We start from the raw sequence: 222,826 nt of genomic DNA on the forward strand, positions 1-222,826 counted from the left end.
AGTCGGGTAGCGCCGGCCCCGCTCAAACGCCAGCTGCCGCGCACGGTGCTCCTTGGTCCACATCCCGCCTATGTGGCCATGCAGACCGGCCCAACCCAGGCCGGAACTGCATTCTCAAACGGGGTCTGAGCGATGATCAGCTTGATCGGCAGATCGCATCTTCCGCCGCCAAGCTGGAAGCTTTGAGGGCGGAGCTGGCCAGTCGGGCTGCCAGTCGGGGCGCCTGAGACTGCGCCTGTCCAAGGGGTAAAAACAGCGACGGCTCGGGCAAATTGCTGCAGGGCGGGATCACCGAAACGCGAATCTGCTCGAAGACAGAAGCCAGAGCATTTGGAATGAACGCATGTGAACGAATAATGCTCTGGCCGCACAGCAAGGGCTGACTTCCCGGTCGCCTGAGGTCCACGACCTCGGGCGCAGCCCCAACAGTCCCTACTTCGCCCCCCTTACTTCGCCAGAGAGTCGTGCGCCGCGAGGCAGGCCATATCCAGGATGTTGTTCACGCCCGAGGCGATCGACAGGATCTGCGCCGGCTTCGACAGCCCCATCAGCAGCGGCCCGATGACCGGGGCGTTGGTCAGGCGGGGAATGGTCTTGCTGAGGATATGGGCCGCGTGCAGCCCTGGCATTACCAGCACATTGGCCGGCCCCGTGAGACGGCAGAAGGGATAGAGGGCGCGGATCTGTGGATCGAGCGCGACATCGGCCGCCATCTCGCCCTCATACTCGAAGCCGACATCGCCGCGCGTATCGAGAAGCTGCACGGCGCGTCGCACCGATTCCGGGATCACGCTGCCGCGCGGGTCGCCGAAGGTGGAGAAGGACAGGAACGCCACGCGCGGCACGAGGCCAAAACGCCGGGCCTGGGCGGCGGATTGCACGGCAATCTCGGCAAGCGTCTCGGGATCCGGGCGCTCATGGATCGCGGTATCGGCCAGCAGCACCGTGCCCATGCGGCGGGTGAGCATCAGGCTGAGGCCGAAGAGCACGCCCTTTCCACCATCCGAGGCCGGGGCGGGATCGATCGCCAGGCTGATCTGCTTCAGGGCCGCGTTGTAGGAACGCGTGGTGCCGGTGACCATCGCATCCGCATCGCCCATCGCCAGCATGCATGCGGCGAAGACGTTGCGGTCCAGGTTCACGGCGCGCTGCACGTCGCGGAACAGGAAGCCTTCGCGCTGCTTCCGCGCGTAGAGATATTCGGCGTAGCGGCGGTTGCTGCCCGACAGCGCGGCATTGTGGATCTCGATGCCATCCGGCAGCGGAATGCCGAGCGCGGCGACAGTGGCGTGGATGCGCTCCTCGCGCCCCACCAGCACCGGCGTGCCATAGCCCGCATTGCGAAAGGCGATCGCGGCGCGGATTGTCTTTTCCTCCTCGCCCTCGGCGAAGACCACGCGGCGCGGATTCTGGCGCACGCGCTCGGTGATCGCCTCCAACGCGCCGCTCGCCGCGTCCAGCTTCTGCGCCAGCATGCGGGCGTATTGCTGCAGGTCGATGATGGGCTTGCGCGCGACGCCGCTCTCCATCGCGGCCTTGGCCACGGCGGGCGAGACGCGCGAAATCAGGCGCGGGTCGAAGGCATGGGGGATGATGTAGTCCGGGCCGAAGCGCAGCCCGGCACCGCCGCCGGCGCCCGCCACTTCCTCCGGCACGTCTTCCCGCGCGAGCATCGCCAGTGCTTCGGCGGCTGCGATCTTCATGTGCTCGTTGATCGTGGTCGCGCGAACATCCAGCGCGCCCCGGAAGATGAAGGGAAAGCCCAGGACGTTGTTCACCTGGTTCGGATAATCCGAGCGGCCCGTCGCCACGATGCAGTCCGGGCGCGCGGCCTTGGCCTCATCCGGCGTGATCTCCGGATCTGGATTGGCCATGGCGAAGATGATCGGCTTGTCGGCCATGGCGCGCACCATGTCCGGCGTCACGGCGCCCTTCTTGGACAGGCCGAAGAAGGCGTCGGCACCCTTCAGCGCCTCGGTTAAGGTCCGCGCCTCGGTGTCGTTGGCGTGGGCCGACTTCCACTGGTTCATGCCCTCGGTACGGCCACGATAGAGCACGCCCTTGGTGTCGCACATGGTGATGTTCTGCGGCCGCATGCCCATGGCCCGCAGCAGCTCCGCGCAGGCGATGGCGGCGGAGCCCGCGCCGTTGATCACCAGCGTGGTGGATTTCAGATCGCGCCCTGTCAGGTGGCAGGCATTGATCAGCCCGGCGGCGGCAACGATGGCAGTGCCGTGCTGGTCGTCATGGAAAACCGGAATGTCCATGATCTCGCGCAGGCGCTGCTCGATCACGAAGCACTCGGGTGCCTTGATATCCTCAAGGTTGATGCCGCCGAAGGACGGGCCGAGATAGCGAACGCAGTTGATGAACTCCTCGACGTCCGCCGTGTCCACGCAGAGGTCGATGGAATCCACCTCGGCGAAGCGCTTGAACAGCGCCGCCTTGCCTTCCATCACCGGCTTGCTGGCAACCGCACCCAGATCGCCCAAGCCCAGCACCGCCGTGCCGTTCGAGATGACGGCCACCATGTTGCCCTTGGCCGTGTAATCATAGGCCAGCGACTTGTCCCGGTGAATTTCCAGGCAGGGCTCGGCCACGCCCGGCGAATAGGCAAGCGACAGGTCGCGCGCAGTGGCGAGTGGCTTGGTGAGGCGGATTTCCAGCTTGCCGGGCTTGCCCTCGGCATGCATGGCCAGCGCTTCCTCGCGGGTGATGCGGGCGGTGCGGGAATCCCCGTTTCCGGTGCGTCGCGCGTCGTCCATCCGCTCATTCTCCCGCCACCTGCCCCACCATAGGGTACCAGGAACGCCGCGTTTAGCGCGTCAGGACGCTCGCGGGAATGCCGATGACGGGCCTTCCCGTTGCTGCACCGCGGCATAGCAGACCGGCCGCGCCGCACCAGCGGGTCAGACGCGGCGGATGTTCCAGGGATAAGGCGTGCTGCCCTCCAGCATGCCAGTCAGGTTGCGCCGGAAGGCTGTGCGGATGGTGAACTGCCCCAGCGGGATCGTTGCGACCTCATCCAGCGCCAGTCGGCCCAGTTCCCCGGCGCTGCGGGCACGGGTGGCGTCGTCGGGCGCGTCGATCCACTCCGCCGTCAGCGCCTCCGCCCGGTCGCTCTTCCACCAGCCGAACCAGCCTGCCTCGCCCTGACCGCGGATGAGGGGCGACATGGCAGGCGACCCATAGGTGTTGGAGCTGCCGGTGGTGTGGAAAATACTCCAGCCCCCGCGTTCCACCGGCTCCCGCGAGTTGCGGCGCTGGATCACCGTGCCCCAGTCACTCTCCGCCAGTTCCACATTCATCCCGATCCGGCGCAGCGCATCGGCCGTTACCTGGCCCAGCGGCCCAATATCGGGGAAGTCGGTCGGGTTGATGATAACCACCTTGCCATTGCTGTAGCCGGCATCCCGCAGCGCAGCACGGGCGGCATCCAGGCTGCCGGGCATCAGGTCGGGATGATCGCGGTAATAGGGCGTTCGCCGGGGATAGAGACTGCGGCAATCGCTCCAGAGCGAGGCGTCGTCGCCCTGGGCCGCGCGCATGTAGTTCTCCTGCATGACCGAGAGCCGCACGGCCCGGCGCAGCCGCACATCATCAAAGGGCGGCTGCAGGCAGTTCAGCCGCATCAGCGCCAGTCTTCCCTCCACATCCAGGATCTCCTGCCGGATCTCGCGATTGCGGGAAAGCATCGGGCGCAGATCCGACAATGGGCGCTCCCACCAGTCCACCTCGCCATTGATCAGGGCCGCGGCGGCTGTGGAGGCATCGGGAATGACATGCCATTCGATCCGCCGGAGATGGGCCACCTTGCCGCCCGAGGCACGCTCCGGCGGCTCCTGGCGAGGCAAGTAGCCTTCGAACTTCTCATACACGACGCGGGAGCCGGAATTGTACTCCCCGGGCAGGAAGCGATAGGGGCCGGAGCCGATCATCTCCGTCACGCCGCGCGTCGGGTCCGTGGCCGCCAGGCGCTCCGGCATGATGAAGCACACGCTGGCATCGGGCTTGGCCAGCGCATCCAGCATCAGCGGGAAGGGGCGGTTCAGCCGGGCCTCGAAGCTCCGGTCGTCCAGGGCGCGCCACTCCGCCACGGTGCGGGCGAGAAGCTGGCCGAAGGGGTCGCGCACCGACCAGCGCTTGATGCTGGCGATGCAGTCGGCGGCGCGCACCGGCTCGCCATCATGGAAGCGCAGCTCCTCGCGCAGGCGGAAGCGCCAGCGGCGCCCGTCCTCCAGCACCTCATGTCCCTCCACCATCTGCGGACGCGGGCGATTCTGCGCATCCACGGCATAGAGCGTGTCGAACACGTAGTAGCCGTGATTGCCGGTGACGGTGGCGGTGGTCCAGACCGGGTCCAGGCTTGTCAGATTCGCCTGCGGCACGAAGCGCATCGTGCCTGCGCGCGCATCCTGGCCCAGGGCCGGGGCGGCCAGCCCGCCCAAACTGGCCGTCCCGGCAGTGGCGGCCCCGGCACGAAGCAGGCTTCGGCGATCCAGCATGGGCATGAACATTCTCCCGCAAGGCCCTGCGCGGGCCGTTTTCCCCGAGCCTGCGCCGGCGCAGCGATGTGAGGCAAGCGCTGGACCGATGCCGCGGCGCAACCTAGGAGTCCGCCCATGGACGCCGCCCCGCCCATTCCCAGCGCCGACGGCGCGACCCCTGCCATGGCGCAATGGTTCGCCGCCAAACAGGCGCATCCTGATGCGCTGATCTTCTTCCGCATGGGCGATTTCTTCGAGCTGTTCTTCGGGGACGCCATCACTGGGGGAGAGGCGCTCGGCCTCGCCGTCGCGCATCGGGGCGAGCATAACGGCCAGCCTGTGCCCATGGCCGGCGTGCCCGTGCATGCCATGGAGGCCTATCTCGCCCGCCTGATCCGCCGTGGTTTCCGAGTCGCGATCTGCGAGCAAATGGAAACTCCCGAGGCCGCCAAGGCCCGCAAGGCCCCGGCCGTACGGCGGGAGGTGGTGCGGATCGTCACTCCCGCCACGGTAACGGAGGAGGCGCTGCTGGAAGGCGGGCGCCCCTCCTGGCTGCTGGCCCTGGTGCCGGAGGGCGCAGAGCGCATCGGCGCCGCCTGGCTGGATATCTCCACGGGCAGCGTCTGTACGGAGAGCCTGAATGCCGGGGAACTCGGGGCCCTGCTGGCCCGGCTGGACCCCGCTGAAGTGGTGGCGCCGGAATCCCTGGCGGCCGGCGATGCCCTCACCCCCCTGGGCGGGCTGGTGCGGGAGGCTGCCCCGCCGCGCGACGGCGCCCGGCTGGCGGCCGAGGCCTGGGGCGTCGCCAGCCTCTCCGCCTTTGGCAGCTTCACCGAGGGTGAAACATCCGCCCTGGCCATGGCGCTGGATTATGTGCGCTCCACCTCCGGCGGCTCCCTCCCCCGCCTTGCCCCGCCGGAGTCCCGTGGCGGCGAGGGCACGCTGCGGATGGACGCCGCCACCCGCCGCTCCCTGGAGATCCTAAAGGCTGAGCGCGGCGGCAAGGATTGCCTGCTGGGCGCGGTGGACCGGACCCTGACCGCCGCCGGGGCACGAGAACTGGCCTCCCGCCTTGCCGCCCCCCTGGCCGAGGCGGGCCCGATCGCCGCCCGGCATGATGCGGTCGCTTTCCTCCTGGCCGCCACCAGCGTGCGGGCCGGGCTTCGGGAGGCACTGAAGGGCGCACCCGACATGGCCCGCGCCCTCGGCCGCCTCTCGGTCGAGCGCTTCTTTCCGCGTGACCTGGCCAGCCTGCGCGACGGCCTCGCCCGGGCCGAGGCGATGCAGGCTGCGATCGGCGATGCCGCCGGGGTGCCGCCCATCCCGCCCCTCCTGCAGGAGGCCAGCAAGGCGCTGGTGCCGAAAAATTCTCCTCGTGCCGAGCTGACCCGCGCCCTGGCCGCAGACCTGCCCGCCCGGCTGGAGGATGGTGGGGTGATCGGCCCTGGCTATGACGGCGAACTGGACGCGCTGCGCCGTCTGCGGGACGACGCGCGCGGCGCGATCCTGGCCCTGCAGATGGATCTGGCCCAGGCCTGGGGGGTCGCCAGCCTGAAGATCAAGCATCACCAGCAGCTTGGCTTTCTGGCAGAGGTTCCGGCAGCGGCGGGCGAGGTCCTGCTCCGGCAGAAGCCCGCCCCGGGTCCCATGGCGCCCATCCACCGCCAGAGCATGGCCAGCGCCCACCGCTTCACCTGCGGCGCGCTGTCCGAGCTGGACCGCAAGCTCTCCCAGGCGCGGGACGAGGCCGGGAAGCGGGAGGCGCTGGTGATCCGGCATCTCCGCAAGCTTTGCCTCGACGCCGCCCAGGGCATCGCCTCCGCCGCCCGGGCCGTGGCGGAGATCGATGTCCACGCCGCTTCCGCCGAACTGGCTGCCAGCGGCGGCTGGTGCCGGCCGGAGATGCCGGAGCGCCCGGATTTCTGCATCACCCAGGGCCGCCATCCCGTGGTGGAGGCGGCGCTGCGCCGGAATCGCGGCCCGGCCTTCGTGCCGAATGACGCCGACCTCTCGCCGGGCCGGCGCCTCTGCCTGCTGACCGGCCCCAATATGGCGGGCAAGTCCACTTATCTTCGCCAGAACGCTCTGATGGTCGTGCTGGCCCAGGCCGGGCTCTATGTTCCCGCCGAATCGGCCCGGATCGGCTTGGTCGACCGGCTCTTCTCCCGCGTTGGCACGGCCGACGACATTGCCGGCGGCCGCTCCACCTTCATGGTGGAGATGAGCGAGACGGCCGCCGTACTGAACCAGGCTGGCCCGCGCAGCTTCGTGGTGCTGGACGAGGTCGGGCGTGGCACCGCCACCTGGGATGGGCTCGCCATCGCCTGGGCGGTGCTGGAGGCGCTGCATGACCGGCTGCGCTCCCGCACCCTCTTCGCCACCCATTTCCATGAGCTGACGGCCCTGGCCGGGAAGCTGCCGGAACTGACCCCGGCCGCCATGAAAGTGCGGGAGCACCGGGGGCAGGTCGTGTTCCAGCACCTGGTTGGGCCGGGCGCCTCGGAACGCTCATGGGGCCTGCATGTGGCCCGGTTGGCGGGTGTTCCGCGTGACGTCGTGGCCCGGGCCGAGGTGGTGCTGACCTCGCTGGAGGAGCGGGCGCGGGGGCTGGACCCGCTCTCGGGCGAGTTGCCGCTCTTCGCTGCCGGGGCAGCGGCCCGGCCGCAGCCAGCGGGAGAGCCGGACGTCCTCCGAACCGCGCTGGAGACCCTGGACCCTGATGCTATGGCGCCACGCGAGGCGCTGGAGGCACTGTATCGCCTCAAATCATTGCTTCAGGAGCGTGAGACGTCTGTTGCAACGCAGCGCGACTCCTTATCTTCCGTCAAATGAACACCGCTGGCCTCGGCGCTGCCGAAGCACCTGTCGCGCCGTTGCCGGAGCTGGACGGGCTCGATGCCTCACCAGTTCCTAGCCGTGATGCCGCGCTGCTTCTCCTGCGGCGCCATCTCAGCCGCATCCAATCCGGGATGCAGGAGCGCTTCGAGCGTGAAAATCTCGCCGGCCTGACCGCCGCCCGAGCGCTCGCGGGCGAGATGGACGGGCTGATCGCGGCCATCCTGCGCTACAGTCTGGCAGCCATCGCCGGCCCTGGGGCGAAGCCGGCCTTCGCCCTGGCGGCGACCGGCGGCTATGGGCGTGGCACCCTCGCCCCTTACTCCGATATCGACCTGCTTTTCGTCTCCGACGCGCCGCTGGACGCCCATGGCCGCCGGACGGTGGAGTTCATGCTCTACCTGCTCTGGGATCTCGGGGTGAAGGTGGGGCACGCCACACGCTCCATCGCCGAGTGCCTGGTGGATGCGAAGGCGGACACCACGGTCCAGACCGCCCTGCTGGATGCGCGCTACCTGGAAGGTGACCGGGACATTTATGACCGGTTCGAGGCCGCCTATACCCAGTCGCGAGCCGAGTGGGGCCTTGGCCAGTTCCTGCACGCCAAGCAGATCGAGCGCGGCCTGCGCCACCGCCGCTATGGCGACAGCCCTTATCTGGTCGAGCCCCATATCAAGGAGGGGCGCGGCGGGCTGCGGGACCTCCAGACCATGTACTGGCTGGCCCGCTACGCCTTCGGGGTCGAGAAAATGTGGCAGCTGGTGGGGCCGGAAAGCCCGGGCGGCGGGCTGCTGACGGCCCAGGAGGCTCGCGCCTTCCGCCGCGCCTGGTCCTTTCTCTGGTCGGTGCGCTTCCACCTCCATTACGTCACCGGCCGGGCCGAGGAGCGCCTGACCTTCGACCTGCAGCCCGTGGTCGGCGCCCGGATGGGCTATACACGCCATGGCAAGCAGGACGGGGTGGAGCGCTTCATGAAGCACCTCTTCCTCACCGCGCGTGAGGTGGTGCGCCTGAAACGCCTGCTGGAACCGGCGATCGAGCGCGCGGCGCTGGGCATGCCGGCCTTGCAGCCCGCCCCGGATGAGGCGATGCGCCGGGCGGGGCTGACCCTGGCCGATGGCAAGCTACTCTTCGCCCCGGAACACGATATTGCGGCTGATCCGGCGGTTATGCTGCGCATCGTCCGGATGGCGCGGGACCGGGGGCTGGAGATCCATCCGCTGGGCCTGCGTGCCCTGATCCGCAACGCCCGCTACGCCGCCCGCCTGCGCGGGCAGAAGGCGGCGAACACCATCTTTCTCGACATCCTGACGGGCAAGAACAGCGGCCATTGCCTGCGTGCGCTGAACGAGGCCGGGGTGCTCTCCCGCCTCATCCCGGAATGGGCTCGCATCGTCGGGCTGATGCAATTTGACACCTACCACGTTTTCACCGTGGAGGAGCACACCATCGAGGCGGTGGGCGTGATGAACGCGCTGGAGCGCGGGGAGCTGGATAATATCGCCCCCGTCGCCTCGGAACTGGTAGGGCAGTTGCAATCCCGCCGCGCCCTTTATGCCGCCATCCTGCTGCATGACATCGCCAAGGGCCGTGGCGGCGACCATTCGGAACTGGGCGCCGGCATCGCGCAGGAACTCTGCCCGCGGCTCGGCCTTTCCCCAGAGGAGACGGAGACCGTCTCCTGGCTGGTGCTAAATCACCTGCTGGTCAGCCAGACCGCCTTCAAGCGCGACATCGACGATCCCAAGACCATCCTCGACCTAGCGGAGGTGGTGCAATCGCCGGAGCGGCTGCGCCTGCTGCTGGTGCTGACGGTTTGCGACATGCGAGCGGTCGGACCCAAGGTCTGGAACGGCTGGAAGGCCACCCTGCTGCGCGAGATCTACTGGCGCGTGGCCGAGGTTCTGGCCGGCGGCCTTTCCGTGCCCGAGCGCGACGTGCGCGTGGCCCGCGCGCGGGAAGCCGCCTCGGCCGCGTTGGAGGGCCGCCCGACGCAGGAGGTGGAGCATTTCCTCTCCCTGGGTTACCCGGGCTACTGGCTATCCTTCGATCCCGACACCCATGCGCGCCACGCCGCCATGATCCGGGAGGCGGAGTGCACCGGCGCGCCGCTGACAGTCCGCACCGAGGTGCTGGAGGATCGCGCGGTGACGGAGGTGACGGTCTACACCGCCGACCACCCCGGGCTGTTCAGCCAGATCGCGGGTGCGCTCGCCGTGGGCGGCGCCAGCATCGTCGATGCCCGGATCCATACCATGACCAATGGCATGGCGCTGGACACCTTCTGGGTACAGGACGCCGCGGGCGGCGCGCTGGACGCGCCGCATCGCCTGGCGCGGCTTTCCGTGATCATCGAGCAGACCCTGTCCGGCCGGATACGGATCGCCGAGGAGATCAGCAAGGTGAAGCGCGAGCCCGCGCGGCTGCGCGCCGTGACGGTGCCGCCCCGTGTCGTGATCGACAACCATGCGAGCAACACGCACACCGTGATCGAGGTGAACGGGCGCGACCGCCCGGGCCTGCTGCATGACGTGACCGCCGCTATTTCCAGCCAGGGCGTGCAGATCGCCTCCGCCCATGTCACGACCTATGGCGTGCGGGCGGTGGACGTCTTTTACGTGAAAAACCTGTTCGGCCTGAAGCTGGAGAACGAGCGCAAGCTGGAGGCGCTGCGCGGCGCCATACTGGAGGCGATGGCCACGGCGGCAGCGGAGGCGGCCTGAGGGGCGGCCGGCTGGCTCCAGCCCAGGACGGCTGCCGGGCAGGTCCGCCCGACAGCGCGCATCGTCGTGCATTCACGGGCAATCCGTCCGGTGGTGGAGTCAGCCCTTACCGGCATAGACGGCCCGTAACCGCCAGCCCTGCGACGTCCGGGCAAACTCGAAGTCGCCCACCCGTGCCATGCCGCCCCCGGAGGTCACGCCGGGATGGGGTGTGAGGCTGGCGCCGACCCTTTCCACGAGTTGCCGGTTGGTTAGGCTTCCGCGGAGGTCCAGGCCGGTATCGCTCGCCAGCACTCTTTGCAGGAAGGCCCCGAGCGAGCGAGCATCGACTGACGGCAGGCGATCGCTGTCAGCCTCGCCGCGCACTTCGAGCGGTAGTTGTGTCGCTCGCGCGAGGCGGACGGCATCCCCGGCGAGCAGCGCCTCCCGGAACCCGGGCCAGAAGGTCGCGAAGGAAGCCGGTTCGGCCGCTTCGCGCTGCGATGGCTGGACACTGACGGCATCCGCGCAATTAGCGGCCCCACCGAGCAGAAGCAGCGCCATCAGCGCTCCTAAACGGGCCATCGCACGGCCTTTACCTCGTACTCGGAGAAATCATAAGGCGACAGCTTGACCCTATTGCTCTGGTTGCCGCCCAGCAGCTTGATGCGGGTCGGCTTGCTCTCGATCATGAAGCCGACATGGAAACCCGTGTTGGACCCCGTAGCGGCGTCGCTCGACGCGCCCTTACGTTTGATGACCGTGATCGCCCCGTAGCGCGGCTCGGTCGCCATCCCCCAACCCATCCAGCTCGACGCAAGAGCGTTGTTGGTGCCGACATAGCCGGCCTTCCGAATCACCCAGTTCACGAAGGAGGAGCACCACGCCACCTCGTCCGTCTTCGCGTTGAAGGTGGTGGTCGAGTGGTACTCGACGATGCGCGGGTTATGCAGGGCACCGGCGATCTCGGCGGTTCCGAGCTCTCCCTGCGCGATGCTCATCCAGCGCTCGCTCAGCGCCTCGCCCGCGATTGCAGGCGGGGAAGCACCCGAGTCATTGGCAACCACGAGCCCACCATCATTCTGGCCTGTCTTCTCCTTAAGAGCGCTGTAGCGGGCCAGCGCCGCCCGGGTTTTCGGGCCCATTTTGCCGTCCACCACCAGGCCCGGCGATGGCTTGAGCACGGAGTTCAGTTGCCGCTGCAACTGCCTTAACGCTTCCGACGTGTTCATCTGGCATTCTCTCCCGAACGAGGTGGCACGGATGTCGGGCCCGCGATGTGGCGGCCCTTCCCGCTACTGTCCGGCCTCGCCGGACTTCATGCGGAGTAGACAGTTTCCCCGGCGCGGTGCTGTGCCGGGTGGGCGGTATCAGGGCTGGCAGTGGGGCCGACGCGCGCTGACAGCGCCCGGGAGGACAGCCCGAACGGGGTATGCGCCAGAGATCAAAATGAGGTCGGAGTGGAGCGCAGCCGTCGCGTTCTCGATCCTGACCTGGCGAGTTGGGCCTGGCAGCAAGGGAACCTCCTCCAGCCGGTTACCGACACCAGCCTTCCCGAGACTCCATCGTTGCTTTTGTGGAACCAGTCAATCCACTGAATTATCAAATATTTACGAAGGATTTCCGGCCCTCCGAACGATCTCCGAAAGGCTTGGCCACCGGGTCAGCTGGATCCCGGCGGAGCGGCAGCGGCGCAGTCGTTCAGGAACACCCGATCAGCCCAGCATCCGCCCGATTACCTGGGCCGTGTAATCCACCACCGGGATCACACGGCCATAATTGATCCGCGTCGGTCCGATCACGCCGATCGCACCGACGATGCGCTCCTGCCCGTTGCGGAAGGGCGCCACCACCATGGAGAGCCCGGCCGTGTCGAAGACGCCGCTCTCGGCGCCGATGAAGATCTGCACGCCCTGGCCGCGCTGGGCCAGCTCCAATAGGCGCAGCATCGTCTCCTGCGCCTCCAGCCGGTCAAACAGGGACTGGATCTCCGCGACCCGCGCCGCCTGATCCAGGTTCTGCAGCAGGCGCGACTGGCCGCGCAGGATCAGGGAACCCCCTCCCCCGCCCGCCCAGGTCGCAAGGCCGGATTGCACGACCTGATTGGTCAGCTCGTCCAGCGCCGTACGGTTGGCGGCGATCTCGGCCTCGACGAGGCTGCGCGTATCCTCCAGCGTCCGGCCGTTCAGCCGGGCGTTGAGGTAATTCCCGGCCTGAGCCAAGGCGCCGGCGGGAAGACCAGGCGGCACCTCGATGATGCGGTTCTCCACCTGGCCGCGCTCGCCAACCAGCACCACCAGGGCACGGCCGGGCCCGAGGGCGACGAACTCAATATGGCGGACACTCGCTTCCGCGCTTGGCGCCACCACCAGCCCCGCCGCGCCGGCGAGGCCGGACAGCATCTGCCCGGCTTCAGCCAGCGTATCCTGCATGGAGCGGCCGGAGGCAGCGCAACGGGCGGCGATGGCCTCCCGCTCGTCATCCGTCAGGTCGCCGAATTCCAATAGCCCGTCGACAAAGAGCCGCAGCCCGCGCTCGGTCGGCAGGCGACCGGCCGAAGTGTGGGGCGCGTAGAGCAGCCCCGCCTCCTCCAAATCGGCCATGGCGTTGCGGATAGTGGCGGGGGAAAGCGCGACAGGCAGCCTGCGCGAGAGAGTGCGGCTGCCCACCGGCTCGCCGGTTTCGACGTAAAGTTCCACCAACTGGCGCAGAATCGACGCGCTGCGAGTATCCAGGCCTGGCAGGAGCGTCCCGGTGCTCGCGGCCTTGGACGGAACAATTCCGGGACGTTGGTTGGGCTGTGCGCCCATTCTGCTGCCTGACTCCGTTAAGACTACCGGACCTTGAAAGCTAGGGAGGGGCATGTGGCACGTCAACGACATGCCATCACGGATCGGCGGTCAGGCGGCCGTAAGGCACAGGTGCCACATTCGGTCACGGTCGGGACATTCTTCCGTCTCAACCCGAGGGCTCCAATATGGGCCTGAAGCGGAGGCCACCATGGACAACGCGCGGGACAGGTCGGGATACAGGGGGCTACAGGGCCGGGGGCTTCCCTCAGTGGGGGCCTGGGCCACCATGCTCACGCTGTGGCTGCCGCCGGGCGACCTGCCCTCGGCGGAGGCGGCGTTGACAGGGGGTGGGGTGGGCGTGTTCCTCCCGCCTCCCTGCCAGGAGAGGCCCGCCGAATGTCCGTCACCGCCCCCGGGGCTCTCCGCCCCTCCGGCCGCGCCCCCGACCAGCTCCGAGAGCTGAAGCTGGAGCCCGGCGTCGCCCGGCACGCCGAAGGATCCTGCCTCATTCGCATGGGCGTGACCGAGGTGCTCTGCACGGCCAGCGTGGAGGGCCGGGTGCCCTCCTTCATGCGCGGCAAGGGCCTGGGCTGGGTCACGGCAGAATATGGCATGCTTCCCCGCGCCACCCATAGCCGCGGCGACCGTGAGGCGGCGCGCGGCAAGCAGTCCGGCCGCACCCAGGAAATCCAGCGCCTGATCGGCCGCAGCCTTCGCGCCGTGACAGATCGCGCAGCCATGGGCGAGATTACCGTCACCCTGGATTGCGACGTGCTGACCGCCGATGGCGGTACACGCTGCGCCGCCATCACCGGCGCCTGGGTGGCGCTTCACCAGGCCTTCGAGCATTGCCGGAAGGCAAACATCATGTCGCGCAACCCGCTGGTGGATCAGGTTGCCGCCATCTCCTGCGGCATTCATGAGGGCGTGCCGGTGCTGGACCTGGACTATGCCGAGGACAGCGCCGCCCATACCGACGGTAATTTCGTCATGACGGGCAAGGGAGGAATCGTGGAGATCCAGGCCACCGCCGAAGGCGCGCCCTTCACTGAATCCGAGCTGACGAACCTGCTCAACCTGGCCCGCAAGGGCACGACGGAGCTCTTCGCGGCGCAGCGGGCGGCGGTCGGGCTGTGAGTCACCGCATCCTTACCGAGAAGCGCCTCTGCCTCGCCACTCATAATGCCGGCAAGGCGCGGGAGGTGGCCGCACTGCTGGCAGAGCATGGGATCGAGGTGGTGACGGCCGGCGAACTGGGCCTGCCCGTGCCGGACGAGACGGAAACCACCTTCATCGGCAACGCCACGCTCAAGGCCCAGGCTGCCGCCAAGGCGAGCGGCATGGTGTCCATGGCCGATGATTCCGGCTTCTCCGTCTCGGCTCTGGACGGCGCGCCGGGGGTCTACACCGCCGACTGGGCGGAGCAGCCGGACGGCACGCGCGACTACGCCAAGGCCATGACGAAGGTGGAACAGCTGGCCCGCCACGCGCCGGACCGCAAGGCCTGGTTCTCCTGCGCCCTCGTACTGGCCTGGCCGGACGGGCATGTGGAGGCCTTCCTGGGCGAGTGCCCTGGCCAGTGGATCTGGCCACCGCGTGGTGACAAGGGCTTCGGCTACGACCCCATGTTCATCCCAGATGGCGAGGCGCAGAGCTTCGCGGAAATGGACCCGGCCCGGAAGCACGCGATCAGCCACCGCGCGGCCGCCTTCCGCCTGCTCTCCGAGGCCTGCCTGCCGAAGCACTGAAGTCGGCGGGCGCTCGTCAGGCGCGGCAGGGCGGGGTGCCTGCCCCGCCGAGGGCCAGCAAGGTTTCCACCCCGGCCTCGCCATTCACCGCGCGACCCAGAGCCAGGAAGCGGTCCCGCTCCATCGAGACATCGGCGGCGATCCAGACCGCCTCGCCCTGGCCGTGCCGGAGGACCTGCACCTGCCAGCCCGGCGGGGCCGTGGCGGGCAGCGCGCCCGAAGGACCGGTCCAGATGCCCAACCGGCAACCCCGAGGCCCGACATAGCCGGCATGGAAGCCGCCGCCGACCGGCTCCACCGAAACAAGCCGCAGGCCGGCCGCGGTGAGGTCCGGCGGGGTGAAGCCCTGCACCGCCGGCCGCACCGTCTCGGCCAGGAAGCGCCGATGGGCCTCGACGACCGGCACCTGGGCCGAGGGCCAGGCCAGGGCGGCTCCGAGGCCGACCACGACGCAGACCGCCGCCGCGGCGGCCCAGGCCATGCGTGGGCGAAAGGCCGGGGTTGGCATGGTGGGAAGGGAGGGCGCGGGCAACCCGGCATCCAGGGCTGAGGTCACGGCCCGCAGCCGGGCCAGGGCCGCGAAGCGTGCGGCCAGGACGGGATCGGCCGCCAGCGCTTCGGCGGTCTCTGCGGCGGCCGGGGGCGACAGCTCGCCATCCAGCAGCGCGCTCATCATCTCATCCGCAGATTTCACGGCGCGCTCCTTCGGATTGGGACCACGCGGCTTCCGGCGATCTCCGCCAGCATGGCCGCCCTTGCGCGTGCGAGGCGGCTCATCACGGTGCCAACCGGGATGCCCAGGGTTCCGGCCGCCTCGAGATAGGTGAAGCCCGCGATGTCCACCAGCGCGACCAGTTCCCGCTGATCAGGGGACAGACGCTCCAGGGCCTGACGCACCGTGATCTCCGCAATCATTCCGCGTGGGTCGATGGTGGGCTGGCCGTGCAGCGCGTCCTGCTCCGCCGCATGGGCCATGGCCACGCGGGAATGCCGGGCCTGGTCGATGAGGATGTTTCGCAGGCAGCGAAAGAGATAGAGCCGGGCCTCCGTCTCGTCATCGGGCACGCGGCGGGCGGCCAGGAAGCGCGCGGCAGCTTCCTGCCAGAGATCCTGGCCGGCATCCGGGTCACCCGTCAGGGCGCGCGCATAGCGGTGCAGGCTGGCCCCGTGCCGGGCCAGCAAGGCATGGCGGTTTCGCACCCCGGTAGCTTGCGGCAAGCGCCCCGGGAATAAAACCACGGGGCAGCCCGTTCTCTGTGCAGTGGCCCGTTCAGGGCTCCGAGGGAGAGAACGTCCATGACCATCGAGCACAGCCTCATGGAGCTTTACCAAGAGGATCCGGAGCGGGCGGATGCCCTGGCCTTCGGCCGGCGCGGCGCGCTGAAGGGCGCGGCCCTGGCCGCCATGGGAGCCGCGCTGGGCGGCACGATTCCTTTTGCCGCGCGGATGCCAGAGGGCCTTCTTCCCGCCGCTCTCGCCCAGGGCACCGGCGGCACGCCGACGCTCCGCATGGACGGCAAGGCGCCGCTCATCCTGCTCGGCGAGCGTCCGCTGGTGGCGGAAACGCCGGAGGCGATGCTGGATGACGACGTCACCCCGGTGGACAAATTCTTCATCCGCAATAACGGCCAGATTCCCGACCGCTTCGCAGGCGACCCGAAGACCTGGCGCATCAAGATCGATGGCGAGGTGAACACCCCGCTCGACCTCAGCCTCGGCGATCTGGAGAACCGGTTCGAGGTGGTCACGCTGCAGTTGCAGATGGAATGCGGCGGGAATGGCCGCGCCGCCTTCACGCCGGAGACGCGCGGCAACCAGTGGGGCAATGGCGCCATCTCCAACGGAGAATGGACCGGGGTGCGGCTGCGCGACGTGATCCGCGCCGCCGGGCCGAAGGACACGGCCCGCTTCACCGGCCATTACGGTGCGGACCCGCACCTCTCCGGTGATACCTCCCGCCCCGCCATCAGCCGCGGCATGCCCATCGCAAAGGCCATGGAAGATACAACGCTGATTGCCTTCCGCCTGAACGGGCAGCCCATTCCGCAGGTCCATGGCTATCCCGTGCGGCTCATCACACCGGGCTGGCCCGGCAGCCTTTCCCAGAAATGGCTGACGCGGATCGTGCTGCGTCCCACGCCGCATGACGGGCCGGGCATGGGCGGCACCTCCTACCGCGTGCCGGTGAAGCCGATCGTGCCGGGCAGCCGCAACGATGGGGCCGATTTCGTGGACATCGCCTCCATGCCCGTGCGCGGGCTGCTGACAAACCTCGCCCATGGTTCGCGCCTTGCGGCGGGCACGCGGCGGCTGGATCTGCGTGGCCATGCCTGGGCCGGGGACAAGACGGTTCGGGCGGTCCATGTCTCCTCCGATTTCGGCGCAACCTGGATGGAGATGCGGGTGAACGAGCCGCCGAACCGCCATGCCTGGCAGCGCTGGCAGGGCACGCTGGAACTGCCCTCCGACGGGTATTTCGAGCTTTGGACGCGGGCGACGGACAGTGACGGAAAGATGCAGCCCCATGCGGCCGCGAACTGGAACCCGCAGGGCTATGCGGCAAACGCCATGGCGCGCACGGCGATCCTCGTCGGATGAGCTTCTCCACGCTTGAAAAGGGGATGATGGGCGCGACCTGCGCCCTCGTCCTGCTTGTCCTGGCGATGGACGTGCCCTCGACCCGACGTCCCGCGCCGCCCGTGCCCTATCCGCCCACTCCAGCGGCGCTGGCCACTGCCCGGGCGGACCAGGCCGCGGCCGAGCGCGCGGCGGCGGCCAAGGCGGAAGCGGAGCGCCTGGCAGCCGTGCAGAACCCGGGTGAAACCGAGGACATCCTGCCCGCCGGCGATGCCCGGGAGGAGGTCTTCGCCCGCTGCACGGCGTGCCACAGCACCGCGATCATCCGACGCAGCGGCTTCAGCCGCGAGCGTTGGGACGAGTTGATGGACTGGATGACAGAGAAGCAGGGCATGGCGCCGCTGGAGGGCGATGTGCGGACCCGGGTGGTGGACTACCTCGCCGAGCATTTTCCGCCGCGCCGCTCCCCGCGGAACGCGAATCCCTTCCTGAACTGAACCTGCCGCGGATGCGCCGGGCCCGCATCCGCGCGGTCAACCGCCCTTTAACACCCTAGAGTCACCCTGCGGTCGGACAGCGGGTGCGGGGCCGTGGCAAGAGGCAGGGGCAAAGGCGCCACTATCGTCATCAGGAGGGAGGAAGGCAGGGAAGGCGGCCATCACGGCGGCGCCTGGAAGGTCGCCTATGCCGATTTCGTCACGGCGATGATGGCCTTCTTCCTGCTGATGTGGCTGCTGAACGCGACGACGGAGGATCAGCGCCGGGGCCTCGCTGACTATTTCAACCCCACCAATGTCCTGGGCCAGCGAATGAGCGGCTCGGGCCAGCCCTTCGGTGGCCGCACGCCGCATGAGGCCGGGGAGATGGCCTCGAATGCCTCCTCGGTGCGAGTGGAGATCGGGCCGCGCCCTGTGATCTTCGACCTGGAGGAGGATGACAGCGACACCCCCGCCACCCCTGTGGAGCGGCGCGAAGGCCCGAAGGGCGATGACGAGACGGCCACCCCCGCCCGACTGATCGCCTCCCGCGCCGAAGGACAGGGCGGGGCGAGCGCCGGCAAGGCGGAGGAAACGGGCAGCCCCGATATGGCCCGCGCCTCCGCCGAGGCATTGCGGGAGGAGCTTGACCGTCGCGAGCGCGCCGAGTTGGACGGGCTGGCCGAGCAGATTCGCGCCGCGGTGCGCGAGGATCCGGCCCTGGCTGATCTGGCGAAGCAGCTTCAGGTGGAGCAGGTGCCGGAAGGCTTGCGGATCCAGCTTCTGGATGCGGAGCGGCAGCCGATGTTCGCCCTGGGCGGCAGCACCCCCGGGGACAAGGCGCGGGCGCTGCTGGCGAAGGTGGCGGCGGTGATCAACCGCGTGCCCAACGCCGTTGCGATCAGCGGCCACACCGATGCGACGCCCTTTCGCCTGGGCGCGCGATCGAACTGGGATCTCTCGGCCGAGCGCGCCAATGCCACACGGCGCCTGCTGGCCGAGGGCGGCGTGTCCGAGGCCCGTATCCGCAGCGTCACCGGGCTGGCCGAGCGGGAACCGCTGCTAGCGGATGACCCGCAAAACCCGGCCAACCGCCGCGTCTCCATCCTGCTGCTGCGGGAGAATGCCGGGAACCCCGCTCCGTGATGGTGATCATCGGCTTCGTGGTGACGATGATCACTGTCTTCGGCGGCTACACGCTCTCCGGCGGCAAGTTCGACATCATCCTGCATGCGGTGCCGCTGGAAGGACTGATGATCGGCGGCGCCGCAGTGGGCGCCTTCGTCATGTCCAACTCGCTGCACGACGTGAAGCACACGCTCGGCGGCTTCGTGAAGATCTTCAAGGGCGCCCGCTTCGATAAGGGCGACTATGTGGAGATGCTGTCGCTGCTCTACTGGTTCGTGCGGTTGGTGCAGACCAAGGGCGCCATGGCGCTGGAGGTTCATATAGAGAAGCCGGAGGATAGCCCGGCCTTCGCGAAATTCCCGAAGATCAAGGCAAATCACCACGCTGTCGCGATCATCTGCGACTATCTGCGCATGGTCGGCATGAATGCCGATGATCCGCACCAGATCGAGGATGTGATGGCGCGGGAGTTGAAGAAGCTGCGCGAGGAGGAGATGCATCCCAGCCACGCCATGCAGAACATGGCGGATGCCCTGCCGGCACTGGGCATCGTCGCGGCGGTGCTGGGCGTCATTAAGACCATGGCCTCCATCGACCAGCCGCCCGCCGTGCTGGGCGCGATGATCGGCGGCGCGCTGGTCGGCACCTTCCTGGGTGTGCTTCTGGCCTATGGCGTGGTCGGCCCCCTGGCCGCCCGGCTGAAGGGCGTGGTGGAGGAGGAGACCAAGTATTTCGAGGTGATCCGCGCCGTTCTGGTGGCCCATCTGCATGGAAACGCGCCCCAGGTCTCCGTGGAAACGGGGCGGAAGATGGCGCCCTCCTCCCACATGCCCAGCTTCCAGGAGCTGGAGTCCGCACTTCAGGAGTTGCAGATCGCCTGAACCACGGTTACGCGCGGGACATGGAAGATACCGCCCCTTTTCACGATCTCCTCGGCATCACGGTAGATGAATGGCGCGACGGCTTCGCCCGCCTGGCGCTGACCGTGGAGCGGAAGCACTTCAACCGCAGCGGCGTGCTTCATGGGGGCGTGCTGCTGGCGATGATCGATCAGGCAGGTGCCTATGCCGGGCTGTTCTGCACGGTGCCCGGCAATGTCCGCCGCGCAGTGACGCTGGATCTGAACACCCGTTTCACCGGCCAGGTCACGGAAGGACGCATCCTGGCAGAGGGCCGGGTGGTCTCCGCCGGGCGCAACATTTTCTTCACCAGCACCCAGGTGCTGGGGCCCGATGGCAAGATGGTGGCCTTTGGCTCGGGCACCCATCGCTGGCGCAGCGGAAGCCAGGTGCCGGAGGGCGTGCCAGCGGACTCGCCGCTCCGGTGAAAAAGTCGGGAGAGGTATTTCCCTGACCTCTCTCTTCAGGCTCCGCCCCAGTTCATCGTCAGCCCACCATCCATCACCACGACCTGTCCCGTGATGTATTCGGCATCCGGGCTGGCCAGGAACAGCGCCAGCTTCGCGATCTCTTCCGGCTGGCCGGCCCGGTGCCAGGGGATCTCCTTGAAGGAGGCCTCGCGCTTCGCCGGGTCGTCCAGCCGCTCCTGCGTCATCGGCGTCTGGATCAGGCCGGGGGCGATACCCACCACATTGATCTGCTGCGGAGCCAGCTCCACCGAGAGGCTGCGGACCAGTGAACCAAGCCCGGCCTTGGACATGCCGTAGGGCGCGCTCTCATCCGTCGGCAGGTGCTGGGCGACAGAGGTGATGTTGATGATCTTGCTGCCCTGGGGCGGCTTCTGCCGCAGGAAGGCGCGGCAGCAATAGAGCGGACCGAAGAGGTTGGTGCGGATCACCACCTCCACATCTTCGTCCGCGAGTTCGGCCACGGGCTTCTTGCTGCCCATGCCCTTGCCCGCGTTGTTCACCAGGATGTCCGGCACGCCCAGTGCCGCCCGCGCTGCCTCGAAAGCGGCATCGACCGCCTTGGAGTCCTGCACATCCAGCTGGGTGACGAAGGCGCGGCGGCCCACGGATTCGACTCGCTGCGCCGTCTCGGCCGCGCCCTTCTCATCCGTGTGCCAGGTGATCGCCAGATCGGCCCCTGCCCGCGCAAAGGCGACCGCGATCGCCTGCCCGATTCCCGAATCGGCCCCGGTGACGAAGGCCACCTTGCCCTGCAGCACCATCTGCCCATTCCATTTCGTGGAGAGAGCAGGTGAAGCGCCCGGCGGAGGGAGGGGTTGCGGCTATTTCCCGCGGCGCAGGCTTCGCAAATTGGCGGAGACGCGGCGATGGGCCGGGCGAGCTGCCGCGGCCATCACTGCCGCCGGGTCCGCTCCGCGCATGGCAGCGCGGCCGGCGGCGAACCAGCCCTCGGTGAAGGCGCGCTGCTTCTCCAGGGCCATCCGGGTCAGCTCGGCCCCTGCCCCGTCGGGGCGGGCCATCAGGTCCATACTTCGTAGGGTGAAGACCCAGCCCGCCTGCCACGCGAGGAGGCCCCAGCGGGCGGGATCGTTCATGAAGGGCTCGTCACAGTTGGGCGATGACCGCTTCGGCGCTGCTCACCTCAAAGGCGCCGGGCTGCTCGACGCCGACATAGGTTACCTTGCCGTCCTTCGCGACCAGGGCGAAGCGCTGCGACCGCACGCCCATTCCGCGGGCGGTCAGGTCCATCTCCAGGCCCAGCGCCTTGATGAAGTTGGCCGAGCCGTCGGCCAGCATCACGACTTCGTCGGCCACGCCCTGGTCCTTGGCCCAGGCCTGCATCACGAACGCGTCGTTCACGGCCACGCAAGCGACGGTGTCCACGCCCTTGGCCTTCAGGGCTGCGGCCTGCTGCACGAAGCCCGGCAGGTGCTTGGCCGAGCAAGTAGGGGTGAAGGCCCCAGGCACGCCAAACAGGACCACGGTTCCGTTACCCAGCAGGGAGGCGGTGTCGACTTCCTTCGGCCCCTCGGCCGAGGCCTGCATAAGCTTGACGGAGGGAATGGTGTCGCCGGTCTTGATGGGCATGATGTCCTCACGGGCTGCGGGCAGGCCGCAGTTTCGGCCCCTGTTTCGTCCCGCTGTCAACGGGCGCCATCGCCCCGTCCCTTACCGCGTTGCACCAGATGGGGCCAGGGGCGGGTTGCAGGCCCCCTTCCCTGGCTCCATCTTCCAGGCATGACCCGGCGCCCAAAGGATAAGGCTCCCCCTCCCAGCCTCGAAGATCTGGAGGATGAGATGGAGGAATCGGAAGAGATGGAAGGCCAGCCGCCTATCCAGCTCAACCGCATGGCCAAGCCCGGCCCGGCGGAGGAGGGATGGCTTGGCGGCCAGGTCCTCATCGCCATGCCGAGCATGGAGGATCCGCGCTTCGCCCGGAGCGTGATCTGCCTCTGTGCCCATTCGGCAGAAGGGGCGATGGGGATTGTCATCAACCGTGCCATTGAAAATCTGACCTTTGACGACCTGCTGAAGCAGCTCGACGTCACGCCGGTTCCGCCCCAGCGCCGGATCCGCCTGCATGCCGGTGGTCCGGTCGAAGGCGGCCGGGGCTTTGTGCTGCACACGCAGGACTGGTCCAGCGAGGGCAGCTTGCCGGTGGAGGGCGGCTTCGCCCTGACCGCCAGCGTGGACATCCTGAAGGCCATCGCCTCGGGCGGCGGGCCGCGTCAGGGGTTGCTGGCCCTTGGCTATGCCGGCTGGGGCCCGGGGCAGCTCGAGAGCGAGATCGCCCATAATGCCTGGCTTAGCGTCTCCCCAGACGAGGCCATTCTCTTCGAGGAGGAGGACCAGGACGCCAAATGGCGCCGGGCCCTGGCGAAGCTGAAGGTGGACCCGCTGCTTCTGGTGGACACGGCCGGACGGGCCTGAACCGAAGCGGGGTGACGCGCCGGGGTTGACAGGGGGGGGCTGCCTGCCCCTCTTGCCGCCCCGAACACGACCAGACCCAGGGTCCCTGCCCCATGCACGCCTATCGTACCCACACCTGCGGCGCCCTCCGCGCCGCCGATGCCGGCAAGACCGCCCGGCTCTCCGGCTGGGTGCACCGGAAGCGCGACCATGGCGGCCTGCTCTTCATCGACCTGCGGGACCATTACGGCCTGACCCAGTGCGTGGTGCCGGCCGGTTCCGCGGTCTTCGAGGCGGCCGACAACCTGCGCCCGGAAAGCGTGATCACGGTCACCGGCCAGGTGGTGGCGCGCGAGCCCTCCACCGTGAACCCGAAGCTGCCGACCGGTGAGGTGGAGCTGCGGATCGCCGAGCTTTCCGTCCAGTCCACGGCCGATGTGCTGCCGATTCAGGTGGCCGGCGAGCAGGAGTTCCCGGAGGAGCTGCGGCTGCGCTACCGCTTCCTCGACCTGCGGCGGGAGAAGCAGCACCGCAACATCATGCTGCGCTCCGGCGTAATCGCCAGCATCCGCCGCCGGATGATCGAGCAGGGCTTCACCGAGTTCCAGACGCCGTTGCTGACGGCTTCCAGCCCCGAGGGCGCGCGGGACTTCCTGGTCCCGGCCCGCCTGCATCCCGGCAAGTTCTACGCGCTGCCGCAGGCGCCGCAGATGTTCAAGCAGCTGGCGATGGTGGCGGGCTTCGACCGCTACTTCCAGATTGCCCCCTGCTTCCGCGACGAAGCCGCGCGCGCCGACCGCTCTCCGGGCGAGTTCTACCAGCTCGACTTCGAGATGAGCTTTGTTACGCAGGAAGACGTCTTCGCCGCCATCGAGCCCGTGATGCATGGCGTTTTCGAGGAGTTCGGCGGCGGCCGCATTGTGACCCCGGCGCCCTTCCCGCGCATCGCCTATGACACGGCCATGCTGGAATACGGTTCGGACAAGCCGGACCTGCGGAACCCCATCAAGATCACCGACGTAACCCAGCACTTCGCGAATAGCGGTTTCGGCCTCTTCGCAAAGATCGCGGCCTCGGGCGGCATCATCCGTGCCATCCCGGCCCCGGGTGCGGCGGATAAGCCGCGCGGTTTCTTCGACAAGCTGAACGAATGGGCCCGTGCCGAGGGTGCCGGGGGTCTGGGTTACATCCAGTTCGCGGCGGATGGCGCCAAGGGCCCGATCGCCAAGAACCTGGAGGCCGACCGCGTGGAGGCCATCCGCGCCGCCTGCGGGCTGAACCCGGGCGACGCCGTCTTCTTCGCTGCCGGCAAGAAGGAGGACGCTCAGAAATTCGCGGGCGCCGTCCGCACCCGCCTGGGCAACGAGCTGGACCTGATCGAGAAGAACGCCTTCCGCTTCTGCTGGATCGTGGACTTCCCGATGTATGAGGAGAATGAGGAGAAGCCGGGCGGCATTGATTTCAGCCACAATCCCTTCTCCATGCCGCAGGGTGGGCTGGAGGCGCTGAACTCCATGAACCCGCTCGATATCAAGGCGTATCAGTACGACATCGTCTGCAACGGCATCGAGCTGTCCTCGGGCGCCATCCGCAATCACCGCCCGGACATCATGATCCGTGCCTTCGAGATCGCCGGCTATACGGCCGCGGAGGTCGAGGAGCGGTTCGGCGGCATGCTGAACGCCTTCCGCTACGGCGCCCCGCCCCACGGCGGCTCTGCCCCAGGCATTGACCGCATCGTCATGCTGCTGGCCGATGAGCCGAACATTCGCGAGGTCACCCTCTTCCCGCTGAACCAGCAGGGCGAGGACCTCATGATGAACGCCCCCGCCCCGATCGAGCCTTCCCGTTGGAAGGAGTTGCACCTGAAGCCCGACCTTCCCCCCGCGAAGGACACGGCGAAGGGTGCAAGCGCGCCGAAGAGCGCCTAAGTCTTGGGGTGAACCGGAAAGGCTCCTCGATGCGCCTACGCTCCCTTCTTGCTGCCACCGTCACCCTGGGCACGGCTCTCGCCCTTGCCGGCCCAGCCCCTGCCCAGCCAGCCGCCCCGGTGGCGGCCCCGGGAGCGAACCAGACCCCGGCGGCGCTGCCGGGATCGCAGGACATGGTGGCGCATCGCGCTGCCTATCGCCTGACCTTCGACAAGGCGCGGGACAATTCCGACGTCTCGCGGGCTGATGGCGTGATGCTCTTTGAGGTGCTGGATGCCTGTGACGGCTGGGCCAGCCGCCAGCGCCTGACCATGCGCCTGCAGGACCGCGACGGGCAGGCGATCGAGACCGCCTCCGACTACTCGACCTGGGAAAGTAAGGATGGCCGCCATCTGCGGTTCTCCATGACGCAGATGACGGCCGGCGCTGTCAGCAACCGCGTCTCCGGCGAGGCGACGCTTCAGCCCGACGGCAGCGGCGTGGCCACCTATGAGCAGCCGACCCCGCATACGGAGACGCTGCCCCCGGGCACGCTGCTGCCGATGGCCCATACGATCCGCGCCATCGCCACCGCCCGGGCCGGCCAGCGCATGCTCAACGTGCCCCTGATGGATGGCACCAGCGAGGATGGGGCGCAGGACAGCACCACTGTGCTTTCCCCCTGGCAGAAGGAGGCGCAGACCCAGCCCCGCTTCCCGCTCCTGGCCAACCAGGAGAGCGGGCGGATGCGGATCGCCTTCTTCGGCAAGGATAGTAATGGCGGCGGCGCTTCCTCCCCGGACTACGAGGTGGGGCTGCGCTATTTCGCCAATGGCGTGGCGGATGAGCTGAACATGGATTTCGGCGAGTTCGCGGTGAATGGCCGCCTGGAAACGCTGGAAGCCGTTCCAGGCGGGTGCTGACGCCCGTCAACGCATAGGGGCGACAGGCTGACGCGGCGCGCAGCCTGATCGCCGCCAGGTGGCGACTACAGGTTGAACGCGGCGCGCAGCCCAATCGCCTGGAAATCCCGGTCGGGCCCGGACAGGCGGGTGGTCCCGTTCTCGTATTGCATGGTGAAGCGAAGCTGCTCGGTCGGGTACCAGTTCAGCCCGACCGTCCAGATGCCCTGCCGGGCGCCCTGCCCGCCATCCCGCAGATTCACGGCGCTGTAGCGGGCGCCGATTTCTAGCGCGCCCCAGCGATCCTCCGGCATCGGACGCTTCCAGGTCGCCCCGCTGGAGGCTCGCTCACGCGGCCTGCCACGCAGCGGATACAGCAGCTCGGCATACCAGCCCTCGTAGCGGCGGTCGGGGCCACTCACGGTGTCCACCTCCACGCGCTGCCACACCGCCTCGGCATAGAAGCGGCCAATGCGGCCGGCGAATTCCGGCCCCGCCGCCCAGGCGCCGTCCGCGCGGATCGTGCCGCTGTCCAGGAAGCGGCGCGTGTCCATACGCAGCTCGGGGTAATCGCGCAGGCGGATGGACTCGGGCCCGGGGCTCGTGCCGGGATGGAATTGCGCCGCGACATCGACGCCGAATTGCAATTGCAGACCCGGCTGGTCCACCGCCAGCACCACCGCGCGGCCGACCAGCCCGCGCTGCCGCTGGTCATGCGGGGTGGAGGCGACGCCGCCCGTGCCGTAGGCGCTGATATTCCAGCGCGCCCCAGCCCCGCCGATCGCTCCATTCGCCTCCACTCCGGCAGCCAGGCGCGTACTGCCGGAAGCAAGGCTGGCGGCGATGTTGCTGATCGCCGCGCGCTCCATGAAAGGCAGATCGAAGGAGGAGCCGGAATATTCCGGCAGGTGCTGCAACTGGAACGCGCCGGCACGGATGGCGACGCCCTGGAAGCCGCGATAGGCGATCTGCGCCTCGTAGAGATTGCTGTAGTCGTTGGGACTGGAGCCACCGAACTCCCAGGTGAAGTCATAGGTGAAGTCCCGCAGCACCGTGCCGGTCACGCCCAACCGGCCGCGGCGCAGGTTCACGCCGCTGCGATAGCCACCCGGCTCCTCCTGCCCGAAAAAGGATCCCGCATCGGCGTCCAGCCGCAGCTTGGGCGCCAGGGTGAAGTTGCCATCCGCGAGTTGCAGGGTCGGCGTCAGGCCGTCCCACCGGATGCCATCCGGACGTGCGGCTTCCTGGGCCAGGGCCGGAGAGGCCAGGGCGGCAAGAAGCGCCGCTGAAAGTCTCATGCGATGGGGAATGACCAAGCCTCCGGTCGGGAACGAGGCCCGCTTCCTACCGGCCTTCCGCGAGGGATGGTCTAAGCAATGACGTGAACGCCGTGTAACCAATCAGAAAGTTGATCACGGATGGGCGCGAATGGCCTTCCGCCAGTGCGACCGACCGGGGGCGGAACCAAGCTCCGCCCCCTCGCCCGCCTTAGCGGGCCGGCATGCTCCCGACCTTGTCCAGCAGCACCACCGCGGCATCCACGCAGGCGCGGGTCGATTCACCCTCGGCGCAGCGGATGTGGATGGCGGAATCGTCGCGCTCGATATGGAAGCTCGCGGCGCGGGACGGTGCATGGCGGTGGTGCCAGCCGCGCATCGGGCCGGGGCCCTCCATGCCGGGCCCGCGCGGGCCACCCGGCGGGACGGGCATGGGGGCCTGGGCCTGCGGCCCCGGAGGTGGCGGCGGGGTGAGCGCCTGGGCCTGCGGAGCAGGTGGCGCGGCCGGGCTGGGAGCGGTCTGCGCCAGGGCCAAGCCAGTCACGCCGGTCAGGGCCAGGGCAGCGGCCAGAAGCAGGGGTTTACGCATGATGGTCACCTCCAACGCCGGTAGTTCCGGCAGGAACCATCCTGCACCGGATGGGGTTTCCTGTGCGGCGCGGCCGGCAACGGAGCGTAACCGGGGGTCAGTCCGGCACGACGGCGGAGGTGAAGCGGGATACGCAGCTCAGGCGCCCGTCCGCCCGCCGGATCTCGGTCTGCCAGACCTGAGTGGAGCGGCCGATATGGAAGGGCCGGCACTCGGCGCTTACCATCTGCCCTTCCGGCACGCTGGCGATGTGGTTGGCATTGATCTCAAGGCCGACGCAGTGGAACCCCTCGGGCGCGGCGAGGGAGGCGGCGATGCTGCCCAGCGTCTCCGCGAGCACGACCGAGATCCCGCCATGGAGCGCCCGCCAGGGCTGGACGTGCCGCTCGTCCACCGGCATGGCGCCGCGCAGGTAATCCGGCCCGATCTCGGTGACGGTGATGCCCAGACGCCCCGGGGCAATTCCCTCCAGCCGCGCCAGCACGGCCTCCAGGGTGTAGGGCTTCTTCCAGATCGGCGCGGTGCTCATGGCGCCATGGGCGCAAGCCCGCGCTCACGCGTCAACCGGCCCGCGGCCGGCCCGTCCGGGCGGGAGAGCCGCGCCCAGCGCCATCCCATGGCCCCCGCTACGCCAAACAGGCCGATCACCAGCCCTGCCCAGATCCCCACCGGGCCCAGGCCGAGTGGAAAGGCGAGCGCCAGCGACGCGCTGAAGCCCAGAGCCCAGTAGCCGGCCGCCGCGATCCACATCGGCACGCGCGTGTCCTGCAGCCCACGCAAAGCACCAGCGCCCACCACCTGCACCCCGTCGCTGATCTGGAACAGGCCACAGAAGAACAGCAGGGTCGCAGCCAGCGCCGCCGTCTCGGCCGCGCCCGGGGCAGCGGGATCGAGGAACAGCCCAGCCAATGTGCCGGGGGCGATGAGCATTACGACGGCCATGGGCCCCATGAAGGCCACCGAGAGCGCGATCGCCGTCCAGCCCGCCCGCCAGGCGTCCCGCGCCCGGCCGGCGCCGATGGCCAGCCCGACCCGCGCCGTGGCGGCCTGTGACAGCCCGAGTGGCACGGCAAAGGTGATCGTGGCGATCTGCAGCGCGATGGCATGGGCGGCCACCGCCACCGCACCGAAGGCGCCCATGACGAGACCCACCGCGCTGAACAGCCCGATTTCCAGCAGCATCTGCCCGGTGATCGGCAGGCCGAGCCGGAGCAGCCGGAGCAGCCGCCCCGCATCCAGCCGCCAGATCCGCCCGAACAGGGCGTAGCGCCGCAGCCTCCGGTCCCAGGTGATGAACAGGGCCATGGCCAGGCAGATGAAGCTGTCCGCCACTGCCCCCGCGATGCCCGCGCCACGCACCCCCAGCACCGGGGCGCCGAGATGGCCGAAGATCAGGACCCAGCCCAGCAGCGCGTTCAGCGGCACCGCCAGTAGCCCGATGATCAGGGGCGGCCAGGGCCGCTCCATCGCCGCCATGAAGCCGCGCAGGGTCAGGAACACCCCGAAGGGCGGGATGCCCCAGAGAACGCAGCGCAGGAACGCCTGCGCCGCATCAGCCAGGCCGGGTTCCTGCCCCAGGGCACGCAGCACCGCCCCGCCATGCCAGAGCAGTATCATTCCCGGCAGCGCCGCGAGGAGTGCGCCCCAGGCTCCGGCCCGCACCGTGCGCCGCATGGCCCGCACATGCCCGATGCGCCGTCCCCGTTCCTGCGCCAGCATGGCCGCCGCCGCGAGGGAAAGGCCGAAGCCGGGGGCGAGCATGGTCCAGAACAGGGTGCCCGAAAGCGTCACCGCGGCCAGCGCCTCGGTCGAGAGATGGCCGAGATAGGCGGCATCCGTCGCCAGCAGCGCCATCTGCGACAGGTTGGTCAGCGCCATGGGCCAGGCGAGCAACAGCGTCGCCCGTGCCTCCGCCCACCATCCGCTCCGCCGCATCGCCGCTTCTTCCATGGGGCGCGGTGTAGCTGCTCGGGGGCAGCTTGGCAGGCCATCAGCGGAGATATGATTAGACGCCGCCCCGGCCTCCCGGAATCGTCGCGCCGCGAAGGATCCGGGCGCGGATCGGCAGGGTCCCGCACCATCCTTCATTCCCCCGCGCAGCGACCCAAGGAACCAAGCATGACCAGCGAAGCCGAAAAAATCATGGACAAGCTGGACGCCGAGGCCTGGCCCTTCCTCGAAACCTTCGCGGTCGCTGCCCTGGCCCATGTCATCGAGAGCTGCTTCGAGCAGTGGCAGCAGCCTTTCATGCCCACCAACCTGCCCCTTTCCCCCGATTTTGCCTTCGTGGACCGCACGGAGGGTGCGCCCGGCCTGTTCTGCCGCCTGGAAGGACGGCTGGGCGAGGAGGCGGTCTATGTCCAGAACACCCTGCGTGTCTCCGAGGAGGCGGGTGGCCCGGTCATCCTCCGCAGCGATGTGATCCGGGCGGAGGAGAGCGAGAGCCGGGGCTTCACCCGCACTGTGGCGGAGCCATGGCTGCTTACCGCCTTCGAGAACGGCCAGCGCATCGCGCAGGCCATGGACCTGACCGACGGCAACGATCTGGCCTGACGGCGCCCCTCGCCCCTGCAACCGCGCCCCGAGCTTTCGTGTTCAGGCGGAATATTCCTCTGGTTCAGGCGGAATATTCCTCTGGGAGGCAGGCGCGATGAAGCTTTATGGCATGCTGGTGGCGGGCTTGGTTGCTGCTGTCCCGCTCCTGGTGGCGCCGGCGACCGCGCAGCCAGCGCCCGGCCTGAACTATGTCCAGCCCCTGGGCCCCGCGGCGTTGATGCAGGTGCAGGAGCGGTTGCGGCAGGCTGGCGCCTATACGGGGCGGCCGGATGGGGTATGGGGCCCCGACAGCCAGGCGGCGCTGGAGCGCTTCCAGCAACGGAACGGCATCCAGGTCACGGGCCAGCTCAACCAGGCCACCGCGGCGACACTGGGGCTGAACCCCGCCGAGATCCTGGCGGCCGGGCCCGGACCGGCCAGCGCGGCCGTGCCGGACCCCGGGCCCGGACCGCTCAGCCGTGCGGCTGTCCGCAATGTCCAGGCGCGGCTCCGCGCGCTGGGCTTCTATCGCGGCGCCGTGGACGGCATGTGGGGCGCCGGTACCCAGGCGGCGATCGAGCGCTTCCAGCAGGGCCGTGGCCTCCAGCCCACCGGCCAGATCAATCCCGCCACGGCCCAGGCCATGGGCCTCGACCCCAACAACATCGAGGCACCGCTGCGCTGACGCGGACAGGCCCCGGGGAAGCGCGCCGAGCGCGCCCCGGCGTCCGTCCCGGCCACCATCCGGTTCTACGCTTTGGCACATCGCCTCTGGTCCTGGCGGGTCTTTGTGGCAGGGTGGCGAGACGACGGCCTGCTGTCAGGTGAAGCATGAGCCGTGAGGGGGAGAGACACATGGCTCGTTCCGGCATTGCCCGCCGCAGCATGCTTGCCTCGGCAGCCCTGCTCCCGGCGGCGGCCAGCCTTCCGGGCCAGGCATCCGCCCAGCCGGCCGGGGTCGTGATGGACGAGATGCTCATCCCCGGAAGCGAGCAGGGCGTCCAACTCTATCTCCGCAACAAGAGGCCCGAGACGCCGCCGCAGGGGCGCAACCTGCCGCCCATCCTTTGCGTGCACGGCGCCACCTACCCGGCCAGCACGGGGTTCGACCTGCCGCTCGCCGGGGTCTCCTGGATGGACTACATGGCCGGGCGCGGCTTCGATGTGTGGAGCCTGGACCTGACGGGCTATGGCCGCTCCACCCGGCCGCCCGCCGATCGCTCGCCGCCGCCGACGCGCGGAGAGCAGGCGGTGGCCGATATCGGCGCGGCCGTCGCGCATATCCGCCAGGCCCGGGGCGCCGCGAAATGCGGGCTGATCGGCTGGTCCTGGGGCACCACCCTCGTCTCGCGCTTCGCGACCGAAAACGCGGCGCTGGTGGACCGGCTGGTGCTCTACGCCCCGCTCTGGCTGCGCGATCCCGATAGCCGGGGCGCGGTTCCGGTACCCGAGGGGCCACTGCCAGCCTATCGCAGCGTGACCCGCGCCCAGGCGCGGGAGCGTTGGATGAGGGGCGTGCCGGACAATAAGCGCGGGGGGCTGATCCCGCCCGGCTGGTTCGAGCACTGGGCCGACGCGACCTTCGCCACCGATCCGGAGGGATCGCGCCAGGTGCCTTCCGTGCTGCGCGCGCCCAACGGGGTGCTGCAGGACCTGCGGGATTACTGGGATGCCGGGAACCCCTTCTACGACCCCGCCAAGGTGACAGTGCCCTCCCTGCTGGTGCTGGGCGAGTGGGACCGGGACACCCCGCCCTCCATGGCCACCACCCTGTTCCCGCTGCTGACGAATTCGCCGGGCAAGCGGCTGGTGATGCTGGCAGAGGGCACCCACAGCATCATGCTGGAACGCAACCGCGGCGCCCTGTTCCAGGCCGTGCAGGTCTTCCTGGAAGAAGCCTTCGCCTGAGAGGAGAATACGGCCGCCGCGGATCATGCTAGGGGACGGCGAACGCCAGACGGGAAGACGGAACGCCCACGATGAAGTTGCTGCGATACGGCCCCCCCGGTGCCGAAAAACCCGGCCTGCTGGACGCATCCGGCACTATCCGCGACCTGTCGGGCATCGTGCCGGACCTCGCCGGCGCGGCCCTGTCGCGCGGGGGGCTCGCGCAGCTCGCGGCGCTCGACACGAATTCGCTGCCCGAGGTGCGGGCAGGCGTGCGGCTCGGGCCGCCGGTGGGCGGCACGCGGAACTTCGTCGCCATCGGCCTGAACTATGCCGACCACGCAGCGGAAAGCGGCGCCGCGGTGCCGAAGGAGCCGATCGTCTTCCTGAAGTCGCTGAACGCGCTGGCCGGGCCAGACGACGACATCGCCATCCCGCCCGATAGCCGCAAGACGGATTGGGAAGTGGAGTTGGCCATCGTGATCGGCACGACGGCCAAGCGCGTTTCCGCGGAATCCGCGCTGGACCATGTGGCGGGCTACGCGATCTGCAATGACGTCTCCGAGCGCGAATGGCAGATGGAGCGCGGCGGGCTCTGGGACAAAGGCAAGAGCGCGGATGGCTTCGGCCCCGTCGGCCCCTGGCTGGTCACGTCGGATGAGGTGCCGGATCCGCAGGATCTGGCCCTGTGGCTGGAGGTGGACGGCAAGCGCATGCAGGACGGATCGACCCGCACCATGATCTTCGACGTGCGGACGATCGTGTCCTACGTCTCGAACTTCATCACGCTGCACCCCGGCGACATCATCACCACCGGCACGCCGCCTGGCGTGGGGCTGGGGATGAAGCCGCCCGTCTATCTCCGCCCCGGGCAGGTGATGCGGCTGGGGATCGCGGGACTTGGCGTTCAGACGCAGCGGACCGTCGCCGGGTGAATGGAGGGGCGGGCGCAACCGCCCGCCCATACCATTGCCGGCACCACGGGAAGCGCGACCGCGAAAGCACTTTTTCAACCAGGGGTGTAACGAAGGTGAATGCCGGGCTCAGGCCCGCCGGATAGGGGGACGCTTCCCCCAAAGCGGCGGGTATTCCCATGTCCCCGGAGCCGACACGAGCGGAACAGGTACTGCGGCGGGTGCGCGAGCAACAGGCGCGCGTCGAGCGGCAGGAAAGGCTGATCATCCTCCTGGAGCAATTGGAGGAGAGCCAGTTGCTGCCCGAGGCACTCCAGCACCTCGCACTGATGCGGAACACCCACCGGATGCTGAGCGACGAGTTGCGGAAGGTGCTTCTTCCCCGGTGCTGAGCCTCGGGGCCGCTACTCCGGCACGACGCTTACATGCGCCGAAACCACACGCCATCCCTCGGGGAAGCGCACCCAGGTCTGGCTTTGCCGCCCCAGCTTCCCCGGTGCGCTCTCCCGCCGGAACATCGTGTTCGCCGTCGCGAAGTCGCGGCCATAGGTGGTGATGACCGTACGCTCCAGCCTCCGCATCAGCCCGACCGAAGGACGGGCGCGGCGAAAGGCGCGGATCTCGTCCATGCCATAGAGGTTCTCGGTGGCGCCGTAGCGGATGGTCTCGGGCGCATCCCGGAACAATTCCTCCAGCACCGGTACGTCATTGGTCACCAGCGCCTGCTCGTAGCGGGCGAAGGCGGCCTCCACTTCGGCCCGGATCTCGGGGATGTTGATCTCCACGCGGAATTTCCTTTCAGCGTCTGCGGCCCAGCCAGAAGCCGATGATCCCGGCCGCGGCCATCCAGGCCTCGGCGGGAACGCGGATGGTCGGCTCCGTCCGGAAGCCGCCATAGACGCCATGATCCGCGGGCGCCGTGAAGAGGTTGCCCTCTGAGACCGCCGCTTTCGGAGCGCGAGCGAGGCCCTTCCGCATTATTCTCGCCATCGCCCGTCCCAGCAGGCCCGGGGCCATGGTGCCGGCCAGGCGCGCGGCCTGGGCCGCCAGCCCCACCACCGCCGCCCGACGCGGGCGGCGGATAAGGGAGGCAATGGCCTCTGCCACCTCGAAGGGAGAGGTAATAGGACCGCTGACATTGATCTGGTGGCCCGTGTGGTTGGCGCCGTGGCGCAGGCCGGGCGTGTCCACCACGCTCGGGAAGACATCGCAGACATGGATGTCCGGCCAGTCCTGCAATTCAGCGCGAAGCGATTCCGTAAAGCCGAGCAGCCCAGCCTTGGAGGCGGCGTAGGACGCCGCGAAGGGGGTGGGCGCCCAGGAGCCGACCGAGAGGGTGTTGATCATGATTCCATGGCGCTGCCGCTTGAACACGGGCAGCACGGCATGGGCGCCATTGACTTGGCCCAGCAGGTTGATGCGGATGGTCTGGGCATGGGTTTCGGCCGGCACCTCATCAAAGGGTCCGATCACGCCGACGCCGGCGTTGTTAATCCAGACATCGATCCGGCCGAAGCGGTCCCGCGCGCCATTGGCCAGGCGCTGCACCGCTGCAGCATCCGTCACATCCGTGGGGATGGCGATGACCTCAGCGCCCAGGCGCTCGCATTCCGCCCGCACCACGTCCAGCGTGTCCTCCCGGCGGGAGGCGAGGACGAGATGGGCGCCGTGCCGGGCCAAAAGCTGGGCGGTGGCACGGCCAATCCCGCTGGATGCGCCGGCGATCACCACGACGCTGCCTTGGATCCGGGGCATGGGCCTTTTCCTCTCGATCGTCTGGTTCTGCCGGGGGTGACAACATTCCGTTGCACCGGGTGACAACGTCCCGTTGCACCGGGGCGATAACCGGGAGCCGGCGCACGGGTTCCAGCCTTGCTTCGACGGCGTGACCTGACGCCCTTTTGAGCGTTGTCCCATACTGGAAGCGCCGTGGATCAATCCGCGGTGTATGCAGCGGAACAATGGGCGTGATCCATCAGGCCTTCGGCCAGACCACGACGGATATAGAGGGCCGCTTCACGCGGGTGGACCGCTTCACCTGCGAGTTGCTGGGCTATGCCGCAGGTGAGTTGCTGGGGCGAAGCATCCGAGACATCACGCATCCCGAGGACTGGCCGAGCAACGCCCACCTGCTTGAGCGCCTGATGACCGATGAGGAGCCCTTCACCATCACCAAGCGCTACCTGCGCCGCGACGGAACCACGGTGTGGGTGCAGACCTATGTCACCATGCTGCGGGACACGCAGAACGAGCCCTGCTTCTGCGCGGTGCTCCGGCCGGTGCTGCCCGAGGGCGGGCATCGTCCCCTTCGGCGAGCACCCCCCTTCTTAGCGGTGAACCAGAACCAGGAATGGCGAGCGGGATGCTGGTCCGAGTGCTTGCTGAACTAGGGTTCTCTCCACCATGGCGGTGACACGGCCCCGCAGGACCAGAAGACGCCGGAGCGGGAAGTGAGGTGAGTGGGTCGGGGCGGTGTGACGGGGCGGGTTTGCTGAAATGGAAGCCCCCTTGCACCGCATGCCCTCACCGGCCCATACCGGCGCTGGACATCGGGGGGAGCCCATTCCGGGCTGAGAGGCGGGATATCCCGCGACCCCTGGAACCTGACCCGGTTCGAACCGGCGTAGGGATCGGTGCACCATGACGACGACGCGCCCCGGCCGCGCGAATCCGCTCCTCTGCCCGTCATTATGGGCCGTGGCGCGATCGCCTGAGCCGGCGCGGCGGCCGGCGCCGCCTCCGCCCGTCCCCGGGGTTGGGATGGAGGAAACCCCATGCATCGCCGCTCCCTGCTGAAGGGCACCGCCCTTTCGGCGCTTTCCTTCCCCGCACTTGCCCAGCCAGCCGTCGCGCAGCCCAGCCGGGCCCGCACCCTGCGCTTCGTGCCGCAGGCGGCGCTGACGGCGCTGGATCCGGTCGTGCAGAATGCCACGATCAGCACCACCCATGGCTTCTGCGTCTTCGACACGCTTTTCGCGACCGATGCGAAGCTCAACCCGCGCCCGCAAATGGCATTGGGGCATGAGGTCAGTGCCGATGGCCTGCTCTGGACGGTTCGGCTGCGGGATGGGCTGCGCTTCCATGATGGCGCGCCCGTGCTCTCGCGGGATTGCGTTGCCAGCCTGAAGCGCTGGTGTGCCCGCGACCTGTTCGGCCAGATCCTCGGCCGTACCGTCGCCGAGTGGGGTACGCCGGACGACCGCACCCTGACGATCCGGCTGAGCCGCCCCTTCCCGGCCCTGCTCTACGCGCTGGCCAAGCCTGCCAGTGTGCCGCCTTTCATCATGCCGGAACGCCTGGCCGCCACCGCCCCGGACAAGCCGGTGCCGGAGATGATCGGCAGCGGCCCATGGAAGTTCGTGGCTTCCGAGTTCAACCCCGGCAGCTTCGTCGCCTATGCGCGCAACGAGGCCTATGTGCCACGCGACGAGCCTGCGGAGGGCGCCTCGGGCGGCAAGCGGGTGCATTTCGACCGGCTGGAATGGCATATCATCCCAGACGGAGCGACTGCCGGCGCGGCCCTGCAACGCGGAGAGGTGGACTGGGTGGAATACCCGCTTCCGGACCTGCTGCCCCTCCTCACGCGGGACCGGAACATCAAGACCCAGATCTACGACCCGATCGGCTTCCTGGGCGTGATCCGCTTCAACCACCTGCATCCCCCCTTCGACAAGGTGGAGGTCCGCCGCGCCGTGCGGGACTGCATCAGCCAGTCCGACCACATGGCCGCCGTCGCGGCCCCCGGCGACTGGCGCGAATGCCATGCCCTTTTTCCCTGCACCCTGCCGGGCGTGGTCGAGTTCCCTTCTTCGCCGCGTGACTTTGAGAAGGCGCGCGCCGCCATCCGTGCCGCGGGGGCGGAAGGCGCGAGGGTCGTGGTGATCAACCCGACGGACTTCGCCGCCGTGGCGCCACAGGGAAGGCTGGCCGCCGATGTCTGCCGGCAGCTCGGCTTCCAGGTTGACCTGCAGGAAATGGACTGGGCCGCGATGCTGACCCGCCGCAATTCGCGGGAGGACGCGAATCATGGCGGGTGGAGTATCTATCCCACCAACTTCCCCGCGGCCTCCATTGCTAACCCCGCCGTGAACTCCGGCATTCGCGGGGATGGCCCCACCGCCTGGTTCGGCTGGCCCACCGACCCCGCCACGGAGGCCGAAATCGAGCGCTGGCTCTATGCGCCGGACGCCGCGACGCAGGCATCCGCCTTCGCCGCCGTTCAAAGGACCGCCTGGGACCATGTGGGCTTCGCGCCGAGCGGGCTGTTCGTGTTGAAGACCGGGTTCCGGTCCGACCTTTCCGGCGTCCTGCAAGGCCCCAACCCCTATATGTGGAATGTCCGGCGCGGCTGAGCCGGGCGGCCCTCCCCGCATATGAAAGGGCCGCGGGGAGCCGGCCGGGCCGAATCTATAGACAGGACGAATAGCGCGAGCGTCATCTGGTCGCCGGATACACCGCTCGGATCCCGGTTGTTCCAGAATCCACGTGGAGATATGGATGCACCGCATCCACCCGGTGAATGGAAAAGGGGCGAAGGAACCGATGGCGCAACGCGCGGACGAGGCCGGCCTGCGGCAGTTCGACCTGAATTTGCTGCCCGTCTTCTCTGCGCTCATGCGCGAGCGCAGCGTCACTCGGGCCGCGGAATCTCTGTTCCTGTCGCAGCCAGCCACCTCCTCCGCCCTCGGGCGGCTGCGCGCCTATTTCCAGGATGAACTGTTCATCCGCCATGGCCGCGGGCTGGAGCCGACGCCCAAGGCGGAGGCGCTGATGGAACAGCTGGCGCCCGCGATGCAGACCGTGGCCGGCGCGATCGCCGGCTCCATTTCCTTCGATCCCTTGAAGGATATCCGCACCTTCCGGATCGGCATGAGCGAGGACATCGCCATGGCCATGATCCCCTTCCTGCCGCAACTGCGGAAGGCGGCGCCGTATTGTCGGGTTATCATCCGGGCCGCCACCTACCGCACCATCCCGCACATGCTGGAATCGCGGGAGATCAACACGGCTATCGGCTATGTGGAGGATCTGCCGGCGACGGCCAAGCAACGCGTCCTGCGCCGGTCAGGCTGGCGTGTCCTGCGCGATGCGAGTTCGCCAGGGCCCGTGGATCTCGACAGCTACTGCGCCCGTCCGCACATGCTCGTCACGCCCCGGGGCGATCTTACGAGCTTTGTGGATGAGGCGCTGGCCAAGCTCGTCCGCGAGCGGCAGGTGGTGCTCGGCGTGCCGGATTACGGCCTGATTCCCCGCACCATCCAGGGTACGGACCTGCTTTGCCTGGTGACGGAGGCCGTGCTGGACGCGCTGGCCGCCCTGGGCGGGATGGAGCACCTCGCGGCTGATCCACCGCCTTTTCCCTGCCGGGAAGCGGTGATGCACATGGCTTGGCGCACAGCCGTCGATCACGATCCCGGCGAGATGTGGCTTCGCAACCAGCTGATCGGTTGGCTGGCGCGCCGCTGAACGTTTCCGGATCTGGAGGCGTTTTCACGCCTCCAGCTGACCCGATCTAGCGGAGCCGCTTGGCAACAGCTTGGCCGGTGGCGGCGGTACCGAGCGACCCACCCACATCCGGCGTCGCCTCCCCGGCGCTGACGGCCTCCGCCACGGCCGCCTCGATCGCGCGGGCGGCCTGGGTATAGGCGGCCTGGCCCTGCCGGTCGCCATGCCAGTCCAGGAGCTGGGCGAGGGAGAGGATGAGCGAGAAAGGGTTGGCGCGATCCTGCCCCGCGATATCCGGGGCCGAACCATGGGCGGCCTGGGCCATCGCGTGGTTCGCGCCGGCATTCACCGAGCCACCGAGGCCGATGCTTCCGGACAGCTCCGCCGTCATGTCGGAGAGGATGTCGCCGAACATGTTGGTGGTGACGATCACGTCGAAGCGGGATGGGTCGCGGATCAGCAGGGCGGCCATCGCGTCCACGATCACCTCCTCCAGCTCCACGCCCGGGAAGTCCGCGGCGGCTTTGCGGCATTCCTCCAGGAACATGCCGTCGCCCATGGTGAGCACATTGGCCTTGTGCACTGCGGTGACCTTGCGCCGGCGCGTGGCAGCCAGGCGGAAGGCGGCCTGGGCGATGCGGGCGCAGCAGGGGCGGGTGATGCGGCGGAGGGAGACGCAGACATCCTCCGTCACCAACATCTCCGCACTGCCCTTGGTCATGTTGCGGTCGGCGTAGAAGCCCTCGGTGTTCTCGCGCACCACCACCAGGTCGAATTCGTGCCGCGTGGGATAGGGCACGCCGGGATAGGTGCGGGCAGGGCGGATGTTGGCGAAAAGGTCCAGGCGCTTGCGGAAGAAGGCGGAGGGGTTGATGCCGCCCTTGCTCTCATCCGTGTAGTCATAGGTGGACATGGGGCCCATCAACAGGCCATCGGCCGCCTGCACCGTCTCCAGCAGGCCGGGGCGAAGGGTCGTACCGTGGCGGCGCAGGCTCTCATGGCCGGCCACCTCATGGGTCAGGTTCAGGTTCAGGCCGAAGCGGTTCCCGGCGGCCTCCAGCACGGCCAGCGTGGCCCCGGTGATCTCCGGGCCGATCCCGTCACCGGGCAGGACGACAATGTGCATGGCGCGTTCCCCTCTGCTCCCTTCTCTATCCGACGGGTCAGGCAGGTCGTCCATCGCCTTCCCGGCCCCGGCGGGGTAGAGCGGGCGCCATGGCCGATGCCCCTGCCCTGCTGGACGCCGCCCACGCCCGTTTTGCCTCGGGCGCGACCCGGCCGCCGGAGGCGCGGCGGGCCGCGCTGATCGCGCTGCGCGACGGGCTGGAAGCGATGGAGGGCGAGTTGCTGGCCGCGCTCCACGCCGATCTCGGCAAGTCCGAATTCGAGGCCTGGACCTCGGAGATCCTGCTGGTCCGGCAGGAGATCGCGCTCACCCTCAGGCGCCTGTCCCGCTGGATGGCGGAGCGGCGGGTGGGCGGGCGCTGGTTCCACCTGCCCGGCCGCGCCGCGCTGCGGATGGAGCCGCGCGGCGCCGTGCTGATCCTCGGCCCCTGGAACTACCCCGTGCAGCTCTGCCTGGTGCCGCTGGTCAGCGCCATTGCCGCGGGAAATGCGGTGGTGCTGAAGCCCTCCGAGATCGCACCGGCCACGGCGGCAGCGCTGGAAAAGCTGGCGGCGCGTTGCTTCACGCCGGGCCATGTGCAGGTGGCCCAGGGCGGGCCGGAGATGGCGGCGGCGCTGACCGCCCTGCCCTTCGACCACATCTTCTTCACCGGCAGCACGGAGACCGGCCGCAAGGTGGCCGAGGCAGCGGCGCGCAACCTGGCTACCACCACGCTGGAGCTGGGCGGGGCCAATCCCTGCATCGTGGATGCAGATGCGGAGCCGGGTGTGACCGCACGACGGATCGCCTGGGCCAAGTTCCTGAATGCCGGGCAGACCTGCCTCGCCCCCAACCATGTGCTGGTGCATGAGAGCCGGGCGGATGCACTGGTGGGGGCGCTGCGCGAGACGCTGGCGCGCTTCTACGGGCCGGATGGGCGCGGGATGCAGCGCGTGGTCGATGCGCGGCATCTCGGGCGGATGAAGGCCGTGCTGGCGCGGGGGCGTGTGGTCATTGGCGGCGCGGTGGACGAGAACGCGCTGCACCTCCAGCCCACGATCCTGCGCGATCCTGATCCGGCGCTACTGCGGGAAGAGATCTTCGGCCCCATCCTGCCCGTGGTGACCTGGCGGGACCGGGCGGAGCTTCTGGCGGACCTGTCCGGCCTGCCGGAGCCGCTGGCCCTCTATGTCCATACGCGGGACCGTGGCTTCGCCGAGGCGGTGGCGGCGGCCCTGCCCTCCGGCGGCTTCTGCGTGAACGAGCACCTCGTCCACTGCACCGTGCCCGACCTGCCCTTCGGTGGCGTCGGACCCAGTGGGCAGGGGCGGTATCACGGGCAGGCGGGTTTCGAGGCCTTCTCCAACGCCCGCGCGGTATTCCGGCAGCCGGCCGGCATCGATCCTTCGCTGCGCTATCCGCCCTACAAGGCCCCACTCTCAATCATCAAGCGGTTGATGGGATGAACAACAACTTCGACGCCATCATACTGGGGGCCGGCGCGGCGGGCATGATGTGCGCCTTCACGGCCGGGCGGCGGGGCAAGCGTGTGCTGCTGCTGGACCATGCCGACCAGCCCGGGGCGAAGATCCTCATCTCCGGCGGCGGCCGTTGCAACTTCACCAATACGGGGGTGGAGCCGTCGCGGTTCTTCTCGGGCAACCCGCATTTCGCGCGCTCGGCCTTGTCCCGCTATACGCAGCACGACTTCATCGCGCTCGTCGAGAAGCATCGCATCCCCTATCACGAGAAGACCCTCGGCCAGCTTTTCTGCGACGGCTCGGCACGCGCCATTGTCGGCCTGCTGCTGGATGAATGCGAAGCGGTCGGGGTGGATCTGCGCCTGCGGCACCGGATCATTGACGTGACCCGTGCCGAGGCGTTCCGGGTGGAAACGGATCGCGGGACCTTCACCGCCCCGGCGCTGGTGCTGGCCACGGGCGGGCTCTCCATCCCGAAGATGGGGGCGACAGGACTTTCGCTCGACCTCGCACGCCGCTTCGGTTTGCCGGTGATGGAGACGCGGCCGGCCCTGGTACCGCTGACCTTCGGCGAAGCCGATCTGGCGCTGATGCGGCCGATCTCCGGCGTTTCCCTGCCGGTGCAGGCAGGCGCGGGCAAGATACGCTTCCGGGAGGCGATGCTCTTCACCCATCGCGGGCTGTCCGGGCCGGCCATCCTCCAGATCTCGACACCTTGGCGCCCGGGGGAGGCGGTCACGCTCGACCTGCTGCCCGATGTGGACGCGGTTGCCTGGCTGCTGGCCCGCAAGGAGGAACGACCGAAGGCGGCGCTGCATACGGTGCTGGCGGAGCGGTTGCCGCAGCGCCTCGCCTCGGCCCTGGTACAGACACGGCTGGCGCAGCACACCCGCCCCGCCGGGGAGTTGGGCAACAAGGCACTGAAGGAGGTTGCGGCCCTGCTGAAGGGCATGGCCCTGACGCCCACGGGCACCGAGGGCTATGCCAAGGCTGAGGTGATGGCGGGCGGCGTGGATACGGCCGCCCTGTCCTCCCAGACCATGGTCGCCAAAGACGTGCCCGGCCTGCATGTGATCGGTGAGGCCGTGGACGTCACGGGCTGGCTGGGGGGCTATAACTTCCAATGGGCTTGGTCGTCGGGCTGGTGCGCCGGACAATCCGTGTGAATTTCCGACGGGAAACGCCTATATCCCCGCGACCATGCTGCGACTGACCGAGATCAAGCTTCCCCTGGACCATGCCGAGGACGCGCTGCGCGATGCCGTGGCCGCCCGGCTCCGTGTCGAACCCGAAGAAGTGCTGGACATCAGCGTCTTCCGCCGCGGCTATGACGCCCGCCGCCGGGGCGCCATCGTGCTGATCTACACGCTGGACGTGGCCGTGCGGGACGAGGCCTCGGTGCTGGCCCGGCTGGGCAGCACCGACAAGCATGTGGGCGTGACGCCCGAGACCTCCTATCGCCTGCCCTCAGCCCCGCCTGCGCCGCCGCGCCTGCGGCCGGTGGTGGTGGGCGCCGGTCCCTGCGGCCTTTTCGCCATGCTGATCCTGGCCCAGATGGGCCTGCGCCCGATCCTGCTGGAGCGCGGCAAGGTGGTGCGCCAGCGCACGCAGGACACATGGGGACTGTGGCGCCGTTCCGTGCTGACGCCGGAATCCAATGTGCAGTTCGGCGAGGGCGGGGCCGGTACTTTCTCGGACGGCAAGCTGTGGAGCGGCATCGGCGACAATGCCAACCGCATCCGCAAGGTGCTGGAGGAGTTCGTGAAGGCGGGGGCGCCGGAGGAGATCCTCTACGTCTCCAAGCCGCATATCGGCACCTTCCGCCTTGTCTCCATGGTCGAGCACATGCGCGCCCATATCGAATCCCTGGGCGGCGAGTACCGCTTCGGGACACGCGTGGAGAATCTGGAGCTGGGGCCGGATCGCCGGCTGCGCGGCCTGCATCTCTCGGACGGCTCCTTCCTGGAGGCGGATCATGCCGTGCTCGCGGTCGGCCATTCGGCGCGCGATACCTTCACGATGCTGCATGAGCGCGGCGTGTACATGGAGGCGAAGCCCTTCTCCATCGGCGTGCGGATCGAGCACCCGCAGGGCATGATCGACCGCTGCCGCTTCGGGCCACAGGCCGGGCATCCCGTGCTCGGCGCGGCCGACTACAAGCTGGTGCATCACTGCAAAACGGAGGCTGCGGAAGGGCGCGCCGTCTATTCCTTCTGCATGTGCCCGGGCGGCACGGTGGTGGCGGCGGCCTCGGAGCCCGGCCGCCTCGTCACCAATGGGATGAGCCAGTATTCGCGTAACGAGCGCAACGCGAATGCCGGAATCGTCGTGAGCATCTCGCCGGAGCGCGACTATCCCGGATCGCCGCTGGCCGGCATTGCCTTCCAGCGGCATTGGGAAGAACGGGCCTTCGAGGCAGGTGGCGGAAACTGGAATGCGCCAGTGCAGCGGGTGGAGGACTTCCTGGCCGGAAGGCCCAGCACGAAGCTGGGGGATGTCATCCCGTCTTACCGCCCCGGCGTGACACCGACGGACCTGTCGCTCTGCCTGCCCGACTTCGCCGTGGCCGCAATCCGGGAGGCGCTGCCGGCCTTCGACCGGCAGATCAAAGGCTTCGCCATGGGTGATGCCGTGATGACGGGGGTGGAGACGCGCACCTCCTCGCCCCTTCGCATCAGGCGGGACGAAACCGGGCAGAGCCTCAACACGCCAGGGCTGTTCCCAGCCGGCGAGGGCGCGGGCTATGCGGGCGGGATTCTCTCCGCCGGGGTGGATGGCATCCGCGCGGCGGAAGCGGTGGCAGCGAGCCTTTCGGCGGGAGCCCTGGTCGCCTGAGCCAGAACTGCCCGGCCCGCATCACGCACATCAATGAGCGTGATTGACAGCGCGGTGGGTGCTGCGTCTCGACGGGCGGGGGGCCGCTGAATACCTGAGCCCGCACCTGCACGCCAAACCGTGACGAAGGATACCGCGTGGCCCTCCCCCTTGAATTCGCCCTCGACACTTTCGGGGACGTCACCGCCGGCCCGGACGGCGAACTGCTTCCCCATGCCCAGGTTCTTCGGAACCTGATCGACGAGGCCGTGCTGGCCGATGAGCTGGGCATCGACTTCTTCGGCGTGGGCGAGCATCACCGCGAGGACTTCGCGGTCTCCGCACCCGAGGTGCTGCTGGGCGCCATAGCAACCCGCACGAAGCGCATCCGCCTCGGCACCGCCGTCACGGTGCTCAGCTCCGATGACCCCATCCGGGTCTTCCAGCGCTTCTCGACGCTCGATGCCGTCTCGAATGGGCGGGCAGAGGTGATCCTGGGCCGCGGCTCCTTTACGGAGTCCTTCCCTCTCTTCGGCTTCGACCTCAACGATTACGAGATGCTGTTCGAGGAAAAGCTGGACCTTTTCGCCGCACTGCTGAAGGGCGGGCCGGTGACCTGGCAGGGCCGCATCCGCCCGCCCCTGCAGGAGCAACGCGTCTTCCCGCCCATTGAGAACGGCAGGCTGAAGACCTGGGTGGGCGTGGGCGGCAGCCCGAAATCCGTGGTGCGCGCGGCGCATCACGGGCTGCCCTTGATGCTTGCCATCATCGGCGGAGAGCCGACCCGCTTCCGGCCCTATGTGGACCTGTTCCATCAGGCGCTCGAGAAGCTCAGCCAGCCCGCCCAGCCCATTGGCGTCCATTCCCATGGCTATGTGGCGGAGACAGACGAGCAGGCGAAGGAAGAGCTCTGGCCGCACTGGAAGCGCTCCCGCGACCAGATCGGCGCCGAGCGCGGCTGGCCGCCGGCGCAACGGGCGGATTTCGAGCGGGAGATCGCGGGCGGCTCCCTCTATGCCGGCGCGCCTGAAACGGTGGCACGGCGGATCGCGGCGACGGTGAGGGCGCTGGGCCTCTCGCGCTTCGAGATGAAGTACAGCGCGGGGTCCCTACCCCATGAGAAGATGATGCGCAGCATCGAACTCTATGGAAGCCGGGTTATTCCGATGGTGCGGAACCTTCTGGCCTGATCGGAACCGGCCGGGCGGGATGAACGTTGCCTTCCCGCCATGGCCGCCGATCCCCTCGCCCCCTATCGCGCCAAGCGGGACTTCCGCCAGACGGCGGAGCCGGAGGGCGCCGCACCGAAGCCGAAGCGCCGCAAGGGCAAGGCACTCGCCTTTGTGGTGCAGAAGCACGACGCCACGCGGCTGCATTACGACTTCCGGCTGGAACTGGGCGGCGTCCTGAAATCCTGGGCCGTCACGCGCGGTCCCAGCCTGGACCCCGCCGACAAGCGCCTGGCGGTGGAGGTGGAGGACCACCCGGTGGAGTATGCGCGCTTCGAAGGCGTCATCTCCATGAGCTATGGCGCCGGCACGGTGATGACATGGGATCGTGGCACCTGGGAACCGGCATCCGATGATCCAGCCGGCGATCTGGAGAAAGGCCGCCTGAGCTTCACCCTGCATGGGGAAAGGCTGCACGGCGCCTGGCACCTCGTGCGGATGCGCCCGCGCGGGCGGGAGGCGAAGCAGAACTGGCTGCTGATCAAGGACGAGGATGAGGCGGCACGCCCCGGCGATGGGGACGCGCTTCTGGAGGAGACCGACAATTCAGTCGCCACGGGGCGCGACATGACGGCCATAGCCGGCAAGCCGCCCGAGGCAGCGCCGGCGAAGCGCCGTGCGGCGAAGCCACGCAAATCCGTGGCCTCGAACGCTTCCGAGGCGGAGCAGCCCAAAGCGGCAAAGCCCCGGACGAAGGCCAGATCCGACACCGCCGCCCATATCACCGTCGGGGGCGTTGCCCTCACGCATCCGGAGAAGCTCCTCTGGCCGGAGGACAACATCACGAAGCGCGACCTGGCCGAATACATGGTGGCCGTCGCCCCGCGTCTGCTGCCCTGGATCGAGGGGCGCCCCCTGTCCCTGCTGCGTGCGCCGGACGGCCTGGACGGCGACCGCTTCTTCCAACGCCATGCCGGCCGCGGCGCCTCCGCCCTTATCACCCAGGTGAAGCCGCGTGGGGAAAGCTCGCCGCTGCTCCAGGTGGACAGCCAGGAAGGGCTGGTCGCGCTGGCACAGTCCGGCACCTTGGAAATCCATCCCTGGCCGGCCCGCAGCGCCAGCGTCACACGGCCGGACCGCCTGATCCTCGATCTCGATCCAGCGGAGGACCTGCCCTTTGCCGCGGTGGTCGACGCCGCCCTGGTGTTGCGCGAGCGGGTGGCCGCCCTTGGGTTGGCGCCCTTCTGCAAGACAACGGGCGGCAAGGGGCTGCATATCGTGGCCCCGGTCACGCCCGGCGCTACCTGGAAGGCGCTGCACGACACGGCGGCCTCGATCTGCCAGGCGCTGGAAGCCGAGGCACCGGACCGCTTCACCACTGAAAGTTCGAAGGGCGTGCGGGGCGGCCGCATCTTCCTGGACTACCAGCGCAACGCGCGCGGCGCCTCCGCGGTCGCGTGCTGGTCGCCGCGGGCGCGCCCGGGTGCCACCGTATCCGTGCCGCTGGACTGGTCGGAGGTGACGAAGGCGCTGGACCCGAAGGCCTTTACGATCCGCACGGCGCCGGCACGGATAAAAGAGGCCGATCCCTGGGTGGGGTTCGACGCGGCGGCAAAGCCGCTGCCCGCCAAGCGGAAACGCTGAAATCGAAACGCAGAACGGGAGGCCGAAGCCTCCCGTCTCCACACCCTGCGATCAGGACCTACTGCTTGCCATGGTCAGGTTCGGCCATGCCGCGATGCATCTGGGCGGTGACGCTGGCCGGCAGCACATTGGCCACGGCGGATTGCAGCTTGTTCTTCCAGCCGCTGACGATGTCGCCATCGCCGCGCATCATCGCGTCGAAGCCGTCCTTCGCAACCTTCGCGGGATCGTCCTTCTGCTGCTGGCCGACCGGCGTGTCCATCAGGTCGCCACGCTCGAAGAACTCGGTTTCGGTCGGGCCGGGCATGAGGCAGGTAACGGTGATGCCCGTGTCCTTCAACTCGTTCCGGAGCGCCCAGGAGAAGGAGTTCAGGAAGGACTTCGTGCCATTATACACGGCCTGAAAGCTGCCGGGCATGAAGCCGGCGATAGAGCCGACGATCATGATCTTGCCGGCATTCCGCGCCCGCATCTCCTGCCCGACCTTGTGGACCAGATAGATCGTGCCGGTGATGTTGGTATCCACCACCTTGCGGGCCTCGTCGAAGTTCTGGTCGAGGAAGCCCTTGCCGAGGCCACGTCCGGCATTGGCAAGCAACAGCTCCGCCGGGCGGCCCTTCGTTTCCGCCAGGAGCTTGTCCACTCCCTCCGTGGTGGAAAGATCGGCCTGCACGGCATCGACATTCACGCCTAGGCCACGCAGTTCGGACGCCGCGGTCTCGATCTCCGGTTCATCGGCCGCGATCAGCAGGTCGTAGCCGTGTTGCGCGGCCTGGTTAGCCAGTTCCCGTCCGATACCGGTCGACGCGCCGGTAACGATGGCGAGGGGGCGTGTGGCCTGGGCCATGGACATTCTCCGTCCGTAAGACGTTGTTCGGGCAGTCCGCTGCGGATCAGGGCTTCAACACAACCTTGATGCAGCCATCCTTCTTGTCCCGGAAGGTCTTGTAGAGCTCAGGCCCCTCCTCAAGCGTCGCGCGGTGCGTGATGACGAAGGAGGGATCGATCTCGCCCTTCTGGATGCGCTCCAGCAGCATTGGCAGATAGTGCTGGACCGGGGTCTGCGCCATGCGGAAGGTCAGGCCGCGGTTGATGGCGGAACCCATGGGAATCTTGTCGAGGAAGCCGCCATAGACGCCGATGATGGAGACGGTGCCGAAGTTGCGGCAGCAATGGATCGCCTGGCGCAGCACATGCGGGCGGTCCGTGCCCATGAAGGTCGCGACCTTCACGCGGTCGATGACGGAATCGAAGCTGCCGAAGGCGTCAGCCTCGGTGCCCACCGCATCGATGCAGGCATCGGCGCCGCGGCCCTTCGTCTTCTCCTGGATCGCGTCATAGATGTCGACATCCCGGAAATCGAGCGTCTCGGCCCCTGCCATCTGCGCCATCGCCAGGCGCTCCGGCACCGTGTCGATGGCGATCACGCGCGCGGCGCCGAGCAGGAAGGCGCTGCGGATCGCCATCTGGCCGACGGGGCCGCAGCCCCAGATCGCGATGGTCTCGCCGCCTTTGATGTTGCAGAATTCAGCGCCCATGTAGCCGGTGGGGAAGATGTCGGACAGGAACAGGACCTGCTCGTCGGTCATCCCCTCCGGCACCTTGATCGGGCCGACATCGGCATAGGGGATGCGGACATATTCCGCCTGCCCGCCGGCATAGCCGCCGAGGAGGTGCGAATAGCCGAAGAGGCCGGCGGGAGAGTGCCCCCACATCTTCTCGGCCATCTTTGCATTGGGGTTCGACCGCTCGCAGCCCGAGAAGAAGCCGCGCTGGCAGAAGAAGCACTCGCCACAGGAGATGGTGAAGGGCACCACCACCCGGTCGCCGACCTTCAGCTTCTTGTTGTCCTTGCCGACCTCGACCACCTCGCCCATGCATTCATGGCCGACGATGTCGCCGCGCTCCATGGTCGGGATCATCCCGTCCATCAGATGCAGGTCGGAGCCGCAGATGGCGCAGGACGTCACCTTGATGATGGCGTCACGGCCGTCCTGGATCTTCGGATCGGGCACGGTCTCGCAGCGCATATCGCCTTTGCCGTGCCAGGTGATCGCCTTCATGCGCGTCCTCTTTCGTGGCGGGCGCGGGGCGCCCGGGATCATGCCAGGACTCGCTCAACGCCAGGGGGCGCCATCCGCTGCATGCGCCGGCGCCGCCCCAGGAAGGTCCTCCGGCAGATTCAGGCGTTCACCACATCACCGCCATTCGGATGCAGGACCTGTCCATTGATGTAGGAACTGTCCGCATTCGAGGCGAGAAAGATGTAGGAGGGCGCCACCTCGTCCGGCTGGCCCGCCCGCCCCATCTGGGCGGAGGAGCCGTGCTGGGCCGTCCTCTCCTCATCGAAGCTGGCGGGGATCAGGGGCGTCCAGATCGGGCCCGGAGCCACGCCGTTCACGCGGATCTTGCGGCTCTTGTAAAGCTGCTGCGACAGGCTGCGCGTGAAGGCCACAATAGCGCCCTTGGTGCTGGCATAGTCGACCAATTGCGGGCTGCCGCGATAAGCGGTGACCGAAGTGGTGTTGATGATGGCGCCGCCCTCGGGCATGTGCGGCACCACATTCTTCGCCATCCAGAAATAGCCGAAGATGTTGGTGCGGAAGGTGCGCTCGACCTGCGCCTCCTCGATCGTGGGGAAGTCCTCGTTCACATGCTGCTCTGCGGCATTGTTCACGAGCACGTCGATCCGGCCGCCCAGGAAGGCCACCGCCTTCGCGACCGTCTCCTTCACGAAGGCCGGGTCGCCCACGTCACCGGCATAGACCTCGCAGCGGCGGCCGGCGGCCTCCACCAGGCGCTTCGTCTCGGCGGCGTCCTCGTGTTCATCCTTGTAGAGGATGACAACATCCGCGCCTTCCTTGGCAAAGCCGATCGCCACCGCGCGGCCGATGCCGGAATCACCGCCCGTCACCAGCGCCTTCTTCCCTTCCAGCTTGCCGGCGGCCTTCCAGTTTTCCATCTGGGCGCGCGGCCGGGGCGTCATCTCGGATTCCCGGCCGGGCTGGTGATCCTGGTGCTGCGGGGGTTGGGGGGTCTTCTGGTCGTCGGACATCCGGCAGGTTCCTTGCGGAGAGCCCGGAAAACGGTCCGCCGAAGGCGTCGGTTTCGCTGACGCGGGATCGCCCAGCGCGAATTAACCCTCTGATTAACCTATGTAGATAAGCTCGTGCGTCATGAGCACCCAGGCAGTGCAGCCCATGGCGCCGCGCCCCAACCGGGCCGGCAAGGCAGTCGCCAAGACGGCGGACTTTAAAAGCGCACTGGCCCGTGCCCAGGCGCCCTTCACCCCCCTTCCCGCCAGGATACCCCGGGAAGGCACGGCCGCGGCGGCCCATCCGCCAGCCCGGACAGTGCGCGCGGGGGAGGATGCCTTCCGCAGCCGCATCGCAGCACTGGAAAGCGCGGGCAGCAACTGGTCCGCGCGCAACCCGACCTCGGGAGCGCTCGGACGTTATCAGTTCCTGCCTGTGGCCCTGCGGGATATCGGCTGGCAGGACGCCAGCGGCGCCTGGACCGCGCGCGCCGCCGCCCAGGGTGTGCAGAGCGAGGCGGATTTCCTCGCCAGCCCGGCGGCTCAGGAGGCTGCCATGGGCCAATATCTGCAGCGCACAGAACGTCAGCTCGCCGCCAATGGCGCCCTGGGCGCGGCCGGGCAAACCGTGACGGCCACGAATGGCCAGCCGCTCGCGATCACCGAGGCCGGGCTGGTCGCGGCCGCCCATCGCCGTGGCGCGGGGGCGGTGGCGCGCTGGCTGGAGCATCGCACACGCACCCCCGAAGCCCCGGTGCCCGAGGCCAGCCGCGCCGCCTTCGCCGGCGTGGAGCAGCGCCTTCGCGACTTCGCCGGGGTTGCCTATGCCGCGCGCGGCCGCGGCGGCGTCAGTCCTTCCGCATGAACAGCACGGGCATGGTGCGCCCCCCGACCAGGGACCGTTCACCGGGACGATCGGGCAGGTAGCCGAGGCTTTCATAGAAGGGCACGGCGCTGAGATAGGCGCGCAACATGAAGCGCGTGTGGCCGGCGGCCCGGGCCCGCTCCTCCGCGGCCTGGACCAAGCGCGTGGCCAGGCCCTGCCGCGCGGCCTCCGGATGCACGAAAACCTTGCGGATCCGCGCCACCCCGCCTGGCTGGCCCAGCCATCCCGCGCTGCCCAGCAGGGTGCCATCCCGCTCCGCCAGCCACATGTCGCTGTCCCTCATCTCCTGCGCATATTCGGGCGTGGAAACCGCCTCGGCGTAGAGGGGAGCGAGGTCAGGCGGATAAGCGGTGGCGAGGGTAGCGAAGGAAGCGGCGTGCAGCGCCACCAGCCCCGGGATGTCGGCTTCCCGCATGGGGCGGAGCACTGCGGCCGGGGGCGGAACGGGGCTGGTCATCGTAATCTCCTGCTACCCCGCCGACCTCGACCCGGACGCGGGGCGGGCGCATAGAACGTGCCAGAATAGTGCCCGCCAAGACCGGGCAGAGTCCGGAGGAACCTCTATGTCGATCGTCACCCGCGTCCTCGGCACTCCGATCCGCCGGCGCGACCTCGCCGCCCTGGCGGGAGCCATGCTGCCCGCCCCGGCCGTCCTTGCCCAGTCCGCCGGTAATTTCCCGAACCGTCCCATCCGGATCGTCATCGCCTTCGCGGCCGGCGGCAATTCGGACACCATGGCGCGGCTGATCCAGCCCAAGCTGTCGGAGTTCCTGGGCCAGTCCGTGGTGGTGGAGAACCGCACCGGCGCAGGCGGCGCGCTGGCGGCCGGCCAGATTGCTTCCGCCCCGGCCGATGGCCACACGCTGCTCTTTGACGCGGCCTCCTTCGTCATCGCCCAGTTCATCCAGCGGAACCTGCCCTTCGATTACGAGAGGGACTTCGTGCCGGTCGGCATGGTGGCAGAGGTGCCCTACATTCTTGCGGTGCCCGTCAGCAGCGGCATCACCGACCTGAAGGGCTATCTGGATAAAGCCCGGTCCATGCCGGACGGGATGCCCTATGGCTCGCCGGGCGTAGGCAATACCGGCCATCTCGCCGGCGCCCTGCTGGCCCATCGCTCCAAGACGAAGATGGAGCACATCCCCTATCGCGGCGGGGCGGAAGTCGCGCGCGATCTGGCGGCGGAGACGCTGCCCTCAGGCTATCTCTCCGCCAATTCGCTGAATCCGGTGATCGAGGCCGGGAAGGCGCGTCCTATTGCCCTGACCAGCGGCGTGCGGCGCGGTGGGATCGAGGGCGTACCTACTATCGCCGAATCCGGCTTCCCCGGCTTCGACCTGACGAGCTGGAACGCCATGTTCTGCCGTACCGGCACGCCGGAGCCGATCCGGCGCAAGCTGGAGGAGGCCGTGAACTTCGCCACCAAGGATGAGGAGATCCAGCGGCGCCTTGCCGCGATGGGCGCCGTCGCCGTCCCTGCCGAGGCGGACAAGCTGGCGCAACGCCTCACGAGCGAGCGGACCCTGGTGAGGGACCTGATGCGCGAGACCGGCATCAGCTTCGGCTGAGGCAAAAGGAAAGGGCGCGCCAGCCCAGCCGGCGCGCCCTCAGAGCCAAACTGGCCGGGGAGTATTCCTTTCCCGGCCTTTTCTGGTCTCAGCCGACGATTTCGTTGCCAGCAAAGAAATAGGCGATCTCGATCGCCGCATTCTCCAGGCTGTCGGAGCCATGCACAGAGTTCGCCTCGATGCTCTCGGCGAACAGCTTGCGGATGGTGCCCTCGGCGGCGTTGGCCGGGTTGGTGGCGCCCATGATTTCACGGTTCTTGGCCACCGCGTCCTCACCCTCGAGCACCTGCACGACCACCGGGCCGGAGGTCATGAAGGAGACCAGGTCCTTGAAGAAGGGGCGCTCCTTGTGGACGCCGTAGAAGGTCTCGGCCATCTGCTGCGTCATCTGAATGCGCTTCTGGGCAACGATCCGGAGGCCCTTCTCCTCGAACACGGCGTTAATCTTGCCGGTCAGGTTGCGGCGGGTCGCGTCGGGCTTGAGGATGCTGAAGGTGCGCTCGATGGCCATGGCGGCAGTTCCTTGAATAGAGTCGGGCGCCGGGTAGCGGCGCCGGGGCCTTTCGGCAAGGGGTTAAGAGAAGGGCCGGAGGAAGGCATCCCCGGCCCCACCCATGGAACTATCCCGGTCCTTAGCGCGAAGGCGTACCGGGCCAGTCGCTAGAGGCCAGGCGGAGCAGGGTGTAGCCGAGCAGGCCAGAGACCAGAGAGCCGCCAAGAATGCCGACCTTTGCCTCGGCCTGGAGCAGCGGGTCGCCCGGGAAGGCCAGCAGGGTGATGAACAGGCTCATGGTGAAGCCGATGCCGCAGAGCAGGGCCGTGCCGAAAAGCTGGGTGCGGCTGGCATAGGCCGGAAAGTCGGCCAGCCCCGACCGGACAGCGATGAAGGAGGCCCCATAAACCCCAACTGCCTTGCCGATCAGCAGGCCCAGCCCGACGCCGAGCGTAACGGGCGCCGTTAGGGCAGAGGCCGGCAATCCCAGGATGGGAACGCCGGCATTCGCCAGGCCGAAGATAGGGACGATCAGGAAGCCCACGGGGATGTGCAGCACGTGTTCCAGCCGGTGCAGCGGGCTCGTCACCTCGTCATCCGGCGTGGCCGGGCTGGCACGAAGAGGAATGGTGAGCGCCAGGAACACCCCGGCCAGGGTAGCGTGAACGCCAGACCGCAATACCAGCACCCAGAGCACCACGCCCAGGATCAGATAGGGCCAGAGCTTCAGCACCCCGGCCCGGTTCATCCCGTAGAGCAGGGCCACCACAACCGCCGCCCCCGCCAGGTCCGGGAGGGACAGGCCGCCCGTATAGAACAGGGCGATGATCACCACAGCCCCAAGGTCGTCGATAATGGCCAGTGCCGCAAGGAACACCCGCAGCGAGGCCGGAACCCGCTTGCCGAGCAGGGAAATGACGCCGAGGGCAAAGGCGATATCGGTGGCGGCCGGGATGGCCCAGCCATGGGAAGAGGCGGGCGGGTTTATCAGCAGATAGACCAGTGCGGGCACGGCCATGCCACCCGCGGCCGCAATCCCCGGCAGCGCCCGGCGAGGCCAAGTGGAGAGCTGGCCGTCCAGCGCCTCGCGTTTGATCTCCAGCCCAACCAGCAGGAAGAACACGGCCATGAGGCCGTCATTGATCCAGTGCTCGACCGAGAGCGGGCCAAGATGGGCGTGCAGCACCACCTCATAGGTTCCGAGCAGGGGCGTGTTGGCGATGACCAGGGCCAGGGCGGCTGCCCCCATCAACACGAGACCGGCGGAGGACTGGCCCTCCAGGAAGCGGCGAAGGGCACTGGGCCGGGCGTACTGTGCAGCAGTCATCTCTGGTCCTGATTCGAGGGGCGCCCCCCCTAGCATGGGCGGCGCGCGGCACCAGGGAGAATCGAGAGCTGCTCCTGGATTGATGCATCGCATCATCGCCGTTTCGCGACCGGTCACGGCGGGGTAGAAGCCCCGCATGACTGTCCTGGCCCTTCGCGACCTGACCATCCGCATGGCCGGCCGCACCCTGCTCGACGGCGCCAATCTCCAGCTCGATCCCGGCCGCAAGCTCGGGCTCGTCGGGCGGAACGGCACCGGCAAGTCCACCCTGTTCCGGGTGCTCACCGGCGCATTGCAGCCGGATGGCGGCGAGGTCCGCATCGCCGCCCGCGCCCGCATGGCCCATGTGGCGCAGGAGCAACCGGGCACGGATGTGTCCCTGATCGATACGGTTCTGGCAGCCGACACCGAGCGCGCCGCCCTGCTGGCCGAGCGCGAGAATGGCGATCCCGCCCGCGCCGCCGAAGTGCAGGAGCGGCTGATCGCCATCGGCGCCGATGCCGCCCCTGCCCGCGCGGCCACGGTGCTGGCCGGCCTGGGTTTTGATGCCGCCGCCCAGCTCCGGCCGGTGAAGGAATTCTCCGGTGGCTGGCGGATGCGCGTGGCCCTGGCCTGCGCCCTTTCGCTGGAACCCGATCTGCTGCTGCTGGACGAGCCGACCAACCACCTGGACCTGGAGGCGACCCTCTGGCTGGAGGGATGGCTCAAGCGCTTCCCGGGCGCGGCCATCATCATCTCCCATGACCGGGAGGTGCTGGATGAATGCGTGGACAGCATCGCGCATCTCGACCGCGGCAAGATCACCACCTATCCCGGCGGCTACTCCGAATTCGTGCGCATTCGCGGTGAGCGGATGGCGCAGCAGGCGGCGGCGAACGAAAAGATCCTCGCCCAGCGCGCGCATATGCAGGCCTTCGTGGACCGCTTCCGCGCCAAGGCCACCAAGGCCCGGCAGGCGCAGTCCCGCCTGAAGGCCATCGAGAAGCTGCCGCCCGTCATCGAGGTGATGGAGGACGGCTCGACCCGCTTCGAGTTCCCGGACCCGCCCGAGGTCCCGCCGCCCATCCTGACCATGTACAACGCCTCTGTCGGCTATGGGGACCGCACCATCCTGCGCGGCCTGAACCTTCGGCTGGACCAGGAGGACCGGGTGGCGCTGCTGGGCGCCAATGGCAATGGCAAGTCCACCCTGGCCAAGCTGATCGCCGGCAAGCTGGAGCCGCAATCCGGCGAGGTCCGCCGCACCCCGCGCCTGAAGATCGGCTATTTCGACCAGCACCAGGCCGAGGTGCTGGATCCGAACGGCACGCCGCTGAGCCATATGCAGCAGGCCATGCCCAAGGCGCCCCCGACCCAGGTCCGCGCCCAGCTCGCCCGCTTCGGGCTGGACGAGGACCGGGCGACGACGCTGATCCGTGACTGCTCGGGCGGCGAGAAGGCGCGGCTGCTGCTGGCACTCACCACACGTGACGCGCCGCAGCTGCTGATCCTGGACGAGCCGACGAACCACCTGGACATCGACGCGCGCGAGGCGATGGTCCGCGCACTCGCCGACTACAAGGGCGCCGTCGTTCTCATCACCCACGACCCGCATATGGTGGAGCTGGCCGCTGACAGCCTCTGGCTGGTGGCCGATGGGGCGGTGAAACCCTTCGACGGCGACCTGGCCGATTACCGGGCCTGGCTGGCCAACCGCGCCCGCGATGCCCGGAGCGAGGCTCGCGCCGCCAAGGCCGAGGGCGAGGCCCCGGCGAAGCCCACAGCTGCCAGTCGCGCCGCCGCCCGCGCCGCCCTGGCCCCGATCCGGGAACGGGTGAAGGAGATCGAGGCGCGGCTGGAGAAGCTGCGGCTGGAGGACCGGCTGCTGGAGAAGAAGCTCTCCGACACCGAAACCTATGCGCGCTTCAAGCCGTCCGACATCGCCTGGGCGAATACCCGCCGCGCCGCGATCGCCGATATCGTGGCGAAGCTGGAGGAGGAATGGCTGGAACTGGCGGAGAAGCTGGAAGCGGCGTGACCGCCACCCGCCCATTTCATGGTTGAAACATTCGCTTCCCCGGGCCCACTGTGCTGGCCCGGCAAGGAGCGGACGGATGAGCAACGGCGATCTCACCGCGCGCAACGTGGCGCGGGTCCAGGATATCTACAGCCGCTACGCGCAGGGAGACCGGGAAGCGCTCTACGGAGCCCTGGCGCCTGGGGTGACCTGGACCTCCATCGGCGATGGCCTGCTGCCCTGGGCCGGAACCCGCCTCGGCCGGGCCGGAGTGGAGGGCTATTTCGCGGAGCTCGATGCCCAGGCCGAGGTCGCCGGCTATGAGGTGGAGCAGGTGATCGCCCAGGGCGAGTGGATCGCCATCCTGGCCACCGTCACGGTGCGCTACCGCCGGACCGGCCAGGAACACCGCTATGCCAAGGCCGATTTCATGCGCGTGGTGGACGGCCAGATCACCGACTTCCGCGAATTCTACGATACCGCCCAGGCCTGCCGCGACCATTGCGGCCCCTGAGCGCCGGGCGCCTCAGGCGCCCTGCCGTACCGCCCGCATCGCACCCTGCTCCGCCCGCACCCGGTTCACCACCATCCGGTCATGCAGCTGCGTGATGGTGGCCGAGCCTGTGCGCGTGAACAGGAAGGGCAGTAGCGCATGCACGAAGCAGGCAAGTGAGCCAAGCAGCATGCGCCAGCCGAACCAGGCGGCAGTGTGCATGTGCTCGATATAGGTCTCGCCGACCGAAGCAGGATGTTCCGTGAAGGAAGGGCGCGCCATGTCCGTGATCCCTGGATGACACGGGCAGAATAGGGCTCCAGTCCCGGCAAGGGATTGCGTTTCATGCCGAAGTTGCGGAGGAATGTGCAAATCCAGGCCTGGATATCCAGGAATCGCGCAAAGGCATTCCGCGTGGACAGCTTCGACCGCAAGATCCTCGAATGCCTTCAGGAGGACGCTACCCTCTCCGTCGCCGAGGTGGCGGAACGGGCCGGGCTCTCCCCCTCCCCTTGCTGGCGCCGCATCCGTCGGCTGGAGGAAGAAGGCGTCATCCGCCGCCGCGTTGCCCTGCTGGATGCCGCGAAGATGCGTGTCGGCGTTACCGTCTTCGTCACCATCCGCACGAACCGCCACAGCATGGAATGGGCTGAGCGCTTCTGCCGCGCGGTGAGCGAGATCCCGGAGGTGCTGGAATTCCACCGCATGAGCGGCAGCGTGGACTATCTGCTGCGCGTGGTGGTGCCGGACATCGCGGCCTATGACGGCGTCTATAAGCGCCTGATCGAAATGGCCGACCTCTACGATGTCAGCTCCAGCTTCTCGATGGAGCAGATCAAGTACACCACCGCCCTTCCCACGGCCTACGCGTCTTGACCGGAGACCTGTTCGGGAACCTGCCCCGCCGTGGCGATCCGCCACCGGGCTCGATGATTGCCCGGCTGATCGATGGTCCCATGGCCCCGGGGCGCGTAACCTGGATCGGCCTGCGCCCGGCCCGGCGGGCACCGATGCGGGTGGTGGAGACCGCTGTCGCCGAGGAAGACAGCGGGCTGGCCGGGGACCGCTTCGCTGGCGGCCGGAATGGCGCCCGGCAGGTGACGCTGGTGGCGCAGGAGCATCTGGCGGCCATCGCCGCCTTTCTCTCCCGCCCGGAGGTGCCGCCCGAGCGGCTGCGGCGGAACATCGTCGTTGCCGGGATCAATCTGCTGGCGCTGCGGAACCGGCGCTTCCGGCTGGGCGGGGCCCTGCTGGAATGGTCCGGCGAATGCCATCCCTGTTCCCGCATGGAGGAGGAGCTGGGCCCCGGCGGCTACAATGCCACCCGCAGTCATGGCGGCATCACCGCCCGGGTGATCGGGGGTGGCACGATTCGGCTGGGGGACAAAGTGGAGCGGCTGCTGGACCACCCCTCCTGACGGCCCCGCCCTTCTGTTCTAGCCTGCGGCGCAGCACGGGAAGGAACGCACCATGTCGACTGGCCTGCGGAAGGGACTGACGAGCTACGGGGATGCGGGGTTCTCGCTGTTCCTGCGAAAGGCCTTCATCAAGGCCGCCGGCTATTCGGATGATGCGCTGGACCGGCCGATCATCGGCATCACCGACACCGCCTCTGACTTCAACCCCTGCCATGGCAACGCGCCGCAGCTGATCGAGGCAGTGCGGCGGGGCGTGATGCTCTCGGGCGGGCTGCCCATGGCCTTCCCGACCATCAGCATCCATGAGAGCTTCGCCCACCCCACCTCCATGTATCTGCGCAACCTCATGTCGATGGATACGGAGGAGATGATCCGCGCCCAGCCGATGGACGCGGTGGTGCTGATTGGCGGCTGCGACAAGACGCTGCCGGCCCAGATCATGGGCGCGGCCTCGGCCGGCATTCCCGCCGTGGTGCTGCCGGTCGGGCCCATGGTGGTTGGCCATCACCGGGGCGAGGTGCTGGGCGCCTGCACGGACTGCCGGCGCATGTGGGGCCAGCACCGGGCGGGCAAGATCGACGAGGCGGAGATCGAGGTGATCAGCGGGCGGCTGGCCCCTTCCGTCGGCACCTGCATGGTCATGGGCACCGCCAGCACCATGGCCTGCATGATCGAGGCGCTCGGCCTCTCCCTGCCCTATAGCGCTGCCATCCCGGCCCCGCATGCCGAGCGGTTCCGCTGCGGCGAGGCCACCGGGCGTGTGGCGGTGGAGATGGCGAAGCGGGGTGGACCGGCGCCCAAGGCGCTGATCACCCAGGGCTCGCTGCGGAATGCCATGACGGTGCTGCAGGCGATCGGCGGCTCGACCAACGGGCTGGTTCATCTGGCAGCCATCGCCGGGCGCGTGGGGCTCGAAATAAATCTGGAGGAGTTCGACGAGATCGGCCGCAAGGTGCCCGTGCTGGTCGATCTCAAGCCCTCCGGCGACCATTACATGGAGCACCTGCATCATGCCGGTGCCGTGCCGCGCCTGCTGCAGGAGTTGGAGCCCTTCCTGGACCTGGACGCGCCGACCGTGCTGGGCGGCACGCTGGCCGACTATCTCGCGCTTGCCGAGGACGTGCCTGGCCAGACTGTCATCCGCTCCCGCGACAAGCCGCTGAAGTCCACCGGCGGCATGGCGGTGCTGCGGGGCAATCTCTGCCCGGGCGGCGCGGTCATCAAGCACGCGGCCGCAACGCCCTCCCTGCTGCAGCATACCGGCCGCGCCGTGGTGTTCACCAGCGTGGAGGACATGACCAAGCGGATCGACGATCCGGATCTGGATGTGACCGCCGATGACGTGCTGGTCCTCCAGAATGCCGGCCCCAAGGGCGCACCGGGCATGCCGGAGGCAGGCTACCTGCCCATCCCGAAGAAGCTGGCCCAGGCCGGGGTGAAGGACATGGTCCGCATCTCCGATGCCCGCATGTCCGGCACGGCTTTCGGCACCATCGTGCTGCACATCACGCCCGAGGCGGCGGTGGGCGGCCCGCTTGGCCTCGTGCGGGATGGCGACCAGATCAGGCTGGACGTTGAGAAGCGGCGCATTGACCTGCTGGTGGATGATGCGGAGCTGGACCGCCGCGCCGGGGAGTTCTCGCCCCCCCGCCCCGCCCCGCGCCGCGGTTACGCAAAGCTCTTCCACGACACGGTGTTGCAGGCCGATCGTGGCTGCGATTTCGACTTCCTGGCCGGAGAGGATGATCCGGCGTGAACACGCTCAGCCGCATCGCGGTCCTCGACGACTATCAGGGCCTTGCCCCCTCCCTTGCCGACTGGGGCTCGCTGGGCGTGCCGGTGGATGTTTTCCGCGACACGATCAAGGATCTGGACGCGCTCGTCGCGCGGCTCGCACCCTATGACTGCATCGTGCTGATGCGGGAGCGCACGCCCTTTCCGCGCGCCCTGATCGAGCGCCTGCCGGCACTCAAGCTGCTCATCACTACCGCTGGCCGGAACCTGTCGGTGGATACGGCGGCGCTGCGCGAGCGGGGGATCACCTTCTGCGGCACCAAGGGCGCGGTGGCGCAGACGGCGGAGCTGACCTGGGGACTTATCATCGCCCTGATGCGCGACATTCCCGCGCAGGACCGCAACCTGCGCGAGGGCCGTTGGCAGACCTCGGCCGGCGAGGGGCTGGAGGGCCGCACCCTCGGCATCATCGGCCTTGGCAAGCAGGGCCAGCATATGGCGAGGGTGGCGCTGGCCTTCGGGATGCGCGTGATCGCCTGGAGCCAGAACCTGACCGAGGAGACCGCCGCCGCCCACGGCGCCGCCCGCGTCACGAAGGAGGCGCTGCTGCGGGAATCCGACGTGGTGACACTGCACCTCGTGCTGTCCGAACGGTCCCGCCACACGATCGGCGCGGCGGAGTTGGCGATGATGAAGCCCACCGCCTACCTCGTGAACACCTCCCGCGGGCCGCTGATCGATACGCCGGCGCTGGAAGCGGCGCTGCGGGAAGGCCGCATCGCCGGGGCCGCGCTGGATGTCTATGACGAGGAACCCGTACCCGCCGGGCATCCCCTCGCCGCCCTGCCGAACACGGTGCTGACGCCGCATCTCGGCTACGTCACGCGCGGGAACCTGACGACTTTCTACCAGGGCGCGGTGGAGGACATCGCGGCCTATCTGGCCGGGGCGCCGATCCGCGTGATCTGAACAGGGCGGGGGGAAGCGGAAGTTCCTTCCCCCAGACCCTATGATCCCCTTCGAGTTTGGGACGCCGGCATCACGAGGGCGGCCATGTGACGTGTCTCGGGAGCGGCAGCGAAGGCGACCTGCCTCTTCCTGCCTTTCGGCCTTTCGCCGCCCGCACCACGTTGATCTCCACGCACCATCATTCCGGTTCCGATCGGCCGAGACTCGCCCCCGGCGCGGTGCTTACATGCCGCCGGAGAGAGCTGCCGCTGTTCCCCCTCACTTCGGCAGGCAGCCAGGGCCGGTGCGTTTCCCCCCAACTACGACGCACCGGCCCTCCCCCACTTCCTCCTCAAAGCTCCGCCGCTGGGCGCGGAACGGTCCGGTAACTACTTCCCCGGCTTTTTCTAGTGCTGCGAGGCCAGCCAGGCCCGCCATCCGCCGAAGACGGTGATATCGCGCGTTCCCTCCACCCCGGCTGCCTCCGCCAGGAAGCCGAGACAGGGACCGCTCTCCAGCATCACCGTCCCGAAGCCCAGCGGCGCGGGCAGCTTGGCCAGCAGCGGCCCGATCCCGGCCATGGGCAGGGCCCAGACCTCGCCTTCAACCGCACTTCCATCCGCTGCCCGGACAAGGCCCGGCCGGTCGCCCAGCGCGTGCAGCCTGTACTCGGGCCGGGTCCGGTCCTTGCGAAGGAAACGGCCGCCCAGCGCCGTCACCTGCCCGTTCAGCGGCAAGCCGGACATATGCGCCCCAATGCAGAACAGCGGGATTTCGCCCTCCGTCAGGCCGCTCGGAGCGGGAGGCGCCGGAGTTGCCTCCCCGGAGGCACCCAGAGGCAGGCCGGCCGCGTGGTGCAGTGCACCGCCCACGGCGCAGAGCTTCGCCTCGGCGAAGGCGGGACCAATCAGGGTGATGCCGGCTGGCCGCTTATCCGCCCGGAAGCCGGCGGGGATCGCAATGGCCGAGAGGTCCAGCAGGTTCACGAAATTGGTGTAGGTACCCAGGCGGGTGTTCGCCGCGATCGGCTCGGCTTCCAGATCCGCCAGGGTGGGAATGCCGGGTGTGGTGGGCACGGCCAGCAGGTCGAAGCGCGAAAACATCGCGCGGGCCAGGAGGCGCATCTCGGCGGCGGCGTGAAAGTCGTCGAAAGCGTCCACGGCCAGGCGGGTCATTCCGCCTTCCAAGATCGCGCGGGTGGTCGGATGCAGGGAGCCCGGCCTCCGCTCGATCATCTCCCGCGCCGCCGAGCTGCGTTCGGCCACCCAGGCGCCGTCATAGAGGCGCCTGGCGAGGCTGAGGAAGGGCGTGATCGGGATGCGCTCCAACGTCGCGCCCAGGCCTTCCAGCCGCATCAGGGCATCGCTGTAGAGTCTCGCATCATCCGGCGTGTCGAAGGTGAGATCCGGATCCTCCGGCACCGCCACGCGCAGCCCGGGTGGGATGGCGGCGCCCGTGGCCCGCCAGCCCGGCGGAGCGGCACGGGAATAGGGATCGGCTTCGTCCGGGCCCGCCAATACGGACAGCACGGTGGCGGCCTGGTCGGCCGTCAGCGCGAAGACGGAGACGCAATCCAGGGACCGGCAGGCCGGCACCACGCCTCGGGTCGGCACCAGGCCAAGGCTGGGCTTCAGCCCCACAATGTTTTGAAAGGCCGCGGGCACCCGGCCGGACCCCGCCGTATCCGTGCCCAGCGAGAAGCCAGCCATACCGGCTGAGACAGCAGCGGCCGAGCCGGAAGAGGAGCCGCCGGGCACGCAGGCCGGGTCGATCGGGTTGCGCGGCGTGCCATAGGGGCTGCGCACGCCCACCAGCCCGGTGGCGAACTGATCCAGGTTCACCTTTCCCAGCAGGATGGCGCCGGCTTCCCGCAACCGGGCAACGACGGGCGCGTCCTCCTCCGGCATCTGGAGGAAGTCCGGGCAGGCTGCGGTGGTGGGAAGACCGGCCGCGTCGATATTGTCCTTGAGGACATAGGGCATGCCGTAGAGTGGCCGCCCGCGCGGCCCCTCGGCGGCGAGGCGCTTCGCCTCGGCCATGACCGTGTCATGCGGCACCCGGTGGAGGAAAAGGGCGGGGTCGGCCCAGCTATCGATGCGGTAAAGCGCCACCAGCGCCGCTACCTCCGGGCCTTCCATCCGCGCCAAGTCCCACAGCATCATGCCGCCCCCGAACGAATCGCCAGACCCACCGGCGCTGGTTCGATTCCTATACGGCAGTGCTCCCGAGGCACCCAGGCGGCCCGGCGCTGCGGGTGCGAACGAAATGGTACCTCCGACGTTAGCGAGGGATGCTGATCGAAGCGCCTCCCCGGGCGCGGTCCCGGCCGGTGCCTTCGAGCCCCGAGCCCCCGCCCACCACGCTCCTGAAATCCGGCCGCAATGCCTGGCGCGTGGTGCATGCCCCGCGCGCCGCCCTGCTGTCGGACGGAGCGACCTATTTCGGCGCGCTGCGTCAGGCGATGCTGAACGCGCGGCACTTCATCCATGTCGTTGGCTGGGACATCGACAGCCGCACGCGGCTCGTCGGAGACACGCCGCCGGAGGATGGGCTTCCCGAGGAGTTGGGGGCCTTCCTTTCGGCCCTGGTGGAGCGCCGCCCAGGCCTCTCGGTAAAGCTGCTCCTCTGGGACTACTCCGTGCTCTACGCGCTGGAGCGGGAGCCGCTGCCCATCCTGCACCTGCGCTGGAACGTGCCTGAGGCGGTCGAGCTCTGCCTGGACGACAAAACGCCTTTCGGGGCCTCCCACCACCAGAAGATCGTGGTGGTGGATGGGGTGGTGGCCTTTGCCGGCGGGCTGGATCTGACCATCCGCCGCTGGGACCGGAACGCGCATGACCCGGCGGATCCGGATCGGGTGGACCCGGCCGGGAAGTCCTACCGGCCCTTCCATGACGTGCAGATGGCGGCGGACGGGGAGGCGGCCGCTGCCTTGTCCGAGCTTGTCCAGGCGCGCTGGAACCGGGCTTGCGCCGAATGCCTGGCCCCGCCGGGCCCGGCTGCACCGGACCATGATCCCTGGCCGGAAAGCCTGGAACCCGACCTGCGCGACGTCCCCCTCGGCATCGCCCGCACCGAGCCGGCCCATGATGGCCGGCCGGAGGTGCGGGAGGTTGAGGCCCTCTATCTCGATATGATCGGCGCCGCGGAGCGCATGATCTACATCGAAAACCAGTTCCTGACCTGCGGCCGCATCGCCCGCGCGCTGATTGCCCGGATGAAGGAGCGGCCGGAACTGGAGGCACTGATCGTCGCGCCCAGGACCCATCATACCTGGCTGGAGCACCGCACCATGCTTGCCGGGCGCATCCGCTTCATGCGCGCCCTCCGGCGGGCGGGGGTGGCCAACCGCACGCGCCTGGTCTTCCCGCATGTGGAGAAGGGGGACGCGGCCTCCGAGGTGATGGTCCACGCCAAGGTCATGGTGGTGGATGACCGCCTGTTGCGGGTCGGGTCCTCCAATCTTTGTAATCGTTCCATGGGTACGGATACGGAGTGCGACCTGATGGTGGAGGCGCGGGACGCGGCGCAGCGGGCAGCGGTGGCCCGGGTGCGGGACCGGCTGATCGCCGAGCACACGGGCGTCACGCCCGAGACCGTCTCGGCCCGGATCAAGGGAACCGGCTCGATTCTCCAGGCCGTGGCGGGACTGTCGGGGGGAGGCAAGAGCCTGCGGGACGTGAATGACGGCAACCGCCCCGCCCGCAGCCTCCTGCCGGGGATCGAGCGCGCCGCCGATCCGCGCCGCCCCATTGAGTCCGGAGAGTTCCTGGCGGATTACCTCGGCCATCCCGATGTGGCACCGCCCTCCGGCCGCCCCTGGCCGCTTGTGGTACGCGCCGGGCTGATGCTGCTGCCGGTCGCGCTGCTGATCCTGCTCTGGAAACTCACACCGCTCTCCGGCCTCATGACGCCCGAGGCAATGCGGGGCGCCCTGACGGCGGGCGGCTCCTGGGGGCCGGCGGTCTCGGTGGGGCTCTTCCTGCTGCTGGGCTTCGTGGCCTTCCCGGTGAATGTGCTGATCCTCGGCACCGCGGCGGCCTTCGGCACCTGGCCCGGCCTGGCCTATGCGGCGGTCGGGGCGATGGTTTCGGCCGCGGCTACCTATTGGGCCGGGCGGAAGCTGGGGCCGAACATGCTGCGGCGTGCGCTGGGGCCGCGCATCAATCGGGTCAGCCAGTCGGTGAACCGGAACGGCATCCTGGCGGTGACAACCATCCGCCTGCTGCCGGTGGCGCCCTTCACGCTGGTGAACCTGGTGGCGGGAGCCATGCGCATCCGCTTCCTGGACTACATGGTGGGCACTGCGCTCGGCCTGTTGCCGGGAATCGCGCTGCTCTCCGTGGTGGGCGAGAGCCTGTCACGCATCCTGGAGCATCCGACGCCCCGCAACATTGGCCTGCTCATCCTGGTGCTGGGCGCCTGGGCCGGGATCACCTGGGGCCTGCAGAAGCTGTTCAAGCGCCTTCGCCACGAGTGAGCCGTGATGCATGGCTGAGGCTTTCCTGTTCCGGGTCATGACCTGGAACATTCACGGTGCCGTCTGCCCTTCTGGGCGCCACGACCTGCAGCGGGCCATCGACCTGATCCGCCGCCATGATCCCGATGTGGTGGCAATCCAGGAGGTGGAGGGCCGTAACCGACCGGAGAGCCTGCCCTTCACCACGCTCCGGGACTCGCTGGGCGGCCATGCGGTGGAGGCGCCGACGATGCGCGCGGCCGATGGCTGCTACGGCCACATGATCATCAGCCGCTGGAAGCTGGAAGAGGGCACGCTGCACGACATCTCCGTGCCCGGGCGGGAACCGCGCACCGCCATCACCGCGCGGATCACGACGCCGGCCGGACCGGTCAGGCTGCTGGCGGCGCATCTCGGCCTGGGTTGGGGGGAGCGGCGCATCCAGGCGGCGAAGATCGCCGCCCTGGCCCGCGCCACCACGGAACCGCTGCTCGCCATGGGCGACTTCAATGATTGGGAGCCGCATGGGCCGGTGGACCGGGCGTTCCTGGGCATCCTGCCCTCCCGCACCCGGGCGCGTACCTTTCCGGTGCGGCGCCCGCTTTTCGCGCTGGACCGTATCTATGCCCGGCCCCGTGCCGCGCTGTGCCGGAGTTGGACGGACAAGGCGGCACGCGAGGCCTCGGACCATCTGCCACTGATCGCGGAGATCGAGGTGCTGCCGGAAGGCGAGGCGCGGACCACGCGAATGGTGGTGGACTGAGTCCGCCCGGATGCGTGAACCAGCTTCCGGGCGGGACCAGGGACCGACAGCAGCGCTCAGAAGCGGAACGAAACGCTGAAGGAGCCGAAGGACTGCAGGCCGCGCTGGCCGTAGAACTCTTCGCTCCGCAGGACATGCGTGTAGGCGAAACGCATGCCGCGCCACATCACCGCCGCACCGGCTTGCACATCGCCCACGAAGATCCGCTTGTCCACGCGCGGGCTGTCGCGCCAGGTGTTGCCGTCGAGGAAGATGTCCCGCGCGATGGCACGCCCCTCCACGCCCGCGAAGACATACCACCCAAAATCCTGGCGCGGCTGGAAGAAGCCGGAACCCGCCAGGGCCGGACGGATTCGCACCGGCCCCCAATCCGCATCCAGCCCATCGCCGATTCGCAGCAGGCCGCCACCGGCGACATAAGTTTGTACATTGCCCAGCGCGCCCGAAAGCACCGGGATCACCTCCGCCTGAAGCGAACCAACAGGGCTCAGCGGAAGACGCCAGCGGCGCTCCAGCAGAAGCGTCGCCGCCGGTTCATCCTTGAGCTGGCGCTCCCAGCCCTCGGCGTTCTTGATGTTCAGGAGGTCGTGATAGTTGTTCTGCACGAACTCGCCGAGGGCCGAGGGCCCGACGACGCCAAGCTGCACTTCCGCCAGGGTTTGCGTGCGCTCCGTCGTTCTCACCAGGCTGGCGGCACCGTAGAGATAGCCCGCATAGGGACGGTCATTCGGGTCGGGGTTGCGCCGCTGGGTGTCCTGCGGCGTGTAGATGTTCTGGCCGAATGACAGTCCCCAACGGACCTGTCCCGGCCCGAGCGCGAAGTCGAGGTTGCGGTCCAGCGCCGCGAGCGGCCAGGGCAAATCCTCCGAAGGCGAGCGCCAGGTCAGCAGGACGCCGTTGGTGTAGTAGCGGTCCGATCCCCCGAACATGTCGTTCTCCACCGTCAGGCTGAGGGTGCCGCGCCAGTCCGGCGGCTCCTGCGCGATGGCGGGCGAAGCGAGAAGGGCGAAGGCGAACAGGGGCGCGATCAGGCGGCGCATCGATATCCTTTCAAAGCCGTGTCATCCGAAACCGGAGCAGGCGTGGGCAGGCAGGCGGGGCAGCACCTGCCGGGCTGCCCGCGGCTCCTGAGACAACTCGGCCAGGGGCGGCGAAGCACTTCCGCGCTGCATGCCCCAGCGCGAGTCACGAGCGCGTGATTCACGCCCGTGGCGTTGAGCGAAGCGAAACGTGCTTCAGGCAAGACGCCCCGCCGGGCAGCCTTCTCCTCGCTGGCGAAGCCGCGCCCTATGCAGTCTCCGCTTCCCACCCGATGGCGCGGCGCAGGAAGGCGGCGCCGAGAGCGGCGAAATTCGCGATCTCCGCATTGTCCTTGCCGTAGCCATGGCCGCCCGCGGCGGGCTCATAGAACAAGGCGGAGTAGCCCAGGGCCTGCAGCTTGGCCGCCATCTTGCGGGCATGGCCCGGATGCACCCGGTCATCCCGGCGCGTGGTCGCGAGGAGGATGGGTGGGTAGCGCCGGCCGGGCTCGGCCAGATGGTAGGCCGAGATATGCTGGAGGAAGGCCCAGTCCTCCGGCTTGTCGGGATCACCGTATTCCGCGATCCAGCTCGCGCCCGCCAGCAGCTTGGAATAGCGGCGCATGTCGATCAGCGGGATCGTGCAGAACAACCCGCCGAAGCGCTCGGGGTAGCGGGTGAGCATGTTGGCGATCAGCAGGCCGCCATTCGAGCCGCCCTCGGCCGCGATGCGCTCAGGCTGGGTGACGCCGCGCCTTACTAAATCGGCCGCCACCGCCGCGAAGTCGTCATGGGAAAGCTGCTTGCGCTCGCGCCGCCCGGCCTCGTGCCAGCGAGTGCCGAACTCCCCGCCGCCGCGGATGTTCGCAACCACGGTGGTGCCACCCTTTTCCAGCCACAGCTTGCCCATCAGCCCCTGGTAATGAGGCAGGCGCGAGACGCGGAAGCCGCCATAGCCGGAGAGATGCACGGGCGCATCGCCGGTTTCCCCGACCGGTCCCGTCTGGACATAGGGGATGCGCTCTCCATCCACCGAGACGGCCTCGTGCCGGGTGACGACAAGGCCGTTCGCGTCGAAGATCGGGGAGGACCGGCGAAGCAGCGCGGGCGTGGCGAGTGCCGTATCGGTCAGCATCAGGCTGGCCGGCGTGATCGGATCCTCCACCTGGGCGAGAAGGGAGCCGTCGGATTCCTCAGCCTCGGAATCCAGGGGCCAGAGATGCGCCACGCCGGTCTGGGGCAGGTCCAGATGCGCGGCGATCCAGTCGCCCTTGCCCGGGGTGAGGATGGTGAAGTCCGGCCGCAGTTCATCAAGGACCGAGATCACCAGCCGGCCCTTGCACCAGAAGAAACCCTGGAGCGCACGGCGCTCGCCCGGCGTGAAAAGAGGCCGGAAGCGGCGGTCGCCATCCAGGAAGGCGTCCAGCCCAATGCCCAACAGGGTGTCGGGCGGATGGGTGGTTCCCTCAATCGTCCAGGGGCTCCGCGGCCGAACGGCGAGCCAGCCGCGCTGCCAACGATATTCCATGTCAGTGGGCAGCCCGATGCGCCGCTGCGGGCCGGTGCGGTCGCCGACATGCACCTCGGTATCGTAGAAGCCGATCTGGTCGACGAAGATCAGCCTCCCCGGCGCCTCGCGCTCCACGCTGCCCCAGGCGCCCATATGAGCCTCGTCGCATTCGAAGATCACGGAAGCCTGCGCGGGATCGGTGCCGCGGGACCAGAGCCGGACCGTGCGGGCATAGCCTGAGCGCGTGGCCATGCCCTGCCCGAAGGCGGAGGAGAGCAGCAGCGTGTCCTGGTCCAGCCAGTCCACGCCGCCCTTTGCCTCAGGCAGGACGAAGCCGCCCTCCACGAAGCGAAGCTGGCTCAGGTCGAATTCGCGCAGTACCACCGCATCCCCGCCACCGCGGGAGAGGCGCAGCATGGCGCGGTCATGCGTGCCGGGCAGGGTCGTGGCACCCTGCCAGACCCAGTCCTCCCCCTCCTCCCTCGCCAGCGTATCGAGGTCGAGCAGGGTGTTCCAGGCGGGCTCTGGGCCGCGATAGCTGTCGAGGGTGGTGCGCCGCCAGATGCCGCGCGGATGGGCCGCATCCTGCCAGTAATTATAGACCCAGGCGCCGCGCCGGGTGATGTGGGGCAGCTTGTCCGGCCGGTCCAGCGCCGCGCGCACCGCGTCCCGGTCGGCCGCGAAGCGCGCATCGGCGAGGCGCCCCAGCGTGACCGCGTTCTGTTCCGCAACCCAGGCCAGGGCCCTCTCCCCCTCCACCTCTTCCAGCCAGAGCCAGGGATCGTCGTCGGGGGCGGCCAGGCTGGGACGGGAATCGAGGGAGGTGCTCATGCTCCCTCATATAGGCGCCGCTCCCGTGGTGGCAGGTAGAACCGTCCTTCGGCCAGCAGGCCCCCTGAACCAATGCAACCCGTAACCCTCGCCCGCCTTCCTCGTTGAGACCGCGCAATGCCGAGGACACTTTCATGCCCCTACCCCGCCTGAAACCCGTCTCGGAGCAGGTGATCGTCATCACCGGCGCGACCTCCGGTATTGGCCTCGCCACCGCGCGAATGGCCGCCGAGAAGGGGGCCGCGGTGGTCCTGGTCGCCCGCAACGAGGATGCGCTGAACGCCCTGGCGGCTGAGATCCGCGGCAAGGGCGGCCGCGCCGAGCCGGTGGTCGCCGATGTCGCGGATATGGCGCAGGTCGAGAGGATCAGCGAGGTCGCGATCCAGACCTTCGGTGGCTTCGATTCCTGGTGCAACAACGCCGCCGCGGCCATGTATGGCGAGTTGGAGGGCACACCGCTGGAGGACCAGCGGCGGCTCTTCGACGTGAACTACTGGGGTGTTGTGCACGGCACGCTGGTTGCCGCCCGCCACCTGAAGGGCAAGGGCGGCGCGATCATCAATACGGGCAGCGTGCTGTCGGATCGTGCCATCGCGCTGCAGGGCCCCTATTCCGCCGCCAAATTCGCGGTAAAGGCCATTACCGACAGCTTCCGGATGGAGTTCGAGGCCGAGGGCTACCCGATCAGCCTCACGCTGATCCGCCCCGCCGCGATCGATACACCCTATCCCGAGCATGCCCGCAACCTGTTGGGTACGCCGGGTCTCAGGCTTCCACCGCCGAACTACCACCCTCGCGTGGTGGCGCGCGCGATCCTCTACGCCTGCGAAACGCGGGTGCGCGACCTGGTGGTAGGCGGCGGCGGCTGGGCGATCTCTGCCATAGGGCGTTACGCCCCCCGGCTGACGGACCTGATCATGGAAAAGATCGCCCGTCCCCTTCAGACGACGAACGAGCCCCCGCCGCCCGGGCGCAATGACAATCTTTACGAGCCGAGGGAAGACATGTCGGAAACCTCAAACCTCTCCGGCCCGCCGCCGCGCAAGACCTCCTTCCTGCTGGAGGCGCAGATGAACCCGCTGGGGCCGGCCGGGCTGATGGTTGGTGCCGCGGCGCTGCTCGCGGGCGCGGCCTTTGGCATGTACACGATGCGCCGCCCCAAGCCCGTGCAGGAGAAGCTGGCGGATCGCGCCTGGCGGATCGGCCAGAGCGTGGCGCGCGATGCCGGCCATGGCATCGGCTCGCTGGGCCACGAGGCCAGTCGCATCGCTCATCGCGCGCTGGATTATGCCGAGCGCGCCGAGCGCCAGGCACGCCCGCATCTGAAGCGCGCCCGTAAACAGGCTGACCGCTTCGCCGATCGCGCGAGCCGCTACGCCTCCTCCTACTATGACGACGCGCGCGAGCGCGGATCGGATCTTTATGAGGGCGCGCGCCACCGTGGCCGCTCCTTCTACCGCGATGCGCGCAAGCAGGGCTCGGATGCCTATGATGATGCGCATGATCGGGGCTGGAACCTGTTCAAGCGGGCGCGCTCGGAAGGCGAGGACGCGTATGAGGATGCGCGTGATCGTGGCTGGAACCTGTTCAAGCGGGCACGCTCCGAGGGCGCGGACGCGTATGAGGATGCGCGTGATCGTGGCTGGAGCCTGTTTGGCCGCGCGCGCGACCGGGGCGAGGATTACTATGACGATGCACGCGACCGCGGTTGGCACCTGTTCGGCCGGGCACGTCATCGTGGCGAGGAGTATTACGATACGGCGCGCAAGCGCGGTTCGGAGGCGTATGACGATACGCGCGACCGCGGCTGGCACCTGTTCGGCCGTGCGCGGGAAGAAGTGGACAGGCGCACCCGGGAGGCCTCCCGGCAGGGCGACGGCCTGCTGGACCGCATCAACGCGGCGCTGAAGGCCCGGCTGTAAAAGGCAGCGCGCCGTTGCGAACGGCGCGCGCCAAACCCGAGCAAGAAGATAAGGGGGTCAGGGAGAATTCCTTCTCCCTGGCCGCTTTTACTTCTGCTCCTGTGCCTCGAGATGCGCCTTGAAGAAGGAGGTCGGCGTCACGAAGCGGTTCTCCATGTTCTGCAGCAGGCCCAGCTCGGCCACTTTAGCGAGATAGGCCTGGAAGCCCGGATCGGCAGCCATGGCGGCGCGGCGCTGCTCGCGGTCGGCCTGGCTGTCATAGGCCCAGAGGTGGACAACGCGGTTCAGCGGCCCCTCAACCGTCGTGTACCAGCCGAGGCAGCGGCCGAGATACTTCTTCTGAATCTCCCAGGCAATGGTCTCGTAGATCTTCACGAACTCGGCCATCCGGTTGGGCTGGCAGGTGTAGATCCGCATATCCACGATCATCGCCGTCTCCTTGGTTCCGCGTCCCAGGCCCGGTTGAGGCAGGTTCTCCGGCCAAGGCAGCGCGGGACCGTTACTGGGGCAACAGAATTGGTCTTATCCGCCACGGATGCTGCCCGTGAAGGGGGCATGCCCGAGGCCCTGGGAGGTGGCGCGTGGCAGACCCGGAACAGCGATCCGGGAAAACAGGCGGAAGCCTGGGGAAATCCTGATCCCGGCCTTTCCTTTCGTCGGGCTCAGGCCAAGCTCAGGCGGGCATGATGTCGCGCGAATGGCTAAGACGATCGGAGGCGGGGCGCGCACGGCCCCAAGCAGGGCGATGCGGACCGCCATTTCGGGCGGCGTTGAGCGCGGGCATGGCCGCCCATGCCCTTCTGACCATTCTCGCCGGCGTGGCGGTGGCGCGTGAGCCTGCCTTGCCCCCGTCGGTTCTCCCCGGCCTTGGAACCAGCGATCCGCGGCGCATTGTGGATAGCGACGCCTTGCCCTGGTCCGCCCTGGGGCGTGTGCAGACCGAACTCGGCAGCCGCTGCACGGGCACGCTGATCGGGCCGCGAACCGTGCTGACGGCGGCGCATTGCCTCGTCGCGCCACGCTCCGGACGGTTGGTACAGCCGGGTTCTACGCATTTCCTCCTGGGCTATCGGCAAGGGGTCTGGAAGGCGCAGGCGCGGGCAACCGCTTTCCTGGTCGGGCCGGGCTTCGACGCGCGGACACGATCACCGGCGGGCGCAGACTGGGCCCTTCTGACTCTCGCTTCCCCGATCGACGCAGCCGGAACGGCGCTCCCGCTCCTGCGCGGCGTGCCGGCGCCCGCCATGCCGCTCCTGCTCGGCGGTTATCAGCAGGATCGTCCCGAGCTGCTGATGGCGGATGACGATTGCCGCAGCCTCGGCCTGGTGAAGGATGAGGAGCATGTGATGCTCCGTCACGACTGCGCCGCCACGCGCGGCGCGAGCGGGGGCCCATTGCTGACCCGGGGGCCCGATGGAGGCTGGGCTGTGGCCGGTGTTGCCGTAGCGGCCGCGCGGCAGCAGGCATTGGGCCTGGCCGTTCCGAGCATGGTCTTGCAGCGCGCGCGGGAGCAGCAAAGGGAATAGCGTTGGCACCGGGCCTATGAGGCGGCCCCTGCGTACCACATCAGGTCAAGTGAGCGCTTCTCGCCCATGAGGCGCGGCCAGATCCTGGATAGGCCCAAGAGGAACAATGCCCGTCGGGTTGATGTTCAGGTGGCTCTCGTAATAGTGGCGCTTGATGTGCTCGAAATTGCAGGTTTCACCGAAGCCGGCGGACTGGAACAGGTCACGCAGATAAGGAAACAGCGCGGGATAGTCCGCGATCCGGCGCAGGTTGCATTTGAAGTGACCCTGATAGACCGCGTCAAAGCGCACCAGCGTCGTGAAGAGGCGGATATCAGCCTCGGTCAGCCGGCGGCCGAGCAAGTAGCGCTGCGATGACAGCCGCTGGTCGAGGCTGCCCAGCATGCCGAAGAGCGGACGCACCGCATCCTCATAGGCCTGCTGCTTCGTGGCGAATCCGGCCTTGTACACGCCGTTGTTCACCGTGTCGTAGATGCTGGCATTGATCGCATCGATCTCCGGCCGCAGCTCCTCCGGATAATGGTCGCCGGGGCTGGCGCCCACGCCATCGAAGGCGCGGTCCAGCATGCGGATGATCTCAGCGGACTCGTTGTTCACGATCGTTCCGCGCTGCTTGTCCCACAGCACGGGCACTGTGACGCGGCCAGTGTAATGCGGGTCCGCCGCCGTGTAGACCTGGTGCAGGAGGCGGGCGCCAGTCACCGTGTCCGGCAGCACGCCGGGGCCATCCTCGAAGGTCCAGCCTTCCGGTCCCATGTGCCAGTGCACGACTGAAAGGCTGATTGCATCTTCCAGTCCCTTGCGCGCGCGCATGATAAGCGCGCGATGCGCCCAGGGGCAGGCCAGGGAGACATAGAGGTGATAGCGGCCGGGCTCCGCTGGAAAGCCTCCCTCACCCGTCGGGCCGGGAGCGCCGTCGGGCGTGATCCAGTTCCGGAAGGCGCTCTCCTTGCGGACGAAGCGGCCATCAGTCGCCTTGGTGTCGTACCATTGGTCCTGCCATTGGCCGTTGACGAGCAGTCCCATCTTGCTCTCCGCGATGCCTGCGTTGAACGCCGCTGTATAGCGCGCGTTCCCGTCTCAGCCTGCCCGGTAGGCGGAGAGAATGGCCTGGCCTTCGGTCCCGGCGCGCTGGGCCCAAGCCGCCACCACGGGCGCCGCCGCGGCGGTAAGGGCCCTGCGGAGCGCGACACCGCTGGCCAGGGCCACGCCATTGTTGCGCATCCGGTCCTCATTCTCCAACGAACGCGTGACAATGGCGTGGAACTGCCGCGCCTCGGTTTCGCGGCCCGCCTCGGCGACTGCCTCCTGCACCGCCTTGGGCAGTGATCTGAGGGAGGCGGTGTTGCAGAAGGCCAAGCTGAGCGGCGAGGCATAATCAAGCGCGGTGAAGTTCGGCAGGATTTCCCAAAGCCTCGCCCCCGCCCCACCATCGCCGGAGGAGAGGACGGCATCCATCTCGCCGCTTCGCAGCCGCGGCAGCGCATCAGCGAAGGAAATCTGCACGGGCGCGGCGCCGGCATTGCGCATCACGGCAGTGCTGGCGGCATCATAGGTCCGCACCTTCAACCCGCGCAGAGCCTCGGGCTCCCGGACGGGATTGCGGGACCAGAGGCCGGTGGCGGGCCAGGGTGTTGAGTAAAGAAGAGTGACGCCGCGCGATTCGAGCGCCGCTGAATAAGCAGGGCGGGCCACCCGGAGCAGACGGGCCGTATCCTTGCCCGAGGCCGTGAGAAAAGGCAGGGCGGAGAGTTGGAAGATCGCGGCCTCTCCAGCCAGGGCGCCGGTGAAGGCATCCGCGGCCTCCACGCGGCCGTCCGAGGCGGCGCGGATCATCGCGGCGGAGCGCAGGCCGTCGGGCGCGTCGAAAACGGGGCGGACATTCAGGGCGCCGGCGCTGAGCCGGGTCGCGGCCTCGGCAAAATGGGCGATCCCCTCTCCGGGCATCGCGGTGGCGGGATATTCGGTGACGATCCGCCATTCCGGCCCGACCGCGAAGGCGTGGCGGGTCAGCAGGCCGGAGGGTAGAACAGCGGACAGGGCGCGGCGTGTTGGCATTGCAGGTGTCTCCAACCGGCGGACACCCGCAGTATCCGGCCAGCTTGGGCCCTGCCGCAATATTTGGCCTGTCCGGGGCATGGCGGTCCGCCCGCCATGCCCCATGGTCTCAGGCCGCCTTGGCGCCGGTGAGCACGCCGCGGCGGAGCTGGTCCTCCTCGATCGATTCGAAGAGGGCGCGGAAATTGCCCTCGCCGAAGCCGTCATCACCTTTGCGCTCAATGAACTCGAAGAAGACGGGGCCAATGACATTGGCCGAGAAGATCTGGAGCAGGAGCCGCGCCTTGCGGTCCTCCACCACGCCCTCGCCATCGATAAGCAGGCCGTTCTTCTTGAGGCGGGCGACATCCTCGCCGTGGCCGGGCAGGCGCGCATCGACCTTGCCGTAATAGGTATCGGGCGGGGCGGGCATGAAGTTCAGCCCGGCCTCACGCAGGCCTTCGATCGTGCCGTAGATGTCGTCGCAACCGCAGGCGATGTGCTGGATGCCCTCGCCCTTGTACTCGCGCAGGTATTCCTCGATCTGGCTCTCGTCATCCGCGCTCTCGTTCAGTGGGATGCGGATACGGCCGTCCGGGCTGGTCAGGGCGCGGGAGAAGAGGCCCGTATACTCGCCCTTGATGTCGAAGTAGCGGATCTGCCGGAAGTTGAAGATCTTATTGTAGAACTCGTACCAGACATCCATCCGGCCGCGGTGCACATTGTGGGTCAGGTGGTCGATGTAATAGAGGCCCGCGCCCACCGGCCAGGGCTCGCGCTCGCCCAGCCATTCGAACTCGGTGTCATAGGCCGACCGACCCTCGCCATACTGGTCGATGAAGTAGAGCAGGCTTCCGCCGATGCCCTTAATGGCCGGCAGGTCCATGGTCTTGCCCCCGGTGGCCGGCTCCGCGCCATTCCTCACCGCATGGTCAAAGGCGTGCTGCGCGTCCACGACGCGGAAGGCCATGGAGGGCACGCAGGGACCATGGGCGGCCGCGAATTCCATGGCGTGGGAGCTGGGCTCCTCGGTCAGGAGATAGTTGATGTCGCCCTGGCGATAGAGGGTGCTCTTTTTCCGGCGGTGCTTCGCGACGGCCTTGAAGCCCATCTGCCGGAAAAGAGCGTGAAGCTTCTCGGGCTCCGGGCTGGCATATTCGACGAAGCCGAAGCCGTCCGTGCCGGCGGGGTTATCATCGCTGATCACCGCGCGCGGGGCATCGTGGGGGAAGGGGCCCATAGAAGTCTCCTCGATCCGTTGTCCTCCCGACGAGTCTAGGCCTCCTGCCCCGCAAGGAGCGTGCAAAGCACTTCCCAAAAGCCGGTTGGACGCACGAGATGCGCGTGGCAATCTCTTTTCATGCACGAAAGCGTCACTCTGGACAGTATCGACCTCCGCCTGCTCGCCGCATTGCAGGAGGACGGGCGGCTCACCAATCAGCAGGCGGGGGAGCGGGTGGGGCTTTCCCCTTCCCAATGCTCCCGCCGGAGGGCGGCGCTGGAGGCGTCCGGGCTGATCCGGGGATACCATGCGGAGCTGGCGGCAGAGCCGCTGGGGTTGCGGCTGCTGGTTTTCGTGCAGGTCACCCTGGCCACCCACAGCCGTGACAATGCCCAGCGCTTCCGGGAACTGGTTGCCCGGATCGACGAGGTGCAGGAGGCCTATGCCATGACGGGAGATGCCGACTACCTGCTCAAGGCGGTGGTGCCGGACCTGAAGGACCTTTCGGCCCTCGTGAATGACGTTCTGCTGCCGCATGAGAGCGTGGCCCGCGTGCGCTCCTCCATCGTGCTGGAACGGCTGAAGGAATCGAAGCGCCTGCCGCTGCGGGCGGCACAGCGCGGACTGAGCGGCTAGACATCAACCCGGTCGCAACCGCCTGTCTGTCATTGATCCTTCACATCAGCGTCACGCGACGGTCAGCGGTCCGGCCTATGCCGCGCTCCCATGCTGATCATCGAAGGCTTGACCCGTCGCTACGGCGACCGCATCGCGGTGGACGATGTCTGCCTGGAGGTGCCGCGCGGCAGCTTCGTGGGCGTCATCGGCCGTTCCGGCGCGGGCAAATCCACCCTGCTGCGCATGGTGAACCGCCTGGCCGATCCGAGTGCCGGCCGGATCCTGTGGGATGGCCGGGACGTGACGGCGCTGCGGGGCCGTGGCCTCCGGGACTGGCGCGCACGTTGCGCCATGGTGTTCCAGCAGTTCAACCTGTCGGGCCGCCTGGATGTGCTGACCAATGTGCTGGTCGGGCGGCTGAACCACCTGCCGACGCATCGCGCCCTGCTCCGGCTCTGGCCCGAGGAGGATCGGGCGATGGCGCTTACGGCGCTGGAGCGCTTCGATATCGCCGATCTGGCGGCGCAGCGGGCCGAGCACCTTTCCGGCGGGCAGCAGCAGCGCGTGGCAATCGCCCGCGCCCTGGTCCAGGAGCCCGACATCATCCTGGCGGATGAGCCGATCGCCTCGCTGGACCCCCGCAACACGCGGGTGGTCATGGACGCGCTGGCGCGGATCAACCGCGACTTCGGGATCACCGTGCTGTGCAACCTGCACGCGCTCGACATCGCGCGCGCCTATTGCGACCGGCTGGTCGGCCTTTCCGCGGGCCGTCTGGTCTTCGACGGGCCGCCGGACGCGCTGGACGAGGACGCGGCGCGCAAGCTCTACGGGCTGGAGGCGGATGAGGTGCTGGACGCGGCGCCCGCTGCCCGTCCGGCGGCTCCTTCCGCCAGCCCCTTCGTCATCAGCGCCTGAAGGCCGGACGCTCCCTCCGGTCCGCTGAATTTTGAAAGAGGTTCCCATGCTTCTGCAACGCCGCATCCTGCTCGGCGCCACGGCGGCCGGCCTGGCCATGCCGGGCGTGCTCCGTGCCCAGACCCAGTCCTGGACCCGCCAGTATCCCGAGCTGATCTTCGCCATCATTCCGGCCGAGAACGCCTCGGGCGTTACCGAGCGCTATGGCCCCTTCATCGAATACCTGTCCCGCCGGCTGGGCACGAAGGTTACGCTGCGCATCGCCAATGACTATGCGGCCGTCATCGAGGGCCAGCGCGCGGGCAACATCCACATCGCCTCCTACGGCCCCTCCTCCTTCGCGCGTGCGCTGATGACGGGCTCGCAGATCACGGCCTTCGCCATCGAGACGAACCTGGACGGCAGCAAGGGCTACCACTCCGTCTTCTATGTGAAGGCGAATAGCCCCTATCAGAAGGTTGAGGATCTGAAGGGCAAGAATCTGGGCCTGGTGGATCCCAACTCCACCTCCGGCAACAACGTACCGCGTTTCGCCCTGAACAAGATGGGCATCAAGCCGGAAGAGTTCTTCAACCGCGTCGTCTACACCGGCAGCCATGAGAATGCGGTGATCGCCCTCAACCAGGGCACCGTCGACATGTGCGCCAACTGGTGGAATGACGAGCAGGAGAGCAATCTTCTGCGCATGGACCGCAAGGGCATGGTCAAGGCCTCGGACTTCCGTATCGTCTTCAAGTCCGACCAGATCGTGAATTCGCCCATGGCCTATCTGAACGCGCTGCCGGATGACCTGAAGGCCGCGATCCGCTCCGCGGTGCTGGAAGTGGCCACCGCCGACAAGAAAGCCTTCGACGCGATCTATGAGGGCAAGCAGGGTCCGCTGGTCGCCGTGGACAACAGCGCCTACGAGCCGATCATCCAGTTGAACCGCTTCGTGGACGGGCTCCGCCGCCGCGGCTGAGGCTAACCCGTCACGTTGGAACGCCGCTCCGGCCCCCTCGCTGGAGCGGCGTCTCCGTTTTCAGGAGCCTATCTCTTGGCCACCGCCCTCACCCGTCTGCCGGATGACCGGCTTTCCGAGCTGCTGGATGGCTACCGCGCCGCCGGGCGCGGTTCGCGCCGGCGTGCGCTGATCCTGGCTATTACCATCGCCGCCCTGGCCCTTCTCGCCGGCCATGTGGCCGAAGTGGACCTGCCGCGCCTGTGGCAGCATATCGGGACCTTCTTCGGCTATTTCGATCGCATCACCACGCTGGAAACCGGCACCGGCCGAGTCTGGACCGATCCGGCCGAGTGGTTCTGGGGCTGGCGCAAATGGGGGCTTCTGCTCGCTGACACGCTGCTGATCGCCTATGTCGGCACGGCGCTCGGCGCGCTTGGCGGCTTCCTGCTCTCCTTCTGTGCCGCGGCCAATCTCGTGCGGAACCGCTGGTGGCGGGGCGCCGCGCGGCGCGTCCTGGAATTCTGCCGGACAGTGCCGGACATCGTCTTCGCGCTGATCTTCGTCATCGCCTTCGGCCTGGGCCCGGTGCCGGGCGTGCTGGCGATCGCGATCCACAGCATGGGGGCGCTCGGCAAACTCTTCTCCGAGGTGGTGGAGAATATTGACATGAGGCCGGTGGAGGGCGCGGTGGCCTCCGGTGCCTCCTGGCCGGGCATGGTGCGGTTCGCGGCACTGCCTCAGGTGCTGCCGAATTTCGTCAGCTACGCGCTGCTGCGCTTCGAGGTGAATGTGCGCCAAGCCTCCGTGCTCGGCTTTGTGGGCGCCGGCGGCATCGGGCAGGACCTGATCGAGGCGATCCGAAAGTTCTACTACAATGATATCGCGGCTCTTCTCCTGCTCGTCATCTTCACCGTCATGCTGATCGATCTGGGGACGGAGCGCCTGCGCCACCGGCTGATCGGCGCGCTGGAGTCCCGCGCATGAGCCGCCCCGTTACCCTGCGCGGCGCCGCCATGGCCGAAATGGCCGGAATCACTGCCCGCCATCCGCATGCCTTCCGCGCCCTGCCACCCGAGCGGCTCCGGGCGATCATGCTGTCCCTGGGTGCGACGGCGCTGCTGGTTTTCGGCTTCTGGCGCCTTGGCTTCGAGCCGATTCGGCTGATCGATGGCTTCGGGCAGCTCATCAATTTCCTCGGCCTGATGCTGCCGCCCGATCCCGGCACCTGGTCCCGCACCCTGCTCATCCTGCGCGGCCTGGCGGAGACCTTGGCTATCGCCTTCCTCGGCACGCTCTGCGCCGCCATTCTCGCATTTCCGCTCGGCTTCCTCGCCGCGCGCAACACCTCCATCAACCGCGTCGTCCATTTCTTCTCTCGCCGCCTGCTGGACGGGGTGCGCGGGATCGACGCGCTGATCTGGGCGTTGATCTGGGTGAGCGTCGTTGGGCTAGGCCCCTTCGCCGGGGTGCTGGCGATCCTGACCAGCGATGTCGGCACCTTCGGCAAGCTCTTCTCCGAGGCGATCGAGGCAGCGGACCGCAAGCCAGTGGAGGGCATCGCTGCCTCGGGCGGTGGAAAGCTCGCCGGGATCCGCTTCGGCGTGCTGCCCGCCGTGCTGCCGGTGATGGCGGGCCATCTGCTCTACATGTTCGAGTCCAACACACGCTCCTCCACCATCATCGGCATCGTCGGGGCCGGTGGGATCGGGCTGATGCTGTCGGAGATGATCCGAACTCTTGAATGGAATGTCGTCTCCTTCATCGTGCTGCTGATCCTGGTGACAGTGGCCGTGATTGACACGATCTCGGGGCGGCTGCGCGCGGCACTGGCCGGGTCGCGGGGACGCTGACGCAACCGACAGCAATCTCCGGCGGCCGGGTTGGGCCGCCGGACTTGCCGATTCAAGGTTCATGCGCCCATAACCCCGGGAAAATTCGGGGAAACGCAACATGAACACCTGCTCACGAAGGGCGGTTTTCGCGGTAGCGGCGGGCGCGGTGCCGGTTATGGCGCGGGCGCAAGGCACGGCATCGGAGAACTCCTGGCCTTCGGGGCCCATCCGCGTCACCGTCCCCTTCGCGCCCGGCGGCTCCACGGATGCGGTGGCGCGCCTGGCCGCACCCGGGCTGCAGAAGGCCCTCAACACAAGCATCATCGTAGAGAATCGCGGTGGTGCCGCGGGCAGCATCGGCACCGATGCGGTGGCGAAGGCACGGCCGGACGGCCAGACCTGGCTGCTGACCTTCGACAGCCATGCGGTGCTGCCGGCCCTGGTGCCGCGCCTGCCCTTCGACCTGACGCATGACCTTGATCCCGTGACGCTGATCGGCGGCGCGCCCTATGTTCTCGCCTGCAAGCCGGACAAGCCGTTCAAGGATCTCGCAGGCGTCGTCGCCGCGGCGAAGGCGCAACCGGGTGGCGTGACCTTCGCCACGCCAGGGAACGGAACAATCGGCCATCTCGTCATGACCCTTCTGGGCAACCGCGCCGGCGTGCAGCTTCAGCATCTTCCTTATCGCGGCGGCGGCCCGGCGGTGAATGATGCGGTGGCGGGGCATGTCGATATGGTGGCCGGCAGCGCCGCGCTGCTCGCGCCCCAGGTCGCGGGCGGCACGCTGCGCCCGATCGTGCAATTCGGCCCCCAACGGCTTCCGGCGCTGTCCCGGGTGCCGACGGCCGAGGAGTCCGGCTATCCCGGTCTTCAGGCCGAGGCATGGTGGGGCGTCTTCGCCCCTGCCCGGACTCCCGCCCCGATCGTGGCGCGCTTCCATGAGGCCCTGGTGGCGGCATTCCGCGAAGAGCAGATCGCGAAGCAGATCACGGAGGGGCAGCAGGCCCGGCTCGTGCTCGCGGGACCGCAGGAACTCGGACGCTTCTTGAATGCCCAGGTCGAAACCTGGGGCAAGGTGGTCCGTGACAACAACATCAAGGCCGATTGATCCCATGACCGCCTCTCGCTTCCAGCGCCTGCCGGCCTCCGTGGTGGCCAAGTTCGCGGCGCTTCCGACCTCCTCCATCTCCGACGCGCTCGACCGGCTGGGGCTTCCCGGATCCGTGGACGGGTTGCGGCCGATGTCGCCCGGCGCCCGGATCGCCGGGCAGGCGGTGACGCTGCGCTACCTTCCCGTGGGCACGGGCGGCGGCACGGTGGGCGACTTCCTGCATCTGGCCGAGGCCGGCAACATCATCGCCATCGACAACCGCGGCCGGCTGGACTGCACGGTGTGGGGCAACATCCTGACCGAAGCGGCGAAAGCCCAGGGCCTGGCCGGCACGGTGATCGATGGCGTGAACCGCGATGTCGGCGAAAGCCGGGCCTTCGGCTATCCGATCTGGTCCCGCGCGGCGCATGCCCGCACCGGCAAGGACCGCGTGGCGCTGGAGGCGACGATGGTACCCATCGTGCTCGGCACTGTCCGTATTGATCCGGGTGACCTCATCTGCGCCGATGACAGCTGCGTTGTCGCCGTGCCCCTCGCGAAAGCTGAGGCGGTGCTGGAAGTCGCGCGGGCGATTGAGGAGAAAGAGGACGCGATCCTGGCGGATATCCGCGCGGGCGTGGACCTCGCCGAGGCTCGCCGCCGGCACGGCTACTACACCCTCCAGACCCGCGAGAAGTGATCCTGATGCGTATCGCCGTTCTCGACGACTATGCCGATGCCTTCCGGGCGGCGCCCGCCTTCACGCGGCTGGCAGGGCACGAGGTGGTGGTGTTCCGGGACACCGAGAGGAACCCAGACGCCCTCGTCGCGCGGCTCCAGGACATGGACGCGATCGTGCTGACGCAGCAGCGCAGCCCCATGCCGGCCGCGGTGATCGAGCAGTTGCCCCGGTTGCGCTTCATCAGCCAGACCGGGCGCAACACCGGCCATGTCGCGATCGATGCCTGCTCCCGAAAGGGAGTGCTCGTCTCCGCCGGTGGTGCGGGGGGGCCGGAGGCGACGTCAGAGCTCACCTGGGGGCTGATCCTGGCCGCGCTGCGCCACATCCCGCAGGAGGTGCAGCGCCTGCGCGAGGGCCAGTGGCAGGGCTCGGTGGGCATTGGCCTCAAGGGGAAGGTGCTCGGCATCTACGCCTATGGGCGGATCGGCTCGCTGGTCGCGCGGGTCGGGCGGGCCTTCGGGATGCGGGTGGTCTGCTGGGGCCGTGAGGGCAGCCAGGAACGGGCCCGGGCTGATGGCTACGAGGTGGCCGAGAGCCGGGAAGCCTTCTTCGCCGGGGCGGATGTGCTCAGCCTGCACATCGCACTGAACGACGCCACGCGCGGCATCGTCACGGCGGCGGACCTGGCGATGATGAAGCCGGGCGCGCTGCTGGTGAACACATCCCGCGCCCAGATCATCGAGTCCGGCGCGCTTGCCGCAGCGCTGCCGCAGGGACGCCCGGGCATGGCGGCGGTGGACGTGTTCGAGCAGGAACCGGTGCTGGGCGCGGCGGACCCGCTGATCGGACTGCCGAACGCCCTCTGCACCCCCCATCTCGGCTATGCCGAGCAGGGCGTGTTCGAGGCACTCTATGAGACAGCGGTGGACCAGCTTCTTGCCTTCGAGGCTGGCGCACCGATCAACCTCGTCAATCCCGAGGCGCTCCGGAAGTAGCCCGTCCGCCCTCCCAGGCGGTCCCAAGCACGGCCAGCACCCGCGTCACGCCCTCCGCGACGGTTCCGTCATTGATGACCGTCTCCACCGGCAGCCCGGGCGGAAGGGGTGCCTGGCGTGCGAGGCGGCGCGCCACGTCCTCCACCGTTTCCCGCCCGCGGGCGGCCAGGCGTGCGGCGCGCACCGGTATCGGGGCGGTGATTTCCAGGACCTGTAGCGGAAAGCGCGCGGCGGCATCGTGCAGGGCCTGGCGGGAGAGATTGGCCACGGCCACTTGGCTGGAGGAGAGAGCGGCCTCCAGGGGCTGACGCGGAATGCCGTAGAGCAAGTCATGCGCCTCCCACCAAAGGGCGAGGCTGCCCCTGGCCTGCATGGCGTGGAAGGCTTCCTCCGTGACGGCGACATGATCCTCTCCGCCAGCATCGGCGGGACGGGTGATGACGCGGCGCAGGAAGACGAAGCGAGGATCATTCGCCAGGGCCGCGCGCGCGGCATCCATCAGCGTGTCCTTGCCGGCGCCGGAGGGGCCGACAACCGCGACCAGACGACCCGTCACGCAGCCTCCCGCAACGGAGCCACTTCGACGACACGGTCGGCCACGCGGTCGCGCACCTCCAGGTCATGGAAGATACCGACCAGGGCAGCCCCGCGGGCCTTGGCTTCGGCGATGAGCGCGATCACCACTTCGCGGTTGGCCGCATCGAGGCTGGCGGTGGGCTCGTCCAGCAGCATCAGAGGAAAATCGGCCACGAAGCCGCGGGCCAGGTTCACGCGCTGCTGCTCGCCACCTGAGAAGGTCGCGGGCGGCAGGCTGTGCAGGCGGTCCGGAAGGTTCAGGCGGCGCAGCAGGGCCTGGGATCGGGCCAGCGCCATTTCCCGTGCAACGCCACGCGCCAGCAATGGGGCGGCGACCACCTCCAAAGCCGGCACGCGCGGGATGACCCGCAGGAACTGGCTGACATGGCCGATTGTGTCCCTCCGCAGCGCGTTGATCGCGCGCGGGGAGGCGGTGGCGAGGTCCGACACGCCGCCATCCGCGCGGCGGATCAGGATCGCGCCCGCATCCGCACCATAATTGCCCTGCAGCAGCCGCATCAGCGTGGACTTGCCCGCGCCCGAGGGACCGGAGAGCGCAACGCACTCCCCGGATGCCACCGTCAGGCCCGTGTCGCGCAGTACGGGGATCCGGACGCCACCTTGCAGATGCAGGGTGAAGCCCTTGGAAAGGCCTTCGGCCTTCAGCACCCAGTCATTCATGCAGCCAGCACCGAGGAAACAAGAAGTTGCGTGTAGGGATGACGCGGGTCGTCCAGCACGCGGTCGGTCAGCCCTTCCTCCACCACGCGGCCATGGCGCATGACGACGAGGCGGTGCGCGAGGAGGCGCGCGGCGGCGATGTCGTGCGTGACCAGCACGACAGCGATGCCGAGATCGCTGACAAGCCCACGGATCAGGTCCAGCAGCCGCGCCTGCACGGACACATCGAGGCCGCCGGTCGGCTCATCCATGAAGACGAGACGCGGACGGGTGACGAGGGTGCGCGCGATCTGGAGCCGCTGCCGCATGCCGCCGGAGAAGAGGCCGGGGCGGTCATCGATGCGGCTGGGGCTGATCTCCACCCGCTCCAGCCAGCGCGCGGCCTCGGCGCGGATATCGCCGTAATGGCGGGCGCCGACGGCCATCAGGCGTTCGCCGACATTTCCGCCGGCGGAGACGCCCATGCGCAGCCCGTCGCGTGCATCCTGGCGCACAAAGCCCCATTCGGTGCGGGCCAGGCGGCGCAGCGCCGGTTCACCCATACCATGCACGTCGAGCAGGGTGCCGGCCGCATCGCGATAAGCGACATTGCCGGCATCGGGCCGTGCCTCACCCGCCAGCGCGCGCAGCAAGGTGGACTTGCCGGAACCGGATTCACCGACGATCGCCAGCACTTCGCCCGGCCAGAGATCGATCGAGACCTCGTCCAGCGCCCGTACCGCCCCGAAGGAAAGCGATAGCCCGCGCGCCGAAAGAATGGGTTCGTCATCCGGCATCATGCTGCCTTCTCCGCCTGCCGGGTGCTGCAATAATCGGTGTCGGAGCAGACGAAGAGGCGGCCACCCCGGTCATCTGTGACCATTTCGTCCAGATAGGTGTCGCCCGCGCCGCAAAGGGCGCAATGGGCCTTCGCGCGAAGGGGCACGAAGGGATGGTCCTCGAAATCGAGGCTCCGCACATCCGTGTAAGGCGGCACCGCATAGAGGCGGCGTTCCCGGCCCGCACCGAAGAGCTGGAGCGCCGGGGACATGTGCATCTTCGGGTTGTCGAAGGACGGTATGGGCGAGGGCGACATCAGGTAGCGCCCGCCCACCATCACCGGATGATCGTAGGAAGAGCCGACGCGGCCATGGCGCGCAATGTCCTCATAGAGCTTCACCTGCATCAGACCGTAATCGGCGAGGGCGTGCAGACGGCGCGTCTCCGCGCGGCGCGGCTCCAGCTTGAAGAGCGGTTCGGGTTGCGGAACCTGATAGACCAACACCTGCCCTTCTTGCAGTGGCGTCTCGGGGATTCGGTGGCGGGTCTGGATAACGGTGGCTTCCACGGTGCGCTCCGTGGTGCGCAGGCCGGGCGCCACGCGGGCGAAGAAGCGGCGAATGGAAACAGCGTTGGTGGTATCGTCCGCGCCCTGGTCGATGACCTTCAGCGTGTCCTCCGGCCCGATGACGCTGGCCGTTACCTGGATGCCACCGGTGCCCCAGCCATAGGGCAACGGCATTTCGCGCGATCCGAAGGGCACCTGATGGCCGGGCACCGCCACGGCCTTCAGCAGGGCGCGGCGGATCATCCGCTTCGTACCCTCGTCCAGATAGGCGAAGTTGTAGCCGTCCGTGTTCATTCCGCGGCCTCCCGCATCGTCTCAGAGGCCATGGCGGCGCGCATGGCACGCACGGATTCCAGCTCACTCTGGAAATCCACGTAGTGCGGCAGCTTCAGATGCTCGAGGAAGCCGGTCGCCTCCACATTGTCGGAATGGGAGAGGACGAACTCCTCATCCTGCGCGGGAGCCGAAATCTCCTCGCCCAGTTCCTCCGCACGCAGAGCACGGTCCACAAGGGCCATGGACATCGCCCGCCGTTCCGTACGGCCGAGCACCAGACCATAGCCCCTGGTGAACTGCGGCGGCTCGGTGCGGGAACCATGGAATTGGTTCACCATCTGGCATTCGGTCACCGTGATGTCGCCGATCTCGATAGCGAAGCCGAGCTCCGGCGGAACGATCTCCACCGTTACCTCCCCTTGCCGCACCTCGCCGACAAAGGGGTGGTTGTTGCCGTAGCCGCGCTGGGTGGAATAGGCCATGGAGAGCAGGAAGCCCTCATCCGCCCGCGCCAGATTCTGCAGGCGCAGCGGCCTTACGGCGGGAAAGGTGATCGGGGTACGCGTTACGTCCCCCGGCTCGGCATCCGAGGGTTCCTCGGGCGCCATCAGGCCTTCCTGCGCCAGCATGGCCGTGACGCGGGCGCATTGGCTGTCCTCACCCGGATCGGCCTCCGGTGCGGGTGGCGGCGCATGTCCCTCGGCGGCCAGGGCGAAGTCCAGCAGGCGATGCGTATAGTCGAAGGTCGGGCCCAGAACCTGGCCGCCGGGCAGGTCCTTATAGGTGGCGGAGATGCGGCGGCGCAGGCGCATCGCACCCGTGTCCAGCGGCAGCGTGGCGCCGAAGCGCGGCAGCGTTGTGCGATAGGCACGCAGCAGGAAGATGGCCTCGATCAGGTCGCCCCGCGCCTGCTTGATGGCCAGTGCCGCGAGGCCGGGATCGTAGCAGGAGCCCTCGGCCATCACCCGGTCCACGGCCAGGGTGAGCTGCTCGCTGATCTGATCAGTGCCAATCTCCGGCACGGCGGGATCGCCGCGGCGCTCCTCCGCCAGCCAGGCATGGGCATTGGCGATGGCGGCCTCGCCGCCTTTCACCGCGACATACATGGGCTCAGCCCTCCTCGATCCGCAGGCTGCGCGGCAGGGCGGCAACTGCATCGCCCGCGCAAAGGATCACATCGACGCCGCGCGGAAAGCGCGCGGCATTGGCGACCCATTCGGCCAGGAAGCCATCCGGCATGCCGGTGACATGCAGATGGTGCGCATGTTCGATGCCGGGGCCTGTCAGGCGCCAGCCCGCACCCTCTTCCAACGCATCCACCTGAAGGATCAGCGTGGCGGAGGTCTGCGGGTCCTCATCCGTGCCCGCGCGCAGCGCGGCCAAACTGGGCGGGGCGCCAGCGGCCAGCACGAAATCGGCTTCGGCCGGGTTCGCCACCACCGGGCAGCCCGCATGGAAGCGCACCCATTCCGTCGCATCGGCCCCCGCATCCAGGAAGAGCGGCGTGCCGGAATCCGCCAGCGTCAGCAGCACGGCACCAGCGGCGGGGCAGAGCGGCGGGGGCGGAGCGGGTGGGCGCCGCAGGCGCTGGATGCGGCCGGGGCGGCTCATCGCCTCCAACACGGCGCGAAAGCTCGACTGCGCGTCCAGCACAGGATCCGCGAAACCAGGAAGAAGGCCGCTCATCGCATATTCGCCATTGTCATGAACCGCACGCGCGTGGCGGCGGCCTTGCGCGCCGTCTCGGCGCGAGCTTCGGCCTGGACGGCCGCAAGGGGTGACACCACGGCCTGCATCAGCGCCGGGCGGCGGGCCGGATCCTGCAAGGCGGCGTCCAGCACCGCTGCCAGCTCCGCACCGCGCAGGTCGCGGCCGGCGAGATAGGCATGGCCCACCCTGCCGTCCTCCAGCCGCACGGCGCAGCGCGTGACCGTCATCTCACCGAGGTTGAACGGGGCGCCATCGCCGCCAGCACGGCCGCGCAGCATGCTCAGGCCGATTTCCGGGCCGCGCAGGCGGGTATGGGGCGGCAGCGGCGGAGCGGCCTTCAACCGCGCCTCGATCATCGCGGAACCGGCACGGGCCAGAACGCCCATCCAGTGCCGGCGCTCCTCATTCATCGCGTCGCTCATGCGGCCTCCGCCATCGCGTCGTTGCGGCGGCCGGACCAGCCGTCGGAATGGATGATCCGTCCCTCACGCCACACCGCCCGCACGCGGGGGGCGGTGCCTGTGTCGTCCAGCAGCACGAGATCGGCTCGTTGACCCGGAGCGATCGAACCGCGGTCGGCCAACCCGGCGGCGCGGGCGGGATTCCACGTCACCAGTGCGACCGCCTCGTGCAGGGGCAGCAGCCCGTCCCGTACCCAGGCGAGCACCGCAGGCAGCATGGCGCCCTGGTGGTAGTCGGCGGCCAGCGCATCCAGCAGCCCGGCCTCCATGATGGCGCGCGCGGTGGTATTGCCGGTCATGGAGGCACCGCGCAGCGCGTTGGGCGCGCCCATCAGCGTGGCCATGCCCAGGCGCCGCGCTTCCGCAGCCGCCTCCAGGGTGACCGGGAACTCGCTGATACGGGCGCCCAACTCATGCATCAGCCGGACCTTCTCCGGCGTGTCGTCGTCATGGGAGGCGATGGGCAGCCCCTGCGCGCGGGCCAGGGCAGTGACGGCGCGCGCGACCTCCCAGGCGCGGGGAGCGGCCATGCGCTGACGGGCGCGAGCCTCGGCGGCCGCGGCATCCTCGCCATAAGCGTGAGTCTGGTAGCGAATATATTGTTCGATGTCGCGATATTGGCCCTGGCCGGGCGTGTGGTCGGTCAGAGAGACGAGTCCGACCAGCCCGCGCGCCAGCAGGTCGCGCAGCACGGGCTCGGCCCGCGGGTTTGTCACCTCGAAGCGCGCATGCACGCGCAGGTCCACACGGAGGCTCTCCCGCAGCCCTGCCACGGCCTCGATCACGCCGCGCGCGCGTTCCTCGGTGCGGATCTTCTTCGCCTTGCCTTCCGCGAAGGAGAGACCGGCATAGGCGGTCGTGACTCCAGATGCGGCGAGGCGGCAGTCCAGTTGCGCAATCGCGATATCCAGCGGGAAGGCAGCATCGGGGCGCGGCTCCACTTCCTTCTCGATCATGTCGCCATGCAGATCGATCAGGCCGGGAATGAGCATCAGGCCAGCGCCATCCAGGGCGGGGCCGCGCGGTGCACCCTCCACGATCTCGACGATGCGGCCTCCCTCGATCCGGATGGCTCCGGGCGCCACCACGCGGTCCGGCAGAACCAGCCGGAGGTCAGCGATCCACATTTGGGTTCTCCTCACGCGTAGTGTGGTCGACCGAGAGCTGCACGCGCTCCCCGGCCCAGACGGTTTCGGAACAGGCGATGGGTATGCCGGCCGTGTCTGCATCCACCTTGCGGACCACCAGCACGGGCTGCGAGACCGGCTGGTCGAGCAACTGCGCCTCCTCGGCGCTGGGCAGGCGAGCCAGGACGGTGCTGGCGATGCGACGGTAGTCGTGCAGGCCATAGGTCGCGAGGATGGCGCTCGCCCCCTCCCCCATCTCCCAGGCCGCGACCATCCCTGGGAAACGGCGTGCGGGGTAATGGGCGTCGGAAAGGTTCACCGGCACGCCATCGGCCAGGCCCAAGCGGCGCACACGGAACACCGGCTCGTCCGGTGGCAGGCGCAGGGCCTCCGCGACCGCGGGCGGCGCTGGCAGCTCCATGGCGCCGAGCGCGCGGCCAGAGGGCTCACGCCCCTGCTCCAGCAGGTTCTGCGAGAAACGCGTGCGTTCGGAGAGGCGATAATCCAGCACCGGCGCCTCGCGCACATAGGTGCCGCTACCCTGGCGGGTGCGGACCAGGCCTCCGGCTTCCAGCGCCGCGACAGCACGGCGGATGCTGTGGCGGCCGGCGCCGAAGCGGGCCATCAGCGCGGGCTCGGTCGGCAGGCGCGCGCCGGGGGCGATCCGGCCGGTGCGGATCTCGGCGGTCAGGGCTTCCCGCACTTCCTGCCAGCTGCGGGCGCCAGGGGGGATCAATGTCGTCACGGGTGGCATCTTAGGCCGCCACGAATTCATTCGGATGACTTCAGTCTGACAATTCTGTGACACTCCGGCCGGACGGAGGCGGCCCGCCCCCTGGACAGGCCGGCCGCAGCCGATCCATCCCAGCCCATTCACGCAGGGCGCAGAGCATGAAGATTCCGGAGCTTCCCTTCACCATCACCGACTGGACCGCGGTCGAGCCCACGCGGCACCCCGGCGAAACCGGGCACGCGCTGTGGCGCACCCTCAATATCGGTGACCTGCGCGTGCGGGTGGTGGACTATTCCCCGGGTTACCTGGCCGATCACTGGTGCGACCGCGGCCATGTTCTCTACGTGCTGGAGGGCGAGTTAGAGACGGAGCTGAAGGATGGGCGCCGCTTCCTGCTGAAGCCCGGCATGAGCTACCAGGTCTCGGATTTCGGCGATGCCGCGCACCGGTCCTCGACCCAAAGCGGCGCGAAGCTTTTCATCGTGGACTGAAGTCAGGGGCGCGGAGCAGGGGCTCCCATATCAGGCTACAACCGCCCGCTCGGCATGGTGGCAGGCCTGAATGGTGAAGCTGGTTTAACTGACCTCCTCGCGACAGCCTCAAGGCGTGGCGAGGGTGGGTGCCCGGATCGGCGCCGCGCCGGGCGCCATCTCCGCCGCGAGTGGCTCGGCCTCCCCGACCAGGCGGCTGCGCCGCTCCAGCGCGCGGTCCAGCCAGCCCGCCTCCGTGCTGGGCTGGGAAGCCAGCAGCAGCTCCGTCGTAGGGTGCCAGGGCGGGGCGAGCACATCATCACGGCTGCCGGATTCGATGATCCGTCCGCGTTCCATCACCACGATATCGTCTGCGATGCTGCGCACCACGCCCAGGTCATGGGTGATGAAAAGATAAGACACACCGCGCTCCCGCCGGAGTTTGTCCAGCAGGTTCAACACCCCCTCTCCCACCAACGGGTCGAGGGCGGAGGTGACCTCATCACAAAGGATCAGATCCGGCTCCGCCGCCAGGGCCCGGGCAATGGCGACGCGCTGCTTCTGCCCGCCGGAAAGGGCAATCGGGCGGCGCTCGGCCAGTTCGGGCGCTAACTCCACCGCCGCCAGCAGCGCAGCCACGCGCCGGCGCACCTCCGCGCGGCCAGGGTTGAAGTAGAAGGCGATGGGGCGGCCGATGATGTCGCCCACGGTCTGCGCCGGGTTCAGCGCGGTGTCGGCGGACTGGAACACCATCTGCACCCGCCGCAGAACATCCCGGCCGCGCTGGCGCAAGGCCGGGGGCAGGTTTTCGCCAGCAAAGGTGATGCTGCCGGTATCCGCCGCGTGCAGCCCGGCAATGACACGGGCCAGGGTGGACTTGCCACTGCCGGATTCACCCACCACGGCCAGGGTCCGGCCCTTCCGAACCGTCAGATTAATGTCACTCAGCACCCGCAACGGGCCATAGCTGGCCTGGAGGTTTCGCACGGTCAGAATCGGCGGTGCCGGCGTCGGATCACGCGGAGAGGCCGGCTGGGTGCCAACCTGCAGCAGGCTGCGCGTATAGGAGCTGGTGGGCCGCTCGACCACGTCGCGGGCCGCTCCCTCTTCCACCAGGGCACCATGTCGCAGCACCATGATGCGGTCGGCGATCTGCGAGACGATGGCAAGGTCGTGGCTGATATAGAGGGCAGCCGTGCCCTCCTCCCGGATGGCTTTCCGGATGGCGGCGAGCACGCCGAGCTGGGTGGTCACATCCAGCGCCGTGGTCGGCTCGTCGAAGACGATGATCTTGGGCCGGGGCGCCAAGGCCATCACTGTCATGGCGCGCTGGAGCTGGCCGCCGGAAACCTGATGCGGGTAGCGGCCGTAGAATCCGATTGGATCCGGCAGCCCCAGGCGCGCCATCAGATCAATGATGCGTTGCCGCCGCTCGGCCGCAAGGGATGCGTCGAAGCGACGTAGCACCTCGTCGATCTGCGCCCCCAGCGTGAAGGACGGGTTGAAGGCCGCCGCGGCGGATTGCGCGACATAGGCGACGCCGCCGCCACGCACCTGCCGAAGGACGCGAGGCGCGGCGTGCAGCAGGTCCTGCCCGTCAAAGATTACCTGGCCTTCGGCGGCATGGCAGCCCCCGCGCATATGGCCCATTGCCGCCAGGCCGAGCGTGGACTTGCCAGCGCCGGATTCCCCGATCAGCCCGAGCACCTCGCCCGGGCAGAGGTCCAGGCTGATGTTCCGCAGCAGGTCGGTCGAACCCTTCCTGCCCGTGGCGCGGATGGTGAGGTGACGAATCCTGAGGATCGGTTCCGCCACGGGTCAGCTCCTCCGCCCGGCACGGCGGCCGGAGGTCGCCACAAGCCAATCCGCGATCTGGTTCACGCTCAGCGCCACCACGGCGATGCAAGCCGCCGGCACGATCGGCGCGGGGAGACCGAAGCCCAGGGCCGGCGCGTTCTCGCGCACCATGCCACCCCAATCCGCCTGGGGCGGCGGCACACCGAGGCCGAGGAAGCTGAGCGAGGAGAGGAAGAGCAGGGCGAAGACGAAGCGCAGCGCCAATTCCGCCACCAGAGGGACAAGGGCGTTGGGTGCGATTTCCCGCATCAGGATCCAGCCCAGGCCCTCGCCACGGAGCCGGGCGGCGGTGACGAAGTCCTCCGTCATGATCTCCATGGCCAGGGCGCGGGCAAGGCGGAAGACGCGGGGTGCCTCAAAGACCACCAGCACCCCGATCAGGACGGGGATGGTGTTTCCAAGCAGCGCCACAACCAGGATGGCCAGGATCAGCGGCGGCAAGGCCATGATGATGTCCATCAGCCGCGAGATCACCGAGTCCACAAAGCCGCCCACAAAAGCGGCGAGGAGGCCGAGGCCGAGCCCCGCGAGGAAGGACAGGACCGCCACCGCCGAGGCGAGGGCCAGGCTGAGTCTTCCGCCCTCCAGCAGCCGCGACAGCAGATCACGTCCGAGTTGGTCGGTGCCCAGGAGATATTGCGGCCCAAAGGGCTCCCAGGGTTCACCGGAAATTTCCCGGATCTCGGCGGGCACGATTCCGGGCCCGGCCAGAACGGACAGGGTGACAACGAGAAGGATGAAGGCCGAGAGCAGGATCGGCCATTGGCGCAGCGAGGCGCGGGCGATGGCGATCATCGGGGGTGCCTCAGGCGCGGGTTGGCGAAAGCGGAGACGATATCCGCCAGGACATTCAGCCCGACATAGGTCACGCCGAAGGAGAGGCCGCAGACCAGGATGACATTCATGTCGTGCTTGGCAACCGAATCCACCATCCACTGGCCCAGGCCGGGATAGGTGAAGACCACCTCCGTCACCACGATGCCGACAACCATATAGGCCAGGGCCAGCGCCACGACATTGGCGATGGGGCCGATCGCGTTGATCAGCGCGTGCCGCAGCACGACGGCGGCGCGGGAGGCGCCCTTCAGCTCCGCCATCTCGATATAGGGTCGGGACAGGATGGAAATGATGGCCGCTCGGGTGATGCGCAGAACATAGGCTCCGATTAGGCAGCTCAGGGTCACGGCCGGCAGAAAGCCGCGATGCAGGCGCTCCATGAAGCCCATCTCCGGCGTTACGGAGGAGAGCACGGGAAACCAGCCTAACTGGAGAGCGAGGATGCTGAGCAGCGCGTAGCCGACGAAGAATTCGGGGAAGGAGATGGTCGCCAGAGATCCCAGGGAGATAGCGCGATCGAGAAATCTGTCCCGATACAGCGCCGCGAGAAGGCCAAGCCCTACTGCAAGGGGCATCGAGATCACCGCGGCATAAGCCGCAAGGAACAGCGTGTTCTTCGCCCGCCAGGCAAAATCGGGCGCTACCGGCCGTCCGTTGATGATGGATATGCCCAGATCGCCCTGCGCGGCTTTGCCCACCCAGTCCAGGAAACGCTCATGGACCGGGCGATCCAGCCGGAGCGCGACGCGGAGATTATCCACGGCTTCCTGTGTCACGCTCTGGCCCAAAATCGTGCGGGCCGGGTCGCCCGGGATCAGCTCCACCCCGCCAAAGAGGAGCACCGCGATTACAGCGAGGGTCGCGATGCCTTCGATCACGCGGCGCATGATCAGGCGCGGGAGAGTCATAGCTCGGCCCCTTATCACTCAAATAACTCGGGACAGGGAGCAATGCCCTGTCCCGGCGAAATCATGCATCAACCGAGCCAGGCGCGCTCGGCGATTCGGCCGCCCGCCAACTCCATATTCGGCGCAACCAGGTCGCCACCGACGCTCTTCTTGGCGGCGTCGATGAAGCTGTTGAACAACGGGATCATCACCCCGCCGTCGTCGCGCAGCATGGACTGGCATTCGGCATACATGGCGGCGCGCTTGGCCTCGTCGAACTCCGTGCGGGCCTTGACCAGCAGCTCGTCGAAATGCGGGTTCTTCCAATGCGCCTCGTTCCAGGCTGCGGTGGAGGAATAGCCCGTGCTGAGCATGATGTCGGTGGTGATGCGGCCCGTCCAGTAGGACATGTGGAAGGGCTCCTTCAGCCAGATATTGCCCCAGTATCCATCGGGCGGCTGGCGCTCCACGCTGATGTTCATGCCGATCTTCTGGGCCTGGGCTTGCATCAGCACCGCCATGTCGATGGCGCTGGAGAAGACGGCGGTCGAAGTGTGCAGGGGAACAGTGCCGCTGAAGCCGGACTTCTGGAAGTGGAACTTCGCCTTGTCCAGGTCCATCTCCCGCTGTGGCAGATTGGCATGGAAGGGCATGGCTGCGGCAATCGGGTGATCATTCCCAAGCGAGCCGTAGCCGCGGAGGATGCGGTCCAGCAGCTCCTTGCGGTTGATCAGGTGCTTGAAGGCCAGGCGCAGGTCCGGGTTGTTGAAGGGCGCCATGTCCGCGCGCATATTCACGGTGTAGAAGCCGTAGCCCTTCGCGATCGAGGACTTCAGCGCCGGCGCCGCCTCTACCAGCCGCACTGTGCGCGGATCGAGGCGGTTGATGATATCCACCTCACCGGATTGCAGGGCGCTCAGACGGGCGAGGTCGTCATTGACGACGGTGATTTCCACCTCGTCCACATGGCCGCGGCCGGACTTCCAGTAATTCGGGTTGCGCTTGCCATGGAAGCGCACGCCCGGCTCCCAGGCCTGAAGCACATAGGGACCGGTGCCCATGCCCTTATGCGAATTGTCGCCGTCCGGAACGATGGAGAAGTGGTAGTCGGACATCAGATAGTGAACGTCCAGCGAGCCCGTCTTGTGGACGATCTCGATCTGATACTTATCGAGCTTCGAGATCGACTCCAGGTCCCGCATGAGCGCCAGCGCGCCCGAGCGGGAGCCTTCGGCGCTGTGCCGGCGCAGGGAGAAGACGACGTCATCCGCCGTCATCTCCTTTCCGTTGTGGAAGGTGACACCACGGCGCAGGTTGAACACCCAACGCTTCGCGCCTGGCCCAACCTCCCAGCTCTCCGCCAGCTCCGGGACCGCCTTTCCGTTCGGGTCGATCTCCACCAGCGTGTTGAACAGCGTGTAGTTCACCGTCCGCTCATTCGGGGAGGCGAAGGTCGGCGCGGTCTGGTCCAGCGTATTGGCCGTTTGCCCACCGCCGAGGCCGATGCGCAGCTTGCCACCACGCTTGGGGGCCTGAGCCTGCGCGAAGCCCGGCAGACTGGCCGCGACGAGCCCCGCCGCCCCGAACTGCAAGAGGTTGCGCCGTCCGAAGCCCGGCCCCTGACCAGTCACCGCCATTGAAAACTCCCCCTGGTTTCGTGCTGCCGTTCGTTATTGTGGCCCACGGCGCCACGCGCCGCAGGGCTGATCAGGATATGCGCTGAATGCTGTGCTTGATGAAATGCTGCACGCCCCGCTCCAGCCGCGACATGCGGCCGGGCACGAAGGTGCGGGCACCGGCGACGTTCTGGAGGGATTCGACCATCTCGAAATCCTCCGCCAGCACCTTGTCCAGCATGCCCTTGAACTCCGTGACGATTCGCTCCTTGTCCGGACCGAACATCACCTCCCGCGGCCAGATCGCATAGCCGACCAGGGTCATCGTGTTCACGTCGATTGGCCAGGACGTATAGAATGTCATGTAGTCCGGCCGCAGGAAGGCGTTGATGTTCGGCGGCACTGTGCCGGTGCGGGAGTAGCGCTCGCCCTTGCTCTCCATGGAAGGAATGCGCTTGGCAAAGCTCTTGCCGTCCTTGGAGAGCGGCCCCGCATCATATTCATCGATATAGACTTGGCCACGCGGCCGCAGGTCATAGGTCGCGTCCACCGTGCTCAGGAAGCGGCCGATCGTGTCCTTATGCAGGATTTTCAGGTGGTAGAAGTCGATGAAGTTCTCCACCATCAACTTCCAGTTGCAGTTCAACTTCGTCTCGGTGCGCAGGCCGATATAGAGGTCGCCCATCCCGATCCAGCCGAACTTCTCCTCGAAGTCGGCGATGTACTCGTTGAAGGGGATCGGATCGGCGGCCAGCGAGACGAAGATCCAGCCATGCCATTCGTTCAGCTGATACTCCGGCAGCCGGCAGTTGCGGCGGTCGAAGCCCTCGCTGTCCTGCATGTAGCTGGCGCCGATCAGGCGGCCATCCAGCCCGTAACTCCAACCGTGATAGGGGCACATGAAGGCCTTCTGGTTGCCCGTGCCGCTCGCGATCTCCACGCCGCGATGGAGGCACATATTGGCATAGGCACGGGCCTTTCCGTCCTTGTCCCGGCAGATCAGCACCGGCTCCTTGCCGATGCGGAAGCTGCGGAAGTCCCCGGGGTTCTCGATCTCCTCAGACCGGGCGAGCATCAGCCAGTCTCTGAGAAAGATGTTCTGCATCTCCCGCTCCAGGATCGCCGGATCGCTGTAGAGCGTGCCGGGCGGATGGCTCGCCTGGGTGACCTCCTTGAAGGCCTGGGCGAAGCGCGGGTCAGGGAGCGGGACGTGGCTGTCGGGCATGTTGGCCTCTCTCTCAGACGTTCACGGCGTCGCCGGGCATGGTCGCCCGGCCGGCTTCGAAGGACCCCAGGAAGGCAGCAAGATTCCGGCCAAGATCGTCGCACATATAGCCACCCTCCTGCACCAGCACCGTCGGCAGGCCGAGCGCAGAGACCTTTGCTGCGATGCGGGAGAAGCCAGCGGTCGTCACGCCCAGCCAGGCCAGCGGGTCGTTGACAAAGGCATCAAGCCCCAGCGACAGCACCAGCGCGCCGGGACCGTAGGCACGAATGCGGTCCAGCGCCAAATCCAGGGTTCGGCAATATTCATCGTCCCCTGTGCCGCGCGGCAAGGGGAAGTTGGCCGTGGCCCCTTCCCCGGCACCACGGCCGATCTCGTCGGCATAACCCCAAAAGAACGGATAATAATCAGCGGGGTCTCCATGCAGGGAGACGAAGAGAACGTCCTCACGCTCCGCGAAGATGTCCTGCGTGCCGTTTCCGTGATGCACGTCAATGTCCAGGACCGCCACGCGCGACCAGCGGTCGCGCAGGATTTCGGCTGCTGCCGCCGCGTTGTTGAGGTAGCAGAAACCCCCGGCATAATCCGGGCCCGAGTGGTGCCCGGGCGGTCTGCACAGCGCATAAGCCTCACGCTCCGCGCCATGCCGTACGGCCAACGCCGCCGCCGTGGCGGAATGCGCGTTCCACAGCACCGCATCCCAGGTGCCTGGCCCGATAGGACAGGCCAGGTCGGAGAGGTGATACCCGGCCTGCCCGACCACGCTTTGCGGATAAGGTCCGCCGCTGCGGCGGGGATGCACATTTGGCACCACCTCTGGCCCGGCATTGGGGTTGGCGCTCCACCGCTCATGCGCCGTGCGAAGGAAATCGACGTATTCGGGGGTGTGCACGCGGCGGATGTAGTGCTCGCCACTGTCAGGCGGATCAAGGATCGTGTGGCCCTGGTCCGCGATTCCGCTCAGCAGCCGCTCGATGCGCGCGGGCACGTCGGGATTCGCCCGCGGACGCCCGGCCACGAGGAAGTTCCGGGGGTCGTGGGCTGCCTGTCTAGGCGAGACATAGACGCGCATCCGCTGAACCCGCTCCCTGCGAAGTGATGGACAAGCTTGGCGCCGCGTGGAAGCATAGATCAAATTTAGATTGCCTATGAGAGCATAAATCTCATGAATGCATGGAACGGAAGGCGGGCCTGAGCCGGACATGACCGCATCACCGTTAAACGGCCCGCAGCGGTTGCGCGCCGCGGCGCCGGCTATTTCCCGGACTGCGCGGCCCCTGGCGCATCAACTCGACTGGAACCTGCTACGGGCCTTTCTCACCATTGCCGAGCACGGCAGCATCTCCCGTGCGGCCGATGCGCTGCACCGCAGCCAGCCAGCCGTTTCCGCAGCGCTGAAGCGGCTGGAGCAGCAGATCGGCACCACCCTCGCTACCCGCACCGCCACCACTTTCCGCCTCACGGAACCCGGACAGATTCTGCTGCGGGAGTGCCAGGAGATCTTCAACACCATCGCGCAGATGCCCCGCCTTCTGGATGGCGGCGGCGATTCGCTGGTGGGCACCATGGCCATCCGCATGGCCAGTCACATCGTCAGCGACCTGATCGACTCCACAATCACTGAGTTTCACCGCCGCTACCCGCGCGTGACGCTGGACATCTCCATCAGCCCTAGCTCCCAGATCGTGGAGGATGCGCTGAACCGGTCGGTGAAGGTGGGCATCGGCTTGGCGAGCGTGCAGCACCCGGATCTGCGCTACCAGCACCTCTACCGCGAACATTTCGGCTTCTTCTGCGGCCCCTCGCACCGCCTTTTTGGCCGCACGGGGCTGACGCTGAAGGATTTGGAGGGCGAGAAGGCGGTCTCCTTTCGGGTTTTCACCTTTTCCGATTGGGTGCAGACCATCGGCGCGCTGAACAAGCGCGCCAACCTGGCCGTGCCGATGGTCGGCATCTCGGACCATCTGGAGGAGGTGCGACGCATGATCCTGGCAGGCATGGGAATCGGCGCGCTGCCGATCCATGTCATGGAACGTGACGTCCGCGACGGGCTGCTCTGGCAATTGCCGCCCTATGACGATGCTCCAGCAATCGACGTGCACCTCGTCACTAACCCGAAGACGCAGCTCGGGCGGATCGAATCCGCCTTCGTGCATCTTCTCACCTCCACCGTGCAGTCCAAGCCGCTGGACGAACGCAGCTACCCTCCTTCCCTCACCCGGGCGCAGCGGCCGCGTATGCGCCACGCCAAGGCCTGAACCAGTTCGGGAGAACCGATCCATGCCATCCGCCGACCATCGCCTGGAGCGGGCCAGCCGCGTGCTCGTGGAGGACCACTTCGCCATCGCCGAAGGCGAGAGCGTGCTGCTGACCGTGGACAGCGCCACGGACCCGGCCGTAACGACCGCGGTCGGCAATGCCGTCACCCGGCGCGGCGGGAAGCTGATGACCGCTGTGATCCCTCAGCTTCCCTTCCAGGGCGGGCTGGCCGATTCCTTCGTTCCCGATCCCCTCGCGGCCGCAGCAGTGGCCGCCGATGCCTGGCTGGACTTCACCTTCCCCTATCTGGCCGGATCGAAGATGCATGATGCCGCGCTAAAGGCGGGGCGCGTGCGCTACGGGCTGCTGAACATGACGGCGGCCGAAAGCTTCTCGCGCGTCTATGGTGGAGTGGATTTTTCGGCACTCATGGACTTCCAGATCGCGCTTGTGGAGTTCCTGGATGGCTGCGCCGGAAAGGAAGCGCATGTCACCTGCCCGCTCGGTACCGATCTGCGCTTCGGTCTGGACAAGGTGAAGATCAAGCGCGCGCGGGTGGCGAGTATGCCGGGCATGCACACGACTCCCGGGGCGCAGAACCTTTACCCGCTGGACGGCTCGGCGCGGGGGCGGACCGTACTGCAGGCCCTGTTCGACGAAACCTATCGCGTTCTGCGTAAGCCGATCACGGTCATCACCGACGGAACCATTCAGCGCATCGAGGGCGGCTCCGCTGAGGACATACCACGCCTGGAGCGGTCCCTGCGCCGCGCGGCCTCCGGCAAGGGCTATGGCCGGATGATTCATTTCACCCTCGGCTTCCATCCCGCGACCGTCTTCACCGGCCGCCACTTCATCGAGGATATTCGCACCCCCGGCAGCAACGCCATCGGCATGGGCCTGCCCTGGTGGGAGGAAGGCGGCGGCGAGAACCATCCGGACGGAGTGGTGCTGGACCAGACCCTGACCATCGACGGCCAGCTCATCATGGAGAATGGCCGCTTCGCCGGCCCGCCCCATCTCCTGGCGCTGCACGAAAAGGTGGCGCCGCTCTTCTACTGATCAGCAACCGAGGGAGTTCCCCGATGCGCGTGACCTATCTGGACGTGATGGGCATCAAGACCCGCTGCTACACCGCCGGCAGCAGCGGCCCGCCCCTGATGCTCATTCACGGCATCGGTTCCTCCTCCGATTCCTGGATGAAGGTCATCAATCAATTGGGCGAGCAGTTCCAGGTTGTCGCGCCGGACCTGATGGGCCATGGCTTTACAGGCCTGGGCGATTATAGCGGTGGCCCGCCGCAGCCCGTGATGGTGAAGCACCTGCATGGCGTGGCGGATGCCATGGGCTGGGGCAAGTTCTCCGTGTTCGGAAGCTCCTACGGCGCGCTTCTCTCCGTGCTCTGCCATCTCGCGGACAAGGAGCGGGTGGAAAAAGTTATCATGCTCGGCAGCGCCTCCGCCACAATGGGCGATGCCGAACGCCTGGTCAGTTTCAACGCTGCCAGGGCCGCGGCCCTGGCGACTATCGCGGAGCCGACTGTCGAGTTCGCCCGCAAACGCATGGGCGGCATGGTTTATGACGTCTCGTGCATCCCGCCTGAGTTGCTCTTCCTGCAAATGAATATTTTCGCCCGCCCCGGCCTGCGGGAGGGGCTTGAGACGATCATGGACGGCATGATGGACCTGGAGGCGACCCGCCCCTGGACGATCACCGGGCGCTTCAACGAGATCGCCTGCCCGCTGCTGATGATCTGGGGCGAGAACGACCCGCACGCAAAAATCGACAGGGCCTTGGAAGCGGCACGCTCGGCCCGCGATGCTCGCTTCGTCACAGTCGCGCGTTGCGGGCATGTGCCGCACCTGGAACACCCGGAGCAGGTGGTGACGCTGGCACGACGCTTTTTGCAGGGGGATGCGATGGCGGAGTACCGGCTGGCAGCCTGAAATAGCCCGGGAGGAACTCCACTTTCCCCTATATCCCCTGCCGGCAGGAAGCTGCGACTTCCGGACCTGCATGATTTGAAGCCTGAGTTCGGCAGGGGAAAGTGTTTCAGGTATCGAGGCTGCGTATCGGCCGGCGTAACCTGAACAGATCGCGGGCTCCGGCACGGCCGCTGCCACCCCGCGGCGGTGCAGGAGGCAGAGTCTCCGGCACCGCCACTTGCGAAATTAGCCGATAGGGGCGCCCTGGCGCGTCACGGCAATGTAGTTTGCGGATGCCTTGGCCCGTGCCAGCATCCCCGTCTCCGCCACATGAGTATAGGCAGCAGTGGCAAAACTACCCGAGGCTGGTGCCAGATCGCGACCGCGGCGCAGCGAGGGTGCCTCCTCCAGATATTCTATGATCGCCTTGCAAAAGGCCGGCAGGTCGCTCGGCAGGCGGGAGGTGATGATGTTGCCGTCCCGCACCACCGGCTCATCCACATAGTTTCCGCCGGCGTTGATGACGTCGTCCTTGACCAGGAAGACGCAGGTCACGGTGCGCCCACGCGCGATCCCCGCCGAGGCGAGCATCCAGCCGGCATGGCAGATCGCCGCCACCAGCTTGCCCTGGTCATGCACAGCGCGGACGAGGTCGACCATCGCCTTGTGCTTACGCATTCCCTCCGGCGCCAGGCCGCCGGGGATGACGATGGCGTCCAGGTCATCCGCGGAAACCTCGTCCATCGCCAGGTCGCAACGCGAGGGCATGCCGAGCTTGCTGGCGTAGAGCTGGTCGCGGCTGGGGCCAATGATCAGCACCTTCGCGCCAGCCTCACGCAGGCGCATCACGGGATACCACAGTTCCAGTTCCTGGAACTGGTTCTCGATCAGGACGCCGATCTGTGCGCCGTTCAGGTCCATTTTCGTGCCCTTTTCAGAAGGCCAGCAGGCGGCGTGGATTCTCAACCATAACCGTGTGCATCTCCGCCTTGCCGAACCCCTTCTTTTCGAGCCGATGGGCGAAGTTCTCGAACATGTAGCCAATGGGCACCTGCTCGTTCAGCAGCGGCGGTTCCTCTGCGCTGGGCGGCGAGCCGGCGTAGCTGAAGAAGCGGTCGTAGGAGAACACCAGTCGGTCGAGATAGCCCAAATCGGTCAGCTGGCACACGGCCGTGGCAATCAACTCGTCCAGGCCCTCCTGACTGTCGTTCTGCCAGGGTATGCCGATATGGTCGATCTGCAGGCATGCCCCGCGCTCCACGATCTCCCTCAGCTGGTTGATATTCGGATGCACGAAGGCATGGCCGATGATCACGCGGCTGGGGTCAGCGCCATATCTCTCCAGCAGGTTCAGCAGTTCAATGCCCGGGTTGATATACGCATAGTCCTCGGGCTGCGTGTGGGTGTTAATGCAGGCGCCGGTCTGACGCTGGGCGCGGGCCACCGCGCAGATCACCTTAGCCTCGAGCGGACTGATGCCGTTGGGGCCGGAGCTCGGATTGGCCTCTGTGCTGGTGATGCCCCCCGTTGCCGCCTTCAAGATCCCGGCGCGGTAGGGCGTGAGCTGGTTGTCGTAGACCATGCCCTCCGTGATGTCGCGGACCAGCATCTCCGTCAGGTATTCCGGCGACTTGCGGCGCCAGTGGAAGGGAATGCCGATGGCATGTTCTTCCGGGAAGAAGCCAGTCATGGCGACGACGTGCACGCCGCTGCGGCGCGACACCTCTGCCAGCAGCTCGGGGTGGCGGCCGATTTCCGGCGGCGTCATGTCCACCACCGTCTGGATCCCGTGGGTTTCCCGCCCATCCTTCAATACGGGGGCGATCTGCCCGGCGAGATGATCCAGGGACCAAACGTGGTGATGGTCCGTATCGGAACCCTGGTAGGCGTAGCGGATATGCTCGTGCGTCAAGGTGATGCCGAGCTCCTCGGGCGCGATGTCGCCGAGGACAGTACGGACGTGAGTCATGGAGGGGCCTCAAGCTGCAACGCGGTTGGGCTGCTGGGCAAGCGCCCCCATCAGGGCGCGGAAGAAAGCGGGCAAGTCATCGGTGGAGCGGGCGGTGGTGACGCCATCCTGCACGGACACAGCCTCAGTCGCCACCTCACCGCCGGCCTCGCGGACCGTTCCGGCCAAGCTAGCCGGACAAGCCACGCGCCGCCCGTTGAGCAATCCCGCAACAGCGAGGAGTTGGACGCCCTCAGATAGTGCGGCCATTACCGCGCCCGCGGATGCTGCCGCAGCAACAAGCCGCATCGCCGCGGCATCCGTCAGCAGCCGGCGCGCCATGGCGCCACCGGGAATCACGAGAGCAGAAAGGCTCGTGGATGCCGCCACATCCATGGCAAGCTCGGGGATCACGGGATAGCCGAGCTGGCTTGTCACCTGCGCCTCGGAGCCAGGGCCGATGACGACCACCTCAACTCCTTCCTCACGCAGACGCAGCACGGGATACCAGAACTCCAGCTCCTGGAAGCCGCCGCCGACGAGAACACCGACACGCGGGCCAGGGGCTATGCCATTCTCTGTTGCCATTCTCGCAATCCATTCAAGCGGCTGATCGCCGTGTCCCGGCCCCTGACTCTAGTCAGCCGAATGAAGCTGGCGTCAACGGCGGTTTCGCTGATCCATTCATCAGCTGGATGATTAGGTGGGCAATATCAATGTTATCGCTCCCACACCGCGCCCATGCCGGAGCGGCGGGCAGCCGCGCAGCAGGCGTCGACTCCCCGTAGGGACCTAGAATTGCCGGCGTTCCCGCGTCATCGGCCCCAGCACCTCGTCTGCCAAGCCGAGCGATGAACAGCGCGGTACCGGCATGCCGGAGGAGCAGCACGGCAGCACCCAGTACCGCCGCTGTGCTGCACGGCGCCCGCCGTCATCATCCAGGCGAGCTTTCCCTCGAAGCCCCGCCTCACGGAATACCGTAGGAAGCCATGCCACCGAGGATCCGCATTGCTGCAGCAGGGCCGAGGCTGGGATGGCCAGCAGCGGTACTAGGACGAACTGCGCGAAGCCAGGGGAATACGTGTCGGCGGCGAATTCGCGCCGCCGGCTTCAGGGGCCGTGACGTAGAGCAGGGCACCTGTGAAAGAACAGGCAAAAGGGACCGCTATCAACCAGTGTATGATACGGCTGATAACGCCATGGTCCTCCGAGCGATCCGTCCATGGACGCCCTGCCTGCCACTGCCGGCTTCCTGCCCATGCTTCGGCGCCCGCATCAAAGTGGCCCGCAGGCGCCCACGCGTTTATCCCTGGGCGTCAAAGGGACCGAGATAATCGCGCTTGCCGATCACTACGCCGTTCTGGCGAAGAATGTCGTAGGCGGTCGTGATGTGAAAGAAGAAGTTCGGCAGCGCGAAGGTGAGCAGGTAGGAATCTCCTCGGAACACCCACTTGCTGTCGCGCGTTGCCACAACAACCTCGCGGATCTCACTGCCCTCCATCTGACCGGGTTCGATGGTTCGCAGATAGGCCAATGTCGCACGGATGCGCGCCTGCAGCTCCTCGAATGTCACCTCCTTGTCCTCAAAGCGGGGCGCGGGCACGCCGGTCAGGCGCTCGGCAGCGAATTTTGACGTGTCGCTGGCGCGTTGCACCTGGCCGGAGAGCGGCAACATGTCAGGCGCGAGCCTCGCCATGACCAGGGTAGCGGGATCAAGGCCCTTCGTCGCCGCATGGGCCGAACCCTTTTCCAAAAGGGTCGAGAGCACCTCCAAGCCTCGGATCAGCACGGGGATGGAGGCCTGGTACATCGATAGCGGCATCTGTGTCCTGCTCCTGCGCGCGAGCCCGGCTGGTTTCAGAACTTCTCAACCCAGGGTCGCAGCTCGACTTCGAGCGACCAAGCATCGCGAGGCTGCCGGAGCAAGTCGAGATAGGTCTGCGCGATCCCCTCCGGGCTGAGCAGGCTGTCGGGCCGGTCCCGGGGCTCTGGGCGCCTCTCGCTGCGTACACCGCCGTCCACCACGATATGCGCGACATGGATACCCTGCGGGCCCAACTCCCGCGCGGCGCTCTGCGCCAGGCCGCGCAGGGCGAACTTCCCCATGGCAAAAGCGGCGGAACGCGCAAAGCCCTTCACACTAGCCGTCGCCCCGGTCAGCAGGATCGCGCCGCGGCCCTGCGGCAGCATGCGGCGGGCGGCCTGCTGCACCACCAGGAAACCACCGAAAGCAGTGACAGCCAAAGCCTGACGCACTGCCTCGGGATCCAGCTCGGTCAGCGGGCCGGGCGCACGCGCGCTCGCATTATAGACGACGACATCCGGCGCCCCGAGGCGGTCGTCGGCCTCCGCGAAAAGCCGGTCGACCGAAGCTGGATCGGCGGCATCCGCGGTGAAGGCAATCGCGCCGGTTTCGGCGGTGAGCGGCGCCAGCTTGCTGGCATCGCGCGCCGCGAGCCCAACCTTAAGCCCCGCACGCGTCAGGCCACGAGCAAGGGACGCGCTGATACCAGCACCGGCCCCAACGATCAGCGCTGTACGGAAGGGAATGTCCTGCATGCCGGTTCTCCGCGCTGCGTGCCTGCGAGCATAGGCTTGACTCCAATTATGATGCTCATCATCAATTCGTCAATCGCGGCGCTTCCCTGCTGCCGGCCGCCACAGAACGGCCGCACCGCCTGCGCCGCCATCTCTTTCCCGAGGAGACCGCCATGCGGGAACCCGAAGTTGTCCTGTGCCATCCGGTCCGCACGGCCATTGGCGGTTACAACGGCACGCTCAAGGGCATTCCGGCCACGGAGCTCGGTGCGATCGTAGTGCGCGAGACCGTCACCCGGTCCGGTCTGGACCCTGCGCGGGTAGAGAGCGTGACCATGGGAAACGTCATCCAGGCTGGAAACAAGATGAACCCGGCGCGCCAGGCTTCCATTCATGGCGGGCTGCCGGTTTCCGTTCCGGCCATGACCGTGAACCGCGTCTGCGGCTCCGGCGCCCAGGCCATCGTCACAGCGGCGCAGGAAATCCGCCTGGGCCAGCAGCGCCTGGCCGTGGCCGGTGGCATGGAGAACATGGACCGCGCGCCCTACCTCATGGATGGTGGCCGCTGGGGCTATCGCATGGGCCCGGCCGAAATCCATGACAGCATGCTGCGGGACGGGCTGAATGATGCCTTCTCCGGCGAACATTCAGGCTGGCACACTGAGGATCTGGTGACCAAGGCACGGATCAGCCGCGAAGCGCAGGATAGCTGGGCCGCCCGGTCCCAGCAGCGCTTCGCCGCGGCGCGCGCGGCCGGCCACTTCGCCGGCGAAATCGTGCCGGTCACGGTCAAGGGCCGAAAGGGCCCGGAAATCTTCAGCACCGACGAGGCCCCGCGCCCCGAGACGACCGTCGAGGTCCTGGCCAAGCTGCGCCCGGCCTTCCGTCCCGACGGCACCATCACCGCCGGCAACGCTCCCGGCCTGAACAGCGGCGCCGCCGCGTTGATCGTGGCGGACCGGCAGGCCGCCGAGGCGAATGGCATCGCTCCTCATGCTCGCCTGGTCGCCTCCGGCGTGGCGGCAGTGGAGCCCGGCCTGTTTGGGCTCGGCCCCGTGCCAGCCGTGCGCCAGGCGCTGGAACGCGCGGGCTGGCGCCTTTCCGACCTTGACCGCATCGAGATCAACGAGGCCTTCGCGGCCGTTCCTCTAGCCGTGGCGCAGGAGCTCGGCCTGCCCGAGGACATCATCAATGTCGAAGGTGGCGCGATCGCGCATGGCCACCCGATCGGCGCGACCGGCGCGGTGTTGGTAACGCGCCTGCTGCATGCGATGCGCCGCGACGGACTTCGCCGGGGCATGGTCACGCTCTGCATCGGCGGAGGCCAGGGCATCGCCCTGGCGCTGGAGGCGCTTTGACCCTGACGGCCGGCCTCCTCGCGGCGCTGGGAAGGACGGCAAGGGCTTCGGCTAGGCGCGTTGATACCGAGGCCGGGCACTGGGAGGTGACCAGCGGACGACCTGCGCCTCGCTCCGATCAACCCGGTGCTTCGGGAACTGGCTCCGCACTCTCCCGACGCAGCCACTCGATAAAAGCCGCAATGCCCGGGCGTGGCGTGCCGGAGGGCGGGACCAGCCAGTAATGATCCCCCGCCGGGATCGTATCGGGCGCGAGGCGCAGAAGGGCGCCGTCCCGTACCTCCCTCTCCACGAAGGCCGGAGGGCAGATGACCGCGCCCAACCCCTCCAGCGCCGCCTGGATGGCAAGTGTCGTGCTCTCGAAGACCAAGGGCGGCGCGGTGGGCTCCAGCCCATGCACCTGATGCCAGCGGGCCCAGTCGCCCGGACGGACTCTGCTCGCCAGCAACCGAACGCCCTGACGAAGTTGCGAATGCCCGTCCTTCCCGGCCAGGGCCGGAGCGGCGAAAGGGGCCAGCAGCACCGGCTGCAGCCGCACGGCATGGGCTGTGGGCGGATGGTCCGCGGCGGCGGTGCGAACCGCGACATCCACCGAGCCACCGAGAAAGGAACTGGCCTCGACGGCTGTCGAGACCTCTACCTCCAGCCCTGGATGCAGGGCCCGGAAGCGGGGCATGCGCGGGATGAGCCACCGCAAGGCCCAGGTGGTGTAGGCCAGCACGCGGATCGGCCGCGTCTCGCCCGCCAGCGCGGCGGTGGCCGCGCGGATCCGGCTGAAGGATTCGGCCAGCGCCGCGGCGTAGGCTTTGCCCACTGCGGTCGGCCGCGCCGTGTTCGGACCGCGCTGGAGCAGCGCCACGCCCAGTTGGGCCTCCAGATCGCGCAGGCGCTTGCTGATGGCGGGCTGGGTGACGTTCAGGCGCGCCGCGGCAGCACTCAGGCTGCCCGTTTCGGCCACCAGTACGAAGGCCTGGAGCGAGGCGAGCGGGGGTAGGTCGGGTTGCACGCCCTAGTCTAACCTGAAGTTGGGGTAGAGCAAGATTTCCTGCCTCGCCAAGTGCGAGGGCCGGGCGCAGCATCCGCCTCCGCCCTCCGACGGGGGCGACCGGCCGTGGCCGGGCACGACAAGAACCGGTCGCCAAGGGCCGGGCGAGCAAGGGAACGCCGCCATGCGACGCCGCACCGTATTGGGCCTTCCGGCCCTGATCCTGCCTGCCCTTTCCGGCCAGGCGATGGCGCAGGAACGCTTCCCCGACCGTCCCATCCGCATGGTCATTCCCTTCGCCACCGGCGGTAGCAACGACGTGGTCGGCCGCATGATTGCGGAAGGAATGGGCGCGCGGCTCAGTCAGACGATCGTGGTAGAGAATCGCGGCGGCGCGGGCGGCCTTCTCGGCAACGACAACATCGCGAAGTCGCGCCCTGACGGCTACAGCATCCTTCTCGCGGGCAGCGGCAGCTTCCTGATCAGCAGCCTCGTCCAGCCGCGCGTGCCGTATGACGTGATGACGGATTTCACGCCGATCGGCTTCGTTGGCCAGGCGCCGAACGTGATCTGCGTCAATCCCTCGGTTCCCGTGCACAACCTGAACGAATTGAAGGACGTCGCGAGGAAGGCCAACCCGCCACTGACCTATGGCTCCCCCGGCGTTGGCACCACCGGGCACGCGCTGCCCGCGATGATCGCGCTGACACTGGGCATCGAGATGGAGCACGTACCCTATCGCGGCACCGGCCCCGCCCTGACCGACGTGCTGGCTGGCCGGCTGAGCATGATCACCAATGCCCTGGCGCCGCTGAAGCCGCATATCGAGTCCGGGGCGCTGCGCGCCATCGCGCTGGCCGCGCCCAAGCGCTCCGCCGTCATGCCGGACATCCCCACCACGGCCGAGCAGGGCTATCCGCAGATCATCTCCTCCACCTGGTACGGGCTGGTCGGGCCGAAGGACATGCCAGCGGATCGCGTGTCCGCGCTGCACGCGGCGCTGAACGCCACCCTGGCCGATGAGACCGTCCGTAAGCGTCTTCTGGAGGAGGGCGTGGAGGTGGAGCCGAGCCCCAGGCCGGCCGATTATGCCCACTTCCTGCGCGAGGACCGCGAGCGCTGGGCCGATGTGGTGCGCCGCGCCAAGATCCGCGCTGAGTGATCCCTATGCCCGATCGCGCGCCCCTGGCCCGCATCGCAGTGCTCGATGATTTCGGCGCCGCCGCCGAGAGTGCTGCGGACTGGTCTGGCTTGCCCGTAATCTTTCTGCACGATCATGTTGAGGATGAAGCGGTGCTGGCGGAACGGCTGATGGACTGCGACGCCGTAGTGATGATCCGCGAGCGCACGCGCTTCCCCCGCTCCCTGATCGAGAGATTGCCGGCGCTGCGGCTGGTCGTCACCACCGGGATGACGAATCGGACACTGGACATGGACGCCTGCGCCGCGCGTGGTATCCCCGTTTGCGGCACCCGTTCGCTCAACACGCCGACGGTCGAGATGACCTGGGCGCTCCTCCTCAGCCTCGCCCGCCGCATACCCTGGGAGGACAAGGCCCTGCGCGAGGGCCAATGGCAGACCGGCGCCGGGCGCAGCCTGGAGGGCGCGACGCTGGGCGTGCTGGGGCTGGGCAAGCTCGGCCGCCAGGTAGCCGCGCTCGGGAAAGCCTTCGGTATGGAGGTGATCGCCTGGAGCGCTAACCTGACGGAGGAGGCCGCCGCGGCGGCTGGCGCTCGGCGCGTGGAGAAGGAGGCGCTGTTCCGCAGCGCCGATATCGTGACGCTGCACCTCGTTTTGGGGGAGCGCACACGCGGCGTGGTGGGCCGGGCGGAAATTGCCGCCATGAAGCCCGGCGCCCTGCTGGTGAATACTGCCCGCGCCGGGCTCGTGGATCAGGAGGCCCTGATTGCGGCGCTGCATTCCGGCCGTCTCGGCGGCGCGGCACTGGATGTGCACGAGATCGAGCCGATGCCGCCCAGCCATCCGCTGCTGCAAGCACCACGCACCATCCTCACGCCGCATCTCGGCTACGTCACGGCCGAGAATTATCGCCTCTACTTCGAGGGCGCGGTGGAATGCCTCCGCGCCTGGAATGCCGGGTTGCCGCTGCCACGCCCGCTGAACGCCATGCAGCCCGCCTCGCCATGAAGGACCAAGCCATGCAGAGCGAAGCTTCCTACAACGCGATCACGCTGAAGGTCGAAGGCGCTGTCGCCACCCTTACCCTCAACCGGCCGGAGGTGCGCAACGCCATCGACGACGCGATGCGCTACGAGATGCTCGATGCGCTGGATCGCGTGGCGAAGGACAATGAGGTGCGGGCCCTGGTCATCACCGGCGCTGGCAAGGGGTTCTGCTCCGGCGGCGACGTGAAGAGCATGAAGCAGCGCCTGAGCGTTCCGCCCGGCGAGGTGGCGATCAACGGCTGGCGCCGCCAGCACCGCACGCACCACATGATCTCCGCGCTGCACACCCTCCCCAAGCCCACCATCGCCGCAGTGAACGGCGCGGCCACGGGGCTGGGCTGCGACCTGGCACTGTGCTGCGATTTCGTCGTCGTGTCCGATGCCGCGACCATGGCCATGACCTACATCCATCGTGGGCTGATCCCGGATGGCGGTGGCATGTATTTCCTGCCGCGCCGCGTTGGGCTTTCCCGTGCGAAGGAACTGATCTTCTCCGGCCGCACCGTCCAGCCCGAGGAGGCACTGCGCCTCGGCATGGTGGACCGCGTCTCCCCTGCCGATACGCTGGTGGCCGATGCCCAGGCCTGGGCCGCTGAGCTATCCCGCGCCGCGCCAGGCGCCATCGCGCTGAGCAAGACCATCCTGGACCAGACCTTTGAACTGACGGCCGAGCAGGTCTTCTCCCTCGGTAGCCAGGCGCAGGCCATCTGCTACTCCTCGAAGGAGCACCTGGAATCCGTGGCTGCTTTCTTGGAGCGCAGCGCGAAGCGGAAGGAGGCCAAGTCGTGAGCGACGCCATCGCCCGCCTTCTGCGCCCGCGCAGCGTCGCCGTCATCGGCGCCTCGGCTGATGCCACGAAGATGACGGGGCGGCCCGTCGGCTATCTCCGCAAGCATGGCTTCACCGGCGAGATCTATCCGGTGAATCCCCGGGTTTCCGAGATTGCGGGCCTGACCTGCTACCCCGACATCGCCTCCCTACCCCAGGCGCCAGATGCCGCCATCGTGCTGCTGGGACCGGAGCGTGCGGAAGCGGCCGTGCGGGACCTCGCGAAACGCGGCACCGCCGCCGCCATCGTGCTCGCCAGCGGTTATGGCGAGGCGGATGAGGAAGGAGCGAGGCGCCAGCAGGCGCTGAAGGAAGCGGCAGGCTCGATGCGCCTGCTCGGCCCCAACACGATCGGGCTGGTCAACCTGACGGACCGGATCACGCTTTCCGCCACCGGCGCGCTGGAAATTGGCAACCTGCCGGCGGGGCGCATCTCCGTTGTGTCTCAGAGTGGCGGCATACTGGGGTCGCTGCTTTCCCGTGCCGCCGATCGCGGCATCGGCTTTGCCAAGCTGGCTTCCACCGGCAATGAGGCCGATCTCGATAGCACCGACCTGATCGAGCACCTGGTCGAGGACGAGGCCACCACCGTCATCGCCGCCTATATGGAGGGCCTGCGCCGCCCCGAACAATTCCGCAAGGTGGCGCTGCGGGCGGCCGAGATCGGCAAGCCGATCGTTGTCTTCAAGGTCGGGCGTTCGGAGTCCGGTGCGCGGTCGGCCAGTTCCCACACGGGCGCGCTGGCGGGGGCCGATCAGGTCTATGACGCGCTGTTCCGTCAATGCGGCGTGATCCGTGCCCAGACCTTCGCGGACCTGCTCGACATTCCCGCGGCGCTGGCTGCTGGGCGGCGCGCGGCGGGGAAGCGCGTGGCCATTCTGACCTCCACCGGCGGCGCCGGGACGCTGGTCGCGGACAGCCTGGGCCTCGCAGGCTTCGACGTACCCGTGCCGGATGCCACTACAGCCGCCCGCATCGGCGCACTGACAGGCGAGGAGGCTTCGGCCGGGCGGAACCCCGTGGATGTGACGCTTGCCGGGCTCCGCCCGGACATCTTCCGCGGCTGCATCGACGCTTTGCAGGAAAGCCCGACTTACGACGCGACGGTAGTGATTGTCGGCTCTTCCGCCCTGGCGCAGCCGAGCCTCGTGGCGGATGCGGTGGTGGAGTGCCAGGCGCGCAGCGGCAAGCCCATTCTGGCCTATGTCAGCCCGCATGCGCCGGAGGTGACGCGGCTGCTGAATGGGCAGGGCATTCCGGCCTTCACGGCACCTGAAAGCTGCGCCTCGGTGCTCGCTGCCTTGCAGCCGCGCGCCGCGCCCGCGCCGGCCACTTCCGCGCCGGCCAAGGCCGATGCCGGGATTGCCGCCCTTCCGGCCGGGGCGCTGAATGAAGCCGAGAGCAAAGCCCTTTTCGCCCGCTTCGGCCTGCCGGTGACGCGCGAGGCGGTGGCGACGGATCCTGCCGGAACCACGGCGGCGGCGCAGGGGCTGGGCGAGAAGCTCGTGCTCAAGATCCTGTCGCGGGAGATCCTGCATAAGAGCGACCTGGGCGGAGTGAAGATCGGCCTGAATCCCGCCGAGTTGCCCGCGGCTGCCACGGCGATGCTCGACGGACTGGCCCGGGCCGGGGCGCCAAAGCCGGAGGGCTTCCTGGTGCAGGAGATGGTGAAGGGCGAGGCCGAGATGATCCTCGGCTTCAACCGCGATCCGCAGCTCGGCCCCGTGATCCTGCTGGGCATGGGCGGGGTGGCGGCAGAGCTGCTGAAGGACACCACCCTCCGCCTGCTGCCGATCACCCGCGCGGATGCGGAGGGCATGATCGAGGATCTCCGCACCGCCCCGCTGCTGCGCGGCTATCGCGGCGCGCCGAAGGCCGATGTCCCGGCTCTGGTGGATGCGATCCTGGCCTTCGCCGCCATGGCGGAGGCGGCCGGGGAGCGGCTGATGGAAGCGGAGGTGAACCCCCTTTTCGTCCTGCGGGAGGGAGAGGGCGTGCGTGCCGTCGATGGCCTCGCGGTGCTGCGTTAGGGGCAGGGCTTCCAGCCCGGCCCGCGGCCTGCCATAGCACGCGCATGGCGCCAGGGCCGGCGGTCCTGCGTCCTCCCTGTGGCCAATGCCCATGGCCGCAGTTCTGCACCGGAGGCCCCCGCCTTGGTTCCGCTTCCTGAGATGCATAGCCGGCTGCCCGAACCCGCCCGATGCGTTCCAACAACGATGCTGACGCGCCGGAGGGACATCCTGTGAGCAACGGCCAGTTCCGGCGCTCCCTGCTGCCGGGGATCGAGCACATCTCTTTGGCGGCTGCGGAGGCCGCGGGGCTGGCCCGCTTCGCTGGCCTGCCGGCCAGTCTGCGTATCCTGGCGGAGGATTCCCTGCGTCACGGCGAGGATGACGCGGCCGCCGCCATCGCCGCCCGCGCGCCGGGTGCCACGATTCGGCTCCGCCCGGCCCGCATCCTCATGCAGGACAGCTCCGGCGTGCCGGTTCTGGCCGATCTTGCCGCTCTGCGCGACGCAGCCGATGACCCTTCGGCGGTGGAGCCGGCCATTCCCGTTGATCTGGTGGTGGATCATTCGGTGGAGGTGGATGTCCACGGCACACCCGATGCCGCGGAGGCGAATCTCGCCATCGAGTTCCGCCGCAACGCGGAGCGCTACCGGTTCCTGCGCTGGGCCGAGGGCGCCTTCCGCCGGTTCCGCGTGGTGCCGCCCGGGGCTGGCATCATTCACCAGGTGAATCTTGAGATCCTGGCCGAAGGCGTCGTGCTGCGCGACGGGCTGGCCTTCCCCGACACCATGCTGGGCACGGACAGCCACAGCACCATGGTCAATGCGCTTGGCGTGCTCGGCTGGGGCGTGGGCGGGATCGAGGCACTGGCGGCCATGCTGGGCCGCTCCGTCGCGCTGCGCGTGCCACGCGTGGTGGGCGTGCAGCTTTCCGGCCGCCTCGCCCCGGGAGTCACCGCAACCGACCTGGCGCTGACCCTGACCGAGTTGCTGCGGCGCCACGGCGTAGTGGGCAAGCTGGTGGAGTTCGACGGCGCTGGGCTGGACGCCCTCGCCCTCGCGGATCGGGCGACAGTGGCCAACATGGCCCCGGAATACGGCGCCACCATGGGCTTCTTCCCCGTGGATGAGGAAACGCTGCGCTATCTTCGGCTGACCGGCCGCTCAGAGGATAAGGTTGCGCTGGTCGAGGCCTATGCGAAGGCACAGGGCCTCTGGCGCGCGGATGGCGCGCGCGACTTCGACGAGGTGCTGCGTTTCGATCTCGGCGTGGTGGAGCCCTGCGTGGCCGGTCCTTCCCGCCCTCAGGAGCGGCGTCGCCTGGCCGAGATCCCGGCCACCCTGCCCCCGGCCCAGGATACGCCGGGGAATGCCGTAATCCAGAACGGCGACATCGCCATCGCCGCGATCACGAGCTGCACCAATACGGCCAACCCCGCCTCCATGCTCCGCGCCGGACTGCTTGCCCGCGCGGCACGCCAGCGCGGGCTTAAGCCGAAGCCGTGGGTGAAGGCCTCGCTCTCACCGGGCTCGCGCGTCACGACCGACTACCTAGCAAAGGCGGGACTGCTCGAGGATCTCGCGGCGCTCGGCTTCGCCCTCGCGGGCCATGGCTGCATGACCTGCATGGGCAACTCAGGGCCACTCGACCCCGTGATCGAGAGCACCATCCGCGAGAACGGGCTGAATGTCGCCGCCGTGCTCTCGGGCAACCGCAATTTCGAGGGGCGGGTGCATCCGCTCTGCCGGCTGGGCTATCTCGCCTCACCGCCGCTGGTCGTCGCCTATGCGCTGGCGGGGACGCTGCGCCGGAACCTGACCAGGGAACCGCTTGGCCATGACGCCGAGGGGCGCCCTGTGATGCTGTCCGAGCTTTGGCCCGACGAGGCAGCGCTGGCGCAAGCCGAGAGCATGCTCACCCCTAACCTGTATCGGACACGGGCCGAGGACGCATTCGCCGGCTCCTCTGCCTGGCAGGCGATGGCGGCGCCATCAGGCCACTGCTTCCCTTGGGATACCGGAAGCGGCTTCCTGCGCCCGCCCCCCTTCGCCACTGGTCCGGTCGCAGCGCCGCAACTGCTTGCGGATGTACGGGGCGCGCGCATTCTCGCCCTTCTCGGCGATGACGTGACCACCGACCACATCTCGCCCATTTCCCGCATTCCCGCGGACTCCGAAGCGGGATCCTGGCTGATCGCGCAGGGTGCGGCGCGGGACGACCTGCAATCCTACAGTGCGCGGCGCGTGAACCACGAGGTGATGGCGCGCGGCAGCTTCGCCAATCTGCGGCTGCGCAACTGGCTCGTGCCGGGGCGGGAGGGCGGCTTCACCCGGCTTTTGCCGGGCGAGGAGATCACCACCATCCACGGCGCTGCGGAGGCCTATGCCGCGGCGGGCGTCCCGGCCGTGGTAGTGGCCGGGCGCAACTATGGCGCGGGCTCGGCGCGGGACTGGGCGGCCAAGGGCACGCGCATCCTCGGCATCCGCGCCGTGGTTGCGGAGAGCTTCGAGCGCATCCACCGCGCCAATCTTGTCGCCATGGGCGTGCTGCCTCTGGCCTTCCAGCCCGGTGAGAGCCAGACGACGCTGGAGTTGACGGGAGAGGAGGAGGTGGACCTCCTTGGCCTGCCGGACGCCCTGCAGCCGGGCGGCACCGTGGTCGCGCGCTTCCGTCGAGGCGAGCGCAGCCTGGAAACGCGGCTGTTGTGCCGCATCGAGACGAAGGAGGAGGCCGAGGACCTGATCGGCGGGGGCATCCTGCCCCGCATTGCCGCGCAGTATCGGCGAGACCGGGCGGCGTAAGGGAAGATGCTGGGGGAGGTATCCCCCAGCATCTATCGTCCGTAGATCCGATCCAGCGCCTCGGCCACCCTGATCAACTGCTCCGACGCCGGGTCGAAGCGGTCCCCGCCAGCGAGGCGTGTCGCCCAGTTCGCTGCCGCGCGGCCGCCCCATTCGTCCGGCGGCGTCGCCAGCCTTTCCCGCGACGTGCCGCGGAAGCGCTCGGCGGTGAAGTCGTAGAAGGAACCATTCTGGTTGCGCAGCGCCGCGCCGCCCGCAGTGCCGTGGAACTCCGCCGCGATCACGGCATCACAACCCGCATGCAGGTTCCAGGAGCAGGTGAGACGCACCACCGCCCCGGTCTCCAGTTCCAAGCTGGCCACCGCATAGTCTTCCACCCGGTCGGTGCGCCCGGCCAGCGGCTCGCCACCGGCGAAGAGCGAGCCCTCCACGCGCGTGATCTTCGGGAAATCCAGCGCCCAAAGAGCAAGATCCACCAGATGCACGCCCAGATCCATCACGCAGCCGCCGCCCGAAAGCGCGGGATCACGGAACCACGGCTTGTCCGGTCCATAGGCGTTGTGAAAGACGAGATCCACCGCATAGGGACGTCCCAGCTCGCCGACCATAATGGCTTCGCGGATGCGGCGCATGCCCTCGGTGAAACGGTAGGACAGGTCCACTTCCAGCAGGCGGTCGGCCTTGCGCGCGGCTTCCACCACGGCGCGGACCTCTGTTGCGGTTCGGCCCAGTGGCTTCTGGCAGAACACCGCCGTGCCGCGCTCCAGCGCCTGAATAGATTGCGCGGCGTGCATCGCGCTTGGCGTAGCAATCACCACGCCGTCGACATCCAGGGACAGGATTTCGTCCAGGCTGCCAACGAGCTTGGCGCCCGGAGCGAGCTTCTGCGCCTCTGCCACCATGTCCGGTGAGGGATCGGCGATGGCCATAGCCTCAACCACCCCGGTATTCAGGATGGCCTGCATGCGGTGCCGGCCGATCCAGCCGACACCGAGGAATCCGATGCTCGGGCGCGTCACTGGAAGCGCACCACGGCTTTGAGAAAGCCGTCCGGCCGGTCCCGCGTGTCGTTCAACGCGGCATCCAGGCGCTCCAGCGGGTAGTCGTGCGTGAAGAGCGGTGTGGGATCGAAGGCGCCCGCCTCAATCGCCGCCACCGCATCGCGGATGCCCTGCACATAGATCTTCGGATCGCGCTCATGGGCATTGATCACGTCCAGGCCACGCCAGTTCCACAGCCACATATTCACCTGTCGTGGCCCATCCTGGTGGTAGCCAGCAACGATGAGGCGGCCCCGCTCCTTGCAAAGCTCCGCGGCAAGGTCGAGCGGCCACTGCTTGCCCACGGCCTCGATCACCACGTCGCAGAAGCTGCCATTGGTCAGCTCCTTCACCCGGCTGATGATGCCGTTGTGGTCTTCCATCGGAATGGTCTCGGCGGCGCCCATGTCACGCGCGAGGTCGAGGGAGAAGGGCCTCCGGGAGATGGCGATGACGCGGGCGCCCGCATTCGTCGCCAGCTTCGTCAGGATGGCGCCGAGAAAACCGACACCGATAATGGCGACCGTCTGGCCCGCCTTGATCTCGCTGCGCCGGAAGATGTTCATGGCGCAGCCCAGCGGTTCCCCGGGGAAGGGCTGGCCGGCGAGGGATGCCGGAAGCGGCACGACGTTCGCTGCGTCGGCAAGGTCGTATTCGGCATAGCCGCGATAGGTCAGGGCGGCGACGCGGTCGCCGATGGAAAGGCCCTGGACCCCCTCCCCGAGCGCGTCGACTGTGCCCCAGGCCTCATGGCCGAGATCGCCGGGCTCGGTGGGGAACTTCATCCAGTCCGGGCCGGACCAGGGCGTGAGATTGGAAGCGCAGACGCCGCAGCCTTCCAGGCGCAGGCGGACTTGCCCCGGGCCAGGCTCGGGGCGGGCGACCTGCTGCACCTGCACCTGGCCGGGCCCGGTCAGGACGGCGGCACGCATGCGCTCGGCGGTGGTACTCATGAAATTGTCCTGGCTGATATCCTGGCGCGCGCGTCCCTGCGGCCCGCGGCTGCCTCGAAGAAAAAACGAAGGGGTCCGGGGAAGAATTTCTTCTTCCCCGGCCTTTCTCAAACCGCGACCGCCGCCTTGGCCGGGGCGTAGCGCCGGATCATGGAAGCGCAGAATTCCGCGAACTCGGCCGGATCCTGGGGCGGGCTGGTGTGGTGCGGGGCAATGCCGCGATGCTCCGGCGTGAAGCAGAAGGTCACGGTCACGTCGAAATCAGCCAGCGCCTCCATCTGCCGGTCGAACCAGTCCAGCGCGTTGGGGCGGAAGCTGTCGGCCCAGGAGAGGCCGGTGCGGAGATAGGTGACGCCGAGGCGCTTCATCCAGGCCACCGCGTCATCCAGCCGGTGATCCTCGAAATGGAACCACTGGCACAGGCCCATATGCGGCGTGTGCTTGGCGAAGTTCTCGATGGCCGGCTTGGGCGATCCATCCTCGCGCAGCAGGCCCATGTAGAAATGGCGGTAATAGGAGGAGCCCTCGGCCTCCCGGTGGCGGGTGGTGGCGCCCCAGGCCTGCGGCAGGTCATAGAGGCTGTACCAGTGGATGCGCGGAGCCTTGCCGATCAGCAGTTCGGCCGTGCGGTCCACACCCCAGACCTGCACCTCTTCCGCCCCGAAAGTGGAGATGCCGACCTCACTCACCCAGATCGGCTTGTCCGTGACGGCGCGGATCTCCTGGATTTTCTCCGGCCACTCCCCGATCTTCCAGAGGTTCCAGTCGAGCGGGAAGCCGTGCACGGCCACCACGTCGATCTCCTCCATCACGCCGCGGCCCTCCATGTTCTGGATGAAGGACGGGTCGATGGGCGAAATGCCGCCGAGCACGCGCGGAATGTCGGGATTGGCCGCCTTGATGGCACGGCCGGCGGCCTTCGCCGTCTCCGCGAACATCGCCCAGCCCGGATCAATCTCGGGGTCCCAGTGGGACTTGTTGTTGGGCTCGTTCCAGATCATCGCGGCTTCGATCATGCGCGCGGTTCCTTTGTCGGGTAGACGGCGCCGGCGCCCCAGGGGGCTTCCACGCGCCGGCACAGATAGACCTCCTGTTCCGGGTGCTCGAGAATCTCGAAGCCGGCGGAGCGAAGCATGCCCTCCGCGGCCGCGGCATTCGGCACCCACCAGTTGGTCGGATCACCGGTGTAGCGATGTTCAATAAAATGCAGCTTCGGATAGGTTAAGCGATTGAAGATGGCCGTTTCCGCGAAGGGATAGTCACCCTCCAACGGCTCCACCTCCGTCGCGCCCCGCTGCATGGACTGGAACAGCAGCAGATCGCCGGCCACGTGCTCATGGATCAGGTCCAGCGCCAGCAACGGATGACGCAGGTGGTAAAGGACGCCCATGAAAATGACGAGATCGAAGCGCTCGCCCAGCGTGCCGACCTCATAAACGGAGAGGTTGCGGAACTCGGCCTCCAGCCCCGTCACCTCGGAAGCCAGGCGTGCCTGGGCGAGGTAGCGGTCGTCGGAATCGATGCCCAGCACGCGGGCCGCGCCGCGCCGCTTCATCTCCAGGGAGTAGAAGCCGGCGTTGCAGCCGATATCGAGCACGGTCTTCCCCGTCAGATCGGCAGGCACGACATGGGCGAAGTGCTTGAACTTGCTGGCGGGGTAGTTCCAAAGGAAGTGGTTCGGCGCGGTCTGAACGCCGCCAAGGTCGAGATTGTGAAACCAATCACCCAGGGCCTCGACGCGCCGGCGAATCTCTTCCTTGGAGAGGCTAGCGGCTTGGCTCATCGGGTCGCGTCCTCTCCAGCCATGGCAGGGCTAAGGGGTCCGAGGATCCGCACGGGCGCGGCGTCCAGTCGCGCGAGCACCTCCAGCAATTCATCCACACGGTGGGCGCAGCTATGGCGCGCGCGGATGGTTTCCAGCCCGCTCGCCACCACGGATTGCCGCAGCGCGGGGTCGTCCCGCAGAGCGCTGAAGTGGCGCACCATCTCGGCCTCGTCCCGCGCCGTCAGATAATCCTGGCCCGGGCGGAACAGATGCTCGGAATCCTGCCAGGGCGCGGATACGAGGGGAATTCCGCAGGCCAGCGCCTCAAAGACTCGGATGGTCGGGATGCCCGGCAACATTTCCACATAGAAGCGGCGTGGCACATGCACGGTGGCGAGATGGCGTGCAAAGATTTCCGGTGCGCGGGCATTCGGGAGCCAGCCCCGATAGCGCACGCCGTAGCGGCCCAGCATGGCCCGCGCCTCGTCCGGGTAGCGCACGCCGAAGATGTCGAGCGGCAGGCCGACAGTCTGTGCCGGGCGCATGAGGAAGCTTTCCAGCTCCGCCGTGCGCTCGCCATCGCCCCAATTTCCGATCCAGACCAGCCCCTCACGCGGGCCTTCCTCGGTGGGCGGGTGGAAAAGGCGCGTATCCGCCGCCTCATGCCAGACAAAGACGCGGTCGCCCCAGCCCCAGCCGCGATACACCTCGGCCAGGGTTGCGCCGAAGGCCAGCACGCCGTCATAGCCGTCCAGGTCGAAGCGGCGGATCGCCTCCGGATCGCTGACAGCGCGATGATGCGTATCGTGGAACAGCAAGGTGAAGGGCGCGCCGTTCCGGCGCAGGCGCCCGACTGCCGCCACCAGATCCGGCTCGTTCCACTCATGCATGATCACGAGGTCGGCGCCGTCCAGAGCGGCCTCTACCTCGCCGCAACCAGAGAAGGCGCGAGAGGTCAGCTCGGGATAATTCGCACGGAATGCATCCAGCCCGGCCTCGCCATGGTCGCGCAGCAGGTTTTCCAAGCTCCAGGCGCCCTGAGGCTCCAGCGACAGCACCTCATGGCCGCGATGCACCATGTCCCGCAGCACACCACGGAGGAAATGCGCGTTGCCGTGGTTCCAGCAAGAGGCGAGGGAGTGGGTGAGGTAAACGAGCTTCACGCGGCAGCAGTCCCTGGCAGCAACAGGCTGCGATACACCGCAAGCATGGTCTCCGCCATGGCCTCCACTGTGTAGCGCGCCGCCCGTTGGCGCGCAGCCTCGCCCAGCCGGGCGCGTTCAGCGCTGTTCTCCGCCAGCCCCGCGATGGCCATGGTGACGGCCACATCGTCCTGCGGCGGCACGAAAAGAGCAGCCCCGTCCCACAACTCCCGGAAGCTCGGGATGTCGGAGAGGACGAGCGGGCAGCCAGCCTGAGCGGCCTCAAGAACGGCGAGCCCAAAGGGTTCGTAGAGCGCCAGGGATACGTAGATCGGAGCCGCGCGGAGCCACGTGGCGAGCGCGGTTTCGTCCAGCCGGCCCAAGCAGCGCAGATGCGTGACCGAGACCCTGGTTCCATCCGGTCCGTCCAGCGGCCCTGCGGCAAAGACGGGCAGATCCAACCGTGCCGCGGCACGGTCGAGCGTTTGGATATTCTTGCCGGCATCCCAGAACCGGCCGGCTGTAAAGGCCATAACCGGCGGCACTTCCGCCAATGCGGTTCCCGCCGCAGCAATCGGCCTGCGGCCATTATGGACGGCAACGGGCATCCGGGGCAGTGCATAACGGCGTGCCGTCGCCTCTGCCAGGGCGCGACTCGGCACCACCAGGGTGGAGGCGGAAAGGAAGCCGCGCCGCATCAGATCGGTGCGCCAGGCGAAATCCGGCGGCAAGTCGCCACCGCGCACGGCGTCCCACCAGGTTGCGACGCAAGAATGGGACACGGCCAGGACGGGCACCGGGAAGCCACCACCCGCGGCATGGGCGGGGCTGTTGAGATGGATAAGATCCACCCGCGTCTTCTGCGCCAGGGCCGAGAGTGCCTGCCCCGCACGCAGCACCACCTCGGATTGACCCGCGAGCCAGTCCAGCGGCAGCCCTGTAAGCTGGATCTCCAGCCCGGGGACTGCCGCTGCCTGCGCCATCTGGTCCGGCGTCGGATCGGGACCGAGCACCGCCAGCACCGTCGTCACGCCATGCGGGGCAAGCCCGGCCGCCAGATCCAGCGCATAGGTCCAGACCCCACCCGCCGCATCCGCCGTCATCAGCAGGCGGAGGCCGTCTTCCCCGCCGGAAGTCACGCGCTTGCCGGTTCGGGCGCGGCGCGCTCCTGCCGCAGCCACTGGGCCAGCGCGGCGACGCCTTCACGCCAGGGCCGGGCCGGGCGCAGCCCGAGTTCACGAATCGCGCGGCTGGTGTCGGACACGTAGTAGCGCTGATCCCCGGCCCGCCAATCGGAATAATGCGTCTCGACGGGATGGTTGGTCAGGTCGCCGATATGCCCGAGCAACTGCCGCAGGCTGATCGCATTGGCCGGCCCGCCGCCCAGGTTGAAGGCGCGGCCACTAATCGCACCGATGCGACGCCAAGCCGCGAGATAGGCGTCCACCGCATCGCCGACATCCAGCACGTCCCGCACCTGGCAGCCATCGCCGAAGATGCTGACGGGCTCGCCGCGCAGCGCGCGGAGGACGAAATGGGCGACCCAGCCTTGATCCTCGGTGCCCATCTGGCGCTGGCCGTAGATGCAGCTCATCCGCAGCACCGCCGTCGGTACGCCAAAGGAGCGGCCAAAATCAAGGACATACTGGTCCGCCGCGCCCTTGGAGCAGCCATAGGGCGTGTGGAAGTCGAGTGAGCGATCCTCGCTGACGCCGCGCGCGCGGATAACGGGATCAACGGGCACATAGGCCTCGCCCTCCAGCTCCAGCGCGATATCCGCCAGGTCACCATAGACCTTGTTGGTGCTGGCGAAGATCAGCGGCACCTTCCCGCCCCGGCGCCGCAGCGCGTCGAGCAGGTTGAAGCTGGCCGCGAGGTTGATGTCGAAATCTTCGCGCGGGTCGATCAGGCTGGTGGTCACCGCCACCTGCGCCGCCATGTGAAAAACCGCGCCGGCTTGACCGGCCGCCGCGGACAGCGAGGCCGTGTCGCGCACATCGGCAATGGTGGCCGAAATGCGCTTCGGATGACGGCGCTTCAGCCAGGCGAGATTGGTGTCCACACCCGGGCGCGAAAGCGCATCATAAATAAGAACGTCATGACCCTCGGAGGCCAGACGGTCCGCGAGGTTGGAGCCGATGAAGCCAGCGCCGCCGGTGACGAGGATAGGCTGCCGCCCTGTGACGGCCGGGGCGGCCGGTGCCGTGGAATGGGTCACGCCACGAGTCCCCGCAGCTCCAGTTCGTTCCGCGCCTGACTCACCCGGTCGCGCGCCTGCTGCTTCGCCACCCATTCGGCCAGTTCCGCCAGATCGGCGTTGAAGTCGAGATGCTGGGTCTCGTAGCCCAGCTCCTGCCGCGCCTTGGTGATGTCCGGGATATTATGGCGGATATCGCCCGCACGGGCCTTGCCGGCGATCTCCGGTGCCAGACCGTTACGGCCCATCGCCTTGGCGAGATCGGCAGCCACATCCTGCACCGTGCGATCCACGCCGCTGGCGATATTGAACACGCCGCCCGGTGCGTTCTGGTGATCGAGGGCAAGAAGGAAGGCGCGCGCCACATCCTCGACATGAACGAAGTCACGGCGCTGCAGCCCATCTTCGAAAATCATCGGCGGCTGGCCATTCTGTAGCCGCGCGGCGAAGATCGCGAGCACGCCGGTATAGGGGTTAGAGAGCGCCTGCCCGGCGCCATAAACATTCCACAGACGCAATGCCACACCCTCCATGCCATAGGCGGGCGCGACATTGAGCGTCAGGCGTTCCTGCGTGTACTTGGTAATGGCGTAGACTGAAGCGAGATTCGGGCGCTTCCACTCCGGCGTCGGCACGGGGATAAGAGGGCGCCCCTGCGAGTCCACCGGGTCCCAGGGGGCATCAGGCCCGCTGCGCGGCGTACGAATCGCATCTTCAACCAGCTTGCCATCCGCGTCGCGATACAGGCCCTCACCATAAATGCTCATGGAGGAAGCGACGACAACGCGCTTGACCGGATTGTCGATAAGTTGCTGGAACAGCATCGCCGTGCCGCCGTCATTGACCGAGACGTAGCGGTCGATCGCGTACATGCTCTGGCCGACGCCGACCTCTGCGGCGAGGTGCACGACCTTATCGATACCCTTCAGTGCCCGGCGCACCGCGTCGGCATCGCGCACGTCGCCGGTGATGACCTCCACATCCGCGTCGAGACCGTCCGCGCCACGATCGGCGTGCACCTGCTCGATGAAGCTGTCGAGCACGCGAACATGATCACCCCGGTCGAGCAGGGCGCGGGAAACATAGCGCCCAATGAACCCGGCTCCGCCGGTGATCAGGATCGATTCGGCCAAATGCTCGCCCTCCAGTCCTCACTCGCGACCATCCACAGGCCTCGATGCTCCCACGGGAGTTATGGAGCGCCTGGCCTCCCGGCCCTGTCCATCCCCTGGGGAACTCGGGATTCTCTAACCGTTCCGGGAGGTTTGAAGAAGAGCAATGGCCCTATCACATTTTCTTGTAATCAGAGTGAGATAACGCCCGCCATCCGGGCTTGCATTGTCGGCCATCGACAGCGACAGCTAAGTAGATGCAGCAGATGGCGGCTCGCCGGGCGCTGCGGAAACAGGAAACCGACGTATCTGATGGTCGCTCCGCTACGTATGTCTGCCCATCGCCAGCCTCCGACGCAACAGCCGTCAGAAGGCGTCCCGTCGTGAGCCGGGGCGGACTCCGCGTCGCTGTCGTTGGCGTCGGCAATTGCGCGTCCTCCTTCGTGCAGGGCCTCACCTATTACCGTGATGCCGCGGCGAATGAGCCGGTGCCGGGGCTGATGAATGTCGAACTTGGTGGCTACCACGTGCGGGATATCGAGGTCTCCGCGGCCTTCGATGTGAACGCCGCCAAAGTGGGGCGCGATCTGGCCGACGCCCTGCTGGCGCCGCCAAACAACACCCATCGATTCGCGGAGGTGGCGCCGACCGGCATAAAGGTGGAACGTGGCGCGACCTTCGATGGCCTCGGGCGCTATCTGAGCGCCGAGATCACCGAATCGGACGCGCCGGTCGCCGATGTGGCCGGAATCCTGGAGCGGTCGCGGACCGACATCCTGGTCTCCTACCTGCCGGTCGGCTCCCAGCGCGCCACGGAATGGTATGCGGAGCAGGCCTTGAAGGCCGGCTGCGCCTTCGTGAACTGCATTCCCGTCTTCATCGCCTCCAACCCCGAATGGCGGAAGCGCTTCGAGCAGCGCGGCCTGCCGATCATCGGGGACGACATCAAGAGCCAGGTCGGCGCCACCATCGTGCACCGGGTGCTGGCGAACCTGTTCCGCGAACGCGGCGTGCGCCTTGACCGCACCTACCAGCTCAATTTCGGCGGAAATTCCGACTTCCTGAACATGCTGGAGCGCGAGCGGCTGGAGTCGAAGAAGATCTCCAAGACCCAGGCGGTGACCAGCCAGTTCGACATCCCCCTGCCGGCCGAGAACGTGCATGTCGGGCCAAGCGACCATGTGCCCTGGCTGACGGACCGCAAATGGGCCCAGATCCGGCTGGAAGGCACGGGCTTTGGCGGCATGCCGCTGAATATCGAGCTGAAGCTGGAGGTGTGGGACTCGCCGAACTCCGCCGGAGTCGTGATTGACGCGGTGCGCTGCGCCAAGATTGCGCTGGACCGCGGAATCGCGGGAGCGCTGGTTGGGCCATCGAGCTATTTCATGAAGTCCCCACCCCAGCAGTTCACTGATGACGAGGCCCGCGAGCGCACCCTGCGCTTCGTGGCGGGCGAGGGCTGAGGTGGACGGGTGGCCACCACCTTCTTTCTCGTGCGGCACGCCGCCCATGACCGCGTGGGCAGCGTGCTCTGCGGCCGGATGCCGGCCGTGAGTTTGGGCGAGCCCGGCCGCCGCCAGGCTGCCGCCCTGGCGGAACGATTGGCGGGCGAGCGAATCGATGCCGTCTATACGAGCCCGCTGGAGCGCGCGCGCGAAACCGCGGCCCCGATCGCAGCCCGCCTGGGTCTTGCGCCAAGGGTGAGCGAGGCCATGGTGGAAATCGACTTCGGTGACTGGACCGGCCGCACCTTCGAGTCGCTTGAGGGCGATCCGGACTGGACCCGCTGGAATGGGGCGCGCGCCACTGCGCGCGTGCCGGGCGGCGAATCCATGGCGGAGGTTCAGGCCAGGGCGATCGGCGGATTGGAGCGCCTGCGGCGGGCCGATGCGGAGGAGCGGATCGTGGTGGTCAGCCACTGTGACGTGATCAAGGCCGTGCTGGCCTCGTATCTTGGATTGACCCTGGATGGACTCGCCCGTTTCGACGTCGCGCCCGCCTCGGTAAGCGCCGTGGTGTCCTGGGATGGTGGAGGAAAGGTGCTGAGCATGAATGAGGCGGTAGCGGCATGAGGATCGCCTTCTACGGCTCGAGCCTTCTCTCTTCCTATTGGAACGGGGCCGCCACCTATTACCGGGGCATGCTGCGCGACCTCGCCGCGCGCGGCCACCAGATCACCTTCTATGAGCCCGACGCCTTCGGCCGGCAGCAGAACCGAGACATCGAGCCGCCCCCCTGGGCGGAGGTGCGCGTCTATCCCGCGACCGAGGAGGCCGTCCGCGCCGTCATGGAAGAGGCCGCGCAGGCCGATGTGGTGGTGAAGGCCAGCGGCGTCGGCGTGTTCGACGATGTGCTGATCACCGGCCTTCTCGCTGCCGCGCGCCCCGACGCGATCCGCATCTTCTGGGATGTGGACGCCCCCGCGACGCTGGCCGAGATCACTCCGGTGCCAGATCATCCCCTGCGTCGCGCCCTGCCCTCGCTCGACCTCGTGCTGACCTATGGTGGCGGTCCGCCGGTGATCGCGGCCTATGAGGGACTCGGCGCCCGGCGCTGTGTGCCCATCTACAATGCGCTCGATCCCGAAACGCATCATCCCGTTCCCCCCGATCCGCGCTTCTCGGGGGATCTGAACTTCCTTGCCAACCGTCTGCCGGACCGCGAGGCGCGGGTGGAGCAGTTCTTCCTGGACGCCGCCGCGCGACTGCCGGATCGTAGCTTCCTGCTGGGAGGCAATGGCTGGCACGACAAGCCGATGCCGCCAAATGTCCGGCAGATCGGCCATGTCGGCACACGGGATCACAACGCCTTCAACACCTCCTCCCTGGCGGTGCTGAATGTCGCGCGGGACAGCATGGCCTCCGTCGGCTACTCGCCAGCCACCCGCGTTTTCGAGGCGGCCGGGGCGGGCGCCTGCCTGATCACCGATGCCTGGGTCGGGCTGGAACTCTTCCTGGCCGAGGGCGATGAGGTGCTGGTCGCGCGTGATGGCGCAGAGGTGGCGGAGCATGTCCGCAACCTTACCCCCGAGCGCGCGAAGGCGATCGGAGAGGCCGCGCGCCAGCGCATCCTGGCCGAGCACACCTATGCGCGTCGCGGCGCTGAAGTGGACGCGCTGCTGCGCCATGAGGCTGCGCGGGTGAGAGAGCGGGGCGTGCCGGCGTGACCGACGGCGCACCACTCCGAATCGTCGTTCTCGGCCTCAGCCTCTCCTCCTCCTGGGGCAATGGCCACGCCACGACCTATCGCGCACTGCTGCGTTCCTTCGTGGGGCGCGGGCATGATGTGCTGTTCCTGGAACGCGACGTACCCTGGTATGCCCAGCACCGAGATCTGGCCGCTCCCGATTTCTGCAGGCTGGAACTCTACCGCGATCTGTCCGAGCTTGAGGCCTGGCGCGGCGCGATCGCCGACGCGGATGCGGTGATCGTTGGCTCCTATGTGCCGGAAGGCGTGGCGGTCGGCCGCATGGTGCAGGACACCGCGCGCGGCGTGACCGCCTTCTACGACATCGACACGCCCGTGACGCTCGCCAAGCTGGAGCGTGGCGACGAGGAGTATCTCTCCCCCTCGCTGATCCCGGGTTATGATGTCTATCTCTCCTTCACCGGCGGCCCGACGCTCGATCGGCTGGAGCGGCAATATGGCTCACCAGCGGCGCGGCAGCTCTATTGCTCCGTCGATGCCAGCGCCTACCGCCCGCTCGACCTGCCTCCGCGCTGGGACCTGAGCTATCTCGGCACCTACAGCCCGGACCGCCAGCCGACGCTGGAGCGACTGCTGCTAGAGCCCGCCCGCCGTGCGCCGGAACTGCGTTTCGCCGTGGCGGGGCCGCAATACCCGAACGACATCGCATGGCCTGCGAATGTGGAGCGCATCGACCACGTGCCGCCGGCCGAGCACCCTGCCTTCTACGCGCGCAGCCGCTTCACCCTGAACGTGACGCGCGCCGACATGATCCGCGCGGGCTACAGCCCCAGCGTCCGCCTTTTCGAGACCGGCGCCTGCGGCGTGCCGATTATTTCCGACCGATGGGACGGAATTGACACCCTTCTTCGCCCGGATGAGGAAATCATCCTCGCCGATGAATCCGATGACGTGCTCCGCGCGTTGCTCGACATGCCCGAGGCACGCCGACGCGACATGGGACGGGCTCTGCGCGAACGCGTCCTTGGGGAGCATACGGCGGCGCATCGGGCGGCCGAGCTGGAGGCGCATCTCCGCGAGGCCCTCTCCCGGCGCGCCGCTCTCGGTCAACCCGCGGACGAACAGGTGACCTCGTGAGGAACGGCAAGACCAAGCTCGTTATGGTCGTCGGCGGGGCCGGCTTCCTTGGCTCCCATATCTGCGACGTTCTGGTCGGCGCGGGCCATCACGTCCTGTGTGTCGACAATTTCCAGACGGGTCAGCGGGAGAATCTCCGGCACCTGCAACGCGATCCGCGCTTCGACCTGATCGAGGCTGATATCGCGGAGCCCCTGCCCGCCTCGCTCGGGTCTGATCGCGTGCGGCCCCATGCAATCTTCAATCTCGCCTGCGCCGCTTCTCCGCCCCAGTACCAGGCGGATCCCGAGCACACGATGATGACCTGCGTGCTCGGCACGCGCTCGCTGCTGCGGCTGGCCGAGGCAACGGGCGCGCGCTTCCTCCAGGCATCGACGAGCGAGATCTACGGCGATCCCGAGGTTCATCCGCAAGGCGAGGATTACTGGGGTCATGTGAACGCGACCGGCCCCCGCGCCTGCTACGATGAGGGCAAGCGCGCGGCCGAAACCCTGGCCTTCGATTTCGCCCGCGCCGGCCGCGCGACCGTGCGCGTGGCCCGCATTTTCAACACCTATGGTCCTCGCATGCGCGCCGATGACGGTCGCGTCGTGTCCAACGTCATCACTCAGGCCCTGGCGGGCGAGGACATCACCATCTACGGCGATGGCAGCCAGACTCGCTCCTTCTGCTACGTGGATGACATGGTGGACGGCCTTGTCCGGCTCATGGCCTGCGAACCAGAGCCGCCGGGCGCAGTAAATCTGGGCAATCCGGTGGAGCTGACCGTTGTCGACCTCGCGCAGCGCGTGCTGGCCCTGACTGGCTCCCGCTCACGCCTCGTGCGCCTGCCGCTGCCCAAGGACGATCCCCGCCGGCGCCGCCCCGATATCGCCCGGGCGAAGGCGCTGCTGGGCTGGGAGCCGCGGGTGCCGCTGGCGAAGGGCCTGGAGGCGACCGTGGCCTGGTTCCGGCGCGAACTGTCTCCGCCAGTGCAGCCGACGCAGCCCCCCTTGCCGGCCACGGCCAGCCGCCCGGACTGAAGGCGCCGGCAAGCCGGTTCAAATTCGGATGCTTGTTTACGGGGATGTCCCGCGCCGGGAGGCGCCGCGCGCCAAGCTCGCCGCGCTGGCCCGGGCACTCCGGGAAGTCCAGACCCTGCCTCCGGGCCTGGATCGGCATGCCATGCTCACAGCCGCCCTGATCGATGCCGGGGAACTGGCGCAGGGCCTAGCCGATGCCGATTTCGTGGAACAGGGCTTGGACGCCGTCTCGCCAACCGCGGACGCGGCCATGGCGCTGCTCGCCCGGATCGCAGAGGCGCTCTGCCGGTCCTGGGAGAGCGGCTTCACGCAGTTGGACCCGGTACCCGAGGCCGAGATCGCGGCCCTGGCCACCTTGGCGCTTCCTGAGGTCACGCAAAGCAAGCGTGCCGAGGGCTTCGCCTATTACGCGCTCTACCCCGAGGCCTATGCCAGCGCGGCGGCGGCACTGGTGGGTGGGCCTCCGGTGCGGGTCATCGGGCTGCGCTCCATCGGCGCAACTCTGGGAGCCGTGGTGGCGGCCCGGCTCGGCGCCCCGCCGGCCCGGACCCTGCGCCCGGTCGGGCATCCCTTCCGGAGAAGCCTTGCTGTGGCCGAGCCGCTGGCGGCTGAACTTCTATCCGATCCCGCCGCCCGTTTCGCCATTGTGGACGAGGGCCCGGGCCTCTCGGGCAGCAGCTTCGGCGCGGCCATGGACTTCCTGGAGGGAAACGGCGTGGCTCTGTCGCGCATCCATGTCTTCCCTGGCCATGGCGGCGAGCCCGGTCCGCAAGCGGCCCCGGAGCACCGGGCGCGTTGGCAGCAGGTCCAGCGCCATCTCATCACCTTCGAGAACCTGCTCCTCTATCCGCCCCGTCCCGAGCACCGGCTCGAAGGCTGGGCGGCCGATCTGCTCGGCCCACCTGACGGGCCGTTGGAGGACATCTCGGGCGGCAACTGGCGCCAACTGCGCTTCTCCGGGGCCGCCTGGCCGCCCATCCATCCTTATATGGAACGCCGGAAATTCCTCTTCCGCGGCGCCGAAACCTCCTGGCTGCTGAAGTTCGTGGGGCTGGGGCGGCACGGGCTGGAACAGGCGGAACGCGCCCGGCGCCTCCACGCCGCCGGCTTCACGCCGGAGGTCGCGGGGTTCCGGCACGGCTTCCTCGTCGAACGTTGGATGGAAAAGGCCCGTCCCCTGGATCCGGCGAGTTGTGACCGCGGGAGCCTGGTCACTCACCTCGGGCGCTACCTCGCCTTCCGGGCGCGACAGCTGCCAGCGGGACCGGGGGACGGTGCCTCCGCGTCCACCCTTTGGGAGATGGCGCGTCATAACGCGACGGAAGCGCTGGGAGAGACCGTCGCGGCCAGGATGGACTGGTGGAAGCCGCAGCTTCCTTCACTGGCAGCAAGCATTCGGCGCGTCTGGACCGACAACCGGCTCCATGCCTGGGAATGGCTGGTCCTGCCTGACGGCCAGTTCCTGAAGACCGATGCGGTGGACCACGCGGCGGCGCATGACCTGATCGGCTGCCAGGACACTGCCTGGGACGTGGCGGGTGCGACGGTGGAGCTGGACTTATCTGAGGCTGAGCGGAGCCGGCTGCTCGAAATCCTCGCACGCGAGACCGGCCAGGCCCCTGACCCGAAGCTGCTCGCCTTTCTCACTCCCTGCTATCTGGCCTTTCAGCTGGGCTATCACAGCATGGCGGCGGAGGTGTCAGGCAGTGAGGATGCGGCCCGGGCACGCGACGCTGCCGCCCGGTATGCTGCGGCGCTGCGGCGAACCCTGACCGCAGGTTAAGGCGGCGACGCGGCGGCCTTCTTCAGGATTGCGCCGGCGCTGCTGGCTGCATCTCGGAGAAGAGCTCGCCCCCCACGGCCCAGTCCGACCTGGCTACATCAACCATGACGACCTGCACGCTTTGGGGCGTGCCGCCCGCCGTGGCGACAAAGGCTTCCGTCAGTGCCTTGGCCAGGGCGCGCTTTTGTTCGGCCGTGCGCCCGGCGAACATCTCGACATGAATCATCGGCATCGTGGGAACTCCTGGAAAATGGGTGGATGGATGCCGTACCCGGGCCAGGACACCTGGCCGGGCCTGCGGCAGCCGGCCAGGCAAAGCCGTTTCCTCGGGAGAAACCCGGCACGACGGTTCCGTTAGCTTCGGATGCCACGCCTGGAAACGACCAAACCTCGCGGAAGCCTAGGGTCCTGCCTGGTGGCCGACAACCAGCCCTGGGCAAGAACAGAGGGGGCCTGCGGGCGGCAATCCGGACTTGACCCGCCGGATACGGCGGCGGTTATTTGCGGCGATACGGAGGTGAATGCATGGGGGCTCCCGGATCTGCCGTCCGGGTGGGCAGTCGGCTCCGCGGCCGGCCCACATCGGTGATCCCGGGCGTGCCGGATGCGGCCGAGCTCCACTTTACCTTCCGGCAGCAGGGGAACCCGTCACGGAAGAGGAAGAGATCCGTCACGTGACCGATGCCGCCCCATTGCCCCCGAGCCTCGACCTGACTGCCTGCGAGCGTGAGCCGATCCATCTGCTGGGAAGTATCCAGCCGCACGGCGTGCTGCTCGCACTCCAGGGCCCCGAACTGACGGTACGGCACGCCAGCGCGAATGCCGTGCAGCTGGGTGGGCCGAATGCCCCGGTTCTGAATGCCCCGCTGACCGAGGTTTTCCCGTCCCTCGCGGCCCAGGTCGGGCCGTGGCTCGGGTCGGCCGTCGAACGGCAGGAAGCCACCTATCTTGGAAGCGTCACGCTGGAGACAGCGCGCGGCCGGCAGTCCTTTGATGTCGCGGCCCACCGGATGAACGCCCTGACCATCCTTGAACTGGAGGAGGTCACGAGGACGGACGGGACGGTCACCAGCTTCGATGCCCTGCAGCCCCGGCTGAACGACCTCGTGGACCGGCTGCACGATGCGGCCTCGGTCGATGAGGTCTGCGGCCTCGTCGCGCGGGAGGTTCGGCACGTCACCGGCTTTGACCGCGTGCTGATCTATCGCTTCGACCAGACCTGGAACGGCACCGTCATCGCCGAGGACCGGAACGAGGTGCTGCCCTCTTACCTCGGCCTCCGCTTCCCCGCCTCGGACATTCCGGCGCAGGCGCGGGACCTGTATCGGCGCAACCGGCTGCGGATCATCCCGGATGCTGGCTATGTGCCCGTTTCCATCCGCTCGCCCGAAGGAGCGGGCCCGCTGGACCTCAGCCAGTCCATTCTGCGCAGCGTTTCCCCCGTGCATGTCGAATACATGCACAACATGGGCACCCTATCCTCCATGTCGATCTCGATCCTGGTGGACGGGGTGCTCTGGGGGCTGGTTTCCTGCCACAGCCAGGCGCCGCGCCGCGTGCCGCTGCAAACCCGAAATGCCTGTGACTTCCTCGCCCGCGTCTTCGGCCTCCAGCTTGCCGCCCGCGAGCGGAGCACGCAGGCGGAGGAGCGGGTCCGGCTGGGAGCCATACAGGCCCGGCTTCTCACCGCCATGGCGGAGGAGGAGCAGTTCGTCGACGGCCTCTCGAGAAACCCCGACGCGGTGCTGGGCCTGACCGGCGCGGCCAGCGCGGCCGTCGTTTCCGACGAAGCCTGCATGGTTATCGGCACCCCCATCCCGGAACGGGATGTCCGGCGCGTCTTCACCTGGCTCTCCGCCGCCCATGGTGGGCGGGAGGTTTTCGCCACAGACAATCTGTCGGCCGAATTTCCGGAAGCTGCCGATCTTGCGGATGTGGCCAGCGGACTGCTCGCCATCTCCATCTCGAAGAAGTACGACAGCTACGTCCTCTGGTTCCGGCCAGAGGTTGTGCAAACGGTCCGCTGGGGCGGCGACCCTAGCAAGCCCGTGATCCCCGATGCCGGACCGGTCAGGCTGCACCCGCGGAAGTCCTTCGAGATCTGGAAGGAGACGCTGAAGGGCCATTCCCTGCCCTGGTCGCCTGCCGAGATCGAGGCCGTGAAGGAGCTACGGAACGGCATTCTCGGCATCGTGCTGCGCCGGGCTGAGGAGCTCGCCTCCCTCAGTGAGGAGCTGAAGCGGTCCAACAAGGAGTTGGAGGCTTTCTCCTACTCCGTGAGCCATGACCTGCGGGCGCCATTTCGACACATTATCGGTTATTCGGAACTGCTCCGGGCCCGGGAGGGCGACCGGCTTTCGGACACCGGGCGGCGCTATGTCGAGACCATCATCGAAGCCGCGCTTTCAGCCGGAACCCTGGTGGACAATCTCCTCTCCTTCTCCCAGATGGGCCGGAACTCCCTGCGCCCCGTGGAGTGCGACCTCGGCGCGCTGCTGGAGGAGGTCCGACGGAAGACGCTTCGCGACCTGCCGCCGGAGCGTGTCATCCGCTGGACGGTCGGCCCGCTCGGAAAGGCCTATGCCGACCCGGTCATGCTCCGCCTGGTACTGGAAAATCTGCTCTCGAACGCTATCAAATACACGCGCCACCGGCCTGAGGCGATCATCGAGATCGGTCGGCTGGAGGACCGGGACGGAGAGGCCGGTTTCTTCATCCGCGATAACGGCGTCGGTTTTGACATGGCCTATGTCAATAAGTTGTTCGGTGTCTTTCAGCGGCTTCACCGCGTGGAAGAGTTCGAAGGGACTGGGATCGGCCTGGCGAATGTCCGCCGCATCATCGAGCGGCACGGTGGCCGCACCTGGGCGGAAGGTCAGGTGAACCGCGGCGCCACTTTCTACTTCACGCTTCCCCGGCAGCAGGAGGGATCTCATGGCGGCTGAGCTGAAGCCGATCCTCCTTGTCGAGGACAACCCGAATGACATCGAGCTCACTCTTGCCGCCCTGGAGAAGAGTCAGCTCGCCAACGAAATCATCATCTGCCGCGACGGGGCGGACGCGCTCGACTTCCTGTACCGCCGTGGCTCCTACGAGGAACGCATGAGCCAGGACCCGGCGGTTGTGCTGCTGGACCTGAAGCTGCCCAAGATCGACGGGCTGGAAGTGCTGGCGGAGGTAAAGGGAAGCCCGCATCTGCGCGCGATCCCGGTGGTCATGCTGACATCCTCGCGCGAAGAGAGCGACCTGGTTCGCTCTTACGACCTTGGCGTGAACGCCTTCGTCGTGAAGCCCGTGGGCTTCAAGGCGTTCTTTGAAGCCATCCAGGATCTCGGCGTGTTCTGGGCCGTCCTGAACGAACCGCCGCCCAGGCGGCAGAGCTGGCCCTCGAACACATGATTCCTCCGGCGGTCCAACGCCATGGTCCGCGGTCCTTCGTCAGCATCCTGCTGCTGGAAGACAGCGACCTTGATGCCGAACTCATCTCCGAGTTCGTAAAGCGCACCGGGCTGCCGCATGAGATCGAGCGCGTGGTCACCCGTGAGGCCTTTATCGAGGCCGCCACTCGGAACTGCCATGACCTGATCCTGGCGGATTACGTCCTGCCGAGCTTTGACGGCCTCAGCGCACTGATGATTGCGCGGGAGCATTGCCCGCGAATTCCCTTCGTTTTCGTCTCCGGTACGCTCGGAGAGGAGGTCGCGGTCGAGGCGTTGAAAGGCGGCGCGACGGACTACGTCACCAAGCAGAAGCTGGACCGCCTGCCGCGCACCATCCTGCGCGCCCTGTCAGAGGCCAGGCTCCGCGCCGAGCGGGAGGCGGCCGAGAAAGCTCTGCGCGAGCTGAACGAGACGCTGGAGGCCCGTATCGAGGAGCGCACGCGAGAACTGGCCGAGGCCAATGCGGAGCTGCGGCGCCAAATTGCGGAGCGCGAGCGGGCGGAAGGCGCGCTGCGGCAGTCCCAGCGCATGGAGGCCGTGGGACAGCTCACAAGCGGGATCGCCCATGACTTCAACAATCTGCTGACGGTGATTTACGGGAGCATCAGCTTCCTCGAAAGGATGGTGACGGACCCCCGGGCCCAGCGCCGCCTCAGCATCATGCGGACGGCGGCGGAGCGCGGCGCGAAGCTGACCTCGCAGCTCCTCGCCTTTTCGCGGCGGCAGCGGCTGGAGCCGAAGCCGATTGATCTGAACGCGACCGTCGCCTCGATGCGGGACCTGCTGCAGGGCACGATGGGCGGATCGGTGCTGTTGGAAACCCAGTGCCAACCGGATCTCTGGCACGCCCTGGCCGATCCCACTCAGATCGAGCTGGCCATCCTGAACCTGGCCATCAATGCCCGCGACGCCATGGAGGTCGGAGGACGGCTCACCGTCTCGACGAGCAATGTGCGGACCGGCGCGCCGCTCCGCCCGGAGGAGCCGCCCGCAGGCGAGTATGTGATGGTCGCGGTGGCCGATAACGGCACCGGCATTCCGCCTGCCGTGCTGGATCGCGTCTTCGAGCCGTTCTTCACGACCAAGGAGGTCGGCAAGGGCTCCGGCCTCGGCCTTGCCCAGGTCTATGGCTTCGCCAAGCAGTCCGGCGGTGGCGTCCGCATTCGTACAGAGCTTGGCGTGGGCACCACGGTTGAGGTCTACCTGCCCCGGGCCGAGCGGGCGGCGGACATGCCTCCCGAGCCCCGCCTCTCCACGCCCGAGCGTGAGGGCCGCCCGGCCGAGGACGCCCCCATCATCCTGGTCGTGGACGACGACAGCGCGGTGCGGGAGATCACCGCTACCTCGCTGGCGGAGCTCGGCTGCCGCGTGCACGAGGCCGCTTCAGGCGGTGCCGCCCTTGCCTTCCTTGAGGAGCATCCGGCGGTCGACCTGATTGTTCTGGACTTCGCCATGCCCGGCATGAACGGCGCCGAGGTCGCACGCGAAATTCGCCGGATGCGGCAGGACCTGCCGGTGCTGTTCGTGACGGGCTATGCCGATACGGCGGCGCTGATCCAGGCCGGGGAGACCGGCGACGAGTTCATCGTGCAGAAGCCCTACCGGGATGGCGAGCTGATGCGGAAGGTCCGCGCCATCCTCGGCCGCCGGCACGTCGTCCCGGCCTGAAAATCGTTCCGACGGACGCCTTGCGGCTTTCGGCGCTCCCGGGGTGACGCGGGCGGCGCGTCGCCTTTAGCGAGGCTGCCTCATTCCACCCTCCGGTTCCGCTGCGCATAACGCCGGCAGCCGCTTCCGTTCCACCATGGCCTCCGATGGATGGCTCCTCCGCAGCCCGTATTGTTCGCAGCTCCCGGGCTCTGTCGGGATTTAGGAGGATTTCGCCAGCTTCGCAGAATGGATGAGGGACTCACGGATAAAGGACGCTGTGAGGACGATGGGATGGTCCAAACGGATTTAAGGCACCCCAGGCGGGGGACCTCCCATCAGCAATCCCGACGAGGCTAACCCGATGAGCGAGAATTCCCTGTCCGCGTCCCAGTCTGAAGTCAGCCGTACTGTCCCCGCCTCCATGCGTGATGCAGGCCGCGTTCATCTCGGCGGCTGGCAGCGCGAGGTCGAGACTACCCCGGTCCGTACCGCACCGGCTTCCGTCGCCGATGCCGGCCGTGTCCATCTCGGTGGCTGGCAGCGTGAGGTCGAGACCGCCCCGGTCCGTACCGCCCCGGCTTCGGTCCGTGACAGCGGCCGCGTCCATCTCGGCGGCTGGCAGCGCGGCGTCTGACTGACCTGAACAGGCCGGGCCCCAGTGGGGTTCCGGCCTTGTCTGATAGTACAGGCGGGTACGGGCTCCATCCATTCCGCCCATCGGAGAACGAGTGAAGAACAGCGCCACCCCGGAAGCCGTCCTCACAGCCGGTCCCGCCCCTCAGCAGGGGGCCGCACCGACCACCGCTCCGCTCGTGCAGTTCTACAACCTGCTTCCAGGCTGCCGCCCGCCACAGAGGGCGGATCGGTCGGGCTACGGCATCCTTCCGACCCGGGCCTTCCGCTTCTGCGAGGCAGTCTGCTCCGCCACGGCCTTCGGTTGGCATTTTTTTCCCCCGATGGACTTCTCCCTCGTCTGGGATGGCGGCACGGATGTGCAATGGACCTTTGAGGGCGCGGAAGGCTGGTACCAGCTCAGCGGCGCCGCTCAGTTTCCCTATTTCGCCGAGCATTTCGACGCCGCGGCACCCCCAGAGGTCCAGGGCTTCGCCCCGCCCTTCCTGGCGCGGCTGCCGGAACCGGGAGTGGTCCAGATCTGGTCGGGCATCGTGGCCCGCACAGCGCCGAACTGGAATTTGCTGCTGCGCCCGCCGGCCAATCTTCCGCATGACCGCGGCTACGACCTCTATGAAGGCATCGTCGAGACCGATCGTTGGTTTGGGCATCTCTTCACCAACATCCGTTTCACCCGCACGGGCGTCCCGGTGAATTTCAGCGCCGGTTATCCCTTCCTGCTCGTACAGCCGGTGCATCGCGACACGCTCGCTGCCTCCGTGCTGGACAACTACGCCGTGGCGGATGGGGTGGCGGCGTTCGGTGAGGCCGAATGGCAGGATTTCGCGAAAACGGTCGTGCGGCCGAACATCGATCCGAACCGCCGCCGCGGCGCCTACGCCGTGGATGTGCGCCAACGCAAGAAGCGCGAGGAATGAGCAGCCCCGAAATCCGGATGCGGCCAGATGATCCCGGCCGGCGCTGGACCTGGAACCTCAACTCCCGGGTTGAAGGGTATGCCTGGGCTGCGCTGGCTGTCCTGATCGCGGCGGCGTGGCCGGTGCTCACGCGGCTGGGGGTGACGCGTCAGTCGATGTCGCCATCGGAGCTCGCCTCCCTTCGCTACATCGTCGCCGGGCTGGTGCTGGCACCGGTTCTTTTCCGGGGCCGCACCCCGCTAACCAGCCGCGCCTGGATGGAGGGCGCCGTGCTTGCCCTTTGCCAGGGCGCGCCGCTGGCAATCTTGATCGGCATGGGGCTGCGTCATGCCCCGGCCGGCCATGCCTCCGCGCTCACGCTCGGTATCATGCCGGCCATTATCGTTGTTCTGCAGGCCGCCCTCGGCGAACACGTTCGGCGTGGCGCCGTTCTGGGGACCGCCCTGATCGCGTCCGGCGGCATGGGCTTCGTCATCGTGGATCTTCTGGCGGGCGGGCCGGCGGCAACGGGCCACCTGCTCTTCGTCGCTGCTGCCGTCATGGGCTCGATCTACGTCGTCCGCCTGCGTCGCTCCGGCTTCTCGCCCATGCAAGGCGCGGCCTTCGTGGCTGTCCTGTCGGGCCTCGGCATGGCCGGCCTGTCGGCCTTCTCAGGGCAATTGAGTAGCCTTGCGCATGTCCCGGTTCCAGAACTGCTCACTCAAGTTCTGTTTCAGGGCCTCATTGTGGGCGTGTTGTCATTGGTCGCCTTCAACCGCGCGATCATGCTGCTGGGCCCTGTCCCCTCGACCGTCTGCCTGGCACTGGTACCCGGTGTCGCTGTCGCTGTCGCCGTGCCGATCCTCGGCGAGCTTCCCTCTTCGCCCGAGGCGGTGGCGATCCTTCCCCTGGTTCTGGGCGCTGCGCTGATGCCTACCTCGGGCGTGCCAGCCTGGTCCGCGCGAACCTGGGCCGCCATTCGGTACCGCACACCTGCCTCTCCGCTCTTCGCTCACTTCTGCGCATCGCCGCTTCGGGCAATGCGCAGGACCAACCCGCGCCTGACTGCCGGATGGAGAAAGCCGTGACGATGGAAGCGACAACCCCGACCATGAATGACGACCCGATATCGCAGATTCGGGTCGTCCTGATGGGGATGGCTGCGTCGGCGCGCGCCGCGCGGCTTAGGACTGCTGAGGAGGTGATCCGCCTCACGCTCAGCGAACTGTCCTCCGGCGAGCACACCCTTGGCCCCCCGCCCAAGGAACCAGCCGCTTAGGCAATTGCAGCCCTCGGCAACGAGGGCGCTAAAGCCAGTTCTGAACCCAGGCCAAGGCAGGCCCGGATCCTTTCGAACGGAACGGGCGAAGCGCAGCGCGCCGGCTGTTCTACTTCCTTTACTCGCCAAAAGCGCCGCGAAAGGCATGCCGATGCGAAGACCCGCACAGCCCGGGAACCCCGCCCGGGCATCCGCCCTGGGCGAAGCTGCGCGGCCAGCCGGCTCGGCCGAAGCGCCTCGCTCCGCGCAAGGTGTCTCGCTCTCCGTCCCTCAGCAGGCTGATCGCCACATCGTCTCGGAGACACTTGGCCTCTACAGCCTCTACGCGCGGCACGGCGGCCGTTACGTCCGGACACCATTCCAGTTTCGGCAGCAAGCCGACCAGCTCGAATGGCACAGCCGCTGGGTAAGAGGGCGCCTGAGCAGCATCACCTTAACCTGCGAGACGGCGGAGAGCTGGTCGCAGTTGGCTCGGGACGCCCTGGATCAGGCAACCGAGCTCTACCGGTTCTTGCTCGACGAAAGCCGGATTCGGTCAGCCGAGCTGTGCTGGCAGTCTGACATCTTCATCCAGAATCCGGAGGACGCCGGACGCTTCACCCAGGTCTATGCGGCCGGTGACTACAATCCGCTGAACATGTGGAACACGCTCCGCGGGGCGGTGCATCTGACACGGACTTCCCTGCCTGAAGCTGCCCTTCATATTCCGTTTGGTCGCCGACGCGGCGGCTGCGCGCTGTGGGGCATGCAGCTTCCGACGGCGGGCATCATCAGCCCTGCGGGAGATGACGTGACGCGGGATGCGATCCGTATCACGCGGCGCCATCCAGCCACGGGCGCTGTCCTGCGCATTGAGGTATTTGCCCCACGGGGCGCCGATTTTGAGTTCGACGAACTTGTGCTGTCCGACGGGCTTCCCGTCACCGGGTGCCGGCTGGCGTCGATGATCCAGGTGGCTAACATGCAGGAGGGCGGGCCGCCCCAGGCCGCGTTAGGCCGGATCTGCGATCCCCGCATTGACCGGCCCACACTGCCGAGCCCTGCTGTGGCAGCGGCCATGCTCCGGGCCGGGGGATTCGGGGCCGAGGTGATCGCGGCATGGGCCGCGCGATAAAGCGACCCCGCTCAGGGCGGCGCTGAGGTTCAGCGCCGCCCTGATGGCTACTTCGAGGCCGATCAGAAGGTCCAGTCGGAGCTCCGCCCAGGGGCACGGTCCTGACCAGTGCAGAGGCGCAAGCCTGGAGCGTGGATGTGACTGGATACCGTTTCCGAGTATAGAATGAGACCCTAGGGCATCCCGATTGCATGACGCGAGAGCCCCGAAGGGCGCCCGCGCTCACCTCGCGTTACCCGGTTCCCGCGCTCCTGTTCGTCCTCTCATCCCCACTCCAGGTATTTGCCCCCCCTTTTTGGCCTCGCGGAAACGCAGGCCAGCCTGGGCACGGTGTGTAGGCACGAGCGATGGCGCCCCCCCCTCCTGCCGGTCATTTTCCCGGTACTTTGGTTAGAAACATTTCCATCTTAGCCAGAAATGTCCATCTTTGCGGATGCACGTTCTTCTATTCCGGCTCGTCACGCACAGGTCCGTGGGTATGGTGGCTGCCGTCGGAAGTTGCTCGGGTTGGCCAGGCCGCAGAACGGGGAACCAGGAGACCATTGGTGATGGAGATCAATCTCCTCGGTCACCTGACCGTCCGCGATGACACGGGGCGGCCTGTTGCGCTGCGGACCGCAAAGGCCAGGGCCGTCCTCGGCATCCTCGCCCTGGCCCGTGGCGCCCGCGTACCGAGAGGAAAGCTGGCCGGTCTTCTCTGGGATCGCTTCGGGGAGGAGGATGCGAGGGCCAATCTTCGGCGCACGCTGCACGCCCTGACCGCTGCGCTCGGCCGAGGCGAGAATTCCCCGCTGCGTTCTGACCGCCATTCGATCTGGCTCGATCTGGCGCGATGCCGGGTCGATCTGCTGTGCCTGCAGGATGAGGCAGGACAAGGTTGCGGAGAGGATCCGGGCCTGCTCGCTGCCCGGCCCAGGGAGTTGCTGGAGGGACTGGACGGGCTGAGCTCCGCTTTCGACGACTGGCTCCGCCCGGAGCGGATGCAGGCCACCCGTGAGCTGCGCAAGGCTCTGGAGAACCAGCTCGCAAGCCTCATCGCGGATCCGTCTCGGCTCTCAGAGGCGACGGCGGTCGCCAGCCAACTCGTGCAACTCGATCCAACGGACGAGACGGGGTGGCGGGGCCTGATGCGGCTGCTTGCCGCGAACGGCCAGAGAGCCCAGGCGCTCCGAGAATATGAGCACTGCTGCCAGACTTTGCAGCATCTTCTGTCCGTTGGTCCTTCCCCCCAGACGCAGGAACTCGCCCTGGAACTGCGGCAGGGAATGCCAGCGCTGCCCGGGTCCGGGGGGGGCCAGGTTACCAATTTCGCAGATCTGCCGGCCGAAGCCCGGCAGAAGCTGCGGATCGGCGTTCTGCCCTTCAGCATCGCCGGACCAGGGGAACGGTCCGCCACGGCTGATGCCTACGCTGAGGATGTGGCGGCCGAGCTTTCCCGCTTTCGCCGCTTCGAGATTATTTCGCCTCTTGGACTCGGCGACCTTCGCCATGTTCGCGCCGGGCGTGCGGCCTTCGAGGCGGCGGGACTGGACTATGTTGTCACAGGATCCCTCCGGGCAAGCGGCCCGCAGCGGCGTTCACTCTCGGTCTCACTGCTGGATGTGCGCGAACTGGCGCATCCTGTTTGGAGCGATCGGGTGCCGCTGGATCCAGACGGGGCCGAGCTGGTGGAGGACGAGGCTGTCCAGTGGGCCGTGGCGCGGGTGGACCCGGCCATCCTTTCCGCGGAGGCCCGGCGGCAGCGCAAGGACCGCATGCCGGATGCCACGGGCAACGTGATCCGGGCCATCCCGCTGCTTTATAATATGCGCCGTGACGCCTTCCTGAGTGCGGGCGAGTTGCTGGCCGATGCGGTCGCGCGAGCCCCGGACAGTTCCATCGCAGCGGCCTGGGCCGCGCATTGGCATGTTTTCCAGGTCGGGCAGGGCTGGACGTCAGATCCTGCCGGCGCGCTGGAAGAGGCGGAGCGCCTGGCCGTTACGGCGCTCCAGCTTGATCCGGAGAGCGCGGAGAGCCACGCTATCTACGGTCATATCTGCGCCTTCCTGCATCGCGACATGGATTCCGCCATGCACTATTTCACCCAGGCGCTGGAATTGAACCCCCATGATGCGGCGATCTGGGCACTAAGCGCCCCGACCTATTGCTACGTCGGTGATTCACCGGAGGCGCTGCGCCGCCTGGGTGAGCAGCGCCGGCTGGCACCCTTTCACCCGCAATCCAGGATTTTCGAAACGATCGCGACCGTCGCGCACACTTTTGGCGGCGACTACGATGCGGCGATCCAGGTGGGCAAGCGCTCGGTCCGGGCAAATCCTGATTTCACAAACGGGTACAAGCCTCTGATCGCCGCCCTGGGCATTGCGGGCCGGCAGGACGAGGCCCGCCCGTTCCTGGAAGGGCTGCTGCGCCGCGAACCCGGTTTCAATGTGAGTGCCTTCGAGCGGTCCTATCCGTTCCGCCGCCCGGAAGACCGTGAGCGCTATACAGCAGGGCTGCGCCTGGCGGGCGTTCCTGTGCGCTGATTTGGCTGCCGGGATCGATGCCGCCACTGGTATGACGGTGGCCACCATGAATTCGGAGCAAGAAGCGGCCCCGAGGGCAACAGCGGCTTTTGCGCGACGTTGACCGCCGGCGGAGCGGCCGGGCACGGCCTTGCCTGAGCCGCCCGCTGGAATGCATGGCGGAGATGGCTCCATGGCAAAGACGGTCGGGGATCAGGTCTGGGAACGGCTCAGCGCCTGGGGTGTGAGACGGGTCTTCGGTTATCCCGGGGACGGCATCAACGGCCTGCTCGGCGGGCTGCAGCGGCATAACAAGGACCCGGATAAGCGGATCGACTTCGTGCAGGCCCGGCACGAGGAGATGGCCGCCTTCATGGCCGGGGCCCATGCCAAGTTCACTGGCGAGGTCGGCGTCTGCATTGCCACCTCTGGCCCCGGCGCCATTCACCTGCTTAACGGCTTGTACGATGCCCGGGCGGATCACCAGCCCGTGCTGGCGATCCTCGGCCAACAGGCGCGCGCCGCGCTGGGCGGGCACTACCAGCAGGAAGTGGATCTGCAGAACCTGTTCAAGGATGTCGCGAGATCCTTCGTGCAGCAGGTCAGCGTGCCGGAGCAGGTGCGCCATCTGGTCGACCGCGCGATGCGAATCTCCAAGGCTGAGCGCACCATCACCGCCCTGATTTTCCCCAACGACCTGCAGGAACTAGCCGCGGTGGAGGAGCCGCCGCACAAGCACGGCACCATCCATTCCGGCATCGGCTATTCCTTCCCGCAGGTCGTTCCGGCCCATGCCGATCTGCAACGCGCGGCGGAGGTGCTGAATGCCGGAAAGAAGGTTGCCCTCCTCGTCGGCGCCGGCGCGCTGGAGGCGACGGATGAGGTGATTGCGGTTGCCGACAAGCTCCAGGCGGGCGCGGCCAAGGCGCTGCTGGGCAAGGCGGCGCTGCCGGATGACCTGCCCTGGGTGACGGGCTCCATCGGCCTGCTGGGCACTGAGCCGAGTTGGAACATGATGATGGGGTGCGACACACTGCTCGTGGTTGGTTCCTCTTTCCCCTATTCGGAATTCCTGCCGAAAGAGGGCGATGCACGCGGCGTGCAGATCGATCTGCAGCCGCGTAACCTGTCGATCCGCTACCCCATGGAAGTGAACCTGGCAGGCGACAGCACCGCCACACTGAGGGCATTGCTGCCCCTTCTTGAACAGAAGACGGATACCTCCTGGCGCCAGCGCATCCAGGAGGATGTGCAGTCCTGGTGGAAGACGCTCGAGGACCGCGCCATGCAGCCGGCCGATCCGATCAACCCCCAACGCATCTTCTGGGAACTGTCACCGCGCCTTCCCGATCGCTGCATCATCGCCGGTGACAGCGGTTCCCACACCAACTGGTACGCGCGGGACGTAAAGCTGCGGCGCGGGATGATGGCCTCGCTCTCTGGCGGGCTGGCGACCATGGGCTCGGGCATGCCCTATGCCATCGGCGCCAAATTCGCGCATCCAGACCGGCCGGTTCTGGCCATCTGCGGCGATGGCGCTTTCCAAATGAATGGCATGGCCGAGCTGATCACGGTCGCCAAATACTGGAAGAGCTGGTCCAGCCCGAAATTCGTGGCGATGGTCCTCAACAACCGCGACCTGAACCAGGTGACCTGGGAACAGCGGGTGATGGAGGGCGATCCGAAGTTCCTGGCAACCCAGGATATCCCGGACGTCCCCTATGCCCGCTTTGCCGAGATGATCGGGTTGAGGGGCATCGAGGTGCATGAACCCGAGCGGCTCGCCTCCGCCTGGGAAGAAGCCTTTGCCGCTGACCGGCCGGTGGTGCTGGAGGTTCGGGCGGATGGCAATGTGCCGCCCCTGCCGCCGCACATCACCATCCAGCAGGCTTTGGCCTTCACCCGCTCCATGGCCGGGGAGCCAGAACTGGGCAGTGTAATCCGCAATACCTTCCGCCAGGTTGCCAGCTCCATTCTTCCCGGCCAGTCCTGAGGTGACACCCCGCCCCGGCGGCGCCCCCGCCGGGGAGGCCGCCCAAGGCCAGATATCCTGAACCTGCCGCTGGCCTGGGCGTAGTCATCCCGCGCCAGGCCGCCCGGCCTGTCTGCAGTACTTCATCCGAAATGTTGCTGGAGGCTCCTCGAGAGCCTTCAGCAGGGCATCCTGCCCAATTCCTGCGCTGAGTAGGGCCATGCTGCGAGCAAACTGGCCTTTGGTGCACATATAGCCGCAATTTGCATGCACAGAACCCCGCCAGATCGACAAAATTCCCTTGGGCCCGAACACGGGCGGGCCGAACGCACACCTTTGGCACAGCGGTTGCTCCGTGATGGGACGGATCGACGACAACCGCCCCTGCGCATCGGTCCATGCAGGCCCACCCCTAACCCCTGAACGGACCCCAGAGCGTGGACAGCCTACCCCACCACGACGCGCCGCTGCTGGAACTGCAACGGATCAGCAAGACCTTCGGCCCCGTCCAGGCGGTGCGCGACCTTTCCCTGAGTGTCGCGGCCGGGGAGTTCGTCACGGTCGTCGGGCCCAGCGGTTGCGGCAAGAGCACGCTGTTCAACATGGTGGCCGGGCTGGACGAGCCGGACCCCGGCGGCATCCTGCGCTTCAAGGGCCGGGGCTGCCATGCGGCGGAGTTGCTGGGGCGGGTCTCCTTCATGCCGCAGCGTGACCTGCTGCTGCCCTGGCGCAACGTGATCGACAACGCCATCCTGGCCAACGAGATCGAGGGGGCCAACCGGGCCGAAGCCCGCGCGAAGGCCCTGCGCATGTTGCCCGAGTTCGGCCTGACCGGTTTCGAGAAGCAGTATCCCCATCAGCTCTCTGGCGGCATGCGCCAGCGTGTGGCGCTGATGCGCACCTTCCTGTTCGAACGCGAGCTGATGCTGCTGGACGAGCCCTTCGGCGCGCTGGATGCGCTGACGCGAACGCTGATGCAGCGCTGGCTTCTGGATGTGTGGCAGCGTCACCGCCGCACCATCCTCTTCATTACGCATGACGTGGATGAGGCCATCTTCCTGGGTGACCGCGTGCTGGTCATGAGCGCCCGCCCCGGCCATGTGAAGCATGCCCGCCAGGTGAACCTGCCCCGCCCGCGCGCGCCCGAATTGGTTACCGCGCCCGAGTTCATCGCCCTGAAGCGCGAGATCCTCGAAGCCATCGAGGAAGAGAGCATGAAGTCCTTCGCTGCCAGCAACGGCGTGGTGACAGCATGAACGCCGCCCCGACCAATGAACGCGAGGCGCGGGTCGCTCTGGCTGCCGTTTATCGCCTGATCGCACGACTCGGGCTGGATGACCTGATCTACAATCACATCTCCATGCGCGTACCGGGGGCAGAGGACCAGTTCCTCATCAACCCCTATGGTCTGTTGTTCGAGGAGGTGACCGCCTCCTCCCTCGTCAGGATCGATACGGCCGGACGCAAGCTCGACAACTCACCTCATGAGGTGAATCTCGCAGCCTTCGTCATTCATGCGGCGATCCACAAAGCGCGTCACGACGCGGTCTGCGTACTGCACACCCATTCCGATGCCAGCTTGGCCGTCTCCGGGCAGGAGGCAGGACTTCTGCCGCTCAGCCAGTTCGCCATGCGCTTCTACAACCGCCAGGCCTTTCACGACTACGAGGGCGTGGCGATCGACCTGGACGAACAGGAGCGGCTGGTGCGGGACCTGGGTGAGCACCGCGTCATGTTGATGCGGAACCACGGGCTGCTGACCACTGGCCGCACGCCGGCGGAGGCCTTCATGCTGCTCTACTATTTCGAGCGCGCGGCGAAGGTGCAGCTCTCGATGCAGGCCGCGGCGGCGGCAGGGGCGAAGCTCCTCACTCCGCCGCACGAGGTCTGCGAACGGGCGGCGCGCCAATTCTGGGAGAACCAGGGCGACATCCTGGTGCCAGGAGAGCGGGAATGGCCGGCCTTCCTGCGCCAGCTGGAGCGCAGCGACCCGTCCTACAAGGACTGAACCGGATGCGCGGCCGAGGCGCCGCGCCCATGCATCAACCCGAAGCGGAGACCAGACCCATGCAAAGGCGCCACCTTCTCACCGCGGCCGGGGCAGCCGCTGTCCTGCCAGCCCTCCGTATCCACGCCCAAGGCCTGACCAAGGCCACGCTTCGGCTGAAGTGGCTGGCCCAAACGCAGTTTGCCGGCTTCTATCTGGCAAAGGCGCGTGGCTACTACGAAGCCGAGGGCATCGACCTGACGATCAACCCGGGCGGCCCCAACCTGCTGACCGAGAACCTCGTCGCGACCGGCGCTGATACTTTCGGCCTATCCGGCGGCACTGACAGCGTCTTCGCATCGCGCGAGAAGAAGCTGCCGGTCGTCTGCATCGGCGTCGGACATCAGCAGACGCCCTTCTTCTTCGTTGCCCGCGCTGACGGCCCGATCCACACGCTGCAGGACTTCAAGGGCAAGACCGTCACTGCCTGGTATACTGGTGCGAACTATGTGCTGCTGGGCATGCTGGCCAAGGCCGGCCTGAAGCCCGGCGATTTCACGATGCAGCCGCAACAGGTCTCGGTCTCGCCCTTCGTGGACGGGCAGATCGATGTGGTGACAGCCACCAAGTACAACGAATTTTATACGCTGATGACGCGGATGGGCCGCGACAAGCTCCGCACCTTCGTTGCGGAAGACTACGGCATCACCTTCCCCCGCGACACACTGATCACGAGCGAGACCACCGCCAAGCAGAAGCCGGAGATGGTGAAGGGCTTCCTGCGCGCCTCCATCAAGGGCTGGCGCGAGGCGCTGAAGGACCAGAAGGCCGGGGTGGATGCCGTGATGGCCGTTGCCCCCACCCTCGACCGGGCGCATCAGGAATTCATGCTGGCCGAAGCCGGCAAGCTCATGACTGCCGGCACCGCCGGGGAGCAGGGCCTGTTCTGGATTGATGACTCCGCGGTGAAGTCCGCGCACGACTTCCTGCTCCAGAACGGCGTGATCAAGGCGCCCATCGATCTTGCCGCCGCCTATGACCGGCGCTTTCTGGAAGCCACCGCTGTAGCGGATCGCCGGGCCTGATGAACACGCGCGCCCATCCCTTGCCCCTTTGGCTTCCGATGGGCGCGCGTTTCGTCCTCGGGCTCGCCTTGGCCGCCCTGGTCTGGGAAGGGGCGGTGATCGCCCTGGGCATCCGCCCGCATATCCTGCCGCGGCTGAGCACAATCCTCTCCGCCATCGCGGCCGCACCCGGCGCCTATGGGGCCGGCTTTCTGCGGACGCTTGCGGAAACCCTGATCGGCTTCGCGGCCGGCGGCATCGTCGGCGTGCTGAACGGGGTTCTGTTCTTCCGTGCTGCCGTGCTGCGGGACCTGCTCTTCCCCATTTTCGTCGTGTCGCAGACCATTCCCGTTATCGCCTTCGGAGCGCTGGTGGTGTTGTGGTTCGGCAATACGCTGCTGGCCAAGGCGGTGATCGCCTTCTATCTCACCTTCTTCCCGGTCACCGTGAACACGCTGCTCGGCCTGCAATCGGTCGATCCCCGGCAAACGGCGCTGCTGCGTAGCTTCGGCGCCAATGGCCGGCAGCAGATGCTGCGCCTGCAACTCCCCATGGCGCTGCCCCAGATTTTCGTGGCGCTACGGCTGGCGGCCTCGCTCAGCCTCGTCGGCGCCATTGTCGGAGAATGGTTCGGGGACACGACCGGGCTCGGCGTGCTGCTGCTTCAGGCCATGTATAATGAGAATGTGGTCGGGCTTTGGGCCGCCATCCTCTGCGCCGCCGTGCTGGGAACCGGCTTCTACGCGCTGGTGGCGCTGGCGGAGCGGCGCATCGTCTTCTGGGGAGCGGAGCAATGAGCCGCTCCACGCTGCGCGGCGCCGTCGGCGTCCTGATGCTGCTGATCCTCTGGGAAGGTGTGGCGCGCGGCTTCGCCCTGCCCTCCTACACCCTGCCCGCCGTCAGCGAGATCCTGCTCTCCGGCTGGCAGCAGCGGCACGCCCTGCTGTCCGCGGCCTGGTTCACCCTCGCTGAGGCGCTGGCCGGCTACGCCATTGGCAGTCTCGCCGGCATTGGGATCGGTGTGCTACTCGCGCTGTTGCCGCCCGTTCGGCGAGGCGCCATGCCCGTAATGATGGCGATCAATTCCGTCCCGGTCGCCGCCTGGTCGCCCCTGCTGCTGCTCTGGCTCGGGGTTGGCATGGCGTCGAAGATCGCGGCCGTCGCGCTGGCAGTGGGTTTTACCGTCTTCCTCAGCGCCCTGGCGGGGTTCGACCGGGTGGACCGTCGCTCGGTCGACCTGATGCGCAGCTTCGGCGCCGGCCCGCTTTCCATCCTCTGGCGTCTGCGCGTGCCTGCGGCCCTGCCCCTGATCGCCGCGGGCATGCGGGTTTCAACCGTCCGCAGCCTGATCGTCGCGATCGTGACGGAGATGCTGGGCGCCTATGGCGGGCTGGGCTGGATCATCTACCAGGCCGTCGTGCAGATCGACTTTGTCAGCGTCTGGTCGGCCATCCTCGTCGCCTCCGCCATCAGCCTCGCCTTCTTCGGGCTAGTCGGCGCTGTCGAGCGGCGCCTGATCTTCTGGAGGTAACATGGACCGGCAGATGCATCTCGGCCTTTTCCTGCTGGGAACGGGCAGCCATGTCGCGGGCTGGCGGGTACCCGGCGCGATCGACAGCTTCCAGGACATCGACGCGATGGTGGAGGTGGCGCAACTCGCGGAGCGCGGGTTGTTCGACTTCATCTTCATGGGCGATAACCTCTATGCCGATCCCGCCGCCCATCCGTCCTATACCGTGCGCTTTGAGCCGCTGACGCTGCTCTCGGCGCTCGCCGCCCATACGACCCATATCGGCCTTGGTGCCACCGTCTCCACCACTTACAGCGATCCCTTCACGACGGCGCGCGCCTTTGCCTCGCTGGACCATATCAGCAGGGGCCGCGCCGCCTGGAACGCCGTGACCGGCGCCTCCCCGGCCGCGGCGCCAAATTTCGGGCGCCTGCACCCAAACCATGCCGAGCGCTACGCCATCGCCGGCGAGTTCGTGGATGTGGTGAAGGGTCTGTGGGATTGTTGGGCAGAGGACGCGATCGTCGCGGATCCTGAAAGCGGCCGCTACATCGATGCCGGCAAGGTCCGCAGCCTCGACCATGAGGGACCACATTTTACCGTGAAGGGTCCACTGAACATCGGCCGTGCGCCGCAGGGCCATCCGGTCATCCTCCAGGCCGGCGGGTCGGCACCGGGCCAGATGCTGGCGGCGCGCACGGCGGATGTCGTTTTCTCCGTGGTGCAGGATTTCGGGGAGGCGAAGGCCCAGTATGACGCGCTGAAGGCCCGCCTGCCTGGCTTGGGCCGCCGGCCGGAGGATGTGACCGTGCTGCCCGGCGTCATGCCCGTGGTCGGCCGCACCACGGAGGAAGCCTTTGCCAAGCTGGCCATGTTGCAGAGCTTCGTGGATGCAAGAAACGCCCTGGCCCTGCTCTCCGATCGCTTCGGCACAGACATGTCAGGCTACGATCTCGACGGCCCCGTACCGGATCTTCCTATCCCCGACACCTATCACAGCTTTGCCGGCGTCATGCTGAGCAAGGCGCGGCGTGAGGGAATGCGCCTGCGTGATGTCTATAACCTGATGGCCGCCGCGCGGGGCCACTGGGTCCTTGTCGGCTCGGCCGAGGAGGTGGCGGACACGCTAGAGGCGTGGTTCCGCGGAGGGGCTGCGGATGGGTTCAACATCATGCCTTCCCACCTCACCGGCGGATTGAGGGATTTCGTGGACCTCGTCGTGCCGGTTCTACAGGCCCGCGGGCTGTTCCGCCGCGCCTATGCCGGCCGAACCCTCCGCGAGCATCTTGGTCTCGCCCGGCCCGCGCGGAAGCCAGACGCCGCCTGAGCGGCTACGCCTCCGTTTCCGTTTCGCGAGCCGTCATTTTGGGATTGTCTTTGCCACAAAGCTATCCCACAAATACAAAACGGCTGCGAAGGACGTTCCGCCCTTGTCTCGTCTGACCGTCAGCAGGAAGGCGCTCCTCGACCGGGCGGGAACCGACCAGTCCTTCCGGCAACTCGTCCACGACCTGCTCGCCTTCTCGGCGCGGCTGCAGGAAGTGCGGAACGGACTGGCACGGCAGATCGGCCTGGGTGGCGCGGCCTACTCCATCCTCATCTCCATCGCCCATCTGGAGGAATGCCAGCCCTCCGTCGGCGTAGCCTGCATCGCGGAACATCTTCATCTCAGCGGTGCCTTCGTGACGATCGAGGTGGGCAAGCTGGTGGCCCAGGGACTGGTGACGAAGCAAACACACCTCTCGGACCGGCGCCGGGTGATGTTGTCCGTCACGCCAGCCGGGCATGAACGTCTGGACGCCCTGGCTCCCTTCCAGACCGAGGTGAACGACACCTTGTTCGAAAGCCTGGACCGGGAATCCTTCGCGACACTGCGCAAACTGATCCCGCAGCTCGTGGCTGGCACCGACCGGTCACTTGCCCTGTTGCAGTTCATGGCCGGAAGCGAACCTGCCGCCGCCGGCCAGCGTAAGGGGGGCTAGGCAATGGCCGCGGCGCCGCGAACCTGCCTGGAGAGCCCGGCCCGGCAGCCCCGTCCCCCATCCCTCGCGCTGCCCCACGGAAGGAGGCATCCATGAGCACCGTGAAGAACGGCCCGCAGCACATCGCCAGCCTTCGCGACAACCGCGAGGTCCTGTATCGCGGCCAGCGCGTGGCCGATGTCACCACACACCCCGCCTTCCGCAACAGCGTGGCCTCGTCGGGCGCGCTGTATGACTTCCAGGCCCGGCCGGAAAACCTGGAACTCATGACTTTTGAGAGCCCGGACAAGCCTGGGACACGGGTGAACCGCTGCTGGCAGCTTCCAACCTCCTATGCCGAGCTGGTTGAGCGCCGGAAGGCACTGGTGGCCTGGTCGGAAACGCATTGCGGCATGATCGGCCGCAGCCCGGACCATGTGGCATCCGGAATTTCCGGCATCCTGATGGGGCTAGACACGCTGGAGGGCAGCGGCTTCCGCACTGGCGTTCTGCGGGACTACTATCGCCACGCCCGCGACAACGACCTTTTCCTCACCTATGTCATCATCAACCCTCAGGCCGATCGCTCCAAGGGCGCCGCGGGGCAGGCCGATCCCTTCCTGACGGCCGGGGTCGTGGACGAGGATGCGGGCGGCCTGACCATCCGCGGTGCCAAGATGCTGGGCACAAGCGCCATCATGGCGAATGAGGTGTGGGTGACGAGCCTCCAGCCCCTCAAGAAGGGCGAGGACGACCGCTACGCCGTCTCCTTCATGCTGCCGATGAACGCGCCCGGGCTGAAGGTCATGTCGCGGAAGTCCTATGAGGAAGCATCGCCGAGCGTTTACGACAACCCACTCGCAAGCCGCTTCGACGAGAATGACGCTGTCCTCTATTTCGACGACGTGAAGGTGCCCTGGGACCGGATCTTCGTGAATCAGGACACCGAGGCCTGTGCCCGCCAGTTTCACGGCACGCCCGCCCATATCTTCCAGAACTATCAGGCGCAGATCCGGCTTTCCGTGAAGCTGCGCTTCCTGACCGCGGTGGCCCGCCGCATCGCCGAGATGAACGGCATCATTGGCTTTCCCAATGTGCGTGACATGCTGGGGCAACTCGCTGCCGAAGCCGCGATGGTGGACGGCATGCTGCACGGCATGGAGGCCAAGGGCGTACAGCGTGGCGCCTATTTCGTGCCGGACGCCCATCTTCTCTACGCCGCCCAGGTCCTGACGCAGCAGCTCTACGCCAAGGTCCTCGGCACGCTGCGGGAACTGGCGGGCGGCGGCATGATCATGCTGCCCTCGGGTATCGAGGACTTTGCCAATCCGGAGCTGCGCGCCTTGATCGACCGCACGCAGCGGTCCCCGGCCACCGATCCGGAGGGCCGGGTGAAGTTCTTCAAGCTGGCCTGGGACGCAGTGGGCAGCGAGTTCGCCTCGCGCCACGCCCAGTACGAGATGTTCTATGCCGGCGCCTCCTTCGTGACGCGCGGGCATTCCTTCCGCACCTATGACTGGGAACGCGGCGCGCAGATGCTGGACGGCGTCCTGAACTCCTACGACCTGGACGGGACCAAGGCGGCGCGCGGCCTCGCCGCCGAATAGGCGCCTGCCCTGCGCACCACCACCGAAGAGAAAGGCGCCTGATCCGAATGTCCGCCACCCTGTCGAATGCCGAGATCCTCGACACCCGCTTCCGCGCCGCGCTGCGCCGGATGGCGGAAGCCGGGCGCGTCGAGACCTATGCGGCGCCGGCCGATCCGAATCTCGAGATTTCCGCCATCATGAAGCGGCGCGATGGCGGCCCGGCGATTCTTTTCTCCAACCCCGTCGGGCACGACAAGCCCGTGATCGGCAACCTCCTCTCCTGCCGGGAGAATGTAGAAGCGGCCTTCGGCACGGATTTCCGGACCATTCGCCAATTCGTCGGCCGCGCGATCGGCAACCCATTGCCGCCGCAAGTCACGTCCCATGCGCCCGTACAGGAGGTGGTGCACCGCACCGGCTTCGACCTGGGCAGCATGTTCCCCGTGCTGAAGCACGCGCCGGGGGATGGCGGCCGCTTCTTTACCGCCGGCATCGTCATCGTGCGCGATCCCCAGACGGGCATCTACAATGCCTCCTATCACCGGCTGCAGCTCGTCGGTCCGGACCGTGTCGCGATCAAGCTCGATTATGGCCGCCATCTTCGCCTCGCCTTCGAGCGGGCGAAGCAAACGGGTGAGGACCTGCCCGTGGTGGTCTGCATCGGCGCGGATATCGCCCTGCACTACACAGCGGCCACCATGGGCTCCCAGATGCCGGAAAGCGCGGATGAGCTCGCCGTCGCCGGCGGCCTTGCCGGCCGTGCCCTGCCGGTGGCGAAGGCCCTGACGGTGGACCTGATGGTTCCCGCCGAGACGGAGATCGCCCTGGAGGGCCATATCTCCGCGACGCAAACGGTGCGCGAAGGTCCCTTCGGCGAGTTCGTCGGCTTTCCCTCCCCCGAGGACGATGCCCCCGTGCTCGTGGTGGATTGCGTCACCCATCGCCGCAATCCCGTCTATCACGCGATCAACGGCTATGGCCGCGAAACCGTGATGCTGCGGAAATACGTGCTGGAGGCCAGCCTGCTAAAGGCCGTGCAGCCCGCCGTCCCCATCGTGGTGGATGCGGAGATGACTGCCGGCGGCATGCATCGCTTCCACGCCGTGGTACAGGTGAAGAAGGCATCCCGCCAGCATGAGGGCTTCCAGCGCAACGCTATCCTCGCGGCCTTCGGGGCGCTGAAGGATCTGGACATGGTCATCGTAGTGGATGACGACATCGACATCCGCGACCCCTTGGATGTGGAATACGCGCTGGCCACCCGCTTTGAGGCTTCGCGCGATCTTATCCTGATTCCTGGCGCGCGCGGGCATGAATATGTCCGTGCCAGCAATGAGGGCATCCGCGCCAAGCTTGGCATCGATGCGACCGTGCCCTTCGAGGAGCGGGAGCGCTTCCAGCGCATCGCCTTCGCCCCGGTCGAGATCAACGAAGGGCAGTTCACCCGCGATCCGGCCGAAGCCGGGCGCTGGTTCCAGGGCTAAAAAAAAGCGCCCCATAACAACGGGCCCGTCACGCGGCATGGAAATCATGGAGATGGCATGATGTTCAGGCGAGAGTTGATGGCGGCGGGCCTGGCGGGCCTTGCCCTTCCGCATGGGGCATGGGCCCAGGGTACCTGGCCCGACCGGCCTATCCGGTTCGTTGTTCCTTTTCCGCCGGGCGGCAACACCGATGCGGTGGGCCGTATAGCCGCGCAATACATTCAGGAAGCGCTAGGTGGGCGGTCGGTCGTGATTGAGAACCGCGGCGGCGCAGGCGGGATAATCGGCAGTGACTATGTCTCCAAGTCTCCGCCGGACGGCTACACTTTCCTGGTCGGCAGCATCGGCTCGATCACCATCTCCCCTGCGATCGAGCGCATGCCGTACGATCCATTGAAGGATCTGGCGCCGGTCAGCATCCTGAATACCAACCCGCTGGTCCTGATCGCACGCAAGAATCTTGGCCTCTCCTCCGTGAGGGAGCTGGTGGAGCGGGCCAAGGCCAAGCCGGATTCCCTAACCTACGGATCCAGTGGCATTGGCGGGCTCATGCATGTCTCGGCGTTGCTGTTCGACAGCCGCAGCGGTACGCGACTGACCCACATTCCCTATCGCGGCGGCGCTCCCGCGGTGACGGCGCTGATTGCCGGCGAGGTGGACCTCGTCTTCGCCAACATGTCCGATGCGTTGCCCCATGTGCAGGCTGGTGCCGTCGTGCCGCTTGGCGTGACCACAGCCAAGCGCAGCGCTGAACTGCCCGCAGTGCCGACGATTATGGAGAGCGGCATCCCTGACTATGTCACGGAGTCCTGGAACGGTCTTTTTGCCCCCGCCGGCACACCGGCACCCATCGTGAACCGCATGTCCTCCATCTGCGCGGCCATGGCGAAGGATCCGGAGGTCCGCCGGCGCATGGCCTCCTTCGGTTCCGTCGCCGTCTCCTCAACGCCGGAGGACTATGCGCGCATGCTCCGGGAGGAGACGGAGCAATGGGCCACAACGCTGAAAACGGCAGGCCTCTCCAGGCCGGCGTAACCGGCGCGGCGGAAGACGGGGCCTTCCCCGTCCTCCTTAGGTTCCGCAGAAAGTTACATAGGGCTCGCCGGCCGGCGCCGGCGGCTCGTCGGCGCCCGGCTGGTCCTCATAGGGCCGGGCCAGGCTGTCCAGCAGCACATTAAAAGGCCCGAGATCGTCGTTCTGCATGGCGGCGGTCAGCGCGGCCTCCACCAGATGGTTGCGCGGGATCACGGCGGGGTTCACCGCCCGCATGGCGGCGGCCCGCGCAGCCGGATCGCCGCCCTCCTCCGCCAAGCGGGCGCGCCAGCGGGTGGCCCAGGCGTCATAGGCAGCCGGATCGGTGAACAGGGCGCGGACAGCCGCGTCGCCGGCCGGGTCCTCGGCCGCGCGGCAGAGCCGGCGGAAGGTAAGGGTGAAGTCGGCCCCGTTCTCCGCCATGGCGTTCAGCAGTTCCCCGGCCAGGGCGGCATCACCCGTGCGGTCGCCCGGCAGCCCGATTTTGGTGCGCAGCCCCCCGAGATAGGCGGCCTCGAAGGCCGGGGCATAGCCCGCCAGCACCTCGTTCGCGACGGCGAGGGCAGCTTCCTCGGTATCGCCGAGCAGGGGCAGCACGGCCTCGGCCAGGCGGGCCAAGTTCCACTGCATGATCCGGGGCTGGTTACCATAGGCGTAGCGGCCGAACTGATCGATGGAGCTGAAGACCGTCTGTGGGTCGTAGGCATCCATGAAGGCGCAGGGGCCGTAATCGATCGTCTCACCGGAGATCGAGCTGTTATCGGTGTTCATCACCCCGTGGATGAAGCCGATCAGCATCCAGCGGCCGACCAACGCGGCCTGCCGTGCCACCACGCCCTCCAGCAAGGAGCGATAGGGATTCGGGGTCCCGGCTGCCTCAGGGTAGTGCCGGGCGATGGCGTGGTCGGCCAGAATCTTCAGCGCCTCCACATCTCCACGCGCGGCGAAATAGGCGAAGGTACCCACGCGAATATGGCTGGATGCCACGCGGGTCAGCACAGCGCCGGGTAGCGCTGTCTCGCGCCGCACCTCCTGACCCGTAGCCACCGCCGCCAGGGCGCGGGTGGTGGGCACGCCCAGGGCGTGCATGGCCTCGCTGACCAGGTACTCGCGTAGCACCGGTCCCATGGCCGCGCGCCCATCGCCCATGCGGGAGAAGGGGGTCGGGCCGGAGCCCTTAAGCTGGATGTCGAAGCGCGCCCCATCCGGCGCCACAACCTCTCCGACCAGGATGGCCCGGCCATCGCCGAGCTGCGGGACGAAGTTGCCGAACTGGTGGCCGGCATAGGCGGTGGCGATTGGCTCGGCACCCACCGGCACGCGGTTGCCGGCCAGGACGGCCGCGCCTTCCGGCGTGGCGAGCGCGGCAGGGTCGAGGCCGAGCCGCTCGGCGAGGGCGGTGTTCAGCTTCAGCAGCCGCGGTGCCGCCACCGGCGTGGGGTCCAGCCGGGCGCGGAAGCGGTCGGGCAGCCGCGCATAGGAGTTGTCGAAGGGGAAGCGGATCGCCTCCTCCTTCCGGGCCGCCTCGAAGGTGCCGGCATCGGTCATGGTCATGATAAGGCTCAGATCGCGCCGGGCCAGCCGTGAAACAAGAACCCCGCCGTTCGCTTCGGCGCGATCAGTCCTGCTGCTGGCCCAAGAGGTCGGCAAGTCGCCCGGCTGCGGCGGCGTTGGATTCCGCCTCGATGGCCCGGTAGGTCCGAACCACCGCCTCGCCCAGCCCTGTCAGCCGGGCTCCGCCGCCCCCTGCCCCGCCAGCTGCCGTCTCCGCCACCGGCGCGCCGAGGCCGCGATTCAGCGCCTCCACCAGTTCCCAGGCCCGCCGATAGGACATGCCAAGGGCACGCCCAGCAGCCGAAATGGAGCCGGCGCGGCCAATCTCCTCCAGCAGCCGCACCTTACCTGGGCCGATCCGTACCCCGTCTCCCAGGTCGAGCCGGATGCTAAGGCGCGGACTGGCACCGTCCCCGGATGCAGAAACGCGCTTGGTCGGAAGCATTCTCAGCCCTGCAGCCGAAACCGGAGCATGAGATTGTTGGCGGGCATCTCCTGAATACCGGCCCCCTCAAATCCGCACGCTGCGGCGGCATCCGCCACGGCCTCAAGGTCCCGCACGCCCCATTCAGGATTCCTGCGGCGCAGATCCTCGTCGAAATCCGCGTTGCTCGGCGCCGTATGCCGCCCTTCCCGCCGATAGGGTCCGTAGAGAATCAAGGGACCTCCGGTCGGCAGGCGCGCGGCCGCCCCGCGCAGCAGCCCGAGTGTCGCCGCCCAGGGGGCAATATGAATCATGTTGATGCAGAGCACCGCATCCGCCCGGGTAACCGGCCATTCTTCCCCTTCGGCGTCCAGCCTCAGCGCCGGGCGGATGTTTCCGCGCCCTTCGCCCGCCACCCAGGCATCGATACTGGCCAGCGCCCCCGGATCGGGGTCGGTTGGCTGGAACTCCAGATGCGGCAGGGCGCCGGCGAAATGCACGGCGTGTTCGCCCGAACCGCTGGCCACCTCCAGCACCAAGCCCTTCGGCGGCAGCCAGCGCCGCAGCACCGCAAGAATGGGATCGCGGTTGCGCGCCGCGGCCGGTGCATGCCGCCGGGCACCCGACAAAGCTCCGCTCATGCTTCAATGCCTCCCGATCGTCCGGGATGGATCATAGGGCGTGATCCCCGAAATTCGCTCGAAATCGGCCTGCATACCGGCACCAAGCATCACGCTTGAGCACCCGCTTCAACCGGTCCCACGCTCTGCCAGCACCCGTGCCCGATAGCGTTGCACGCGCTCCTTGAGTCCCGGCCGCGCAACGGAGCGGGCCAGGGCAGCCAGGTCAGCCGCGTCGTCGGCCCGCCGCGTCCGCCGGTGCAGCATGGCGACGGTCTCCGCGTCCAGGCGGGTGGCATCGTGCCGCGCGGCCTCAAGGGCCGCCGCCACGCTCTCCGGCGGCAAGACCTCCGTTGCCAGCCCGATGGACAATGCTGTGCGGGCATCCAGCGCCTTCCCCTTCAACAGCAGAGCCCGCGCGGTGCAATCGCCCACCAACCCCGCAAGGCGTCCGGTTCCGAGCACAAGGCCGAAGGCAGGCCCCGGGAAGGACAAGCGTGCCTCCTCTATGGCAATGCGATGATCACAGACCGCGAAAAGATCCGCCCCTGCCCCGAAAATCCGCCCATTCCCGACCGCCAAGGTGGTGACCGGCGCAGCATGGATCGCCTGCAGCAGTATCTCGATCCTGATAACCCGCAGGGCGAGGTCCCCGTCCGAGATCGCATCCAGATCCGACAGATCGAGACCCGTGCAGAAATGTCGCCCTGAGCCGCGCAGCACGATCAACCGGGCTCCCGTGGCGACCGCCTTCCCGAATTCCTGCTCCAACGCCTCGACCAGATCCGGCCCAAGCGCATTCCCACGCTCCGGCCGGTCCAGCCAAAGCGTCACGACCTCCTCGTCCCTCTCGCTTCGCACGGGGGATAGGATGGCGCTCAACGCTGCAGCTCCCGCAGCAAATCCGGCCCCGGTTCGCTGGAATAGCCGGAGATGAACTCCTTGATGCTGCCATCGGCAAGAAAGACATGCCGGCGCACGGTGCCGATATCGGCACCATACAGGTGGATGCTGATCGACACCCGGTCGTCGAAGGCATTGGTCACCCGGTGGATATCCCCGATGCTGGGAGAAACCGCCTCGATATCACCGGGTTCAAGCCGGACCGGCGCGCCGGAGGGAAGCAGCTGGCCATCCGCCGTCCGCTCAAAATTTGTGGAGATCTCGGCACCGCGCAGCATCCCGATCAATCCCCAGACCGTGTGGTCATGGATCGGCGTCGCCTGCCCGGGGCCCCAGACAAAGCTCACCAGCGAGAAGCGTCCCGCCGGATCACGGTAGATCAGGTGCTGGCGATAATATTGCGGCGACCAGGCGGCGCAGCTTTCCGGCAGCCAATCATCCACGGCAATCAGCCTGGCGAGCAGCGGCCTCGCTGCGTCCAGCAACGCCGCCTCTCCCTGCACTTGGTCCACCACCTCCGTCACTGCCCGGACGAAGGCCGCCAGCTTCGTGATGCCCATGCCGTGAATATCCTCCCGCCCAGCCTTTCAGCCGGAAGATTGGGCGGTCGAGCCAGCGGAAGCCAGCACTCACGCTCCTCCGCAAAGTAGCGCCCGCCCGTGGAACCGTCACGCCGCGAGCCCTTGGCGGCCCGGTGGCCCGAAACCTGCTGTTGTTCGGCCGCGGCGGTTTCACAGCGCCGCGAGACCGCTGGTAGAAGGGCGCAGGCGGCAGGCCTCCGCCACGATCCATAGCGTCGGGGAGTCACGATGACCGTGCGCAAGATGCATCTGGTTGCCTATCTGAAGGCTGGCCCGAATCACAGCTATCCCGGCGGATGGCGGCATCCGAGCGCGACGCTGGACGACCTCTTCGAACCTAGCCGCTACGAGCACATTGCCCGCGTGCTGGAGGCCGCGCGTTTCGACGCCTGCTTCTTCGCCGACGGCCTGGGCATTCCCGACATCTACCGAGGCAGCTATGATGACTATCTCGGCCGCGGTGGCCAGCTCAGCCTGCTCGACCCCATGGTGCTGCTCCCCTACATGGCGCGCGTCACCTCGCGCCTTGGCCTGGGCGCTACCCTCTCGACCACCTTCACCAATGCCTATCAACTTGCCCGCAGCCTCGGATCGCTCGACCTGCTGAGCAAGGGCCGCGTGGCCTGGAACGTCGTCACCACCGCACGTGAGTTCGAGGCACGCAATCACGGCAGCACCCCGCTGCCGCCGAAGGACCTGCGCTACGACATGGCCGATGAGGTGCTCGAAGCCTGCTGCGCCCTCTGGGACGGCTGGGACGAGGATGCGCTGGTGCTGGACAAGGCCAGCGGCGTCTTCGCCGATCCTTCCAAGGTCCGCTACGCCAATTACGGCGGCCGCTATGTCAGCACGCGGGGCCCGCTCTCCATCCCACGCAGTCCACAGGGCCGGCCCGTCATCATGCAGGCGGGCGCTTCCGGCCGCGGCCGCGACTTCGCCGCGCGCTGGGCGGAGATGATCTTCTGCTCGCCCGTCACCAAGGCGGACGGCATCGCCTATCGTAGCGACATCCGGAGCCGCATGGAGCGCCTCGGCCGCGCCCCTGATCTTTGCGCCGTGCTCCCCACCGTTTCCGTGGTGGTGGGTGAGACGGAAGCGATCGCGAAGGAGAAGGCGGCCCTTTTTGAATCCCTGGTGGATCCTGAGCTGGTCCTCGCCTCCAGTTCCTGGTCCGTCGGTGCCGACCTCAGCACGATCGACAGTCCGGAGGCGATAAAGGCCCAGCCCGGCAATCAGGGGGTCCACGGCCACCGCGAACGCATGATGCAGGTTGCGCGTGCCAAGGGCATCAGCTTCTCCGAGGCCGTGCGCAAGCCACGCGACCTCCTGGCCGGAACGCCCGCGATGATCGCCGATGTGATGGAGGACTGGTTCCGCTCCGGCGCCTGCGATGGCTTTATCCTGCCGCCGACCACCTTCCCCACGACCTTCGAGGAGTTCGGCCGCATGGTCGTGCCGGAACTCCAGCGCCGCGGGCTGTTCCGGCAGGACTATGCTGGGCGGACGCTGCGGGAGAACCTGCACAATCCCGGATAAAAGCCCCGAAGGGGAGGTATGCCCCTAGCGCTGTCACGCCAGGGGCGCTGTGCGCCCGGCAAACCGACGAAAAAGATGCGGGGCTCCGGGGAGGATTTTTCTCCCCGGCCTTTCTCATCGGGGCCAAACAGCTTCCAGCACCGACCCCGTTGCGGACTCCGTAATCAGCGCCCGCCCGCTATCCACCAGCAGATTCGTCACGGTGTGACCGCGGCAGGATTGCAGCCGCGCCATCACCTCCCCTTGCTCCGACAGCACGAAGACGCAGCCCAGCGAAGCATGCGCCACCAGCAAGCGGCCTGCTGCATCCACCGCCATTCCGTCTGGGCCGGAGGTTCCGTGGAAGGAGGCAAAGCGTCCCACCTTCGCCGTCGATCCATCCGGCAGCAGCGGCAGGCGCCACACCGCGTTGTCGCGCGTCATGGCGACGAACAGCACATCCTCCTCCGGTGAAAGCGCCAGGCCATTCGGGCTCGGCCCATTGCTCAGCAGGCAATCCAGCCGCCCATCCGGCGCTAGCCGGTACACGCGCCCCGTGGGATCGTGCAATCCGCTCTGCCCCTGGTCCGTGAAGTACAGGTCGCCATTCCGTGCGAATACAAGATCATTGGGCCCCTTGAACCGCTCGCTGTTCCGGCGGCTGAGCACGGGCTCCGGCACACCGCCGGAAAGCGGCAGCGACAGGATGCCTTGCTTGTAATCGGCGATGTAGAACCGGTCGCCGTCCGGATGCAGCGCCAACCCGTTCGGCTCGCCGTCGTAATCGGCCAGCGTTATCCAGTCGCCATTCGTGCCGATACGAAAAATCCGCCCATGCGGGATGTCGGTCACATACAGGTTGCCGTCCCGGTCCAGGCAGGGCCCTTCCAGGAAGCAGTCCACCGGTGCGCCGCGCTTGTTGGCGCGCGACCACTCCGTCACCACCGGCCGGCGCAGCGCATCCGGCATGCTGGCGTGAAGCGTGGTCTCGATGATGGCCGGGGCGGCGTAAGGCATCATGGCGTATCTCTTCGCTGAACAGATTCGGTTTCCGGCCGGGGCGGGGCAGTCCCGCCGAGAATGCGCGACAGATCCTGCGCTGCCTCGGCCACGATCCCGGCCAGCCTTTCGCAATTTGCCGGGTCGAAGCGATGCAGCGGCCCCACCACGCCCAGCGCGCCCGCCAGCCCGTCCGGCGCGAAGACCGGCGCGGCCACCGCCGCCGTCTCTGGGTCACGCTCGCCCAATGAAACATAGACACCATGCGCCCGCACCGCGGCATCCTGTGGCGTGTTTCCATCGGTATAGGCCGTCAGCACCCGCCCGCTCGCCCCGCGATCCAGCGGCAGGCGCGATCCTTCCTCGACATGGTGCCGGATCAGCCGGTCCGAATGGTGCCGGAACAGGCAGATGCGCTGCGCACCCTCGCGCACGTAGAAGCCCGCCGTCTCGCCCGTGCGAGCGGTCAGTGCAGCCAATGCCGGGCGGACACGATCGGCCAGGTTGAAGGCTTCCCGGTACAACAGCCCAAGCCGCAGCGGCGTCGGGCCAAGCCGGAATGCGCCTTCCACATCCCGGTGCAGATAGCCGAAGCGGATCAGCGAACCCGCCAGGCGCAGCACGGTGCTCGGATACAGCCCCGCCCGCGCCGCCAGTTCGCTCAATGTCAGCCGCGGCCGCCCGTCGGTGAAGGCCTCCAGCAAGGAAAGCGCCCGCTCCACCGCGTCCACGCGCGGCTCCGCCGAAGCAGTTGCCTCCCCCTTGGCCGCCTGCGCCGCCGAAGAGGGCGGCCGTCCCCGGCGCTTCGGCGGAACCGGCCGCGCAGCTTCGGCAGTCATGACGTTTCCCCGTTGACGCGCACATCAGTCGTCCCTACGAATTCTTCTCAGGAAAAATAATTTCTGTCCAGCAGAAATTCTCGTGTGCCGAGACGCTGGTCGGACCCATGGGAAGAAAGCCAACCATGCCGCTCTCCACGCGCGCCGCTGCCCTGCCTCGCCGCACCGCCCTCCTGGCGCCGCTAGCGGCCCTGGCCACCCCGCACCTCGCCCGCGCCCAGGACACCGACTGGCCAACCCGCCCTGTGCGCGTGATCATGCCCTACGCCGCAGGCGGCCCAACCGACGTGATCGCGCGCCTTCTCTGCGACACCCTCTCCCAGCGCCTGCCGCAGCGCTTCGTGGTGGAGAACCGTACCGGTGCCGGTGGCAATATCGGCGCCTCCGCCGCCGCGAAATCCGCACCGGACGGCACCACCTTTCTCTTCACCAATACCGGCCATGCGGTGAACCGCTCGCTCTACGCGAAGCTGGACTACGACCCGCAGAAGGACCTCGTTCCCGTCACCATCGTGGCCGAAAGCCCGATGGTTCTGCTCGTTCCGCCCAACGCCCCCTTCCGCACCCTCGCCGAACTCGTGGAGCAGGCGCGCGCCAAGCCCGGCGAGTTCTCCTATGGCAGCACCGGCACCGGCGGCGCGCTGCAGCTCGTCAGCCTGCTCTTCCTCAAGGCCGCTGGCCTGCACATGGAGGAGATCCCCTATCGCGGCAGCGCCCCCGCCGCGCAGGACCTGCTCGCCGGCCGCCTGAACATGCTCTACGACGCCGGCGTCACCGGCTTCCCCCTCGCCCAGGCAGGCCAGGCCCGCGCCCTTGCGGTTTCCTCGGCGCAGCGCTCCAGCGTGATGCCTGACGTGCCGACGATTGCGGAGGCCGGCTTCCCCGCGGCTACCTTCAGCGTGTGGCAGGGCCTCTTCGCCCCCGCCGGCACCCCCGCCCCGATCATCGCGCGTTTCCGGAACGAGGTCGCCGCCGTGCTGAATGAGGGCCCGTTGCGTCAGCGCCTGGTCGAGCTGGGTGCCGAGCGCATCATCGCCGACAGCCCTGCCGAGGCCCGCCGCTACGTGGATGCCGAGATGGACCGCTGGGCCGGCGTCCTGCGCGAGGCCGGCATCCAGCCGCAATGAGGCGCGAAGCGCGCCCGCATTTCAGGGCAGAAGGAGTTCCGGCATGAGCATCCTCGTCAGCGAGGTCGGCCCACGCGACGGGCTGCAATCCATTCGCCGCACCATGCCGACGGAAGCCAAGATCCGCTGGATCCGCGCCTTGGCCGCTGCCGGATTGCGGGAGATCGAGGTCGGCTCCTTCGTGAACCCGAAGAAGCTGCCGCAAATGGCGGACGCTGCGGAGCTGGTGCGCGCGGCGCTCGAGATCCCCGGCCTGACCGTACTTGCGCTAGCGCCGAACCTGCGTGGTGCCCAGGCAGCGCAGGCAGCGGGCGCCCGCAAGATCACCATGCCTGTTTCCGCCTCCAACTCGCACAGCCTCGCCAATATCGGCGTTACGACGGACCGCGCGATCGAGCAGGTCGGCGAGGTTATCGCCTGGCGCGACACACTCCCGGAATCAGCGCGTCTGGAGATCGAGATCGGCATTTCTACCGCCTTCGGCTGCACTATCGAGGGCGCGGTGTCCGAGGATCGCGTCATCGATGTGGCGATACGCCTCGCGCGCCAGGGCGCCGATAGCGTCGGTCTTTCGGACGGCGTCGGCTATGCCAACCCCGCCCAGGTGAAACGCCTGTTCACCCGCCTGCATGCCGAGCTCGGCGACAAGGCCGGCGGTGCCCATCTGCACAACACACGCGGCCAGGGCCTGGCCAATGTCGTGGCGGCACTGGATGTGGGCGTCACGACTTTCGACGCCTCCCAAGGCGGCATCGGGGGCTGCCCCTATTCGCCCGGCGCCACTGGCAACATCGTCACCGAGGATCTGGTCTGGATGCTGGAGGCCATGGGCCTCGACACGGGCGTGGACCTGGAGAAGCTCGCCGAGGCCCGCAGGATCCTGGAGGAGGGCCTGCCCGGCGAATCCATCTACGGATACCTGCCGGATGTCGGCACCGAGAAGGGCTTCCATTACGCCAATGGGCGCCTCGCTCCGGAGGGAACCGGCAAGGTGCACCACGGCAAAGATCATGAGGCCGCCGCATGAGCGCCGACACCGCCACCCCGCTGCCGCTCGACGGCATCCGGGTCATCGAATTCTCCCATATGGTGATGGGCCCGACCTGCGGTCTGGTGCTCGCTGATCTCGGCGCCGAGGTCATCAAGATCGAGCCGCGAGGCAAGGGCGACCGCACACGCTATCTCACCTCATCCGGCACCGGCTTCTTCGCCGCCTTCTCGCGCAACAAGAAGTCCGTCCAGCTCGACACGAATGACGACGCGGACGTTGCCATCATTCAGCGCCTGACGGACACCGCCGATGTGGTCATCGAGAATTTCCGTCCCGGCGGCCTCGCCGCGCGCGGCCTGGGTTACGACACGCTGTCGAAGCGCAACCCGCGCCTCATCTACTGCTCCCTCAAGGGCTTCCTCTCCGGCCCCTATGAGAACCGCACCGCGCTGGATGAAGTAGTGCAGATGATGAGCGGCCTCGCCTACATGACCGGCCCACCCGGCCGTCCACTCCGCGCCGGCGCGCCGGTGAACGACATGATGGGCGGCATGTTCGGTGCCATCGCCATCCTGGGCGCGCTTCGCCAGAGGGAGATGACGGGCAAGGGACAGCACCTGCAGTCCGGCCTGTTCGAGAACGCCGCCTTTCTCGTCTCCACCCATATGTTGCAGCAGGCCATCACGGGCGTGGCGCCTCCCTCCATGGCGGCGGGGAAGCGGGCCTGGGGCGTCTATGATGTCTTCACCGCCGCTGACGGCATTTCACTCTTCATCGGTGTCGTCACCGAACGGCAGTGGGAGATCTTCACCCGGGCGCTCGGCGAGCCGGCACTGCTGGATCCCGCCTGGGCCACCAACTCGCTGCGTGCTCAGGGCCGCGAAACGCTGATCCCGCTGGTGCAGACCCTGGTGGGCAAGCACAGCGCAGCCGAGCTGGAAGCGATGTGCGAGAAGGCCGGCCTGCCCTTCGCCCGCATCAACCAGCCCGGCGACCTCTATGATGATCCGCATCTGAACGCCACCGGTGGCATGCTGCCGCTCACCCTGCCCGATGGCCGTGCGACCAGTGTGCCCGCCCTGCCCATCCAGTTCGGCGACTCCCGCCTCGGCCTACGTTCCGACCTGCCTGCCCCGGGCCAGCACACCGCCGAGGTGCTGCGCGAACTAGGCCTGGAAACCGAGACACCGGATACCCCTGCCGCCGCGCCAAGCTGACAGAAACGGCCGGAACCCACGCTCCGGCCGCGTGCCCGCGCTGATAACGAGAACCGAGGAGCCAAGAATGAACCGTCGTCATCTTCTGCTCGCCGCTGCGGGCGGCGCCCTGGTCCCGGCCGCCTCGCATGTTGCACGCGCCCAGGGCGCCGCGTCCTGGCCCGACCGCCCTATCCGCCTGATCGTCCCTTATCCGCCCGCGGGCGGCACCGACGTGATCTCGCGTGAGATCGGCGGACGCCTCGCCGCCTCCACCGGCTGGAACATCGTCATCGAGAACCGCCCGGGCGCCGGAGGCAATATCGGCATCGACACGGTCGCGAAGGCAACCGACGACCATACGATCGGCATGGGCCAGACCTCGAATCTCGCGATCAATCCCACGCTCTACGCCGCCAACATCACCTATCAGCCACTGCGCGACCTGGCCTTGATCTCCCTCGTCGCCGTCCAGCCCAATGTGCTGGTCGTGGCGAAGAATTCCCCATTTCGCAGCATCGCCGATGTTGTGCGCGCGGCGAAGGCGAAGCCGGGCGAGTTGAGCGCCGGCAATCCCGGAAGCGGCACAATCGGCCATCTCGCGACCGAGTTGCTCAACCGCCGCGCGGGCGTGGATATTGCCGTCATTCCCTATCGCGGCGCCTCCCAGGTCTCGACTGACCTGCTGGCCGGCCGCATCGACCTCTACTTTGCCAACCCCCTCGCGGTACGCGGCATGATGGAATCGGGTGAGATGCGCGCCCTCGCCGTCACCTCGCCACGGCGTGCTAGTTCGATGCCCGAGGTGCCCACCATGATCGAGGCAGGCTACGAGGGCTTCGAGGCCGTGAACTGGACCGGCCTCGTTGCCCCGGCCCGCATGCCCGCCCCTGTCATCGTCCGGCTCAACGAGGAGGTCCGCAGGGCCCTTGCCCTACCTGCCGTTATCGAGCGCCTGGCCGTCGAGGGCGCCGAGCCCAAGCCGTCCTCCCCGGAGGAATTCCGCAGCTTCCTGACGTCCGAGTTGGAGAAGTGGGGCAAGGTGGTGCGCGAGAGCAAGGTGAAGGTGGAGTAACCGGAAGGCGGCCGGACCTGGCCGCAGTCCCACGATCATTCGTCCACGGGCCGGGCCAAGCAGATCTGGTTCAGGCTGTCGGCGGTAAGCGGATTGCGCGCGAAATCGCCATAACGTGCCGTGAGTTCGAAGCCCGCCACCTGAAGCAAAAGAGAAAGCTCCTGTGGGAAGAACTGCCGCAGCACGAGTGGCGCCATTCTCTGTACGGGGTGTCCCGCACGCCGCACGCGCCAGTGGGCCGTGCGGACCTGAGTTAGCGGATCGTAGCTTGCGACCTCCTCGGCTTCGATAGAGGAGGAGGGATTCGGTCCAAGATCCAGCCGCCGGACCTCACCCTCCGGCCGGGACAGAAGCCGGAGATCCGGTCGCACGACATCGAAGGCGAGGCAGCCACCGGACGGCAGATGGCGCCGGATAGCGGCCAGACAGGAGCGGATATCCTCCGCTTCGGTAAGATGCGCCAGTGAGTTGCAGGAGATCACAACCAGGGCGAAGCGGCGGCCCAGTTCGAAGTTCCGCATGTCGCCGTGGAGGAAGGTAACGGCGGTTTCCTGGGACCTTGCCTTGCGCCGCGCTGCTGTCAGCATCTCCGGCGAGGCATCCAGCCCCACCACTTCATGCCCGTCTCGCGCAAGCGGAAGAGTCAAGCGCCCGGTGCCGCAGGCAAGTTCCAGGATCGGGCCCCCGGTGCGGCGCGCCTCCTCGCGATAGAACGCCTCGCAAGGGCCAGGCTGGACAATGGCATCATAGAGCTCGGCGACGCTGTACAGGGACGGAACGGGGTCATTCTGGAGCAGGGCGGCACGCAAGGGCTTCTCCGTCATTCGTAATGGCAGAGGCCAAGGATCATTGTTCCTAAGCTCGTTGAACCAACAATTCCAGGAGGAGCTTAGGATACACCGCGTCGGCCAGCCCACAGTGCTGCATGCCGGACAACGTGGCCTGATGAAGTGCCGCGCCTGCGCTCAGCGGAACAGACCTCTCTCTTCCCCTGCTCTTGTCAATTCACTCGTCCCAGCAGTCCGCGCGCGATGACCTGGGCCTGAATTTCCGCCGCTCCCTCGAAGATCGAGAGAATGCGCGCGTCGCAAAGCACGCGGCTGATCGGGTATTCGATGGCGTAGCCATTGCCGCCATGGATCTGCAGCGCGCTGTCCGCGTTGCTCCAGGCCACGCGCGCTGCCAGCAGCTTCGCCATGCCCGCCTCCATGTCGCAGCGTTGCCCGCTATCCTTCGTGCGCGCCGCGAAATAGGTGAGCTGCCGCGCCATCATTGTCTCGGCCGCCATCCAGGCCAGCTTCGCATGCACGCGCGGGAAATGCAGGATCGCCTTGCCGAACTGCTCCCGCGTCGTCGCATAGGCCACGCCCAGCTCCATCGCGTTCTGCGCCACGCCGAGCGCGCGTGCCGCCGTCTGGATGCGCGCGCTCTCGAAGGTCTCCATCAGCTGTTTGAAGCCCTGGCCTTCCACGCCGCCAAGCAGTGCGGAAGCCGGCACCTCGAAGCCGTCGAAGCCGATCTCGTACTCCTTCATCCCCCGATAGCCGAGCACGGGGATTTCTGCCCCGCTCATCCCCGCTGCCGGGAAGGGATCCGTCTCCGTTCCACGCGGCTTCTCCGCCAGCAGCATGGACAGGCCCTTGTAGCCGGACCCCGCCGGCCCCGTCCGCACCAGCAGCGTCATCAGGTCCGAACGTGAGCCATGGGTGATCCAGGTCTTCGCGCCATAGACCTTGTAGACATCGCCCTCCCGCACCGCACGGGTGCGGAGATTGCCCAGGTCGGAACCAATATTGGGCTCGGTGAAAACCGCCGTGGGCAGCGTCTCGCCCGAGGCCAGCCGCGGCAGCCAATGCGCCTTCTGCTCCGTGGTGCCGCCAAGGCGTATCAGCTCCGCCGCGATCTCCGACCGCGTGCCGAGCGAGCCCACGCCGATATAGCCACCGCTCAACGCCTCCGAGACCAGGCACATGGCGACCTTGCCCAGTCCGAGCCCGCCGAACTCCTCCGGAATGGTCAGCCCGAAGACGCCCATCTCGGAAAGCTTGCCGATCAGGTCGAGCGGGATCAGCTCGTCGCGCTGATGCCAGCCCTGGGCATGCGGCGTTACCTCGGCAGCCGTGAAGCGCAGGAACTCCGCCCGTGTCGCCTCCAGCGCATCGTCCTCCAGCCCGACCGCGCCGTAATCCCCGGCCGCCACCGCCTCGGCCAGTTCCAGGCGCGCCGCCTCCAGCGCCGCCGGGTTGGAAAGCCGCGCCAGCACAGGTTCTGCCAGGAAGCGCGCCACCGCCTCGGGCGGCACGCCCAGATCGGCGGGACGCACCAACTCCGTCTGGCTCATCGGAATGCCGCCAGCGAGCTGCCCGAGATACTCTGCGAAGCCCAGCCGCAGTATCGCCGCCTCGGTGCGGCCCAGCCCGGCACCGGCCGACGACCCATGCGCCCAGCGCAGGGTCTGCCGCAGCGCCTCCACATAGGCCGCCTGCCAGGCCAGCCCGTGCAGCGCGAACTGGTGCCGCTCCATCAGCGCCGCATCCGGCCTGCCGGCCGGCGCCACTGTCGCGGCGACCGCGCGCCGCCCCTCCTCGAACAGCCGCTCCGCCGCCGCCAACGCGGTGTCGTATTCGGACAGCCCCATTCCGTTGCCATCAGCCATCATGATGGATCCTCTCTCAGCGGCCATCGGGGCCGACAACCACCCCATCATCATGCAGCTTGCCGATCGCCGCTGCGGAAAGCCCCAGCACCTCTGCCAGCACCGCGTCGCTATGCTCGCCCAGCCGCGGTGCCGGGCGCGGATCGGGGCGCGCTGTACCGGAGAAGGCGAGAGGCACTGCTGGGGCAAGGATGCGCCCCACACCGGGCTGTTCGATCTCGCTGAACATCGGGTTGGCCGGGGAGACCCGCGGGTCCTCCCGCACCAGCTGTCCGAAATCCTGGTACGGCCCCCACAGGATGCCGCTACCCTCGAACAGCTGCGCAATCTCGGCCAGCGTATGCCGGGCAAACCACGGGGCCAGCACCGCCCCGATGGCGTGCCGCGCCTCGAAGCGCCCACCCTCGTCGTTCAGGTCCACATCCAGCATGGGCCCGATCATCGCCAGCTTTTCCGCCAGCCCCGTGACCTTCCCGATCGCCCGCCATTGCCGGTTGGAGATGGCGACCAGCATCACCCGCCGCCCATCCGCCGTCGGGAAGTCGCGCCCGAAGGCGCCGTAGAGGTCATTGCCGATCGGCTGGCGAACGGCCCCATTCACCTGCACATCGGCCACGTATCCCAGATTGGCCACAGAGGCGAAGGCCACATCCGCCAGCGACAACACCACCTCTTGCCCGCGCCCCTCGCGCCGCCGCACCCGCTCCGCCGCCAGCAGCCCGGTCGCCAGGTAAAGCCCAGCCGCGATGTCCCAGGCCGGCAGCACATGGTTCACCGGCTCCCCGCCCCGGCCGGTCGCCATAGGGAAGCCCGCCGCGCAGTTGACGGTGTAGTCCAGCGCGCCGCTGCCATCCGGATTGCCGATCAGCCGCAGCATGATCAGGTCCGGCCGGTCCGCGGAAAGCGCCGCATGGCTCATCCAACCGCTTGCCGGCAGGTTGGTCAGCAGGATCCCGGCATCCTCGCCCCCACCGCAGATCAGGGCACGGGCGATCTCCTGCCCCTCCGGCCGGTTCAGCGCCAGCGCCACCGAGCGCTTGGCCTTGTTGAGCCCGGTCCAGTACAGGCTGGTTCCCTCGGGCGAGAGTGGCCAGCGCCGGTAGTCGATATTGCCGCCGATCGGATCGATCCGGATCACGTCCGCGCCGAGTTGCGCCAGCGTCATCCCCCCGATCGGCGCCGCGATGAAGGCCGCGACCTCGACGACCCGAAGGCCAGATAGCGGGCCAGCCATCAGCCGGCCCTGCCCCGGACAGTGAACTGCACCGGGGCAGACGCCCCCGCGCTCCGCGGCCGTCGCGCCAGCCGCCCCTCGAGCCTCAACCAGGCATTCATGTTCCGCGGTTCCTCCTGGCCTGGATCATAGGTCGGATCAGCCGAGGGGCGGAATAGCCCGGCAGCCGGCCGCTTCAGGCGCCTCACAATTCCATCAGGGGTGAGGATCCTTCCGGCAGCCACGCGCGAAACGGACACCTTCCGCTCATATAGCCCCAGGCGACTGATCCAGCGGTCTGGGCAGGCTTAAGCGCCTCAAGAAGCCTGGGTGGCCAAGCCTCCGGGCTACCGCATGGCTGCCGTCCCTCAACGCATCGGCGATCACGTCCTCGTAGACGCTCAAAATCCGTTGAACCGACGGAGGCCGCCATCGTTCCGACTATCCGCCGACTCGCGCCTGGAATGAGGCGCCTGCAGGTGGTCGGCACGGCATCAGATATCGAACGGAACAGCATCTTGGCTGAGATCAGCGCGTCACGGATCAAGGAAGGCACCCCCAGCATCCTCGGGGCCAGCTGGGACGGCCAGGGCACCAATTTCGCCCTTTTCTCCGCCAATGCCACGAAGGTGGAGGTCTGCCTGTTCGACAGCACGGGCAAGCGCGAGGTCGCGCGCGTCGAGCTGCCGGAATACACGAACCAGATCTATCACGGCTACCTGCCCGATGTGGCGCCCGGCACCTTCTATGGCTACCGCGTCCACGGCCCTTATGAGCCCGAGGCTGGCCACCGCTTCAATCCGAACAAGCTCCTGCTGGACCCCTATGCCCGCGCCCATGCCGGCGAGTTGGAATGGAATCCCGCCGTCTTCGGCTATCAGATGGAGAGTGGCGACGACCTGACCTTCGACGAGCGCGACAGTGCCCGCTTCATGCCGAAATGCGTGGTGGTGGACCCTAATTTCGACTGGCAGGGCGAACCCGGCCGCCGGTTCGTCCCATGGGACCATACCATCACCTACGAGACCCATGTGAAGGGCTTCACGAAGCGCCACCCGAAAGTGCCCGAGAACCTGCGCGGCACCTATGCCGGCCTCGGCCAGAAGGAGGTGGTGAACTACATCAAGTCCCTCGGCGTCACCTCGGTGGAGTTGCTGCCGGTCCACACCTTCATCAACGATGACTTCCTGCTGCAGAAGGGCCTGACCAACTACTGGGGCTACAACACGATCGGCTTCTTCGCGCCCGACCCGCGCTATGCCTCAGACGTGCCGAACAGCCTGCGCGAGTTCAAGGAGATGGTGGCCCGGTTCCACGAGGCCGGCCTCGAGGTGATCCTTGACGTGGTCTATAACCACACTGCCGAGGGCAATGAGAAGGGCGCCACCCTTTCCTTCAAGGGCATCGACAACGCCAGCTACTACCGGCTGATGCCGGACCAGAAGCGCTATTACGTGAACGACACCGGCACTGGAAACACGGTCAATCTTTCCCATCCCCGCGTCATCCAGATGGTGGCGGACAGCCTGCGCTACTGGGTGCAGGAGATGCATGTCGATGGCTTCCGCTTCGACCTCGGCACCATTCTGGCGCGCGAGCCGCACGGCTTTGACGAGCAGAGCGGCTTCCTGAAGGTCAGCCAACAGGACCCCGTGCTACAGACCGTGAAGCTGATCGCCGAGCCCTGGGATTGCGGCCCGGGCGGATACCAGGTGGGTGGTTTCCCGCCGGGCTGGGCCGAGTGGAACGACAGCTTCCGCGACACAGTGCGCGATTTCTGGCGCGGCGAGGCCACAGCCAAGGCTCTCGCCCCGCGCCTCTGCGCCTCGGGCGACAAGTTCAACCACAGTGGCCGCCGCGCCTGGGCCTCGGTGAACTTTATCACCGCGCATGACGGCTTCACGCTGAACGACACCGTCACCTATAACGATAAGCACAACGAGGCGAATGGCGAGGAAAACAAGGACGGCCATTCCGACAACCGCTCGTGGAACTGCGGCGTGGAAGGCCCGACAGAGGACGAGGAGATCAATGCCCTGCGCACCCGCCAGATGCGCAACATGCTCTCCACCCTCATCCTCTCCCAGGGCACGCCGATGCTCCTGGCTGGTGACGAGTTTGGCCGCACCCAGGGCGGCAACAACAACGCCTACTGCCAGGACAACGAGATCAGCTGGCTGGACTGGAATATCGAGGAAAAGGGCCAAGCCCTCATCCGCTTCACCCAGAAGCTGACGGGGCTGCGCCACAAATACCCGATCCTCCGTCGCACCCGCTTCCTCACCGGCGAGTATAACGAGGAACTGGGCGTCCGCGATGTCACCTGGATCAACGCCAATGGCGGCGAGATGCAGCCAGCAGACTGGGACGACTCCAACACCCGTTGCTTCGGCATGATTATGGACGGCCGTGCCCAGGTCACCGGCATCCGCAAGCGCGGCCAGGATGCCACGCTGCTGATGGTGGTCAATGGTTGGCACGATGTGGTCGGCTTCACCTTGCCAGAGGCGCCGGGCGGCAAAGGCTGGGAGCTGCTGGCCGACACCAATCTGCCGGAGGATGCGGAGCACGCCGCCTTCGAGTTTGGTACCGTCTATCAGGCCACCGGCCGCTCTGTGCTGCTCTTCCTGCTGGAACCAGAGACAGCCTGACGAAGCAGGTCGGTCCGCCCCTTGCGGGCGGACCGCTGCCGCTGTCAGTGGTGACTACCGAGCATGGCCGAGAGCCGCCGCCGAAGGGCGTTGAACTCCGGTGAGGTCGGGTCGCGAGGCCGGGCCAAGGGCACCGGCTCGTCTGACACGATCCGACCAGGGCCGGGAGACATGACGAGGATGCGATCCGCGAGCAGGATCGCCTCCTCGATCGCATGGGTCACGAAAAGGATGGTCAGCCGGTTCCTGGCCCAGATCTCCAGTAGCTCGGCCTGGAGGTTCTCGCGGGTCATAGCGTCCAGTGCGCCAAAGGGCTCGTCCATCAGGACCACTTCGGCATCATTGGCCAGCACGCGGGCGATGGCGACGCGCTGCTTCATCCCGCCGGAGAGCTGGTGGGGATAGGCGTCGCGGAAGCGGTCAAGGCCGACCATGGCGGTGAAGCGCTCGGCCGTCTTCGCCACCTCGGCCCGGCCGGCGCCACGGGCGGCGGGGCCGAAGCCGATATTCTGGGCGACGGTGAGCCAGGGGAAGAGACCGTAATCCTGGAACACCATGCCGCGTTCCGGCCCCGGGCCGTCGACAGGCTTGCCCCACATGTTCAGCCTGCCCTCGCTTGGCGTCTCAAAGCCCGCGATCATCCGCAGCAGGGTGGACTTGCCGCAGCCTGAAGGACCGATAAGGCAGACGAACTCGCCCTTGCGGATTGCCAGGTCCGCCGAGGCGAGTGCGGTCACCGCCCTGCCCTGGAACTCGAAATTCTTGGTCACGCCATTGATGGAGAGGATGGGCAGTTCAGCCATGCTGGGGGCTCCAGCGCAGCAGCCGCTGGCCGACCCGCTGCACAATCCGGTCGGACACAAAGCCGAGCACGCCGATCACGGCCATGCCGGAAATGACGATGTCGGTGCGGGAAAGTTGACGCGCCTCCATGATGATGGCTCCGAGGCCGGTCTGAACACCTGTCATCTCCCCCACGACAATCACCACCCAGGCGAAACCGAGGCCGAGCCGCAGCCCGGTAAAGATGGAGGGTAGCGAGGCCGGCAGCACCACCTTCCAGAACAATGCCTGACGGGACACGCCAAGCATCTGTGCCGCCTCGAAGAGCCGTGGCTCCACGTTGCGCACACCGAAAACCGTGTTCAGCAGAATCGGGAAGAAGGCGCCGAGAAAGACCAGGAAAAAGGCCGAGCGTGGCCCCAGGCCGAAGACGATCATGGAGAGCGGCAGCCAGGCCGTGACCGGAATAGGCCGCAGGATCTGCAGGAACGGGTCCAGCAGTTCCCGCACCACCCGGATCCGGCCGATCATCATGCCGAGCGGCAGCGCCACCAGCGCCGCCAGGCCGAAGCCGCCATAGACGCGGACGAGGCTAGCCAGGATATGGGTCAGCAGCGTCGCGCTGAAGGCGTCATCCCACACCCCGCCGAAGGCGAGGTCCCAAAGCTGGACCGCGACATCGGCGGGCGGAGGAATCAGGCTGTAGGGGCGGCCGGCCGTTGCCAGATACCAAGCGAGCAGCCCCGCCAAGGGCACCATTGCTGCCAGTGCCGCCTGGCGCGCGGAGGCCGCGCGCCCGGTGCCATTGCTCATGCCGAAATGCTCACGCTGCGGAGCGCGCCAGTTCGTCGGAGAAGCGCGTTTCGAAGAAGGCGCCGAAATCCGGCGCGGCACGGATCTGACGCAGGGAGAGCATGTGCTCCGCATAGGTCTTGGAGGACTGGATCATGGCCGGCGTCATCTGCCAGTTCAGGTCCACATTCCTGATGCTGATCTCCAGCGCGTCGCGGCGCATGCCGAGCTTCTGGACGGCCATCTCGATCGTCTCTTTCGGATGGGCCATGCCGTACTCGCTGGCCTGGCGGTGCACCTGCAGCATGGCGCGCACGAGATCCGGCTTATTCCTCACCATGTCCGCATGGGTGGCGAAGATCATGTTCAGCGCGCCCATGGGGGTGGAATAGGGATATTCCAGCAGCTTGCCGGCGCCGCTGGCGATGCTCAGCCCCGGGCCGGGCTCGGCGCCGACATAGGCGTCCACATCGCCACGTGCGAGCACGATCGGCATCTCGTTGAAGGAGACGCGGACGGATTGCACGTCCCGGATGGTCATACCTTCCATCCGCAACCGCTCCAGGAAGAAGACCTCCTGGGTAGAACCAGGCCAGATGCCAACCCGCCTGCCGCGCAGGTCGGAAAACTTTGTGAGGTTCAGCTCGCTTTTCGCAATGATCGCCATACCCTTGTCGCAGCAGGATCCGACCACCACCACCGGCTCCCGCGCTGCAGCACCGAGGATGGCGGCAGCAATCCCGAAGACCCCGAAATCGACCGAACCCGTGACGACGGCGTTCTTACCCTCGGTCGGGCTCTCGAACGGGATCACCTCCACTTTCATCCCGGCCGGCGTGAATCGCTCATAGAAATGCGGCGAGATGGAGTGGATGAGCTTCAGCGCGCCCATCTTTACCGTGGTTCCGGCGGCCGTCCCCTGGGCCCGCGCCAGATAAGGGGCGGCCAGGAGGCTGGCACCAATCCCAGTCAGCAGGGTGCGACGATGCGTCATCATGGAAGGGTTCTCCGGGGCAGTTGAAGAACTGTAAGCAAGCCTCAGGCCGCGAATAATTTCGGCCCCGGGCCGCGTTCACCACAGAGCGGTCCTTCCGCGCCCGACAGGGCGATCTGGGCTTGGCTCCCCACCGAGAAAGCGTTGTGCAAGGGCGAAGAAGCCACAACGCATTTCCGGCATGCAAATTTTCCGCTCGAAAACTTCAGCCAGAACTCGCGTTGTGGTTGAAAAGAGCCAGAGCGAACACAGGATCAAGAGAGGCGGCATCAAAGGGTAAGTGTCCGGGATGCTGCCCGCGAAGGGGGAGGGCGTCATGGCCACAGCAGGCCCGTCCGGTATGGAAGTTGTTGTTGCAGTGTTCCGGGAAGGCCTTGAGCAGCTTTCCGAGCGGCATCCCCTGCCTGAAGAGGCGGCAAGGAACGCCGAGGCTTTGCGCCAGCTTCTGCTTGAGGCGCTGGCGACCGGGCCATTCGGCGCGGCGCCGGTCACACAGATGCGGCACCGCGCCATCATCGCCGCCGCCTTCGAGATTGCCCTCGCTGAAGCCCAGAGTGAATGGGGCCTTTCCCTCAAGGAGGATCCGAGGAGCGGAGACGCTGCTGGGACAGGTCTGCCGAGGCGTCCCAGCCCCCTCATGCATCCCTAGGTTCCGTCGGCGGAGATCGGTGACTTCGAACAAGCGCGACGCGCCAGTAGGCGATCGTGCCGAATTGACGAGCTAAACTGGTCTAGATTCCAGCTTCTGCCTGTCACCTCGTTCTGCAACATGCGAGGAAGCCAGCCGCTCTCAGGCGGCACGGCTTCAGGCTGTTCGGAGGTGGACATGACAACAGGGTTTTCCCTGGATATGAGCGCACTGGAACGGGCATGCCGTAAGGCCATCGAGCTCCAACTCGCCGCGATTCCAGACCCCGCCGATCACGCGACGGCGCTCGAACGCATCAGGAATCAGCTCACGCTGGTCCTTCAACATGCCCCTCTTGGCCCGGATCCGGTGGGTGAAATCATCCAGCGTGCCCGACTGGCCGCCACGCTGGAGGAGACGATCCAGACTATGCTGGCGGCGCGCCACGCCGAGAGGTGAGGCGCTCACCTTACGCGCCGCGACAGCCCGGCCCCGGGATGGGGCGGCCGGCCTTGCTCAGGCGAAGTCGCGCGGGCGGATGCCGGCGTGGAAATACGTAATCATTGAATAGATGTCATAGACAGGTCGGCTGACCGCGCGCTGCACTGCGGCTGCGTAAGGTGGCATGTTCGTACATTCCAGCACGATCGCGCCCACCTCCGGGTGCCGCGCCACGAGGCGCTGCGCGGCCTCCACGACATCCCGCTCGGCCAGATCGACGTCCATATCGTCCTTCTCGGCCTTGATGAGTACGCGAAAAAACTCGCGACCGCTCTCCGTTCCTTCGATTGGAATATCAAGGGGCACACCGACGGCCTCCAGGTGCCGGGGCGTCAGCGTGGCGGCGGAGACTGTGACGAGGCCGACGCGCTGGCCCGGCGGCAGCATGGCCTGAACCCAGGGCACCTGCATCAGGCTGCTGGTGGCGACTGGCACGCCAACATGCGCCGCCAATTCCTTCTGAAAGAGGGAGAGAAAGCCGCAATTGGTGGTGATCGCCTCGGCACCCAGGGAGACGAGGTCAGCAGCGGCGTCCAGGAAGTTCTGCAGCAGCCCGTTGGCGCCCTTCAGCACCACTTTCTCCGGGCTGGCGCCGCGCACGACGCGGTAGAGCACAGGGAACGACCAGGTGCCGCCATTGCCCATATCGCCATGGATACGGGGAAAGCGTGCTTCCAGCATCAGGATGCCGAGCGGCGCGCCGTAGATCGCCTTTCCACCGCGCGCAACGCCGCGGCGAGTAGAGGGGGTGGTGATCGCGGTCATGGCTCACTCCGTCGCAGGCTTGCGGACCATAGGTCGTTCCTGCCCGGGCGGGGAGAGCGGGATCAGCCGGTCTTGGCCCGCCGTTCCCGTTCCGGCCGCGCCACGGCTACCAGGGCCGAGGCGGGTTCGGGTCCCACGCGACGGATGCGGTGCGGCAGGTGCCCGGGGAACTGGGCGCAGTCACCCGGCTCCAGCACGAAGCCGCGATCGGCGAAGCGCAGCTCGATCGTTCCGTGCAGCACGAAGAACAGCTCCTCCCCTGCGTGCTCGGCATGGCCATCGGCGCTGAACTCGGCGGCTGGGTGCAGGATGAAAGCCTCCAGCGCGGCGCCGTCGCGGCTCAGCGCCTCGATACCATGGGCGCTGGCGCCGGCATCCGCGAGGGGAAGACGGTCCGGCGCGCGGGTGACGCGCACGGCGTGTTCGGCCAGGCGCTCGCCGAACAGCTCGGCCACCGGCACCTCCAGCGCCTCGGACAGGCGCAGGACAGTGGCGATGGAGGGGTTCTTCAGCCCGCGCTCAAGCCGGGAGATGTAGCCCTTGTCCAGGCCGGTCAGCTCCGCCAGCCCGTCCAGCGTCATCTCGCGCTCTTGCCGCAGCACGCGGAGACGGGCGCCCAGCTCGGCGCGACGCGATGCGTCGCGCCCGGCGGAGGGCTTCCGATCGGTGGCGCTCATGCCTCGAGGACGAGCGTTTGGGAGGCGCAGCTGGCGACGCAGGCCATGAGATGGGTGCCGCGTTCGGCCGGAGACAGCACGCGGTCCCGGTGGATGGGCTCGCCCTCCAGCCAGCGGACCTTGCAGGCGCCGCAGATGCCGCCCTCGCAGGAGGCATCGACCTTGGCGCCCATGGCCCGCAGCGCCACCAGCATGCTGCCGCCAGCCGGAACATCAGCCGAGGTGCCGCTGTTCCGTAAGACAAGGGTGTAGGACCGGGCCGCGGGGTCGGGGGGCAGCACCGGCGGCACGAAGTGCTCCGCGCGTGCGGTTCCGGCGGGCCAGGCCGCGGTCGCATGCTCGAAGGCGTCAATCATCAGCACCGGCCCGCAGCAATAGGCCTGCAGGCCGGGGGCATAGGGGCCAAGCAAGGCGTCGAGGGTGGGGCGGGGCTGCACGCTCGTGTCATGCGCGACGGCGCGGCCCGTTTCAATCCATGGAGCGAGATCGTCCGGGCATGGCAGGGCGCCCCGGTGCAACACATGAAGGACCCAGTCCGCCCCCGCACGCTCCAGCACCGGCGCCATGGCGAGGAAGGGCGTCACGCCGATGCCGCCGGCGATCATGACGTGGCGCGCCGCCCCCTCCGCCAGCGGAAAGGTGCAGCGGGGCATGGAGGCAGCCACAGGATCACCCGGCTTCAGCCCATGCACCCAGGCACTGCCGCCGCGCGATTCCGGCTCCAGCTTCACCGCCACAGTCCAGGAATCCTGCACGGCCGGATCGCCGCAGAGGCTATAGGCGCGCGGTCCCAACCCCGGCACATGCAGGTCCAGATGCGCGCCGGGCTTTACGCGTGGCAGCGGCCAGCCATCCGGGTCCCGCAGCGTGACACGCAAGATGCCCGGGCCCGCAGGACGGGCCTCAGCGACGCGCAATTCGATGTGACGGGCCATCAGGCCGGGCGGATGGCGTCGCCCACGCGCAGGGTGCCGCCTTCCAGGATCTTGCAGTTGAGGCCAGAGCGATGGACCAGCGGGTCAAAGACCGGCTTGCCCAGGATCTCCTCGATATGACGGCAGGGGATCGAGAGGCGCGTCGCCTCCACCAGGCATTCGCCGAGGCGGAAGCGCTGGCCGACCAGATGGTTCAGCGGCACGCCGCGCGTGGTGACGTTGCGGCGATGCTCCTCCGGCAAAATCTCCATTTTGTAGTCGCGCAGGATGGCCTCGAGCACCTCTTCCTCGAACAACGTGACCTGCCGCCCTTCCTCCGGCTTCTCGGAATAGAAGCCGGTCTCCGTACCGATGCGGTAGCGGTCGCCAACAATTCCCTCCCCGGCCACCAGTTCGATCGATTGCTGCGACTGCATAGGCAGGAAGGCCCGGGGGGTGATGTGGAGGTGGGAAACCACGCCGTTCCAGCCAATGGACGCGCTCATTCGTTCTGCTCCAGTTTCAGGCAACTTGTTGCCCATCAGTCCCAAATCTGACCGAATCTTGCCCTGCCGGCAAGGCATGCATGGTGTTGCCCAGGTAGATTCCTGGACAACACAGTGGCACCGGGGTTGCAATGGCCGTGCCTGGACCAGCCAGGAGACCACCCGATGCGTCGTCGTTACCTCATGGCCGCCGGTGCCGCGGCGCCAGCCCTCGCCCTGCCCGGCCTTGCCACCCCGGCGCTGGCCCAGGCCGCGCCTGAAATCCGCTGGCGCATGACCAGCTCCTTCACCAAGGTGCTCGACGTCACCTACTCCACCGGGGAGTACTTCGCGCGCCTCGTCTCCGACATGACAGACGGCCGTTTCCGCATCACCCCCTTCGCGGCGGGCGAGATCGTGCCGGGGCTGCAGGCGCTGGATGCGGTGACACAGAACAGCGTGGAACTGGCCCATACGGGCGGGCTGTTCTTCACGGGCAAGGATCCGGCCTTCGCCTTCACCACCACTGTGCCCTTCATGCTGAACCCACGCCAGCAGGCGGCCTGGATGTATCATGGCGGCGGCAACGACATGATCAACCGCCTGCTGAAGGAGTACAATGTCTATGGCCTGCCGCTCGGCAATACCGGCAACCAGATGGGCGGCTGGTTCCGCAAGGAGATCAAGAGCGTTGCGGACCTGAACGGGTTGAAGTTCCGCGTCGCGGGACTGGCCGGCAATGTAATGGCGAAGCTGGGCGTCGTGCCCCAGCAGATTGCGCCCGGCGACATCTACCCGGCGTTGGAACGCGGCACGATCGACGGGGTGGAGTATATCGGTCCCTATGACGACTCGAAGCTCGGCTTCGAGAAGGTCGCGAAATACTATTATTTCCCGGGCTGGGGCGAAGGCGGCGCCGTCTTCCACGCCTTCATCAACCTGGACCGCTGGAACGAACTGCCGAAATCCTACCAAGCCGTGCTCACCGCGGCCTCCGGCGCCGCGACGCAGTGGATGCTCGCGCAATATGACTGGAAGAATGTGGAGGCACTTTACCGGCTCGTCGCCAGTGGCACCCAGCTCCGCTCCTTCCCCAACGAGGTGCTGGACGCCCTCCATCGCACCACGCAGGAGGTCTTCTCCGAAATGTCGGCGCAGAGCCCGCGCTTCAAGGAGTTGCTGGAAAGCCAGGTGGCCTTCCGCGACCGCTCCTTCGGCTATCACCAGGTGGCGGACTACTCCTTCGACAGCATGATGCTGCGCCTGCGGAGGGCCGGGCGGTGAGGCGGCGCGGGCTTCTCGCGGCGCCCTTCACCGCAACGCTGCCCTGGCGTCACGCGGCGGCGCAGGATTTCCCCTCGCGGCCCGTGCGGATGCTCGTGCCCTTTGGGGCGGGCGGGATCAGCGATCTGGTGGCCCGCCTCGTTGCGGAAGCGACCGGGCCGCTTCTGGGTCAGCCTGTGGTGGTGGAGAACCGCACCGGCGCGGGTGGCAACATCGCGGCAGAGGCCGCAGCCCGGGCCGCGCCGGATGGGCACACCATCCTGTTCTGCAGCATCGGCATGCTGGCGGTGAACCCGATCATCTACCGCCGCATTCCGTTCGATCCGGCGAGGGACTTCTCCAGCGTGGCGCCGCTGGCCAACACGCCGCATGTGCTGGTGGTGCGCCCCGGACTGCTGCCAGAGGGTGCGGGCCTGAAGGAGTTGCTGGCGATGGCGCGTGCGAAGCCGGGCGCGCTGAACTGGAGCACGGCCGGTGCGGGCAGCTCTCCGCACCAGACCCTCGCCTTGCTGCAATCGCTGGGCGGGGTGGAGCTGACGGCGGTGCATTACCGATCCGGCGCCGCCGGGGTGCAGGCCGTGCTGAGCGGTGAGGTGGCCGCGACGGCCGAGGCGACACCGGTAGTCGTGGAGCATATCCGGGCCGGTACGCTGCGCGCCCTGGTGGCCGCGACGCCGGAGCGGCTGGCGCTGCTGCCGGATCTGCCAAGCGCCGCCGAGACCGGGATGCCCGGCCTGGTGAACGGTTCCGCCGCCGGAATCGTGGTGCCTCGCGCGACGCCTGAGCCGCTGCGCGCCGCGCTGGAGAAGGCCTTCACCAGGGCGATGGCCTCGCCCGAGCTCAAAGCGAAGCTGGCCGCCCAGGGCACGGTGGTGCTGGAGGGCGGCGCGACCGGCTTCGACGCGCTGGTGGCTGCCGAGGCCGCGCGCTGGCGCAACGTGCTGGCGGGAATGACGCTGGACTGAGCCCCACCGCCCGGGCGGCCCGTTAGTGGGCCGCCCGAAGCGCCTGTAGAATCGCGATAATCCGGCGGTCGCGTGCTTGCGACAGTTCGGCGATGGAGCGGCCGCCGGCTTCGTCCTGCACCCCCTCGATGATCCTGCCCTGCAGTTCGGGCGTCATCCGCGGGTCACCCAGATCCGCCCAGAACTCCTCGAAAGGCCCGAGCAGATGGGCCAGGAAATGCTCCATGCCGCCCTGCCCGCCCCCGAGATGGAAGGTCATGTGCGGCCCGAAGACCGGCCAGCGCAGCCCCGGGCCATAGGTTACCGCGGCGTCGATATCGGCCACGCTGGCCACGCCTTCGGCGACCAGATGAATCGCTTCCCGCCAAAGGGCGGCCTGGAGGCGGTTCGCGACATGGCCGCGCACCTCCTTATGCAGCCGGATCGGCTGTTTGCCGACCGAACGATAGAAGTCGATCGCGCGCTCGATCACCTCAGGCGCGGTGCGCTCGCCTCCCACCACCTCGACCAGGGGAATGAGATGCGGTGGATTGAAGGGATGACCAATCACGCAGCGCTCGGGATGCCTGCATTCCGACTGAACCCGGCTCATCAGCAGGCCCGAGGAGCTGGAAGCGATGATCACCTCCGGCGGAAGCAGCGCATCCATCTCGGCGAAAAGCCGGGTCTTCATCTCCTCCCGCTCCGGGCCGTTTTCCTGGACGAAGTCAGCACCGGCCAGGGCGGCCTTGAGGTTCGGCTCGAACCGGGCCTGTTCCGGTAGGGCGCCGACCGTCACCAGCCCCAGCTGCTCCAGGGCGGGCCAGGCCTGGGCAACGGACTGGCGGAGCAGAACTTCGGCCCCAGGCGCTGGATCGGTGACCACCACTTCGAAGCCACGCGCCAGGTAGAAGGCGGCCCAGCTCGCGCCGATAGTCCCGGCACCGACGATGGCGATCTTTCCAATGGGCATGCCGCGTCTCCCCAGCCTGTTCCGGCCAAGGTTACGCCGACGGAGGAATGTGCCTAGCCCAGAGCCCTTTCCCAATAGCGCAGGCTGGTTGGGTTGATGGGCCGGCCGGCTGCCTCGTTTCGCGCCGTGATCTTGGCGTGGAAGGCGGCCGCGGCTTCATGGCCGAGCAGGTTGCGCGTGGCCGCGATGATCCGGCTGATGCGCAGATGGTTGTGGTCGTGTCCGGTCAGCCAGTGATCTGTCTCGGCATAGAAGCGCGCCATGCGCGCCAGCCCAGCCCGGAAGCCCTCCAGCGCCTGTGGATCGCCGCGAATGGCGGCGGCCTCGTCCGGCCCCAGCACCGGCGCGCCGGGCACGGCGAGGCTCGGCTCGGCCAGAGGAAAGAGCCACTGGATGAAATCGTGCACGCCCTCGATCCGGTCATTGCCGAAGGCCAGTACGTCACCCAGGCGGCGCCCGCGGCCGTCCCGCCCCTCGCCGCGCAGAAAGGCATGGATGGGGTCAGGCATGGTGGCATCTCCTCGGTGCTGCGCGGAGAACGCGCAGCACGCCGTGGCGTCGCGTGGCCTGACATCCGGCAGGTGGGGCTGAGCGCGCCCTGCTTCAGCCTCTCCGGCTCACCGCCGCGTCAGGCACCAACGAGTAGGTCCGGCGGCTCTCGCCGATGCGAGACGGCATACTGGAAGAAATCGACACGACGGCTGTCATAGAGGGTTACGGAGGAACCGCCCCCGGCATGGCCGGAAAAATGCTCGGCCGTGCCGTGATCATAGCCCTCGAAGGCCACGTCGCTGCTGAGACGAAGGTCAATTCTCTCCCGACCGTCGATCTGGATACCATCGGGACCGGGGCGCGCATGAAGGCCGGAGGCGACATCCAGAAAGCCAAATTCTGTTGGCTCGATCTCGAAGGCCTCTCCCGTCCCCAGGGAATGCACGAGGACGGGGCAGCGACCGGACCGGCGACGATGCGCCTCGACGGCGATGATCCGCCGGATGTTGGAATTCATCCCTGTCGTCCCCTTCGCAGCCGGCCAAGCATATCCGTCCATCAGGCGCGTCCAGCGCCCAACACGGCGACGGCATCCAACTCCACCAGCAGCTCGGGCGCGACGAGGGCGTTCACGCCCACCAGGGTCGAACAGGGCATGGGATCGGAGAAGAATTCCCGCCGCACCGCGCTGACCGCCGCCCGGTCCTCGATGCGCGTGAGATAGAAGGTCAGCTTCACGATATCAGCCGCGGTGCCGCCGGCCGCCTCGACCAGCGCAATCACCTTACGGAAGCTCTGGCGCGTCTGGTCCTGCGGGCTGCCATCACCGAGCAAGCCGCCGCCCGGCGCGCCCGCATGCTGGCCGGAGATATGGACCGTATCCCCGACCACAAGACACTGAGAGAAGATCCCTCCCGGCGGCTCGGGCACCGCCGGAGTGATTACCTTGCGAATGGGCACGTGGTTCAAGCCTTGCCCGCGGCCCGCAGCTCCGTCAGCTGCTTGCGCGCGACCTGCGCCAGATGGCGGCGCAAGCGGATCAGGCCCGCATCATGCTGGTAGAGCATCTCGAACTTCTCCAGGCCCGGCCGGCAGCCCTGCAGCATCTCGCGGTCCTGCTCCAGCACATGCCAGTGCCGCGGCTCCATGCGGGTGCGGTATAGGAAGCGCCAGACATCGCGCTGCCAGCCCTGCACCTTGCGGACGCGCCAGAAGAAGCAGGCCGTCCAGTTCTCGTCGATGGGGCAGCCGAAGGAGATGATGCCGAAATTGCCGCCCGGGCCGCCGGAGGGCGGATAGGGGATTTCGAGACGGACATAGAGCGCGTTGTCGTCGACCAGCTCGGACCAATCGAAATTGACGTCGCGCTGGTCGGCCTTCTCGAAGATGAAGCCCTTCTCCGTGTCGCGCGTGATGAAGTGGGCCTCGGTGTCGCCCTGATACATGGTATGGGAGTTCGCGTGCAGGAACGTCCCGTGCATCGGGTCCATGTTGTTGTCGTAGAGGTAGCGCCAGAACATCTCCCAGTCGGCGTAGCAGAGGATGGCCTCGTACTCGCCGCCCGCCAGCTGCGGCGGCGGGATGAAGGGCTCGGGCTCCTCATGCAGCGCATCACCGAACCAGACGAAAACGGCGCCGGCGACCTCCTGGGAATGATAGGTCTTGACGGCCTTCTTGCCTTCCAGCGGGCAGCCGGGCTGGCCGGGTACGCTGAGCACGGTGCCGTCGGGGCCGACCTCCACGCCGTGATAGTTGCAGCGAATGCGGTCGCCCTCGTTCAGCCCGCGGGAGAGCGGGACGGCACGGTGCGGACAGCGGTCTGCCTGCACGCGGATGGTGCCGCCATGGTCGCGCCACAGCACGATCTTCTCGCCCAGCCGTGTCAAACCCACGGGCTTGCCGCCGGTCTGCACCATGCGGGAGGGCAGCACCGGCCACCAGCGATTGCGGATGCCAAGCAGCAGGTAATCGCGGATCTCCGCCTCGGTCACCGGCGCGATGCTGCCGGGTTCGGCGGCGCGGGCGGGACGGTTCAGGGTGGTCGCGCTCATGACATCAGGCTCCCAGCTCATGAATCAGGGCCTTGAAGTTCTCGGGCGTCCAGGGGCCACCCGTAGGCAGGCGAACGCGCGAACGGTTGAGCGCGCCGACGAGGTCCTCTAACTCCCAATGCCCTTTCGCGAAGGCAGCCTCGATGGTGTCCGCCAAGTCGGACTCCCAGTCCGTCATCGGACGCGAGAGAGTCTGGCGCGCCTCCAGATAGGGAAACTGATAGGTGTTGTTCACGACACCTTCTCCTCTCGCTTGGCCTTCCACTCGCGCGTCAATCGCTCCCGCACGGGAACGAAGTCATAGGTCGGGAAGAACTCGGTGGAGAACACGCCCCAGGCGGAGCGCTCGATCTCGATATTCACCTTGTTCAGCAGATGTGGCGGCAGCCGTAGCGTCACGATCTGGCCCAGGCCCATGGCGACGGTCCAACTGACGATCTCGCAGCCCTCAGGCGGAAAGCGCTCCCACCAGGCGCGCTCAGCCAGCGTGCCCTGGATGCTGTCGATGTTCTGGGACTGATCATGCTTGAGAAAGATCGTCAGCATGATCTTCGGTTCGTCGGTCATGATCTCGCTCACAGATCCAGCACCAGCCGCGCTGATTGGGCGCGGGAGACGCAGCACATCATGGTCTGGTTCGCAGCGCGCTCGGCGGAGGAGAGAATGCTGTCGCGGTGGTCCACTTCTCCCTCCAGCACCGGAACCTCGCAGGTGCCGCAGATGCCCTGCTCGCAGGAGCAGGGGACCTCAACACCGGCCTCCTGCAACACCTGCAGCACGCTGCGATCGGACGGCACGGTGACTGTTATCCCGCTCCGGGAACATTCCACCTCGAAGGTATCGGCCCCCTCGCCCTCGGGCCGGGCACGCGGCGTGAACCATTCGAAGCGAACGCTGCCCTCAGGCCAGGCGGCCGTGGCATCCTCCACGGCCAGCATCAGGCGCTCCGGGCCGCAACAGTACAGCAGCGTGTTCGCCTGGGCCTCGCGCAAATGGACGGCTACGTCGAGCCGTGTTCCCTCCTCGCTGGCATGGACCGAAACTTCGCCACGCCCGTTGCGGGCGGCGAGCGCACGAGCTTCCCGTAGGAAGGGCGCATCTGCGGATCGCGGCGCGCAGAGAAGCAGGGACCAGGGTACGCCGGCCTCACTCGCCGCGCGCATCATCGGAAGCAGCGGTGTGATGCCAATTCCACCGGCGACGAAAAGGTAGCGTGGCGCAGCATCGAAGGCGAAATTGTTGCGCGGAAAGCCAAGAGTGACCACCACGCCAGGGCGCAGATCGCCGCGATGCACGAAACGGGAGGCGCGCCCCCCCTTCACGTCGCGCACGGCGATCCGGTAGGTGTGCCGGTCCGTCGGATCTCCGCAAAGCGAATACTGGCGGATCGTGCCATCGGGCAGATGCAGGTCGAGATGCGCACCCGGCTCGAAGGGTGGCAGTTCGCGCCCGTCGACCGCCTCGAAATCGAGAGAGAGCACGCCCGGCGCTTCATAGGTCATGCGGCGCAGCAGGGCAGGAAAAGTCTGGGGGGCGCCCGGCGTCATAGCGCTCTGCGCCCCAGGGAAGATGGCGTTCATGTCGCGAGCCCGGCCCCGGCACGGGGCAGTTCAGAGGTGCCGACGTGGAGAATTCTGCCGCCTCGGTCTTTCCGCCTCAGGACCAGGCGGCCGACGAACGGGGTGCTTTTCCACATTCCCGTCATTAGCGGACGCTACCCGCCGCGCCGGCAGGCGGGCCGGCGAAGCTCTCGGCGAAGGGACCGATGGAGGTCATGTCCACCTCCAGCACGCATGGCCCTTCCTTGGCCAAGGCGCGGTCCAGCGCAGCCTCAAAATGCTCGATTTGAGAGACCCTCTCATGCGGCAGGCGGATGGATTGACAGAGCAGGCCGAAATCGGGCGTCAGCAGATCGGCATAGTGGCGACGGCCTTGATACTGGGCATCCTGGATATTGCGGATCACGCCATAGCCGCCGTCATTCATCAGGATGAACACCGCATTTGCGCCCATATCGGCGGCCGTTGCCAGTTCGCCGATCATCAGCATGGCTCCGCCATCACCCACCAGCGCGACCGTCTTCGCGGGCTCCCCGGCCATGGAGGCGCCGATGGCCATGGCAATGCCCTGGCCAATGCCGCCGCCCAGCGCATGCACGCCAAGATGCGGCGCAGCGATCTGCACATAGCGGTTGCCGAAGGTGCTGTTGGAAAGGGTGACATCGCGCACGAAGGGATGACGGCCCACCGGCACGCGGGCCAGCAGCGCATCCGCAACCACCTGGTACGGGCCAAGCGCCACCCGCAGCGCACCTTCCGAGGTCGCTCGGGCAATGGCGACGTCGTGCAGAAAGGCCGGATCGGTCGCGAGCGTTGCAGGAAGGCGCTCCAGCAGCCCTTCCAGCACGAGGCGGGCATCGCCGGCGATGAACATATCCACGGGGTAGTTGCGACCGGCCTGGGTGGGCTCGGCATCCACCTGAACCAACGGCCTGGGCAGGGGCATGGCGTTGTTGCGCGTCTCATTCCCGCGCAGGCGGGAGCCGACGACGATCATCAGGTCGGAGCGGTCATAAAGATCCTGGGCCGCCGGCGTCATGTTGAAGGCGCCGAGCGAACGGGGGTGGTCCTCGGGCACCACCGCACGGCCCTGGGTGCTGGTGACGGCCGCGAAGCCGCGGTTCACGAGAGCCGTCGCAGCCTCCGCAGCCCCGCGCGAACCGCCGCCGAGCCAAAGCATCGGGCGCTCAGCGCGAAGCACCATTTCCGCCAGTGCGTCGAGCTGCGCGGGGTCGGGCTGCAGCGGGGCGATATGGCAGCGGGCCGGTGCGGCACGGCCCGGCACCTTCACACGCTGCACATCCACGGGGAATTCAATGGTTACCGGACCGGTCGGAGCGGTCATGGCGGCACGAGCGGCGGCGAGAAGCGCGTCCACCGCACCAGCCGGCTCCCACACGCGGATATAGGACTTGCTGATGGCCTTCAGCATGTCCGGCTGGCGCGGCACATCATGAATAGCGGCGCGGTCGCGGTCCATGAAGGCGCGATCGATGGTGGTGGTGATATGCAGCACGGGGGAGCCAGCCGTTAACGCCTCCACCTGCGATCCGGCGGCATTGCCCGCGCCAGTGCCGGTGGAGGTGATGACGACGCCCAGGCCACGCGAGACACGCGCATGAGCATCGGCCATGTTCATCGCGCCCGCCTCGCCGCGGGCAGGAACGAAGCGGATGCGGCCCTGGCGCGCGATGGCATCCAGGATCGGCATGTTGTGGATGGAGATCACCCCGAAGGCATGGGTGACACCGAGATCCGCCAGGGCGCGTGCGACCAGATCGCCCACCGGCTCCTCGGTTGTCTGGCGCGTCGCGGCGAGCGGCGAATGATCCATGATCTGTCTCGTCAGATGTGCCGCGACACGCCGCCCGAAACCTCAAGGCTGGCGCCGGTGACATAGCTCGCCGCCGGCGAGCCGAGGAAAAGGATGGCCCGCGCCGGTTCCTCCGGCAGGCCAAGGCGGCCGAGCGGAATACCCTTCTTGCGGGCCAGATCGCCGAACCACTCCTCGCGCGTCTGGGACGGGTTGGCGCGTGCCTCGAAGCGCCGCTGCCACTGGCCGGAGTCCACGAGGCCGAGAAGGATGGAATTCACGCGGATGGCCGGCGCGAACTCGGTCGCGAGCGATTTCATCAGGCTCTGCACGCCCGCACGCGCGGCCGAGGTGCAGACCATATGCGGTTCCGGCTGAAGCGCGAGGAGCGAGTTCACGCCGACGATCGCCGGTGCCTCGGCCCGCTCCAGCAGCGGGCGGAAGGCGCGCAATGGTAGGATCTGGGAGAAGAACTTGAGTTCCAGCTCATCCCGCCAGGCCTCGTCCGTGGTTTCCTCAAAGGTGGAGACGCGGCCCTGGCCCGCATTGTTCACCAGGAGGTGCAGCGCGCCACCGCCCCATTCGGCAACGGCATCGGCGAAGGCCTGGACCTCCGCCTTGTTCAGCACGTCGCAGCGCAGGGCCAGCAGGCGGCCACCAGCATCCAGGGATGCGCGCGCCGCCTCCAGCCGTCCCTCATCGCGGCCGCAGATAGCGACGCGTGCGCCCTCTTCCAGCAGCAGCCGGGCGGTGGCGAGGCCGATGCCGGAGGTGCCACCGGTGACGACGGCGATGCGACCCTGATAACCCAGATCCATTGCGATCAGCCCGCCGTCTGCCAGCCGGCATCGGGGCGGCCGGCCATGACGGTGCGCATGGCTGGCGTGGGCGGACCGGCGGTCATCCAGGTGTCCATCTTCTCCGGCACGTCGCGCGGCCAGACCTCGGGCTGGTGCGACGCTTCCTCGATCTGGTGCACCTCGGAGGTGAACTCGATGACAAAGCCAGAGGGGGAGACGAAATAGGCAAAGGGGTTGTTACCGGGGCCATGGCGCCCGGGGCCCCAGGCCGGCGCCTGGCCCATGGTCTTCATCCGGCCAATGCCACGCATGAAGCTGTCAATGGACGGCATCTCGAAGGCGACATGATTCGCCGAGGAATACTGGGCGCGGTTCAGGGCCAGACAATGGTGGTCGCTGAAGGCGGCATCCGTCGCGCAGCGCAGGAATACCATCATGTCCGCGGAATAGTCGGTGATGCGGAAGCCCAGATGCTGCTGGTACCAGTCGCTGAGCGCCTCCATACCCGGCGTGTTCAGCACGATATGGGAAACCTTGCGCGGCATGGCGCGGGCGTCATCCGTGTCGGCATGCCCGGCCACATCGGCGGCGAAGCGCAGACGGCGCCCCTCCGGATCCAGGGCAGTGAAGCCGTAGCCACCGCCGGGGGTGGAAAGCTCCCCTGGCACACCGCTGACGGGGATGCCTTCGGCCACGAGTTGCCTGTGCAGGCCGCTCACGCGCTCACGGCTCCTCATGCCGAAATTGATGTAGTCGATCCCGAAATCGCGGTCCTCGCGCAGCGCGTAGATCCAGTGCTCCGGCCCGGTGCCGCGAAAATAAGTCGTGCCATCATTGCCCTGGGCGACCATGCGGAGGCCCCAGTTCGTCTCGTAGAAGCCCTTCGTGGCCGTGGCGCCTGGCGCGCGCATGGCGATGCCCCGCAGGAAGTCGACCGATATCCGCTCGCTCATGCCACCACCTCAGCTCGTGTCTGGTTCGAAGGAGTTGCCGGGCCGACCCAGCCCAGCCGCCGGGAGATCTCTTCAGCCGCCTCTCGCACCGCGCGCCCGATCCGCTCCCTCCGCGCGGGATCGTTGAAGGTAGCGGTTTGGCCGCTGACATTCAGTGCCGCGACCGGCACGCCCGAGGCATCGAAGATGGCAGCGGCGACCGAACTGATCCCCACCTCGAAGAAGCCGTCACTCCAGGCCAGGCCCTGGGCGCGATCCTCTGCCAGCCGTGCATGCAGCTGTTGCATCGTGACCGGGGTATGCGAAGTGCTGGCCGGCAGAGAACTCGCGCCGAAAATTTCACGCACACGCTGGGGCGGCAGATAGGCCAGGATGATGCGCCCCATCACCGCCGCATGGGCCGGAAGCCGGCTGCCCACGCGGATATTGCTGACATAGGGCACCTGCTCCGGCGTACGGCGGACGACATAGACGACCTCCAGCCCGTCCAGCACGCCGAGATGGGCGGAAAGCCCCAAGGCCTCCGCCAGCCTCGTGATGATGGGCACGGCCGTCTGCACGAGATCCTGCGAGAAGAAGGACTGGGCCGCGAGGCCGATCAGACCCAGTCCGATACGCCAGCCCTGGCCGGGCCCGCCGGATTCGATGAAGCGCTCCGCCTCCAAAGTGGTCAGCAGGCGCAGTAGCGTGGTGCGGTTGATGCCCAGCGCACGGGCCGTCGCGGCCATGTTGGTGACCCGATCCCCCTCCGCGATGTGGCGAAGCAGACGCGCCGCGCGCTGCACGGGCGGGGAGAGATAGGTAGAGTCGCCTGCCTCACCCAACTGGTTTTCCCGGAGGGTATCAGGCAAGCAGCGCCTCCTTGAGCAGCGCAGCGATCGCCTGGGGCAGCTCCTGTGGCAGGGCGTGGCCGGCGCCCGGCAGCTCCGCCAAGCGGATGCCGGCCGGCAGGGCGGCGAAGAGACGGCGGGCATTGTCGGGCGGAGTGACCACATCCTCCAACCCCGTGGCGACCAGCACGGGCATTGTGAGGCGCGCCGCATCGGCCAGCAGGTCACCGGCGCCCAGGGCATGCACGGCCTGAGCGTAGCCGGCGGGCTTCACCGCGGCCATGGCGCGGCGCACGTCCTCCAGCACGCCGGGACTATTGGCGGCGTCGTGGACCAGGCGCGCGGCCCGGCGCGCGGCGAACTGCTCCGGCCCCAGTGCCTCCAGGTCGTCGATCCGGGCCTGGACCTTGGGCGGCAATGGCCCCGCTGTGATACCATAGCCCAGCGCAGGAGACATCAGCGCCAGCCGCGCCACGCGGCCAGGATGGCTGGCGGCAAAGCGCGCGGCGAACAGACAACCGAGCGAGTGGCCCGCGAGCAGAATCCGTTCCTGCCCAAGCTCATGCAGTACCCGCTCCAGCGCGGAGGCGTAGTCGTCAGGGGTCGGCGCCCTAGGGGCAACGGGGGCCGAGCTGCCATATCCCGGCGCATCCCAGGCCCAGATCGCGGGCCCAGGCGGCAAGGCTTCCATCAGCCGCGCCCAGCTGCCCGCATTGCTGCCAATACCGTGCAGCAAGATCAGCGGAAGACCCTTTCCCGTACCAGGACGGTGGAGCAGCGAGATGCCGGCGGCCTGTATCCGCGCAAGAGATTGAGTGGTGATCACGTAAAGACAAATCCTGCATCGACCGGCAGCACCTGCCCGGTCAGGGCCAACGCACCAGGGGTCAGCAGGAAGACCACCGTGTCCGTGATGTCCTCCGCTACCTGCGGGCCTGGCACGGCACGGCCGGTTTCGTAGAGGCGGTGGCGCTCCGCCGGCACATAATCCGTCGCCTCGCCCCGCATGATGCCGGGGGCAATGGCGGTAATGCCGATACCGCGTGGCCCCAGTTCCCGCGCCAGGGAACGGGTCATGGAGATCACCGCGCCCTTGCTGGCGGTATAGGCGAGCAATCGCGGCGCACCCCAGAGGGCGGTGTCAGAGGCAAGATTGACAATGCGGCCGTCCGACATCAGCGGCACCATGGCCCGCGTCACCAGCCAGGTGCCGCGCACATTCACGCGCATTACCCGGTCCCAGGTGTCAATCTCGATGGCATCGAATTCCGGGCCGCCGATGCCAGTGGCAATGGCGGCGTTGTTCACCAGACCTTGGATGCTGCCTTCATGGGCCGCCACATCCTCTGCGAAGGCCTCGATCGCCGCAGGATCGGCAAGATCCAGCGGCACGGCGCGAACCGCGTGGCCCATCGCCGTGATCTCGGAAGCAGTTTCGGCCAGGCGTTCAGCCAGGATGTCGGCCAGAACCAACCGCGCCCCCGCGGCCACGCAGGCCAGGGCGATGCTGCGCCCCACGCCACGGGCCGCGCCCGTCACGACGACGGTGCGGCCCGCCAGGAGTTGCGGAGCGGGATTCGCCGCCATGCTCCCCGCCCCCGCGCTCATTGGGCGATCCGCGGCAGGTAATGCAGGATGCGCGCCTCGGCCGCCGCCACGATCCAGTAGAGCACGCTGCCGATGACGGTCAGCAGCACGATGGCATCGAAGACCATCGCGGTGTTGGCCTGCCCCTCCCCATAGGTGATGAGGTAGCCCAGGCCGGTGCTGCCGCCGACCAGCTCGCCCACGGTCACGCCGATCACAGCCAGCGTCGCCCCGATCCGCAGCCCGGCCAGCAGGTTGGGCATCGAGGCCGGGAAGAGGATCTTCCAGAAGATCTGCGCCCGGGTCATGGAATAGGCCCGGGCAAGATTCACCAGGTCCCGGTCTGCCGTCCGCATGGACTGCAGCACGTTCACCAGGATCGGGAAGAAGACCACGAGCACGGTGACGATGAGCTTCGGCCAGGCATTATAGCCGAACCACATGATGAAGAGCGGCGCGAAGGCCACCTTCGGCGCGATCTGCAGCGCCAGGATGTAGGGCGACAGCACCTTCTCCGCCATGGGAGAAAGGCCGAGCGCATAGCCGAAGACAGCCCCCAGCAGGCCGCCCACGAAAAAGCCGAGGAGCGTCATGCTGGCCGTGGAGATCAGGTGGTCCAGCAGCCCCTCGAAGCGCCACATCCGCGCCATCTCCTGCGCCATGTCGCTGATGGTGGGGATGATGAAGCGCGGAACGCCAAGGGCGGGCGGCAGGAATTCCCACACCAGCAGTACCACCAGGGCAACAAGGATCATCGCAGCCGGAAGGGCCAGCGCTCCCCATGGAAACCGCTGCGCCTCGGTGCCAAGCGGCGCGACAGCCGGAACTGGCCCCGGCCTGACCGCCATGTCAGATGAAATCATTGCTGTACAGGTCCCGAACCGGAACGGCGTCCTGGATCACGCCATTGTCCATGTAGAACTTCTGGATGGTCTGCAGCCGCGCAGGGTCGAACTTGCCGAGCTCCACGTTGCTCTGCGGTGGATAGACCTGGGTGACATAGCGGCGGAGGATGCGCTCCATCTCCGCCTCCTTGCCGGACTGCTGCGGCACGGCCTTGCAGAAGTCGCGCGCTGCGGAGGCGGGGTCCTCCATGCAGGCCTTCACGCCCTTCATGATGCCGCGCACCACGCCGCGCACGGCGGCCGGGCGGGCCTGTGCCATCCGGTCGGAGGTCAGCACGGCCTGCGCCATGGCCGGAAAGACCTGCTGCAGAGGGTGATAGTCCAGCGCGGTGCCGGCGGTCTCTATATTGTCGGCCCAGTCCGGCGTCGCGGTGATGCCGTCCAGATTGCCGGAGACCATGAGCTGCACCATGCCCGCAGGACCGACCGCCTGGATCTGCACGTCGCTCTTCGAGATGCCGCTGCCGGCCAGGGCACCGAGCAGCGCATAGTAGCCCGTATCCTGATAAGCAATCACGCCGATCTTCTTGCCGCGCAGATCGGCCAAGGACTTGATGTTGCGGTCCTTGCGCGTGGCGACCTGATAGAGCGAGCCACCGCCGAGCAGCGCCACGGCCCGCACCGGCAGCCCGTTCGCGCGCACGATCATCGACGTATCGCCGCTGCCGCCGCCGATCTCGGCATTGCCCAGCGCCACCTGCTTCGCGACATCAGCGCCGCCGCGGCCGAGCTGGTAGGTGACCTCGACGCCCTCCTGCGTGAAATAACCGCGCAATTGGGCGAGGTGGTGCGGCACAAAGGCCGGAAGAAAGGGGGGAGCCGGAAAAAGATAGGTCACCTTCTCCGCCGCGGAGGCCGGACGAATCGCTGCCCCCAGACCGGCTGCGAGGGCCGCGCCGCCAAGCGCGCGCCTGGTGAGAAAGGTCATGCTGTTCGTCCTTCCGGTCAGCCGTTTGCCATGCACGCGCTCAAGCCTCGCGCTCGGCGAGGTGAAGCGACTGGAAGAGATGCGCGATCGCCTCGCGCGCCCGCGGCAGGGCTTGGCGGGCGATCGGGTCGTCGCGATGCGGCAGGTCGAGGGTCATCTCCTCGACAATCCGGCCCGGCCTCTCGCTCATAACCAGGATGCGGTCGGACATGGCGACTGCCTCGGTCAGGTCATGCGTGATCAGCAGGGTGGTAACACCAGAGCTGCTGATGGTTCGTGCGAAAGAGCGCTGGAGCAGCAGCTTTGTCTGCGCATCAAGGGCGGAGAAGGGCTCGTCCAGCAGCACCACATCCGGCTCGATCGCCAGCGTCCGCGCCAGTGCTGCGCGCTGGCGCATGCCGCCCGAGAGCTGGAAGGGGTAGTGATGCGCGAAATCCTGAAGGCGGCAGCGGGCCAGTTCCCGCAGGGCGCGCTCGCGTCGCTCGGTGCGGCCGATGGGGCGCGCCTCCAGGCCGAACTCCACGTTGCGCACAATGGTTCGCCAGGGCAGCAGCAGATCCTTCTGCAGCATGAAGCCCACCTGCATGTTCGGCCCCGAGACAGGTTTGCCGGACAGTGCAATGCGGCCTTCGGTCGGGCGGTCCAGCCCGGCCACGAGATTCAGCACCGTGCTCTTGCCGCAGCCCGAGGGGCCGACGATGGCGACGAATTCGCCCTTCCGAACCTTGAAGGAGAGGTCTTCCACGGCTGTGAAGGGAGTCGTGGTCCGGGTCGCGAAGCACTTGGTCACCCCGTCGAAGTCAAGGACATCCGGCGGCACATGCTTCGATGCGTGCGCCACTCGGTCGTCAGCCGGCCGATCAACGGGGGAAACGCTCTGGAGCACCGGGGCATTATCCGTTCAAATGTGAACTTTGTGTTCACTGTTGGAAGAGTGATGCGGACTGGTTCCGACGTCAAAGAGAATCTTTTGGCCGGGGACAGTCATCACCCAAGCGAATACCGGGCCATTGCCCCACCGGGCGGCAGCATCACCCAGGAGTCAGGCAGTCGTGGTCAGGCTTCGCATCGGACGCCACGGTGGACACCAGGGCGCAACCGCGCCCCGGCGCCGGTCGGATCAGAGACCCGACTGGATGTTGCGGCTGCGGATCACCTCGGCCCAGGTCGCCGTCTCCCGCCGGATACGGGCCTCGAACTCCGCCAGGCCCTCATCCGTAACCGTCAGTCCCTGAGCCTCCAGCGCGGACTTGGTTGTGGGCGCGTGCAGCACCTGCCGGATCGCCGTGTAGATCGCCGTCAGCGTGGCATCCGGCGTCGCGCGCGGGGCAAGCAGCCCGTACCAAGAGGTGATGTCGAGCCCCCCCACGCCCGCCTCCTCCAGCGTCGGAATCTCCGGCGCGGTCTGGGACCGGGCAGCGGTGGTAAGGGCCAAGGCACGCACCTGCCCGGCGCGGATCGCCGTCAGCACTGCCGGCAGATTGGTGAAGAGAAGTTGGACATTGCCGGAGATCACATCGGCCACGGCCTGGCTCGACCCCTTATAGGGAACGTGCAGCATCTGCATGCCGGTCTTCTGCGCCAGCAATTCGCCAGCCAGATGAAGCTGGCTTCCTACGCCGGGCGATGCGTAGGTTACGCCGTCGCGCTGGGTCTTCGCGTAGGCGATCAGCTCCGCCACGTTCTTCACGGTTAGGTTGGGCGCGCAGACGATCACGTTGGGCGCGGTGGCCAGCAGGCTGACCGGCGCGAAGTCCCGCTCCACATCGAAGGGCAGGTTCTGCATCAGGGTCGGGTTGATCGTCAGATTCCCGGCAGGTACCAGCAGTAGCGTGTTGCCGTCTGGCGCCGCACGGCGCACCGCATCGATCCCGATGTTGCCCTGGGCGCCCACCTTGTTGTCGACAACAGTGGTCTGGCCGTTACCAGCCTGGATACCCTGCGCGATCACTCGCGCCAGCACATCCACCGGACCGCCCGGCGTGAAGGGCGCGACGATGGTCACGGGCTTGGCCGGCCAAGCCTCTGCGGCGTGCAGGCCGCCGGGAAAGGCCACGCCCAGAGTGCTGACGCCGAAGCCGGCCAGGGCACTGCGCCGGCTGATAGGGCGATGAAAGGGGGTCATGAGGATCCTCATTAGGCTGTGGCATTCCGTGCGGACGTTTCGTTGTGAGTGGGCGCAACGGGCAGCGTATCCTTCGCCGCCCGCCCGCAAATCAGGCGCGGCGGGCCTTCGTGGCCTCCCCGTCGAAACCAAGTGCGGCGGAGATCCGTCCTGCCGCCGCCACGACCTCCTGCGTCAAGGGACCACGAAGTTCTTCCTCGGAAGTCAGCAGCGCGACGGTCGAAACATTGATCGCCGCAACCGTCGCGCCGGTCACGTCACGCACTGGCGCGGCGACACTCGCCACCCCAGCCTCATAGCCCGCGACATGGGCGACGAAACCCGCCATGCGATCCGCCTCCGCCTGGGCCAGCAAGGCGGGAAGCTTGGTCGGGGTTTGCGGCCCGTAGGCTTGTAGCGCCACGCCTGCATAGAGATCCTTCAACTGGGCCGACGACAGCGCGGAGAGCAGGACACGCCCCATGGTGGTCGCATGGGCCGGCAGCCGCGTGCCGACCTGCACCACGCTGGAGAGGGAACGACGCGTCGGCAAGCGCGCGAGATAGACCACCTCCCGTCCCTCCAGCACGCCGAGATGGGCGGACCAGCCGGTCCGGTCCCGCAGCGCCTCCAGATGCGGAAGCGCGACCTCCACCAGGTCGCGCGAGGCGAGATAGCCATAGCCCAACCGCAGCACCTGCGGGCCAAGCGCATAGGTGCGCGTGCCTGCGTCATAGGTCAGGAAGCCGCGCTGTTGCAGCGTGTAGGCAATGCGGAAAACCGCGGAGCGCGTCACACCCACCGCCTGGCCCATTTCGGTCAGCGTCATGCGCCGGCGCTCGGGCGTGAAGGCCAGCAACACTTCCAGCCCGCGGGATAGGCCGGGAACGATGTAGCGATCTTCGGCGCCGCCAGGGACGGGCGGCTCGTCCATCTGTTCACCCATAAAACGACGTATAGCATCCAAAACTTGGTGGCGCTAGGTAACCGGCACCCGGCAGTCACCGGACACAGCAGGAGGGCCCCGCATGAACATCGTCACCCCCGTCGCTCCGAGCCTGGAGGCCGATCTGCGGGCCCATGTCGGGCGTCATGTGGACAAGGTCTTCGACTGGGACGCCTTCCCCAGCAATCGCGGCTTCGCCGATCTGGAACGGGCGCAGATGCGCTATATCGGCGCCGGCGGATCACCCAAGGTGAACGACAACGCCACGCTGAAGCCCGAGCACTTCACGCTCAGCCTCATCTACAAGCACGTCGGCAAATACGCCGCCTGCCACGCGCATGAGATCGAGGAGAGCTTCCTCATCATCGATGGCGTGCTGACCGTGGGCTGGGAAAAGGATGGCGAAGTGGTCGAGGTGCGCCTTGGCCCGAAGGACATGATCCTGAATGCCCGCGACATCGGCCATGGCTTCCGCAATGACGGCATCGAGCCGGTGCTGATGTCGATCAGCGTCGATGTCGGCAAGCCGCTGCCACCGCGATATCTCTACCATCCCAAGAACACCGCCCCGGAACTGGCCCGTGCATTCGGCGCCGAGCCCGGCAAGACCATCCCCTTCAGCCCCACCGGCGAGCACCCGCTACAGCAGCACATGGCGCGCTACGTCATCCGCCACAACGAGCAGCCGACCCTGTGGGATCCGGCCGGCTTCACGCGCAAGGTCTATGTCGGCCCGGGCGGCATCCAGTCCGACACCTGCCGCAAGGAGATGCTGGGCATTCCTGTCGGCGCCGGCGTGAAGCCCTATGTCCGCGATGTGGAGGACGCCTTCCTCGTGCTGGAGGGCAGCCTGACCGTGGGCTGGGAGGATGAGCAGGGCCAGGTGGCGGAACTGGAACTCGGCCCGCGTGACCTGGTGATGAACCCGGCTGGCCGCCGCCACTGGTTCCGCAATAACAGCGCGGGGCCCGTGACCGTGTGGCAGGTGATCGGCACGGCTGAGCCGGAGACGGTGCACTTCGAGGCGGCCTGATGAAAAAAGGCCTGGGAAAGAAAGGACTCTTTCCCAGGCCCGATTACTTCTTCGAGTTCGAGCTGCGCCGGCCTTACCGTCTCGCATGCACTCAGCGGCCGAGGAAGCCAGAGCCCGAAGGCTCAGGGCCGCGCCGTGCCTGACCCGGTGCCGCCGCCCCCTCCTCAGCCCGGCAGCCAGCGCGCCGTGTAGCTGTGCTCGATGCTGCGGTTCTGCACGGGGTCGTGCAGAGCCATGAAGAACTCGCGCCGCGGGCGGATGCCGCCCAGGGCGGGCAAGGTGCCGCCGAACATGATGGTCCCGGGCTGCAGCGCGCCGAAGCCCTGCGCGTCATAGGCCGCCACGGTGTCGCGGGGATCACGCATCGCGGCCACGCTGCCCTCCTGATAGGGCACCCGGCCCGCGCCATCATCCACCCAGGACCGGATCTGCAGCGAATCCCAGTGGTCCGCCACGTCCTCGAAGGACCAGAGCACCGGGGCGACAGGCTTCGGGCACATCTGCTTGGACACGGTGATGGAGTAGCTCTCCACCTTTCGATCCGTGTGGTCGGAGCCGAGGCCGACCCACCAGGAACCGTCCTCGTCCACCAGGATGATGAACTCGGCCTCCCCGCTGGACTCGGCACCCAGGCAGTCAATCAGCGGGCTTGTCGTCAGCGTCTCCACCCCGGCGCGGTAGAAGCAGGGGGTGCTCGGGGGCGGCGCCACGCCCAGCGCGGCCAGCTCCTCGATATGCTCCTGCACCTTGTGGGGGTCGCGGCCGGTCCACCCGGCGATCACCAGATCGCGGATGGTCACCGTCCGGCGGGTCGTGCCGCCCCCACCGCAGAAGTCGAAGGCCAGTGCTGCCATGAATACGGTCCTGCCTGTTCTTTCGGTCGCACCCGCCAACGGCGCGACCGGCCGGGCGGAGCCCCCGGACGCATAGGTGCCGGGTTCTGGCTGACCTTTTAGGCGGGAAGGCCGGGAGGAGGTATCCCCCTACTCTGCCCTTCACACGTCCAGCCGGATGCCCAGGTCCCGGATCAGCGGCCGCCACACCGCATTCTCGGCCCGGACGAACTCGGTCATCTCAGTGGGGCTGCGGGGCACCAGCTCCACCCCGATGTCCCGCATCTGCTTCGACACATCAGGGCTCCCGATGGCGGCGCGCAGCAAGGTGTTCAACCGCTCCACGATCGCCGGCGGGGTTCCGCTGGCAACCGAGATGCCTTGCCAGCCATAGGCCACGGCGCGCGGATAGCCGAGCTCCACCGCAGTGGGCACCTCGGGCGCAGCGATGGCGCGGCTATCACCGATCACCACCAGGCCACGGGCACGATTACCCCGGAGGAAGGGCAGCGCGTTAGTAATGTCCGAGATGACACAGTCGACCTGGCCGGAGACGAGGTCGTTCAGCACCGCCGGCATGCCGCGATAGGGCACATGGGTCGCATCAAGACCCGATTGCTGCTTCAGCACCTCCATAGCCAATTGGTGCGGCGAGGCGACAGCGGGCGTGCCATAGGTCAGGCTGCGCCTCTTTGATTCCGCGAGCAGCGCGGCGAAATCGGCAAAGGGACTTTCCGGGCGCACCAGCAGCAGCATCGGAAACCGCCCGATGAAGCCGACGCTAGTCAGGTCCTTATCCGGATCGAAGGGCAGCCTGGCATAAAGGGCGGGATTGTAGACCAGCACGCCGTTGTCCACGTGCAGCAGGGAGTAGCCATCCGCCGGGGAGCGGACGACATTCTCCGTGGCCACGATGGCGCCGCCACTCGGGCGGTTCTCCACAACGATGGATTGGCCGAGGGCCGGGCCCATTTGCTTGGCGATCATACGCGCGAAAATATCGCTGGCGCCGCCCGCGCCATAGCCGACCACCCAGCGCACCGGGCGATCCGGCCAGTTGCCGGTTCCCTGCGCACGGGCCGCACGGCCCGCCAAGATTCCCGCCCCGGCAGAGAGCACCAGGTGGGTGACATTCCTACGACCGAACATGCAGCAGCCTCCGACTGAAGTCCCGAGTGCCGCCGTGCCCGCGCGCCGTCCCTTCTTCCCCCTTGTCGGCCGTCAGTCCGGCAGCACGGGTGGTTTGGCGAGCCCTTCGGCCCGCAATCTTTCGACCAAGGCACCGAGGCGCTGGCGACGGTAGGAATCGAGGTCCCGCCCGGCATAGTCCAGGAAACCCTGCCCCGTGCGAAGCCCGATCCGCCCTTCCCGCATGTTGCGCTCGATCACCTCCGGGGCGCGATAGCGCTCATGCCCCAGCGCGCCGATGAGATAGCGGCTGGCATGGTACAGGATGTCGCCCCCACCCCAGTCGATGAACTCCAGCATGCCCAGCACGCCGAAGCGGAAACCGAAGCCATATCTTACGGCCTTGTCGATGTCCTCGGCGCTGGCGACGCCCTCCTCGACCATCCGCGCGGCCTCGTTCATCGCCAGCGTCTGGATGCGCGGCACGATATAGCCGGGGCTGGCGGCGCAGGTGACGGGCACCTTCCCCACCGATTCCAGCACGGTGTTCAGCCGCGCCACCACCTCTGGAGCCGTGCCGCGGCCGGGCGAAACCTCAACCAGCGGGATGATATAGGCGGGGTTCAGCCAGTGGGCGTTCAGGAAACGCTCCGGCCCGACCACGGATGGCGAGAGGTCGTCCACCAGGATGGTGGAGGTGGTGGAGGCCAGGATGGCCTCTGGAGCCATCAGCGCGGAAGCGCGGGCCAGCATGTCGCGCTTGAGGTCGAGGATCTCCGGCACGCCCTCGAACACGATGCCTGCCCCGGCGAGAACCTCCGCAGCCTCCGCATCCGGTGCCACGTGCACGCGCGCCAGCAGCGCGTCGGTCCGGGCCGAATCGAAGAGGCCCAGCTCACCCAGGGTGTGCAGCGCGCCGCCAATCTCGGCCAGGGCCTCGCGCCTCAGTGCTTCGAAGGCCTCCGGGGCGCGCGGCTTGGCATCCAGCAGCACCACGTCATGCCCGGCATAAGCGAATTGCACGGCGATGCCGCGCCCCATCCGCCCCGCGCCAAGGCAGGCAATGGATGCGCGCTCAGAAGCCATGGCGCAGGACCCGGTCGGTCCCGGCGCGGTCCAGGCCGCCGAGCCCGACATCGGCCAGGGTCCGCCCGGCATGGTTCGGCGCTTCCCCGCGAATAGCGGCACCAATGGCCGAGAAGGCCCGCGCCAGCGGCACATCCACCCCCGCCAACCCGGCCGCAGAAATGATGAGGGAAAGGCCGAGGCGCAGATCCTCCATCATGTAGCGGTGCTCGGTCAGCACAATCCGCTCCCGCCAGTCCCCGGATTCCGTCAGGCGGTCATGGGAGGCACGGCCATACATCCACTCCTCCCCCTCCTTCGCGTAATGATGGGCAAGCGGAAAATGCGGGGCGCCGTAGCCCAGCGCCTCACGCACCGCCACACGCTCGGCATCCAGCGCGTCCGTGGTGCGGCGGATGGCGGGAACGGTACCCTCGTTATGGATGTCCCATTTCTCGAAATGCTCGAGCGGGCCGGCATTCATGATGATCAGCGGCGGATGGATGATCGCGCCCGCATTCATCAGCGCGCCGGACAGCGCATCGCCGCAGGGCTCGATCACACCGGGAAAGGCGGCGCCGATTACCTTTAGCGCCATTTCCGCCCGGTCCAGCGGGAAGACGCCGACCGGCAGGCGCGTGGCCCGGGTGGTGATCGCCACTTGGAAAGGCCCGTGCTTGCGGGTGAGCCAGGGAAGCGTGCCCGTCTCGGCAAAAGCCACCTTCGGGCTGCGGCCGGTCTCGTGCAGCGCCCGCGCCATCAGCACTGTGCCGAGCGTGCCCGGCGGCAGGAAGACCACCTGCCCGTCCTCCAGGCAGGGAGCAAGGCGGCGGGCGATGTCGGCCTGCGCCGTGGCGGGCGTGGGACAGAGGATCAGCTCCGCACCGCGTACCGCCTCCGCCATTTCAGCGGTAACCAGGGTGAGGCGCGCCTCATGCGTGCCGCGCGCATCCTTCACGGAGATGACGCCACCGGCGGCCCGGTGTGCCTCCACCGCCGCCACGTCGCGACGCCACAGCCGCACCTCATGCCCGGCCAGCGCCATATCCGCCGCTGCGGCGAAGGAGCCGTTACCACCGCCCAGGACAGCGATGCGAAGCGTCATGCGTCGGTTCCGATCAGGGGACGAAGCTCGAAATGCCGCACCTTGCCCAGGGCGGTGCGGGGCAGGCTATCCGTGAAGAACACGTCGCGCGGCACCTTGAAGCGGGCCAGCCGGGTGGAGACATGCGCGCGCACCTCCTCCGGCTCCAGCGCCATGCCGGCGCGCAGCACGAGGAAGGCGACCGGCACCTCCTGCCAGCGCGGATCGGGCGCGCCGAGCACCGCAGCCTCCGCGACGGCCGGATGCTCCAGCAGCACGCGCTCCACTTCAGCGGGATAGACGTTCTCCCCGCCGGAAATGATCATGTTCTTCTTGCGGTCATGCACGAAAAAATACCCGTCGGCATCCCGCGTGCCGATATCGCCTGTGCGGTACCAACCATCTTTCATGCAGGCCGCCGTCGCCGCTTCGTCGCGCCAGTAGCCCTGGAAAAGGTTCCGGCCACGCAGGAGCACCTCGCCCGCGACACCATGTGGCACTTCCTTGCCGTCATCATCCGCGATGCGCGCCTCGCAGAGCAGGCCGGGAAGGCCGGTGGAGTTGCCACGCGAAAGATCGCCGCCCAGCCGGGTATAAACGGCAATGGGGCAGCTCTCCGTTGCGCCATAGACCTGGAGCAAGGGTACGCCACGTGCCCGGACGGCATCGATCAGGCCCTGATGCACCGGCTCCGACCCCGTGCTGATGGCGCGAAAGCAGGACAGATCGGCTTCCGCCCAGCCCGGCGCCGCCATCAGGGCACGCAGGACCGCTGGCACGGTCAGCATCAGCGTCGGCCGGTCCGTGGCGATGCTGGCCAGCACCGCATCCGGCGCAAATCGGGAATGAATGGTGACCGTCGCGCCGATCTGCAGCGCCGGCGTGGTCTGGATGTTCAGCCCACCCACATGAAAGAAGGGCAGAGCAGAGAGGATATGGTCCTCGGCCGTCATGCCGTGCAGGTGGTGGCTCATCACCGCGTTGTGGAACAGCGCCTCCTGCCGCAGTACCGCCCCCTTGGGCCGGCCGGTCGTGCCGGAGGTGTAGACGAGCAGCACGGGCTGATCGAACGTGCCGGCCCCCTCGGCATCGGCCACATTCCCCTGGAATTCGAGCGGGGCGACCGGAAGGGTCGGCGCAGCCTCATGCAGCACCTCCGCAAAACCGGGCTCCACAAAGGCGACGCGTGGCTCGGCATGCCCGAGGATGTAGCCCAGCTCGGGCGCTGCCAGGCGCCAGTTCAGCGGCAACAGGATAGCCCCCAGGCGCGCGCAGGCGTAAAGCAGCGCCAGATAGGCCGGGTTGTTGGCCGCCAGAACGGCCACGCGATCGCCAGCCTGTACGCCGTGCTGCGCGCGCAGGGTATGCGCCGCACGGCCCACCATCGCCGCGAAGCCGGCATAGGTGATGACCTCGCCCTCGAACCGGATCGCAACCTTCTCTGGCGCGAAGGCCGCGTTGCAGTCGATGAGGCTGGCGAGGTTCGTCACCCGCTCAATCGTCCTTCTCGCCAGGATTGTAGAGCGTGTCGCGCCCCAGCCGATCCAGGCAGATCTCCGCCGTCCAGGGCAGCATCAGCGATCCGCAGCGGCTGTCACGATAGATGCGCTCCAGCGGAAGGCTCTTCAGCATCGCCTGGCCGCCGCAGGTCCGGATGGCCTTGGCCGCCAGGGCGTTGGCATTTTCCATGACCGTGTATTGCGCGGCATAGGCGCGCTGCACCTGTTCCCGCGTCGGGTCGGCACGGGCTTCTCGCACCGCCTGGAACCAGAGCGCCTTGGTCTGCTCCAGCATGATCCGCATTTCTGCCACTGCGATCTGCTTGGTGGGGAACATGCGGCGCTTCACCGGCGGCATGCCCGGCAGTTCCCCGCGCAAATAGGAGACCGTGAAGTCATAGGCCGCCTGGGCGAGGCCCATGTAAGTGGGCGTCAGCGTCATGAACATGTGTGGCCAACGCCCGGCCGCCTGAAAATAGACGCCGCGGGGCATCAACATGGCGTCTTCCGGTACGAAGACGTCCTTCAGCAGCAGCGTGCGCGAAACGGTGCCGCGCATGCCCAGCGGATCCCAGTCGCCCACCACTGAAACACCCGGTGCATTGGCGGGCACGGCGAGGTAGAGTGTGTTGCGACGGCTGGCGGGCTCGTCGCCCACGCGCTCCGTGCATAGGATGCCATAATAATCGGCCGAACCGGAAAGGCTGGCGAAGATCTTCTTGCCCGTGACGATGTAGCCGCCCTCGACCGGCCGCGCCTCGGTGCCGAAGGCGATGGCACCGGCCGCGGCGGCGCCTCCCTCCGAGAAGGGCTGCGAGTAGATGGCGCCGTCCTGAATGATGCGCTGATAGTGCTTCGACCGGCGCGCGCGATGGACGGCGCGGTCGGCCTCGCTCATCTCCAGATCCTCCGAGAGCAGGCCGGACCAGAGGGTGGAGCAGACATGCATGTTCCAGGACAGCGCCGTGGCGCCGCAGTAGCGCCCCAGCTCGGCGGCGGTCAGGCAGTAGGTGGTGAAATCAGCCCCCTCCCCACCATCCTCTTCCGGCACGCAGATACGCAGCAGGCCCTGGCCGTGCATGTCGCGGAAATTCTCGATCGGGAAGCGCGCCTCCCGGTCGTAAGTGGCGGCGCGGGGCGCCAGCACGGCCTTGCCGAAACGGCGCGCACGGGCCGTCAGCTCCGCCTGCTGGGGCGTCAGGTTGAAGGCCTCCGGCGCGAAGATCGGCTCATCCTGCATCGCGTCCGCGGGCAGCGTGTCCATCAGGAAAGCGTCCCTTGTAAATGGCGGTCCAGGAAGGCCAGGACGGCCGCGTCGAACTCAGCCGGCGCCTCGATATTCGGCATATGGCCGATCCCGGGCAGGCAGATATATTCCGCCCCAGGGATCTGGCCTGCCATGCGCTCCATCACCGATGCGGGGGCATTGGTATCGGCCTCCCCGGCCAGGCAGAGCGTAGGGATGCGGATGGTGCCCAGGCTCGGCCGTTCATCAAAGGTAACCAGGCACCGGACCGCGGCGCGGAAGGTCTGGGACGGCGTGGCCCCTAGCGCCTCGATGGCCAGCCCGCGCCAGGCCGGATAGACACCGCGCGGGCCGACGAGCTTGGCCAGCGTGTCCTCCGCGATATCCGCGAGGGACAACCCCTCATCCAGCGGCCTCATCCGCGCCGCCACGAATTTCTGCTGGAACTCACCGGAGGGGTTTCCAAAAGCCGGGCTGGTCGCGCAGAGAATGGCGGCTGCATAGGCTTCAGGCCGGCGACGCAGCAGAGTCTGCACGACCATGCCGCCCATGGAGTGCCCGAGCAGCACCGGGTGTTCCAGCCCGCGCGCGGCGATGGCCGCCTCCACATCCGCGGCCAACCCTTCGAAGTCCATGGAATCGACGGGCGGGCGGCCGCCATAGCCTGGAAAGTCCAGCGGCACGGTGCGGTAGCCACGCGTGGCGAAGGACGTGACTTGCGGCTGCCAGAGCCGTGAATCGGCCCCGATCCCGTGCAGCATCACGACATCCGTCGCATCCGCCATGCCAGCCTATCCTTGTTCGCAACGGATCATATGAAAAGGAATGGACCTGTCCAGCAAGAAATCAGCCGAACACCTCCTGCAGCACGCCTCTCACCACCACGGGCGTCCCATCCACCAGGATATCCGTCCCCATCACCGGGATGTCGAAATGCCCGGGTGTATAGCGCCCCGCGAATTCATTCGCCCCGGTGGAGAAAAGGAAGTTGCCCGCCACCGCCCGCAGCTCCGTGCCGTTCGTGTCGCGCTGCCCGTACATGGAAAGTGCTTCGTACCGCGCCGCCGGATTCATCCCGAATCCGACATGGGAAACGGCATAGGCCTCCTTGTCGCCCCAGGCCGCGAAGGATTGCCGCATCATCTCGGCATCAGGGCCGTTGCCCTCCATGGCCGTGACATAGTCACGCTCGATGGTCAGCCGGATCGGGGCGGCGAGATAACGCTTGAAGGTCAGGTTGATGTCGCCGGTGTCCAGCACCAGCGTGCCATTCACCGTTCCGGCGGCAGGGAAGCTCACCACCAGCCCGCCGGGCCAATGGGCCAGGGTTCCCGGCCGGTCCGTCCAACCCCAGACGCCCACGGTGGTGGCACCGGCCATATCGATCTCCAGTGCCGTGCCGGCCGCCGAGCGCACGCTCATGCGCTTCGCGCCGCGCAGCATCTTCGTGGCAGCCTTCACCCTCGCGGCCAGCGCATCATCCGGCCGCATCCGCTCCAGCGCCTCCGGATGCTCATTGGAGATGGAGAGGATGCGCGCCCCGCCCTTCAGAATCGCGGCCGTCTCCCGCGCATGCATCAGTCCCTGCACCGTCAGGTCCACCACCAGCCCGCTGGCGGCCAGGGCGCCCACCACCGGCTCCAGCCCGCCAATCGCCTCGCTGGCACCGGTGGAGCGGACCGGCACGGGATAGGGGTTGCGCCCTGTCGGCAGTACCAGGTGATAGGGCCGCGCACCCAGCCGCAGCAGAGCCAGTTCCGCCAGATGGACGTTCAAGGCGCGGGACTGCGTCTCGGAGAGGATGGCCACCGCCTCCCCCGGTTTCACGGCGCATTTGGCCAGGATCTCGGTGAAGGCCTCGATCCACTTGTGCTCAATGCGGTCCGCCAACATGCTCGGCCCACCTTCTATGCGTTCCCAGCCATTCGGGCGCAGATCGGGGGCGCCGGTCAAGATATATGAAAAGGGATACAATCCGTCCGTGGCCGGATTTACCGAGACCTACCTGCCCTATCTCCTGGCCCGGGCAAGCCACGAGGTCTCCTCCTCCTTCCATGCCGCGCTCAAGAACTGGGGCCTTTCCGTCCCGGAATGGCGTGTCCTGGCCTGCCTGACGGATGCGGACGGCCTCTCGGTCGGGCAACTCGCCGACATGGCATTGATGAAGCAGCCCAGCATGACCAAGGTTCTCGACCGCATGGAGGCGGAGGATCTGGTCCGCCGCAAGCCGACGCCGGAGGACCGCCGCCGCGTGCTAATCCACATCACCCCCAAGGGCCGAGCCCGCGTAAAGCCCGTGCTGGCCGCCGCCCACCAGCACCAGCAGGAAAAGCTGGCGCCCTTCGATGAGGCGGAGCGCGCCATGATCCTGCGCGCTCTGCATCTGCTGATCGGCGAGGCCGGCTGACCATGGGGCAGTGGTGCGCCGTGGCCGGAGGGGAGCGCCACGTTTTCGAGAACTTGCCGCATCTTCTCGCCGCCGCCTCGCCTCGCCGTTCCGGGGACGAGTTGGCCGGGATCGCCGCCACTAGCGACGCGCAACGCGTGGCCGCGCGCCACGCCCTCGCCGACCTTCCACTACGGACATTCCTGTCGGAAACAGTGATCCCCTACGAGGCCGATGAGGTGACGCGCCTTATCGTCGACACACATGACACGGCCGCCTTCGCACCCATCGCGCATCTCACCGTCGGGGGCTTCCGCGACTGGCTCCTCTCCCATCAGGCGGATGCCTTGGCCCTTGCGGCCATCGCGCCGGGACTGACGCCTGAAATGGTGGCAGCCGTCTCCAAGCTCATGCGGAACCAGGACCTGATCGTCGTGGCGCGCAAGCGGCGCGTCGTCACCGCCTTCCGCTCCACCCTTGGCCTGGAGGGAAGGCTGGCCACCCGGCTGCAGCCAAACCACCCCACCGACGACCCGCGCGGCATTGCCGCCTCCACGCTGGACGGGTTGCTGAACGGCTCCGGCGATGCAGTGATCGGCGTAAACCCCGCCACGGACAGCGTGCCCAACTGCGTCGCCCTGTTGGAGATGCTGGACGCGCTGCGTGCACAATATGGGATTCCCACCCAGACCTGTGTGCTGACCCACGTGACCAACGCCATCGAGATCATGCGGCGCGGGGCACCTGTGGATCTGGTCTTCCAGTCCGTCGCGGGCACGGAGGGTGCCAATCGCGGTTTCGGCGTGGATCTCGCCATCCTCCGGGAAGCGCGGGATGCCGCTTTATCCCTGGGCCGCAGCGGTCCCTCCAGCGAAGTCATGTATTTCGAAACCGGCCAGGGCAGCGCTCTTTCCGCCGAAGCCCATCACGGCGTGGACCAGCAGACGCTGGAGGCACGCGCCTATGCCGTCTGCCGTGAATTCCGCCCACTGCTCGTTAACACGGTGGTCGGCTTCATCGGCCCCGAATACCTTTATGACGGCAAGCAGATCATCCGCGCGGGGCTGGAGGACCATTTCTGTGGCAAGCTGCTCGGCCTGCCGATGGGGGTGGATGTCTGCTACACCAACCATGCCGAGGCCGATGGCGACGACATGGACGGTCTGATGACCCTCCTGGCCGTTGCGGGCGTGCATTTCCTGATCTGCGTGCCCGGCGCGGATGACATCATGCTCAACTACCAGAGCCTCTCCTTCCACGATGTACTCGCGTTGCGCAGCATGCTCGGCCTGCGCCCCGCGCCGGAGTTTGAGGATTGGCTGATCCGCATGGGCATTGCAGAGCCGGGCGGCGCCATCCGCCCGCCGGAACTCTCCACCTCCGGCCTGCGAAAACTGGCGCATGAGGCGGGCGCCCGTGGCTGAGGCACACATCACCGATCCTGTTATTGACCCCTGGGCCCGTTTGCGGGCAGCCACGCGTGCACGTATCGGGCTCGGCCAAACTGGCGATGCACTTCCTTTGCGCGAGGTGCTGGGCTTCCAGATGGCCCATGCCCTGGCTCGTGATGCCGTGCATGCGCCGCTGGACTCAGCAGCCCTGGAAGCGGCGCTGCAGCCGCATCCGGTGCTGCATGCCCGCAGCGCGGCACAGGATCGCGGCATCTATCTCCGCCGCCCCGATCTCGGCCGTCGGCTGCACCCGGAAAGCCTGCCCACGCCGCCGGGAGGTCCCTTCGACGTCGCCTTCGTGCTCGCCGACGGCCTCTCCGCCACCGCCGTGCAACGCCATGCCGCCGTTGTCTTCCGTGCCTGCCTCAGCCGCCTGCCGGGCTGGCGCATCGCCCCGGCCGTGATCGCCACCCAGGCCCGCGTGGCGCTGGGGGACGAGATTGGCGCGCGCCTCAAGGCCCGGCTGGTCGCGGTGCTGATCGGCGAGCGGCCAGGGCTGAGCGTGCCCGACAGCCTCGGCATCTACCTGACCTACGAGCCCCGTCCGGGCCGCCGCGATTCCGAGCGCAACTGCATCTCCAACATCCACACCTCGGGCGGGCTCAGCCCCGATCTGGCGGCGGCCAAGCTCGCCTGGCTCATGCGGGAGGCGCTGACGCGCAAGCTGACCGGCACCGGGCTGAAGGACGATGCTGATCCGGCCACACTGGCCTCGGCCACCTTCTTCCCGCCACCCTGAAAGCGCCGTGGAGGGAACAACGGGCCGATCCTGACCCGGCCGCCCCGGCGAGGGCCGGCGCCGCTGGAGATCACGCCCGCCGCTGGCCTCCTAATAAGTCGTGGCAGGAAGACTGAGTGCCGCCCGCGCCTCGGCAGGCGTAGCTGGGCGGCGGCCCTGGCGGGCAGCTGCCTCAACGGCCAACCGCACCAGTTCGGCATTGCTGGCGGCAAGCCGCTCGCGGCTGACGCGGATGTTGTCCTCCAGACCCGTGCGGAGCCCGTCACCACCGCGCGCCAGCACCCACTCGATAACCTGCGCCTGGTTGGCGCCGATGCCCGCTGCCGTCCAGGTCGCCCTCGGCAGCACGCGCCGCGTTTCCTCCAACAGGATGTCCAGCAAATGCTCCTCGGCCGGCATGGCATTGCGCACGCCCATGACGAACTGCACATGCGGCCGATCGTCCATCAGCCCCTCATCGACCAGCTGCCGGGCGGCATGGATGTGGGAGAGGTCGAAAACCTCGATTTCCGGCCGCACGCCGTACCGCTGCATCTTGCCGGCCAGTTCCGTCACCAGCGATGCCGGGTTTTCATAGACGATGGTCGGAAAGTTGACCGAGCCGGTGGAGAGCGATGCCATATCCGGCCGCAACTCCAGCGCGTTACCGCGGGCCGAGGGATCTCGGCCGCGCCCACCCGTGGAGAACTGCACGATCATGCCCGGGCAGTGCTTCCGCACCCCCTCCTGCACCTGCGCGAACAGCGCGGGGTCCGAGGATGGGCTCTCATCGGGGTTGCGGACATGGATATGAACCAGGGAGGCTCCGGCCTCATAGGCAGCATGGGTGGATTCCACCTGCTCCGCAGGGCTGGTGGGCACCGCGGGATTGTCGCGCTTGCGCGGCACAGAACCGGTGATGGCGACGGCAATGACAATGGGGCTCACGCGGCACCACTCCTAACGGGGTGATGATGAGGGTGGCTCTTCCACCTGCCCTCAACAAGGAATGACCTTCCGAACAGTGCTGCAAAACTGAGGGGGATGCGGGATCCTCCCGCCCACCGGACCCGAACCGATGCCCGATTTCCATTTCTCCGCCGATCTTCTTCACCCTCAACGCATCGCCTTCGGCGCCGGGACCCTGTCCGTTATCCGTCCATGGGTGGAGGAGCGCGGCATGAAGCGCGTCCTCGTGGTGACGGATGCCTTCAACGCCACCCGTCTGGACCGGCTCGGCCTGACCGGCCGCCTGACCGTCTTCGGCCGGGCGAAGCCGGATCCTGAAGTACCAACGCTCAACGAGCTTCTCGGGGTAGCCGAGGCAGCAAGGCCTGAGCTCGTCATCGGTTTCGGCGGGGGCAGCGTGATGGATTTGGCGAAGCTCGCTGCGGCACTGGCAGGCAGCGGTCAGACGCTGAGAGAAGTGGTAGGACCGGACAGGCTGGCCGGCCGGCGCGCCGCCCTAATTCAGCTGCCCACCACGGCCGGCACGGGCAGCGAAGTCGGCACGCGTGCCTTTTTCACCGATCCGGCCACCCCGGCTAGGCTGGCCGTGCGAAGCCGCCATCTGTTGGCGGATCTGACGGTGATCGATCCCGACCTGACCACGACCCTTTCCGCCGCCCTGACCGCCACGACCGGGATGACCGCCATGGCCCATTGCACCGAGGCCCTCACCAACCCGAAGTCCAATCCGGTCATCGATCCCCACGCATTCGAAGGCATCCACCTCATTGGCCGCTTCCTGACACGCGCCGTGCTGGACGCCACCGACCAGGAGGCACGGGCTGGCCTCGCCCTGGCCGCAATGTATGGCGGCTTCTGCCTGGAGGCCTCGGACGCCAGTGCCGTCCATGCCCTGGCTCATCCGCTTGGCGCACGCCACGGGATTGCTCATGGCGTCGCCAGCGCGTTGCTTTTCCCCCATATCCTGGCCTTCAACGCCTCTGCCTCGCCCATGAGGACGAAACAGGTGCTGGAAGCGCTTGGCCTGCCCGCCTCCAACACGCCTTCGGCGGTCCTGGAAAGCAGCCGCGGCTTTTGCCAGGGCCTGGGCCTGGCCATGCACCTCTCCCGCCTGGGTGTGCCGGAGAGCGCGCTTCCGGCCATGGCGGCCGAAGCGCATGCCAGCAGCGACGGGTTAGGTAACACCCCTCGCACCCTCAGCGCGGAGCGAATCCTGGCGATCTATCGCGCGGCTTACTGATCACCGGCGCGGTCTCGGCATGAAAAAGGCCGGGGAGCAACTCTCCCCGGCCTTATCGGCCCCGCCGTCAGGCGAAGGCCCACCGGCGGCTACATGCCGCCGATATAGTTCGGCCCGCCGCCACCCTCAGGCGTACGCCAGTCGATGTTCTGCGTCGGGTCCTTGATGTCGCAGGTTTTGCAGTGCACGCAGTTCTGCGCATTGATCACCAGCTGCACGCTGGCATCACCTGCCTCCGCCTGCGCGCCATCCCCTGTCGCCTCCGCGTCCGGCGTGCCGCGCAACTCGCGCTCCGCCTCCGGTCCCACCGCCTCATACACGGCGGCCGGGCAGTAGCGGCTCTCCGGGCTGCGGAACTGCTCCCAGTTCACGGCCTTCCAACGGCCGGGATCCTTCAGCACGAGGTGCACGGGCTGGTTCTCCTCGTGGTTGGTGTTCGAGAGGAACACCGAGGAGAGCCGGTCGAAGGTCAATTTCCCGTCGGGCTTCGGATAGACAATGCGCTTGCTCTGCGCGGCAGGCCGCAACGTCTCGTGATCGGCATGATGCGGCCAGGTCCAGGGCGCCTTGCCGCGGAACACATAGGTGTCCAACGCCGCCGCAGCCATGCCGCCGAAGAAGCCGAATTTGGAGAAGCCCGGGCGGATGTTGCGGACGCTGTGCAGCTCCTCCCATACCCAGGAATTCCGGAGGGCCTCCGGATAGCTCTCCAGCACCTCCGGCCGTGCCTCCTGCCCGAGCACCGCGGCGATGGCCTCGGCGGCCACCATGCCGCTCTTCATCGCGGTATGGGTGCCCTTGATCTTCGGCACGTTCAGGAAGCCGGCCGTGTCGCCCACCAGCATGCCGCCCGGGAAGACCAGGCGCGGGATGGCCTGAAGGCCGCCCTCGTTCAGCGCGCGCGCGCCATAGGCGATGCGCTTGCCGCCCTCCAGGAAGCCACGCACGGCCGGGTGGGTTTTGAAGCGCTGGAACTCATCAAAGGGCGAGAGCCACGGATTCTTGTAGTCCAGCCCGACCACGAAGCCGATGGAGACGAGGTTTTCCCCGAGCATATAGAGCCAGGAGCCACCATAAGTGTCACTCGTCAGCGGCCAGCCCGTGGAGTGCCAGACCAGCCCGGGCTGATGCTTCTCCTTCGGGATCTCCCACAATTCCTTCATGCCCAGGCCAAAGGTCTGCGGCGCGCAATCCTTGCGCAGGTTATAAATGTCGAAGAGCCGCTTGGTCAGCGATCCGCGGCAGCCCTCGGCAAAGATCGTATAGGTGGCGCGGAGTTCCATGCCGGGCTGGAAGTCCGGCCCTTCCTCACCCTCCCGGGTAATGCCCATCACGCCCGCGACGACGCCCTTTACGGCCCCGTCCTCAATCACGAGGTCGGAGGCAGCGAAGCCCGGATAGATCTCGATCCCCAGCGCCTCGGCCTTCGCGCCGAGCCAACGGCAGACATTGCCAAGGGACACCACGTAGTTGCCGTGATTGTTCATGGCCGGCGGCGTGGGCAGCTTGAAGGCCCGCTTCTCCGTCAGGAACATGAACCGGTCATCGCCGGCCGGGGTCGCCAGCGCCGGCGGATCGTCGCGCCAATCCGGGAACAGTTCGTCCAGCGCGCGCGGCTCCAGCACCGCGCCGGAAAGAGTGTGGGCGCCGATCTCCGAGCCCTTCTCCACGAGGCAGACGCTGGTGTCGGGCGCAACCTGCTTCAGCCGGATGGCGGCCGCCAGCCCGGCGGGGCCACCGCCGACCACCAGCACGTCGAATTCCATGCTCTCGCGTTCGGACACGCTTGCTCCTCCTAATTCGGCTACGGATGTAGCCTCGCCGCCTCCCCGGCGTAACCCATGATCGGCATCTGGCCCATTGCGCGGGGGCGCGGCGGGGCGCGATACCACACCCATGAATTTGGACGAGGCCGGGACAGCGGCCCTGCTCGCCGCGCTGGAATTGCAGATCGCCTGGGGCGCCGATGAGGCGCTGGAGGAGGTGCCGCAGGACCGCACCCGCCCGCGTGAGCCCGCCGTGGCTGTCCCCGCGCCGCGTCCAGCTGTCCCCCGCCCCGCCACACCGGCCACACCAGCTGCCGCTTTCGCCCCCGCTGCCGCCCGCGCGGGGGAAGTGGCAGCCGGCATCGATAGCCTCGACGCCCTGCGCGACGCCCTGGCCGCCCTTGATCACCCGCTGCGCGAAACAGCCGGAAATCTTGTCCTCTCCGACGGCGTGCCGGAATCCGGCCTTGTCCTGATAGGAGAGGCCCCCGGCGCCGATGAGGACCGCCAGGGCAAGCCTTTCGTCGGCGTCTCCGGCAAGCTTCTGGACCGGATGCTCGCCAGCATCGGGGTCGAGCGGGCGCGGAACGCCTATCTGACCAACATCCTGCCCTGGCGCCCGCCGGGGAACCGCACCCCCACAGATGCGGAAATGAACCTTTTTACCCCCTTCGTGCTGCGCCACCTGTCCCTGGTGCGGCCGCGCCACATCGTCCTGCTGGGCGGCACCGCGGCCAAGGCACTGCTCCGCCGTAATGAGGGCATTACCCGGCTGCGCGGCCGCTGGCATTCGCTGGAAGTGCCCGGCCTTGGCCCCGTCCCCACCCTCGCGACACTCCACCCGGCCTATCTGCTGCGCCAGCCCGCGAGCAAGCGCGACGCCTGGACTGACCTACGCCTGCTGAAGCGCGCGCTGGACGCCAAGCCGGACAGTCTCCCAGCTCCATGAACGAAATGTGAAGGTTCCGTCGCTGCCAAGTGCCTGATTTCCGGGCGCCAGGCCCGAAGCTCGCGCAGCGGTTGCTTGCCTGACGGGCATCCCCCTCTTAACGCTCCGCCTATGCGAGCTTCCCCCCCCGGGCTCGATCGCCGTCCCCCCCGGCGAGTGCGCGCTGTGGGGGCGATCCTGGCGCTGGCGCTGGCCCTGTTTGGCCCCGTCGCGCAGGCCGCCCCCCATCGTGCGCAAGAGAGTCCCTCTCGCCGTGAGCAGACCGTGCCGCGCGAGTCCCGTCGTGCCGTCCAGGCACGTGAGGCCCACCATACTGCCCAGGCCCGCGCGCCCCGTCGCGTCGTCCCTGTGCATGGGCGCCGTCCTGCCGCCGCGGCAGCGCGGCCTGCGCTGCGCATGGTCCGGTCCGACAGCCTGCGCCCCCCGGCACGCGTCTCCATCAGCGCGCTCCAGCGTGATGTCGCGCGCGCCCTGCCACGCCGGGCCGCCCGAAACCTGACCGCCCGCGCAACCCGGCCAGCCTCCACACGGCAAAGGGGCCGGGCAGCGCCCTCCAGGGCTCTCGCCATGGCAGCGGCGCACGAACCCGAGCCCACCACTCTCGCAAGCACATTATCCAGGCGCTCGCAGGAGACGAGGACGCCATCCAACCGCTTGCAGGAGCTGAAGACCCCGCAGGAGATCGCCCTCTCCTTCGCCCGCACACCGCTGGCCGGCTTCGCCCAGCCCGCCGAACGCAGCCTGCCCCAGCCCCTGGCCCCCTCCGACGCTGCCCGGCTGCGCCGCATCTTCGAACTGCAGGCCCGCGGCGAAATGGCCCATGCCATGCGGGAAGCCGAGCGTCTGGATGACCGCCGCCTGATGGGTCATGTCCTGGCCGATCGCTGGCGCCCCGGCGGCGTGGAGCCGACGACCGCGGAGCTGCGTGCCTGGCTCGCGGAGTATGGCGACCACCCGGACGCACCTCGTCTTCACGCCCTGCTGGCCTCCCGCCTGCCCCGGGATGCTGCCCCGCCCCCCCTGCCCGAGGCGGAGAAGGCCGCCGACGAGCCCCCGGCACCCGGCCAGGAAGTGCCTCCAGAGGAGCGCGAGCCGCCGGCGGCGGCCGCCCGCCCCCTGATCCGCAACCCCGCCCTGGACCGCACCGTCCGGGACATGGCGTCCCGCGGCGACGTGCAGGATGTGTTGCGCCACATCACCAACACCCGGGGCATGACACCGGCTTACGCCGCCGCGCTGCAGACGGATGTGGCCCTCATCCTCTTCACCAGCGGCCGGGACCAGGACGCCTTTCGCGTCGCGTCCATGGCGGCCCGAACCACGGGCGCGCCGGCGCAGGCTGCCTTCGTCGCCGGCCTCTCCGCCTGGGGCCTCGGCCAGTATGAGACGGCCCTGCCTTATTTCGAGACGGCCGCGCGGAGCGACACGGCCCCCGCGGTGCTGCGCGCCGCCGCCGCCTTCTGGACCGCGCGCGCCGCTGTCCGCGCCCAGAGGCCCCAAGGCTACGTGCCCTGGATGCTCCAGGCCGCGCAGGAGCCACGCACCTTCTACGGGCTGGTCGCCCGCCGCGCCCTCGGCCTTCCTCCCGGCTTTGCCTGGGAGAGCGATGTGGCCGGCGAGGCTGAGACAGCCGTGCTGGCGGAGACAGCCGGCGGCTGGCGCGCCCTGGCCCTGATCCAGATCGGCCAGAAGGCCCGGGCCGAGGCGGAGCTGCGCCGCCTCTGGTCCGTGGCCCAGGGCAATCCCGCCCTCGCCCGCGCAATGCTCGCCACCGCCACCAGCGCCGAGCTGACGGAGTTGGCGGCCATGCTCGCCTCCCAGGCCCAGGCCGCCGATGGGCGCCCGCGCGACTATGCCCGCTTCCCCGTGCCACGGTTGGAGCCGCAGGGTGGCTGGCGCGCGGACCCGTCGCTGATCTACGGCCTGGCGCGGCAGGAATCGAATTTCGACCCCGACGCCGTCTCCCCCGCGGGAGCGCGCGGCCTGATGCAGGTGATGCCCACCACCGCCGCCTACATCACCGGCGATGCCAATCTGCGGGAGGGCGGCCAGCGCCGGCTGCATGATCCGGGCTTCAGCCTTGAGCTTGGCCAGCGCTACCTGCTGCACCTTGCCGGCCAGGAAAACGTCCAGGGCGACCTGATCCGCCTTCTCGCGGCCTATAATGCCGGCCCCGGGAATCTTGCCCGCTGGATGCCGGCCGGGCGCCACCGGGAGGACCCATTCCTCTTCATCGAGAGCATCCCATTCAACGAAACCCGCGCCTATGTGCAGCGCGTGCTGGCCTATTCCTGGATCTATGCCAGCCGCCTCGGCCTGCCCGCGCCCAGCCTGGACGCGCTGGCCGCCGGCAGTTCCCCCCGCTTCCTGGGCGTGGAGGAGCTGGCGCGGCTGGTGGCCCGGAACCGGGGCATCCGGTAGCATCAGCGCGGCTTACCCAGGGAAGCTCTGACGACCTCGGTCCTGCGCGAGGCAGGCTTGGAAGGCGAGCGGCGCGACCTACCCGAAAGCCCCGCATTCCAGCGACACCACCGCACTCGCCTCGCGCACCAAGGCGAAGAGCTCGCGCAGCGGTCCCATCAACTCCGCATGCTCGCGCCCATAGCCACCATGGCGGGGGGATGGCGGCTCGGCGTAGTCCAGCGCGGCGCTGGGCGGTTCGTGGGCGGGAAAGACCTCGTCCAGCAGCGTCGCAGCCTCCTCCACATCCAGGCGCAGCAGGCGGCGCAGCAGGCCGTCGCGCGTCACGCCGTGACGGGGCGAGAACTCCGGGATGTTGACGGAGCGCATCCAGATCCGGTGGATCAGCAACAGACGCACGGCATGCACGGCGAAGAGCCGGTCCGACATGCGCGGTTCCTCGCCATCGGCTGGCCAGGCGCCGCGCAGGGCGGTGTCGTCGGCCAGGAGGTGACGGAAGGTGCGGCGCACGGGATCGCCCACTCCCAGTTCCTCCAGCGCCGTCGCGACGGCGGCTAGGGTCGTGGCATTGGCCGCGCTGCGAGCCTTCGCCGCGCGGTCCAGCCACATGCCCGGATCGAGCGTCGCGACATAGCCGCGCAACACATCGGGATCGGAAAGAGAAAGGCCGGCCCGCGCGAAGGCCATCGCGCCCGCGAAGCGCGGCGACTTCCGCAGAAGTTCGGCAAATCCCTCTGGCTCCCGCGACGCACCGCCCCCCAGGCCATGCACGAGATTCGCCAGAAAGCCGAGCTGTTGCAGCACGGCGTTGTTCGGGATGGCGCGCAGCTCCCGCGGATGGCGGATGACGGCGGGGCCGCCCGTGTCGCTCTGACGGGCGGCGGGGCGCGATCCCGTGCGGTCCAGCAACGCCGGGCCGAACCCGCCGAGCAGCCCGGCATAACCCGGATCCTCCACCAGACTCGTCATCGCGACGCGCATGCCCGCGAAGAGATCGGCGGCGAAGCCGGCCTCGGCATAGACGAGATCGGTGATCTCACCCGGCAGGGGCGCGAAGGCGTGCTCGGCGATCCGCGCGATGGTGGCATGGGCCAGCGCCGGCGTGCCGAAAAGCTGATAGCCATCACCGCCCTGAAAGCTCGTCTCCAGCCGCGTCGGAATGCGGGCTGCGGCGAAGGCGGCGCGCACAGCGGGCGGATCGAGATAGTCGAAGCGCGCCGTCAGCCCGTCCGGATGGCCACCGCGTCCGAGCCCCTCACCATGCGTATCGAAGAGCACGACCTCCAGATCGCCCAGCCCGTGCCGGGCTAGCAGATCGGCCACGCGCAGCTTCAGCCGCTCGATCAGATGGCTGGCGGCGGGCTGGCCGACATAGCGCCCGGAATCCGAATAGCCGAATTGCAGGCAGAGCCGTCCGATGCCCCTGAGATAGGCGCGCCAATGCGGGGAGCGCAGCGCCTCCTCGATCACCCGTTCGCCGCGCCGCTCCAGGGCCTCCGCGGTTTCGAAAAGCGGGCTGATCTCGACATGCCGCTCCGCCCCGCAGATCCGCGCGAGCAGAAGGGCCGCCAGCAGGGTGAAGCCGCTTTCCGTTTCAGCCACCAGGAAGCGCACGGGCTGCGAGGCGTCGATATGCTTGGTGATCTGCGTCACCGTCATCATCAGCCGCATCGCGCTGGCGGATTCCGACAGCAGCCCGCCCGTATCCACGGGCTCCGGCTTCGCCTCGTCCAGCGCCGCGTTGATGGCGCCGAACAGGGCACGGCGCCGCGCGGCATCATCCGGCGCGCCGCCCAGATGCGGGGCGCGCAGCCGCGCAGCGTTGTGGAGCTGCGAGGCATTCAGCCGCACATGGGTATGCGCCAGGGACAGCCCATGCGCCACGAGCCCGGCGCGCGCGACGAGCAGCGCCATCCGCGTCTGGTCATCTGGCGCTGCGGCGATGGCGCCGCCGAACAGCTCGAGCAACGGCTCGGGCGTGGTCAGCGCGTCTTCTCGCCGTCCGACCAGCAGGTGGGCGAAGCGCTGTGCCGCCTCCGGCTCCGGCGTGCCGGAGGGTGGACAGGCCGCGATCTGCGCGCGCACGGCGTCCAGGGCCCGGGCGACCCGATCGCGCAGCGGTCCGGCTCCCTCCTCTGGCAGCGAGGTGATCTGCGCCTCCAGCCGCACGAGGCCGAGTTCCTTCATGCGCAGCCGCAGGCGCAGCGTGTCCTGCCAGTTGATGTCGGTTCGCCCGTCCGTGTCGTAGCCCACCCAGGAGGAGAGGATCACCGGGGCAGGCAGCAGGCTGCGCCACCGATCCGGCCAGGTGTCGCGCGCAACCCCCAGGAAGGCGGCTGAAAGCCGGTCCAGCGCATCCCGTCCATTGGCGATGGCGGTGACGGCCTGGGTGAATTCCTCCTCCAGATCCGGAGGCACGGGGCGGAGCGGCAGGCCAGATGGCGCGGGCGTGCCGCAGGCAGCCTCGGCCAGGGCGCGATTGGTATCGCGCGGCAGGGAGAAGGTGGGATGCGCGGTGAAGACCGCGGCCGCCCGCGGCCGCTCGCAAGCCTGGCGGAAGGCGGCAAAGGGCACGGGGCTATCGGCCGGGTCCGGCCGGGCCACGAGATTGGCGACCTCGATCAGGGCAGCATCGGCGGCGTCGGCATCGGTTCCGCCGACATTGCGGGCCAATCGGGCCGCGCGATCCGAAAAAGCCAAGTCCCCGATCTGGCGGAGGGCGGCCCTGAGCATCGGGAGATCCAGCTCCCCGGTATCCAGCTGGCGGCTCAGCGCCACTGCCATAGCCAGGACGGGAGTGGCGAAGGGGTCGCCCTTGGCCTGGGCCCTGGTAGCGGCGGCCAGGGCCAGCAGGTCGGGGGGCGTTTCGGTCCTGGCCATTCTCGTCCTTCCTACGCGCCGTTCCAGCCTTGCAGGAACGCGGCACCGCCGGAAAGAGCAGCGGCGGACACGTTTGCTGCAGCGCACGCGCGATAGTAAGGGCTTTCGGTCGTTACGCCGCCTTGCGGGGCTCCTGACCGGCCAATGCCGCCGCCATCACATGCTCGTCGCCCCATTCCTTCAGCGCCCGGATCACCGGGGCCAGGCTGCGGCCGCGCTCGGAGAGGCTGTACTCCACTCTCGGCGGAACCTGGGCATAGACCTGCCGCGTGATCAGCCCGTCCGCCTCCAATTCCCTCAGCTGATTCGTCAGCATGCGCTGAGTCACGTTTGGCAGGCGCCGACGGATCTCGTTGAAGCGCATCGTTCCCTCCCCGAGATGGTGCAGGATCACGCCCTTCCACTTGCCGTCGATAAGGGCGAGCGTCGCCTCCACCGCACAGCCGGGGCTGCAGTCCAGCGACCGATGGCGGGTCCGGGGCATCACGGTATCCTTTTCGACACTATGGGCGCTTTATGTGCGTTCTTGCGATCAAGAACGCTACTTCGCAATTCTGCGGCCAGCAACATTCCGGAGATGCGCCATGCGCGCCGTTGGTTACACGAAGCCCCTGCCCATCGATCAGGCCGAGTCGCTGGTCGATATCGATCTGCCCGCGCCGGAGCCGAAGGGTCATGACCTGCTCGTGGAAGTCCGCGCCGTGTCAGTGAACCCTGTGGATACGAAAATGCGTCTGCGGGCCACGCCCCCGGCCGGCGCGCATCAGGTGCTCGGCTGGGATGCCGCCGGCATCGTGAAGGCCACCGGGCCGGATGCCACCCGCTTCAGGCCGGGCGATGCCGTGTTCTATGCCGGCGACCTGACCCGCCCCGGTACGAATGCCGAGTTGCATCTGGTGGATGAACGGATCGTCGGCGCCAAGCCCGCTTCGCTGAACTTCGCCGAAGCCGCCGCGCTGCCGCTGACCGCCATCACCGCATGGGAAGCCATGTTCGACCGGCTGCAGGTGAAGACCCACACCGTTCCGGGTGCCGCGCGCGCCATCCTGATCGTAGGTGGCGCCGGCGGCGTCGGCTCCATTGCCACCCAACTCGCGCGGCAGATGACAGACCTGACCGTGATCACCACCGCCTCGCGTCCGGAAACGCGGGAGTGGTCGTTGAAGCTGGGAGCCCATCACGTGGTGGACCATTCCCGGCCGCTGGCGGCGGAGGTGGCAGCGCTCGGGATCGGGGCCCCTGCCTTCGTCTTCTCTACCACGCAGACGGACAAGCACCTGGCCGAGATCGCAGAACTGATTGCGCCGCAGGGCCGCTTCGCGCTGATCGATGATCCGGCCACGCTCGATGTCATGCTGCTGAAGCGAAAGTCGGTATCGCTTCATTGGGAATTCATGTTCACCCGTTCGATGTTCGGCACCGCAGACATCGCGGAACAAGGCAAGCTGCTGGATGAGGTATCGCGGCTGGTGGATTCGGGTACGATCCGCAGCACGCTGAACGAGAGCTTCGGCACGATCAATGCGACGAATTTGCGCCGTGCCCACGCCTTCATCGAAAGCGGCAAGGCGCGGGGCAAGGTCGTGCTGGAAGGATTCAACAGCTGACCTCAGCCTAGTGGCGCCGGACATCGCGACAACCTGCCAGGACACTGGCGTCGCGGTGTCCGGCACCGCATTCGCCGCTGGTGGCGTTCCCCCGCAACGGCGCCTTGCCTGCGGGCGTTCACAGACCAGCCGAGAGGAGAACGCCGATGCCCAACGAGCCAACTACCCAGAGTGTCTCCGCACCCGCCGCGGAGGGAACGCCGCGCCCTGGCGATGAGACGACCCCGGATTCCTCCCAGACCGCCCAGAACAGCTGCCCGGCCTGCGGCGGCTCTGGTACAGTTGAAGGCAAGCCATGCGCGAGCTGCGAGGGAACCGGCATGGTCACGGTGACCGTCGGCGACGCCTGAGCCAGTCCGGCGGCCGCTCGGAGATGACTAACCTTTCCGTGGGACCGGCACGGGAACAGGTGACGCGCCCCGCCAGCCCCGGCAGATTGTCTCCCGAACCGGCCCGAAACGAGGCCGGTCAGGAGACCTGTCCATGCTGACCCGACGCAGCTTCGGCGGCCACGCTGCCACCCTTGCCCTTTCGGCCGCGGGATTATCCCTCGCCCGTCCGGCCCTGGCTGCCTTCCCGGACCGGCCGATCACCATCATCGTTCCCTTCGCCCCCGGTGGCGCCAATGACCTGGCCGGCCGCCTTCTGGCCGATCGCCTCGGCCCCCTGCTGGCCCCCGACGGCCGTGCTTTGGTCGAGAACCGCCCGGGCGGCGGCAGCGCCATCGGCGCCGATTATGTGCGGCGCGCGAAGCCCGATGGCCATACCCTGCTGGTCGGCTCCGCCTCCACACTTGCTGTTGCCCCTGCTTCCGGCGCCAGCGCGGCCCGCTACCACCCCACCAAGGACTTCACGCCGATCACGGTGGTCGGCACCAGTCCGCTGGGCGTGGTGGTGCCGACCAATTCCGGCATCACCACCGTGCAGCAGCTTGTTGAGAGGCTGCGGGCTGAACCGGGCAAGATCAGCTATGCGAGTTCTGGCGTTGGCGGCGTGTCGCATCTCGG

At 67.7% G+C, this 222,826-nt stretch carries 210 protein-coding genes and 1 riboswitch (1 of these 211 cut by a window edge); of the genes, 101 read left to right on the plus strand and 109 right to left on the minus strand.

Annotated elements, in window-relative coordinates:
- Window positions 1–446 precede the first annotated feature (446 nt).
- A complete protein-coding gene (locus ACO1BU_RS08700) occupies window positions 447–2,765 on the minus strand; it encodes an NADP-dependent malic enzyme (protein ID WP_424135534.1) in 2,319 nt (772 codons plus the stop codon).
- 144 nt (window positions 2,766–2,909) lie between these two features.
- The gene (locus tag ACO1BU_RS08705) at window positions 2,910–4,505 is read right to left on the minus strand and encodes an ABC transporter substrate-binding protein (protein ID WP_424135755.1); all 1,596 of its coding nucleotides are present in this window, start codon (window positions 4,503–4,505) and stop codon (window positions 2,910–2,912) included.
- 117 nt (window positions 4,506–4,622) lie between these two features.
- On the opposite strand from ACO1BU_RS08705, the gene mutS reads away from it, so the two are divergent.
- Both mutS and ACO1BU_RS08715 read left to right on the plus strand, forming a co-directional pair.
- Window positions 4,623–7,319 carry a DNA mismatch repair protein MutS gene (mutS, locus tag ACO1BU_RS08710; RefSeq protein WP_424135535.1) on the plus strand — a complete coding sequence of 899 codons (2,697 nt, stop codon included), beginning with the start codon at window positions 4,623–4,625 and terminating at the stop codon, window positions 7,317–7,319.
- Entirely contained in the window at window positions 7,316–10,045 is a 2,730-nt protein-coding gene (locus ACO1BU_RS08715) for a [protein-PII] uridylyltransferase (RefSeq protein ID WP_424135536.1), read from the plus strand. The genes mutS and ACO1BU_RS08715 overlap by 4 nt, the downstream gene beginning before the upstream one ends.
- Window positions 10,046–10,144: 99 nt before the next feature.
- Here the strand turns inward: ACO1BU_RS08715 and ACO1BU_RS08720 are convergent, their stop codons facing one another.
- The 3 genes from ACO1BU_RS08720 to hrcA all read right to left on the minus strand — a co-directional run bounded on the left by ACO1BU_RS08720 (window position 10,145) and on the right by hrcA (window position 12,834).
- Window positions 10,145–10,588, minus strand: coding sequence for a hypothetical protein (locus tag ACO1BU_RS08720; protein WP_424135537.1), 444 nt, complete (start codon window positions 10,586–10,588; stop codon window positions 10,145–10,147).
- A gap of 8 nt (window positions 10,589–10,596) precedes the next feature.
- Window positions 10,597–11,256, minus strand: a complete 660-nt coding sequence (locus ACO1BU_RS08725; RefSeq protein WP_424135538.1) for a TIGR02594 family protein — start codon at window positions 11,254–11,256, stop codon at window positions 10,597–10,599.
- A 483-nt stretch (window positions 11,257–11,739) separates the two neighbouring features.
- Window positions 11,740–12,834, minus strand: coding sequence for a heat-inducible transcriptional repressor HrcA (hrcA, locus tag ACO1BU_RS08730; RefSeq protein WP_424135539.1), 1,095 nt, complete (start codon window positions 12,832–12,834; stop codon window positions 11,740–11,742).
- A 378-nt stretch (window positions 12,835–13,212) separates the two neighbouring features.
- On the opposite strand from hrcA, the gene rph reads away from it, so the two are divergent.
- Both rph and rdgB read left to right on the plus strand, forming a co-directional pair.
- A complete protein-coding gene (gene rph / locus ACO1BU_RS08735; protein ID WP_424135540.1) occupies window positions 13,213–13,953 on the plus strand; it encodes a ribonuclease PH in 741 nt (246 codons plus the stop codon).
- On the plus strand, window positions 13,950–14,564 hold the full coding sequence (gene rdgB, locus ACO1BU_RS08740; RefSeq protein ID WP_424135541.1) for an RdgB/HAM1 family non-canonical purine NTP pyrophosphatase: 615 nt from the start codon (window positions 13,950–13,952) through the stop codon (window positions 14,562–14,564). The genes rph and rdgB overlap by 4 nt, the downstream gene beginning before the upstream one ends.
- A 16-nt stretch (window positions 14,565–14,580) precedes the next feature.
- Here the strand turns inward: rdgB and ACO1BU_RS08745 are convergent, their stop codons facing one another.
- Both ACO1BU_RS08745 and ACO1BU_RS08750 read right to left on the minus strand, forming a co-directional pair.
- Window positions 14,581–15,258 (minus strand): hypothetical protein, encoded by a 678-nt coding sequence (locus ACO1BU_RS08745; protein WP_424135542.1) that lies wholly within the window; start codon window positions 15,256–15,258, stop codon window positions 14,581–14,583.
- A complete protein-coding gene (locus ACO1BU_RS08750) occupies window positions 15,255–15,782 on the minus strand; it encodes an RNA polymerase sigma factor (RefSeq protein ID WP_424135543.1) in 528 nt (175 codons plus the stop codon). The genes ACO1BU_RS08745 and ACO1BU_RS08750 overlap by 4 nt, the downstream gene beginning before the upstream one ends.
- Before the next feature lie 78 nt (window positions 15,783–15,860).
- Here ACO1BU_RS08750 and ACO1BU_RS08755 point away from each other — a divergent pair, with 78 nt between their 5' ends.
- The 5 genes from ACO1BU_RS08755 to ACO1BU_RS08775 all read left to right on the plus strand — a co-directional run bounded on the left by ACO1BU_RS08755 (window position 15,861) and on the right by ACO1BU_RS08775 (window position 20,072).
- A complete protein-coding gene (locus ACO1BU_RS08755; RefSeq protein WP_424135544.1) occupies window positions 15,861–17,162 on the plus strand; it encodes a sulfite oxidase in 1,302 nt (433 codons plus the stop codon).
- Window positions 17,159–17,638, plus strand: coding sequence for a hypothetical protein (locus ACO1BU_RS08760; RefSeq protein WP_424135545.1), 480 nt, complete (start codon window positions 17,159–17,161; stop codon window positions 17,636–17,638). Before ACO1BU_RS08755 ends, ACO1BU_RS08760 begins: the two co-directional genes overlap by 4 nt.
- Window positions 17,639–17,731: 93 nt before the next feature.
- Window positions 17,732–18,763, plus strand: a complete 1,032-nt coding sequence (locus ACO1BU_RS08765) for a flagellar motor protein MotB (protein WP_424135546.1) — start codon at window positions 17,732–17,734, stop codon at window positions 18,761–18,763.
- Complete coding sequence (gene motA / locus ACO1BU_RS08770; protein WP_424135547.1) at window positions 18,760–19,626, plus strand: flagellar motor stator protein MotA; 867 nt, start codon at window positions 18,760–18,762, stop codon at window positions 19,624–19,626. The genes ACO1BU_RS08765 and motA overlap by 4 nt, the downstream gene beginning before the upstream one ends.
- Window positions 19,627–19,646: 20 nt before the next feature.
- The gene (locus tag ACO1BU_RS08775) at window positions 19,647–20,072 is read left to right on the plus strand and encodes a PaaI family thioesterase (RefSeq protein ID WP_424135548.1); all 426 of its coding nucleotides are present in this window, start codon (window positions 19,647–19,649) and stop codon (window positions 20,070–20,072) included.
- Between the two features lie 35 nt (window positions 20,073–20,107).
- On the opposite strand, the gene ACO1BU_RS08780 is transcribed toward ACO1BU_RS08775, so the two are convergent.
- The 3 genes from ACO1BU_RS08780 to ACO1BU_RS08790 are packed head-to-tail and all read right to left on the minus strand — an operon-like array spanning window position 20,108 to window position 21,701.
- On the minus strand, window positions 20,108–20,875 hold the full coding sequence (locus tag ACO1BU_RS08780) for an SDR family NAD(P)-dependent oxidoreductase (RefSeq protein WP_424135549.1): 768 nt from the start codon (window positions 20,873–20,875) through the stop codon (window positions 20,108–20,110).
- A 60-nt stretch (window positions 20,876–20,935) separates the two neighbouring features.
- Window positions 20,936–21,208 carry a hypothetical protein gene (locus ACO1BU_RS08785; RefSeq protein ID WP_424135550.1) on the minus strand — a complete coding sequence of 91 codons (273 nt, stop codon included), beginning with the start codon at window positions 21,206–21,208 and terminating at the stop codon, window positions 20,936–20,938.
- Window positions 21,209–21,218: 10 nt separating this feature from the next.
- The gene (locus tag ACO1BU_RS08790; protein ID WP_424135551.1) at window positions 21,219–21,701 is read right to left on the minus strand and encodes a peroxiredoxin; all 483 of its coding nucleotides are present in this window, start codon (window positions 21,699–21,701) and stop codon (window positions 21,219–21,221) included.
- 210 nt (window positions 21,702–21,911) lie between these two features.
- Between ACO1BU_RS08790 and ACO1BU_RS08795 the strand changes: the two genes are divergently transcribed.
- From ACO1BU_RS08795 to ACO1BU_RS08805, 3 genes are all read left to right on the plus strand, one after another.
- Entirely contained in the window at window positions 21,912–22,544 is a 633-nt protein-coding gene (locus ACO1BU_RS08795) for a YqgE/AlgH family protein (protein ID WP_424135552.1), read from the plus strand.
- A gap of 92 nt (window positions 22,545–22,636) precedes the next feature.
- Entirely contained in the window at window positions 22,637–24,454 is a 1,818-nt protein-coding gene (gene aspS / locus ACO1BU_RS08800) for an aspartate--tRNA ligase (RefSeq protein ID WP_424135553.1), read from the plus strand.
- 29 nt (window positions 24,455–24,483) lie between these two features.
- Entirely contained in the window at window positions 24,484–25,356 is an 873-nt protein-coding gene (locus tag ACO1BU_RS08805) for a cell envelope integrity EipB family protein (RefSeq protein WP_424135554.1), read from the plus strand.
- A 65-nt stretch (window positions 25,357–25,421) separates the two neighbouring features.
- Here ACO1BU_RS08805 and ACO1BU_RS08810 read toward each other — a convergent pair whose 3' ends face one another.
- From ACO1BU_RS08810 to ACO1BU_RS08825, 4 genes are all read right to left on the minus strand, one after another.
- The gene (locus tag ACO1BU_RS08810; protein WP_424135555.1) at window positions 25,422–26,633 is read right to left on the minus strand and encodes an OprO/OprP family phosphate-selective porin; all 1,212 of its coding nucleotides are present in this window, start codon (window positions 26,631–26,633) and stop codon (window positions 25,422–25,424) included.
- Between the two features lie 190 nt (window positions 26,634–26,823).
- Window positions 26,824–27,201, minus strand: coding sequence for a hypothetical protein (locus ACO1BU_RS08815; RefSeq protein WP_424135556.1), 378 nt, complete (start codon window positions 27,199–27,201; stop codon window positions 26,824–26,826).
- Between the two features lie 97 nt (window positions 27,202–27,298).
- Complete coding sequence (locus tag ACO1BU_RS08820; protein WP_424135557.1) at window positions 27,299–27,730, minus strand: PaaI family thioesterase; 432 nt, start codon at window positions 27,728–27,730, stop codon at window positions 27,299–27,301.
- Window positions 27,727–29,151, minus strand: coding sequence for an MATE family efflux transporter (locus ACO1BU_RS08825; RefSeq protein WP_424135558.1), 1,425 nt, complete (start codon window positions 29,149–29,151; stop codon window positions 27,727–27,729). The genes ACO1BU_RS08820 and ACO1BU_RS08825 overlap by 4 nt, the downstream gene beginning before the upstream one ends.
- A gap of 168 nt (window positions 29,152–29,319) precedes the next feature.
- Here ACO1BU_RS08825 and ACO1BU_RS08830 point away from each other — a divergent pair, with 168 nt between their 5' ends.
- The 5 genes from ACO1BU_RS08830 (at window position 29,320) to ACO1BU_RS08850 (ending at window position 32,929) form a co-directional block, all read left to right on the plus strand.
- A complete protein-coding gene (locus tag ACO1BU_RS08830; protein ID WP_424135559.1) occupies window positions 29,320–29,754 on the plus strand; it encodes a hypothetical protein in 435 nt (144 codons plus the stop codon).
- A gap of 97 nt (window positions 29,755–29,851) precedes the next feature.
- Window positions 29,852–30,421, plus strand: coding sequence for a peptidoglycan-binding domain-containing protein (locus ACO1BU_RS08835; protein WP_424135560.1), 570 nt, complete (start codon window positions 29,852–29,854; stop codon window positions 30,419–30,421).
- A 170-nt stretch (window positions 30,422–30,591) separates the two neighbouring features.
- Entirely contained in the window at window positions 30,592–31,644 is a 1,053-nt protein-coding gene (locus ACO1BU_RS08840; protein ID WP_424135561.1) for an alpha/beta hydrolase, read from the plus strand.
- Window positions 31,645–31,715: 71 nt separating this feature from the next.
- Window positions 31,716–32,558, plus strand: a complete 843-nt coding sequence (locus ACO1BU_RS08845) for a fumarylacetoacetate hydrolase family protein (RefSeq protein WP_424135562.1) — start codon at window positions 31,716–31,718, stop codon at window positions 32,556–32,558.
- Between the two features lie 158 nt (window positions 32,559–32,716).
- On the plus strand, window positions 32,717–32,929 hold the full coding sequence (locus ACO1BU_RS08850) for a hypothetical protein (protein ID WP_424135563.1): 213 nt from the start codon (window positions 32,717–32,719) through the stop codon (window positions 32,927–32,929).
- Window positions 32,930–32,941: 12 nt separating this feature from the next.
- On the opposite strand, the gene hpxZ is transcribed toward ACO1BU_RS08850, so the two are convergent.
- Window positions 32,942–33,322, minus strand: coding sequence for an oxalurate catabolism protein HpxZ (hpxZ, locus tag ACO1BU_RS08855; protein WP_424135564.1), 381 nt, complete (start codon window positions 33,320–33,322; stop codon window positions 32,942–32,944).
- A gap of 13 nt (window positions 33,323–33,335) precedes the next feature.
- On the minus strand, window positions 33,336–34,292 hold the full coding sequence (locus ACO1BU_RS08860) for an SDR family oxidoreductase (RefSeq protein WP_424135565.1): 957 nt from the start codon (window positions 34,290–34,292) through the stop codon (window positions 33,336–33,338).
- Between the two features lie 212 nt (window positions 34,293–34,504).
- On the opposite strand from ACO1BU_RS08860, the gene ACO1BU_RS08865 reads away from it, so the two are divergent.
- The 3 genes from ACO1BU_RS08865 to ACO1BU_RS08875 all read left to right on the plus strand — a co-directional run bounded on the left by ACO1BU_RS08865 (window position 34,505) and on the right by ACO1BU_RS08875 (window position 38,003).
- Window positions 34,505–34,927: a PAS domain S-box protein gene (locus ACO1BU_RS08865; RefSeq protein WP_424135566.1), complete on the plus strand. Its 423-nt coding sequence runs from the start codon at window positions 34,505–34,507 to the stop codon at window positions 34,925–34,927.
- 152 nt (window positions 34,928–35,079) lie between these two features.
- Window positions 35,080–35,185: riboswitch (TPP riboswitch) on the plus strand.
- Between the two features lie 126 nt (window positions 35,186–35,311).
- A complete protein-coding gene (locus ACO1BU_RS08870) occupies window positions 35,312–36,889 on the plus strand; it encodes an ABC transporter substrate-binding protein (RefSeq protein ID WP_424135567.1) in 1,578 nt (525 codons plus the stop codon).
- A gap of 145 nt (window positions 36,890–37,034) precedes the next feature.
- On the plus strand, window positions 37,035–38,003 hold the full coding sequence (locus tag ACO1BU_RS08875) for a LysR family transcriptional regulator (RefSeq protein WP_424135568.1): 969 nt from the start codon (window positions 37,035–37,037) through the stop codon (window positions 38,001–38,003).
- 46 nt (window positions 38,004–38,049) lie between these two features.
- Here ACO1BU_RS08875 and ACO1BU_RS08880 read toward each other — a convergent pair whose 3' ends face one another.
- The gene (locus ACO1BU_RS08880) at window positions 38,050–39,108 is read right to left on the minus strand and encodes an isocitrate/isopropylmalate dehydrogenase family protein (RefSeq protein ID WP_424135569.1); all 1,059 of its coding nucleotides are present in this window, start codon (window positions 39,106–39,108) and stop codon (window positions 38,050–38,052) included.
- Between the two features lie 89 nt (window positions 39,109–39,197).
- Here ACO1BU_RS08880 and ACO1BU_RS08885 point away from each other — a divergent pair, with 89 nt between their 5' ends.
- The 5 genes from ACO1BU_RS08885 (at window position 39,198) to ligD (ending at window position 46,195) form a co-directional block, all read left to right on the plus strand.
- Window positions 39,198–40,553, plus strand: coding sequence for an aldehyde dehydrogenase family protein (locus tag ACO1BU_RS08885; protein WP_424135570.1), 1,356 nt, complete (start codon window positions 39,198–39,200; stop codon window positions 40,551–40,553).
- Window positions 40,550–41,734 (plus strand): BaiN/RdsA family NAD(P)/FAD-dependent oxidoreductase, encoded by a 1,185-nt coding sequence (locus ACO1BU_RS08890; RefSeq protein WP_424135571.1) that lies wholly within the window; start codon window positions 40,550–40,552, stop codon window positions 41,732–41,734. The genes ACO1BU_RS08885 and ACO1BU_RS08890 overlap by 4 nt, the downstream gene beginning before the upstream one ends.
- Window positions 41,735–41,768: 34 nt before the next feature.
- Complete coding sequence (locus tag ACO1BU_RS08895; protein WP_424135572.1) at window positions 41,769–43,403, plus strand: NAD(P)/FAD-dependent oxidoreductase; 1,635 nt, start codon at window positions 41,769–41,771, stop codon at window positions 43,401–43,403.
- A gap of 137 nt (window positions 43,404–43,540) precedes the next feature.
- Window positions 43,541–44,572, plus strand: a complete 1,032-nt coding sequence (locus ACO1BU_RS08900) for an LLM class flavin-dependent oxidoreductase (RefSeq protein ID WP_424135573.1) — start codon at window positions 43,541–43,543, stop codon at window positions 44,570–44,572.
- A 39-nt stretch (window positions 44,573–44,611) separates the two neighbouring features.
- Complete coding sequence (ligD, locus tag ACO1BU_RS08905) at window positions 44,612–46,195, plus strand: non-homologous end-joining DNA ligase (RefSeq protein WP_424135574.1); 1,584 nt, start codon at window positions 44,612–44,614, stop codon at window positions 46,193–46,195.
- Between the two features lie 58 nt (window positions 46,196–46,253).
- Here the strand turns inward: ligD and ACO1BU_RS08910 are convergent, their stop codons facing one another.
- The 3 genes from ACO1BU_RS08910 to ACO1BU_RS08920 all read right to left on the minus strand — a co-directional run bounded on the left by ACO1BU_RS08910 (window position 46,254) and on the right by ACO1BU_RS08920 (window position 49,250).
- Window positions 46,254–47,042, minus strand: a complete 789-nt coding sequence (locus ACO1BU_RS08910; protein WP_424135575.1) for an SDR family NAD(P)-dependent oxidoreductase — start codon at window positions 47,040–47,042, stop codon at window positions 46,254–46,256.
- A 46-nt stretch (window positions 47,043–47,088) separates the two neighbouring features.
- Window positions 47,089–48,258 carry a zinc-dependent alcohol dehydrogenase gene (locus ACO1BU_RS08915; RefSeq protein WP_424135576.1) on the minus strand — a complete coding sequence of 390 codons (1,170 nt, stop codon included), beginning with the start codon at window positions 48,256–48,258 and terminating at the stop codon, window positions 47,089–47,091.
- 119 nt (window positions 48,259–48,377) lie between these two features.
- Complete coding sequence (locus ACO1BU_RS08920) at window positions 48,378–49,250, minus strand: SDR family oxidoreductase (RefSeq protein ID WP_424135577.1); 873 nt, start codon at window positions 49,248–49,250, stop codon at window positions 48,378–48,380.
- Window positions 49,251–49,371: 121 nt separating this feature from the next.
- Here ACO1BU_RS08920 and ACO1BU_RS08925 point away from each other — a divergent pair, with 121 nt between their 5' ends.
- Window positions 49,372–50,094 carry a lysozyme family protein gene (locus ACO1BU_RS08925; RefSeq protein ID WP_424135578.1) on the plus strand — a complete coding sequence of 241 codons (723 nt, stop codon included), beginning with the start codon at window positions 49,372–49,374 and terminating at the stop codon, window positions 50,092–50,094.
- Here the strand turns inward: ACO1BU_RS08925 and ACO1BU_RS08930 are convergent.
- A complete protein-coding gene (locus ACO1BU_RS08930; protein ID WP_424135579.1) occupies window positions 50,078–50,572 on the minus strand; it encodes a GNAT family N-acetyltransferase in 495 nt (164 codons plus the stop codon). The two genes, ACO1BU_RS08925 and ACO1BU_RS08930, sit on opposite strands and share 17 nt — an antisense overlap.
- 106 nt (window positions 50,573–50,678) lie before the next feature.
- On the opposite strand from ACO1BU_RS08930, the gene ACO1BU_RS08935 reads away from it, so the two are divergent.
- Window positions 50,679–51,683, plus strand: coding sequence for a Bug family tripartite tricarboxylate transporter substrate binding protein (locus tag ACO1BU_RS08935; RefSeq protein ID WP_424135580.1), 1,005 nt, complete (start codon window positions 50,679–50,681; stop codon window positions 51,681–51,683).
- An 88-nt stretch (window positions 51,684–51,771) separates the two neighbouring features.
- On the opposite strand, the gene ndk is transcribed toward ACO1BU_RS08935, so the two are convergent.
- Window positions 51,772–52,194 (minus strand): nucleoside-diphosphate kinase, encoded by a 423-nt coding sequence (gene ndk / locus ACO1BU_RS08940; RefSeq protein ID WP_424135581.1) that lies wholly within the window; start codon window positions 52,192–52,194, stop codon window positions 51,772–51,774.
- Between the two features lie 121 nt (window positions 52,195–52,315).
- Window positions 52,316–53,503 (minus strand): Na+/H+ antiporter NhaA, encoded by a 1,188-nt coding sequence (gene nhaA, locus ACO1BU_RS08945; RefSeq protein ID WP_424135582.1) that lies wholly within the window; start codon window positions 53,501–53,503, stop codon window positions 52,316–52,318.
- 136 nt (window positions 53,504–53,639) lie between these two features.
- On the opposite strand from nhaA, the gene ACO1BU_RS08950 reads away from it, so the two are divergent.
- Both ACO1BU_RS08950 and ACO1BU_RS08955 read left to right on the plus strand, forming a co-directional pair.
- Window positions 53,640–55,520, plus strand: a complete 1,881-nt coding sequence (locus ACO1BU_RS08950; protein WP_424135583.1) for an ABC-F family ATP-binding cassette domain-containing protein — start codon at window positions 53,640–53,642, stop codon at window positions 55,518–55,520.
- 76 nt (window positions 55,521–55,596) lie between these two features.
- Complete coding sequence (locus ACO1BU_RS08955; RefSeq protein WP_424135584.1) at window positions 55,597–56,013, plus strand: nuclear transport factor 2 family protein; 417 nt, start codon at window positions 55,597–55,599, stop codon at window positions 56,011–56,013.
- A gap of 12 nt (window positions 56,014–56,025) precedes the next feature.
- Here the strand turns inward: ACO1BU_RS08955 and ACO1BU_RS08960 are convergent, their stop codons facing one another.
- Complete coding sequence (locus ACO1BU_RS08960; protein WP_424135585.1) at window positions 56,026–56,274, minus strand: DUF6356 family protein; 249 nt, start codon at window positions 56,272–56,274, stop codon at window positions 56,026–56,028.
- 132 nt (window positions 56,275–56,406) lie between these two features.
- Between ACO1BU_RS08960 and ACO1BU_RS08965 the strand changes: the two genes are divergently transcribed.
- Genes ACO1BU_RS08965 through ACO1BU_RS08980 form a run of 4 tightly spaced genes read left to right on the plus strand, consistent with a single transcriptional unit; the run spans window position 56,407 to window position 60,113 of the window.
- On the plus strand, window positions 56,407–56,868 hold the full coding sequence (locus ACO1BU_RS08965) for an Lrp/AsnC family transcriptional regulator (RefSeq protein ID WP_424135586.1): 462 nt from the start codon (window positions 56,407–56,409) through the stop codon (window positions 56,866–56,868).
- Window positions 56,865–57,410, plus strand: a complete 546-nt coding sequence (locus tag ACO1BU_RS08970; RefSeq protein WP_424135587.1) for an MOSC domain-containing protein — start codon at window positions 56,865–56,867, stop codon at window positions 57,408–57,410. The genes ACO1BU_RS08965 and ACO1BU_RS08970 overlap by 4 nt, the downstream gene beginning before the upstream one ends.
- Before the next feature lie 52 nt (window positions 57,411–57,462).
- Window positions 57,463–59,166 carry an IlvD/Edd family dehydratase gene (locus ACO1BU_RS08975; protein WP_424135588.1) on the plus strand — a complete coding sequence of 568 codons (1,704 nt, stop codon included), beginning with the start codon at window positions 57,463–57,465 and terminating at the stop codon, window positions 59,164–59,166.
- Entirely contained in the window at window positions 59,163–60,113 is a 951-nt protein-coding gene (locus tag ACO1BU_RS08980; RefSeq protein ID WP_424135589.1) for a D-2-hydroxyacid dehydrogenase family protein, read from the plus strand. Before ACO1BU_RS08975 ends, ACO1BU_RS08980 begins: the two co-directional genes overlap by 4 nt.
- A gap of 386 nt (window positions 60,114–60,499) precedes the next feature.
- Here the strand turns inward: ACO1BU_RS08980 and atzF are convergent, their stop codons facing one another.
- Window positions 60,500–62,254, minus strand: coding sequence for an allophanate hydrolase (gene atzF / locus ACO1BU_RS08985; RefSeq protein WP_424135590.1), 1,755 nt, complete (start codon window positions 62,252–62,254; stop codon window positions 60,500–60,502).
- A gap of 167 nt (window positions 62,255–62,421) precedes the next feature.
- Between atzF and ACO1BU_RS08990 the strand changes: the two genes are divergently transcribed.
- Together ACO1BU_RS08990 and ACO1BU_RS08995 are read left to right on the plus strand one after the other, a co-directional pair.
- Entirely contained in the window at window positions 62,422–64,572 is a 2,151-nt protein-coding gene (locus ACO1BU_RS08990; RefSeq protein WP_424135591.1) for a VTT domain-containing protein, read from the plus strand.
- Between the two features lie 10 nt (window positions 64,573–64,582).
- Entirely contained in the window at window positions 64,583–65,314 is a 732-nt protein-coding gene (locus tag ACO1BU_RS08995) for an endonuclease/exonuclease/phosphatase family protein (RefSeq protein ID WP_424135592.1), read from the plus strand.
- Window positions 65,315–65,370: 56 nt separating this feature from the next.
- Here the strand turns inward: ACO1BU_RS08995 and ACO1BU_RS09000 are convergent, their stop codons facing one another.
- Entirely contained in the window at window positions 65,371–66,354 is a 984-nt protein-coding gene (locus ACO1BU_RS09000; RefSeq protein ID WP_424135593.1) for a lipid A deacylase LpxR family protein, read from the minus strand.
- Window positions 66,355–66,601: 247 nt separating this feature from the next.
- Window positions 66,602–68,674, minus strand: a complete 2,073-nt coding sequence (locus tag ACO1BU_RS09005) for a prolyl oligopeptidase family serine peptidase (RefSeq protein ID WP_424135594.1) — start codon at window positions 68,672–68,674, stop codon at window positions 66,602–66,604.
- A gap of 134 nt (window positions 68,675–68,808) precedes the next feature.
- Between ACO1BU_RS09005 and ACO1BU_RS09010 the strand changes: the two genes are divergently transcribed.
- Window positions 68,809–70,596: an SDR family oxidoreductase gene (locus ACO1BU_RS09010; RefSeq protein ID WP_424135595.1), complete on the plus strand. Its 1,788-nt coding sequence runs from the start codon at window positions 68,809–68,811 to the stop codon at window positions 70,594–70,596.
- A gap of 87 nt (window positions 70,597–70,683) precedes the next feature.
- On the opposite strand, the gene ACO1BU_RS09015 is transcribed toward ACO1BU_RS09010, so the two are convergent.
- Window positions 70,684–71,025, minus strand: a complete 342-nt coding sequence (locus ACO1BU_RS09015; RefSeq protein ID WP_424135596.1) for an NIPSNAP family protein — start codon at window positions 71,023–71,025, stop codon at window positions 70,684–70,686.
- Between the two features lie 353 nt (window positions 71,026–71,378).
- Between ACO1BU_RS09015 and ACO1BU_RS09020 the strand changes: the two genes are divergently transcribed.
- Window positions 71,379–72,122 carry a trypsin-like serine peptidase gene (locus ACO1BU_RS09020; protein WP_424135597.1) on the plus strand — a complete coding sequence of 248 codons (744 nt, stop codon included), beginning with the start codon at window positions 71,379–71,381 and terminating at the stop codon, window positions 72,120–72,122.
- A gap of 45 nt (window positions 72,123–72,167) precedes the next feature.
- Here the strand turns inward: ACO1BU_RS09020 and ACO1BU_RS09025 are convergent, their stop codons facing one another.
- From ACO1BU_RS09025 to hppD, 3 genes are all read right to left on the minus strand, one after another.
- Entirely contained in the window at window positions 72,168–73,148 is a 981-nt protein-coding gene (locus ACO1BU_RS09025; protein ID WP_424135598.1) for a glutathione S-transferase family protein, read from the minus strand.
- Window positions 73,149–73,202: 54 nt separating this feature from the next.
- On the minus strand, window positions 73,203–74,180 hold the full coding sequence (locus ACO1BU_RS09030; protein ID WP_424135599.1) for a TRAP transporter substrate-binding protein: 978 nt from the start codon (window positions 74,178–74,180) through the stop codon (window positions 73,203–73,205).
- Between the two features lie 109 nt (window positions 74,181–74,289).
- A complete protein-coding gene (gene hppD / locus ACO1BU_RS09035; protein ID WP_424135600.1) occupies window positions 74,290–75,399 on the minus strand; it encodes a 4-hydroxyphenylpyruvate dioxygenase in 1,110 nt (369 codons plus the stop codon).
- A gap of 120 nt (window positions 75,400–75,519) precedes the next feature.
- Here hppD and ACO1BU_RS09040 point away from each other — a divergent pair, with 120 nt between their 5' ends.
- The 8 genes from ACO1BU_RS09040 to ACO1BU_RS09075 all read left to right on the plus strand — a co-directional run bounded on the left by ACO1BU_RS09040 (window position 75,520) and on the right by ACO1BU_RS09075 (window position 82,459).
- The gene (locus ACO1BU_RS09040; protein WP_424135601.1) at window positions 75,520–76,017 is read left to right on the plus strand and encodes an Lrp/AsnC family transcriptional regulator; all 498 of its coding nucleotides are present in this window, start codon (window positions 75,520–75,522) and stop codon (window positions 76,015–76,017) included.
- A 90-nt stretch (window positions 76,018–76,107) separates the two neighbouring features.
- Entirely contained in the window at window positions 76,108–76,917 is an 810-nt protein-coding gene (gene phnC / locus ACO1BU_RS09045) for a phosphonate ABC transporter ATP-binding protein (RefSeq protein WP_424135602.1), read from the plus strand.
- 46 nt (window positions 76,918–76,963) lie between these two features.
- Window positions 76,964–77,878 carry a phosphonate ABC transporter substrate-binding protein gene (gene phnD, locus ACO1BU_RS09050; RefSeq protein WP_424135603.1) on the plus strand — a complete coding sequence of 305 codons (915 nt, stop codon included), beginning with the start codon at window positions 76,964–76,966 and terminating at the stop codon, window positions 77,876–77,878.
- 75 nt (window positions 77,879–77,953) lie between these two features.
- Window positions 77,954–78,844 carry a phosphonate ABC transporter, permease protein PhnE gene (gene phnE / locus ACO1BU_RS09055; RefSeq protein ID WP_424135604.1) on the plus strand — a complete coding sequence of 297 codons (891 nt, stop codon included), beginning with the start codon at window positions 77,954–77,956 and terminating at the stop codon, window positions 78,842–78,844.
- Window positions 78,841–79,710, plus strand: a complete 870-nt coding sequence (gene phnE, locus ACO1BU_RS09060; RefSeq protein ID WP_424135605.1) for a phosphonate ABC transporter, permease protein PhnE — start codon at window positions 78,841–78,843, stop codon at window positions 79,708–79,710. The genes phnE (ACO1BU_RS09055) and phnE (ACO1BU_RS09060) overlap by 4 nt, the downstream gene beginning before the upstream one ends.
- 100 nt (window positions 79,711–79,810) lie before the next feature.
- Window positions 79,811–80,800 carry a Bug family tripartite tricarboxylate transporter substrate binding protein gene (locus ACO1BU_RS09065; RefSeq protein ID WP_424135606.1) on the plus strand — a complete coding sequence of 330 codons (990 nt, stop codon included), beginning with the start codon at window positions 79,811–79,813 and terminating at the stop codon, window positions 80,798–80,800.
- 4 nt (window positions 80,801–80,804) lie between these two features.
- Window positions 80,805–81,482: an RraA family protein gene (locus ACO1BU_RS09070; protein ID WP_424135607.1), complete on the plus strand. Its 678-nt coding sequence runs from the start codon at window positions 80,805–80,807 to the stop codon at window positions 81,480–81,482.
- Between the two features lie 5 nt (window positions 81,483–81,487).
- Window positions 81,488–82,459 (plus strand): D-2-hydroxyacid dehydrogenase family protein, encoded by a 972-nt coding sequence (locus ACO1BU_RS09075; RefSeq protein WP_424135608.1) that lies wholly within the window; start codon window positions 81,488–81,490, stop codon window positions 82,457–82,459.
- Here ACO1BU_RS09075 and phnN read toward each other — a convergent pair.
- Genes phnN through phnF form a run of 9 tightly spaced genes read right to left on the minus strand, consistent with a single transcriptional unit; the run spans window position 82,434 to window position 89,362 of the window.
- Window positions 82,434–83,015 carry a phosphonate metabolism protein/1,5-bisphosphokinase (PRPP-forming) PhnN gene (phnN, locus tag ACO1BU_RS09080; RefSeq protein ID WP_424135609.1) on the minus strand — a complete coding sequence of 194 codons (582 nt, stop codon included), beginning with the start codon at window positions 83,013–83,015 and terminating at the stop codon, window positions 82,434–82,436. The genes ACO1BU_RS09075 and phnN overlap by 26 nt on opposite strands.
- The gene (phnL, locus tag ACO1BU_RS09085) at window positions 83,012–83,716 is read right to left on the minus strand and encodes a phosphonate C-P lyase system protein PhnL (RefSeq protein ID WP_424135610.1); all 705 of its coding nucleotides are present in this window, start codon (window positions 83,714–83,716) and stop codon (window positions 83,012–83,014) included. The genes phnN and phnL overlap by 4 nt, the downstream gene beginning before the upstream one ends.
- Window positions 83,713–84,495: a phosphonate C-P lyase system protein PhnK gene (gene phnK / locus ACO1BU_RS09090; RefSeq protein ID WP_424135611.1), complete on the minus strand. Its 783-nt coding sequence runs from the start codon at window positions 84,493–84,495 to the stop codon at window positions 83,713–83,715. Before phnK ends, phnL begins: the two co-directional genes overlap by 4 nt.
- Window positions 84,492–85,337 carry an alpha-D-ribose 1-methylphosphonate 5-phosphate C-P-lyase PhnJ gene (locus ACO1BU_RS09095; protein WP_424135612.1) on the minus strand — a complete coding sequence of 282 codons (846 nt, stop codon included), beginning with the start codon at window positions 85,335–85,337 and terminating at the stop codon, window positions 84,492–84,494. The genes phnK and ACO1BU_RS09095 overlap by 4 nt, the downstream gene beginning before the upstream one ends.
- Complete coding sequence (locus tag ACO1BU_RS09100; RefSeq protein ID WP_424135613.1) at window positions 85,334–86,425, minus strand: carbon-phosphorus lyase complex subunit; 1,092 nt, start codon at window positions 86,423–86,425, stop codon at window positions 85,334–85,336. Before ACO1BU_RS09100 ends, ACO1BU_RS09095 begins: the two co-directional genes overlap by 4 nt.
- 4 nt (window positions 86,426–86,429) lie before the next feature.
- The gene (gene phnH, locus ACO1BU_RS09105) at window positions 86,430–87,005 is read right to left on the minus strand and encodes a phosphonate C-P lyase system protein PhnH (protein ID WP_424135614.1); all 576 of its coding nucleotides are present in this window, start codon (window positions 87,003–87,005) and stop codon (window positions 86,430–86,432) included.
- On the minus strand, window positions 87,002–87,451 hold the full coding sequence (gene phnG / locus ACO1BU_RS09110; RefSeq protein ID WP_424135615.1) for a phosphonate C-P lyase system protein PhnG: 450 nt from the start codon (window positions 87,449–87,451) through the stop codon (window positions 87,002–87,004). The genes phnH and phnG overlap by 4 nt, the downstream gene beginning before the upstream one ends.
- Window positions 87,448–88,617, minus strand: coding sequence for an alpha-D-ribose 1-methylphosphonate 5-triphosphate diphosphatase (locus ACO1BU_RS09115; RefSeq protein WP_424135616.1), 1,170 nt, complete (start codon window positions 88,615–88,617; stop codon window positions 87,448–87,450). Before ACO1BU_RS09115 ends, phnG begins: the two co-directional genes overlap by 4 nt.
- Window positions 88,604–89,362, minus strand: a complete 759-nt coding sequence (gene phnF / locus ACO1BU_RS09120) for a phosphonate metabolism transcriptional regulator PhnF (RefSeq protein ID WP_424135617.1) — start codon at window positions 89,360–89,362, stop codon at window positions 88,604–88,606. Before phnF ends, ACO1BU_RS09115 begins: the two co-directional genes overlap by 14 nt.
- Before the next feature lie 146 nt (window positions 89,363–89,508).
- Here phnF and ACO1BU_RS09125 point away from each other — a divergent pair, with 146 nt between their 5' ends.
- The gene (locus ACO1BU_RS09125) at window positions 89,509–89,841 is read left to right on the plus strand and encodes a DHCW motif cupin fold protein (protein ID WP_424135618.1); all 333 of its coding nucleotides are present in this window, start codon (window positions 89,509–89,511) and stop codon (window positions 89,839–89,841) included.
- A 108-nt stretch (window positions 89,842–89,949) separates the two neighbouring features.
- On the opposite strand, the gene ACO1BU_RS09130 is transcribed toward ACO1BU_RS09125, so the two are convergent.
- From ACO1BU_RS09130 to ACO1BU_RS09155, 6 genes are all read right to left on the minus strand, one after another.
- Window positions 89,950–91,635 carry an ABC transporter ATP-binding protein gene (locus ACO1BU_RS09130; protein ID WP_424135619.1) on the minus strand — a complete coding sequence of 562 codons (1,686 nt, stop codon included), beginning with the start codon at window positions 91,633–91,635 and terminating at the stop codon, window positions 89,950–89,952.
- A 3-nt stretch (window positions 91,636–91,638) separates the two neighbouring features.
- A complete protein-coding gene (locus tag ACO1BU_RS09135; protein ID WP_424135620.1) occupies window positions 91,639–92,472 on the minus strand; it encodes an ABC transporter permease in 834 nt (277 codons plus the stop codon).
- Complete coding sequence (locus ACO1BU_RS09140; protein WP_424135621.1) at window positions 92,469–93,422, minus strand: ABC transporter permease; 954 nt, start codon at window positions 93,420–93,422, stop codon at window positions 92,469–92,471. The genes ACO1BU_RS09135 and ACO1BU_RS09140 overlap by 4 nt, the downstream gene beginning before the upstream one ends.
- Before the next feature lie 68 nt (window positions 93,423–93,490).
- Window positions 93,491–95,038, minus strand: a complete 1,548-nt coding sequence (locus tag ACO1BU_RS09145) for an ABC transporter substrate-binding protein (RefSeq protein WP_424135622.1) — start codon at window positions 95,036–95,038, stop codon at window positions 93,491–93,493.
- A gap of 70 nt (window positions 95,039–95,108) precedes the next feature.
- A complete protein-coding gene (locus ACO1BU_RS09150; protein WP_424135623.1) occupies window positions 95,109–96,242 on the minus strand; it encodes an aromatic ring-hydroxylating oxygenase subunit alpha in 1,134 nt (377 codons plus the stop codon).
- A gap of 13 nt (window positions 96,243–96,255) precedes the next feature.
- A complete protein-coding gene (locus ACO1BU_RS09155; protein ID WP_424135624.1) occupies window positions 96,256–97,260 on the minus strand; it encodes a histone deacetylase family protein in 1,005 nt (334 codons plus the stop codon).
- A 184-nt stretch (window positions 97,261–97,444) separates the two neighbouring features.
- Between ACO1BU_RS09155 and ACO1BU_RS09160 the strand changes: the two genes are divergently transcribed.
- Genes ACO1BU_RS09160 through ACO1BU_RS09170 form a run of 3 tightly spaced genes read left to right on the plus strand, consistent with a single transcriptional unit; the run spans window position 97,445 to window position 100,447 of the window.
- Complete coding sequence (locus ACO1BU_RS09160) at window positions 97,445–98,500, plus strand: LysR family transcriptional regulator (protein ID WP_424135625.1); 1,056 nt, start codon at window positions 97,445–97,447, stop codon at window positions 98,498–98,500.
- 22 nt (window positions 98,501–98,522) lie between these two features.
- A complete protein-coding gene (locus tag ACO1BU_RS09165; RefSeq protein WP_424135626.1) occupies window positions 98,523–99,563 on the plus strand; it encodes a 2,5-dihydroxypyridine 5,6-dioxygenase NicX family protein in 1,041 nt (346 codons plus the stop codon).
- A 23-nt stretch (window positions 99,564–99,586) separates the two neighbouring features.
- The gene (locus ACO1BU_RS09170; protein WP_424135627.1) at window positions 99,587–100,447 is read left to right on the plus strand and encodes an alpha/beta fold hydrolase; all 861 of its coding nucleotides are present in this window, start codon (window positions 99,587–99,589) and stop codon (window positions 100,445–100,447) included.
- A 225-nt stretch (window positions 100,448–100,672) separates the two neighbouring features.
- Here ACO1BU_RS09170 and ACO1BU_RS09175 read toward each other — a convergent pair whose 3' ends face one another.
- From ACO1BU_RS09175 to ACO1BU_RS09195, 5 genes are all read right to left on the minus strand, one after another.
- Complete coding sequence (locus tag ACO1BU_RS09175) at window positions 100,673–101,347, minus strand: type 1 glutamine amidotransferase domain-containing protein (protein WP_424135628.1); 675 nt, start codon at window positions 101,345–101,347, stop codon at window positions 100,673–100,675.
- A gap of 13 nt (window positions 101,348–101,360) precedes the next feature.
- Window positions 101,361–102,395, minus strand: coding sequence for a phosphotriesterase family protein (locus ACO1BU_RS09180; protein WP_424135629.1), 1,035 nt, complete (start codon window positions 102,393–102,395; stop codon window positions 101,361–101,363).
- A 9-nt stretch (window positions 102,396–102,404) separates the two neighbouring features.
- Window positions 102,405–102,962, minus strand: coding sequence for a DJ-1/PfpI family protein (locus ACO1BU_RS09185; protein WP_424135630.1), 558 nt, complete (start codon window positions 102,960–102,962; stop codon window positions 102,405–102,407).
- A gap of 715 nt (window positions 102,963–103,677) precedes the next feature.
- On the minus strand, window positions 103,678–104,196 hold the full coding sequence (locus ACO1BU_RS09190; RefSeq protein WP_424135631.1) for a DUF1993 domain-containing protein: 519 nt from the start codon (window positions 104,194–104,196) through the stop codon (window positions 103,678–103,680).
- Window positions 104,197–104,231: 35 nt separating this feature from the next.
- Window positions 104,232–104,933, minus strand: a complete 702-nt coding sequence (locus ACO1BU_RS09195; RefSeq protein WP_424135632.1) for an SDR family NAD(P)-dependent oxidoreductase — start codon at window positions 104,931–104,933, stop codon at window positions 104,232–104,234.
- Window positions 104,934–105,085: 152 nt separating this feature from the next.
- Between ACO1BU_RS09195 and ACO1BU_RS09200 the strand changes: the two genes are divergently transcribed.
- Window positions 105,086–106,270, plus strand: a complete 1,185-nt coding sequence (locus ACO1BU_RS09200; RefSeq protein WP_424135633.1) for a thiolase family protein — start codon at window positions 105,086–105,088, stop codon at window positions 106,268–106,270.
- Window positions 106,271–106,388: 118 nt separating this feature from the next.
- Here the strand turns inward: ACO1BU_RS09200 and ACO1BU_RS09205 are convergent, their stop codons facing one another.
- Window positions 106,389–107,276 carry a LysR family transcriptional regulator gene (locus tag ACO1BU_RS09205; RefSeq protein ID WP_424135634.1) on the minus strand — a complete coding sequence of 296 codons (888 nt, stop codon included), beginning with the start codon at window positions 107,274–107,276 and terminating at the stop codon, window positions 106,389–106,391.
- A 163-nt stretch (window positions 107,277–107,439) separates the two neighbouring features.
- Here ACO1BU_RS09205 and ACO1BU_RS09210 point away from each other — a divergent pair, with 163 nt between their 5' ends.
- The 5 genes from ACO1BU_RS09210 (at window position 107,440) to acnA (ending at window position 115,079) form a co-directional block, all read left to right on the plus strand.
- Entirely contained in the window at window positions 107,440–108,417 is a 978-nt protein-coding gene (locus ACO1BU_RS09210) for a Bug family tripartite tricarboxylate transporter substrate binding protein (protein ID WP_424135635.1), read from the plus strand.
- A 5-nt stretch (window positions 108,418–108,422) separates the two neighbouring features.
- Window positions 108,423–109,403 carry a D-2-hydroxyacid dehydrogenase family protein gene (locus ACO1BU_RS09215; protein ID WP_424135636.1) on the plus strand — a complete coding sequence of 327 codons (981 nt, stop codon included), beginning with the start codon at window positions 108,423–108,425 and terminating at the stop codon, window positions 109,401–109,403.
- Window positions 109,400–110,230, plus strand: a complete 831-nt coding sequence (locus ACO1BU_RS09220) for an enoyl-CoA hydratase/isomerase family protein (RefSeq protein ID WP_424135637.1) — start codon at window positions 109,400–109,402, stop codon at window positions 110,228–110,230. Before ACO1BU_RS09215 ends, ACO1BU_RS09220 begins: the two co-directional genes overlap by 4 nt.
- Window positions 110,227–112,299: an acetate--CoA ligase family protein gene (locus ACO1BU_RS09225; protein ID WP_424135638.1), complete on the plus strand. Its 2,073-nt coding sequence runs from the start codon at window positions 110,227–110,229 to the stop codon at window positions 112,297–112,299. Before ACO1BU_RS09220 ends, ACO1BU_RS09225 begins: the two co-directional genes overlap by 4 nt.
- A 170-nt stretch (window positions 112,300–112,469) precedes the next feature.
- The gene (gene acnA, locus ACO1BU_RS09230) at window positions 112,470–115,079 is read left to right on the plus strand and encodes an aconitate hydratase AcnA (RefSeq protein WP_424135639.1); all 2,610 of its coding nucleotides are present in this window, start codon (window positions 112,470–112,472) and stop codon (window positions 115,077–115,079) included.
- Window positions 115,080–115,111: 32 nt separating this feature from the next.
- Here the strand turns inward: acnA and ACO1BU_RS09235 are convergent, their stop codons facing one another.
- From ACO1BU_RS09235 to ACO1BU_RS09270, 8 genes are all read right to left on the minus strand, one after another.
- Window positions 115,112–116,098, minus strand: coding sequence for a Gfo/Idh/MocA family protein (locus tag ACO1BU_RS09235; RefSeq protein ID WP_424135640.1), 987 nt, complete (start codon window positions 116,096–116,098; stop codon window positions 115,112–115,114).
- Window positions 116,095–117,072 (minus strand): MDR/zinc-dependent alcohol dehydrogenase-like family protein, encoded by a 978-nt coding sequence (locus ACO1BU_RS09240; protein WP_424135641.1) that lies wholly within the window; start codon window positions 117,070–117,072, stop codon window positions 116,095–116,097. Before ACO1BU_RS09240 ends, ACO1BU_RS09235 begins: the two co-directional genes overlap by 4 nt.
- 107 nt (window positions 117,073–117,179) lie before the next feature.
- The gene (locus ACO1BU_RS09245) at window positions 117,180–118,088 is read right to left on the minus strand and encodes a glycoside hydrolase 5 family protein (RefSeq protein ID WP_424135642.1); all 909 of its coding nucleotides are present in this window, start codon (window positions 118,086–118,088) and stop codon (window positions 117,180–117,182) included.
- Window positions 118,085–118,855, minus strand: coding sequence for a TIGR04290 family methyltransferase (locus ACO1BU_RS09250; protein ID WP_424135643.1), 771 nt, complete (start codon window positions 118,853–118,855; stop codon window positions 118,085–118,087). The genes ACO1BU_RS09245 and ACO1BU_RS09250 overlap by 4 nt, the downstream gene beginning before the upstream one ends.
- Window positions 118,852–120,000, minus strand: a complete 1,149-nt coding sequence (locus tag ACO1BU_RS09255) for a CgeB family protein (protein WP_424135644.1) — start codon at window positions 119,998–120,000, stop codon at window positions 118,852–118,854. The genes ACO1BU_RS09250 and ACO1BU_RS09255 overlap by 4 nt, the downstream gene beginning before the upstream one ends.
- Window positions 119,997–121,160, minus strand: coding sequence for a glycosyltransferase family 4 protein (locus tag ACO1BU_RS09260; protein ID WP_424135645.1), 1,164 nt, complete (start codon window positions 121,158–121,160; stop codon window positions 119,997–119,999). The genes ACO1BU_RS09255 and ACO1BU_RS09260 overlap by 4 nt, the downstream gene beginning before the upstream one ends.
- Window positions 121,115–122,197 (minus strand): NAD-dependent epimerase/dehydratase family protein, encoded by a 1,083-nt coding sequence (locus ACO1BU_RS09265; RefSeq protein ID WP_424135646.1) that lies wholly within the window; start codon window positions 122,195–122,197, stop codon window positions 121,115–121,117. Before ACO1BU_RS09265 ends, ACO1BU_RS09260 begins: the two co-directional genes overlap by 46 nt.
- A complete protein-coding gene (locus tag ACO1BU_RS09270) occupies window positions 122,194–123,309 on the minus strand; it encodes an NAD-dependent epimerase/dehydratase family protein (RefSeq protein WP_424135647.1) in 1,116 nt (371 codons plus the stop codon). The genes ACO1BU_RS09265 and ACO1BU_RS09270 overlap by 4 nt, the downstream gene beginning before the upstream one ends.
- 362 nt (window positions 123,310–123,671) lie before the next feature.
- Here ACO1BU_RS09270 and ACO1BU_RS09275 point away from each other — a divergent pair, with 362 nt between their 5' ends.
- The 6 genes from ACO1BU_RS09275 to ACO1BU_RS09300 are packed head-to-tail and all read left to right on the plus strand — an operon-like array spanning window position 123,672 to window position 130,377.
- On the plus strand, window positions 123,672–124,751 hold the full coding sequence (locus ACO1BU_RS09275; protein WP_424135648.1) for an inositol-3-phosphate synthase: 1,080 nt from the start codon (window positions 123,672–123,674) through the stop codon (window positions 124,749–124,751).
- Window positions 124,752–124,760: 9 nt separating this feature from the next.
- On the plus strand, window positions 124,761–125,360 hold the full coding sequence (locus tag ACO1BU_RS09280; protein ID WP_424135649.1) for a histidine phosphatase family protein: 600 nt from the start codon (window positions 124,761–124,763) through the stop codon (window positions 125,358–125,360).
- A complete protein-coding gene (locus ACO1BU_RS09285; protein ID WP_424135650.1) occupies window positions 125,357–126,454 on the plus strand; it encodes a CgeB family protein in 1,098 nt (365 codons plus the stop codon). The genes ACO1BU_RS09280 and ACO1BU_RS09285 overlap by 4 nt, the downstream gene beginning before the upstream one ends.
- Window positions 126,451–127,572: a CgeB family protein gene (locus tag ACO1BU_RS09290; RefSeq protein ID WP_424135651.1), complete on the plus strand. Its 1,122-nt coding sequence runs from the start codon at window positions 126,451–126,453 to the stop codon at window positions 127,570–127,572. Before ACO1BU_RS09285 ends, ACO1BU_RS09290 begins: the two co-directional genes overlap by 4 nt.
- Entirely contained in the window at window positions 127,569–128,594 is a 1,026-nt protein-coding gene (locus ACO1BU_RS09295; RefSeq protein ID WP_424135652.1) for a UDP-glucuronic acid decarboxylase family protein, read from the plus strand. Before ACO1BU_RS09290 ends, ACO1BU_RS09295 begins: the two co-directional genes overlap by 4 nt.
- Before the next feature lie 28 nt (window positions 128,595–128,622).
- Complete coding sequence (locus ACO1BU_RS09300) at window positions 128,623–130,377, plus strand: hypothetical protein (protein WP_424135653.1); 1,755 nt, start codon at window positions 128,623–128,625, stop codon at window positions 130,375–130,377.
- A gap of 22 nt (window positions 130,378–130,399) precedes the next feature.
- Here ACO1BU_RS09300 and ACO1BU_RS09305 read toward each other — a convergent pair whose 3' ends face one another.
- Complete coding sequence (locus ACO1BU_RS09305; RefSeq protein ID WP_424135654.1) at window positions 130,400–130,609, minus strand: 4-oxalocrotonate tautomerase; 210 nt, start codon at window positions 130,607–130,609, stop codon at window positions 130,400–130,402.
- A 442-nt stretch (window positions 130,610–131,051) separates the two neighbouring features.
- Here ACO1BU_RS09305 and ACO1BU_RS09310 point away from each other — a divergent pair, with 442 nt between their 5' ends.
- The 20 genes from ACO1BU_RS09310 (at window position 131,052) to ACO1BU_RS09405 (ending at window position 154,495) form a co-directional block, all read left to right on the plus strand.
- Entirely contained in the window at window positions 131,052–133,322 is a 2,271-nt protein-coding gene (locus tag ACO1BU_RS09310) for an ATP-binding protein (protein WP_424135655.1), read from the plus strand.
- Complete coding sequence (locus ACO1BU_RS09315) at window positions 133,312–133,776, plus strand: response regulator (protein WP_424135656.1); 465 nt, start codon at window positions 133,312–133,314, stop codon at window positions 133,774–133,776. Before ACO1BU_RS09310 ends, ACO1BU_RS09315 begins: the two co-directional genes overlap by 11 nt.
- Window positions 133,773–135,485, plus strand: coding sequence for a response regulator (locus ACO1BU_RS09320; protein WP_424135657.1), 1,713 nt, complete (start codon window positions 133,773–133,775; stop codon window positions 135,483–135,485). Before ACO1BU_RS09315 ends, ACO1BU_RS09320 begins: the two co-directional genes overlap by 4 nt.
- A gap of 343 nt (window positions 135,486–135,828) precedes the next feature.
- Window positions 135,829–136,101, plus strand: coding sequence for a hypothetical protein (locus ACO1BU_RS09325; RefSeq protein ID WP_424135658.1), 273 nt, complete (start codon window positions 135,829–135,831; stop codon window positions 136,099–136,101).
- 94 nt (window positions 136,102–136,195) lie between these two features.
- Window positions 136,196–137,017, plus strand: coding sequence for a DUF6065 family protein (locus ACO1BU_RS09330; protein WP_424135659.1), 822 nt, complete (start codon window positions 136,196–136,198; stop codon window positions 137,015–137,017).
- Window positions 137,014–138,084: a DMT family transporter gene (locus tag ACO1BU_RS09335; protein WP_424135660.1), complete on the plus strand. Its 1,071-nt coding sequence runs from the start codon at window positions 137,014–137,016 to the stop codon at window positions 138,082–138,084. The genes ACO1BU_RS09330 and ACO1BU_RS09335 overlap by 4 nt, the downstream gene beginning before the upstream one ends.
- A gap of 23 nt (window positions 138,085–138,107) precedes the next feature.
- Window positions 138,108–138,275, plus strand: coding sequence for a hypothetical protein (locus tag ACO1BU_RS09340; protein WP_424135661.1), 168 nt, complete (start codon window positions 138,108–138,110; stop codon window positions 138,273–138,275).
- Window positions 138,276–138,426: 151 nt separating this feature from the next.
- Window positions 138,427–139,389 carry a hypothetical protein gene (locus tag ACO1BU_RS09345; protein ID WP_424135662.1) on the plus strand — a complete coding sequence of 321 codons (963 nt, stop codon included), beginning with the start codon at window positions 138,427–138,429 and terminating at the stop codon, window positions 139,387–139,389.
- Between the two features lie 548 nt (window positions 139,390–139,937).
- A complete protein-coding gene (locus ACO1BU_RS09350) occupies window positions 139,938–141,914 on the plus strand; it encodes a BTAD domain-containing putative transcriptional regulator (protein ID WP_424135663.1) in 1,977 nt (658 codons plus the stop codon).
- A 172-nt stretch (window positions 141,915–142,086) separates the two neighbouring features.
- Window positions 142,087–143,886, plus strand: a complete 1,800-nt coding sequence (locus ACO1BU_RS09355; protein ID WP_424135664.1) for a thiamine pyrophosphate-requiring protein — start codon at window positions 142,087–142,089, stop codon at window positions 143,884–143,886.
- Window positions 143,887–144,302: 416 nt separating this feature from the next.
- Complete coding sequence (locus tag ACO1BU_RS09360; protein ID WP_424135665.1) at window positions 144,303–145,121, plus strand: ABC transporter ATP-binding protein; 819 nt, start codon at window positions 144,303–144,305, stop codon at window positions 145,119–145,121.
- On the plus strand, window positions 145,118–145,873 hold the full coding sequence (locus ACO1BU_RS09365; RefSeq protein ID WP_424135666.1) for a class II aldolase/adducin family protein: 756 nt from the start codon (window positions 145,118–145,120) through the stop codon (window positions 145,871–145,873). Before ACO1BU_RS09360 ends, ACO1BU_RS09365 begins: the two co-directional genes overlap by 4 nt.
- Before the next feature lie 59 nt (window positions 145,874–145,932).
- On the plus strand, window positions 145,933–146,937 hold the full coding sequence (locus ACO1BU_RS09370) for an ABC transporter substrate-binding protein (protein ID WP_424135667.1): 1,005 nt from the start codon (window positions 145,933–145,935) through the stop codon (window positions 146,935–146,937).
- Window positions 146,938–146,975: 38 nt separating this feature from the next.
- Window positions 146,976–147,713 carry an ABC transporter permease gene (locus ACO1BU_RS09375; protein ID WP_424135668.1) on the plus strand — a complete coding sequence of 246 codons (738 nt, stop codon included), beginning with the start codon at window positions 146,976–146,978 and terminating at the stop codon, window positions 147,711–147,713.
- On the plus strand, window positions 147,710–148,447 hold the full coding sequence (locus ACO1BU_RS09380) for an ABC transporter permease (RefSeq protein WP_424135669.1): 738 nt from the start codon (window positions 147,710–147,712) through the stop codon (window positions 148,445–148,447). Before ACO1BU_RS09375 ends, ACO1BU_RS09380 begins: the two co-directional genes overlap by 4 nt.
- Window position 148,448: 1 nt before the next feature.
- On the plus strand, window positions 148,449–149,753 hold the full coding sequence (locus ACO1BU_RS09385; protein WP_424135670.1) for an LLM class flavin-dependent oxidoreductase: 1,305 nt from the start codon (window positions 148,449–148,451) through the stop codon (window positions 149,751–149,753).
- Window positions 149,754–149,856: 103 nt separating this feature from the next.
- Window positions 149,857–150,408, plus strand: a complete 552-nt coding sequence (locus tag ACO1BU_RS09390; RefSeq protein WP_424135671.1) for a MarR family winged helix-turn-helix transcriptional regulator — start codon at window positions 149,857–149,859, stop codon at window positions 150,406–150,408.
- Window positions 150,409–150,500: 92 nt separating this feature from the next.
- The gene (locus tag ACO1BU_RS09395) at window positions 150,501–151,994 is read left to right on the plus strand and encodes a 4-hydroxyphenylacetate 3-hydroxylase family protein (protein WP_424135672.1); all 1,494 of its coding nucleotides are present in this window, start codon (window positions 150,501–150,503) and stop codon (window positions 151,992–151,994) included.
- 47 nt (window positions 151,995–152,041) lie between these two features.
- Window positions 152,042–153,460: a UbiD family decarboxylase gene (locus tag ACO1BU_RS09400; RefSeq protein ID WP_424135673.1), complete on the plus strand. Its 1,419-nt coding sequence runs from the start codon at window positions 152,042–152,044 to the stop codon at window positions 153,458–153,460.
- A 57-nt stretch (window positions 153,461–153,517) separates the two neighbouring features.
- Window positions 153,518–154,495, plus strand: coding sequence for a Bug family tripartite tricarboxylate transporter substrate binding protein (locus tag ACO1BU_RS09405; RefSeq protein WP_424135674.1), 978 nt, complete (start codon window positions 153,518–153,520; stop codon window positions 154,493–154,495).
- A gap of 36 nt (window positions 154,496–154,531) precedes the next feature.
- On the opposite strand, the gene ACO1BU_RS09410 is transcribed toward ACO1BU_RS09405, so the two are convergent.
- From ACO1BU_RS09410 to ACO1BU_RS09430, 5 genes are all read right to left on the minus strand, one after another.
- Window positions 154,532–156,040, minus strand: coding sequence for a protein adenylyltransferase SelO (locus tag ACO1BU_RS09410; RefSeq protein WP_424135756.1), 1,509 nt, complete (start codon window positions 156,038–156,040; stop codon window positions 154,532–154,534).
- Between the two features lie 70 nt (window positions 156,041–156,110).
- Window positions 156,111–156,491, minus strand: coding sequence for a winged helix-turn-helix domain-containing protein (locus ACO1BU_RS09415; RefSeq protein ID WP_424135675.1), 381 nt, complete (start codon window positions 156,489–156,491; stop codon window positions 156,111–156,113).
- A 2-nt stretch (window positions 156,492–156,493) separates the two neighbouring features.
- A complete protein-coding gene (locus tag ACO1BU_RS09420; RefSeq protein ID WP_424135676.1) occupies window positions 156,494–157,111 on the minus strand; it encodes a DUF938 domain-containing protein in 618 nt (205 codons plus the stop codon).
- Window positions 157,112–157,219: 108 nt separating this feature from the next.
- Complete coding sequence (locus ACO1BU_RS09425; protein ID WP_424135677.1) at window positions 157,220–157,972, minus strand: enoyl-CoA hydratase/isomerase family protein; 753 nt, start codon at window positions 157,970–157,972, stop codon at window positions 157,220–157,222.
- A complete protein-coding gene (locus ACO1BU_RS09430; RefSeq protein WP_424135678.1) occupies window positions 157,969–158,553 on the minus strand; it encodes a cysteine dioxygenase family protein in 585 nt (194 codons plus the stop codon). The genes ACO1BU_RS09425 and ACO1BU_RS09430 overlap by 4 nt, the downstream gene beginning before the upstream one ends.
- 249 nt (window positions 158,554–158,802) lie before the next feature.
- On the opposite strand from ACO1BU_RS09430, the gene ACO1BU_RS09435 reads away from it, so the two are divergent.
- Entirely contained in the window at window positions 158,803–160,110 is a 1,308-nt protein-coding gene (locus ACO1BU_RS09435; protein WP_424135679.1) for an NtaA/DmoA family FMN-dependent monooxygenase, read from the plus strand.
- Window positions 160,111–160,224: 114 nt separating this feature from the next.
- Here ACO1BU_RS09435 and ACO1BU_RS09440 read toward each other — a convergent pair whose 3' ends face one another.
- Together ACO1BU_RS09440 and ACO1BU_RS09445 are read right to left on the minus strand one after the other, a co-directional pair.
- Window positions 160,225–161,109 carry an SMP-30/gluconolactonase/LRE family protein gene (locus ACO1BU_RS09440; RefSeq protein WP_424135680.1) on the minus strand — a complete coding sequence of 295 codons (885 nt, stop codon included), beginning with the start codon at window positions 161,107–161,109 and terminating at the stop codon, window positions 160,225–160,227.
- Complete coding sequence (locus ACO1BU_RS09445) at window positions 161,106–161,927, minus strand: IclR family transcriptional regulator (protein ID WP_424135681.1); 822 nt, start codon at window positions 161,925–161,927, stop codon at window positions 161,106–161,108. Before ACO1BU_RS09445 ends, ACO1BU_RS09440 begins: the two co-directional genes overlap by 4 nt.
- Window positions 161,928–162,034: 107 nt before the next feature.
- Between ACO1BU_RS09445 and ACO1BU_RS09450 the strand changes: the two genes are divergently transcribed.
- The 4 genes from ACO1BU_RS09450 (at window position 162,035) to ACO1BU_RS09465 (ending at window position 166,316) form a co-directional block, all read left to right on the plus strand.
- Window positions 162,035–163,054, plus strand: a complete 1,020-nt coding sequence (locus tag ACO1BU_RS09450) for a Bug family tripartite tricarboxylate transporter substrate binding protein (RefSeq protein ID WP_424135682.1) — start codon at window positions 162,035–162,037, stop codon at window positions 163,052–163,054.
- A 43-nt stretch (window positions 163,055–163,097) separates the two neighbouring features.
- Entirely contained in the window at window positions 163,098–164,081 is a 984-nt protein-coding gene (locus ACO1BU_RS09455; protein ID WP_424135683.1) for a hydroxymethylglutaryl-CoA lyase, read from the plus strand.
- Window positions 164,078–165,262 (plus strand): CaiB/BaiF CoA transferase family protein, encoded by a 1,185-nt coding sequence (locus ACO1BU_RS09460; protein WP_424135684.1) that lies wholly within the window; start codon window positions 164,078–164,080, stop codon window positions 165,260–165,262. Before ACO1BU_RS09455 ends, ACO1BU_RS09460 begins: the two co-directional genes overlap by 4 nt.
- A 67-nt stretch (window positions 165,263–165,329) precedes the next feature.
- Window positions 165,330–166,316 (plus strand): Bug family tripartite tricarboxylate transporter substrate binding protein, encoded by a 987-nt coding sequence (locus ACO1BU_RS09465; RefSeq protein ID WP_424135685.1) that lies wholly within the window; start codon window positions 165,330–165,332, stop codon window positions 166,314–166,316.
- A 35-nt stretch (window positions 166,317–166,351) separates the two neighbouring features.
- On the opposite strand, the gene ACO1BU_RS09470 is transcribed toward ACO1BU_RS09465, so the two are convergent.
- The 3 genes from ACO1BU_RS09470 to ACO1BU_RS09480 all read right to left on the minus strand — a co-directional run bounded on the left by ACO1BU_RS09470 (window position 166,352) and on the right by ACO1BU_RS09480 (window position 170,206).
- Entirely contained in the window at window positions 166,352–167,140 is a 789-nt protein-coding gene (locus ACO1BU_RS09470; RefSeq protein ID WP_424135686.1) for a class I SAM-dependent DNA methyltransferase, read from the minus strand.
- A 176-nt stretch (window positions 167,141–167,316) separates the two neighbouring features.
- Entirely contained in the window at window positions 167,317–168,972 is a 1,656-nt protein-coding gene (locus tag ACO1BU_RS09475) for an acyl-CoA dehydrogenase family protein (protein WP_424135687.1), read from the minus strand.
- 16 nt (window positions 168,973–168,988) lie between these two features.
- On the minus strand, window positions 168,989–170,206 hold the full coding sequence (locus tag ACO1BU_RS09480) for a CoA transferase (RefSeq protein ID WP_424135688.1): 1,218 nt from the start codon (window positions 170,204–170,206) through the stop codon (window positions 168,989–168,991).
- 506 nt (window positions 170,207–170,712) lie between these two features.
- Here ACO1BU_RS09480 and glgX point away from each other — a divergent pair.
- Window positions 170,713–172,836, plus strand: coding sequence for a glycogen debranching protein GlgX (glgX, locus tag ACO1BU_RS09485; protein WP_424135757.1), 2,124 nt, complete (start codon window positions 170,713–170,715; stop codon window positions 172,834–172,836).
- A gap of 44 nt (window positions 172,837–172,880) precedes the next feature.
- Here glgX and ACO1BU_RS09490 read toward each other — a convergent pair whose 3' ends face one another.
- Genes ACO1BU_RS09490 through ACO1BU_RS09500 form a run of 3 tightly spaced genes read right to left on the minus strand, consistent with a single transcriptional unit; the run spans window position 172,881 to window position 175,408 of the window.
- Window positions 172,881–173,639 (minus strand): ABC transporter ATP-binding protein, encoded by a 759-nt coding sequence (locus ACO1BU_RS09490; RefSeq protein WP_424135689.1) that lies wholly within the window; start codon window positions 173,637–173,639, stop codon window positions 172,881–172,883.
- Complete coding sequence (locus ACO1BU_RS09495; protein WP_424135690.1) at window positions 173,632–174,432, minus strand: ABC transporter permease; 801 nt, start codon at window positions 174,430–174,432, stop codon at window positions 173,632–173,634. The genes ACO1BU_RS09490 and ACO1BU_RS09495 overlap by 8 nt, the downstream gene beginning before the upstream one ends.
- Before the next feature lie 10 nt (window positions 174,433–174,442).
- Window positions 174,443–175,408 (minus strand): ABC transporter substrate-binding protein, encoded by a 966-nt coding sequence (locus tag ACO1BU_RS09500; protein WP_424135691.1) that lies wholly within the window; start codon window positions 175,406–175,408, stop codon window positions 174,443–174,445.
- Window positions 175,409–175,721: 313 nt separating this feature from the next.
- Here ACO1BU_RS09500 and ACO1BU_RS09505 point away from each other — a divergent pair, with 313 nt between their 5' ends.
- Both ACO1BU_RS09505 and ACO1BU_RS09510 read left to right on the plus strand, forming a co-directional pair.
- Complete coding sequence (locus ACO1BU_RS09505) at window positions 175,722–176,054, plus strand: hypothetical protein (protein WP_424135692.1); 333 nt, start codon at window positions 175,722–175,724, stop codon at window positions 176,052–176,054.
- 171 nt (window positions 176,055–176,225) lie between these two features.
- Window positions 176,226–176,492, plus strand: coding sequence for a hypothetical protein (locus ACO1BU_RS09510; RefSeq protein ID WP_424135693.1), 267 nt, complete (start codon window positions 176,226–176,228; stop codon window positions 176,490–176,492).
- Window positions 176,493–176,549: 57 nt separating this feature from the next.
- Here the strand turns inward: ACO1BU_RS09510 and ACO1BU_RS09515 are convergent, their stop codons facing one another.
- The 4 genes from ACO1BU_RS09515 to ACO1BU_RS09530 all read right to left on the minus strand — a co-directional run bounded on the left by ACO1BU_RS09515 (window position 176,550) and on the right by ACO1BU_RS09530 (window position 179,396).
- Complete coding sequence (locus ACO1BU_RS09515) at window positions 176,550–177,299, minus strand: aspartate/glutamate racemase family protein (RefSeq protein WP_424135694.1); 750 nt, start codon at window positions 177,297–177,299, stop codon at window positions 176,550–176,552.
- A gap of 62 nt (window positions 177,300–177,361) precedes the next feature.
- Window positions 177,362–177,976 (minus strand): helix-turn-helix domain-containing protein, encoded by a 615-nt coding sequence (locus ACO1BU_RS09520; RefSeq protein WP_424135695.1) that lies wholly within the window; start codon window positions 177,974–177,976, stop codon window positions 177,362–177,364.
- A complete protein-coding gene (locus ACO1BU_RS09525; RefSeq protein WP_424135696.1) occupies window positions 177,973–178,911 on the minus strand; it encodes a PDR/VanB family oxidoreductase in 939 nt (312 codons plus the stop codon). Before ACO1BU_RS09525 ends, ACO1BU_RS09520 begins: the two co-directional genes overlap by 4 nt.
- A complete protein-coding gene (locus ACO1BU_RS09530) occupies window positions 178,911–179,396 on the minus strand; it encodes an MOSC domain-containing protein (RefSeq protein ID WP_424135697.1) in 486 nt (161 codons plus the stop codon). The genes ACO1BU_RS09525 and ACO1BU_RS09530 overlap by 1 nt, the downstream gene beginning before the upstream one ends.
- Window positions 179,397–179,561: 165 nt before the next feature.
- Here ACO1BU_RS09530 and ACO1BU_RS09535 point away from each other — a divergent pair, with 165 nt between their 5' ends.
- Window positions 179,562–180,659, plus strand: a complete 1,098-nt coding sequence (locus ACO1BU_RS09535) for a TRAP transporter substrate-binding protein (RefSeq protein ID WP_424135698.1) — start codon at window positions 179,562–179,564, stop codon at window positions 180,657–180,659.
- Window positions 180,656–181,624, plus strand: a complete 969-nt coding sequence (locus ACO1BU_RS09540; RefSeq protein WP_424135699.1) for a Bug family tripartite tricarboxylate transporter substrate binding protein — start codon at window positions 180,656–180,658, stop codon at window positions 181,622–181,624. The genes ACO1BU_RS09535 and ACO1BU_RS09540 overlap by 4 nt, the downstream gene beginning before the upstream one ends.
- A gap of 22 nt (window positions 181,625–181,646) precedes the next feature.
- Here ACO1BU_RS09540 and ACO1BU_RS09545 read toward each other — a convergent pair whose 3' ends face one another.
- The 19 genes from ACO1BU_RS09545 to ACO1BU_RS09635 form a co-directional block, all read right to left on the minus strand.
- Window positions 181,647–182,576 (minus strand): 3-hydroxyacyl-CoA dehydrogenase NAD-binding domain-containing protein, encoded by a 930-nt coding sequence (locus tag ACO1BU_RS09545; RefSeq protein WP_424135700.1) that lies wholly within the window; start codon window positions 182,574–182,576, stop codon window positions 181,647–181,649.
- Window positions 182,577–182,629: 53 nt separating this feature from the next.
- Window positions 182,630–183,085, minus strand: coding sequence for an opioid growth factor receptor-related protein (locus tag ACO1BU_RS09550; RefSeq protein ID WP_424135701.1), 456 nt, complete (start codon window positions 183,083–183,085; stop codon window positions 182,630–182,632).
- Between the two features lie 119 nt (window positions 183,086–183,204).
- Window positions 183,205–183,585, minus strand: a complete 381-nt coding sequence (locus ACO1BU_RS09555; RefSeq protein ID WP_424135702.1) for a hypothetical protein — start codon at window positions 183,583–183,585, stop codon at window positions 183,205–183,207.
- 41 nt (window positions 183,586–183,626) lie between these two features.
- Entirely contained in the window at window positions 183,627–184,028 is a 402-nt protein-coding gene (locus ACO1BU_RS09560) for a RidA family protein (protein ID WP_424135703.1), read from the minus strand.
- A gap of 5 nt (window positions 184,029–184,033) precedes the next feature.
- Window positions 184,034–185,119 (minus strand): Rieske 2Fe-2S domain-containing protein, encoded by a 1,086-nt coding sequence (locus ACO1BU_RS09565; RefSeq protein ID WP_424135704.1) that lies wholly within the window; start codon window positions 185,117–185,119, stop codon window positions 184,034–184,036.
- Window positions 185,120–185,123: 4 nt separating this feature from the next.
- Window positions 185,124–185,354 carry a recombinase-like helix-turn-helix domain-containing protein gene (locus ACO1BU_RS09570; RefSeq protein ID WP_424135705.1) on the minus strand — a complete coding sequence of 77 codons (231 nt, stop codon included), beginning with the start codon at window positions 185,352–185,354 and terminating at the stop codon, window positions 185,124–185,126.
- Complete coding sequence (locus tag ACO1BU_RS09575) at window positions 185,351–185,686, minus strand: hypothetical protein (RefSeq protein ID WP_424135706.1); 336 nt, start codon at window positions 185,684–185,686, stop codon at window positions 185,351–185,353. The genes ACO1BU_RS09570 and ACO1BU_RS09575 overlap by 4 nt, the downstream gene beginning before the upstream one ends.
- A gap of 8 nt (window positions 185,687–185,694) precedes the next feature.
- Entirely contained in the window at window positions 185,695–186,699 is a 1,005-nt protein-coding gene (locus ACO1BU_RS09580; RefSeq protein ID WP_424135707.1) for a PDR/VanB family oxidoreductase, read from the minus strand.
- A 124-nt stretch (window positions 186,700–186,823) separates the two neighbouring features.
- Entirely contained in the window at window positions 186,824–188,512 is a 1,689-nt protein-coding gene (locus ACO1BU_RS09585; protein ID WP_424135708.1) for a thiamine pyrophosphate-binding protein, read from the minus strand.
- Window positions 188,513–188,523: 11 nt separating this feature from the next.
- Window positions 188,524–189,309, minus strand: a complete 786-nt coding sequence (locus tag ACO1BU_RS09590; protein ID WP_424135709.1) for an SDR family oxidoreductase — start codon at window positions 189,307–189,309, stop codon at window positions 188,524–188,526.
- A gap of 5 nt (window positions 189,310–189,314) precedes the next feature.
- On the minus strand, window positions 189,315–190,244 hold the full coding sequence (locus ACO1BU_RS09595) for a VOC family protein (RefSeq protein ID WP_424135710.1): 930 nt from the start codon (window positions 190,242–190,244) through the stop codon (window positions 189,315–189,317).
- Window positions 190,241–191,095, minus strand: a complete 855-nt coding sequence (locus ACO1BU_RS09600) for an IclR family transcriptional regulator (protein ID WP_424135711.1) — start codon at window positions 191,093–191,095, stop codon at window positions 190,241–190,243. The genes ACO1BU_RS09595 and ACO1BU_RS09600 overlap by 4 nt, the downstream gene beginning before the upstream one ends.
- A complete protein-coding gene (locus ACO1BU_RS09605; protein WP_424135712.1) occupies window positions 191,088–191,900 on the minus strand; it encodes an alpha/beta fold hydrolase in 813 nt (270 codons plus the stop codon). The genes ACO1BU_RS09600 and ACO1BU_RS09605 overlap by 8 nt, the downstream gene beginning before the upstream one ends.
- On the minus strand, window positions 191,897–192,661 hold the full coding sequence (locus ACO1BU_RS09610; RefSeq protein ID WP_424135713.1) for an SDR family oxidoreductase: 765 nt from the start codon (window positions 192,659–192,661) through the stop codon (window positions 191,897–191,899). Before ACO1BU_RS09610 ends, ACO1BU_RS09605 begins: the two co-directional genes overlap by 4 nt.
- Window positions 192,662–192,678: 17 nt before the next feature.
- Window positions 192,679–193,509, minus strand: a complete 831-nt coding sequence (locus ACO1BU_RS09615) for an ABC transporter permease (protein ID WP_424135714.1) — start codon at window positions 193,507–193,509, stop codon at window positions 192,679–192,681.
- Between the two features lies 1 nt (window position 193,510).
- Window positions 193,511–194,494 carry an ABC transporter substrate-binding protein gene (locus ACO1BU_RS09620; protein ID WP_424135715.1) on the minus strand — a complete coding sequence of 328 codons (984 nt, stop codon included), beginning with the start codon at window positions 194,492–194,494 and terminating at the stop codon, window positions 193,511–193,513.
- A gap of 40 nt (window positions 194,495–194,534) precedes the next feature.
- A complete protein-coding gene (locus tag ACO1BU_RS09625; protein WP_424135716.1) occupies window positions 194,535–195,335 on the minus strand; it encodes an ABC transporter ATP-binding protein in 801 nt (266 codons plus the stop codon).
- Window positions 195,336–195,614: 279 nt separating this feature from the next.
- A complete protein-coding gene (locus ACO1BU_RS09630; RefSeq protein WP_424135717.1) occupies window positions 195,615–196,619 on the minus strand; it encodes a Bug family tripartite tricarboxylate transporter substrate binding protein in 1,005 nt (334 codons plus the stop codon).
- A 91-nt stretch (window positions 196,620–196,710) separates the two neighbouring features.
- Entirely contained in the window at window positions 196,711–197,532 is an 822-nt protein-coding gene (locus tag ACO1BU_RS09635) for an IclR family transcriptional regulator (RefSeq protein ID WP_424135718.1), read from the minus strand.
- A gap of 94 nt (window positions 197,533–197,626) precedes the next feature.
- On the opposite strand from ACO1BU_RS09635, the gene ACO1BU_RS09640 reads away from it, so the two are divergent.
- A complete protein-coding gene (locus ACO1BU_RS09640; protein ID WP_424135719.1) occupies window positions 197,627–198,577 on the plus strand; it encodes a cupin domain-containing protein in 951 nt (316 codons plus the stop codon).
- A 164-nt stretch (window positions 198,578–198,741) separates the two neighbouring features.
- On the opposite strand, the gene ACO1BU_RS09645 is transcribed toward ACO1BU_RS09640, so the two are convergent.
- The 8 genes from ACO1BU_RS09645 to ACO1BU_RS09680 form a co-directional block, all read right to left on the minus strand.
- Window positions 198,742–199,431, minus strand: a complete 690-nt coding sequence (locus tag ACO1BU_RS09645; RefSeq protein WP_424135720.1) for a DUF2848 domain-containing protein — start codon at window positions 199,429–199,431, stop codon at window positions 198,742–198,744.
- A gap of 141 nt (window positions 199,432–199,572) precedes the next feature.
- A complete protein-coding gene (locus ACO1BU_RS09650; protein ID WP_424135721.1) occupies window positions 199,573–200,559 on the minus strand; it encodes a Bug family tripartite tricarboxylate transporter substrate binding protein in 987 nt (328 codons plus the stop codon).
- A 72-nt stretch (window positions 200,560–200,631) separates the two neighbouring features.
- A complete protein-coding gene (locus ACO1BU_RS09655; RefSeq protein WP_424135722.1) occupies window positions 200,632–201,624 on the minus strand; it encodes a 3-hydroxybutyryl-CoA dehydrogenase in 993 nt (330 codons plus the stop codon).
- On the minus strand, window positions 201,614–202,708 hold the full coding sequence (locus ACO1BU_RS09660) for an NAD/NADP octopine/nopaline dehydrogenase family protein (protein WP_424135723.1): 1,095 nt from the start codon (window positions 202,706–202,708) through the stop codon (window positions 201,614–201,616). The genes ACO1BU_RS09655 and ACO1BU_RS09660 overlap by 11 nt, the downstream gene beginning before the upstream one ends.
- Window positions 202,705–204,177 (minus strand): class I adenylate-forming enzyme family protein, encoded by a 1,473-nt coding sequence (locus ACO1BU_RS09665; protein ID WP_424135724.1) that lies wholly within the window; start codon window positions 204,175–204,177, stop codon window positions 202,705–202,707. Before ACO1BU_RS09665 ends, ACO1BU_RS09660 begins: the two co-directional genes overlap by 4 nt.
- Before the next feature lie 4 nt (window positions 204,178–204,181).
- A complete protein-coding gene (locus ACO1BU_RS09670) occupies window positions 204,182–205,450 on the minus strand; it encodes an acyl-CoA dehydrogenase family protein (protein WP_424135725.1) in 1,269 nt (422 codons plus the stop codon).
- The gene (locus ACO1BU_RS09675) at window positions 205,450–206,217 is read right to left on the minus strand and encodes an alpha/beta fold hydrolase (protein ID WP_424135726.1); all 768 of its coding nucleotides are present in this window, start codon (window positions 206,215–206,217) and stop codon (window positions 205,450–205,452) included. The genes ACO1BU_RS09670 and ACO1BU_RS09675 overlap by 1 nt, the downstream gene beginning before the upstream one ends.
- 61 nt (window positions 206,218–206,278) lie before the next feature.
- Entirely contained in the window at window positions 206,279–207,325 is a 1,047-nt protein-coding gene (locus ACO1BU_RS09680) for a 2,5-dihydroxypyridine 5,6-dioxygenase NicX family protein (protein WP_424135727.1), read from the minus strand.
- Between the two features lie 88 nt (window positions 207,326–207,413).
- Between ACO1BU_RS09680 and ACO1BU_RS09685 the strand changes: the two genes are divergently transcribed.
- From ACO1BU_RS09685 to eutC, 3 genes are read left to right on the plus strand one after another with little or no spacing between them, the layout of a single operon-like run.
- Window positions 207,414–207,839: a MarR family winged helix-turn-helix transcriptional regulator gene (locus ACO1BU_RS09685; RefSeq protein WP_424135728.1), complete on the plus strand. Its 426-nt coding sequence runs from the start codon at window positions 207,414–207,416 to the stop codon at window positions 207,837–207,839.
- 2 nt (window positions 207,840–207,841) lie between these two features.
- Window positions 207,842–209,242, plus strand: coding sequence for an ethanolamine ammonia-lyase subunit EutB (locus ACO1BU_RS09690; RefSeq protein ID WP_424135729.1), 1,401 nt, complete (start codon window positions 207,842–207,844; stop codon window positions 209,240–209,242).
- The gene (gene eutC, locus ACO1BU_RS09695; protein ID WP_424135730.1) at window positions 209,235–210,008 is read left to right on the plus strand and encodes an ethanolamine ammonia-lyase subunit EutC; all 774 of its coding nucleotides are present in this window, start codon (window positions 209,235–209,237) and stop codon (window positions 210,006–210,008) included. The genes ACO1BU_RS09690 and eutC overlap by 8 nt, the downstream gene beginning before the upstream one ends.
- Window positions 210,009–210,098: 90 nt before the next feature.
- Here eutC and ACO1BU_RS09700 read toward each other — a convergent pair whose 3' ends face one another.
- Entirely contained in the window at window positions 210,099–210,935 is an 837-nt protein-coding gene (locus tag ACO1BU_RS09700; RefSeq protein ID WP_424135731.1) for a 3-oxoadipate:acetyl-CoA acetyltransferase, read from the minus strand.
- Window positions 210,936–211,065: 130 nt separating this feature from the next.
- Between ACO1BU_RS09700 and ACO1BU_RS09705 the strand changes: the two genes are divergently transcribed.
- On the plus strand, window positions 211,066–212,196 hold the full coding sequence (locus tag ACO1BU_RS09705) for an iron-containing alcohol dehydrogenase family protein (protein WP_424135732.1): 1,131 nt from the start codon (window positions 211,066–211,068) through the stop codon (window positions 212,194–212,196).
- A gap of 89 nt (window positions 212,197–212,285) precedes the next feature.
- Here the strand turns inward: ACO1BU_RS09705 and ACO1BU_RS09710 are convergent, their stop codons facing one another.
- Window positions 212,286–213,962 (minus strand): electron transfer flavoprotein-ubiquinone oxidoreductase, encoded by a 1,677-nt coding sequence (locus ACO1BU_RS09710; protein WP_424135758.1) that lies wholly within the window; start codon window positions 213,960–213,962, stop codon window positions 212,286–212,288.
- Between the two features lie 130 nt (window positions 213,963–214,092).
- Here ACO1BU_RS09710 and ACO1BU_RS09715 point away from each other — a divergent pair, with 130 nt between their 5' ends.
- Together ACO1BU_RS09715 and ACO1BU_RS09720 are read left to right on the plus strand one after the other, a co-directional pair.
- The gene (locus tag ACO1BU_RS09715; RefSeq protein WP_424135733.1) at window positions 214,093–214,911 is read left to right on the plus strand and encodes a uracil-DNA glycosylase; all 819 of its coding nucleotides are present in this window, start codon (window positions 214,093–214,095) and stop codon (window positions 214,909–214,911) included.
- A gap of 156 nt (window positions 214,912–215,067) precedes the next feature.
- Window positions 215,068–217,332, plus strand: a complete 2,265-nt coding sequence (locus tag ACO1BU_RS09720) for a lytic transglycosylase domain-containing protein (RefSeq protein ID WP_424135734.1) — start codon at window positions 215,068–215,070, stop codon at window positions 217,330–217,332.
- A 78-nt stretch (window positions 217,333–217,410) separates the two neighbouring features.
- Here ACO1BU_RS09720 and ACO1BU_RS09725 read toward each other — a convergent pair whose 3' ends face one another.
- Complete coding sequence (locus ACO1BU_RS09725) at window positions 217,411–220,212, minus strand: phosphoenolpyruvate carboxylase (RefSeq protein WP_424135735.1); 2,802 nt, start codon at window positions 220,210–220,212, stop codon at window positions 217,411–217,413.
- A gap of 112 nt (window positions 220,213–220,324) precedes the next feature.
- Window positions 220,325–220,696, minus strand: coding sequence for a winged helix-turn-helix transcriptional regulator (locus ACO1BU_RS09730; protein WP_424135736.1), 372 nt, complete (start codon window positions 220,694–220,696; stop codon window positions 220,325–220,327).
- Between the two features lie 100 nt (window positions 220,697–220,796).
- Between ACO1BU_RS09730 and ACO1BU_RS09735 the strand changes: the two genes are divergently transcribed.
- The 3 genes from ACO1BU_RS09735 to ACO1BU_RS09745 all read left to right on the plus strand — a co-directional run.
- Window positions 220,797–221,819, plus strand: coding sequence for a zinc-binding alcohol dehydrogenase family protein (locus ACO1BU_RS09735; RefSeq protein ID WP_424135737.1), 1,023 nt, complete (start codon window positions 220,797–220,799; stop codon window positions 221,817–221,819).
- A gap of 146 nt (window positions 221,820–221,965) precedes the next feature.
- Complete coding sequence (locus tag ACO1BU_RS09740; protein WP_424135738.1) at window positions 221,966–222,169, plus strand: hypothetical protein; 204 nt, start codon at window positions 221,966–221,968, stop codon at window positions 222,167–222,169.
- Between the two features lie 133 nt (window positions 222,170–222,302).
- A protein-coding gene (locus ACO1BU_RS09745; protein ID WP_424135739.1) for a Bug family tripartite tricarboxylate transporter substrate binding protein crosses the window boundary here: on the plus strand, window positions 222,303–222,826 show its 5' portion. It continues 475 nt past the right edge of the window; the window shows 524 of its 999 coding nt (coding positions 1–524); it begins with the start codon at window positions 222,303–222,305; its stop codon lies off the right edge, out of view.

This window comes from Roseomonas chloroacetimidivorans, from assembly GCF_049629625.1.
In the GTDB taxonomy this organism is placed as follows: domain Bacteria; phylum Pseudomonadota; class Alphaproteobacteria; order Acetobacterales; family Acetobacteraceae; genus Roseomonas; species Roseomonas chloroacetimidivorans.

Excerpts from the sequence above, each read along its gene's own strand:
- ACO1BU_RS08700 (WP_424135534.1), bottom strand. The coding sequence starts at position 2,765 with ATGGACGACGCGCGACGCACCGGAAACGGGGATTCCCGCACCGCCCGC.
- ACO1BU_RS08705 (WP_424135755.1), bottom strand. The coding sequence starts at position 4,505 with ATGCTGGATCGCCGAAGCCTGCTTCGTGCCGGGGCCGCCACTGCCGGG.
- mutS (WP_424135535.1), top strand. The coding sequence starts at position 4,623 with ATGGACGCCGCCCCGCCCATTCCCAGCGCCGACGGCGCGACCCCTGCC.
- ACO1BU_RS08715 (WP_424135536.1), top strand. The coding sequence starts at position 7,316 with ATGAACACCGCTGGCCTCGGCGCTGCCGAAGCACCTGTCGCGCCGTTG.
- ACO1BU_RS08720 (WP_424135537.1), bottom strand. The coding sequence starts at position 10,588 with ATGGCGCTGCTTCTGCTCGGTGGGGCCGCTAATTGCGCGGATGCCGTC.
- ACO1BU_RS08725 (WP_424135538.1), bottom strand. The coding sequence starts at position 11,256 with ATGAACACGTCGGAAGCGTTAAGGCAGTTGCAGCGGCAACTGAACTCC.
- hrcA (WP_424135539.1), bottom strand. The coding sequence starts at position 12,834 with ATGGGCGCACAGCCCAACCAACGTCCCGGAATTGTTCCGTCCAAGGCC.
- rph (WP_424135540.1), top strand. The coding sequence starts at position 13,213 with ATGTCCGTCACCGCCCCCGGGGCTCTCCGCCCCTCCGGCCGCGCCCCC.
- ACO1BU_RS08755 (WP_424135544.1), top strand. The coding sequence starts at position 15,861 with ATGACCATCGAGCACAGCCTCATGGAGCTTTACCAAGAGGATCCGGAG.
- ACO1BU_RS08760 (WP_424135545.1), top strand. The coding sequence starts at position 17,159 with ATGAGCTTCTCCACGCTTGAAAAGGGGATGATGGGCGCGACCTGCGCC.
- ACO1BU_RS08775 (WP_424135548.1), top strand. The coding sequence starts at position 19,647 with ATGGAAGATACCGCCCCTTTTCACGATCTCCTCGGCATCACGGTAGAT.
- ACO1BU_RS08780 (WP_424135549.1), bottom strand. The coding sequence starts at position 20,875 with ATGGTGCTGCAGGGCAAGGTGGCCTTCGTCACCGGGGCCGATTCGGGA.
- ACO1BU_RS08785 (WP_424135550.1), bottom strand. The coding sequence starts at position 21,208 with ATGAACGATCCCGCCCGCTGGGGCCTCCTCGCGTGGCAGGCGGGCTGG.
- ACO1BU_RS08790 (WP_424135551.1), bottom strand. The coding sequence starts at position 21,701 with ATGCCCATCAAGACCGGCGACACCATTCCCTCCGTCAAGCTTATGCAG.
- ACO1BU_RS08795 (WP_424135552.1), top strand. The coding sequence starts at position 21,912 with ATGGAGGAATCGGAAGAGATGGAAGGCCAGCCGCCTATCCAGCTCAAC.
- aspS (WP_424135553.1), top strand. The coding sequence starts at position 22,637 with ATGCACGCCTATCGTACCCACACCTGCGGCGCCCTCCGCGCCGCCGAT.
- ACO1BU_RS08805 (WP_424135554.1), top strand. The coding sequence starts at position 24,484 with ATGCGCCTACGCTCCCTTCTTGCTGCCACCGTCACCCTGGGCACGGCT.
- ACO1BU_RS08810 (WP_424135555.1), bottom strand. The coding sequence starts at position 26,633 with ATGAGACTTTCAGCGGCGCTTCTTGCCGCCCTGGCCTCTCCGGCCCTG.
- ACO1BU_RS08815 (WP_424135556.1), bottom strand. The coding sequence starts at position 27,201 with ATGCGTAAACCCCTGCTTCTGGCCGCTGCCCTGGCCCTGACCGGCGTG.
- ACO1BU_RS08820 (WP_424135557.1), bottom strand. The coding sequence starts at position 27,730 with ATGAGCACCGCGCCGATCTGGAAGAAGCCCTACACCCTGGAGGCCGTG.
- ACO1BU_RS08825 (WP_424135558.1), bottom strand. The coding sequence starts at position 29,151 with ATGGAAGAAGCGGCGATGCGGCGGAGCGGATGGTGGGCGGAGGCACGG.
- ACO1BU_RS08830 (WP_424135559.1), top strand. The coding sequence starts at position 29,320 with ATGACCAGCGAAGCCGAAAAAATCATGGACAAGCTGGACGCCGAGGCC.
- ACO1BU_RS08835 (WP_424135560.1), top strand. The coding sequence starts at position 29,852 with ATGAAGCTTTATGGCATGCTGGTGGCGGGCTTGGTTGCTGCTGTCCCG.
- ACO1BU_RS08840 (WP_424135561.1), top strand. The coding sequence starts at position 30,592 with ATGGCTCGTTCCGGCATTGCCCGCCGCAGCATGCTTGCCTCGGCAGCC.
- ACO1BU_RS08845 (WP_424135562.1), top strand. The coding sequence starts at position 31,716 with ATGAAGTTGCTGCGATACGGCCCCCCCGGTGCCGAAAAACCCGGCCTG.
- ACO1BU_RS08850 (WP_424135563.1), top strand. The coding sequence starts at position 32,717 with ATGTCCCCGGAGCCGACACGAGCGGAACAGGTACTGCGGCGGGTGCGC.
- ACO1BU_RS08860 (WP_424135565.1), bottom strand. The coding sequence starts at position 34,292 with ATGCCCCGGATCCAAGGCAGCGTCGTGGTGATCGCCGGCGCATCCAGC.
- ACO1BU_RS08870 (WP_424135567.1), top strand. The coding sequence starts at position 35,312 with ATGCATCGCCGCTCCCTGCTGAAGGGCACCGCCCTTTCGGCGCTTTCC.
- ACO1BU_RS08875 (WP_424135568.1), top strand. The coding sequence starts at position 37,035 with ATGCACCGCATCCACCCGGTGAATGGAAAAGGGGCGAAGGAACCGATG.
- ACO1BU_RS08880 (WP_424135569.1), bottom strand. The coding sequence starts at position 39,108 with ATGCACATTGTCGTCCTGCCCGGTGACGGGATCGGCCCGGAGATCACC.
- ACO1BU_RS08885 (WP_424135570.1), top strand. The coding sequence starts at position 39,198 with ATGGCCGATGCCCCTGCCCTGCTGGACGCCGCCCACGCCCGTTTTGCC.
- ACO1BU_RS08890 (WP_424135571.1), top strand. The coding sequence starts at position 40,550 with ATGAACAACAACTTCGACGCCATCATACTGGGGGCCGGCGCGGCGGGC.
- ACO1BU_RS08895 (WP_424135572.1), top strand. The coding sequence starts at position 41,769 with ATGCTGCGACTGACCGAGATCAAGCTTCCCCTGGACCATGCCGAGGAC.
- ligD (WP_424135574.1), top strand. The coding sequence starts at position 44,612 with ATGGCCGCCGATCCCCTCGCCCCCTATCGCGCCAAGCGGGACTTCCGC.
- ACO1BU_RS08910 (WP_424135575.1), bottom strand. The coding sequence starts at position 47,042 with ATGGCCCAGGCCACACGCCCCCTCGCCATCGTTACCGGCGCGTCGACC.
- ACO1BU_RS08915 (WP_424135576.1), bottom strand. The coding sequence starts at position 48,258 with ATGAAGGCGATCACCTGGCACGGCAAAGGCGATATGCGCTGCGAGACC.
- ACO1BU_RS08920 (WP_424135577.1), bottom strand. The coding sequence starts at position 49,250 with ATGTCCGACGACCAGAAGACCCCCCAACCCCCGCAGCACCAGGATCAC.
- ACO1BU_RS08925 (WP_424135578.1), top strand. The coding sequence starts at position 49,372 with ATGAGCACCCAGGCAGTGCAGCCCATGGCGCCGCGCCCCAACCGGGCC.
- ACO1BU_RS08930 (WP_424135579.1), bottom strand. The coding sequence starts at position 50,572 with ATGACCAGCCCCGTTCCGCCCCCGGCCGCAGTGCTCCGCCCCATGCGG.
- ACO1BU_RS08935 (WP_424135580.1), top strand. The coding sequence starts at position 50,679 with ATGTCGATCGTCACCCGCGTCCTCGGCACTCCGATCCGCCGGCGCGAC.
- ndk (WP_424135581.1), bottom strand. The coding sequence starts at position 52,194 with ATGGCCATCGAGCGCACCTTCAGCATCCTCAAGCCCGACGCGACCCGC.
- nhaA (WP_424135582.1), bottom strand. The coding sequence starts at position 53,503 with ATGACTGCTGCACAGTACGCCCGGCCCAGTGCCCTTCGCCGCTTCCTG.
- ACO1BU_RS08950 (WP_424135583.1), top strand. The coding sequence starts at position 53,640 with ATGACTGTCCTGGCCCTTCGCGACCTGACCATCCGCATGGCCGGCCGC.
- ACO1BU_RS08955 (WP_424135584.1), top strand. The coding sequence starts at position 55,597 with ATGAGCAACGGCGATCTCACCGCGCGCAACGTGGCGCGGGTCCAGGAT.
- ACO1BU_RS08960 (WP_424135585.1), bottom strand. The coding sequence starts at position 56,274 with ATGGCGCGCCCTTCCTTCACGGAACATCCTGCTTCGGTCGGCGAGACC.
- ACO1BU_RS08975 (WP_424135588.1), top strand. The coding sequence starts at position 57,463 with ATGTCGACTGGCCTGCGGAAGGGACTGACGAGCTACGGGGATGCGGGG.
- atzF (WP_424135590.1), bottom strand. The coding sequence starts at position 62,254 with ATGATGCTGTGGGACTTGGCGCGGATGGAAGGCCCGGAGGTAGCGGCG.
- ACO1BU_RS08995 (WP_424135592.1), top strand. The coding sequence starts at position 64,583 with ATGGCTGAGGCTTTCCTGTTCCGGGTCATGACCTGGAACATTCACGGT.
- ACO1BU_RS09000 (WP_424135593.1), bottom strand. The coding sequence starts at position 66,354 with ATGCGCCGCCTGATCGCGCCCCTGTTCGCCTTCGCCCTTCTCGCTTCG.
- ACO1BU_RS09005 (WP_424135594.1), bottom strand. The coding sequence starts at position 68,674 with ATGAGCACCTCCCTCGATTCCCGTCCCAGCCTGGCCGCCCCCGACGAC.
- ACO1BU_RS09010 (WP_424135595.1), top strand. The coding sequence starts at position 68,809 with ATGCCCCTACCCCGCCTGAAACCCGTCTCGGAGCAGGTGATCGTCATC.
- ACO1BU_RS09015 (WP_424135596.1), bottom strand. The coding sequence starts at position 71,025 with ATGATCGTGGATATGCGGATCTACACCTGCCAGCCCAACCGGATGGCC.
- ACO1BU_RS09020 (WP_424135597.1), top strand. The coding sequence starts at position 71,379 with ATGGCCGCCCATGCCCTTCTGACCATTCTCGCCGGCGTGGCGGTGGCG.
- ACO1BU_RS09025 (WP_424135598.1), bottom strand. The coding sequence starts at position 73,148 with ATGGGACTGCTCGTCAACGGCCAATGGCAGGACCAATGGTACGACACC.
- ACO1BU_RS09030 (WP_424135599.1), bottom strand. The coding sequence starts at position 74,180 with ATGCCAACACGCCGCGCCCTGTCCGCTGTTCTACCCTCCGGCCTGCTG.
- hppD (WP_424135600.1), bottom strand. The coding sequence starts at position 75,399 with ATGGGCCCCTTCCCCCACGATGCCCCGCGCGCGGTGATCAGCGATGAT.
- ACO1BU_RS09040 (WP_424135601.1), top strand. The coding sequence starts at position 75,520 with ATGCACGAAAGCGTCACTCTGGACAGTATCGACCTCCGCCTGCTCGCC.
- phnC (WP_424135602.1), top strand. The coding sequence starts at position 76,108 with ATGCTGATCATCGAAGGCTTGACCCGTCGCTACGGCGACCGCATCGCG.
- phnD (WP_424135603.1), top strand. The coding sequence starts at position 76,964 with ATGCTTCTGCAACGCCGCATCCTGCTCGGCGCCACGGCGGCCGGCCTG.
- phnE (WP_424135605.1), top strand. The coding sequence starts at position 78,841 with ATGAGCCGCCCCGTTACCCTGCGCGGCGCCGCCATGGCCGAAATGGCC.
- ACO1BU_RS09065 (WP_424135606.1), top strand. The coding sequence starts at position 79,811 with ATGAACACCTGCTCACGAAGGGCGGTTTTCGCGGTAGCGGCGGGCGCG.
- ACO1BU_RS09070 (WP_424135607.1), top strand. The coding sequence starts at position 80,805 with ATGACCGCCTCTCGCTTCCAGCGCCTGCCGGCCTCCGTGGTGGCCAAG.
- ACO1BU_RS09075 (WP_424135608.1), top strand. The coding sequence starts at position 81,488 with ATGCGTATCGCCGTTCTCGACGACTATGCCGATGCCTTCCGGGCGGCG.
- phnL (WP_424135610.1), bottom strand. The coding sequence starts at position 83,716 with ATGAATGACTGGGTGCTGAAGGCCGAAGGCCTTTCCAAGGGCTTCACC.
- phnK (WP_424135611.1), bottom strand. The coding sequence starts at position 84,495 with ATGATGCCGGATGACGAACCCATTCTTTCGGCGCGCGGGCTATCGCTT.
- ACO1BU_RS09095 (WP_424135612.1), bottom strand. The coding sequence starts at position 85,337 with ATGAACACGGACGGCTACAACTTCGCCTATCTGGACGAGGGTACGAAG.
- ACO1BU_RS09100 (WP_424135613.1), bottom strand. The coding sequence starts at position 86,425 with ATGTATGTCGCGGTGAAAGGCGGCGAGGCCGCCATCGCCAATGCCCAT.
- phnH (WP_424135614.1), bottom strand. The coding sequence starts at position 87,005 with ATGAGCGGCCTTCTTCCTGGTTTCGCGGATCCTGTGCTGGACGCGCAG.
- phnG (WP_424135615.1), bottom strand. The coding sequence starts at position 87,451 with ATGAGCGACGCGATGAATGAGGAGCGCCGGCACTGGATGGGCGTTCTG.
- ACO1BU_RS09115 (WP_424135616.1), bottom strand. The coding sequence starts at position 88,617 with ATGTGGATCGCTGACCTCCGGCTGGTTCTGCCGGACCGCGTGGTGGCG.
- ACO1BU_RS09125 (WP_424135618.1), top strand. The coding sequence starts at position 89,509 with ATGAAGATTCCGGAGCTTCCCTTCACCATCACCGACTGGACCGCGGTC.
- ACO1BU_RS09135 (WP_424135620.1), bottom strand. The coding sequence starts at position 92,472 with ATGATCGCCATCGCCCGCGCCTCGCTGCGCCAATGGCCGATCCTGCTC.
- ACO1BU_RS09140 (WP_424135621.1), bottom strand. The coding sequence starts at position 93,422 with ATGACTCTCCCGCGCCTGATCATGCGCCGCGTGATCGAAGGCATCGCG.
- ACO1BU_RS09145 (WP_424135622.1), bottom strand. The coding sequence starts at position 95,038 with ATGGCGGTGACTGGTCAGGGGCCGGGCTTCGGACGGCGCAACCTCTTG.
- ACO1BU_RS09150 (WP_424135623.1), bottom strand. The coding sequence starts at position 96,242 with ATGCCCGACAGCCACGTCCCGCTCCCTGACCCGCGCTTCGCCCAGGCC.
- ACO1BU_RS09160 (WP_424135625.1), top strand. The coding sequence starts at position 97,445 with ATGACCGCATCACCGTTAAACGGCCCGCAGCGGTTGCGCGCCGCGGCG.
- ACO1BU_RS09165 (WP_424135626.1), top strand. The coding sequence starts at position 98,523 with ATGCCATCCGCCGACCATCGCCTGGAGCGGGCCAGCCGCGTGCTCGTG.
- ACO1BU_RS09170 (WP_424135627.1), top strand. The coding sequence starts at position 99,587 with ATGCGCGTGACCTATCTGGACGTGATGGGCATCAAGACCCGCTGCTAC.
- ACO1BU_RS09175 (WP_424135628.1), bottom strand. The coding sequence starts at position 101,347 with ATGGACCTGAACGGCGCACAGATCGGCGTCCTGATCGAGAACCAGTTC.
- ACO1BU_RS09180 (WP_424135629.1), bottom strand. The coding sequence starts at position 102,395 with ATGACTCACGTCCGTACTGTCCTCGGCGACATCGCGCCCGAGGAGCTC.
- ACO1BU_RS09185 (WP_424135630.1), bottom strand. The coding sequence starts at position 102,962 with ATGGCAACAGAGAATGGCATAGCCCCTGGCCCGCGTGTCGGTGTTCTC.
- ACO1BU_RS09190 (WP_424135631.1), bottom strand. The coding sequence starts at position 104,196 with ATGCCGCTATCGATGTACCAGGCCTCCATCCCCGTGCTGATCCGAGGC.
- ACO1BU_RS09195 (WP_424135632.1), bottom strand. The coding sequence starts at position 104,933 with ATGCAGGACATTCCCTTCCGTACAGCGCTGATCGTTGGGGCCGGTGCT.
- ACO1BU_RS09200 (WP_424135633.1), top strand. The coding sequence starts at position 105,086 with ATGCGGGAACCCGAAGTTGTCCTGTGCCATCCGGTCCGCACGGCCATT.
- ACO1BU_RS09210 (WP_424135635.1), top strand. The coding sequence starts at position 107,440 with ATGCGACGCCGCACCGTATTGGGCCTTCCGGCCCTGATCCTGCCTGCC.
- ACO1BU_RS09215 (WP_424135636.1), top strand. The coding sequence starts at position 108,423 with ATGCCCGATCGCGCGCCCCTGGCCCGCATCGCAGTGCTCGATGATTTC.
- ACO1BU_RS09220 (WP_424135637.1), top strand. The coding sequence starts at position 109,400 with ATGAAGGACCAAGCCATGCAGAGCGAAGCTTCCTACAACGCGATCACG.
- acnA (WP_424135639.1), top strand. The coding sequence starts at position 112,470 with ATGCGTTCCAACAACGATGCTGACGCGCCGGAGGGACATCCTGTGAGC.
- ACO1BU_RS09240 (WP_424135641.1), bottom strand. The coding sequence starts at position 117,072 with ATGAGTACCACCGCCGAGCGCATGCGTGCCGCCGTCCTGACCGGGCCC.
- ACO1BU_RS09245 (WP_424135642.1), bottom strand. The coding sequence starts at position 118,088 with ATGATCGAAGCCGCGATGATCTGGAACGAGCCCAACAACAAGTCCCAC.
- ACO1BU_RS09250 (WP_424135643.1), bottom strand. The coding sequence starts at position 118,855 with ATGAGCCAAGCCGCTAGCCTCTCCAAGGAAGAGATTCGCCGGCGCGTC.
- ACO1BU_RS09285 (WP_424135650.1), top strand. The coding sequence starts at position 125,357 with ATGAGGATCGCCTTCTACGGCTCGAGCCTTCTCTCTTCCTATTGGAAC.
- ACO1BU_RS09300 (WP_424135653.1), top strand. The coding sequence starts at position 128,623 with ATGCTTGTTTACGGGGATGTCCCGCGCCGGGAGGCGCCGCGCGCCAAG.
- ACO1BU_RS09305 (WP_424135654.1), bottom strand. The coding sequence starts at position 130,609 with ATGCCGATGATTCATGTCGAGATGTTCGCCGGGCGCACGGCCGAACAA.
- ACO1BU_RS09315 (WP_424135656.1), top strand. The coding sequence starts at position 133,312 with ATGGCGGCTGAGCTGAAGCCGATCCTCCTTGTCGAGGACAACCCGAAT.
- ACO1BU_RS09320 (WP_424135657.1), top strand. The coding sequence starts at position 133,773 with ATGATTCCTCCGGCGGTCCAACGCCATGGTCCGCGGTCCTTCGTCAGC.
- ACO1BU_RS09325 (WP_424135658.1), top strand. The coding sequence starts at position 135,829 with ATGAGCGAGAATTCCCTGTCCGCGTCCCAGTCTGAAGTCAGCCGTACT.
- ACO1BU_RS09335 (WP_424135660.1), top strand. The coding sequence starts at position 137,014 with ATGAGCAGCCCCGAAATCCGGATGCGGCCAGATGATCCCGGCCGGCGC.
- ACO1BU_RS09340 (WP_424135661.1), top strand. The coding sequence starts at position 138,108 with ATGAATGACGACCCGATATCGCAGATTCGGGTCGTCCTGATGGGGATG.
- ACO1BU_RS09345 (WP_424135662.1), top strand. The coding sequence starts at position 138,427 with ATGCGAAGACCCGCACAGCCCGGGAACCCCGCCCGGGCATCCGCCCTG.
- ACO1BU_RS09350 (WP_424135663.1), top strand. The coding sequence starts at position 139,938 with ATGGAGATCAATCTCCTCGGTCACCTGACCGTCCGCGATGACACGGGG.
- ACO1BU_RS09355 (WP_424135664.1), top strand. The coding sequence starts at position 142,087 with ATGGCAAAGACGGTCGGGGATCAGGTCTGGGAACGGCTCAGCGCCTGG.
- ACO1BU_RS09365 (WP_424135666.1), top strand. The coding sequence starts at position 145,118 with ATGAACGCCGCCCCGACCAATGAACGCGAGGCGCGGGTCGCTCTGGCT.
- ACO1BU_RS09370 (WP_424135667.1), top strand. The coding sequence starts at position 145,933 with ATGCAAAGGCGCCACCTTCTCACCGCGGCCGGGGCAGCCGCTGTCCTG.
- ACO1BU_RS09375 (WP_424135668.1), top strand. The coding sequence starts at position 146,976 with ATGGGCGCGCGTTTCGTCCTCGGGCTCGCCTTGGCCGCCCTGGTCTGG.
- ACO1BU_RS09380 (WP_424135669.1), top strand. The coding sequence starts at position 147,710 with ATGAGCCGCTCCACGCTGCGCGGCGCCGTCGGCGTCCTGATGCTGCTG.
- ACO1BU_RS09385 (WP_424135670.1), top strand. The coding sequence starts at position 148,449 with ATGGACCGGCAGATGCATCTCGGCCTTTTCCTGCTGGGAACGGGCAGC.
- ACO1BU_RS09395 (WP_424135672.1), top strand. The coding sequence starts at position 150,501 with ATGAGCACCGTGAAGAACGGCCCGCAGCACATCGCCAGCCTTCGCGAC.
- ACO1BU_RS09400 (WP_424135673.1), top strand. The coding sequence starts at position 152,042 with ATGTCCGCCACCCTGTCGAATGCCGAGATCCTCGACACCCGCTTCCGC.
- ACO1BU_RS09405 (WP_424135674.1), top strand. The coding sequence starts at position 153,518 with ATGATGTTCAGGCGAGAGTTGATGGCGGCGGGCCTGGCGGGCCTTGCC.
- ACO1BU_RS09410 (WP_424135756.1), bottom strand. The coding sequence starts at position 156,040 with ATGACCGATGCCGGCACCTTCGAGGCGGCCCGGAAGGAGGAGGCGATC.
- ACO1BU_RS09415 (WP_424135675.1), bottom strand. The coding sequence starts at position 156,491 with ATGCTTCCGACCAAGCGCGTTTCTGCATCCGGGGACGGTGCCAGTCCG.
- ACO1BU_RS09420 (WP_424135676.1), bottom strand. The coding sequence starts at position 157,111 with ATGAGCGGAGCTTTGTCGGGTGCCCGGCGGCATGCACCGGCCGCGGCG.
- ACO1BU_RS09430 (WP_424135678.1), bottom strand. The coding sequence starts at position 158,553 with ATGGGCATCACGAAGCTGGCGGCCTTCGTCCGGGCAGTGACGGAGGTG.
- ACO1BU_RS09435 (WP_424135679.1), top strand. The coding sequence starts at position 158,803 with ATGACCGTGCGCAAGATGCATCTGGTTGCCTATCTGAAGGCTGGCCCG.
- ACO1BU_RS09440 (WP_424135680.1), bottom strand. The coding sequence starts at position 161,109 with ATGATGCCTTACGCCGCCCCGGCCATCATCGAGACCACGCTTCACGCC.
- ACO1BU_RS09445 (WP_424135681.1), bottom strand. The coding sequence starts at position 161,927 with ATGACTGCCGAAGCTGCGCGGCCGGTTCCGCCGAAGCGCCGGGGACGG.
- ACO1BU_RS09450 (WP_424135682.1), top strand. The coding sequence starts at position 162,035 with ATGGGAAGAAAGCCAACCATGCCGCTCTCCACGCGCGCCGCTGCCCTG.
- ACO1BU_RS09455 (WP_424135683.1), top strand. The coding sequence starts at position 163,098 with ATGAGCATCCTCGTCAGCGAGGTCGGCCCACGCGACGGGCTGCAATCC.
- ACO1BU_RS09460 (WP_424135684.1), top strand. The coding sequence starts at position 164,078 with ATGAGCGCCGACACCGCCACCCCGCTGCCGCTCGACGGCATCCGGGTC.
- ACO1BU_RS09465 (WP_424135685.1), top strand. The coding sequence starts at position 165,330 with ATGAACCGTCGTCATCTTCTGCTCGCCGCTGCGGGCGGCGCCCTGGTC.
- ACO1BU_RS09470 (WP_424135686.1), bottom strand. The coding sequence starts at position 167,140 with ATGACGGAGAAGCCCTTGCGTGCCGCCCTGCTCCAGAATGACCCCGTT.
- ACO1BU_RS09475 (WP_424135687.1), bottom strand. The coding sequence starts at position 168,972 with ATGGCTGATGGCAACGGAATGGGGCTGTCCGAATACGACACCGCGTTG.
- ACO1BU_RS09480 (WP_424135688.1), bottom strand. The coding sequence starts at position 170,206 with ATGGCTGGCCCGCTATCTGGCCTTCGGGTCGTCGAGGTCGCGGCCTTC.
- ACO1BU_RS09490 (WP_424135689.1), bottom strand. The coding sequence starts at position 173,639 with ATGGCTGAACTGCCCATCCTCTCCATCAATGGCGTGACCAAGAATTTC.
- ACO1BU_RS09495 (WP_424135690.1), bottom strand. The coding sequence starts at position 174,432 with ATGAGCAATGGCACCGGGCGCGCGGCCTCCGCGCGCCAGGCGGCACTG.
- ACO1BU_RS09500 (WP_424135691.1), bottom strand. The coding sequence starts at position 175,408 with ATGATGACGCATCGTCGCACCCTGCTGACTGGGATTGGTGCCAGCCTC.
- ACO1BU_RS09505 (WP_424135692.1), top strand. The coding sequence starts at position 175,722 with ATGGCCACAGCAGGCCCGTCCGGTATGGAAGTTGTTGTTGCAGTGTTC.
- ACO1BU_RS09515 (WP_424135694.1), bottom strand. The coding sequence starts at position 177,299 with ATGACCGCGATCACCACCCCCTCTACTCGCCGCGGCGTTGCGCGCGGT.
- ACO1BU_RS09520 (WP_424135695.1), bottom strand. The coding sequence starts at position 177,976 with ATGAGCGCCACCGATCGGAAGCCCTCCGCCGGGCGCGACGCATCGCGT.
- ACO1BU_RS09525 (WP_424135696.1), bottom strand. The coding sequence starts at position 178,911 with ATGGCCCGTCACATCGAATTGCGCGTCGCTGAGGCCCGTCCTGCGGGC.
- ACO1BU_RS09530 (WP_424135697.1), bottom strand. The coding sequence starts at position 179,396 with ATGAGCGCGTCCATTGGCTGGAACGGCGTGGTTTCCCACCTCCACATC.
- ACO1BU_RS09535 (WP_424135698.1), top strand. The coding sequence starts at position 179,562 with ATGCGTCGTCGTTACCTCATGGCCGCCGGTGCCGCGGCGCCAGCCCTC.
- ACO1BU_RS09545 (WP_424135700.1), bottom strand. The coding sequence starts at position 182,576 with ATGCCCATTGGAAAGATCGCCATCGTCGGTGCCGGGACTATCGGCGCG.
- ACO1BU_RS09550 (WP_424135701.1), bottom strand. The coding sequence starts at position 183,085 with ATGCCTGACCCCATCCATGCCTTTCTGCGCGGCGAGGGGCGGGACGGC.
- ACO1BU_RS09555 (WP_424135702.1), bottom strand. The coding sequence starts at position 183,585 with ATGAATTCCAACATCCGGCGGATCATCGCCGTCGAGGCGCATCGTCGC.
- ACO1BU_RS09565 (WP_424135704.1), bottom strand. The coding sequence starts at position 185,119 with ATGAGCGCGACCACCCTGAACCGTCCCGCCCGCGCCGCCGAACCCGGC.
- ACO1BU_RS09575 (WP_424135706.1), bottom strand. The coding sequence starts at position 185,686 with ATGACCGACGAACCGAAGATCATGCTGACGATCTTTCTCAAGCATGAT.
- ACO1BU_RS09580 (WP_424135707.1), bottom strand. The coding sequence starts at position 186,699 with ATGAACGCCATCTTCCCTGGGGCGCAGAGCGCTATGACGCCGGGCGCC.
- ACO1BU_RS09585 (WP_424135708.1), bottom strand. The coding sequence starts at position 188,512 with ATGGATCATTCGCCGCTCGCCGCGACGCGCCAGACAACCGAGGAGCCG.
- ACO1BU_RS09590 (WP_424135709.1), bottom strand. The coding sequence starts at position 189,309 with ATGGATCTGGGTTATCAGGGTCGCATCGCCGTCGTCACCGGTGGCACC.
- ACO1BU_RS09595 (WP_424135710.1), bottom strand. The coding sequence starts at position 190,244 with ATGAGCGAGCGGATATCGGTCGACTTCCTGCGGGGCATCGCCATGCGC.
- ACO1BU_RS09610 (WP_424135713.1), bottom strand. The coding sequence starts at position 192,661 with ATGGCGGCGAATCCCGCTCCGCAACTCCTGGCGGGCCGCACCGTCGTC.
- ACO1BU_RS09615 (WP_424135714.1), bottom strand. The coding sequence starts at position 193,509 with ATGGCGGTCAGGCCGGGGCCAGTTCCGGCTGTCGCGCCGCTTGGCACC.
- ACO1BU_RS09620 (WP_424135715.1), bottom strand. The coding sequence starts at position 194,494 with ATGACCTTTCTCACCAGGCGCGCGCTTGGCGGCGCGGCCCTCGCAGCC.
- ACO1BU_RS09630 (WP_424135717.1), bottom strand. The coding sequence starts at position 196,619 with ATGACCCCCTTTCATCGCCCTATCAGCCGGCGCAGTGCCCTGGCCGGC.
- ACO1BU_RS09635 (WP_424135718.1), bottom strand. The coding sequence starts at position 197,532 with ATGGACGAGCCGCCCGTCCCTGGCGGCGCCGAAGATCGCTACATCGTT.
- ACO1BU_RS09640 (WP_424135719.1), top strand. The coding sequence starts at position 197,627 with ATGAACATCGTCACCCCCGTCGCTCCGAGCCTGGAGGCCGATCTGCGG.
- ACO1BU_RS09645 (WP_424135720.1), bottom strand. The coding sequence starts at position 199,431 with ATGGCAGCACTGGCCTTCGACTTCTGCGGTGGGGGCGGCACGACCCGC.
- ACO1BU_RS09650 (WP_424135721.1), bottom strand. The coding sequence starts at position 200,559 with ATGTTCGGTCGTAGGAATGTCACCCACCTGGTGCTCTCTGCCGGGGCG.
- ACO1BU_RS09655 (WP_424135722.1), bottom strand. The coding sequence starts at position 201,624 with ATGGCTTCTGAGCGCGCATCCATTGCCTGCCTTGGCGCGGGGCGGATG.
- ACO1BU_RS09660 (WP_424135723.1), bottom strand. The coding sequence starts at position 202,708 with ATGACGCTTCGCATCGCTGTCCTGGGCGGTGGTAACGGCTCCTTCGCC.
- ACO1BU_RS09670 (WP_424135725.1), bottom strand. The coding sequence starts at position 205,450 with ATGGACACGCTGCCCGCGGACGCGATGCAGGATGAGCCGATCTTCGCG.
- ACO1BU_RS09675 (WP_424135726.1), bottom strand. The coding sequence starts at position 206,217 with ATGGCGGATGCGACGGATGTCGTGATGCTGCACGGGATCGGGGCCGAT.
- ACO1BU_RS09680 (WP_424135727.1), bottom strand. The coding sequence starts at position 207,325 with ATGTTGGCGGACCGCATTGAGCACAAGTGGATCGAGGCCTTCACCGAG.
- ACO1BU_RS09690 (WP_424135729.1), top strand. The coding sequence starts at position 207,842 with ATGGGGCAGTGGTGCGCCGTGGCCGGAGGGGAGCGCCACGTTTTCGAG.
- ACO1BU_RS09705 (WP_424135732.1), top strand. The coding sequence starts at position 211,066 with ATGCCCGATTTCCATTTCTCCGCCGATCTTCTTCACCCTCAACGCATC.
- ACO1BU_RS09710 (WP_424135758.1), bottom strand. The coding sequence starts at position 213,962 with ATGGAATTCGACGTGCTGGTGGTCGGCGGTGGCCCCGCCGGGCTGGCG.
- ACO1BU_RS09715 (WP_424135733.1), top strand. The coding sequence starts at position 214,093 with ATGAATTTGGACGAGGCCGGGACAGCGGCCCTGCTCGCCGCGCTGGAA.
- ACO1BU_RS09725 (WP_424135735.1), bottom strand. The coding sequence starts at position 220,212 with ATGGCCAGGACCGAAACGCCCCCCGACCTGCTGGCCCTGGCCGCCGCT.
- ACO1BU_RS09730 (WP_424135736.1), bottom strand. The coding sequence starts at position 220,696 with ATGCCCCGGACCCGCCATCGGTCGCTGGACTGCAGCCCCGGCTGTGCG.
- ACO1BU_RS09735 (WP_424135737.1), top strand. The coding sequence starts at position 220,797 with ATGCGCGCCGTTGGTTACACGAAGCCCCTGCCCATCGATCAGGCCGAG.
- ACO1BU_RS09740 (WP_424135738.1), top strand. The coding sequence starts at position 221,966 with ATGCCCAACGAGCCAACTACCCAGAGTGTCTCCGCACCCGCCGCGGAG.